Source organism: Rhodoferax sp. RT5P35 (assembly GCF_056521385.1).
This window is the reverse complement of the sequence record NZ_JBWMAX010000007.1, coordinates 55,140-282,942: the sequence shown is the minus strand read 5'-3', so window position 1 is coordinate 282,942 and position 227,803 is coordinate 55,140. Positions and strand designations below refer to the sequence as shown.

At 60.2% G+C, this 227,803-nt stretch carries 212 protein-coding genes, 1 other RNA gene and 8 pseudogenes (2 of these 221 only partly in view); 111 read left to right on the top strand and 110 right to left on the bottom strand.

All coding sequences use genetic code 11. The annotated features are described in order from the left end of the window. Together amaB and AC097L_RS13670 are read left to right on the top strand one after the other, a co-directional pair. Positions 1-16, top strand: partial view of an L-piperidine-6-carboxylate dehydrogenase gene (gene amaB, locus AC097L_RS13675; protein ID WP_479586974.1) — the 3' portion only. The gene continues 1,508 nt to the left of window position 1, outside the view; 16 of the gene's 1,524 nt are visible here — the last part of the coding sequence; the start codon falls outside the window, past its left edge; it ends in the stop codon at positions 14-16. Positions 17-20: 4 nt separating this feature from the next. Then, complete coding sequence (locus tag AC097L_RS13670; protein ID WP_479586973.1) at positions 21-1,688, top strand: thiamine pyrophosphate-binding protein; 1,668 nt, start codon at positions 21-23, stop codon at positions 1,686-1,688. 58 nt (positions 1,689-1,746) lie between these two features. Here the strand turns inward: AC097L_RS13670 and AC097L_RS13665 are convergent, their stop codons facing one another. The 7 genes from AC097L_RS13665 to AC097L_RS13635 are packed head-to-tail and all read right to left on the bottom strand — an operon-like array spanning position 1,747 to position 8,391. Beyond that, positions 1,747-2,814, bottom strand: coding sequence for an ABC transporter substrate-binding protein (locus AC097L_RS13665; RefSeq protein WP_479586972.1), 1,068 nt, complete (start codon positions 2,812-2,814; stop codon positions 1,747-1,749). A 45-nt stretch (positions 2,815-2,859) separates the two neighbouring features. Beyond that, entirely contained in the window at positions 2,860-3,933 is a 1,074-nt protein-coding gene (locus tag AC097L_RS13660; protein WP_479586983.1) for an NAD(P)/FAD-dependent oxidoreductase, read from the bottom strand. A gap of 38 nt (positions 3,934-3,971) precedes the next feature. After that, positions 3,972-5,369 (bottom strand): FAD/NAD(P)-dependent oxidoreductase, encoded by a 1,398-nt coding sequence (locus tag AC097L_RS13655; RefSeq protein ID WP_479586971.1) that lies wholly within the window; start codon positions 5,367-5,369, stop codon positions 3,972-3,974. Continuing rightward, on the bottom strand, positions 5,366-5,665 hold the full coding sequence (locus tag AC097L_RS13650) for a (2Fe-2S)-binding protein (RefSeq protein WP_479586970.1): 300 nt from the start codon (positions 5,663-5,665) through the stop codon (positions 5,366-5,368). The genes AC097L_RS13655 and AC097L_RS13650 overlap by 4 nt, the downstream gene beginning before the upstream one ends. 2 nt (positions 5,666-5,667) lie before the next feature. After that, the gene (locus AC097L_RS13645) at positions 5,668-6,459 is read right to left on the bottom strand and encodes an ABC transporter permease (protein ID WP_479586969.1); all 792 of its coding nucleotides are present in this window, start codon (positions 6,457-6,459) and stop codon (positions 5,668-5,670) included. 4 nt (positions 6,460-6,463) lie between these two features. Continuing rightward, entirely contained in the window at positions 6,464-7,312 is an 849-nt protein-coding gene (locus AC097L_RS13640) for an ABC transporter permease (protein ID WP_479586968.1), read from the bottom strand. After that, a complete protein-coding gene (locus AC097L_RS13635; protein ID WP_479586967.1) occupies positions 7,309-8,391 on the bottom strand; it encodes an ABC transporter ATP-binding protein in 1,083 nt (360 codons plus the stop codon). Before AC097L_RS13635 ends, AC097L_RS13640 begins: the two co-directional genes overlap by 4 nt. Before the next feature lie 258 nt (positions 8,392-8,649). On the opposite strand from AC097L_RS13635, the gene AC097L_RS13630 reads away from it, so the two are divergent. The 4 genes from AC097L_RS13630 to AC097L_RS13615 all read left to right on the top strand — a co-directional run bounded on the left by AC097L_RS13630 (position 8,650) and on the right by AC097L_RS13615 (position 10,958). Further along, complete coding sequence (locus tag AC097L_RS13630; protein WP_479586966.1) at positions 8,650-9,519, top strand: IclR family transcriptional regulator; 870 nt, start codon at positions 8,650-8,652, stop codon at positions 9,517-9,519. 109 nt (positions 9,520-9,628) lie between these two features. Continuing rightward, positions 9,629-10,087: a DUF4019 domain-containing protein gene (locus AC097L_RS13625; protein ID WP_479586965.1), complete on the top strand. Its 459-nt coding sequence runs from the start codon at positions 9,629-9,631 to the stop codon at positions 10,085-10,087. A gap of 9 nt (positions 10,088-10,096) precedes the next feature. Then, on the top strand, positions 10,097-10,720 hold the full coding sequence (locus tag AC097L_RS13620; protein ID WP_479586964.1) for a glutathione S-transferase family protein: 624 nt from the start codon (positions 10,097-10,099) through the stop codon (positions 10,718-10,720). A 13-nt stretch (positions 10,721-10,733) separates the two neighbouring features. After that, positions 10,734-10,958 carry an FmdB family zinc ribbon protein gene (locus tag AC097L_RS13615; RefSeq protein ID WP_315230076.1) on the top strand — a complete coding sequence of 75 codons (225 nt, stop codon included), beginning with the start codon at positions 10,734-10,736 and terminating at the stop codon, positions 10,956-10,958. A 6-nt stretch (positions 10,959-10,964) separates the two neighbouring features. Here the strand turns inward: AC097L_RS13615 and AC097L_RS13610 are convergent, their stop codons facing one another. The 7 genes from AC097L_RS13610 to AC097L_RS13580 form a co-directional block, all read right to left on the bottom strand. Next, positions 10,965-11,783 (bottom strand): ZIP family metal transporter, encoded by an 819-nt coding sequence (locus AC097L_RS13610; protein ID WP_479586963.1) that lies wholly within the window; start codon positions 11,781-11,783, stop codon positions 10,965-10,967. Between the two features lie 246 nt (positions 11,784-12,029). Beyond that, a complete protein-coding gene (gene kynA / locus AC097L_RS13605; protein ID WP_479586962.1) occupies positions 12,030-12,890 on the bottom strand; it encodes a tryptophan 2,3-dioxygenase in 861 nt (286 codons plus the stop codon). Between the two features lies 1 nt (position 12,891). Further along, positions 12,892-14,178 carry a kynureninase gene (kynU, locus tag AC097L_RS13600; RefSeq protein ID WP_479586961.1) on the bottom strand — a complete coding sequence of 429 codons (1,287 nt, stop codon included), beginning with the start codon at positions 14,176-14,178 and terminating at the stop codon, positions 12,892-12,894. Positions 14,179-14,191: 13 nt separating this feature from the next. After that, on the bottom strand, positions 14,192-14,818 hold the full coding sequence (kynB, locus tag AC097L_RS13595; protein ID WP_479586960.1) for an arylformamidase: 627 nt from the start codon (positions 14,816-14,818) through the stop codon (positions 14,192-14,194). Between the two features lie 161 nt (positions 14,819-14,979). After that, entirely contained in the window at positions 14,980-15,306 is a 327-nt protein-coding gene (locus AC097L_RS13590; RefSeq protein WP_479586959.1) for a YkgJ family cysteine cluster protein, read from the bottom strand. 4 nt (positions 15,307-15,310) lie between these two features. Beyond that, entirely contained in the window at positions 15,311-16,246 is a 936-nt protein-coding gene (gene argF, locus AC097L_RS13585) for an ornithine carbamoyltransferase (RefSeq protein ID WP_479586958.1), read from the bottom strand. Then, positions 16,243-17,445, bottom strand: a complete 1,203-nt coding sequence (locus tag AC097L_RS13580) for an acetylornithine/succinylornithine family transaminase (protein WP_479586957.1) — start codon at positions 17,443-17,445, stop codon at positions 16,243-16,245. The genes argF and AC097L_RS13580 overlap by 4 nt, the downstream gene beginning before the upstream one ends. Positions 17,446-17,742: 297 nt before the next feature. On the opposite strand from AC097L_RS13580, the gene AC097L_RS13575 reads away from it, so the two are divergent. The 7 genes from AC097L_RS13575 (at position 17,743) to AC097L_RS13545 (ending at position 24,469) form a co-directional block, all read left to right on the top strand. Then, positions 17,743-18,048, top strand: a complete 306-nt coding sequence (locus AC097L_RS13575) for a DUF3579 domain-containing protein (RefSeq protein ID WP_479586956.1) — start codon at positions 17,743-17,745, stop codon at positions 18,046-18,048. Positions 18,049-18,469: 421 nt separating this feature from the next. Then, positions 18,470-19,780: a sn-glycerol-3-phosphate ABC transporter substrate-binding protein UgpB gene (gene ugpB, locus AC097L_RS13570; protein WP_479586955.1), complete on the top strand. Its 1,311-nt coding sequence runs from the start codon at positions 18,470-18,472 to the stop codon at positions 19,778-19,780. A 155-nt stretch (positions 19,781-19,935) separates the two neighbouring features. Continuing rightward, positions 19,936-20,817: a sn-glycerol-3-phosphate ABC transporter permease UgpA gene (gene ugpA / locus AC097L_RS13565; protein ID WP_479586954.1), complete on the top strand. Its 882-nt coding sequence runs from the start codon at positions 19,936-19,938 to the stop codon at positions 20,815-20,817. A 12-nt stretch (positions 20,818-20,829) separates the two neighbouring features. Then, the gene (gene ugpE, locus AC097L_RS13560; RefSeq protein ID WP_479586953.1) at positions 20,830-21,681 is read left to right on the top strand and encodes a sn-glycerol-3-phosphate ABC transporter permease UgpE; all 852 of its coding nucleotides are present in this window, start codon (positions 20,830-20,832) and stop codon (positions 21,679-21,681) included. 104 nt (positions 21,682-21,785) lie between these two features. Then, positions 21,786-22,802: a sn-glycerol-3-phosphate import ATP-binding protein UgpC gene (locus AC097L_RS13555; RefSeq protein WP_479586952.1), complete on the top strand. Its 1,017-nt coding sequence runs from the start codon at positions 21,786-21,788 to the stop codon at positions 22,800-22,802. 12 nt (positions 22,803-22,814) lie between these two features. After that, the gene (gene ugpQ / locus AC097L_RS13550; RefSeq protein ID WP_479586951.1) at positions 22,815-23,564 is read left to right on the top strand and encodes a glycerophosphodiester phosphodiesterase; all 750 of its coding nucleotides are present in this window, start codon (positions 22,815-22,817) and stop codon (positions 23,562-23,564) included. Between the two features lie 44 nt (positions 23,565-23,608). Next, on the top strand, positions 23,609-24,469 hold the full coding sequence (locus AC097L_RS13545; protein WP_479586950.1) for a GGDEF domain-containing protein: 861 nt from the start codon (positions 23,609-23,611) through the stop codon (positions 24,467-24,469). Here AC097L_RS13545 and AC097L_RS13540 read toward each other — a convergent pair. After that, positions 24,458-24,724: a hypothetical protein gene (locus tag AC097L_RS13540; RefSeq protein ID WP_479586949.1), complete on the bottom strand. Its 267-nt coding sequence runs from the start codon at positions 24,722-24,724 to the stop codon at positions 24,458-24,460. The genes AC097L_RS13545 and AC097L_RS13540 overlap by 12 nt on opposite strands. 67 nt (positions 24,725-24,791) lie before the next feature. On the opposite strand from AC097L_RS13540, the gene hemA reads away from it, so the two are divergent. The 5 genes from hemA (at position 24,792) to AC097L_RS13515 (ending at position 30,019) form a co-directional block, all read left to right on the top strand. Continuing rightward, positions 24,792-26,060, top strand: coding sequence for a glutamyl-tRNA reductase (gene hemA / locus AC097L_RS13535; RefSeq protein WP_479586948.1), 1,269 nt, complete (start codon positions 24,792-24,794; stop codon positions 26,058-26,060). A 208-nt stretch (positions 26,061-26,268) separates the two neighbouring features. After that, positions 26,269-27,351, top strand: a complete 1,083-nt coding sequence (gene prfA, locus AC097L_RS13530) for a peptide chain release factor 1 (RefSeq protein ID WP_479586947.1) — start codon at positions 26,269-26,271, stop codon at positions 27,349-27,351. Between the two features lie 17 nt (positions 27,352-27,368). Next, positions 27,369-28,373, top strand: a complete 1,005-nt coding sequence (gene prmC / locus AC097L_RS13525) for a peptide chain release factor N(5)-glutamine methyltransferase (protein ID WP_479586946.1) — start codon at positions 27,369-27,371, stop codon at positions 28,371-28,373. 168 nt (positions 28,374-28,541) lie between these two features. Beyond that, positions 28,542-28,868, top strand: a complete 327-nt coding sequence (grxD, locus tag AC097L_RS13520) for a Grx4 family monothiol glutaredoxin (RefSeq protein ID WP_295951982.1) — start codon at positions 28,542-28,544, stop codon at positions 28,866-28,868. Positions 28,869-29,023: 155 nt separating this feature from the next. Next, complete coding sequence (locus AC097L_RS13515) at positions 29,024-30,019, top strand: AAA family ATPase (RefSeq protein ID WP_479586945.1); 996 nt, start codon at positions 29,024-29,026, stop codon at positions 30,017-30,019. An 18-nt stretch (positions 30,020-30,037) separates the two neighbouring features. On the opposite strand, the gene AC097L_RS13510 is transcribed toward AC097L_RS13515, so the two are convergent. From AC097L_RS13510 to AC097L_RS13490, 5 genes are read right to left on the bottom strand one after another with little or no spacing between them, the layout of a single operon-like run. Continuing rightward, positions 30,038-30,826 carry a S1C family serine protease gene (locus tag AC097L_RS13510; protein WP_479586944.1) on the bottom strand — a complete coding sequence of 263 codons (789 nt, stop codon included), beginning with the start codon at positions 30,824-30,826 and terminating at the stop codon, positions 30,038-30,040. 23 nt (positions 30,827-30,849) lie between these two features. Then, complete coding sequence (prsT, locus tag AC097L_RS13505) at positions 30,850-33,624, bottom strand: XrtA/PEP-CTERM system TPR-repeat protein PrsT (protein WP_479586943.1); 2,775 nt, start codon at positions 33,622-33,624, stop codon at positions 30,850-30,852. 30 nt (positions 33,625-33,654) lie between these two features. Then, positions 33,655-35,016 (bottom strand): PEP-CTERM-box response regulator transcription factor, encoded by a 1,362-nt coding sequence (prsR, locus tag AC097L_RS13500; RefSeq protein ID WP_479586942.1) that lies wholly within the window; start codon positions 35,014-35,016, stop codon positions 33,655-33,657. Next, on the bottom strand, positions 35,013-37,115 hold the full coding sequence (gene prsK / locus AC097L_RS13495; protein ID WP_479586941.1) for an XrtA/PEP-CTERM system histidine kinase PrsK: 2,103 nt from the start codon (positions 37,113-37,115) through the stop codon (positions 35,013-35,015). Before prsK ends, prsR begins: the two co-directional genes overlap by 4 nt. 38 nt (positions 37,116-37,153) lie before the next feature. Beyond that, positions 37,154-38,533, bottom strand: coding sequence for a TIGR03013 family XrtA/PEP-CTERM system glycosyltransferase (locus AC097L_RS13490; RefSeq protein ID WP_479586940.1), 1,380 nt, complete (start codon positions 38,531-38,533; stop codon positions 37,154-37,156). A gap of 465 nt (positions 38,534-38,998) precedes the next feature. On the opposite strand from AC097L_RS13490, the gene AC097L_RS13485 reads away from it, so the two are divergent. The 7 genes from AC097L_RS13485 (at position 38,999) to AC097L_RS13455 (ending at position 45,844) form a co-directional block, all read left to right on the top strand. Continuing rightward, a complete protein-coding gene (locus AC097L_RS13485; protein ID WP_479586939.1) occupies positions 38,999-40,177 on the top strand; it encodes an FAD-dependent monooxygenase in 1,179 nt (392 codons plus the stop codon). A 254-nt stretch (positions 40,178-40,431) separates the two neighbouring features. After that, positions 40,432-40,722: a co-chaperone GroES gene (groES, locus tag AC097L_RS13480; RefSeq protein ID WP_295951957.1), complete on the top strand. Its 291-nt coding sequence runs from the start codon at positions 40,432-40,434 to the stop codon at positions 40,720-40,722. A gap of 53 nt (positions 40,723-40,775) precedes the next feature. Beyond that, positions 40,776-42,428 carry a chaperonin GroEL gene (gene groL / locus AC097L_RS13475; protein WP_367847336.1) on the top strand — a complete coding sequence of 551 codons (1,653 nt, stop codon included), beginning with the start codon at positions 40,776-40,778 and terminating at the stop codon, positions 42,426-42,428. A gap of 302 nt (positions 42,429-42,730) precedes the next feature. Beyond that, the gene (locus AC097L_RS13470) at positions 42,731-43,291 is read left to right on the top strand and encodes an isochorismatase family protein (protein WP_479586938.1); all 561 of its coding nucleotides are present in this window, start codon (positions 42,731-42,733) and stop codon (positions 43,289-43,291) included. Further along, positions 43,288-43,893 (top strand): DJ-1/PfpI family protein, encoded by a 606-nt coding sequence (locus AC097L_RS13465; RefSeq protein WP_479586937.1) that lies wholly within the window; start codon positions 43,288-43,290, stop codon positions 43,891-43,893. The genes AC097L_RS13470 and AC097L_RS13465 overlap by 4 nt, the downstream gene beginning before the upstream one ends. Further along, positions 43,875-44,870: a GlxA family transcriptional regulator gene (locus AC097L_RS13460; protein WP_479586936.1), complete on the top strand. Its 996-nt coding sequence runs from the start codon at positions 43,875-43,877 to the stop codon at positions 44,868-44,870. Before AC097L_RS13465 ends, AC097L_RS13460 begins: the two co-directional genes overlap by 19 nt. Positions 44,871-45,034: 164 nt before the next feature. Next, the gene (locus AC097L_RS13455) at positions 45,035-45,844 is read left to right on the top strand and encodes a GntR family transcriptional regulator (protein ID WP_479586935.1); all 810 of its coding nucleotides are present in this window, start codon (positions 45,035-45,037) and stop codon (positions 45,842-45,844) included. Between the two features lie 6 nt (positions 45,845-45,850). Here AC097L_RS13455 and AC097L_RS13450 read toward each other — a convergent pair whose 3' ends face one another. From AC097L_RS13450 to tal, 3 genes are read right to left on the bottom strand one after another with little or no spacing between them, the layout of a single operon-like run. Further along, entirely contained in the window at positions 45,851-46,180 is a 330-nt protein-coding gene (locus AC097L_RS13450; RefSeq protein ID WP_479586934.1) for an antibiotic biosynthesis monooxygenase family protein, read from the bottom strand. 11 nt (positions 46,181-46,191) lie between these two features. After that, the gene (pgi, locus tag AC097L_RS13445; RefSeq protein ID WP_479586933.1) at positions 46,192-47,757 is read right to left on the bottom strand and encodes a glucose-6-phosphate isomerase; all 1,566 of its coding nucleotides are present in this window, start codon (positions 47,755-47,757) and stop codon (positions 46,192-46,194) included. 12 nt (positions 47,758-47,769) lie between these two features. Continuing rightward, the gene (tal, locus tag AC097L_RS13440; RefSeq protein WP_479586932.1) at positions 47,770-48,717 is read right to left on the bottom strand and encodes a transaldolase; all 948 of its coding nucleotides are present in this window, start codon (positions 48,715-48,717) and stop codon (positions 47,770-47,772) included. Between the two features lie 358 nt (positions 48,718-49,075). On the opposite strand from tal, the gene zwf reads away from it, so the two are divergent. From zwf to pcaC, 3 genes are all read left to right on the top strand, one after another. Next, on the top strand, positions 49,076-50,536 hold the full coding sequence (zwf, locus tag AC097L_RS13435) for a glucose-6-phosphate dehydrogenase (RefSeq protein WP_479586931.1): 1,461 nt from the start codon (positions 49,076-49,078) through the stop codon (positions 50,534-50,536). Positions 50,537-50,539: 3 nt separating this feature from the next. Continuing rightward, the gene (locus AC097L_RS13430) at positions 50,540-51,388 is read left to right on the top strand and encodes a MurR/RpiR family transcriptional regulator (RefSeq protein WP_479586930.1); all 849 of its coding nucleotides are present in this window, start codon (positions 50,540-50,542) and stop codon (positions 51,386-51,388) included. A 111-nt stretch (positions 51,389-51,499) separates the two neighbouring features. Then, positions 51,500-51,877: a 4-carboxymuconolactone decarboxylase gene (gene pcaC, locus AC097L_RS13425; RefSeq protein ID WP_479586929.1), complete on the top strand. Its 378-nt coding sequence runs from the start codon at positions 51,500-51,502 to the stop codon at positions 51,875-51,877. Here pcaC and AC097L_RS13420 read toward each other — a convergent pair. Together AC097L_RS13420 and AC097L_RS13415 are read right to left on the bottom strand one after the other, a co-directional pair. Continuing rightward, on the bottom strand, positions 51,858-53,489 hold the full coding sequence (locus AC097L_RS13420; RefSeq protein ID WP_479586928.1) for an EAL domain-containing protein: 1,632 nt from the start codon (positions 53,487-53,489) through the stop codon (positions 51,858-51,860). The two genes, pcaC and AC097L_RS13420, sit on opposite strands and share 20 nt — an antisense overlap. A 162-nt stretch (positions 53,490-53,651) precedes the next feature. Continuing rightward, the gene (locus tag AC097L_RS13415) at positions 53,652-54,248 is read right to left on the bottom strand and encodes a helix-turn-helix domain-containing protein (RefSeq protein WP_479586927.1); all 597 of its coding nucleotides are present in this window, start codon (positions 54,246-54,248) and stop codon (positions 53,652-53,654) included. Positions 54,249-54,333: 85 nt separating this feature from the next. On the opposite strand from AC097L_RS13415, the gene kbl reads away from it, so the two are divergent. Next, positions 54,334-55,551 carry a glycine C-acetyltransferase gene (gene kbl / locus AC097L_RS13410; protein WP_479586926.1) on the top strand — a complete coding sequence of 406 codons (1,218 nt, stop codon included), beginning with the start codon at positions 54,334-54,336 and terminating at the stop codon, positions 55,549-55,551. Next, complete coding sequence (locus tag AC097L_RS13405) at positions 55,548-56,489, top strand: NAD-dependent epimerase/dehydratase family protein (protein WP_479586925.1); 942 nt, start codon at positions 55,548-55,550, stop codon at positions 56,487-56,489. Before kbl ends, AC097L_RS13405 begins: the two co-directional genes overlap by 4 nt. A gap of 129 nt (positions 56,490-56,618) precedes the next feature. On the opposite strand, the gene AC097L_RS13400 is transcribed toward AC097L_RS13405, so the two are convergent. After that, complete coding sequence (locus tag AC097L_RS13400; RefSeq protein WP_479586924.1) at positions 56,619-56,987, bottom strand: phosphomannose isomerase type II C-terminal cupin domain; 369 nt, start codon at positions 56,985-56,987, stop codon at positions 56,619-56,621. 290 nt (positions 56,988-57,277) lie between these two features. Between AC097L_RS13400 and AC097L_RS13395 the strand changes: the two genes are divergently transcribed. The 3 genes from AC097L_RS13395 to AC097L_RS13385 all read left to right on the top strand — a co-directional run bounded on the left by AC097L_RS13395 (position 57,278) and on the right by AC097L_RS13385 (position 58,562). Next, a complete protein-coding gene (locus tag AC097L_RS13395) occupies positions 57,278-57,640 on the top strand; it encodes a BON domain-containing protein (RefSeq protein ID WP_479586923.1) in 363 nt (120 codons plus the stop codon). A gap of 77 nt (positions 57,641-57,717) precedes the next feature. Further along, positions 57,718-58,029, top strand: a complete 312-nt coding sequence (locus tag AC097L_RS13390; protein ID WP_479586922.1) for a BON domain-containing protein — start codon at positions 57,718-57,720, stop codon at positions 58,027-58,029. Between the two features lie 191 nt (positions 58,030-58,220). Further along, entirely contained in the window at positions 58,221-58,562 is a 342-nt protein-coding gene (locus AC097L_RS13385; RefSeq protein ID WP_479586921.1) for a BON domain-containing protein, read from the top strand. 67 nt (positions 58,563-58,629) lie between these two features. Here the strand turns inward: AC097L_RS13385 and AC097L_RS13380 are convergent, their stop codons facing one another. Continuing rightward, on the bottom strand, positions 58,630-59,361 hold the full coding sequence (locus AC097L_RS13380; protein ID WP_295953789.1) for a response regulator: 732 nt from the start codon (positions 59,359-59,361) through the stop codon (positions 58,630-58,632). A gap of 79 nt (positions 59,362-59,440) precedes the next feature. Between AC097L_RS13380 and AC097L_RS13375 the strand changes: the two genes are divergently transcribed. Together AC097L_RS13375 and AC097L_RS13370 are read left to right on the top strand one after the other, a co-directional pair. Continuing rightward, positions 59,441-61,534 (top strand): ATP-binding protein, encoded by a 2,094-nt coding sequence (locus AC097L_RS13375; protein WP_479586920.1) that lies wholly within the window; start codon positions 59,441-59,443, stop codon positions 61,532-61,534. A 207-nt stretch (positions 61,535-61,741) separates the two neighbouring features. Beyond that, positions 61,742-62,110 carry a hypothetical protein gene (locus tag AC097L_RS13370; protein ID WP_479586919.1) on the top strand — a complete coding sequence of 123 codons (369 nt, stop codon included), beginning with the start codon at positions 61,742-61,744 and terminating at the stop codon, positions 62,108-62,110. A gap of 62 nt (positions 62,111-62,172) precedes the next feature. On the opposite strand, the gene AC097L_RS13365 is transcribed toward AC097L_RS13370, so the two are convergent. The 17 genes and pseudogenes from AC097L_RS13365 to AC097L_RS13285 form a co-directional block, all read right to left on the bottom strand. After that, on the bottom strand, positions 62,173-63,393 hold the full coding sequence (locus AC097L_RS13365; protein ID WP_479586918.1) for a M20 aminoacylase family protein: 1,221 nt from the start codon (positions 63,391-63,393) through the stop codon (positions 62,173-62,175). Positions 63,394-63,459: 66 nt separating this feature from the next. After that, positions 63,460-66,405, bottom strand: a complete 2,946-nt coding sequence (locus AC097L_RS13360; RefSeq protein ID WP_479586917.1) for a C1 family peptidase — start codon at positions 66,403-66,405, stop codon at positions 63,460-63,462. 75 nt (positions 66,406-66,480) lie between these two features. Next, entirely contained in the window at positions 66,481-67,737 is a 1,257-nt protein-coding gene (locus AC097L_RS13355) for a c-type cytochrome (RefSeq protein ID WP_479586916.1), read from the bottom strand. Next, positions 67,734-68,453 carry a c-type cytochrome gene (locus AC097L_RS13350; protein ID WP_479586915.1) on the bottom strand — a complete coding sequence of 240 codons (720 nt, stop codon included), beginning with the start codon at positions 68,451-68,453 and terminating at the stop codon, positions 67,734-67,736. The genes AC097L_RS13355 and AC097L_RS13350 overlap by 4 nt, the downstream gene beginning before the upstream one ends. Before the next feature lie 162 nt (positions 68,454-68,615). Continuing rightward, a complete protein-coding gene (locus tag AC097L_RS13345) occupies positions 68,616-68,963 on the bottom strand; it encodes a nucleotide pyrophosphohydrolase (RefSeq protein WP_479586914.1) in 348 nt (115 codons plus the stop codon). Between the two features lie 14 nt (positions 68,964-68,977). Continuing rightward, the gene (locus AC097L_RS13340; protein WP_479586913.1) at positions 68,978-69,409 is read right to left on the bottom strand and encodes a hypothetical protein; all 432 of its coding nucleotides are present in this window, start codon (positions 69,407-69,409) and stop codon (positions 68,978-68,980) included. Continuing rightward, entirely contained in the window at positions 69,402-69,899 is a 498-nt protein-coding gene (locus AC097L_RS13335) for a hypothetical protein (RefSeq protein WP_479586912.1), read from the bottom strand. Before AC097L_RS13335 ends, AC097L_RS13340 begins: the two co-directional genes overlap by 8 nt. A gap of 249 nt (positions 69,900-70,148) precedes the next feature. After that, entirely contained in the window at positions 70,149-70,568 is a 420-nt protein-coding gene (locus AC097L_RS13330; RefSeq protein WP_479586911.1) for a PPC domain-containing DNA-binding protein, read from the bottom strand. 89 nt (positions 70,569-70,657) lie between these two features. Next, a complete protein-coding gene (locus AC097L_RS13325) occupies positions 70,658-71,521 on the bottom strand; it encodes a GIY-YIG nuclease family protein (RefSeq protein WP_479586910.1) in 864 nt (287 codons plus the stop codon). Continuing rightward, on the bottom strand, positions 71,514-74,600 hold the full coding sequence (locus AC097L_RS13320; RefSeq protein ID WP_479586909.1) for a type I restriction endonuclease subunit R: 3,087 nt from the start codon (positions 74,598-74,600) through the stop codon (positions 71,514-71,516). Before AC097L_RS13320 ends, AC097L_RS13325 begins: the two co-directional genes overlap by 8 nt. 5 nt (positions 74,601-74,605) lie before the next feature. Next, positions 74,606-75,958, bottom strand: a complete 1,353-nt coding sequence (locus tag AC097L_RS13315; RefSeq protein ID WP_479586908.1) for a restriction endonuclease subunit S — start codon at positions 75,956-75,958, stop codon at positions 74,606-74,608. After that, a complete protein-coding gene (locus AC097L_RS13310; RefSeq protein WP_479586907.1) occupies positions 75,955-76,989 on the bottom strand; it encodes a virulence RhuM family protein in 1,035 nt (344 codons plus the stop codon). The genes AC097L_RS13315 and AC097L_RS13310 overlap by 4 nt, the downstream gene beginning before the upstream one ends. After that, a pseudogene (locus AC097L_RS13305) lies at positions 76,986-79,273 on the bottom strand (type I restriction-modification system subunit M). The gene AC097L_RS13310 and the pseudogene AC097L_RS13305 overlap by 4 nt, the downstream one beginning before the upstream one ends. A 234-nt stretch (positions 79,274-79,507) precedes the next feature. Continuing rightward, positions 79,508-81,082 (bottom strand): acyl CoA:acetate/3-ketoacid CoA transferase, encoded by a 1,575-nt coding sequence (locus AC097L_RS13300; protein ID WP_479586906.1) that lies wholly within the window; start codon positions 81,080-81,082, stop codon positions 79,508-79,510. A gap of 87 nt (positions 81,083-81,169) precedes the next feature. After that, entirely contained in the window at positions 81,170-82,420 is a 1,251-nt protein-coding gene (locus AC097L_RS13295; RefSeq protein ID WP_479586905.1) for a thiolase family protein, read from the bottom strand. Positions 82,421-82,423: 3 nt separating this feature from the next. Beyond that, a complete protein-coding gene (locus AC097L_RS13290) occupies positions 82,424-82,801 on the bottom strand; it encodes a hypothetical protein (RefSeq protein WP_479586982.1) in 378 nt (125 codons plus the stop codon). A 99-nt stretch (positions 82,802-82,900) separates the two neighbouring features. Further along, positions 82,901-83,629: pseudogene (locus AC097L_RS13285) on the bottom strand (thiolase family protein); the annotation flags it as partial. Positions 83,630-83,786: 157 nt separating this feature from the next. On the opposite strand from AC097L_RS13285, the gene AC097L_RS13280 reads away from it, so the two are divergent. The 12 genes from AC097L_RS13280 (at position 83,787) to AC097L_RS13225 (ending at position 98,059) form a co-directional block, all read left to right on the top strand. Then, on the top strand, positions 83,787-84,575 hold the full coding sequence (locus AC097L_RS13280) for a crotonase/enoyl-CoA hydratase family protein (protein WP_479586904.1): 789 nt from the start codon (positions 83,787-83,789) through the stop codon (positions 84,573-84,575). A gap of 6 nt (positions 84,576-84,581) precedes the next feature. Continuing rightward, complete coding sequence (locus tag AC097L_RS13275) at positions 84,582-86,447, top strand: feruloyl-CoA synthase (protein ID WP_479586903.1); 1,866 nt, start codon at positions 84,582-84,584, stop codon at positions 86,445-86,447. Further along, entirely contained in the window at positions 86,444-87,229 is a 786-nt protein-coding gene (locus tag AC097L_RS13270) for an SDR family NAD(P)-dependent oxidoreductase (RefSeq protein WP_479586902.1), read from the top strand. Before AC097L_RS13275 ends, AC097L_RS13270 begins: the two co-directional genes overlap by 4 nt. A gap of 47 nt (positions 87,230-87,276) precedes the next feature. After that, positions 87,277-88,419 carry an ABC transporter substrate-binding protein gene (locus AC097L_RS13265; protein WP_479586901.1) on the top strand — a complete coding sequence of 381 codons (1,143 nt, stop codon included), beginning with the start codon at positions 87,277-87,279 and terminating at the stop codon, positions 88,417-88,419. Between the two features lie 71 nt (positions 88,420-88,490). Continuing rightward, complete coding sequence (locus tag AC097L_RS13260; protein ID WP_479586900.1) at positions 88,491-89,528, top strand: branched-chain amino acid ABC transporter permease; 1,038 nt, start codon at positions 88,491-88,493, stop codon at positions 89,526-89,528. 29 nt (positions 89,529-89,557) lie between these two features. Further along, positions 89,558-91,366, top strand: coding sequence for a branched-chain amino acid ABC transporter ATP-binding protein/permease (locus AC097L_RS13255; RefSeq protein ID WP_479586899.1), 1,809 nt, complete (start codon positions 89,558-89,560; stop codon positions 91,364-91,366). Beyond that, positions 91,363-92,100 (top strand): ABC transporter ATP-binding protein, encoded by a 738-nt coding sequence (locus AC097L_RS13250; RefSeq protein WP_479586898.1) that lies wholly within the window; start codon positions 91,363-91,365, stop codon positions 92,098-92,100. Before AC097L_RS13255 ends, AC097L_RS13250 begins: the two co-directional genes overlap by 4 nt. A 170-nt stretch (positions 92,101-92,270) precedes the next feature. Beyond that, the gene (locus tag AC097L_RS13245; protein WP_479586897.1) at positions 92,271-93,380 is read left to right on the top strand and encodes a porin; all 1,110 of its coding nucleotides are present in this window, start codon (positions 92,271-92,273) and stop codon (positions 93,378-93,380) included. 208 nt (positions 93,381-93,588) lie between these two features. Further along, positions 93,589-95,286: an acyl-CoA dehydrogenase family protein gene (locus tag AC097L_RS13240; RefSeq protein ID WP_479586896.1), complete on the top strand. Its 1,698-nt coding sequence runs from the start codon at positions 93,589-93,591 to the stop codon at positions 95,284-95,286. Between the two features lie 94 nt (positions 95,287-95,380). After that, on the top strand, positions 95,381-97,099 hold the full coding sequence (locus tag AC097L_RS13235; protein ID WP_479586895.1) for a tannase/feruloyl esterase family alpha/beta hydrolase: 1,719 nt from the start codon (positions 95,381-95,383) through the stop codon (positions 97,097-97,099). Between the two features lie 44 nt (positions 97,100-97,143). Then, entirely contained in the window at positions 97,144-97,602 is a 459-nt protein-coding gene (locus AC097L_RS13230; protein WP_479586894.1) for a MarR family winged helix-turn-helix transcriptional regulator, read from the top strand. A 145-nt stretch (positions 97,603-97,747) separates the two neighbouring features. Next, on the top strand, positions 97,748-98,059 hold the full coding sequence (locus AC097L_RS13225; RefSeq protein ID WP_479586893.1) for a winged helix-turn-helix transcriptional regulator: 312 nt from the start codon (positions 97,748-97,750) through the stop codon (positions 98,057-98,059). A gap of 65 nt (positions 98,060-98,124) precedes the next feature. On the opposite strand, the gene AC097L_RS13220 is transcribed toward AC097L_RS13225, so the two are convergent. From AC097L_RS13220 to clpB, 3 genes are all read right to left on the bottom strand, one after another. Next, positions 98,125-98,277, bottom strand: coding sequence for a hypothetical protein (locus tag AC097L_RS13220; protein WP_479586892.1), 153 nt, complete (start codon positions 98,275-98,277; stop codon positions 98,125-98,127). Positions 98,278-98,356: 79 nt separating this feature from the next. Beyond that, a complete protein-coding gene (locus AC097L_RS13215; RefSeq protein ID WP_479586891.1) occupies positions 98,357-99,283 on the bottom strand; it encodes a hypothetical protein in 927 nt (308 codons plus the stop codon). A 114-nt stretch (positions 99,284-99,397) separates the two neighbouring features. Continuing rightward, complete coding sequence (clpB, locus tag AC097L_RS13210; RefSeq protein WP_479586890.1) at positions 99,398-101,992, bottom strand: ATP-dependent chaperone ClpB; 2,595 nt, start codon at positions 101,990-101,992, stop codon at positions 99,398-99,400. 256 nt (positions 101,993-102,248) lie between these two features. Between clpB and AC097L_RS13205 the strand changes: the two genes are divergently transcribed. Next, on the top strand, positions 102,249-102,830 hold the full coding sequence (locus AC097L_RS13205; RefSeq protein WP_479586889.1) for a hypothetical protein: 582 nt from the start codon (positions 102,249-102,251) through the stop codon (positions 102,828-102,830). A 272-nt stretch (positions 102,831-103,102) separates the two neighbouring features. Here AC097L_RS13205 and AC097L_RS13200 read toward each other — a convergent pair whose 3' ends face one another. The 7 genes from AC097L_RS13200 to rpiB all read right to left on the bottom strand — a co-directional run bounded on the left by AC097L_RS13200 (position 103,103) and on the right by rpiB (position 109,581). Then, positions 103,103-103,579 (bottom strand): molybdenum cofactor biosynthesis protein MoaE, encoded by a 477-nt coding sequence (locus AC097L_RS13200; protein WP_479586888.1) that lies wholly within the window; start codon positions 103,577-103,579, stop codon positions 103,103-103,105. Positions 103,580-103,581: 2 nt separating this feature from the next. Next, positions 103,582-104,559, bottom strand: coding sequence for a sugar-binding transcriptional regulator (locus AC097L_RS13195; protein WP_479586887.1), 978 nt, complete (start codon positions 104,557-104,559; stop codon positions 103,582-103,584). Positions 104,560-104,604: 45 nt separating this feature from the next. After that, a complete protein-coding gene (locus AC097L_RS13190) occupies positions 104,605-105,363 on the bottom strand; it encodes an SDR family oxidoreductase (RefSeq protein ID WP_479586886.1) in 759 nt (252 codons plus the stop codon). A gap of 161 nt (positions 105,364-105,524) precedes the next feature. After that, positions 105,525-106,529: a substrate-binding domain-containing protein gene (locus AC097L_RS13185; protein ID WP_479586885.1), complete on the bottom strand. Its 1,005-nt coding sequence runs from the start codon at positions 106,527-106,529 to the stop codon at positions 105,525-105,527. A gap of 45 nt (positions 106,530-106,574) precedes the next feature. Beyond that, complete coding sequence (locus AC097L_RS13180; RefSeq protein WP_479586884.1) at positions 106,575-107,564, bottom strand: ABC transporter permease; 990 nt, start codon at positions 107,562-107,564, stop codon at positions 106,575-106,577. 38 nt (positions 107,565-107,602) lie between these two features. Beyond that, a complete protein-coding gene (locus tag AC097L_RS13175; RefSeq protein ID WP_479586883.1) occupies positions 107,603-109,090 on the bottom strand; it encodes a sugar ABC transporter ATP-binding protein in 1,488 nt (495 codons plus the stop codon). Between the two features lie 26 nt (positions 109,091-109,116). Beyond that, positions 109,117-109,581: a ribose 5-phosphate isomerase B gene (gene rpiB, locus AC097L_RS13170; RefSeq protein ID WP_479586882.1), complete on the bottom strand. Its 465-nt coding sequence runs from the start codon at positions 109,579-109,581 to the stop codon at positions 109,117-109,119. A gap of 248 nt (positions 109,582-109,829) precedes the next feature. Between rpiB and dhaL the strand changes: the two genes are divergently transcribed. Both dhaL and AC097L_RS13160 read left to right on the top strand, forming a co-directional pair. After that, positions 109,830-111,587, top strand: coding sequence for a dihydroxyacetone kinase subunit DhaL (dhaL, locus tag AC097L_RS13165; RefSeq protein WP_479586881.1), 1,758 nt, complete (start codon positions 109,830-109,832; stop codon positions 111,585-111,587). 19 nt (positions 111,588-111,606) lie between these two features. After that, complete coding sequence (locus AC097L_RS13160; protein WP_479586880.1) at positions 111,607-112,542, top strand: isoaspartyl peptidase/L-asparaginase family protein; 936 nt, start codon at positions 111,607-111,609, stop codon at positions 112,540-112,542. Between the two features lie 135 nt (positions 112,543-112,677). On the opposite strand, the gene AC097L_RS13155 is transcribed toward AC097L_RS13160, so the two are convergent. The 4 genes from AC097L_RS13155 to AC097L_RS13140 all read right to left on the bottom strand — a co-directional run bounded on the left by AC097L_RS13155 (position 112,678) and on the right by AC097L_RS13140 (position 118,453). After that, complete coding sequence (locus AC097L_RS13155; protein WP_479586879.1) at positions 112,678-113,454, bottom strand: ferredoxin--NADP reductase; 777 nt, start codon at positions 113,452-113,454, stop codon at positions 112,678-112,680. A 171-nt stretch (positions 113,455-113,625) separates the two neighbouring features. Continuing rightward, complete coding sequence (locus AC097L_RS13150; RefSeq protein WP_479586878.1) at positions 113,626-115,596, bottom strand: O-antigen ligase family protein; 1,971 nt, start codon at positions 115,594-115,596, stop codon at positions 113,626-113,628. Positions 115,597-115,600: 4 nt separating this feature from the next. After that, positions 115,601-116,839 (bottom strand): pyridoxal-dependent decarboxylase, exosortase A system-associated, encoded by a 1,239-nt coding sequence (locus tag AC097L_RS13145; protein ID WP_479586877.1) that lies wholly within the window; start codon positions 116,837-116,839, stop codon positions 115,601-115,603. Between the two features lie 12 nt (positions 116,840-116,851). Next, positions 116,852-118,453: an acyl-CoA ligase (AMP-forming), exosortase A system-associated gene (locus tag AC097L_RS13140; RefSeq protein ID WP_479586876.1), complete on the bottom strand. Its 1,602-nt coding sequence runs from the start codon at positions 118,451-118,453 to the stop codon at positions 116,852-116,854. Positions 118,454-118,587: 134 nt separating this feature from the next. On the opposite strand from AC097L_RS13140, the gene AC097L_RS13135 reads away from it, so the two are divergent. The 8 genes and pseudogenes from AC097L_RS13135 to AC097L_RS13100 all read left to right on the top strand — a co-directional run. Continuing rightward, a complete protein-coding gene (locus tag AC097L_RS13135; protein WP_479586875.1) occupies positions 118,588-118,839 on the top strand; it encodes an acyl carrier protein in 252 nt (83 codons plus the stop codon). 16 nt (positions 118,840-118,855) lie between these two features. Beyond that, complete coding sequence (locus AC097L_RS13130; RefSeq protein ID WP_479586874.1) at positions 118,856-119,680, top strand: hydrolase 2, exosortase A system-associated; 825 nt, start codon at positions 118,856-118,858, stop codon at positions 119,678-119,680. After that, a complete protein-coding gene (locus tag AC097L_RS13125; protein WP_479586873.1) occupies positions 119,677-120,558 on the top strand; it encodes a hydrolase 1, exosortase A system-associated in 882 nt (293 codons plus the stop codon). The genes AC097L_RS13130 and AC097L_RS13125 overlap by 4 nt, the downstream gene beginning before the upstream one ends. Positions 120,559-120,573: 15 nt before the next feature. Next, entirely contained in the window at positions 120,574-121,269 is a 696-nt protein-coding gene (locus AC097L_RS13120) for a tetratricopeptide repeat protein (RefSeq protein WP_479586872.1), read from the top strand. 17 nt (positions 121,270-121,286) lie between these two features. Further along, the gene (locus AC097L_RS13115) at positions 121,287-122,507 is read left to right on the top strand and encodes a DegT/DnrJ/EryC1/StrS family aminotransferase (RefSeq protein WP_479586871.1); all 1,221 of its coding nucleotides are present in this window, start codon (positions 121,287-121,289) and stop codon (positions 122,505-122,507) included. Further along, positions 122,494-123,609, top strand: coding sequence for a GNAT family N-acetyltransferase (locus tag AC097L_RS13110; RefSeq protein ID WP_479586870.1), 1,116 nt, complete (start codon positions 122,494-122,496; stop codon positions 123,607-123,609). The genes AC097L_RS13115 and AC097L_RS13110 overlap by 14 nt, the downstream gene beginning before the upstream one ends. Continuing rightward, positions 123,606-124,568 carry a glycosyltransferase family 2 protein gene (locus tag AC097L_RS13105; protein ID WP_479586869.1) on the top strand — a complete coding sequence of 321 codons (963 nt, stop codon included), beginning with the start codon at positions 123,606-123,608 and terminating at the stop codon, positions 124,566-124,568. Before AC097L_RS13110 ends, AC097L_RS13105 begins: the two co-directional genes overlap by 4 nt. 634 nt (positions 124,569-125,202) lie before the next feature. Next, positions 125,203-125,367, top strand: a pseudogene (locus AC097L_RS13100) (IS3 family transposase); the annotation flags it as partial. A gap of 145 nt (positions 125,368-125,512) precedes the next feature. Here the strand turns inward: AC097L_RS13100 and AC097L_RS13095 are convergent. Next, positions 125,513-126,625: pseudogene (locus tag AC097L_RS13095) on the bottom strand (aldo/keto reductase). 59 nt (positions 126,626-126,684) lie between these two features. Between AC097L_RS13095 and AC097L_RS13090 the strand changes: the two are divergent. From AC097L_RS13090 to AC097L_RS13075, 4 genes and pseudogenes are all read left to right on the top strand, one after another. After that, complete coding sequence (locus AC097L_RS13090; RefSeq protein ID WP_479586868.1) at positions 126,685-127,323, top strand: TetR/AcrR family transcriptional regulator; 639 nt, start codon at positions 126,685-126,687, stop codon at positions 127,321-127,323. Between the two features lie 236 nt (positions 127,324-127,559). After that, a pseudogene (locus AC097L_RS13085) lies at positions 127,560-128,126 on the top strand (fasciclin domain-containing protein). 248 nt (positions 128,127-128,374) lie between these two features. Next, the gene (locus AC097L_RS13080) at positions 128,375-129,346 is read left to right on the top strand and encodes a ferritin-like domain-containing protein (protein WP_479586867.1); all 972 of its coding nucleotides are present in this window, start codon (positions 128,375-128,377) and stop codon (positions 129,344-129,346) included. A 248-nt stretch (positions 129,347-129,594) separates the two neighbouring features. After that, positions 129,595-130,929, top strand: a complete 1,335-nt coding sequence (locus tag AC097L_RS13075) for an Nramp family divalent metal transporter (RefSeq protein ID WP_479586866.1) — start codon at positions 129,595-129,597, stop codon at positions 130,927-130,929. A 98-nt stretch (positions 130,930-131,027) separates the two neighbouring features. On the opposite strand, the pseudogene AC097L_RS13070 reads toward AC097L_RS13075, so the two are convergent. Then, a pseudogene (locus AC097L_RS13070) lies at positions 131,028-131,141 on the bottom strand (transposase family protein); the annotation flags it as partial. Between the two features lie 328 nt (positions 131,142-131,469). On the opposite strand from AC097L_RS13070, the gene gad reads away from it, so the two are divergent. Together gad and AC097L_RS13060 are read left to right on the top strand one after the other, a co-directional pair. Next, positions 131,470-132,882 carry a glutamate decarboxylase gene (gene gad / locus AC097L_RS13065; protein ID WP_479586865.1) on the top strand — a complete coding sequence of 471 codons (1,413 nt, stop codon included), beginning with the start codon at positions 131,470-131,472 and terminating at the stop codon, positions 132,880-132,882. Positions 132,883-132,910: 28 nt separating this feature from the next. After that, positions 132,911-134,611, top strand: coding sequence for an aspartate:alanine exchanger family transporter (locus AC097L_RS13060; RefSeq protein ID WP_479586864.1), 1,701 nt, complete (start codon positions 132,911-132,913; stop codon positions 134,609-134,611). A 198-nt stretch (positions 134,612-134,809) separates the two neighbouring features. Here AC097L_RS13060 and AC097L_RS13055 read toward each other — a convergent pair whose 3' ends face one another. The 9 genes from AC097L_RS13055 to AC097L_RS13015 form a co-directional block, all read right to left on the bottom strand. Then, positions 134,810-135,646 (bottom strand): GGDEF domain-containing protein, encoded by an 837-nt coding sequence (locus AC097L_RS13055; protein WP_479586863.1) that lies wholly within the window; start codon positions 135,644-135,646, stop codon positions 134,810-134,812. Continuing rightward, positions 135,625-137,181: an IS66 family transposase gene (tnpC, locus tag AC097L_RS13050; protein WP_479586862.1), complete on the bottom strand. Its 1,557-nt coding sequence runs from the start codon at positions 137,179-137,181 to the stop codon at positions 135,625-135,627. The genes AC097L_RS13055 and tnpC overlap by 22 nt, the downstream gene beginning before the upstream one ends. Before the next feature lie 82 nt (positions 137,182-137,263). Continuing rightward, entirely contained in the window at positions 137,264-137,596 is a 333-nt protein-coding gene (tnpB, locus tag AC097L_RS13045) for an IS66 family insertion sequence element accessory protein TnpB (RefSeq protein ID WP_479586861.1), read from the bottom strand. Then, positions 137,593-137,979 carry a transposase gene (locus tag AC097L_RS13040; RefSeq protein WP_479586860.1) on the bottom strand — a complete coding sequence of 129 codons (387 nt, stop codon included), beginning with the start codon at positions 137,977-137,979 and terminating at the stop codon, positions 137,593-137,595. The genes tnpB and AC097L_RS13040 overlap by 4 nt, the downstream gene beginning before the upstream one ends. A gap of 38 nt (positions 137,980-138,017) precedes the next feature. After that, positions 138,018-138,887: a cache domain-containing protein gene (locus tag AC097L_RS13035; RefSeq protein ID WP_479586859.1), complete on the bottom strand. Its 870-nt coding sequence runs from the start codon at positions 138,885-138,887 to the stop codon at positions 138,018-138,020. Between the two features lie 259 nt (positions 138,888-139,146). Next, complete coding sequence (locus tag AC097L_RS13030) at positions 139,147-139,512, bottom strand: hypothetical protein (protein ID WP_479586858.1); 366 nt, start codon at positions 139,510-139,512, stop codon at positions 139,147-139,149. Positions 139,513-139,766: 254 nt separating this feature from the next. Continuing rightward, positions 139,767-140,348: a sterol desaturase family protein gene (locus AC097L_RS13025; protein ID WP_479586857.1), complete on the bottom strand. Its 582-nt coding sequence runs from the start codon at positions 140,346-140,348 to the stop codon at positions 139,767-139,769. Positions 140,349-140,436: 88 nt separating this feature from the next. After that, positions 140,437-141,771, bottom strand: a complete 1,335-nt coding sequence (locus tag AC097L_RS13020) for a class I SAM-dependent methyltransferase (RefSeq protein ID WP_479586856.1) — start codon at positions 141,769-141,771, stop codon at positions 140,437-140,439. Positions 141,772-141,875: 104 nt separating this feature from the next. Further along, the gene (locus AC097L_RS13015) at positions 141,876-142,451 is read right to left on the bottom strand and encodes an NADPH-dependent FMN reductase (RefSeq protein ID WP_479586855.1); all 576 of its coding nucleotides are present in this window, start codon (positions 142,449-142,451) and stop codon (positions 141,876-141,878) included. A gap of 817 nt (positions 142,452-143,268) precedes the next feature. Between AC097L_RS13015 and AC097L_RS13010 the strand changes: the two genes are divergently transcribed. Next, a complete protein-coding gene (locus tag AC097L_RS13010) occupies positions 143,269-143,604 on the top strand; it encodes a J domain-containing protein (protein ID WP_479586854.1) in 336 nt (111 codons plus the stop codon). 171 nt (positions 143,605-143,775) lie between these two features. Here the strand turns inward: AC097L_RS13010 and AC097L_RS13005 are convergent, their stop codons facing one another. The 3 genes from AC097L_RS13005 to AC097L_RS12995 are packed head-to-tail and all read right to left on the bottom strand — an operon-like array spanning position 143,776 to position 145,596. After that, on the bottom strand, positions 143,776-144,327 hold the full coding sequence (locus AC097L_RS13005) for a DsbA family protein (RefSeq protein WP_479586853.1): 552 nt from the start codon (positions 144,325-144,327) through the stop codon (positions 143,776-143,778). Then, on the bottom strand, positions 144,324-144,473 hold the full coding sequence (locus AC097L_RS13000) for a hypothetical protein (protein ID WP_479586852.1): 150 nt from the start codon (positions 144,471-144,473) through the stop codon (positions 144,324-144,326). The genes AC097L_RS13005 and AC097L_RS13000 overlap by 4 nt, the downstream gene beginning before the upstream one ends. A gap of 52 nt (positions 144,474-144,525) precedes the next feature. Further along, positions 144,526-145,596, bottom strand: coding sequence for a flavodoxin family protein (locus AC097L_RS12995; RefSeq protein WP_479586851.1), 1,071 nt, complete (start codon positions 145,594-145,596; stop codon positions 144,526-144,528). Positions 145,597-146,183: 587 nt separating this feature from the next. Between AC097L_RS12995 and AC097L_RS12990 the strand changes: the two genes are divergently transcribed. Continuing rightward, entirely contained in the window at positions 146,184-146,582 is a 399-nt protein-coding gene (locus AC097L_RS12990; protein ID WP_479586850.1) for a DUF305 domain-containing protein, read from the top strand. A gap of 26 nt (positions 146,583-146,608) precedes the next feature. Here the strand turns inward: AC097L_RS12990 and AC097L_RS12985 are convergent, their stop codons facing one another. Both AC097L_RS12985 and AC097L_RS12980 read right to left on the bottom strand, forming a co-directional pair. Next, positions 146,609-146,863 carry a MerR family DNA-binding protein gene (locus AC097L_RS12985; protein ID WP_479586981.1) on the bottom strand — a complete coding sequence of 85 codons (255 nt, stop codon included), beginning with the start codon at positions 146,861-146,863 and terminating at the stop codon, positions 146,609-146,611. 9 nt (positions 146,864-146,872) lie between these two features. After that, complete coding sequence (locus AC097L_RS12980; protein WP_479586849.1) at positions 146,873-147,013, bottom strand: hypothetical protein; 141 nt, start codon at positions 147,011-147,013, stop codon at positions 146,873-146,875. Between the two features lie 477 nt (positions 147,014-147,490). Between AC097L_RS12980 and AC097L_RS12975 the strand changes: the two genes are divergently transcribed. From AC097L_RS12975 to AC097L_RS12950, 6 genes are all read left to right on the top strand, one after another. After that, the gene (locus AC097L_RS12975) at positions 147,491-147,661 is read left to right on the top strand and encodes a hypothetical protein (protein ID WP_479586848.1); all 171 of its coding nucleotides are present in this window, start codon (positions 147,491-147,493) and stop codon (positions 147,659-147,661) included. A gap of 21 nt (positions 147,662-147,682) precedes the next feature. Then, positions 147,683-148,153 carry a PAS domain-containing protein gene (locus tag AC097L_RS12970; protein ID WP_479586847.1) on the top strand — a complete coding sequence of 157 codons (471 nt, stop codon included), beginning with the start codon at positions 147,683-147,685 and terminating at the stop codon, positions 148,151-148,153. Positions 148,154-148,421: 268 nt separating this feature from the next. Next, on the top strand, positions 148,422-148,646 hold the full coding sequence (locus AC097L_RS12965; RefSeq protein WP_479586846.1) for a DUF2188 domain-containing protein: 225 nt from the start codon (positions 148,422-148,424) through the stop codon (positions 148,644-148,646). 5 nt (positions 148,647-148,651) lie between these two features. Beyond that, complete coding sequence (gene ku / locus AC097L_RS12960) at positions 148,652-149,653, top strand: non-homologous end joining protein Ku (RefSeq protein WP_479586845.1); 1,002 nt, start codon at positions 148,652-148,654, stop codon at positions 149,651-149,653. After that, positions 149,654-152,143 (top strand): DNA ligase D, encoded by a 2,490-nt coding sequence (gene ligD / locus AC097L_RS12955; protein WP_479586844.1) that lies wholly within the window; start codon positions 149,654-149,656, stop codon positions 152,141-152,143. It abuts the gene before it with no gap. Between the two features lie 420 nt (positions 152,144-152,563). Next, positions 152,564-153,055 carry a hypothetical protein gene (locus AC097L_RS12950; RefSeq protein ID WP_479586843.1) on the top strand — a complete coding sequence of 164 codons (492 nt, stop codon included), beginning with the start codon at positions 152,564-152,566 and terminating at the stop codon, positions 153,053-153,055. 80 nt (positions 153,056-153,135) lie between these two features. Here the strand turns inward: AC097L_RS12950 and AC097L_RS12945 are convergent, their stop codons facing one another. Together AC097L_RS12945 and AC097L_RS12940 are read right to left on the bottom strand one after the other, a co-directional pair. After that, positions 153,136-153,537 (bottom strand): GFA family protein, encoded by a 402-nt coding sequence (locus AC097L_RS12945; protein ID WP_479586842.1) that lies wholly within the window; start codon positions 153,535-153,537, stop codon positions 153,136-153,138. Positions 153,538-153,605: 68 nt separating this feature from the next. Beyond that, on the bottom strand, positions 153,606-154,001 hold the full coding sequence (locus AC097L_RS12940) for an alcohol dehydrogenase (protein ID WP_479586841.1): 396 nt from the start codon (positions 153,999-154,001) through the stop codon (positions 153,606-153,608). Positions 154,002-154,143: 142 nt separating this feature from the next. On the opposite strand from AC097L_RS12940, the gene istA reads away from it, so the two are divergent. Both istA and istB read left to right on the top strand, forming a co-directional pair. Next, positions 154,144-155,637 carry an IS21 family transposase gene (gene istA / locus AC097L_RS12935; protein WP_479586840.1) on the top strand — a complete coding sequence of 498 codons (1,494 nt, stop codon included), beginning with the start codon at positions 154,144-154,146 and terminating at the stop codon, positions 155,635-155,637. Then, entirely contained in the window at positions 155,634-156,440 is an 807-nt protein-coding gene (istB, locus tag AC097L_RS12930; protein ID WP_479586839.1) for an IS21-like element helper ATPase IstB, read from the top strand. Before istA ends, istB begins: the two co-directional genes overlap by 4 nt. Positions 156,441-156,450: 10 nt before the next feature. Here the strand turns inward: istB and AC097L_RS12925 are convergent, their stop codons facing one another. Further along, on the bottom strand, positions 156,451-157,272 hold the full coding sequence (locus AC097L_RS12925) for an alcohol dehydrogenase catalytic domain-containing protein (protein ID WP_479586838.1): 822 nt from the start codon (positions 157,270-157,272) through the stop codon (positions 156,451-156,453). A gap of 681 nt (positions 157,273-157,953) precedes the next feature. On the opposite strand from AC097L_RS12925, the pseudogene AC097L_RS12920 reads away from it, so the two are divergent. After that, a pseudogene (locus tag AC097L_RS12920) lies at positions 157,954-158,214 on the top strand (transposase); the annotation flags it as partial. Positions 158,215-158,264: 50 nt separating this feature from the next. Continuing rightward, positions 158,265-158,324, top strand: a pseudogene (locus AC097L_RS12915) (hypothetical protein); the annotation flags it as partial. Between the two features lie 41 nt (positions 158,325-158,365). Here the strand turns inward: AC097L_RS12915 and AC097L_RS12910 are convergent. From AC097L_RS12910 to AC097L_RS12895, 4 genes are all read right to left on the bottom strand, one after another. Next, positions 158,366-158,902, bottom strand: a complete 537-nt coding sequence (locus AC097L_RS12910; RefSeq protein WP_479586837.1) for a sigma 54-interacting transcriptional regulator — start codon at positions 158,900-158,902, stop codon at positions 158,366-158,368. Between the two features lie 224 nt (positions 158,903-159,126). Then, the gene (locus tag AC097L_RS12905; RefSeq protein WP_479586836.1) at positions 159,127-159,342 is read right to left on the bottom strand and encodes a hypothetical protein; all 216 of its coding nucleotides are present in this window, start codon (positions 159,340-159,342) and stop codon (positions 159,127-159,129) included. A 61-nt stretch (positions 159,343-159,403) separates the two neighbouring features. Further along, a complete protein-coding gene (locus AC097L_RS12900; RefSeq protein ID WP_479586835.1) occupies positions 159,404-160,561 on the bottom strand; it encodes a J domain-containing protein in 1,158 nt (385 codons plus the stop codon). A 95-nt stretch (positions 160,562-160,656) separates the two neighbouring features. Further along, the gene (locus tag AC097L_RS12895; RefSeq protein WP_479586834.1) at positions 160,657-161,025 is read right to left on the bottom strand and encodes a hypothetical protein; all 369 of its coding nucleotides are present in this window, start codon (positions 161,023-161,025) and stop codon (positions 160,657-160,659) included. Positions 161,026-161,439: 414 nt separating this feature from the next. Between AC097L_RS12895 and AC097L_RS12890 the strand changes: the two genes are divergently transcribed. Continuing rightward, positions 161,440-161,646, top strand: a complete 207-nt coding sequence (locus AC097L_RS12890; RefSeq protein ID WP_479586980.1) for a helix-turn-helix domain-containing protein — start codon at positions 161,440-161,442, stop codon at positions 161,644-161,646. A gap of 26 nt (positions 161,647-161,672) precedes the next feature. Here the strand turns inward: AC097L_RS12890 and AC097L_RS12885 are convergent, their stop codons facing one another. The 4 genes from AC097L_RS12885 to AC097L_RS12870 all read right to left on the bottom strand — a co-directional run bounded on the left by AC097L_RS12885 (position 161,673) and on the right by AC097L_RS12870 (position 165,477). After that, complete coding sequence (locus AC097L_RS12885; protein ID WP_479586833.1) at positions 161,673-162,707, bottom strand: recombination directionality factor; 1,035 nt, start codon at positions 162,705-162,707, stop codon at positions 161,673-161,675. Between the two features lie 96 nt (positions 162,708-162,803). Further along, positions 162,804-163,805, bottom strand: coding sequence for a YqaJ viral recombinase family nuclease (locus tag AC097L_RS12880; RefSeq protein ID WP_479586832.1), 1,002 nt, complete (start codon positions 163,803-163,805; stop codon positions 162,804-162,806). A gap of 136 nt (positions 163,806-163,941) precedes the next feature. Continuing rightward, entirely contained in the window at positions 163,942-164,910 is a 969-nt protein-coding gene (locus tag AC097L_RS12875) for a DUF932 domain-containing protein (RefSeq protein ID WP_479586831.1), read from the bottom strand. A gap of 231 nt (positions 164,911-165,141) precedes the next feature. Further along, on the bottom strand, positions 165,142-165,477 hold the full coding sequence (locus AC097L_RS12870) for a hypothetical protein (protein ID WP_479586830.1): 336 nt from the start codon (positions 165,475-165,477) through the stop codon (positions 165,142-165,144). A gap of 901 nt (positions 165,478-166,378) precedes the next feature. On the opposite strand from AC097L_RS12870, the gene AC097L_RS12865 reads away from it, so the two are divergent. The 3 genes from AC097L_RS12865 (at position 166,379) to AC097L_RS12855 (ending at position 169,068) form a co-directional block, all read left to right on the top strand. Then, positions 166,379-167,077 (top strand): MobA/MobL family protein, encoded by a 699-nt coding sequence (locus AC097L_RS12865; RefSeq protein ID WP_479586829.1) that lies wholly within the window; start codon positions 166,379-166,381, stop codon positions 167,075-167,077. A 411-nt stretch (positions 167,078-167,488) separates the two neighbouring features. Next, on the top strand, positions 167,489-167,791 hold the full coding sequence (locus AC097L_RS12860) for a helix-turn-helix transcriptional regulator (RefSeq protein ID WP_479586828.1): 303 nt from the start codon (positions 167,489-167,491) through the stop codon (positions 167,789-167,791). Positions 167,792-167,955: 164 nt separating this feature from the next. Next, complete coding sequence (locus tag AC097L_RS12855; protein ID WP_479586827.1) at positions 167,956-169,068, top strand: hypothetical protein; 1,113 nt, start codon at positions 167,956-167,958, stop codon at positions 169,066-169,068. Positions 169,069-169,545: 477 nt separating this feature from the next. Here the strand turns inward: AC097L_RS12855 and AC097L_RS12850 are convergent, their stop codons facing one another. The 6 genes from AC097L_RS12850 to ompA all read right to left on the bottom strand — a co-directional run bounded on the left by AC097L_RS12850 (position 169,546) and on the right by ompA (position 174,596). Next, positions 169,546-170,247, bottom strand: a complete 702-nt coding sequence (locus AC097L_RS12850) for a hypothetical protein (protein ID WP_479586826.1) — start codon at positions 170,245-170,247, stop codon at positions 169,546-169,548. Positions 170,248-170,565: 318 nt separating this feature from the next. After that, a complete protein-coding gene (locus AC097L_RS12845) occupies positions 170,566-171,786 on the bottom strand; it encodes a tyrosine-type recombinase/integrase (protein ID WP_479586825.1) in 1,221 nt (406 codons plus the stop codon). A gap of 236 nt (positions 171,787-172,022) precedes the next feature. Beyond that, positions 172,023-172,411, bottom strand: a transfer-messenger RNA (tmRNA) gene (ssrA, locus tag AC097L_RS12840). A 20-nt stretch (positions 172,412-172,431) separates the two neighbouring features. Further along, complete coding sequence (locus tag AC097L_RS12835) at positions 172,432-173,100, bottom strand: HAD-IA family hydrolase (protein ID WP_479586824.1); 669 nt, start codon at positions 173,098-173,100, stop codon at positions 172,432-172,434. Between the two features lie 8 nt (positions 173,101-173,108). Continuing rightward, positions 173,109-173,816 (bottom strand): bifunctional 2-polyprenyl-6-hydroxyphenol methylase/3-demethylubiquinol 3-O-methyltransferase UbiG, encoded by a 708-nt coding sequence (gene ubiG, locus AC097L_RS12830; protein WP_479586823.1) that lies wholly within the window; start codon positions 173,814-173,816, stop codon positions 173,109-173,111. A 132-nt stretch (positions 173,817-173,948) separates the two neighbouring features. Then, positions 173,949-174,596 (bottom strand): outer membrane protein OmpA, encoded by a 648-nt coding sequence (gene ompA / locus AC097L_RS12825; RefSeq protein ID WP_479586822.1) that lies wholly within the window; start codon positions 174,594-174,596, stop codon positions 173,949-173,951. A gap of 227 nt (positions 174,597-174,823) precedes the next feature. Here ompA and gyrA point away from each other — a divergent pair, with 227 nt between their 5' ends. The 13 genes from gyrA to AC097L_RS12760 all read left to right on the top strand — a co-directional run bounded on the left by gyrA (position 174,824) and on the right by AC097L_RS12760 (position 189,636). After that, entirely contained in the window at positions 174,824-177,514 is a 2,691-nt protein-coding gene (gene gyrA / locus AC097L_RS12820; protein WP_479586821.1) for a DNA gyrase subunit A, read from the top strand. Positions 177,515-177,593: 79 nt separating this feature from the next. Then, positions 177,594-178,709 (top strand): 3-phosphoserine/phosphohydroxythreonine transaminase, encoded by a 1,116-nt coding sequence (gene serC, locus AC097L_RS12815; RefSeq protein WP_479586820.1) that lies wholly within the window; start codon positions 177,594-177,596, stop codon positions 178,707-178,709. A gap of 3 nt (positions 178,710-178,712) precedes the next feature. After that, positions 178,713-179,819 carry a prephenate dehydratase gene (gene pheA / locus AC097L_RS12810; RefSeq protein ID WP_479586819.1) on the top strand — a complete coding sequence of 369 codons (1,107 nt, stop codon included), beginning with the start codon at positions 178,713-178,715 and terminating at the stop codon, positions 179,817-179,819. Between the two features lie 11 nt (positions 179,820-179,830). Beyond that, positions 179,831-180,709: a prephenate dehydrogenase gene (locus AC097L_RS12805; protein WP_479586818.1), complete on the top strand. Its 879-nt coding sequence runs from the start codon at positions 179,831-179,833 to the stop codon at positions 180,707-180,709. Next, complete coding sequence (locus AC097L_RS12800) at positions 180,709-182,730, top strand: bifunctional 3-phosphoshikimate 1-carboxyvinyltransferase/cytidylate kinase (protein WP_479586817.1); 2,022 nt, start codon at positions 180,709-180,711, stop codon at positions 182,728-182,730. Before AC097L_RS12805 ends, AC097L_RS12800 begins: the two co-directional genes overlap by 1 nt. A gap of 152 nt (positions 182,731-182,882) precedes the next feature. Beyond that, positions 182,883-184,565, top strand: a complete 1,683-nt coding sequence (gene rpsA, locus AC097L_RS12795) for a 30S ribosomal protein S1 (protein ID WP_092761519.1) — start codon at positions 182,883-182,885, stop codon at positions 184,563-184,565. A 138-nt stretch (positions 184,566-184,703) separates the two neighbouring features. Beyond that, positions 184,704-185,027 carry an integration host factor subunit beta gene (locus tag AC097L_RS12790; RefSeq protein WP_295960997.1) on the top strand — a complete coding sequence of 108 codons (324 nt, stop codon included), beginning with the start codon at positions 184,704-184,706 and terminating at the stop codon, positions 185,025-185,027. 42 nt (positions 185,028-185,069) lie between these two features. Further along, positions 185,070-185,378: a LapA family protein gene (locus tag AC097L_RS12785; protein ID WP_479586816.1), complete on the top strand. Its 309-nt coding sequence runs from the start codon at positions 185,070-185,072 to the stop codon at positions 185,376-185,378. Further along, positions 185,368-186,510 carry a lipopolysaccharide assembly protein LapB gene (lapB, locus tag AC097L_RS12780; RefSeq protein ID WP_479586815.1) on the top strand — a complete coding sequence of 381 codons (1,143 nt, stop codon included), beginning with the start codon at positions 185,368-185,370 and terminating at the stop codon, positions 186,508-186,510. The genes AC097L_RS12785 and lapB overlap by 11 nt, the downstream gene beginning before the upstream one ends. Continuing rightward, a complete protein-coding gene (rfaE1, locus tag AC097L_RS12775; RefSeq protein ID WP_479586814.1) occupies positions 186,507-187,460 on the top strand; it encodes a D-glycero-beta-D-manno-heptose-7-phosphate kinase in 954 nt (317 codons plus the stop codon). The genes lapB and rfaE1 overlap by 4 nt, the downstream gene beginning before the upstream one ends. Further along, positions 187,457-188,449, top strand: a complete 993-nt coding sequence (gene rfaD, locus AC097L_RS12770; protein ID WP_479586813.1) for an ADP-glyceromanno-heptose 6-epimerase — start codon at positions 187,457-187,459, stop codon at positions 188,447-188,449. The genes rfaE1 and rfaD overlap by 4 nt, the downstream gene beginning before the upstream one ends. A 3-nt stretch (positions 188,450-188,452) precedes the next feature. After that, positions 188,453-188,932 (top strand): DUF1993 domain-containing protein, encoded by a 480-nt coding sequence (locus tag AC097L_RS12765; protein WP_479586812.1) that lies wholly within the window; start codon positions 188,453-188,455, stop codon positions 188,930-188,932. Positions 188,933-189,006: 74 nt separating this feature from the next. Then, a complete protein-coding gene (locus AC097L_RS12760; RefSeq protein WP_479586811.1) occupies positions 189,007-189,636 on the top strand; it encodes a LysE family translocator in 630 nt (209 codons plus the stop codon). 66 nt (positions 189,637-189,702) lie between these two features. Here AC097L_RS12760 and AC097L_RS12755 read toward each other — a convergent pair whose 3' ends face one another. Continuing rightward, positions 189,703-190,764: a LacI family DNA-binding transcriptional regulator gene (locus AC097L_RS12755; RefSeq protein WP_479586810.1), complete on the bottom strand. Its 1,062-nt coding sequence runs from the start codon at positions 190,762-190,764 to the stop codon at positions 189,703-189,705. 127 nt (positions 190,765-190,891) lie between these two features. On the opposite strand from AC097L_RS12755, the gene AC097L_RS12750 reads away from it, so the two are divergent. The 8 genes from AC097L_RS12750 to galK all read left to right on the top strand — a co-directional run bounded on the left by AC097L_RS12750 (position 190,892) and on the right by galK (position 201,363). After that, the gene (locus AC097L_RS12750) at positions 190,892-191,803 is read left to right on the top strand and encodes a carbohydrate ABC transporter permease (protein ID WP_479586809.1); all 912 of its coding nucleotides are present in this window, start codon (positions 190,892-190,894) and stop codon (positions 191,801-191,803) included. A 13-nt stretch (positions 191,804-191,816) separates the two neighbouring features. Continuing rightward, a complete protein-coding gene (locus tag AC097L_RS12745) occupies positions 191,817-192,704 on the top strand; it encodes a carbohydrate ABC transporter permease (RefSeq protein ID WP_479586808.1) in 888 nt (295 codons plus the stop codon). 179 nt (positions 192,705-192,883) lie between these two features. Beyond that, complete coding sequence (locus tag AC097L_RS12740; RefSeq protein ID WP_479586807.1) at positions 192,884-194,188, top strand: ABC transporter substrate-binding protein; 1,305 nt, start codon at positions 192,884-192,886, stop codon at positions 194,186-194,188. 10 nt (positions 194,189-194,198) lie between these two features. Further along, on the top strand, positions 194,199-195,611 hold the full coding sequence (melA, locus tag AC097L_RS12735; protein ID WP_479586806.1) for an alpha-galactosidase: 1,413 nt from the start codon (positions 194,199-194,201) through the stop codon (positions 195,609-195,611). Positions 195,612-195,625: 14 nt separating this feature from the next. Beyond that, positions 195,626-196,777, top strand: coding sequence for an ABC transporter ATP-binding protein (locus tag AC097L_RS12730; RefSeq protein ID WP_479586805.1), 1,152 nt, complete (start codon positions 195,626-195,628; stop codon positions 196,775-196,777). A 199-nt stretch (positions 196,778-196,976) separates the two neighbouring features. After that, on the top strand, positions 196,977-199,124 hold the full coding sequence (locus tag AC097L_RS12725) for an alpha-galactosidase (protein ID WP_479586804.1): 2,148 nt from the start codon (positions 196,977-196,979) through the stop codon (positions 199,122-199,124). Further along, positions 199,121-200,209, top strand: coding sequence for a UDP-glucose--hexose-1-phosphate uridylyltransferase (locus AC097L_RS12720; protein ID WP_479586803.1), 1,089 nt, complete (start codon positions 199,121-199,123; stop codon positions 200,207-200,209). Before AC097L_RS12725 ends, AC097L_RS12720 begins: the two co-directional genes overlap by 4 nt. Continuing rightward, positions 200,206-201,363: a galactokinase gene (gene galK, locus AC097L_RS12715; RefSeq protein WP_479586802.1), complete on the top strand. Its 1,158-nt coding sequence runs from the start codon at positions 200,206-200,208 to the stop codon at positions 201,361-201,363. The genes AC097L_RS12720 and galK overlap by 4 nt, the downstream gene beginning before the upstream one ends. 338 nt (positions 201,364-201,701) lie before the next feature. On the opposite strand, the gene AC097L_RS12710 is transcribed toward galK, so the two are convergent. The 3 genes from AC097L_RS12710 to AC097L_RS12700 all read right to left on the bottom strand — a co-directional run bounded on the left by AC097L_RS12710 (position 201,702) and on the right by AC097L_RS12700 (position 203,446). Further along, positions 201,702-201,899 carry a YgaP family membrane protein gene (locus AC097L_RS12710; RefSeq protein ID WP_479586801.1) on the bottom strand — a complete coding sequence of 66 codons (198 nt, stop codon included), beginning with the start codon at positions 201,897-201,899 and terminating at the stop codon, positions 201,702-201,704. 96 nt (positions 201,900-201,995) lie between these two features. Beyond that, positions 201,996-202,982: a 4-hydroxy-3-methylbut-2-enyl diphosphate reductase gene (ispH, locus tag AC097L_RS12705; protein ID WP_479586800.1), complete on the bottom strand. Its 987-nt coding sequence runs from the start codon at positions 202,980-202,982 to the stop codon at positions 201,996-201,998. Then, complete coding sequence (locus AC097L_RS12700) at positions 202,979-203,446, bottom strand: FKBP-type peptidyl-prolyl cis-trans isomerase (protein WP_479586799.1); 468 nt, start codon at positions 203,444-203,446, stop codon at positions 202,979-202,981. Before AC097L_RS12700 ends, ispH begins: the two co-directional genes overlap by 4 nt. Before the next feature lie 41 nt (positions 203,447-203,487). Between AC097L_RS12700 and radC the strand changes: the two genes are divergently transcribed. After that, positions 203,488-204,183, top strand: a complete 696-nt coding sequence (gene radC, locus AC097L_RS12695) for a RadC family protein (protein ID WP_479586798.1) — start codon at positions 203,488-203,490, stop codon at positions 204,181-204,183. 13 nt (positions 204,184-204,196) lie between these two features. Further along, positions 204,197-204,832 carry a Smr/MutS family protein gene (locus AC097L_RS12690; protein ID WP_479586797.1) on the top strand — a complete coding sequence of 212 codons (636 nt, stop codon included), beginning with the start codon at positions 204,197-204,199 and terminating at the stop codon, positions 204,830-204,832. Positions 204,833-204,914: 82 nt separating this feature from the next. On the opposite strand, the gene AC097L_RS12685 is transcribed toward AC097L_RS12690, so the two are convergent. After that, entirely contained in the window at positions 204,915-206,027 is a 1,113-nt protein-coding gene (locus tag AC097L_RS12685; protein ID WP_479586796.1) for an oxidoreductase, read from the bottom strand. Positions 206,028-206,049: 22 nt separating this feature from the next. Then, on the bottom strand, positions 206,050-206,454 hold the full coding sequence (locus AC097L_RS12680) for a group II truncated hemoglobin (protein ID WP_479586795.1): 405 nt from the start codon (positions 206,452-206,454) through the stop codon (positions 206,050-206,052). A gap of 426 nt (positions 206,455-206,880) precedes the next feature. Between AC097L_RS12680 and AC097L_RS12675 the strand changes: the two genes are divergently transcribed. Then, positions 206,881-208,542 (top strand): Na/Pi cotransporter family protein, encoded by a 1,662-nt coding sequence (locus AC097L_RS12675; RefSeq protein ID WP_479586794.1) that lies wholly within the window; start codon positions 206,881-206,883, stop codon positions 208,540-208,542. A 16-nt stretch (positions 208,543-208,558) separates the two neighbouring features. Here the strand turns inward: AC097L_RS12675 and AC097L_RS12670 are convergent, their stop codons facing one another. The 9 genes from AC097L_RS12670 to AC097L_RS12630 form a co-directional block, all read right to left on the bottom strand. Beyond that, positions 208,559-208,879: a type II toxin-antitoxin system RelE/ParE family toxin gene (locus tag AC097L_RS12670; RefSeq protein WP_479586793.1), complete on the bottom strand. Its 321-nt coding sequence runs from the start codon at positions 208,877-208,879 to the stop codon at positions 208,559-208,561. Beyond that, positions 208,876-209,148 (bottom strand): YlcI/YnfO family protein, encoded by a 273-nt coding sequence (locus AC097L_RS12665; protein WP_479586792.1) that lies wholly within the window; start codon positions 209,146-209,148, stop codon positions 208,876-208,878. Before AC097L_RS12665 ends, AC097L_RS12670 begins: the two co-directional genes overlap by 4 nt. A gap of 35 nt (positions 209,149-209,183) precedes the next feature. Further along, a complete protein-coding gene (gene moaD, locus AC097L_RS12660; protein WP_479586791.1) occupies positions 209,184-209,435 on the bottom strand; it encodes a molybdopterin converting factor subunit 1 in 252 nt (83 codons plus the stop codon). After that, positions 209,432-210,661 carry a molybdopterin molybdotransferase MoeA gene (locus AC097L_RS12655; RefSeq protein ID WP_479586790.1) on the bottom strand — a complete coding sequence of 410 codons (1,230 nt, stop codon included), beginning with the start codon at positions 210,659-210,661 and terminating at the stop codon, positions 209,432-209,434. The genes moaD and AC097L_RS12655 overlap by 4 nt, the downstream gene beginning before the upstream one ends. After that, complete coding sequence (gene mobB / locus AC097L_RS12650) at positions 210,658-211,179, bottom strand: molybdopterin-guanine dinucleotide biosynthesis protein B (protein WP_479586789.1); 522 nt, start codon at positions 211,177-211,179, stop codon at positions 210,658-210,660. The genes AC097L_RS12655 and mobB overlap by 4 nt, the downstream gene beginning before the upstream one ends. Before the next feature lie 69 nt (positions 211,180-211,248). After that, positions 211,249-212,676, bottom strand: coding sequence for a threonine synthase (thrC, locus tag AC097L_RS12645; protein WP_479586788.1), 1,428 nt, complete (start codon positions 212,674-212,676; stop codon positions 211,249-211,251). 154 nt (positions 212,677-212,830) lie between these two features. Beyond that, positions 212,831-213,202, bottom strand: a complete 372-nt coding sequence (locus tag AC097L_RS12640) for a hypothetical protein (RefSeq protein ID WP_479586787.1) — start codon at positions 213,200-213,202, stop codon at positions 212,831-212,833. Between the two features lie 103 nt (positions 213,203-213,305). Next, positions 213,306-214,628: a homoserine dehydrogenase gene (locus AC097L_RS12635; RefSeq protein WP_479586786.1), complete on the bottom strand. Its 1,323-nt coding sequence runs from the start codon at positions 214,626-214,628 to the stop codon at positions 213,306-213,308. A 47-nt stretch (positions 214,629-214,675) separates the two neighbouring features. After that, positions 214,676-215,899: a pyridoxal phosphate-dependent aminotransferase gene (locus AC097L_RS12630; RefSeq protein ID WP_479586785.1), complete on the bottom strand. Its 1,224-nt coding sequence runs from the start codon at positions 215,897-215,899 to the stop codon at positions 214,676-214,678. Between the two features lie 92 nt (positions 215,900-215,991). Here AC097L_RS12630 and AC097L_RS12625 point away from each other — a divergent pair, with 92 nt between their 5' ends. From AC097L_RS12625 to AC097L_RS12610, 4 genes are all read left to right on the top strand, one after another. After that, positions 215,992-216,369: an Mth938-like domain-containing protein gene (locus tag AC097L_RS12625; protein WP_479586784.1), complete on the top strand. Its 378-nt coding sequence runs from the start codon at positions 215,992-215,994 to the stop codon at positions 216,367-216,369. 173 nt (positions 216,370-216,542) lie between these two features. After that, positions 216,543-217,019, top strand: a complete 477-nt coding sequence (locus AC097L_RS12620) for a peroxiredoxin (RefSeq protein ID WP_295956314.1) — start codon at positions 216,543-216,545, stop codon at positions 217,017-217,019. Between the two features lie 161 nt (positions 217,020-217,180). Then, positions 217,181-218,881, top strand: a complete 1,701-nt coding sequence (locus tag AC097L_RS12615; RefSeq protein WP_479586783.1) for a PhoH family protein — start codon at positions 217,181-217,183, stop codon at positions 218,879-218,881. 18 nt (positions 218,882-218,899) lie between these two features. Then, the gene (locus AC097L_RS12610; protein ID WP_479586782.1) at positions 218,900-219,202 is read left to right on the top strand and encodes an antibiotic biosynthesis monooxygenase family protein; all 303 of its coding nucleotides are present in this window, start codon (positions 218,900-218,902) and stop codon (positions 219,200-219,202) included. 64 nt (positions 219,203-219,266) lie between these two features. On the opposite strand, the gene AC097L_RS12605 is transcribed toward AC097L_RS12610, so the two are convergent. Both AC097L_RS12605 and AC097L_RS12600 read right to left on the bottom strand, forming a co-directional pair. After that, positions 219,267-219,866, bottom strand: coding sequence for a YiaD family glycine zipper/OmpA-like lipoprotein (locus AC097L_RS12605; protein ID WP_479586979.1), 600 nt, complete (start codon positions 219,864-219,866; stop codon positions 219,267-219,269). Between the two features lie 229 nt (positions 219,867-220,095). Beyond that, on the bottom strand, positions 220,096-222,627 hold the full coding sequence (locus tag AC097L_RS12600) for an ABC transporter permease (RefSeq protein ID WP_479586781.1): 2,532 nt from the start codon (positions 222,625-222,627) through the stop codon (positions 220,096-220,098). A 104-nt stretch (positions 222,628-222,731) separates the two neighbouring features. Here AC097L_RS12600 and AC097L_RS12595 point away from each other — a divergent pair, with 104 nt between their 5' ends. Further along, positions 222,732-223,685, top strand: coding sequence for an SMP-30/gluconolactonase/LRE family protein (locus AC097L_RS12595; protein ID WP_479586780.1), 954 nt, complete (start codon positions 222,732-222,734; stop codon positions 223,683-223,685). Between the two features lie 75 nt (positions 223,686-223,760). Here AC097L_RS12595 and AC097L_RS12590 read toward each other — a convergent pair whose 3' ends face one another. Continuing rightward, positions 223,761-225,293 carry an aminotransferase class V-fold PLP-dependent enzyme gene (locus AC097L_RS12590; protein WP_479586779.1) on the bottom strand — a complete coding sequence of 511 codons (1,533 nt, stop codon included), beginning with the start codon at positions 225,291-225,293 and terminating at the stop codon, positions 223,761-223,763. 101 nt (positions 225,294-225,394) lie between these two features. Here AC097L_RS12590 and AC097L_RS12585 point away from each other — a divergent pair, with 101 nt between their 5' ends. Both AC097L_RS12585 and ylqF read left to right on the top strand, forming a co-directional pair. Beyond that, positions 225,395-225,895, top strand: a complete 501-nt coding sequence (locus tag AC097L_RS12585; protein ID WP_479586778.1) for an Lrp/AsnC family transcriptional regulator — start codon at positions 225,395-225,397, stop codon at positions 225,893-225,895. Positions 225,896-225,906: 11 nt separating this feature from the next. Further along, entirely contained in the window at positions 225,907-226,851 is a 945-nt protein-coding gene (gene ylqF, locus AC097L_RS12580; protein WP_479586777.1) for a ribosome biogenesis GTPase YlqF, read from the top strand. Positions 226,852-226,951: 100 nt separating this feature from the next. On the opposite strand, the gene AC097L_RS12575 is transcribed toward ylqF, so the two are convergent. Further along, a protein-coding gene (locus AC097L_RS12575) for a porin (RefSeq protein ID WP_479586776.1) crosses the window boundary here: on the bottom strand, positions 226,952-227,803 show its 3' portion. The gene runs 312 nt beyond the window's last position; the window shows 852 of its 1,164 coding nt (coding positions 313-1,164); the start codon falls outside the window, past its right edge — the gene reads right to left on this strand; it ends in the stop codon at positions 226,952-226,954.

The following is a 227,803-nucleotide window of genomic DNA, read 5'->3' as shown; positions in this document are numbered from 1 at the left end:
TGACATCGGGAGCTGAGAGCATGACCCGTACCGGCGGCCAGATTCTGGTCGATCAACTTTTGGTGCACGGCGTGCAGCACCTGTTTTGCGTGCCCGGCGAAAGCTTCCTGGCGGTGCTGGATGCCCTGCACGACGCACCCATCACCGTCACCGTGTGCCGCCAGGAAGGCGGCGCGGCGATGATGGCCGAGGCGCAGGGCAAGCTCACCGGGCAGCCGGGCGTGTGCTTTGTGACGCGCGGACCGGGGGCCACCAACGCCGCGGCGGGCGTACACATTGCGCACCAGGATGCCACGCCGCTACTGCTGTTTGTGGGCCAGGTGGCGCGTGAAACACTGGGGCGCGAGGCGTTTCAAGAGCTGGACTACGCAGCCGTGTTCGGCACCATGGCCAAGTGGGTGGTGCAAATTGACGACCCCCGACGCCTGCCCGAGCTGGTATCGCGCGCCTTCCACGTGGCCACTTCTGGCCGCCCCGGCCCGGTGGTAATCGCCCTGCCGGAAGACATGCTGACCGATGCCGCCACCGTGGCCGATGCCCTGCCCTATGCCGTCACCGAAACCCACCCCGGCCCCGCGCCGCTGGCCGAGCTGCAGCAGCGGCTGGCGGCGGCGCAGCGCCCGGTGGTGATTCTGGGCGGCAGCCGCTGGTCTGACGTGGCGGTACAGCAGTTCCGCGCGTTTGCCGAGGCGTTTGCGCTGCCAGTGTTCTGCTCGTTCCGCCGCCAGATGCTGTTTGACCACATCCACCCCTGCTATGGCGGCGACCTGGGGCTGGGGGCCAATCCGCGGCTGCTGGCGCGCATCCGCAACGCCGACCTGGTGCTGCTGGTGGGTGGGCGCTTGTCGGAAGTGCCCTCGCAGGGTTACACGCTGCTGGATATTCCCACGCCGCTACAAAGCCTGGTGCATGTGTACGCCGATGCGGATGAATTCGGCAAGCTGTACCGGGCGGCCCAGTCGATCCACGCTACGCCACAGGCGTTTGCCGAAGCCGTCGGCACACTGCGCCCGGTCTCAACGCCCGTTTGGCAAGCCGAGACGGAAACCGCCCACGCCGATTACCTGCGCTGGAGCGACCCGGCCCCCATCCACATCCCCGGCCCGCTGCAAATGGGCGCGGTGATGCAGCATCTGCGTGCGGTGCTGCCGCCCGACACCATCTTCTGCAACGGCGCAGGCAACTTCGCCACCTGGGTGCACCGCTTCTGGCCGTTTACCACCTACGCCAGCCAGCTCGCGCCTACCAGCGGCTCCATGGGCTACGGCCTGCCTGCGGGCGTAGGGGCCAAGCGCCTGTGGCCGCAGCGCGAGGTGGTGGTGTTTGCGGGCGATGGCGACTTTTTAATGCACGGCCAGGAATTCGCCACCGCCGTGCAATACGGCCTGCCCATCATCGTGGTGCTGCTGGACAACGCCATGTACGGCACTATCCGCATGCACCAGGAGCGGCACTACCCGGGCCGCATCAGCGCCACCGCGCTCAAGAACCCCGACTTCTGCGCCTACGCCCAAGCCTTTGGCGGCCATGGCGAACGGGTGACCACTACCGCTGAATTTGCGACGGCCCTGGCGCACGCCCGGGCCAGCGGCAAACCGGCCATCTTGCACTGCCTGCTGGACCCGGAGGCCATTACGCCCACTAGCACGCTGCACAGTATTCGCACGGCAGCCATCGCCACGCAGTGACGACCACATAAAAAAAGCCACCGGGTGCGGTGGACTTTTTTTCATCTGGCGACAAGACTCAGCGTTCAATCGTCTTGTTCCAGCGCGCGTTCCAGGCCGGGCGGTTGGCGTTGACGCTATCCCAGTCCAGGGTCACGGCATTCTTCATCCATTTGGTGATGTCGGCCACCTGGGTTGCGCCCTCGCCCACGGCTGGCGCTTTGGGGTTGGTAGGGATCTGCGCGCCGAACTGCAGCACATTGGCCTGGGCCAGCGGGCTCAGCAGAAACTCGGCCAGCTTTTGCGACAGCTCAGGCTCACTGTTGTTGGCGATCACGCACTGGCCGACCATCAGCACCACCGAGCCCTCCTTGGGCTGGGCGTATTCCACCGGAATGCCCTTGACCTTTAATGCCGCCACCGAGGTGGGCGTGAGCGGAAAGATAGCGGCTTCGCCGGTCTGCACCATTTCCGATAACTTGGCCGAGCTGGGGATGTACTCCAGCACGTTCGGGCCAATCATGGTGGGCCAAGCTTTGAAGCCCGGCTCCACGTTCTTGTCGTTGCCGCCCTGGATGCGGTTAAACATCAGAAAGCCGTGCAGTCCAAACGACGAAGACGACATGGATTGAAACACCACCTTGCCCTTGAACTTGGGGTCGGCCAGATCCATCCACGAGGTAGGCGCGGCCCAGCCTTTTTCTTTGAACATCTTGGTGTTGTAGGCCAGGCCGGTCATGCCCAAACTGACACCACTGGCCATGTCGTCCTTGAAATGGGCGGCTGGGTAGATCTCGGCCAGGGAGGGGTTGGGCCGCTGCTTCTGGCACAGGCCCATGCCGATGGCGCGCACCATGATGCCGTCGTCTAAAAACATCACATGCATCTGCGGCTTGTCCTTGTTGGCCTGGGCTTTGGCCAGAATGTCGGACGAAGTGCCTGGCACCACCACCACCTTGACACCGTGTAGCTTCTCGAACGCCGGGAAGACGTACTGTGTGTAAGCCTTCTCCATAGTGCCGCCGTTCATACCGATGTACAGCGTCTTGGTCTGGGCACTGGCAAGGCCGCTGCCGAGCAGGGCGATGGTGGCCGCAGCGGCTATCAGCCCACGGCGCACAGTGCGTGAATGGAATACATGGGACATGGTGAAATCCTTTCGGTAGAGGGTGGGAGCGGGGGGGGGAAGCAATCAAAACCGGGTAATGGCAAAAGCGTCTATCGGGGTGCTGCTGCGGCCATCGCGGGCCAGCTCGGCCAGCACTTCGCCAACTGCCGGGCCAATCTGGAATCCCGCACCGGCAAAGCCAAAGCCGTGGATGAGTCCGGGCGTGGTCTGGCTCAGGCCCAGTACCGGCTGGCGGTCGGGCAGGTAGCCTTCGGTACCGCTCCAGGTGCGGATGAAATGGGCATGGCGCAGCGCGGGCAACAGTTCAACGGCCTGCACCGACAAAGCGGCGATGGCCGCGCGTTCGGAACGGGCGCGGTCTGCATCCAGCGCCACACCGGCACCACCACCCAGCACAAGGTTGCCGCGCGCCACTTGTCGGCAATAAATGCCACCGCCCTCCACACCCAGGCTCCAGTCCATAAAGAACGGCAGCGGCTCGGTCACGGCCATGGCCGGATGGCCAGACTGTAGGGGCACGGCCTCGCCAAACTGGGCTGCCAGCTTGCCGGCCCAGGCGCCTGCGCAGTTCAGCAGCACCGGGGCTGTGACCTCCAGCGTGTGGCCAGAGCGCAGCGTGAAATGCTGGCCATCGTGCAGCACCTCGTCCACCGGGCTGCGCTCAAAAATCTGTGCCCCAGCGCTCCGAGCCGCCTGGGCGAAGGCCGGCGACACCAGGCGCGGATTGGCCTGGCCGTCTTCGGCACACAGCGAGCCGCCCACCGCCTTGCCGCCCAGCCAAGGGCAGTGGGCGCGCAGGCGCGGGCCGCTCAGCAGTTCGATGCCCAGCCCAAAGTCGCGGCTCAGCGAGCGGTAGTTCTCCAGCGCGGCCAGGTCGGCCTCGCTGCGCGCAATCTTGAAGTGGCCACAGCGCTGGTATTCGCCATCGGTGCCGATCAGATTCGGCAAATTAGCCCAGATGCGGTGCGCACGCTGGGCCAGCGGCAATTGGCTTACCGGCCGGCCCTGGCGTCGCACGCCACCGTAGTTGACGCCGCTGGAGCGGGAACCACACAGGTCACGCTCCAGCAGCGCGACCTGCAAGCCCATGCGGCGCAAGGCCAGCGCTGCCGAAGAGCCCACGATGCCACCGCCCATGATGGCCACGTCGGCCTGGATCCGCTGAGCCGTCACGCCTAGACCTCCGCCACCGGCGCACGTACCGTATGCACCAGATGGATGGGAATAGGCTTGATGGGTGCCTGGCCGCGCAAACGGCCCACCTGCTCCACTGACTTGCCCGTGGCATGGGCCAAAACTTCTGCCGTAGCCACGCCGCAGCTGCGGCCCTGGCAGCGGCCCATGCCGACGCGGCACAAGGCTTTGAGGCGGTTCATTTCATCGGCACCGCTGGCTTGCACGGTGCGGCGCAATTCGCCCGCAGTGATGTGCTCACAACGGCATACCACCAGCCCGTCGGGCACCTGGGCGGCCCAGCCGACCGGAAACGGAAAAGCCCGCTCCAGGCCAGCGCGGAATGTCTGCAGGCGCTGGAGCTTGCGCTCCAGCAACTTAGCGCGGGCGGCATCCACTGCCACGCCGTGGTCGGCGAGCAAAGCCAGTGCTGCCCGCTCGCCTGCCCATTCGGCTGCGTTCGCACCCATGATTGCCGCGCCGTCACCCGCAAGGTAGACGCCCGCGACGCTGGAGCGGCCTGCACCGTCGCGCTCGGGCACATGGGCGCGTTGCTGCGGCGCAAAGACGAAGCGGCAGCCCAGCAGATCAGCCAACTGGGTCTCCGACCGCAGCGCATAGCCAAAGCCGATGGCGTCACAGTCCAATTGGCGCTCGCGCTGGCCGTCATGCCAGACCACGGCCTGCACGCGCGTATCGCCCAGTACACGCAAGGGACGCACACCGGTGTATACGGCCACGCCACGGGCGCGCAGCCAGGCCACAAAATACAAGCCCTTGGCCAGCACTGCAGGCTGGGTCAGCAAGGCGGGCAGCGCGGCTAGCTGGTCACTGAAGCGGGCCGTGTCCAGCACGGCCACCACCTCCACACCCGCTTTGGCATACTGGTATGCAACCAGGTACAGCAAGGGGCCGGTGCCCATAAAGACCACACGCTGACCAATGGCACAGCCCTGGAACTTGAGCGCCACCTGGGCACCACCCAGGGCATAGACGCCGGGCAGAGTCCACCCAGGAATCGGCAGCACGCGGTCGGTCGCGCCGGTGGCCAGAATCAGTTGCCCGTACGGCAGGCTTTGGGTGGTCTGGGTGGGGCCATGCAGTACATCCAGCAGGCCACCCTGGGCGTTCCACACCAGGCTGTCAGGCCGGTAGTCGATCTGGCTTTGCAACCCGTCAAATGCGCCATGCACGGCCTGGGCGCGTGCGGCTTCAAAACCGTACAGGGTCTGAGCCGTGCGCTGAAAGTGCGCAGGGGGCCGCCGGTAGATCTGGCCGCCTGCGCGGGGGGCTTCGTCCAGCACCACCGGGCGTAAGCCATGCGCCACCAGGGTCTGGGCGGCCCGCACGCCGGCAGGGCCAGCGCCCACCACTACGGGCTGCAACAGACTGTTGGTCATGCCGGTACCCCACCGGTAAGCACATCCATACCCGCAGCAATAAACGTTGAGCAAGCACGCAAGCGTTCGCCCTGTGCCGTCTGCACCCAGCAGTCTTGGCAGGCACCCATCATACAAAAACCGGCACGCGCTTCACCGCTGAATTCGTTGCGGCGCAGTTGGCTGCAGTGGGTCAGCACGGCGGTCAGCACGGTGTCGCCTTCCAGCGCACTGGCGGCTTGCCCGTCCAGGGTAAACGGCACGGCGGTACGGTCAAACTCCGCCACGCGGCGCAACAGGGGTTGCCATGCGCTCATGTTCAACGCCCCACCAGCACACGGTCCAGACCGTAGACGCGGTCCAAAATGACCATGGCGGCAACGGTAACGGCCACCATCAAGGCCGACACGGCTGCCATCAGTGGGTCGATCGACTCGGTGGCATACATATACATGCGCACCGGTAAGGTTACCGTACTGGGCGAGGTAACGAAGATCGACATGGTGACTTCGTCAAAGCTATTGATAAAGGCCAACAGCCAGCCGCCGGTCACGCCCGGCAGAATCATCGGCAAGGTGATGCGGCCAAACACCTGGGCCTGGCTCGCGCCCAGCGACAGCGCAGCATGCTCGGCACTGCGGTCAAAGCCCACCAGCGCAGCCACCACCAGCCGGAGCGTATAAGGCGTAACGATCAGCGCATGGGCGAATACCAGCCAGGCAAAACTGCCGCCCCCACCAACCAAGGCAAACAAACGCAGCAAAGCCACGCCCAGCACCAGGTGCGGAATGATCAACGGCGACAGAAACAAGCCATTCAGAAAGCCGCGTCCCGGGAAGTTGTAGCGGGTGATGGCTATACCCGCAGGCACGGCCAGCAGCGTGGCCAATGTGGCCGATGCCAGGCCCAACCACAGGCTGTTCCAGAACGACTGCATGAAGTCAGGGTGGGCAAACACCGCGCGGAACCAGCGCAGCGAAAACGCGGTGGTCGGCAGGGTGAGCGTGTTTTCGGGCGTGAACGCCACCACGCACACCACCAGCAGAGGGGCCAGCATGAATGCAATTACTAGCGCGTTGAACAGCAGCGCGATGGGTCCATTTTTACGCATGGTGTCAGCCCAAAGATTTTTTGTAACGGCCTTCGACCAGCCGGTTGTAGCTCAGCATGACCACCAGGTTCGCCACCAGCAGAACGAGGGCGATGGCCGCGCCCAGCGGCCAGTTCAGCTCGTGTAAGTACTCGTCGTAGACCACGGTGGCGACCATCTTCAGCCGCCGCCCGCCCAGCAGGCCGGGGATGGCAAACGAACTGGCCGACAGGCCAAAGACGATCAGGCTACCCGACAAGATGCCGGGCACAACCTGTGGCAGCACGATGCGGCGCAAGGTGGTGAAGGGCGTGGCCTTTAGCGACAGCGCGGCATTTTCTACGCCCGGGTCCAGCTTCTGCAGCGAAGTCCAGACCGGGATCACCATGAAGGGCAGCATCACATGCACCAGGGCCACCACCACCGCGATCTCGGTATAGAGCATCTTGATCGGCCTCAGGCCCAGCAGCTTGAGCGAGCCGTTGACCAGCCCCTCGGGCCCCAGCAGCATGCTCCAGCCAAAGGCCCGCACCACCACCGACACCAGCAGCGGGGCCAGCACCACCAGCAGCAGTATGGAGCGCCAGGGGTTGCCCATGCGGCTCAAAATATAGGCCTCGGGCGCACCCACTGCCACGCAGATCAGTGTGACCAGACCGGATATCCAAAAGGTGCGCCAGAAGATGCCGTAGTAATAGTCGTCGGTGAACACGTGGACGTAGTGCGCCAGCGTGAACTCTGCGGCCTTGACACCGGTAGCCGGGTCAAAGGCATTGAAGGACAGCACAGCCGTCAGCGCCATCGGCACCAGCAACAACACGGTAAACAGGACCAGGGCGGGGCCGGACAGCCACCAGGGAGTGGCCCTGCTCATGCGGCCACCGTAGCCGACAGTGCAGCCTCGTCGGCAGGCAACAGGCGGGTGCAGTGCATGGGCCAGTCGATGCCGACGCTATGGCCTTCGTCCAGTGCCGGGCGACCGTCATTGGGGCTGAGCACCATCAGCTCGCCCACGGTGGTGGCCAGCGCATATTGCCATTGGCTGCCCAGAAAGAAACGCTCGCGTACCGTACCGTCCAGTCGGCCTTGGCCGGTTTCGACCAATTGCAGCTTCTCTGGCCGCACGCTGAGCAGCACGGCTGCGCCGGGGCGCAAGCCCACATCGTCCACCTCCACCGTAATCGGCCCCAGGTTGACGCGGGGATGGGCACCACCGGCAACCATGCGCCCGTTCAGCAGATTGGCCTTGCCAACGAAGGTGGAGATGAAGCGGGTGCTGGGATGCTCGTATACGCGGTGCGGGTGGTCGATCTGGGTGGCGCGGCCACCCTCCATTACCACCACGCGGTCACTGATGGACATGGCCTCGCTCTGGTCGTGCGTAACCATCACCGTGGTGGTGCCCACTTTGCGCTGGATCTTGCGCAGCTCAAACTGCATTTCTTCGCGCAGCTTTGCGTCCAGGTTGGACAAGGGTTCGTCCAGCAACAACACCGGTGGCTCGATCACCAAGGCGCGGGCCAGGGCCACACGCTGGCGCTGGCCACCCGATAGCTCACGCGGGTAACGGCTGGCGTGGGCTTCCAGGTGCACCAGGGCCAGCGCGGCCTTGACGCGCTCGCTGCGCTCGGTCTTAGGCATCTTGCGCATCTCCAGGCCGAAGCTCACGTTGTCGGCCACCGTCATGTGCGGAAACAGGGCGTAGCTCTGGAACACGATGCCCAGGCCACGGGTATTGGCCTTGGCATGGGTGATGTCGCACCCGTTCAGCGCGATGCGCCCGCTGCTCACGGCCTCAAAGCCCGCCACCATCTGCAAGGTGGTGGTCTTGCCGCAACCCGAAGGGCCGAGCAGGGACACAAACTCGCCCTTTTCCACCGTGAGGTCCATGGCCGCCACTGCGCAGGTGCTGCCGTAGAACTTGGTCACGTTGCTGAGTTGAAGGAATGACATACGCGGGCCTTTCTTCACGTTTCACAAGGAAGCGGTGCCGGCTAGGCACTCGCCACACACCAGATTGAGGGATTGCTGCACCCTTGAACTGCGGCCACACATCCGCTTCGGACTCTTTGGTGTTATCAATTCACTCTATTGCAATAAGCAAACCAACTTGCAGCGGGTATTCCATCAATCAGAATTTTTCTTTAATTTATTCCGATTAATGGAATAATTAAGTTAAGATATTTGGAGAATATTCCACCAGAGAAAGCCATGGATCCCTTCACAACCGCCACTGGCGGCGTACCGCGTCTGTTTGCCGTCATCCGGGCATTGACGATGGTGCAAACCCAGGGTGGGCGTGTCACCCAATTGGCGCGCACAGTGGGCTTGACGCAGGCCACCACGCACCGCCTGCTGCAATCGCTGGTCACAGAGGGCATGGTCGAGCAAGACGAACGCAGCAAGTTGTACCGTCTCAGCATCGACTTTTTTGCCCTGGCCGCAGTGGCCGGTAACCCTGGCGATCTGCGCACCCTTTGCCGCCCGGTACTGCTGCGCCTGTGTGCCAGCCTGGGCGACAGCATCTTTCTGCTGGCCCGCAGCGGCTTTGACGCGGTGTGCCTGGACCGCAGCGAAGGGCCGTTTCCCATACGCTCGTTCACCGGCGATGTGGGGGGACGCATTGCATTGGGTGTGGGCCAGGGTGCGCTGGCCATCTTGGCATTTCTTCCAGAGGCAGAGCGCGAGGAAGTCATCCGATTCAATCTGTCTCGGGTGCGCGAGTACGGCGTGTACGACGAGGTGTATCTACGCACCGAAATAGAGCGCGTACGCCAGCAGGGCTACGCGGGCCGCAATACTGGCCTGCTGGAGGGTATGGCCGGTGTGGCGGTTCCGATTTGCGACCGTGAAGGTCGCGCGGTGGCCGCGCTCAGCGTCGGCACGATTGCCGATCGCCTGAACGCAGACCGCATGCCCACGGTGGTAGAGCTTCTCAAGCGCGAGGCCGCCACTATCAGCCCCAAAATCCACCCTTTCGACGCAAGCCTGCGGCGACCTGCGCAGAGCTTGACCGGTTCACCAGGGGGGCAAAGAATTCCAGCGCCCAGCCAAGTCGATCGCAATGCCACCGCAAACTAATGTAAAACCCGTCATCTCGCACCACGGTGCCGGGCGTTGCACGGTTTGTGCGGCCCCAACCACGGCGGCTGCAACGCCTACACTCGTTCATTATTGCCACGGAAAACCTATGACCTTGTTTAAATTTGCGCCCATTGCCGTGTGCCTGGCTGCATCTGCTCTGCTCTTTTCTGCCCCTGCCAGCGCCCAAACGGCAGCCCCGGCATCGGTAGCCGAACTGTCCAAACAGGCCGAAGGCCAGCTCGCTGCCGCCGGTTGGCTGTCCATGCTAGACCGGGGCAACTGGGGTGGGGCCTACGAGGCCAGCAGCCAGATTTTTCGCAACATGGTGCAAATAGGGCAGTGGATGGACAGCATCCCTGGCGTGCGCGCACCGTTTGGCGCGTTCGAGAGCCGCACCACCTCCACCGTGGTCTATAAAACCACCCTGCCCGGTCGGGCCGACGGTGAATACGTCACTGCCATTTTTGACTCCCACTTTGCCGACAAAAAAGACGTGGAAGAACTCGTCACCACCGTGCGCGAAGCCGATGGCCAGTGGCGCGTGATCGGCTACCAGCCACGTTAAACCACCGCCATGCTGCAGTTACTGGGTAAAGCCACGTCCATCAACGTGCGCAAGGTGCTATGGCTGTGCGCCGAGCTGGACATCCCCTTTGAACACCAGCAATGGGGCTCTGGCTTCCAGTCCACCGAGGTGGACACGTTCCGCGCGCTCAACCCCAACGCCATGGTGCCGGTGGTCCGCGATGGCGGGTTTGTGCTGTGGGAATCCAACGTGATTTGCCGCTACCTGGCCGCCCGGCAGGCTCGCACTGACCTGCTGCCCGCTGCCCCCCAAGCCCGTGCGCTGGTGGAGCAATGGATGGACTGGCAGGCCACCGAGCTCAACAACGCCTGGCGCTACGCTTTCATGGCTTTGGTGCGCCACAGCCCCGCCCACACCGACCCCATTGCCATCGCCGCAGGTGTGCAGAACTGGAACTGCCACATGGCGATGCTGGACGGGCAACTGCAGAAAACCGGGGCTTACGCCATCGGCGCCGACTTCACCCTGGCCGACATCGTGCTGGGCCTGTCCACCCACCGCTGGTGCGCCGCCCCCATGGAAAAACCCGTGCTGCCCGCCGTGCAGGCCTATTACGAACGCCTGAGCCTGCGCCCCGGCTTCCGGCTGCATGGCCGCAACGGCATGCCTTGAGACACGCCATCCAATGCCAACCTACGACTATGTTTGCCCCGCCTGCGGCGGCTTCGAAGCCATCCGCCGACTGGCCGAACGGGATGACCCCTGCGCCTGCCCCGCGTGTGGCAACGCCGCCCAGCGGGTCTTGACACTCACCACCGCAGAACCCCGCCGTGCGAGCAGTGCCCACGGCCAGAGCGTGGAGGCTAACTACCAACGGCTCAAGCACCGCGCTGGTTGCGCTTGTTGCTGAAAGAAGTCAATGCTCGTGGGCTAAACGGCTCACCAAGGTCACCAAACCCATGCCGATCAGCAGCCAGGCAATCTGCGCTGCAGTGGCGCGGGCGCTCAGGCGGGTTTGCAGCTGTGGAATCAGATCAGCCAGCGCCACGTAAATGAAGCTGCTGCTGGCCACCACCAGGAAGTACGGCAGCCAGTCGTGCAGCAAATCCACCAGCCCGTAGCCCACCATGCCGCCCAGGGCGGTCACGGCCCCGGCCAGCGATACCTTGAGCAGAGCCACCCGGCGGTTGCTGGACGTTCCGCGCAGCACCACCAGGTCGCCCATGTGGTGCGGTACCTCGTGCACCAGCACCGCCAGCGCCGCCACAAAGCCCAGGCGCATATCGGCCATGAAGGCCGAGGCAATCAGAATGCCGTCGCCGAAGGCATGGACACTGTCGCCGGTGAGCACCGCCCAGCCACCGGTACGGGGCGGGGTGGCATGGCCATCGTGGTTGTGTTCGTGGTCGTGGTGACTGTGCCCGTGGCCCGCATGGGCATGGGTCTGGGGCCCATGGTGGTGCTCATGCCCGTGGTGCCACAGCTCGGCCTTGTCGAGCAGAAAGAAGAACACCAGCCCCACCAGCAGCGTGCCAAACAGCTCTTGCGCGCCGGACTGGCTCTCGAACGCCTCGGGCAGCAAATGCATGAAAGCCGTGGCCAGCAGTGCGCCCGCCGCCAGGCTCAGCATGTGCTGGGTGTAGCGCGCCAGCACCCCAAAACTGAGTACTGCCGCCACCCACACACTGCCAATACCGGCGCACAGGGTGGCGATCAAGATTGCTACTAAAGTCATAGCTGGTGGTGCACGCAGAATCTGCGCGGGAGGGTTAAAAGTTCTAAGGCGACGCTGAATGAGTTTTCGCGAGGCTGCAGGCCCTGGATCGGGATGGGATGCAAGGCGCAACCCGCAGACATAGCTTAGGCTATGGCGAGGATTTGCAACGCCGCAGACCGCCCGAGACCAGGGATGCGCAGACCGCGAGGGACTCGTTCAACGTTGCCCAGAATTGTAACGACCCCACCCTGCCTCCCGGCCCGGCTACAAATTGGTTCTTAAAGTCCAAATTTCGGGGAATAGCACCACATCCAGCATCTTGCGCAGGTAACTCACGCCGCCGGTGCCACCAGTGCCGCGCTTGAAGCCAATGACACGCTCCACGGTGGTGACGTGGCGAAAACGCCAGAGGCGGAAGCTGTCCTCCAGGTCGGTGAGCTTTTCGCCCAGCTGGTACAGATCCCAGTGCTGGTGCGGGTCGCGGTAGGCAACCAGCCAGGCGGCCTCGACCTCGGGGCTGGCCAGGTAGGGCTGGGTCCAGTCGCGCTGCAAATAGTCAGCGGGCACGGCCAGGCCGCGGCGGGCCATGAGGCGCAGGGCTTCGTCGTACAGCGAAGGCGCCTCGAAAGCCGCCTGCACCCGAGCCAGCAGGTCGGGGCGGTGGGCGTGCGGCTTCAGCATTGCGGCATTTTTGTTGCCCAGGGCGAATTCGATGCAGCGGTACTGCGCGCTCTGGAAGCCGCTGGAGCTGGCCAGGTACGGGCGCATGGCGCTGTATTCGGGCGGGGTCATGGTGGCCAGCACGTCCCAGGCATGGACCAGCTGGGCCATGATTTTGCTCACCCGGGCCAGCATCTTGAAGGCACTGTGCAGGTCGTCGGTGGCCACGCAGCGGATGGCGGCATGCAGCTCGTGCAGCATCAGCTTCATCCAGAGTTCGCTGGTCTGGTGCTGCACGATGAACAGCAGCTCGTCGTGCGCGGGCGACAAGGGCTTTTGCGCCGACAAAATGCTGTCGAGCTGCAGGTAGTCGCCGTAGCTCATGGACTGGCTGAAGTCGAGCTGGGCTTTTTCTTCCTGGACGATCTTTTCGGTTTCGCCGATCTGGTTGTGGGGGCAGCCCATCTCAGGTCACCGCGCTGATTTTGTTAAATTCAGGGCGCTGCCACTCTGCGGTTTGCAGCACCTCGCGCAGTTGCTCCACCGCGTGCCACACGTCCTCATAGCCCAGGTACAGCGGAGTAAAGCCAAAGCGCAGGATGTCCGGGTGGGCCGCGCCGTCGCCCGCGCGGAAGTCGCCGATCACGCCGCGGGCAATCAGCGCCTGAACGATGGCGTACGCGCCCTCAGATTTGCTCAAGGACACCTGCGAGCCGCGCCGGGCGTGCTCGCGCGGGGTGGCCAGCTCCAGGCCGAAACCGGCGCAGCGCTGCTCTACCAGGGCGATGAACAGGTCGGTCAAGGCCAGCGATTTATGGCGCAGGGTTTCCATCGCCGTCTGGTTGGGAATGAGCGTGGCGGCTGCCGCAAACACGTCCAGCCCGCACTCCAGGGCCGACAGGCTGATCATCGGCTGGGTGCCGCACAGATAGCGCTGCACGCCGGGCGCGGGGCGGTAGTCGGGCGTGAAGGTGAAGGGCGTGGCGTGGCCCCACCAACCGGCCAGCGGCTGCCAGAAACGGTCGGCATGCACGGGATTCACCCACACAAAGGCCGGGGCACCGGGGCCGCCGTTGAGGTATTTGTAGCCGCAGCCCACGGCAAAGTCGGCCCCCGCGCCGGTCAAGTCCACCGGCACCGCGCCCGCGCTGTGCGCCAGATCCCACAGCATCAGCGCGCCAGCGGCATGGGCGGCGGCGGTGACGGCAGGCATGTCATGCATCGCACCGGTGCGGTAGTTCACGTGGGTGAGCATCAACACAGCGACCTCGGACCTGAGGGACGCGGCGATCTCTTCAGGCTCGACCAGTTGCAGCCTAAAGCCGTGCTGGCGGCACAGCGATTCGGCGATGTACAGGTCGGTGGGGAAGTTGCTGCGCTCGCTCACGATGGTCTTGCGCTGCGGCGCGTCGGCGCTGGCCATATGGATGGCGGCGGTAAGCACCTTGAACAGGTTCACCGAGGTGCTGTCGGTCGCCACCACCTCGCCGGGCTGGGCACCGATGAGGCGGGCGATCTGGTTGCCCAGGCGCTGCGGCAGGTCGAACCAACCGGCGGTGTTCCAGGCCTTGATGAGGTCGGTGCCCCATTCTTGCGTGACCACCTCGGCCACGCGGGCGGCAGTGGCGCGGGGCAGCGCGCCCAGGGAATTGCCGTCCAGATAAATCACGCCCGGTGGCAGGCTGAAATGGTCACGCAAGGGAGCCAAGGGGTCTTGCGCATCGAGGCGTAGGCAATCGTGGAGAGTGGTCATAGGTTTTCTACTTTCAAAGTTTTCGAAGGATTGCGCGCACGGGCGATGCATCGGCGGTCATCAATTTGAGCGGCAAGGCAATCAGCTCGTAGTCGCCCTCGGGCACGTCGTCCAGCACCAGGTTTTCCAGCACGCGCAGGTTGAGGCGGCGGATGGCTTGGTGGCTTTCCAGCGTCTTGCTGCTGGCCGGGTCGATGCTGGCAGTGTCGATGCCGATGAGGGTCACGCCCAGGGCAGCCAGGCGCTCTACGGTATCGGGGGCAAAGGCGGCCAGGTCGGCATCCCATTGGTCTACCGGCATGCGCTGGTAGGTGCGCACGAGTACGCGCTGCGGCAGATCCACCAGCGCGTGGGCCAGATGCTCCCAGCGCACCAACGGACCGCAGTCGATGCAGTGGACGACGCGGCAGGGGCCGAGGTAGGGTGCCAGATCGACCGCGCCGATGGCCGCACCCTGCGGGTCGTAGTGCAGCGGTGCATCGGCGTGCGCGCCCACGTGGGGCGACAAGGTGATGGCGCTGACGTTGACCGGGCAGTCGGGCGTGATGGTGGCCGACCAGTGCTGCTGGTAGTGCGTGTCACCGGGGAAAACCGGGCAGCCGGGGGAAATAGGCGGGGAAATATCCCAGAGGTTTTGCATAGTGCCAGGAAGGTAGCACCGCAAAAACAGGCGTGGTGTCGGTTATTTCCAACAGCCGCCGAATTCCCCTTGATTTTCAGAAAGCCCAAAAAACAAGGCTTTTTCAAGCCTTAAAACTGCCTCTAGCGTAGATTCTTTCTTCGCAAGATGCTATCAATTTTTTATTTAAAAAGTAGAGCATTCGACAAACCCCGGCGGGTGCGGGCTTGCAGGCAGGGCGCACTGCCCGCCTCGAATTCGCGGCAAGGCGAAGGCCGCCATTCGTAGATGCCACAGGCAACGCGCTCGCCCAAGGTGCCGGTCAGGGCGGCGCAGCGCGGCGGGCTGTGGTCGGTGCCGCGCATGCGGCGCAGCCGGGCGTTGACCTCGACCACCAGGCCCTCGGGCACACACCCGCCCAGTTCCCATGAATCCTGCGACTCTTCCACCGCAAAGTCCACGCGGAAGCTGGCGCAGCAGATGCCGCAGCTTTGGCAGACGGTGGGCATTTGTTTACTCCAGCTTGCCGAGCACCAGGTATTCCATCAACGCTTTTTGCACGTGCATACGGTTCTCGGCCTCGTCCCACACCACCGATTGCGGGCCATCGATCACATCGGCATCCACCTCTTCGCCGCGGTGGGCGGGCAGGCAGTGCATGAAGAGCGCGTCGGGTTTGGCAATGGCCATCATTTCCAGATCGACGCGCCAGTCGGTAAAGGCGGTTTTGCGGACTTCGTTTTCTGCCTCATAACCCATACTGGTCCAGACGTCGGTGGTGACCAGATCGGCCCCGGCGCAGGCCTGCATCGGGTCTTTGAAGACCTTGTAGCTCTCGGCCGAGCGGATGCCCGCCACCGACTGGTCCACCTCGTAGCCACTGGGCGTGCTGACGTGCACGGTGAAGCCCAGCACCTCGCTGGCCTGCAGCCAGGTGTTGGCCATGTTGTTGCCGTCGCCCACCCAGGCCACCGTCTTGCCCGCGATGGAGCCGCGGTGTTCGATGTAGGTAAAGATGTCGGCCAGGATTTGGCAGGGGTGGAATTCGTTGGTCAGGCCGTTGATGACGGGCACGCGCGAGTGCTCGGCAAAGCGCTCGATCTTGGTCTGCTCGAAGGTGCGGATCATCACCAAATCGACCATGCGGCTGATGACCTTGGCGCTGTCTTCGATGGGCTCGGCGCGGCCCAGCTGGCTGTCGCCGGTGGTCAGGTGCACCACGCTGCCGCCTAGCTGGTACATGCCAGCCTCGAAGCTCACGCGGGTGCGGGTGGAGGCCTTCTCGAAAATCATGGCCATGGTGCGATCCACCAGGGGGTGGTGCTTTTCGTAGGCTTTGAACTTCTTCTTAATCAGCGCGGCGCGGCCAAAAATATAGGCGTACTCGTCGGCGCCGAGGTCGCTGAATTGCAGGTAATGCTTTAACGGGCTCTCCAACGAATGGTTCATACCAGTTCTGCCAAAAATTGTTTGACCAAAGGGCACAAAATGGCCACCAGCTCGTCGGCCTCGGCGGTGGTCAAAATCAGCGGCGGTACCAGGCGGATGACGCTGTCGGCGGTCACGCTGATCAGTAGCCCGGCATCCACCGCGCGCTGGGCCAGCACGCCGCAGGGGCGATCCAGCTGCACGCCAATCATCAGGCCCTGGCCGCGCACCTCTTTGAAGCCCGCCACGCCTTCCAAAGCATGGCGCAGCGCGGCCTGGAGATGCGCGCCCACCTTGGCGGCGTTCTCCAGCAGGCCGTCTTCTTCCATGATGCGGATGGTTTCCACCCCGGCGCGCATGGCCAGCGGGTTGCCGCCAAAGGTGGTGCCGTGGTTGCCAGGCTGGAAGATGTGCGCGGCCTTGGGGCCCGCCACCACCGCGCCCACCGGCACGCCCGAGCCCAGACCCTTGGCCAGCGGCATCACGTCGGGTTTGATGCCAGCCCACTGGTGGGCAAACCATTTGCCGGTACGGCCCATGCCGCACTGCACTTCGTCAATCATCAGCAGCCAGTCGCGCTCGTCACACAGCTTGCGCACCTGCTGCAGGTACTCCACCCGCATCGGGTTCACGCCGCCTTCGCCCTGGATGGTCTCGAAGAACACGGCGGTGACGTTGGGGTTGTTGGCGGTGGCAGTCTTGAGGGCCTCGATGTCGTTCAGAGGCACGCGGATGAAGCCTTCAACCATGGGGCCAAAGCCCTTTTGGATTTTGGTGTTACCGGTGGCGCTGAGGGTGGCGATGCTGCGGCCATGGAAGGCTTTTTCATAGACCACGATTTCGGGGCGCTCGATGCCCTTGTCATGGCCGAACTTGCGCGCCAGCTTCAGCGCGGCCTCGTTGGCTTCCAGCCCGGTAGAGCAGAAGAAAACGTTGGTCAAACCCGACAGCTCCACCAACTTGGCGGCCAGCGCCTCCTGGTGGGGTATGTGGTAGTAGTTGCAGCTGTGGATGATCTTGCCGATCTGGTCTTGCAGGGCAGGCACTAATTTGGGGTGGTTATGCCCGAGCGTGTTGACCGCGATGCCGCCCAGACCGTCCAGGTACGACTTGCCGTTTACGTCCCACACGCGGCAGCCTTGGCCGTGCGACAGCGCAATCGGCAGTCGGCCATAGGTGTTCATGGTGTGGGGCGAGGAAGCCTCTTGATAAGCGGTCATGCAGTCTCTCCAAAATAAGTCATTACAGATTCAGGGCAACCACACCGCTGAAACGTAATTCTAGGCGCAGAGATTGCTTATATTTTTGACAATGTCGCATTACTGCAATGCACTACCGCCCGGCACAAGCTCCCGAAAATAGGCTCAAGTCTTATATAAGATACAATTATTGTGCACCGCAGCAAATCTACCCAACACCGGCCATAGGCGCTATCATTCCAGCACAAAGTGCCCCCTAAACCAGCTGCTCCATACGGCTTGATCCACGCACCCCACCCCCTCTGAAAAGCCCCACCGATGGTTTCCACCTCCGCCAAAGAAGTCTTTATCCAGGGTGTCACCCACGACGGAAGAGCCTTCCGCCCGAGTGACTGGGCCGAGCGTTTGGCAGGGGTTTTGAGCCAGTTTCGTCCTGGTGGCGCACAGCCTGGCAGCCACCTGAGCTACTCCCCCTGGTGCGTGCCCACCACCATCAACGGAACCAAGGTGGTGATCTTGCACAGCGACCTGCGCGAGTACGACGTGATGGCCTGGGACTTCGCCATCAACTTCGCGCGTGACAACGGTTTGCAGATCGTAGAAGCCTGCCTGATTCCCGAATAAGCACCCGCTTGGCGGCCAAGCCAGCCGGAACGCCGCCACCGTATCCACCCATTGCTGCGCCTGGGCCAACCGCCACCCCCACTGCGTAGTCTATGGCCTGGGTTTTCTCCATCGCGCCCAGGACCGCAAACGGGCATGGGCACCGGCTTGCACGGACCCGGATGCAGAGCACCCCAGGCGGTAAAATCCGCGCCACCTTGACCAGGCAACGGGTTGATAGGGCACTCTGAGGCACACCAGCCCATCCCACTCCACTTTACGCAGCCAAGAACCCATTAGACCGGGCTCGCTGTCGGCACCGGTGCCATGCACCAAAACGGGTTTTCCCGCTGGCATGCACGTCAGCTTTGCGACAAAATTTCACGGTACTGTCATTTTTTAGCCCTAGCATCCGTCCTTTTCTCTTCCATCAGGAACCCGCATGCACATTTCCCGCTTGGCATTGGCCCTGGCCACCGCCGCCCTCACGCTCTCCACGGCCCAGGCGCAGACCGAGATCCAGTGGTGGCATTCCATGAATTCGGTCAATGGCGAATGGGTCAACGACCTGGCCAAAGACTTCAACGCCAGCCAGAAAGACTACAAAATTGTGCCCACCTACAAGGGCCAGTACGACGAGTCCATGACAGCCGCTATCGCCGCCTTCCGCGCGGGCAATGCGCCGCACATCCTGCAGGTGTTTGAAGTGGGCACGGCCACCATGATGGCCAGCAAAAAAGCCATTGTTCCGGTCGGCCAGATGATGAAAGACGCGGGCCAGAAGTTCGACCCCAGCGCCTACATTCCGGCCGTAGCCAGCTACTACACCGCCGCCAATGGCCAGATGATGAGCTTCCCGTTCAACAGCTCGACCACGGTTTTCTATTACAACAAAGATGCCTTCAAGGCTGCCGGGTTAGACCCCAACAAGGCCCCCGGCACCTGGCCCGAAGTGGCCCTGGCTGCCGCCAAGCTCAAGGCCAGTGGCCACAAATGCCCGATGTCTATTGCCTGGCAGGGCTGGACCCAGCTGGAGAGCTTTTCCACCTGGCACAACGTCGAATTTGCCACCAAGGCCAACGGCCTGGGCGGCATGGACGCGCGCATGAAGATCAACTCGCCGCTGCACGTGCGCCACATCGAAAACCTGGGCAACATGGCCAAGCAAGGCCTGTTCATCTACAAGGGCCGCGGCAACATCCCCGAGGCCAGCTTTGTGTCGGGCGAATGCGCCATGATGACCACCTCCAGCGGCTTCTACGGCAACGTCAAGAAGAACGCCAAGTTCGCCTTCGGCCTGGCCCCGCTGCCCTACTACCCCGATGTGCCGGGCGCGCCGCAAAACACCGTTATCGGTGGTGCCAGCCTGTGGGTCATGGCCGGTAAAAAGCCCGACGAGTACAAAGGTATCGCCAAGTTCTTCAGCTACATCTCCAGTCCTGAAGTGCAGTCGGCCAGCCACAAACGCACCGGCTACCTGCCGGTGACCACCGCGGCCTTCGCCCTCACCGACAAGTCCGGCTTCTACAAGGAAAACCCCGGTACCGACGTGGCCCCCAACCAGATGATCCGCAAGACCACCACCAACTCGCGCGGCATCCGCCTGGGCAATTACCTGCAGGTGCGGGCGATCGAGGACGAAGAGCTGGAACAGGTTTGGGCCGGTAAAAAGACCGCCAAGGAAGCCCTGGACAGCATCGTGCAGCGCGGCAACGAGCAGCTAGAGCGTTTCGAAAAAGCAAACAAACAGTAACACCCCCAAGCTACACGCTGCGCGTTTTCGCCAACCCCCTTGCAGGGGGCGAACCCAGTGGCCCGGCAAAGCCGGTTCCACGGGTTCCCCCCTGCAAGCTGTTGTGCCCGACGCTGGGTGCCTAATAAACAAAACGGAGCTAGCCTTAAACATCCATGGAAAAGCGGGTCGTATTCAAATCCAGCTGGCTGCCGTGGGCGCTCATCGCGCCGCAGCTCATCGTCATCACCGTGTTCTTTTTCTGGCCTGCGGGCCAGGCGATGCTGCAGTCGCTGCAGCAGTCGGACGCGTTTGGCACCTCGGTGGACTGGGTGGGGCTGGAGAATTTCCGCAACCTGTGGAACGACGCGAGCTACCTGGCCTCGTTCAAAACCACCGCGATTTTCTCGGTACTGGTGGCGGGCCTTGGTATTGGCCTGTCGCTGGTGCTGGCGGTGTTTGCCGACCGGGTCATCAAGGGCAGCAGCATCTACAAAACCCTGCTGATCTGGCCGTATGCCGTGGCACCGGCGGTGGCGGGCGTGCTGTGGCTGTTCATGTTCTCGCCCAGCATCGGCATCGTGGCCTACTGGCTGGGCCTGCTGGGGCTGGACTGGAACCACCTGCTCAACAGCACCCACGCGATGGCCTTGGTGGTGGGCGCGGCAGTGTGGAAGCAGCTGTCGTACAACTTTTTATTTTTTCTGGCGGGTCTGCAAAGCATCCCCAAATCACTGATCGAGGCCGCGGCCATGGACGGCGCCCGGCCGTGGCGGCGCTTCTGGACCATACAGTTCCCGCTGCTCACGCCCACCAGCTTCTTTCTGCTGGTGATCAACATCGTCTACGCGTTTTTTGACACCTTTGCCATCATCGACTCGACCACCCAGGGCGGGCCGGGCAAAGACACGGCCATCCTGGTCTACAAGGTGTATTACGACGGATTCAAAGCCATGGACCTGGGCGGCTCGGCAGCCCAGTCGGTGGTGCTGATGGTGATCGTGGTGGCCCTCACCGTGGTGCAGTTCAAGTTTGTCGAAAAGAAAGTGAATTACTAATGGACGGCTTTTATGGTTGAGCGCCGCACCACCGGGGGCATCCTGGCCCATGTGATTCTGATTCTGGGCGTGCTGGTGGTGGCCTTTCCGGTGTACGTCACCTTTGTGGCCTCTACCCACACGGCGCTGGAGATGGTGCAGCGCCCGATTCCCATGCTGCCCGGCGCGCACTTCATCGACAACTACCTGACGGTGCTGCGCGGCACGGGCTCCAGTGGCGGCTCGAACGCGGCAGTGGGCAAGATGATGGTGGTCAGCCTGATTACCGCGTTGATCATCGCTTTCGGCAAGATCGCCATCTCGCTGCTATCGGCCTTTGCGCTGGTGTACTTTCGGTTTCCGTTCAAGCAGTTTTTCTTCTGGGCGATTTTCGTCACGCTGATGCTACCGGTCGAGGTGCGCATTGGCCCCACCTACAAGGTGGTGGCCGACCTGGGCATGCTCAACAGCTACGCGGGCCTGACGATTCCGCTCATCGCCTCGGCCACTGCCACCTTCTTGTTCCGACAGTTCTTTATGAGCGTGCCGGATGAGTTGGTGGAAGCCGCGCGCATGGACGGCGCAGGCCCAATGCGCTTTTTCAAGGACATCCTACTGCCGTTGTCTACCACCAGCATGGCCGCCCTGTTCGTGATCCAGTTCATCTACGGCTGGAACCAGTACCTGTGGCCGCTACTGGTCACCACCAACGAAGACATGTACCCGGTGGTCATCGGCATCAAACGCATGATCTCCGGCGGCGACGGCCAGACCGAATGGAACCTGGTGATGGCCACCGCCATCCTGGCCATGCTGCCACCCGCGCTGGTGGTGATGCTGATGCAGAAGTGGTTCGTCAAGGGCCTGGTAGACACTGAGAAGTAAGCCACTCCCCCGCTGCGCATACCCATCAGAAATTTATAAAAATAATGGCTCTAGCGTAGGCATTACCTGCGCTAGCAGCTATATATCTAATAGCAGAACACTCTATGGCCGCCATCTCCCTCACCAACGTCATCAAGCGCTACGGCAAAGGTGCCAGCGCCAACCAGGTTATCCACGGGGTGAATGCCGAAATAGCCGATGGCGAATTCATTGTCATCGTCGGCCCCTCGGGCTGCGGCAAATCCACGCTTTTGCGCATGGTGGCCGGGCTGGAGGAAGTCAGCGACGGCACCATCCGCATCGGCGGGCGGGTCGTCAATAACCTGGAGCCATCTGAGCGCGACATCGCCATGGTGTTCCAGAACTACGCGCTCTACCCGCACATGAGCGTGTTCGACAACATGGCCTACGGCCTGAAGATCGCCAAGGTGCTGGTGGACGAGATCAAAACCCGCGTCGACAAGGCCGCCAAGATTCTGGAGCTGGGCCAATACCTGACCCGCAAGCCGCGCGAGCTCTCTGGTGGCCAGCGCCAACGCGTCGCCATGGGCCGCGCCATCGTGCGCCAGCCCCAGGTATTTTTGTTCGACGAGCCGCTGAGCAACCTGGACGCCAAGCTGCGCGCCCAAACCCGGCTGGAAATCCAGAAGCTGCACCGCGAACTTGGCATCACCAGCCTGTTCGTGACCCACGACCAGGTGGAGGCCATGACGCTGGCGCAGCGCATGGTGGTGATGAACGGCGGCGTGATGGAGCAATTTGGCACGCCCGAACAGGTCTACACCCAGCCCGCCAGCACCTTTGTGGCCAGCTTTATCGGCAGCCCGCCCATGAACCTGCTGAAAAGCGCGCCCAACACCGCCCTGGGCGGCCCGGCCAATGCCATTCTGGGCATCCGCCCCGAGCACCTGCACCTGGGCGAAACGGGTTGGAGCCTGGTCGTCGAAACCACCGAAATGCTGGGCGCCGAACGCCTGATTTATGCCCGGCTGGGCGACGAGCTGCTGATCATCCGCACGGATGAGAGTACTGCCGCCCCCGCCATCGGCAGCACCATCCACGCCACGCCGCGGGCCGACCGTTTGCACTGGTTTAATAGCGACACCGGCAAGCGCCTTTGAACCTCTAGAACCATGCACGTCACTGCACAAAATTGGCCTTATCCGCACTGGATCGCCCACCGCGGCGCGGGCAAACTGGCCCCTGAAAACACCCTCGCCGCCTTCCGCCTGGGCGCGCAGCACGGCTACCGCATGTTCGAATGCGATGTGAAGCTCAGCGCCGACGGCGTGCCCTTCCTGCTGCACGACGACACGCTGGAACGCACCAGCACCGGCCATGGCATTGCAGGGGAGCAGCCCTGGAGCGCGCTGGCACAGCTCGACGCAGGCAGCTGGCATTCGCGCAGCCAGGCGGGCGAGCCGATTCCCACGCTGGACAACATTGCCGCGTTTTGCCTACGCAACAGCCTGTTTTTGAACATCGAGATCAAACCCTCGCCTGGCACCGACCGCCTGACCGGCGAAAAAGTGGCCGATGCCGCCGCCCGCCTCTGGCAAGGCCAGGCCGTGCCGCCGCTGCTGACATCCTTCAGCGTGGCATCGCTGGAAGGTGCCCAGACGGCCCAACCCGGCCTGCCCCGGGGCCTGCTGCTCGAAAGCCTGTGGGATGGCTGGCTACAAGCGGCGCAGCGCCTGGGCTGCATCGCCATCGTCTGCGACCACACGCTGTGGACGGCCGACAGCGTGGCCCAGGCCAAAGCCGCCGGACTGCGCTGCGCCAGCTACACGGTGAACGACGCAGCGTCGGTACAGCGCCTGGCCGCGCTGGGCACCGATGGCACTATCACCGACCGGATCGATCTATTTGCCCCGGCAGCGTGATGGTGGATCGAGGCTCGCGCACTTCTTGCTAGCACAAGCGCCACATGGCCAGCCGCTCCACCCCCCGCCCCGTTGATCCGGAACTGACCCCGCTGCGCCAGCGCTGCTCACGCGCCGTGGCGCGCTGGGGTGTGTGGCGCACCACACTGGGGATGAGCACGGTCGTATCGCTGCTGTCGCTGGTACTAACTTATGGCTACATCCGTGCGCTGGGCTACGACACCATGGGCGAGGCGTTTTACATCTCGCTGCTGGTGCCGCTGCCGATGACCGTGCTCACCGGTTGGGCGATTTTTTCACTGATCGTAGCGCTGGAGCAAGCCCGGCACGTGGCCCATGTGCAGTCCATCACCGACAGCCTGACCGGCCTGGCCAACCGCCGCCACTTCGTCCAGACGGCCCAGCGCGTACTCGACCTGGCCTTGCGCCAACAGTTACCCCTGGCCTTGCTGATTCTGGACATCGACCACTTCAAACGCGTCAACGACACCCATGGCCACCACGCGGGCGACCAGGTGCTGGTGGAGGTGGCACGCCGGTGCGCCCAGTGTCTGCGCCCAACCGACCTGCTGGCCCGCTGGGGCGGTGAAGAGTTTGTGGTGCTGTTGCCGGATACGCCGCTGGAGTACGCCCACCCACTGGCTGAACGCATGCGCGAAGCCGTGGCCTTTTCCGCCCAGCTCTACGCACCCTCTGATGCCGTGCGCGTCACCATCAGCATGGGCGCGGCAGGCATGGCGGCAGGTGAACCCATGACCCTGGATGCGCTGGTGCAAGCCGCCGACCACGCCCTGTATGACGCCAAGCGCGCAGGCCGCAACCAGGTGTCGCTGGCCCCCAGCGGTCAAAGCGGCCATAGTGGCCATAGTGGCTTGTCACGCTTCGGCCCGTTGCTAGCGACTTAGCCACCACTGGCTGGTGGCACAGGCCAGCACCAGCGCAGCGTAGGTGGCCATCTTGCCGTCGTGCCCAAAAAACCACAGACCGCCAACCAGCGCCAACAAACCAACTACAAAATTAATAGCAGCCTGCGCATACAGCCTTTGCGCTGCAGGCCTTTTTTTCATAAAAAACCGGGCGGCCAGAGCCACCAGCATGCCCACCACCAGGGCCGGCGCTGCAAAATTCAGCAGGTGAAAAAATGAATCTATAGGTCCCATAGCGGCAATTTTGAGGCTTTGGCAGCGCGCAGGCGATTTAGCCCCGCACAAATTTTATAATCGGAGGATGGCAGTTTGGGCATTAGGCATTAACCACACCACCGCACCCCTGGATTTGCGCGGTCGGTTTGCGTTCGCCTTGGACCAAATCGCCCCCACACTGCACGGCCTGCGCGCCGCGCTGCAAGGCCCCGAGGCCGCCATCATTTCCACTTGCAACCGCACCGAGGTTTATTGCGCTGGCGACCAGCAGGCGCTGGAGCACACGGTGGACTGGCTGGCCCGCACCGGTGGCGTATCGCCCGCCCTGCTGCGCTCCCACTCTTACACCCTGCAAGATGGCCCGGTGGCACGCCATGCCTTTCGCGTGGCCAGTGGGCTGGACTCCATGGTGCTGGGCGAGCCGCAGATTCTGGGCCAGATGAAGGACGCGATCCGCGTGGCCGAGCAGGCCGGGGCGCTGGGCAGCACGCTCAACCAGTTGTTCCAGCGTTCGTTCGCCGTGGCCAAAGAGGTGCGCACGTCCACCGAAATCGGCGCGCATTCCATCAGCATGGCCGCTGCCGCCGTGCGCCTGGCCGGCCAGTTGTTTGAAGACCTGACCCAGGTGCGCGTGCTGTTTGTCGGCGCAGGCGAGATGATTGAGCTGGCCGCCACCCACTTTGCCGCCAAAAACCCCAAGTCCATCGCGATTGCCAACCGCACCCTGGAGCGCGGCGAAAAGCTCGCCACCCGTTTCGGCGGCGAGGTGATGCGCCTGGCCGACCTGCCCAGCCGCCTGCACGAATTCGACGCGGTAGTAAGCTGCACCGCCAGCACCCTGCCCATCATTGGCCTGGGCGCGGTGGAGCGGGCTCTGAAGCTGCGCAAGCACCGCCCCATGTTCATGGTCGATCTGGCCGTGCCGCGCGACATCGAGCCCGAAGTCAAGGCGCTGGAAGACGTCTACCTGTACACCGTGGACGACCTGGCCCACGTGGTGAAAAGCGGCCAGGCGAACCGCCAGGCCGCAGTGGCACAGGCCGAGGTCATCATTGACGCAGGCGTGCAAAGCTTTTTGCACTGGATGGACCAGCGCGACCCGGTACACGGCGTGGTACCGCTGATCCAGCAGCTCAACGCCCAGGCCGACGAATGGCGCGCCACCGAGCTGGCCCGCGCCCGCCGCCTGCTGGCCAAGGGCGACGACATCGAAGCCGTGCTGGAGATGCTGAGCCGAGGCCTGACGCAAAAAATGCTGCACGGTGCCATGGCCGAGCTGCGCGCAGGCGATGCCGACAGCCGTGAACCGACGGTGCAGGCCATCCACAAACTGTTTTTGCGCAAAGAGCGTTAGCGACGCTGCTCTTCCCCTGCGCTAGGCCCCCTGCTTTCCAGGGGTGTTCATCTCCCTCCCTTTAAGTTAACCAGTCACGCCCCACCCCAGTCTGCACAAACGCGCCGCCCAGGGATACTGTGGAACCGGCTTTGCCGGGCCACTGGTATCGCCCCCTGCAAGGGGGTTGGCGAAGCGCAGCGTAGCCTGGGCGTGAGCCACAATTTTTATGAAACCATTCCTCCGCCAACAGCTTGAGCGCTACGTCTTTCGCCTTGCAGAACTCGACTTTTTGCTGTCCCGCGAGGACATCATGGGCGACATGAAGCAGTTTTTAGCGCTGTCGCGTGAGCATTCCGATGTGGGCCAAGTGGCCAGTCGCTTTGTGCGCTTCACCCAGCGCGAGGCCGATCTGGCCGCGGCCCACGCCATGAAAAGTGACCCGGAAATGGCCGAAATGGCCGAGGAAGAAATCACCTCCGCCGAAGCCGAGCTGGAAAAGCTCGAAGCCGAACTGCAGCGCATGCTGCTGCCCAAGGACCCGGACGACGCACGCAACGCCTTCATGGAAATCCGTGCCGGCACTGGCGGCGACGAATCCGCCCTGTTCGCCGGAGACCTGCTGCGCATGTACACCCGCTATGCCGAACGCAAAGGCTGGAAGAGCGAGATCGTGAGCGAGTCGCAGAGTGAATTGGGCGGCTACAAGGAAGTGGTGCTGCGCATCGAGGGCGAGAACATTTACGGCCAGCTCAAGTTCGAGTCCGGCGGCCACCGGGTGCAGCGCGTGCCCGCCACCGAAACCCAAGGCCGCATCCACACCAGCGCCTGCACGGTGGCGGTGCTGGCCGAGCCCGACGAAGCCGTGGCCATCAAGATCAACCCGGCCGACCTGCGCATCGACACCTACCGCGCGAGCGGAGCCGGTGGCCAGCACATCAACAAAACCGACTCTGCGGTGCGCATCACCCACATCCCCACCGGCATCGTTGCCGAGTGCCAGGATGGCCGCAGCCAGCACAGCAACAAAGCCCAGGCACTGAAGGTGCTGACCGCCCGCATCCATGAAAAAGACCGCTCGGAGCGCGCCGCCAAGGATGCCGCCGAGCGCAAGGGCCTGATCGGCAGCGGCGACCGCAGCGACCGCATCCGCACCTACAACTTCCCGCAGGGCCGCTGGACCGACCACCGCATCAACCTCACGCTATACAAGCTGCTGTTCATCATGGAAGGCGACCTCAGCGAACCCATGGATGCCTTGCGTGCCGCCCACGAGGCCGAACAACTGGCCGAACTCGAAACACTCACGTAACCCCCCCAAGGAACCCCATGGCACGCTCCATCAACAAAGGCCCCAAGCCCAAAGCCGGCTACGGCCAAGTGTCCAGCAAGTCCCTCAAGGAGGCGCAGGAAAAAACCGCCAAGCGCATGGCCCCACGCCCCGTGCACCCCGGCCTGGGCAAACAAGCACGCGCTGCGGCCCGTCCCGTCACATCGGTCTACAGCGATGAAGTCAGCACCCTGCAAACAGCCCTGCTGGGCGCGCAAAAACACGGTATCGAAAAGTTGGATGCGCGCATGCTTTTGCTGCACGCCCTGGGCAAAAGCCCGCTGGATGCCGCCTGGCTGCTGGCCCATGGGCAGGATGCCCTGAAGCCCGCGCAGGCAGCAGCCTTTGGCACCGCCTGCACCCGCCGCCGCGCCGGTGAACCCGTGGCCTACATCACCGGCCAGCGCGAGTTCTACGGCCTGGACCTGCAGGTCGATGCCCGGGTGCTGGTACCCCGCCCCGACACCGAAACCCTGGTGGACTGGGCGTTGGAACGATTGACCGGAAAAACCGCCCCGCAGGTGATCGACCTTGGCACCGGCAGCGGGGCCATCGCCCTGGCACTTAAAAAGGCCCGGCCCGACGCACAGGTCACCGTGGTCGACAACAGCGCCGATGCACTCGCCGTGGCCCAGGCCAACGCGGCCCGGCTGGCGCTGCCCGTGGCCTTTGTTCACAGTGCGTGGCTAGCCCAGGTGGTTGGCACGTTTGACTTGGTAGTTTCCAACCCGCCCTACATTACCGATGCCGACCCGCACCTGCCCGCACTGGCCTTCGAACCACGCAGCGCGCTGACCGCTGGCTTGGACGGGCTAGACGACATCCGCCAGATCATTGCCCAGGCCCCGGCGCATCTGCGGCCCCAAGGCTGGTTGTTGCTGGAACATGGCTACGACCAGGCCTTGGCAGTGGCGGCGCTGCTGGAGCAGGCAGGCTTTACACAGGTGCAATCCCGGCCCGACCTGGCCGGTATCGCGCGCTGCACAGGTGGGCGACTAATTTGAGCATGCTTTAGGCTTCTAGCGCATGTATCACCTACGCCAATAGCTATTTAAATGATAGCATTTCAAAAACGATGCACCCTTGGCCCAAACGGGGACACAACACCGCCCGCCTCCTGCCACGGCGTGCTAAGTGAAATAATAGTGGTTTGATTTCCAAGGAGTCTTTTGATGAGCGACACACAACAACGCATTGATGCACTAGTCAAATCCAACGACGTGGTGCTGTTTATGAAAGGCAACGCCAGCTTCCCCCAGTGCGGCTTCTCCGGCCGTGCCATCCAGTTGCTCAAGGCCTGTGGCGTGGACACCAAGACCGTTAAAACCGTCAACGTGCTGGAAGACGACGAAGTGCGCCAAGGCATCAAGGAATACAGCCAGTGGCCCACCATTCCACAGCTCTACGTAAAGGGCGAGTTCGTCGGCGGCTCGGACATCATGATGGAAATGTACGAGTCCGGCGAACTGCACCAGGTGCTGGGCTCCACACCGGCCTGATACCAGGCGCACGCTTTTGTGCGCAGCAGGCGATGGTGCCCGACCCAGAGCCTGCAAATAGGCCGGGTAAGCGGCACTATTCCACACCTCCGGCCATGGTGCACTGGCACGGCTTATGCTGAAATGAAGCTGTGCCAGCAACCAAGGAGTCTTTGATGGAATCCCGCAGTCTTGTTCCGCATGCATCGCAGTTTCAACTGCCCGTTGCCAATGTGCGCAGCGTCTTCCACACCCATGAGGTCGAACGCAAACTGGCCAAGCTCCCTAGTCGAGAACACGAAAACCTGCGCAGCACTTACGAGCGCATGCTGGAGCGCGGCCCTGACCGCTTCCAGGTCAAACCCTCGGGCATCCCCGAAATGTCGGCTCTCTACCAGGCCTTACCCAACTTTACCGAGGTGCTGGACGATGTAAAACGCCACGTCGCCCTGAGCCAAGACAGCCGCGACGGTCTGGAAGTCACCCCCATCCTGCTGCTCGGCCTGCCCGGCATCGGCAAAACCCATTTCGCCAAAAAACTCGCCGACCTGCTGGGCACCGGCATGAGCCTGGTGCCCATGAGCTCCATGACCGCGGGCTGGCTACTGTCGGGCTCATCGTCCCAATGGAAAGGTGCCAAGCCCGGCAAGGTATTTGAAGCACTGGTTGACGGTGAATACGCCAACCCGGTCATCGTGGTGGACGAAATCGATAAAGCCAGCGCCGATGCACAGTACGACCCGCTGGGCGCGCTCTACAGCCTGCTGGAACACGACACCGCCCAGAACTTCATGGACGAGTTTGCCGAAGTCGCCATCGATGCCAGCCAAGTGATCTGGATCACCACGGCCAATGACCCGCGCGGCATCCCTGAGCCCATTTTGAACCGCATGAACGTGTTTGAAATCGAGCCGCCTTCTCCCGAGGCGGCGCGCCAGATTGCCTGCAACCTCTACCAGTCCATCCGCGCCGAACATGGCTGGGGCGAACGTTTTGCTCCAGAAGCCCAGCCTGATCTGCAAGATGCCTTGGCAGAACTAGCCCCCCGTGAAATGCGCAGGGCCTTGATGACCGGCTTCGGCAATGCCCGCCTGGATGGCCGCGATACGGTGCGGGTAGAAGACCTGCCCAAAGCCAGCCAGCACAAGAGCCGCATGGGCTTCATGCAATAAGGTCCCAAAGCACGCACCTCAAGGGGATTTTTGCCGCTGAATCAATTGCTGGATGTAGTTGGAGGGAATAGCGTAAGAGATACCAGAGGGTTGGCTGATAGCCGACTCTTTGGTGCCCTTAACGAACACCATATTCACGATACCGAGCACCTCGCCAGACTCTGCATCAAACAGCGGACCACCGCTATTACCCGGATACGCCGTGCCATCTAATTGAAAGATATCAAAGCTACCGTCCCGGATGCTACGAATCGACTTTTCGGTCAACTGCTGGCCTGTAGCGGCAGGCAGAACAATCGGTGTGATGGACGAAACCATAGCGCGGTGAGTCACTGGCGAAAACCCGAGGGCACCACCAATAGGAAAGCCCATTAACGCGACCGACTGTCCTTCACGCACGGCATTCGAGTCGCCTAAGCGCAGGGCGGACACAGGGTCACCATCAAACTTTAGCATTGCCAAGTCATGCACGCGGTCTATCTCCAGCACGGTCGCTTGCCGCATCTGCAACTCGCCTTTGGCATTGCGTACTTGCACAACCAAATTCGAACCAGCGCTATCTTCTGATGGCCCGAATAAAACATGGGCATTGGTGATACCCACATTTCCCCCTGTGGCAACGAAGCCTGAACCCTTTAGAGTGAATCGCGGACTATTGGTATTTTTATAGTAACCAACAATCAGGATAGATGGTTTCACCCTGGAAATAGTATCTGCAAGCTCGGCAAAAGATGAATCCACATGAAAACAAAAAATAAAAATAGACCAAGAAAATATTTTTCTATAGTACAAATAATTATTTTTCATAATTCACTTAATTATTTAACTAACTATAAGGTCTTCAAAATTGAACCAACTTCTTCATGCGCTGAAAATTTATCACCAATTTTAGCCAGTTCATCCAATAAGTTTTTAGCCTTTTTTTTATCTCCAGATTTAATAAAAATCTTGGCCAAATTTAATCTAAACAAAGGATTTTCAGGTTGAAGCGCTACTACTTTCTTTTGCAAATCGATCGCTTTCACATAGTCACCGTTGGCGCCCAACAGCGTCGCCATCGTATCCATAAATGCAGGTTGGTTCGGCACTAAAGCATTCGCTTTTTCTGCATAGCCAAGGGCCGAATCCTTTTTCAATTCGCCACCAATCCAAGCCAAATTGTTGTAAGCAACTGCATTTTCGGGTTGAATTTTTAAAATACTATTGTACAAACGCTCAGCAGTTGGAAAATCTTTCTTTGCCAATGCCGAATCAGCCAAATAAGAAATAAATACCGTATCTTTAGGATGATCCTTCACCCATGTTGCAGAGAAATTATCTGCTTCAGTCTTATTACCAGCAGCAATGGTTACAGCGTGCACTTTGATAGCAGCCTCTGGTGAAGCAACCAATTTAAGGCCGAGACGATAGGCCACCAATGCATCACTCCATTTTTTCTGCGCCGAGTAAACATCACCTTCCAAGATATAACCAATAACTTCTTTAGGACGCTGACGCTGTATTGACTTCGTCATAGATACTGCACTGGAATATTTTTCTGATGTAATATTCAGCATGATCAATGCGCGTTGGGCATCTAAAAAATCAGGTTTTAACTCTAGTGCCTTGGTAAGGTTTTGCGTAGCTGCATCCGTATTATTAGTTGAGATGTTAATATTTGCCAGCCGCATCAATGGCAAAACGTCCAAAGGCTGCATTCCCGCAAGTTTGGTATAGCTTGATATAGCTTGGTTAGTATCACCAGATGCCTGCTGCGCACGCCCCAACGCATCCACAATTTCAGGACTATCGGGCAAAGCAGTTGCTGCATTTTGCGCAGTAGAGAATGCCATCTTGTAATCTTTATTTCGCAAATAAAAATCAATAAGCAAAACACGTGGCTTTGATTCGGTGGGGTTTGCAGCAATAGCTTTGGCTACCAATTCAGCAACCTCCTCTTTGGTACCTCCCATGATTGACCGCAACTCAGCCAAACCCAGTAGTGCCTGGAAGTTTTTAGGGTCCTTCAGTAGAATATTTTCAAATCTTCTTTTTGCATCTTCAGGTTTTTTCTCAGCGATATCCAACGCCGCCAAACTTCCAATTGCAGAATAATACGTCGGGCTTAACGCTATAGCGGCTTCAAAACTTTTTCTAGCAGCTGGAAAATTCTTTTGCGAAATCTGAATTTTTCCTCGTAAATTTGAAGCCAGTGGATTTTGGGGCTGCTTTTTTTCTATACCGTCAATTGCTTTTAAAGCTTTATCAAGATCGTTGCTGCGCAAATATACGCTTACCAAAGCCAAATCAGCAGAAATACCTTTATCAGTTGACGCTATGTCATCTAACTCACCAAATGCAGATACTGTGTCCCCGCCCATCAGGTGAACCAAAGCCAAAGAGGTACGCTTTCTACCATCCTTGGGGTCTAGCTTGGCTGCCTTGGAGAAATATTCCCCAGCTTTCTTGATATCACCATTTTGCAGAAAAGTCTCACCCGCAATTGAATAGAGTTCAGTATCAACAGGTTCTTGATTCAAGGCGGCATTCAGTGCGGCTAGTGCTTTGTCTGGTTGCCCTGTACGCAGGTAAGTCGAAACGAGAAAGCGGCGTGCCAGAGGCAGCTTGGGTGCTGCCGAAATAGCTTTACTTAAATACGCCTCAGCCTGTAACATTGAATTCAACTGAAACTCAACAGCTCCAGCAAGCTGCAGGCACATAGGATCATCGGGAGCCATTTTTAAAAGCTGCTGCGACAAAGACTTTGCTAACACAAAATCTTTTTTCTGGTATGCCAACTGGACTTCAAAGTACTTGGTTTGTGGATTATTTTCAGCAACCTTCTTCAACTCTGCAAGTTTTTTCTCGGCAGCTTCAATTTTACTTTGCTGCAAAAGCAAGCTCAATATACCCGTATAGCCCGGTATATAGCCGGCCTTTACATCAATTGACTTTTGGTACTGCAATAGAGCGCCCTCTTGATCGCTCTTGCCAATCAGTAAAATATCTCCTTTTAGTTTTAAAGCTTCTGGATTTTCAGGATTTTTAACAACAAGATCATCGAGTGAATTGAGCGCGGCTACCAACTCGCCTTTCGAAGCCAATCCACGAACTTTGATAATAGACGCATCTGTATTATTTGGTTCGACAGCTAACGCAGCATCCAATGCATTTTTTGCAAGATCCGCTGACCCTTGAATCGTGTAAGCCTTACTTAATGATATTTTTAGACTGGCGATGGAGCTCGCAGACGTAAGCTCTGTTTTTGAAAAATCATCAATTACTTTTTTAAACTTCCCCATAGCAATCAAAGATTTAGCAATTTGTGGAACTACTAAATCTTCGGAATACTTTAAACCACGTGCTTTTTCAAGTTCGATCTCAGCTGCGGCCGGATCACCAATTTTTAAAAGTGCCGTACCCAGTAAAAATCGAGCTTCCGGTATATTTGGGTCAGTTTGCAGTGCATTTTTTATTTTTATTACTGCATTTTTTGGATCATTTTTTGCCAGACTTTCTTTGGCAGATGAGATCAAGACTTCAGGCTTTTCGTCGCCACAGGCCGAAAGCAACCCTACAGTAATCGCAAGATAAATAATACTGTGGCTAAAAATATTTTTTTTCATTATTTTCCCAATTTAAAATATATAGAATCATCACTTTAAACCCAGGCGATGCATCAAATCATAAAGTGTGGGCCGACTAACACCCAGCAGTTCAGCCGTTTTAACAATATTACCATTGGCACGGCCCAGGGCAGAAATAATTGCAGACTTTTCAGCTGCATCGCGCACAGCCCGTAAATCCAACGATTTATCTGATGCATCAGAAACCATGGATTCCAATCCAATATCTTCTGGCAAAATTTGGTTACTGTCAGACATGATTACTGCACGCTTGATGCAGTTTTCCAACTCTCTAATATTACCTGGCCAATTGTGTTGCTCAATCAAGCGGACGCTTTCTTCGCTGAGATTTAAAGAGCCTCTATTTTGATCTCGGGCAAAGCGGCGAACGAAGGCAAATGCCAATAATGCAGCATCGCCGTTGCGGGCACGCAGTGGTGGGATATTGATAACGATTTCAGCCAGGCGATAGTAAAGATCTTCCCGAAAACGGCTCTCTTTGCTCAGGGCCTTCAAATCCTGGTGCGTGGCACACACAATCCTGACATCTACCGGTATTTCTTGGCGACCGCCAACCCGCTCAATGGTGCGCTCCTGGATAAACCGCAGTAGCTTGGCCTGTAAAGAAAAAGGCAAGTCCCCAATTTCATCCAGCATCAGCGTGCCGCCATGGGCGAGTTCAATTTTCCCCAAGGTGGTTTTAGCTGCGCCGGTAAATGCGCCTTTTTCATAGCCAAACAATTCGCTTTCGAGCAAATTTTCAGGTATTGCAGCGCAATTGATGGCAACAAATTTCTCATTTTTACGGGAAGAAGCCTGGTGTAAACCACGGGCTAAAACTTCTTTGCCTGTACCACTCTCACCCAGCAGCATGACAGTTGCGGTGGTGTTGGCTACCTTTTCAATGGTTCGGCACACACGGAGCATTTCGGGGTCGCGCGTAATCAAACCGGTCAATGCATCAGGCTGGTGCATGGACTGCAAGCGCCGGTTTTCTTTTTGCAGCTCAAACATCCTGAAGGCGCGTTCAATCGTCAGATTGAGCAGCTCCGGTTCAAACGGTTTTGCAAAAAAATCATAGGCTCCCAGTGCCACCGCGCGCAATGCATTGGCTTGGTCGTTTTGCCCGGTCAAAACAATCACCTTGGTATCTGGCTCTACCGTCAGAATTTGCTCCAGCAACCGAAAGCCTTCGGTAACACCATCGGCATCGGGGGGCAGACCCAAATCCATCGTAACGACAGCTGGACTGTGCCTGCGCAATTGCACCATGGCAGTGTCCCGGTCATTCGCAGTCACCGAGTCAAATTTATCTACCGACCATTTGATTTGCTTTTGCAGAGCCAAATCATCTTCCACAATCAGCAGTGAACGTGCGGCATCGGTACTCATGAAGCCCCCAATGCGTGTAAATCAGAGCCTTGGTGGACTTCGAACAAAGGCAATAAAAGCGTCACCAACGTTCCTTTATTCAACTCACTATGTACCAAAATTTTGCCCCCTAATTCCTGCACGTATTGAAAACTCTCATAAGCACCGATACCCATGCCCGCTTGCTTTGTGGTCTGAAATGGCTTGAAAAGGCGCTCTTGGACAAACTCCTCCGACATGCCATGCCCCGTGTCGCCGATCTCTACTCGGGCCTGGCTGTTAAAGCGGTCCAGGGTGACCCAAACCCGCCCGGAAGGTTCTGTCGCATCAAAAGCATTTTGCACAATATGCCCGATGATCCGCTCCAGACGATCTTCATGGCCACGGGTAACCACCTTATCTACAAGAGACACATCCAGGTGCCTGGCCCGCTTAGAAGCCACCACAGAGATGCGTTGCACGATGGCCCCCAGGTCTACCCCCACCGCCGTGCCAGGTGGCGTCGCCCCCTCGCGCAGTTGAAGCATCAGTTGGCGCATTCTGTCTAAAGAATTCTCCACCGTGATCAGCATGTCTTGTTGAAACTCAGGGTTGGCATGCAAGCGCTTGGCATTCTTAAGCATCAACGACAACTGGGTAACGATGTTTTTAAGGTCATGCACCACAAAGGCGGACATCCGGTTGAATGCATCAAACTTACGCACCTCTAACAAGGCCTCAGTGGCCCGCATCTGCGCTAGATAGCTGGCAGCTTGGCGACCGGCAGTTTTCAGCAAATCGTTCACCTCCCAATTCACCTCAATAGTGGTGCGGGCACGCGCCAAGACCACAAAACCGATCAATTCACCACCCGCAGTCAAAGGCACGATTAACCAGGCTTGCGTGACCTCTAGCAGCCACTCGGGCAATGTGAGAGTCCCATAACGTTTAGAGAACGATCGGAACTCCTCCAGATTAATCACCCAACCACTGCTTGCCAAAAAACGGCATAGCGGAGATTCGGCATCCTCTTTGGCGGATGTGGCCACCAAGTTCCAGTGGGCAGTTTGGCGAAACACTGCTTCACCTGTGCTTTTCATCCATAAACCGCCACCCGGGCTGTCCAGCATATCGGCCAATGCCCGCACAACCTGTTGACCCATATCTTGCGGGGCATTGTGACCAGACAACGTCTGGGTGAATTTCAGCCACTCTTCACGGTAATCGTAGCGGTAACGGAAGAAGTGTTTGCCGACCAACACCCGCAGCTTGGCCCTGAATGCCCCTGACATAGCCAGTACCAAGAGGGCGATAAGGGCAGAAAACACGACCCCCACTTGCAAAGCCCGTCCCCATTCCCCACCAAAGTACCGAACGTAGTAACCCACGGCAGACATGAAAATCAAATACGCACCGGCAACAAATAGTGTCGCGGAATGGAATGCCGCTTTTTGGGATACCCGGATACTTGCAATCCAGTCGTTTCGGCGCGTGGTAGACAGCAATAACAAAAACACCATCAAGGCATGCACGGCGCCACGGATGCTCAATGCATCCACATCCAACCGTTTGAACAAAACAGCTTGCGAATACAAATACAGATCGAACAAAAAAAGTCCTGCCAAGCCCAAACTCAAAGGCTTGACGTTCCAACGGGAGTCCTCCGTGACATTACGGTAGATTTGCTCTAACAAAACCAAGGCCAGCACCGGTAAGGCCATAGCCCCCATCAGCACCAAAGATGCCTGGACCTCCAAGTCCGAAGTGCCAAATGCCACCAAACATTGCGCCACAATACCGAAGGCGACCAACGCTGCCGCCATCGCGGGCAACCATGCCATGCCGGGTGGTAGCCGTCCGTTACGGCTGGATCTGCAAAGTGACAACATGAATCCGAACCAGCAGCCGTAACGCAGCACATCCGCCAAGTTGCCCAATAAACGCCACCAAGCATGCGCAGAAAACAATTCGCTCCCGCCCCACAACGCAGTGAACACGACTGCGCTGAACAAATAAACGGCGGCTTTGTTTCTGGGGGCACGGATGTATCCCGTCGCCAACAAACGCAGCGCAAACCCGGAATACACCAAGCCGACCAGGGCGTAGCCCATGGCGGTCAAAGTCAAAATTTCTTTATCCATGGGTTACACAGCGAGCGGCAACAACCGCGAGGCGACCTTCAGCGCGCGCCCTTGGCCATCAGAACCACGCCTACGGTTTCAAACAAAATAATAATGTCTAAAAACAGCGAATGGTTTTTGACGTAATACAAGTCGTATTGGAGCTTTTCGGCCGAATCTTCCAGCGTGGCACCGTAGTGGTAGCGCACTTGCGCCCAGCCCGTAACCCCAGGCTTCACACTTTGCCGCACCGCGTAATACGGAATTTGGCGTGTCAACTGGTCCACAAAAAAAGGCCGCTCCGGCCGTGGCCCCACCATGCTCATATCCCCGTTGAGGACACAAAACAACTGTGGCAATTCGTCAATGCGGACTTTTCGAATGAACTTGCCCACCTTGGTAATACGGTCATCCTGGGCGGCGGCCCAGCGTGGGGTTCCGTCTTTTTCAGCGTCGGCACGCATGCTGCGAAACTTCACCACATTGAACAGTCGGCCGTTAAAACCCACCCGCTCTTGGCGGTAAAAAACCGGCCCCGGGCTCTCCAGCACCACCAATAGCATGGTGACAAGCATGATCGGCAGGGTTAACAAAATCAGCACTACTGCGCTGAAAATATCAAACAAACGCTTCACCGCTGTTCGCACGCCTCCCTGGCTAAAACCATCCCCAAAAATCAACCACCCGGCATTTACCGAATCCAGGCGAATCTGGCCCTTGGTTTTTTCAAAATGCGTGGCCACATCTACCACCCGCACACCGTGTAGCTTGCAATCCAACAACTCACGCAAGGGCATGCTGCCCCCCCGCCGCTCCACCAGTGCGACAACGATCTCATCCACTTCCAACTCAAGGGCCGTATCGGTCAAAGACTTGTGCTTGGACAAAATCCCCCAGGCCGACACGTCGGATTCGGCCTCGTTCGGGCTGGCGTAGTAACCCACTACATCTACATGGGGGTCTTCGTTTTTGAGTGTTTTTCCCACCAGAGCTGCCCGAGGCCCGGTGCCGAATACCAGCACGCGGTGGCGCATCATGGATTGCGGCATCGAGTGGACCACGTACACCCGGTGCAAGATAACCACAACAAAACCCGCCATCGCCGCCATGGACAAAGTTTCCCTGCTGGTTGAGCTTTGGGGAAACAGTGAAAACACACCGTAAGTCAGCGGCAATGCCAATACCAGAGATAACGCTGCGCGTGCGCGCGACTGGTTCAGCGAACGGTTATGGATGCGCTGGTAAAAACCCAAGGCAGAGTTGATAACCAACATGCCCAGCGACAGCAGACCGGCATGCCCCAACAAAGACACCATCGAGGTGAATTCTTCACCCTTCCAAATGACCACGGCCAAAACGGCCAAGATGACCAGCCCAAGATCGAAAAAAACCTGCTGCAGCGTGCGGCGGTGCAAGTAATGGCTAAATATTTTGATCATGCCCGCCACCTATCTGCAGCGATAACCCTGCGGCACAGCCCATAAGCCCCGGTATACCAAAACTACAGCCTTGGCCCGTAGATCGGTTTACTTTCAATGGCTCTTGCAACCCCAGTTTGGCATCTAGATTTTTAAGAAAATGCATCGAATATTGGTATGTCGAATGGAAGATGGTTTAAACACGCAGCATACTTGGCAAGATTTTTAGGGTGCCCTGGCCCACTGCTCGGCAGGATAAATTTTGCTGTTGCATTATGGGCTTTTTTTGAGGCAGGTTTGAGGCCCGAAGCTGGCTGCACAAAGCACTTTTGATACACGCATTCATGCCGGTTTACAGCCCCACCAGCGCTAGCACCGATATTTCAATATGGCAGCCGTGTTTAGCAAACACTGTTTGCAAATCCCGTGCCCAACGCGGCAGCCACAGCTTGCCGCACCGGCCTCCTGGCACGGCAAAATCACTCCATGGTTCAACAATTACTTATCGCGGGTGCAGGTATTGGCGGCATGGCAGCGGCATTGGCGTGCGCGCGGGCCGGATGGGGCGTTCGCCTGTTTGAGCGTTCTGCGGTCTTGAGCGAAGTGGGTGCGGGTATCCAGATCGGCCCCAACGTCACCCGGCTACTGCACCGCTGGGGTCTGCAAAACGCACTGGCGGCAGTGGCCGCCTTTCCATCGCATCTGCAGGTGCGCGACGCGCTGACGGCCCGAGAATTGGGCCGCCTGGCACTGGGTGCCGCCATGCAGCAACGCTACGGTGCCCCCTACGCCACGCTGCACCGGGCCGACCTGCTGGCGTTGCTGCATACCGCCGTGCAACAAACTGGTACCCAGCTACAACTCGACCACGGCCTGCAGCATTTCAGCCAAAACCCCTCTGGCGTATCGGTACGCGGCAGCATTGCGGAAGATATCCACGGCGATGCACTGGTGGGCGCCGATGGCCTGTGGAGCCCCGTGCGCCAATGGCTGCTGCACGACGGCCCGCCCCGCATTACTGGCCATCTGGCCTACCGCGCCCTGGTGCGCCAGGCCGATCTGCCGCACCCCCTGCGCTCCCAGCACGTCACCGCGTGGCTAGGTCCGAATCTGCATGTGGTGCAGTACCCCGTGTGTGGCGGCGACTGGCTCAACGTCGTGGCCATCGTGCACGGCCAGCTTCCGCCCCAGCGCACCAGCTTGGAGCAGTGGGACCACAGCGCCAACGCCGCCGATCTGCAGACCAGCTTGGCTGGCGTGTGCAGCCCGCTCCAAGACCTGTTGCAGGCGGTCTCCTCCTGGCGCTTGTGGGTGCTGTGTGACCGCCCGCCCATGCACAGCCCCCACCAGCACGCGCAAGGCCGGGTTGCGCTGCTAGGCGATGCCGCCCACCCGATGCGCCCCTACCTGGCCCAAGGCGCGGGCATGGCCATAGAAGATGCCGCCAACCTGGCCAGTGTGCTGCAGTCAGGCACCGATATTCCGGCTGCACTGGCCCACTACGCAGACCAACGCTGGCAACGCAATGCACGGGTGCAAGCCCGCGCCATCCGCAATGGCCGCATCTTTCACGCCTCGGGCCTGGTGCGCTGGGGCCGGGACCAGGCGATGCAGCTGGGCGGCGAACGCCTGCTGGACCTGCCATGGCTATACGGCGGTGGCTAATTCGCCTCACAACTTGGTCACTACTAAATAGATAGCTACTAGCGTAGGTGGAATATGCGCTAGAGGCCTTATTTTCTTAAATTCCGCATGCCAAAGTGTGCGCCAATCGGCAAGCAAAGGCTTCGGCCAGCACAGCATTTCTGGCTGCTGCCCTTGAAACGTCACAACTTGCCCTTATCATTAGCACTCGTAGGGGTTGAGTGCTAGCACCCACCCCACGCCCTTTTTTCACCGTTCCATTTTTAGGAGACTCTATGAACCTACGTCCTCTCGGCGACCGCGTGATCGTCAAGCGTATCGACAGCGAAACCAAGACCGCTTCCGGCATCGTGATCCCTGACTCGGCTGCTGAAAAGCCAGACCAAGGCGAGATCCTGGCTGTTGGCCCCGGCAAAAAGAACGACAAGGGTGAAATTTCCGCCCTGACCGTGAAGGTTGGCGACCGCGTCTTGTTCGGCAAGTACAGCGGCCAAACCGTCAAGGTCGAAGGCGACGAACTGCTGGTGATGAAGGAAGACGACCTGTTCGCGGTCGTAGAGAAGTAATTTCTCGCCTCATACCCTCCCCCTTTTAATTTATTGATACCGGAGAAATTCTCATGGCAGCAAAAGACGTAGTTTTCGGCGGCGAAGCCCGCGCACGCATGGTTGAAGGCGTGAACATTTTGGCTAACGCAGTCAAGGTGACCCTGGGCCCCAAAGGCCGTAACGTGGTTCTGGAGCGCTCGTTTGGCGCGCCTACCGTGACCAAGGACGGTGTGTCCGTGGCCAAGGAAATCGAACTCAAAGACAAGCTGCAAAACATGGGTGCGCAGATGGTCAAGGAAGTGGCTTCCAAGACCTCCGACCTGGCTGGTGACGGCACCACCACCGCGACTGTGCTGGCCCAGGCCATCATCCGCGAAGGCATGAAGTACGTAGCCGCCGGCATGAACCCGATGGATCTGAAGCGCGGCATCGACAAGGCAGTGACTGCTTTGGTCGCCGAGCTGAAGAAGGCTTCCAAGGCCACCACCACCTCCAAGGAAATCGCCCAAGTTGGTTCGATCTCCGCCAACTCCGATGAATCCATCGGCAAGATCATTGCTGACGCGATGGACAAGGTTGGTAAAGAAGGCGTGATCACCGTGGAAGACGGCAAGTCGCTGGAATCCGAGCTGGATGTCGTCGAAGGCATGCAGTTTGACCGTGGCTACCTGTCGCCCTACTTTATCAACAACCCAGAAAAGCAAGCCGCTTTGCTGGACAACCCGTTTGTGCTGTTGTTCGACAAGAAGATCAGCAACATCCGCGAACTGTTGCCTACCCTGGAACAAGTTGCCAAGTCTGGCCGTCCTCTGCTGATCATCGCTGAAGAAGTCGATGGCGAAGCACTGGCGACCCTGGTGGTCAACACCATCCGTGGCATTTTGAAGGTTGTGGCTGTGAAGGCTCCTGGTTTCGGCGACCGCCGCAAGGCCATGTTGGAAGACATCGCCATCCTGACCGGCGGCAAGGTTATCGCTGAAGAAGTCGGCCTGACCCTGGAAAAAGTGACTTTGGCCGATCTGGGCCAAGCCAAGCGCATCGAAGTGGGCAAAGAAAACACCACCATTATTGATGGCGCTGGTGCTGCTGCCGACATCGAAGCCCGCGTCAAGCAAGTTCGCGTGCAAATCGAAGAAGCTTCCAGCGACTACGACCGCGAAAAGCTGCAAGAGCGCGTGGCCAAGCTGGCTGGCGGCGTAGCCGTGATCAAAGTGGGCGCTACCACCGAGATCGAAATGAAGGAAAAGAAGGCCCGCGTCGAAGACGCCCTGCACGCTACCCGCGCTGCGGTGGAAGAAGGCATTGTGGCTGGCGGTGGCGTGGCTCTGCTGCGCGCCAAGCAAGCGGCTGGCAAGATCGAAGGCGCTAACGCCGACCAAGACGCCGGCATCAAGCTGGTGTTGAAGGCTATCGAAGCCCCTCTGCGCGAAATCGTCTACAACGCAGGCGAAGAAGCCTCTGTGGTGGTGGCTGCTGTGTTGGCCGGTTCGGGCAACTACGGCTACAACGCTGCCAACGGCACCTATGGCGACATGATCGAAATGGGCATTCTGGACCCAACGAAGGTGACCCGTACGGCTCTGCAGAACGCTGCTTCCGTTGCATCCTTGATGCTGACGACCGAAGCCATGATCGCTGAGTCTCCAAAAGACGAAGCCGGTGCTGGCGGCATGGGCGGCGGCATGGGTGGTGGCATGGGCGGCATGGGCGACATGGGCATGTAACCCGGAGTCGCCGCGAAACGGGCGGCTGGGGGCGTTGCACCGTCTTGCCGTGGCTCTGCCACTGTCTACGACGATGCGCCTACCCAGCCACCCGTTGCGCGACGAGGTTGGCATCCCTGTTTTAGGACCGGGACCACAACTTCCCCAAAACCCCGCAGAGTGCGAACTCTGCGGGGTTTTTTCATTTGCAACCCAGTTCGTGGCTGAAAATGATCGAAACAGGGCTGATCGTGGATGGCTTGTGGGCCGCTCGTGCAGAAGAATAGAGCGCTACCATCCACCACTTGCCAAGGCCACACACCATGCAAACCTGTCTGATTTTGATCGATGCCCAAGAATCCTTTCGGCAGCGGCCGTACTTCACCCCAGCCACCTTGCCAGGATATTTGGACAAGCAGAATGCGCTGATTAACGGCTGCGTGTCGCGTGGCATCCCTATCGTGCGCATCTTCCATGTGGATGGCCCCAAGACGGCCGACAACGCGTTTGCGGTCGAATCCGGCCACATCCAGCCCATCGCAGGGCTGGCTGCGTTCGAGCCTGCGGCCACCTTCACCAAAAGCCGCCACAGCGCGCTGGTCGGCACCGGGCTGGACGTGTGGCTGACGGCCCACGGCATCCGCCGCCTAATCATCAGCGGCATCCGCACCGAGCAATGCTGCGAAACCACCACCCGCCACGCATCCGACCTGGGCTGGACGGTGGACTACTGCCTGGAGGCCACGCTGACCTGGGACATGCAGCACCTGGACGGCACCGTGCTACCCGCCGCCGACATCATGGCCCGCACCGCCGCCGTGCTCACCGAGCGCTTCGCCCGCATCTGCACGGTGGAACAAGCCCTGGCCGGAGCTGCTGAATGACGCACCACGTTGCGATTTTGGTGTTCGACGACGTAGAGGCGCTGGATTTTGCCGGGCCCTACGAGGTGTTCACCATCGCCAGCCGCGTGCATGGCCGCAGCCACCCCAACGACCCGCCTCTTTTTGCTACACAATGCATAGCACATACCGCAGACTCTATCTGCGCCAGGGCCGGATTACGCGTTATTCCGGACAGTACATTTTCAGCCTGCACCAGCACCGATGTATTGATCGTCCCCGGCGGTGTGGTCGATGCCGCAATGGGCTGCCCGGAAACGACCGCCTGGATTGCGGCCACCGCAGCCACCGCCCGCACCGTGGCCTCGGTCTGCACGGGAGCGTTCCTGCTGGCGCGCAGCGGCGTGCTCACCCACGGCCCGGTCACCACGCACTGGGAAGACGTGGATGATTTGCAGCGTATGTTCCCGGCCCTGCAGGTGCAGACCGGCAAGCGCTGGGTGGAACAGGGCCATATCACCACCTCGGCCGGCATCAGCGCAGGCATCGACATGTGCCTGCACCTGGTCGCAACGCTGGCGGGGCATGCACTGGCAGCGCGCACAGCCCGGCAAATGGACTACGCATGGCAGCCCCAGCCCTGATCCAGGTTCTTTTCGTCCTGCTGCCCAACAGCCTGATCCTCGACTGGGCGGGCCCGGCAGAAGCCCTGCGCATCGCCAACCAATGCCTGCTGGCGCAAGGCCAGCCGGAACGTTTTGCCCTGCAATTTATCGGGCCGGATGCCAGTACCGCCACCTCTGTGGGTGCCCAGCTCACCGGGCTGCAGCCCCTGCCCGACGCGCTGACCGCCCACCCCGCCACGCCGCACTGGGTGGTGCTGGTCGGCCTGCCCGGCACCACCATCGCAGTTGACAACGCCGCTGCCCGCGCCGTGCTGCACTGGCTGCGCGGCCTGCGACTGGCCACGCACCAGCTGGAGCTGGTGACGGTGTGCGCAGGCACCCTGCTGGCGGCGCACGCCGGGCTGCTCAAAGGCCGCCGCGTCACCACCCACCACCAGCATCTGGACGAGTTGCGTACGGTTGAGCCGCAGTGCGAAGTAGTGGCCAACCGGGTGTTTGTGGAAGACGCGCCGATCTACAGCAGCGCGGGCGTCACCACCGGCATCGACCTGGTGCTGCAACGCATTGCCGACACCTGCGGCGAATCCATTGCCGCGCAGGTCGCCCAGACCATGGTGGTGGCCTTGCGTCGCGGCCCGCACGACCCCGAGCTTTCGCCATTTTTAAGCTATCGCAACCACCTGCACCCCGCCCTGCACCGGGTGCAAGATGCCGTCAGCCTGGACCCGCGTGCGGGCTGGACAGTGCCACGCATGGCCGACATGGCCCACACCTCACCGCGTCATCTGACCCGTTTGTTCATGGAATACGCGCAGATTGCGCCCTTGCAGTACCTGCGCCGCATCCGGTTGGCCGTGGCGCAGACGGCGCTGCAGTCGGGCCACAACGTCAACCACGCCGCCGAGCTGGCGGGTTTCAGCTCAGATACCCAATTGCGCCGCGCCTGGCACCAATTGGGCTTGCCAGGGGCACCGTCGCAAGCCCGGCAACGCTGATTTCGACACCTGCAGACGAGTCACGTACGTGACAAATTCGCCTGCGTGGCCCAGATTAGCGGGCCAAACCCCAAATATGTCGCGAACCTAAAAATCACATATTGTTACGTTTGGAACAAAATTACCAGGCCAGTAAAGCCGCTGGTATTTTTTGGACCTACCGAGTGAACAACCCGACGAAGAACGCACGCGATACCGCCCGCCCGGCCTCTCTGGAGGGGGCTGCGTCTGAGGGTATTTTGGCCAAACTGCGGTTAGACGCCAAGACATCGGAACCCTACTACCAACAACTCAAACGCCAGATTCAGGCCCTGATCGACAACGGCGAGTTGCCTACGGGTAGCAACCTGCCGTCAGAACGCGTTATGGCCGAAGCCCTGCAGGTCAGCCGCACCACCATCAAACGCTGCTACAACGACCTGCGCCACGCCCGCTTGCTCAGCACCCACGGCCGCGGCGGCACGCAAGTGCAGGCTCCGCAAAAAATCCACCAGCCCATCGGCAAACTCAAAGGCTTTGCCGAAGACATGCGCGACCGGGGCATGGCGGCCAGTACCCAGTTGGTGGCCCATGACGTCGTGCAGGACCGCATGATTGCGTCCATCTTCGGGCGGCCATCGGTGAACCGTTTTGCCAAACTGGTGCGCATCCGCCTGGCCGACGGCCTGCCCCTGGCCCGCGAAGTTGCCTGGTACGACCTGGCGTTGGCCCCGCCCATGGCCGACTGGGACACCCGCGGCTCGGTCTACACCTTCTTGCAAGACCACTGTGGCTTGGACCTGACCCACGCCGAGCAAACCATTGAAGCGGTAATGAGCAGCGAAGCCGAATCCAAAGCCTTCCACTACCCCGCGCCCGCGCCCTGCCTGCTGCTCAAACGCAAGTCCTTCAGCAACGACAACCAACTGGTCGAATACGTTGAGAGCACCTACCGGGGCGAAGCCTACGCCTACCGCCTGAACCTCACGCCCTGATCCACGTCAAGCCACTCGGCTATTGGGGGTCAGGTGCGCAAAGGCACCGTCGCCGTACGAGCGCACCACCTCGGAGATGACGATATGGAAGCCTTTGTACCAGCGCACGTACTGGCGCTTGGCTTCCAGGTGATGCGGATGCTGGGAGAAGGCTTGCACGTCCTCCAGGCTGGCCCAGTAGTAGGTAGCGTTGCGGCGCTGGCCGCCTTCGGACACCCATATCTCCACGCCAAGGAAGCCCGGCATGGCGCGGGCCACCGCGTCGATCAGTGCGTCCAGGCGGTCAAACTCTGCGTCGTACTGGCCAGGTTCCCAGATGAAGGCAGCGCTGAACACCTTCCCTCGCCTTAGCGCAGCTTGGCCAGCAGGCCCGCGGTCGAGCCGTCCAGCCCGGACACATCGCCCGACTGCAGGCGCGGCTCGATGTCTTTGGCCAGCACCTTGCCCAGCTCCACGCCCCATTGGTCGAAGCTGTTGATGCCCCACAGCGCGCCGCTCACAAACACCCGGTGCTCTTGCAGCGCAATCAGCGCGCCTAGGCTGGCGGGCGTCAAATCATCCAGCAGCAAGAAAGTGCTGGGGCGGTTGCCGGGGAAGTTGCGGTGCCCGCCTGCATCCACCTTGCCAACCATCAAAGCTTGCGCCTGGGCGACCACGTTGGACAGCAATGTGTTGTGGTGCCCAGGCAGGCTGTGGCGGGCTTTTTTGACCGCAATAAATTCGACCGGCACCACGTCCGTGCCCTGGTGCAGCATCTGGAAGTAGGCGTGCTGGCCGTTGGTACCAGGCTCGCCCCATAGCACGCACGAGGTGCCAAACGGCAGCTTCTGGCCCTGCATGTCCACCTGCTTGCCGTTGCTCTCCATGTCCAGCTGCTGCAGGTAGGCAGGCAGGCGGCGCAGCGCGCTGTGGTACGGGGCGATGCTGCGGCTGGTGAAGCCGTGGAAGTTGCGGTACCACACGTCCAGCAGGCCCAGGCGCATGGGCAGGTTTTGCTCCAGCGGGGCGGTGCAGAAATGTTCGTCCATGGCTTCGGCACCGGCCAGAAATTCGCGGAAATGCGCGGCACCGATGGCAATTGCCACCGGCAGGCCAATCGCCGACCACACCGAATAGCGCCCGCCCACCCAGTCCCAAAAACCAAAGGTGGTGCTGATGCCAAACGCATTGGCCGCCGCCACATTGGTGGTCAACGCAGCAAAGTGGCGCGCCGTGTGGGTGCCGCCCTGCGCCTCGAACCAAGCCTTGGCCGAGCGGGCGTTGGTCATGGTCTCGGTAGTGGTGAAGGTCTTGGAGGCAATCAAAAACAGCGTGCTATCGGCTTGCAGGCGCGGCAGCAGCGCGGCCAGTTCGTGGCCGTCCACGTTGGACACAAAGTGCATGCGCTTGGTTGGCGTGGCAAACGCGTCGAGCGCCAGCGTGGCCATCAGTGGGCCCAGATCGGAGCCACCAATGCCGATGTTGACCACGTCGGTGATGGCAGTGTCGGCACGCGTGGCTTCGGCAAAGGCAAGCATCGCGTCCAGCGTGGCATGCACCTCGGTCAAATCATTTTTGATAGCAGCTGGTGCAGTTTTTGCTTGCGTTTCAGCACTTTTTCTTAATAAAAAATGCATCACCGCCCGGTCTTCGGTGGTGTTGATCTTGGCACCGTCAAACATCGCGTCGCGCAGCACTTCCACGCCGGTCTGGCGGGCCAGGTCGAACAGCAGACTTTGGGTGGCCGCGTCGATTCGGTTCTTCGACAGGTCGGCGAATACGTAGGGCGCATCCTGGCTAAACGCAGTAAAGCGGTCGGGGTCGGCGGCAAAGGCCTGGCGCAAATCCAGCGCCACACCGCTGGCAGCGTACTGGGTTTGCAGTTGCGCCCAGGCGGGCACGGTGTCACAACGTGGGCGGTGGAGTGCGTCCATTTTTAGTCCTGGTTAGGCGGCGAGCAGCAGTTTGTCCAATTTGATGGCATCGGTAACGAAGCCGCGAATCCCTTCGGCCAGCTTCTCGGTGGCCATTGCGTCCTGGTTCAGGGCGAAGCGGAAACCGGCCTCGTCCAACGTCACCTCTTCCAGGTCCATCGCCTGGGCGGCCTTGGCATCCAGCGCCTGGGTCAACGGGGCATCGCTGGCGGCCATCAAGGCCAGCAGGTCGGGGCTGATGGTCAGCAGGTCGCAGCCCGCCAGCGCAGTGATCTGGCCCACGTTGCGAAAGCTTGCACCCATGACTTCCGTCTTGATGCCGAAGCGCTTGTAGTAGTTGTAGATCTGGGTGACCGACACCACGCCGGGGTCGTTGGCGCAGGCATTGTCGGCCTCGACCCAGGCGGCACCGGCGGTCTTCTTAAACCAGTCGTAAATGCGGCCCACAAACGGCGAGATCAGTTGCACCTTGGCTTGGCCGCAGGCCACAGCCTGGGCAAAGCTGAACAGCAGCGTGAGGTTGGTGCGGATGCCTGCGCGCTCCAGCTCGGCCGCGGCCTGGATGCCTTCCCAGGTGGAGGCCACCTTGATCAAGATGCGCTCCTTGGCAATGCCCTCAGAGGCGTACATCTCGATCAGGCGCTTGCCACGGGCCACGGTGGCCGCCGTGTCAAAACTCAGGCGCGCATCGACTTCGGTGGACACACGGCCTGGCACGATGGACAAAATCTCGCAGCCAAAGCGCACGATCAGCCGGTCGCAGACCTCGTCCAGCGGACGGCCCTGGTACTTGGCCACGGCCTCGGCCAGCAGCGGCGCGTAGTCGGGCTTTTGCACGGCCTTCAGGATCAGCGACGGGTTGGTGGTGGCATCGGTGGGCAAGAACACGCCCAACTGCTTGAAGTCGCCGGTATCGGCAACGACGGTGGTGAACTGCTTGAGGGAGTCGAGTTGGGTCATGGTGTGTGGTGGTCGTTGTCAGAACCCAAAATAGGCGGGGTTCTTTCGCTGGAAACCGGGGTGCGCCAGGGCTTGGTAGGCTGCACGGTCCCGAATGGTACAAACAAAAAGAGACGCGGCAGCGCTGCGTGGTGCATCTTTTTGGTTACCAAGGTGCAAAATCTGTATGGCTGTGAAAACCCGGCCCTGGGGGCGCATGGGGGTAACTAGGTTACCAAACCAGCTTAGACCCCAGTTTGAAAGCGCCACAAGCGGGAAAACACTGATAAAAACCGCCTTAAAAAGATTTTTTGGCGGCCATATTTTCAGAAACCTGAAACTAAGTTACATTCGCGGTCACCCTTTTGGATGTAACTCTATGAGCTTTGATCTAGTCTTGTTTGGCGGCACCGGCGACCTCGCCTGGCGCAAGTTGATGCCCGCCTTGTTCCAATCTTTTCGCCACGGCACCCTGCCCGAGGGCGGCCGCATCATTGGTGTGGGCCGCGACGACCTTAGCCATGCGCAGTACCGCGAGCAGATCCAATCGCGCTTTAACAGCGTCGAAGAATCCAAACGCCCCAATGCCGAAGAATTTGCACGCTTCGCGGCCCTGCTGGAATTCCAGCGCATGGACTTGTCCAAGCCCGACGACTACGCCGCGCTGAAGTCGATTCTGGAAACCCGCAACGCCGACTCGGTAGTGATGTACGTGGCCACCGCGCCGGGCCTGTTCACCACCGTGTGCGAGCAATTGGCGGCTGCTGGCCTGAACAGCGACCACACCCGCATCGTGCTGGAAAAGCCGCTGGGCCACGACCTGGCCTCCAACCGCGCCATCAACGAGACCGTGCGCCGCTGCTTCACCGAAAAGCAGGTTTTCCGCATCGACCACTACCTGGGCAAGCCCTCGGTGCAGAACCTGTTTGCGCTGCGCTTTGGCAATGCCTTGTTTGAGCCGCTGTGGAAGCGCGAGCACATCGCCAACATCCAGATCACCATTGCCGAAGACCTGGGTGTGGAAAAGCGTGGTGCCTTCTACGAAAATACCGGTGCCCTGCGCGACATGGTGCAAAACCACGCACTGCAACTGCTCTGCGCCATTGGCATGGAGCCGCCCATCAACGCGCACGCCGATGCCATTCGCGACGAAAAGCTCAAGGTATTGCGTTCGCTCAAGCCCTGGACGGCCGAGACCCTGTCGCAGCACGTGATCCGCGGCCAGTACAGCGCGGGCAAGTCCAGCGGCGTGTCGGTGCCCGGCTACCGCCAAGAGCTGGGCGTGAACGCCGACAGCCAGACCGAAACCTTTGTGGCCCTGCGCACCGAAATCGCCAACTGGCGCTGGGCCGGAGTGCCCTTCTACATCCGTACCGGCAAGCGCCTGGCCGGACGCGACGCGCATATCGTGGTCAACTTCCACCAAACCCCGCACCCGATCTTCAACGCCCCGGTGGGCGCGGCGAACCGCCTGGTCATCAATTTGCAACCCAAGGACGGGCTGGAGCTGCACCTGCTGGCGCAAGCCCAGGGCAACCGCAGCCGCGCCGCCAGCCAGTCGCTGGCCCCGGTGCAGCTGGATCTGGACTTTGACAAACGCTTCGGCTCGGAACGCGTGGGTGCCTACGAGCGCCTGCTGCTCGACGTGCTGGACGGCCGCCTGAACCTGTTTGTCCGCAGCGACGAGCAAGAAGAAGCCTGGCGCTGGGTCGAGCCCATCATCGAACACTGGAAGAACGATGCCGCCGGCCCACGCCCCTACGGCGCTGGCACCTGGGGCCCCAGCGCCTCGAGCGCCATGATTGCCCGCGACGGTTACTGCTGGAGCGAGGAATCGTGACCCATGCTTGATCGCATCAAAGCTTCCCTCTCTTCGCTGGCCCCGGCGGAGCAGCGGGTGGGCAAGCTGGTGCTGGCCGACCCGCGCGCCTTTGCCAACCTGCCGGTCAGCGAGCTCAGTGACCGCGCCCACGTCAGCAAACCCACGGTGGTGCGCTTCTGCCGCAGCATGGGCTACGACGGACTGAGCGACTTCAAGCTCAAGCTGGCAGGCAGTGTGAGTGAAGGCGTGCCATTCATCCACCGCAGCGTGGACCTGGACGACAAAACCAGCGACGTAATGGTTAAGGTGATTGACAACACTGTCGCTGCCTTCCTTAAATACCGCAACGACGCCAGTACCACGGCGTTGGAAAAAGCCGCCGAAATCCTGGCCGAGACCTACAAAACCGGCAAACGCATCGAGTTCTACGGCGCCGGTAACTCCGGCATCGTGGCACAGGACGCGCAGCACAAATTCTTCCGCCTGGGTGTGCACGCCATTGCCTACAGCGACGGCCACATGCAGGTGATGGGCGCGTCCATGCTCGGCCCGGGCGACTGCGTGGTGGTGATATCCAACTCGGGCCGCACCCGCGACCTGATGGATGCCTGCGACATCGCCCGCAAGAATGGCGCAACCACCATCGTCATCACCACCAGCGGCTCGCCCCTGGCCGCTGCTGGGCATGTGCACCTCGCCGCTAACCACCCCGAAGGCTACGAGCGCTACAGCCCCATGGTGTCACGCCTGCTGCACCTGCTGATCATCGACATTCTGGCCACTTGCGTGGCACTGCGCATCGGCGGCACCACCTTGCAGCCCAAACTCCAGGAAATTAAAAATAACCTGCGTAGCAAGCGTTACACCTGATTTTCAGCACGAAATCATGCTCTGGCGCATATAAAACCTACACATATAGCTATTAAATAAATAGCATTATTCTGGGCGATACACTCCCCTTTTTTCACAAGGGAAGTCGCCATGAACCAAGAACTTTTCGACAAAGGCCTGCAGACCCGCCGCGAGGTGCTGGGGGCCGACTACGTGGACGCGGCCATCCAGAATGCCGACGCATTCAACCGCGACATGCAAGAGCTGGTAACCCAGTACGCCTGGGGCGATGTGTGGAACCGCCCGGGCCTGGACCGCAAAACCCGCAGCCTGCTGAACCTGGCCATGCTGACTGCCTTGAACCGTCCGCACGAACTCAAACTGCACCTGCGCGGCGCGCTGACCAACGGCGTGAGCAAGGACGAGATCAAGGAAGTGTTTTTACAAACCGCCATCTACTGCGGCGCACCTGCCGCCATCGACAGCTTTCGCACCGCCAAAGAGGTGTTCAAAGAGCTGGGGGTTTAGCGGCTTCGTCGCAGGCCCGCAGGTAGGCCAAAAAGGCCTCCAGCGGCATAGGCTTGGCAAAGTAGTAGCCCTGTCCAAAGGGCACGCCCATGGCACGCAACTGGGCGGCCTGGGCGGCGTTTTCAATGCCTTCGGCGACGACTTGGCTGTTGACGGCCTTGGCGATGGCGATGATTTCCGGGATCAGGCTGGAACGCAGGCTGGCATCTTCCATCTCGAACACAAAAGACTTGTCGATCTTCAAAAAGTCGGGGGCCACCCGCTTGACCATACCCAGGTTGGAATAGCCGGTGCCGAAGTCGTCGATGGAGATGTAGTAGCCGTCGGCCTTGAGGCGCTGCAGCTCGGGCACGATCTCCGGCGAAAAGTTGTATTCGGTGACTTCCAGCTCGACCTGCAGGTCGGTCCGACCCAGCGCCTGCAAGCTGGCGCGCAGGTGAGGTTCGATGGCATCGCGCTGCAGGTTTTGCGGAAAGAAGTTCAGCGCTACCTTGAAAGGCCCGCGGGCAGGCAAGGCCGCACCCAGCTCCTGCAGCGCCCGGGTGCTGACCGCCGCGTCAAAAGCCCAGGTGCGGTTGTCGGCAATCAGGGCCGGGATGAAATGGTCAGGGTAGACCAGTTGGCCCGCATCCACCAGCCGGGCCAGCACTTCGCAACCGATTGGTTGACCGCTGGCCAGGTTGATGATGGGCTGGTAGTGGCACACCACATTGGCCGGCTGGCACAGAAAGCGGATGCGGTAGGCCATGGACTGGAAATACCGGCAGCGCTGCGTTACCGCGCCCTGCACCAGCAGCCCCAGCAGCAGGCACACCAGGGCTGCCCCGGCCAGCACCCCGCCATGGCTATGGACCAGGTCTTGGGGCAGCAGTACCGACTGCACCGAGATCGGGCTGACACCCGGCAGCGTGGTGGTGACCAGCAAAGCTGTGCGGCCCGCGTCCAGATGCAGATGCGGGGTTTGCGGAGTGACCAGGCGGTCGGTCCAAACGCCACGGGCACTTTGGTACACCCGGGTGCGCTGGCTGGCACGACCGGCCCAGACGGCATCGGCATAGCGCTTACGGATGTCCTGGGTGGAGTTGGGCTGCATCACCACCTGGAAGCGCCCCCGCTCGACCAGGGCGGCGCGCACCGTGCCTTGCGACAAAGGCAGGGGAGCGTTCAGGTAATAGTGGCCTATGGAGCCCTCGATACCGCCTTGGGCAGCGGCGCTGGGGGTGTCCAGCAAGCCGATATTGGTGGTGCAGAACAACTGGCGCTGCGGGTTCAGCAGGCCAATGTCGCGCGCATAGCGGTGGGTGAACATCAGGCTGCGCAGGCGGTTCAGGTTGTCGGGCGTGCACACCGGGGCAAAAGACGCATTGACTTCGTCCAGCAGCAGGCTGAGATCGGCCTGCAGCTCCTGCATGCTGGCAATCACCTGTGCATGGCCGCTGTCAATGGCTTGCAGCCTGAGCTGCAAGGCCACCAGCACCACGGCCAGCGCCATCACAAGACCTGCCGCGTAGCCGCAGAGTGTGCCCACGGTACGTGGGTAACGCCCCATGAAGCGGCTCAGCCCGAACAGGCGGGTGCCGGGTACTTTAGGGGTCGCGGTCAGGCGCGCCATACCTGCCGGGTGCACTGGCCACGTGGGAGAACTGGTCCGAACTGCAAGCCCTGCATGTGTTTTACTCCAACAATCCGTGTAAATAAATTATGGAGTCATTTACGTTGCAATTTGTTGCAGTATGGGATGTGTACCAAATTAAATTGTGTGACAGCCTCAGCATCACCCGGCATGCACCACCACCAGCCATGCTGTGGCCTCCACCTGGCCAGGGTTACGGATAGCGTGCGGCCGGTCGGCGGCGTAGCGGGCGGTTTCGCCCTGGGCCAGGTGCTGCTGTGCGTCGCCCGACACTACATCCAGCGCACCGGTCAATAGCGTCAGGTGTTCGCGCGTACCGGCCTCATGGGGCTGCGACTCCAGCGCGCCACCGGGCTGGATTGCCAGGGCATACCACTCGAACTGGCCCGCCAGGTCGATGGGGCCCAAGATGCGCAGCTCGCAGGCACCGTCCGGGTGGCGCAGCGACGGCGTGGCATGGGCAGGCACCACGGTGATAGCGGGCTCGGCAGGCGGCGGGGCAGACCCCAGCAGGTCGCCCAGCGGTACCCCCAGTGCATTGGCCAGCCGCCAGACCACGGCCACCGTCGGATTGGCCTGGGCGCGCTCGATTTGTGACAGCATGGATTTGGACACCCCGGCCTTGCGCGACAAGGCATCCAGCGACAGCGCCTGCGCCTGGCGCAACGCCGCCAGGGTGTCGCCCACGCGGGGCGGCTCGGCACTGGCAGCAGAAACTTTGGGAGTGCGTGGGGCCATGATTATCCAATATATTGATTTATTGTTCGATATACAGCACAATTTCGTTTTACTGTAATTCGCATTGTGCATGAGGACATCCGCCATGGCGACCACCCAAAGTTTCTACACCCACCTCCAGCAAGAGCTGCAAGGCATCCGCGATGCAGGCCTGTACAAGGCCGAGCGGGTGATTTCCAGCGCCCAGGGGCCGCGCATCCAGACCGTGGCTGCCGATGGCTCCACCCGCGAGGTGCTGAACTTGTGCGCTAACAACTACCTGGGCCTGTCTAGCCATCCAGCCGTAGTGGCCGCCGCCGCCGAGGCCTTGCACACCCACGGTTACGGCCTGGGTTCGGTACGCTTCATCTGCGGCACGCAAGACATCCACAAGACGCTGGAAGCGCGCCTGTCGAAGTTTTTGGGCACCGAGGACACCATCCTCTATGCCGCAGCCTTCGATGCCAACGGCGGCCTGTTCGAACCCCTGCTGGGAGCGGACGATGCCATCATCAGCGATGCGCTGAACCATGCCTCCATCATCGACGGCGTCCGGCTGTGCAAGGCCAAACGCTACCGTTACGCGCACAACGACATGGTCGACCTGGAGCGCCAGTTGCAGCAGGCAAAAGCCGATGGCGCGCGCCACACCCTGGTGTTTACCGATGGCGTGTTCTCCATGGATGGCACCATAGCCCAGCTCGACATGATGCGCCGCCTGTGCGACCAGTTTGGTGCCCTGCTGGGCGTGGACGAATGCCATGCCAGCGGCTTCATGGGAGCCACCGGACGTGGCACGCACGAACACCGCGGTGTGTTTGGCCAGGTGGACATCATCACCGGCACGCTGGGCAAGGCGCTGGGCGGTGCATCCGGCGGCTTCACCAGCGCGCGGCGCGAGGTGGTGGAGCTGCTGCGCCAGCGCTCGCGTCCCTATCTTTTTTCCAACACCGTGGCCCCCAGCATCGTGGGCGCGTCGATCGCCGTGCTGGACTTGCTGGAGGGCTCCACTACCCTGCGCGACACCCTGACCGACAACACCGCCTACTTCCGCAGTGCCATTGCCGCGGCCGGTTTCGACATCCAAGCCGGCGACCATCCCATCGTGCCCATCATGGTGTATGACGCAGTGGTGGCGCAAAAGCTGGCCGCACGGCTGCTCGAGCTGGGGGTGTATGTGGTGGGCTTCTTTTTCCCGGTGGTGCCCAAGGGCCTGGCGCGCATCCGCGTGCAGCTGAGTGCGGCCCACACGCGATCGGATCTGGAGAACGCCGTGGCGGCCTTTACCCAGGCCGGGCGCGAACTCGGGCTGATTGCGGCATGAGCCCGCGTATTTTGATCATCGGTGCCAATGGCCAGATCGGCACCGAGCTCACCCACGCGCTGGTACAACGCCATGGCCCAGAGGCCGTCATCACCAGCGACATGGTGCCCAAAGGCCGGGTGCAGGGCCTGCACCACGAGATGCTGGACGCAACCGAGGCAGCCGCGCTGACCGAGGTGGTCGAACACCAGCACATCACCCAGATCTATCTGCTGGCGGCAGCCTTATCGGCGCGCGGCGAGCAGCACCCCAAGTGGGCCTGGGACCTGAACATGAAAAGCCTGCTGAACGTGCTGGAACTGGCCCGCACACACGCACTGGACAAGGTGTTCTGGCCGAGTTCGATTGCGGCCTTTGGCCCATCCACCCCGCGCGACCGCACCCCACAGCACACCGTGATGGACCCGACCACGGTCTACGGCATCTCCAAGCTGGCGGGCGAAGGCTGGTGCAACTGGTACCACCGCAACCACGGCGTGGACGTGCGCAGCCTGCGCTACCCCGGCCTGGTGAGTTGGAAAACCGCACCCGGCGGCGGTACTACTGACTACGCGATCGAAATCTTCCACGCGGCACTCAAGGTAGGCCGCTACACCAGCTTTCTGGCGGGCGACACCGCCCTGCCGATGATGTACATGCCCGATGCCATCCGCGCCACCCTGGAATTGATGGAAGCCCCCAGTGCGAATGTGCGGGAGCGTGGCGCGTACAACCTGGGCGGTATCAGCTTCACCCCCGTGCAGATCGCCGCGGCGATTGCGCGCTATGTGCCGGAGTTCAGCCTGGAATGCGTGCCGGACTTTCGGCAGGCCATTGCCAACAGCTGGCCCCGGTCCATCGACGACACAGCGGCCCAGCAAGATTGGGGTTGGAAGGCGGAATATGGCCTGGACGCGATGGTGCAGGACATGCTGGAGAATTTGCGCTCATTGGTGTGATGGCACACGGGGCGCGATGGCACCTATCTTCGTCGCGGGATACCTGGCCCCGGCTTAGCCGGGCCGTCGGTATCGCCCCCTGCAAGGGGGTTGGCGAAAGATGCGAAGCACTGCAGCCTGGGGGTGTGCTTATTCTCTTCCGTAATCGTCCTGCAGGCGAACGATGTCGTCTTCGCCCAGGTAATCACCAAACTGCACTTCCACAATCTCCACCGGCTCGGTGGTCTTGTTGGCCAGGCGGTGCACTTCGCCGATGGCAATGTCCACATGCTGGCCCAGGCCCAGCTCCAGCACCTTGTCACCCACCGTGACGATGGCCGTGCCAACCACCACCACCCAGTGCTCGGCGCGCTGGTGGTGCTTTTGCAGACTGAGCTGTTGGCCGGGATGCACACCGATGCGCTTGATCTTGCGGCCTGGTGCTTCAAACATGTTTTCATACCAGCCCCAGGGGCGTTCGGTACGTTCGATAGAGGCGGTGCGGGTAGAGGTTTGCATGGTGCGCATGTTCCTGAAAGCAAAAAAACCGGATTATCTGGAAATGATAACCCGTGAAGTTACGGTAAAGCACCTAGGTATTTTTATGTAAAAACAGCTTACAGCGCATGTTTTCTCTACGTAATTAGCTATATTTTTTGTAGCAATAAAAGAATGCAAGCAAATGCAAGGCTTAACCCGCAAATTGCAAATGCAACACGGTCAGCACCATCCGTCACAGACATCGGCGGTTGCGGCGAGAAGATCACCACGTCGCCCCACAGTGGTGGCGGACTCTGTAAGGAAGCACCATGACAATCTCTCTCAAACGCATCGCTACCAGCACCTTGATCGCTCTAGCCGCTGGCCCCCTTTTCACCACTTCTGGCATGGCAGGGACCGACGCAGTGGTTATTGCCAGCGCCGCCAGCACCATTGCCACCGCCAATGGCGACAAGGCTTTGTCCACCGCCGTAGCCAATGCCATCAACCAGTCGATGGGCGACCAGGTCAAAAACGTCAAGGTCTCCAGCAACGAAGGCACCGTGACCTTGAGCGGCTGGATCACTGGCCCCGACCAAGAGTCCCAGGCCCGCCGCATCGCGGCCAACGTGCCCGGTGCCACCAAAGTATTCAGCCGTCTGCGTACCTGGTCCAGCGAAACCTATAACTGATGAAGTGCGATCTGCTTGCCCTGGGTGGGCAGATTGCCTAAGCTAGCAATAACCTGTCCGCAGCCCAAGGAAACACCATGCACCGTCCTCTTACCCGTCTCGCCGCCAGCACCTTGTTGGCGATTGCCGCCGGCCCCTTGATGGTGGCCTCCAGCATCGCATCTACCAGCGACGAAGCCTTGCAAAGTTCAGCCCAGGCTGCCATCCAGCAATCGCTGGGCTACCAGGCCAAGAACATCACCGTGACCGCCGAAAACGGTACGCTGACTTTGCACGGCTGGGTAAATGGCGCACGCCAGGTGTCCCAGGCCCGTACTGTGGCCAGCACCGTTCCCGGTGCGGCCGACGTGTACAGCCACCTGCGCGTCTGGTCTACGTTTGCCGAGTAAAGCGCACTTTTTCAGGGATAAGTAACAAAGTGTCAGTACCTGTTTGAATTAAGCGAATCCCCTTGAATAACCCTAACAGCTACCGGTTTATCCAAGCTACCATGGATTGGGTGTAAATTTTTTATACCGCGCAGGTTCACAAGAAAAGCGACCTGTTCCCATCCACCTCGACGACAAGAAAGAGACACAACATGGCCATCAAATTCAACCGCCTCGCCTCCAACATCTTGCTCGCACTCGTTGCAGGAACCGCCATGGTGGGCCCCAGCATGGCCGCTACCGACAAGCCTGCCATGGCTGCTGCACCGGCGGACAAAGAGCTGAATGCCGCTGTCCTGGACGCATTGAAAGCATCACTGAACGATGACGCGGCCAAGCTCAAGGTGTCATCCAAAAAAGGGGTTGTGACCCTCAGCGGCTGGATCAACAACGCTGAACTCTCGACCCAGGCCCGCGAAGTGGCCGCCAAGGTACCCGGCGCGAAGAAGGTTTACAGCCGCGTGCGCATTTGGTCTACTGACGTAACCAAGTAACACCGCCAACCACCGGTCTGAAAAAAAAGCGGCTCTCCAGCCGCTTTTTTGATGGATACCATGCCGGCTAGTACAGCGTCTCGACCTCACTGGCCAGCAGGTAGCCTGCGCCGCGCTCGGTGACGATGAGCATCGGGTTGGCCGAATCCACCTCTACCTTCAGACGCAAACGGCGGATCTGCACGTCGATGGTGCGGTCGTAGACCTCGGCCTCGTGCAGGCGCGACATCGACAGCAATTGGTCGCGCGACAGCACCCGCTGCGGGGCACGGCACATGGCCCCCAACAGGCTGAATTCGCCATTCGACAGCTCCACCGACACGCCCGCGGGCGACACCAGGCGGCGGGTACGCAAATTCAGCTCCCAGCCCGAAAAACGGAACGCCCGGCGGCTGTTGTCACGCTCGGGTAAGGTGGCCTGCACCTGGTAGCGGCGCAGCACGGCGCGCACCCTTGCCAGCAGCTCGCGCGGGCTGAAGGGTTTGGTCACGTAGTCGTCAGCCCCCAGCTCCAGGCCCATCACCCGGTCGGCCTCTTCGTTGCGGCCGGTCAGGAAGATGATGGGCACGCTGGCGCGTTCGCGCAGGGTGCGGGCCAGTTGCATGCCGTCTTCGCCGGGCAGCTTCAGGTCGAGCAGCACCAGGTCGATGGCTTCACGGTCGATGACTTCGAACATCTCGCGGCCCGAGGCGGCGGCGCTGACGCGCAGGTCGTTGTCACCCAGGTATTCGACCACCAGCTCACGGATGCTCGGGTCGTCGTCGATTACTAAAATGTGCGGGGCAGTAGGGGTAGTCATCGTATGGAATCAGGCTCTTCGTGTTTCAATAAGTATCAACGATGGCCGTATGCTGACACAACAGAGGGATTCCCTGACTATGCAATGGATCTGGCAAAAAGTGCGGGCCAACGTGCCACGGCTGTGGATGGTGGCGATCAGCCTGGGGCTGGCGCTGGTGGTGGTGGCCGTGGTGGCCCTGACGCATCTGCGCGGCGAGGCTGTCAACAGCCAGTCGCGCGAACTCAGCATGCTGTCGCTGGCCCTGACCGATGAAATCCACCGCGAACTACGGGGCATGAATGCCGGCCTGCACGCCATGCAGGTCGAGCTGAACGAAGGCAGCCTGCCCACCGCAGGCACCGCCGCCACACGGGCCCTGCAAACCCGCACCGAGCTGATGGCCATGGTGGACACCTTGTCGCTGGTGGACCGCAACGGCCATTTGCTGTCGTCGTCCAACCCCAGCCCCATGCCGGACCAGACCACATTCATGCCAGGACTGAACCAGTTGGAGCCCGAAGCCGTGGCCGTCAGCCGCCCCTTTAACGACCCCGGCACCCAGATTCCGCTGGTGACGCTGGCCGTGCCCTTTGTGGATATGCTGGGTGCACCCGCTGGCTGGATATTTGCCACTATGCGGGCTGAAGCACTGCTGGGCGCGTTCTCGGTGGCATCGCCCGCGGCCGATGCGCGCATGGCCGTTTTCCGCCGCGACGGCGTACTACTGGCCGGTGGCGTGGTCAACAAAGCCCGTTGGGACGAAGCCACCATCGCCCGGCGCCTGGCCACCCAGCGCGCCACCGAACTGCGCCAACTGCCCGACGGCACCGAGCGTCTGGTCGCCCTGCACAGCCTGGAACGTTATGGCCTGGAAGTGGTTTTGACCCGTAACCTTGACGTGGTGCTGGTCGCCTGGCGCGAGGCTGCCCAGCTCACCGCCGTGGGCGTTGCGCTGCTGCTGGTGGTGCTGACCGCGTCGGTACACCTGGTGCTGCGCGCCAACCAGCGCCGCACCGCCGCCCAGGTGGCACTGCAAACCCAGCTGTCGCGGGCCAACAAACTGGAATCGCTGGGCGAACTGGCGGGGGGCGTGGCGCACGACTTCAACAACGTGCTGGCGGCCATCGTCGGGTTTGGCGAAATGGCGCAGGATGCCGCCGCCCCCGGCAGCGCCCAGGCGCGGCATCTGGACAAAGTGCTGGGTGCAGCCCTGCGGGGCAAGGCGTTGGTGGAGCGCATCCTGTCGTTTGGCCGGGGCGGAGGCTGTGCGTCTACGGTGTTCGAGCTGGAGCCCATCGTCGCCGAAGTACTGGCCCTGCTGGCCGCCACCCTGCGCCCCGGCGTGGTGCTGGAGCGCGGCCTGGAAGCCCCCGGCGTACTCATGCGCGGCGACCCCACGCAGGCCTTTGAAGCGGTGATGAACCTGTGCACCAACGCCATGCAGGCCATGCCCCACGGCGGCATGGTGCGGGTGCAACTGGTACGCCAGCAGGTAGCACAGCGAAGGGTGCTGTCGCACACCCAGTTGTCCGCCGGGCCCTACCTGGTGCTGACCGTGTCCGACCAGGGCAGCGGCATCACCCCCGAGGTGATGGAGCGGCTGTTTGAACCCTTCTTTACCACCCGGGGCGCACAGTCGGGCACCGGTTTAGGCCTGGCGGTGGTACACGGCGTGGTAGCCGAATTTGGCGGTGCCATCGACGTGCAAAGCAAACCTGGCAAGGGAGCCTGCTTCACCCTGTATTTTCCCGAATGCACCGATGCCGCCAGCCCCAGTCGCCCTGCGGCCTTGCCCACCTCCACCGGTGCGGGACAAGCCCTGCTGGTGGTGGACGACGAACCCACCCTGGTGGCGCTGGCCGAAGAAATGTTCACCAGCCTGGGCTACCAGCCCGTGGGCTTCACCGACCCGGTCGCCGCCCTGCAGACATTGCGCGCCGATCCGCAGCGTTTTGCCGCCGTGGTCACCGACGAAGTCATGCCCGGCCTGACCGGCATCCAGCTCACCGAGGCGATCCGCCAGTTTGATCCCACGCTGCCGATTCTGATGGTCAGCGGCTACGGGGGTGCTTCCCTGGCCCAGCGGGCCGCCGCCGCCGGGGTCTCGCGCCTGCTGACCAAACCCATGCAGCGCGAAGAATTGGCCGGGGCCATGGCCTTGCTGCTCAAGCCGGTGCCTCTGCCGGTCTGACAACAGCCCCAAGGCTTCTGCCAGAACGCACGTCCTCCAGAAACACCGCAGAACTGGCTTTACCAGACTGCTGGTGTTGCCCCCTGCAAGGGGGTTGGCGAAAAGTGCGTAGCGCTGCAGCCTGGGGATGCGCCAATATGACATATGCAACATAGCCGTTGTCCCGACGACACAGGTAAATACGGCCTAAGAGTGCAAGATAGCAACATGTCCTCTTTGCAAAGTTCCACTCCCTTGCCCGAAGCCAGCTTGGTGATCCACGCCGCTGCCGACCCGGCCGTGCGCGGGACGCTATTCACCGCGCCACTGGAATGGCTGCACTGGATGCGCAGCCTGTACGCCCCACCGCTTCCGCCCAGGCCCGATGGTCCTTTGCGTCTGCACATTGATAACCTGCAAGGCCAGCGCGTGTTCACTGCTGACGACGCGGGGGCGCTGGTCACACTGGCGCTGCCCGTGGGCACCTACAACGTGACAGCCGTGCTGGGCACCCTGTGCCGCGGCTACACCCTGACGCTGGTAGAAGGCGTGCCAAGCGAGTTGTACTTGTGCCCTTCCCTGTGTAATAGCAGGTAGGCACCTTCTGTTTTATAAAGAAAATTGGCCTCTAGCGCATATACCACGTGCGCTGGTAGCTCTTATTCTGATAGCGGCATGAACTGCTCCGCCAAACTGGCGTGCATGGCAGCACCCAGGGGCAGGATGGCATCGTTGAAGTCGTAGCGGCTGTTGTGCAGGGCACAGCTGCCGGGGCCGTTTTCAGTGCCCTGGCCGATGCGCATGTAGGCACCGGGTTTGACCTGCAGCATGAAAGAAAAGTCTTCCGAGCCCATGCTCGGGTCCAGGTCGCGCACCAGCTGGGACGATCCGACCAGGCCCTCGGCAACCCGCATCATGAACAGCGCCTCGGCCGTGGTGTTGATGGTGGGCGGGTACAGGCGCTCGTACTTCACCGAGGCCGTCGCGCCAAAACCCAGGGCCACCGCACCGCACAGCTCGGTGATGCGCCGCTCGATCAGGTCTTGCACCGCAGGGTTGAAGGTGCGCACCGTACCCACCAAGGTGGCCTTACCCGGCACCACGCTCATGGCCCCCAGGTCGCCCGCCTGCACGGCGCAGATGCTGACCACCCCGCTGTCGATAGCGCGGATATTGCGCGACACCACGCTCTGCAGCGCCGTGATGGTATGTGCAGCCACCAGCACCGGGTCAACATTTTGGTAAGGGTGCGCGCCATGGCCGCCCCGGCCGGTGATCTCGATGGTGACGCGGTCAGACGCCGCCATCATCGCGCCCGTATTCAGGCCGATGGTGCCGGGCCGCATGTGGGGCCAGTTGTGCATGCCAAACACGGCCTGCACCGGGAAGCGCTCGAACAGGCCGTCGTCGATCATCGCCTTGGCCCCGGCGTAGCCTTCCTCGCCGGGCTGGAAGATCAGCGCCACGGTGCCGTCGAAGTTGCGCGTCTCGGCCAGGTAGCGGGCAGCACCGACCAGCATAGCGGTATGTCCGTCGTGGCCACAGCCGTGCATCAGGCCGCCCTTGGCCGACTTCCAGGCGAAGTCGTTTTGCTCGGTCATGGGCAGCGCGTCCATGTCGGCGCGCAGGCCGACCATCTTGCCGCTGGTGTTGGACCGTCCCCGGATGACTCCCACCACGCCGGTCTTGCCAATGCTGGTATGCACCTCGTCCACACCGCACAGCCTGAGCGCCTGGGTCACGCGCTCTGCCGTGTACACCTCTTCATAGCCCAGTTCGGGGTGGGCATGCAGGTCGCGGCGCAGCGCCGTCAACTCCGGGTGAAACTGGGCAATGTGCGCAAACGCGCGGCCATTGGCTTGGAGCAAGGGTGTCGACATGAAAAGCCTAAAACGCTGAGGTGCCAAAACTGTACAAGCTTTGGCACCACGCCCTGACCAGCGCGGCTAAAAACCCCGCAAGTCGTCTACCGGCTGCAACAGCTTGCCGCCCAGCACCACCTCCAGCGTGCGGGTGATCACGTCGATGTTGTTGTCGAAACTGCCGTGGTCGGCGGCAATCATCACATTGCTGGGGTCGGCGCGGCGGGGGTCGGCCAGGGCGGTGCAGACTTTATCGGCGGTGATTTCCACCAACCGCCCCGCGCTCTTGAGCTTGGCATCCAGCACCGCGCGCCGCCACACGTTCAGGCTCTCGTTGGTGCTGGAACTGCCGTCCCAGCCGCCATCGTCGGTACCGTAGACCTTGGCCATGCCGGCGATGGGCGTGCGCAGATCGGTCTCCAGCGCGCCCGATACCAGGTACAGCAACGACTTGCGGTAGATACCCGCCACGCTGTCGGCACGCTCCCGCGTGTCGGACAGTATGTCTATGTACAGCCGCTCCATGATTTTTTTGTTGCTGGCATAACACTGGTTGGCAAAGGCCACGCTGCAGGCCGGTGCGTACAGGTGGATGGAGTTGATTTTCTCGATCGCCACTTGGCGGTAGGCCACACCGTCGAGCATGTGGCCTAGCAGGATGGAGCCCGCAGAATGACCGGCCAGGTGGATTTCCAACTGGTCACCCCAGGTGTCCATCAGCTGCTGCAGGGCGCGGATGATTTGCTCGCCGCCGCGCCGGGTTTCAAACGCCAGCTCGGCGACATCCTTCATTTGGGTCCAGATCGGGCGCACCAGGCCACGGCCGATGGTGGACTCGATGGCCAGGTCGGTCTTCTCGGTCACCTTCTCGGCAAGCTCGTCGAACCAGCCACCCGCCAGCCCCGGCTCCTGGCGGCTTTGCTTGTGCAGGATGCCATTGATGGATTCCAGCAGCCCGGTCTTCCAGACCAGGAACAGCGGGTAGCAGCCGTTGGCCTCGAAGTGCCGCCCCATGGCACGGGCGCGCTTGATGGCATCGCCCTCGCTGTTGAGGCCGCCGTGGGCGTAGATGACGATGCGCTTCTTGCCGTCCAGCGGGCCGTGGGCCGGGTCGCGGAACCAGGCGTTGGGCAGCTCACAAACCTGGTAAGCCAGGGTGCGGCTGAGCGCGTCTTCGGTCAGGTAGCGGCTGACGCGGCCATCGTCGCCCAGCACCACACTGTGCTGGTAGGCCTGGTCGGCGCTCCACCACAGGCTGGTGTTGACAGCGCCCGCCCGGCCCGCGCTGTTCGCGCCACCCGAGGCCGTGACGCTGATGCGCCCTTCCACCACGCCGGGCACGCCCAGCGCTACCACCCATGCATCCATGCCGTTGGCCAGCCAGTCGGCATAACCCAGCACGGCAAAGCCGCCCATGCCGAACTGGGCACCCCAGGAGTTCTGCACGATGAAACCCTGGGCGTTGAAACCCACCAGCGCAAAAGCATGGCCACCGCCTTCGGCCGGGCGACCATCGAAGGCGATCAACGGAATATCTTTGTGCCCGCTGGGGACCGCCTTAGTGGTGGGCACGTCGTGCCAACCGTCGTGGGTCAGGGCTGACACATACACCGCGCCCACTGCCTGGATGGCGGCCTGCAGGTCGGTGATGGATTGCAGGGCGATGCGGTAGTAAACGCCCAAGGTCTGGTCGGTGGCGTTCTTGGCGAAGCCATAACGGGGTTGCGGGTCATTCTTGCGCCAGTACGCGTCCAGGCAGACACCGTGGTTGAACCAGCCCTTGAGCGCGCCCCGGCAGCTGGACCCACTGTAATCTTCGCCCGCGTATTCGTCGTAGCGGCGGGCGTAGCTGTAGAGCATGCGCGGGCTGACGGAATCGATTTTGGTCTTGTCGTCAGCCTTGTACCAACGCAGGTAGTTGACCACGCAGGCCAGGCCGTAGCCGGTACAAGCACCTTCGTTGCCCTGGTCCAGGATCAGGTCTGCAGCGGTGTAGGCGGGGAGGTATTTTTTTATGTCGGCATCGATAGGGTACGCAGCCTGCAGGCCCAGCGGGGGCGGTTGGTAGGCCCGGTCTTTCAGGTCGATGGGGTCTTTGCGCACCTTGAGCTGGCGCTCGGCACCCAGCCGGGCAGGCGCGGTCTTGGCAGCGGCACCCGCACCCGCACCCGCACCCGCACCCACGGTGGGGGTTTGGGCCGCGGGCCCGGCAATCTTGCCCGCCCGCACAAACACGTCCTTGAAACGGTCGAGCCCGTGCGCACCGCCGTTGACCAGCTTGCGAGCCGCAGCCAGATTGCCGGTAGCCAGCGCCGCACGGATGGGGTCGGCCTTGTCGGCCAAAAACCGGGCCAACAGCAGCGCAGCAATCTCGGGAGCATTGGCCAGATCAGCATTGCTGGCCTGCGCCACGCCCAGGTCGATCTCCAGCGCTTTGCCGTAACGGGTGTAGTTATCGCGCCCGGTCAGTTGCACAAAGCCGCGCCCCTTGAAACGGGCACCGTCGCCCGGCTGGGTATTACCCACGCGCTTGCCCGGCACGGTGCCCGGCTCGTACAAACCAAACGGCATGCCGCCTGGCGCGGTATTGAACTGCGACTGGAACTCTGAGATCGGCAAAAAGCCTTCGGTCTCGGCGCGGATGCTGCCCAGGGCAGTGCACACCATGGGCCAGTCGGTCAGCCCCAGCGCGTCCAGCGCGGCGGCCACGTAGGGCAGGTAGCGGGCGATGTTGGCGGGTTTGGTGGCCGGGAACAACTGGCGCACCAGCTCCAGCGTCAAGGGAACGTCAAACTTCGGGGCCGGGCGCAAATCCAGCAGCTGCAGGCAGTACGGCCCTACCACTCCATCGGCCACCAGCCCCACACCCGACTGCCAGCGCCGGGCGGCGGCCTCCACATCGACCGTCATCTCGCTGCCCTGGTCCAGGCCCGGAAAGGCCTGGGCATCGTCGCCCAGCTCTTTGGACAAGGCCGTGCGCATTTTTTGCACCGCAGGGCCTTGGCTGCCCCGCACCAGAAGATAGTCCATGTGTGTCTCCTTGTAGGAAGACTTGTGATTGTGGGCACGTAGGCCGTTGGCGGCATCCTCCTTTTAGGGGACAGATCAGCGCATGCGGCTGACTTCCAGCTCGGTCACGCCCGCCGCCTGGTGGCCCCAGGCGCTGCGGATGTGGGTCAGCACAGCGGCGATGTCGGCATCGTTGAGCACCAGCACAAAGGGCGGCATGCCAAACGGGCGCGGGTTGCCAGCGGTGGCCGGGGCAAAGCCGCCATTGCGCACCATTTGCACCAGGTTTGCCGTGCTGGCCATGGTGACGGCGCGGTTGCCAGCCAGCGGTGGGTAGGCACCGGCCACGCCCTGGCCTTGGGCACCGTGGCATTGGGCGCAGTGTTGCTCATAGAGCTTCGCGCCGCGTTCGGCATTGCGCGGTGTGGTGGGCACAGCGCGCGCAGGCTCGACCGGGGTTTGCGGCAAGGCCTTCAAGTAGGTAGCCATGGCGGTCAAATCCTGGGGCGTGAGGTACTGGGTGCTTTGCTGCACCACCTCGGCCATGGGGCCCAACACCGTGCTCTGCGGAGCCTGGCCGGTTTGCAGCAGGCGCACGGCATCTTGCAGCGGCCAGTCGTGCACGCTGGCCTCTTGGGTGGAGGTAAGCGAAGGCGCGTACCAGTTTTGTACCGGAATCAGCCCGCCCGCCAGGTCTAGCCTGGTGTCCGTCGCACCCAGGGCGTTGCGCGCGGTGTGGCAGGCACCGCAGTGGCCCAGGCCGCGCACCAGGTAGGCACCGCGGTTCCACTCTGCCGACTGGGCCGGTTCGGGCTGGAAGCTGCTGGGGCTGAAGTACAGCGCGCGCCACACGGCCAGGGCCGCCTGCTGGTTGAACGGCCAGCGCAGCGCGTGCGGTGTGGTGGGCTGGGCGGTGGCGGGCAGGCTGTGCAGGTAGGCGTAGAGCGCATCCGAGTCGGCACGGGTCACCGTGGTGTAACTGGGGTAGGGAAAGGCCGGGTACAGCAGCCGCCCGTCTTTGGAGCGGCCGTTGTGCAGGGCACGCCAGAACTCTGCCGACGACCAGCTGCCGATGCCGGTGCGCACATCGGGCGTGAGGTTGCTGCTGTAGACCGTGCCAAACGGCGTGGCTATGCCGCGCCCGCCCGCGTACGGCGTGCCGCCCCGGGTGGTGTGGCAGGCCGCGCAGTTGCCCGCACGGGCCAGGTAGGCACCGCGTGCCAGCAACTCGGGCGTGGCGTTGGGCGCAGGCACAGCGGCCGACAGGTCCGGCTCGTCGCGGGTGTTCAGCTGCCACACCAGGACGGCCATGGCCAGAACGAAAACGCACAAACCAAGGACGATTTTCTTCATGGCGCACTCCCGCAGGCTACCGCCTTGGCACCCGGCAGCAAGGCGGGCAGCGCGGTCGCCGGATGGGTGTTGGCAGGCAGGGGCTGGGCCGCCAACCAACTGGTGGCGGCGTTGACCTCGTCGGGGCTGAGCTGGCGCGCTACCGTGCCCATGCAGTCGGGTGCGTGGGCCCGGCGCTGGCCGGTGCGCCAGGCCCCCAGCTGCGCGTTCAGGTAGTCGCGCGGCAGGCCCAGCAGGCCAGGGATGTTGGGGGCCACGCCGGTGAGTGCTGTGCCGTGGCATTGCACGCAGGCGGGAATTTGCCGCGTGGCATCGCCCTGCTGCACCAGCGTCTGGCCCCGGCGCAGCACTTCAGCCGTTACGTTGACAGGCTGGGGCGCGGGATACGGCAAATCCAGCTGGGAGAAATACTGCGCGATCTCCAGCAGGTAAGCATCGCTGAGCGGATCGACCATCTGCACCATCAGCCCGTAGTGGCGGCGGCCGTCGCGGAAGTTGAGCAACTGGTGGTACAGATAGCCCGCCGGTTTGCCCGCAATGCGCGGGTAGTAGCCGTCGCTGGCGGCGCGGCCCTCTTTGCCGTGGCAGGCGGTGCAGGCCTGGGTGCGCTGGGCGATGCTGTCTTCAAACGGGGCTATCCATGGTGGGGCGGCTTGGCTGGCGGTGGCGGCAAGTAGGAGCAGGGCAGTAAAGAGTTTTTTCACCAGGGGGATCATGCCGCAGTGCGGGAGTTTGGGACAGCGCCTGCAGCCAGGGGTTGCACGGGATAAATTAATAAAAATTTATAAAGAATAGGTCTCTAGCGCATATAAATAATACGCTACTTGCTATTTTTTCAATAGCAAGCAAGGTGTAACGCGGTGTAGGCCTGCCTGGTCTCAGTCTGCCTGGTGTTTTTGGCTGGAGCCGCGCGCGCTGGCGACCGGATACTTCTCGGCATTCACCAGCATCTTGCGCCGCGCGGACTCCAGCAGGTCGATGTCCAGCTTGTCACAGAGCTGCAGCAGGTACAGCAGCACGTCGGCCGCCTCGGCGGCGACTTCGGCTTTTTGCGGCGCGGGCAGGCTGCGGCTCTGGTCTTCGGTCAGCCACTGAAAGTGCTCCAGCAGCTCGGCCGCCTCCACGCTCAGCGCGGCGGCCAGGTTCTTGGGGGAGTGCAATGGCGCCCAATCGCGCGCGGCAGCAAAGTCGCGCAGGGCTTGGGTGAGGGAGGGGATGGTGGTCATGGTGGGTTCTGGGCCTAACTTTCACGTAAAGGGAGCCAAACAATAGGCGCGGATAGATGGCGCAGCCACACGCCAGGCTCGGGCTCGGCACGCACCGCCGCCTTAAAACCCGCGCGGTACCAGGGGTTGGCAAAGCCCATCACCTTGTCATCCACGGGCACCAAATCCAATTGCATGCGCTGCCAAAACCACCGAAATGGTGGTGTGTTGTTTTCCATGGTCTGGCGAAAACCCCTGGCTACCAGCTCTTGGGTCACCAGGTGGTAACCCGCCAGTGTGGCGACTTCCACAATCGCATCCACATCCTCCGTGGGGCGAATGTCCGCCAAGGCAGGCTGGCCCATCAACAGCCCGGTCGCGCAGCCCCCGACAAACACCACGCGCTCACGCAACGGCCCGAGTGCTTGGGCCATGGCGACCAAAAGGCCCAGATTGGGATTAGCCATGCGTGCTGGCCCCGCGCTTATCTGCATCGGACGGGTGGATCAAGGTAGGCAAACGCTGGGCCGCCATGCCCCGCTCTCGCGCCCGACCTATGCGCAGGGCATCGAACAACGCCAACATCTCGTACAAGCGCGCATCCTGCATGGCGGCATAGGGCACGCTGGGATGCAGAGGCAACAGCCCCGTGCCGCGCACGCTGCCCTCCGGGTGGGGCCACACGTAGTCGTCGGACCCCGGCGCGAACACCCCGGCAAATGCCGGTGCGCTGTGGCTGGTGGGCACGCCCACCGTGGGGCCAAAGGTATCGGCAGAAAACGCATATTTGGCGCCATGCAACGCAAATTCCGCCAAATTACGCAGGTGGGCGCGGGCCGGGTTGCCCGCCGCCGCATCGGCCACCGCCCCGGGCGGCGCACGCCGAGAGCGTTTTGGTAATAAATAAATTGCTTCTGGCGCCCGGATCCCAAGCGGTGCTTCGGGCAAGGCAAACATACGGTTGTCCAGCAAAAGCCCCGCGTGCAAACCCCGTTTCACACAAGCGTGCGCCTCGGAAGCACTCAAACCAAGAACGAGTGCCAGACTGGCGTATGTCCACCGTTGGTCAACCCATGCCACCAGCTTGAGGGCCACCAAAAAATCTTGCGGTTTGAGCTGCATTATTTAATATTCGCGATTCAAGAATATTGAATATAGCTAAACCCAACGAAAAATGCAAGCGCCGTGCAGCGCATGGGCTTGGAATCAAACGTGGCCCGAGCGCCCCCGCACCACCAACTCTTCATACCCCGTTGCCACATCCAACTCGCGCGCAAACGCCCATTCGGGCAACAGTGCCAGCAGCACCTCCGCCGTGGTCCGCACCATGCAGCCCGCTGCCACATGCCCGCCCAGCACCGCTCCGGTCGCGGTGGACAGCGCCATGTGCAGATGCGAACTGCTGCGCACCCCGTCAAACGCCACGGTGCCCGACAGGCTGAGGATTTCCATGTCCCCCACCAGCCGCTGCGGCTGCTCCGCCCCGGCGAACCGCAGCCCGGCGGTAGACAGGCTGCCGATGCCCGACAGCACAAAAGCCGCCTGGCAGTTGTGGCTGCGCACGGCGGCTTCCAGGGCCTGGCGCAGGTCTTGGCCGGGGGTGAGGCGGATGGGGAGGGTTTGCATGGGATTTATAAGAAATAGGCCGCTAGCGCAGGTAGCACTTTCGCTAGTAGCTATGATTTTTGAAGCATATATACCCAGTGCGTCGCGAATTAACCGGGCAACGCGTCCATGGCCTGCAACTCTTTCAACGACCGGCCTTGCCGGTCTTTCCACAGCATGCGGCCATTGGTGCTACCTCCCAGCACGGTATCGGACGCAGCCGAAGGCGCGCTGAACACATAGTCTTGCATGAAGCGGTACGTACTGCCCTCCAGCAGCAGCACACCGTTATGGATGAGGTCCTTGCGCAACTCACTGGTGCCGCGCATTTGCTCGAACGTAGGGGTTACATCCACCACCGCACGCGAACCTGCCTTGACCACAAAACCCTGGCTGGACTCGTAGCCCTGCGCTTCAACGCCTTTACCTTTGCAAGTCAGCACGGCAAGCGATTTACCCACCGGCGCCCCCACCTGCTCAAACGCATGTACGCCCAGCACCGGCAGCATGCCCACCATGTTGTCCAAAAACACCAGCATGTCGGCCCGGTCGGCCTCGCTCAGCGCGGGCTCGGCAGGCTGGTTGCGGTTGTCCAGCGGCAGGCGCTTGGCGGCTTTAGCCAAACGCAACAGTTGGGCTTCCAGAAACTGCACATGCGCCTTGTTGAGCTGCCCAGGCGTAGCGACGAAGCAGACGGCGCGGGTCCAGAAATCTTTTTCCAACTGGTGCTTTTCCAGCCGTGGGCAAATGGGGTCGCCCTCTCCCACATAGAGCATGTCGCCCTCGCCGTCCGAGCGCGGCCCGAGCAGCAGATAGACACCTGTTTGGTTCAGCTCGGCGCGCTGCTTGACCTGCGGCAGCAAGGCACGCGGAAACACCAGCGCCTTGCCGACCCAGTTGGAACGCTCGACCAGGCGCAGGCCATCGGGGTCACCATCGGCGACGAAGATACGCAGAGAAAAGGAGTTAGACATTGGCCGCCTTCGCCTTTTTCTTCAAGGTGGTGTAGACCTTGTGCAACAAGTCCTCTACCGCAAGCTTGCGAAATTCGCCGTCTGCCATCAGCTTGCCAAAGATCTCCTCATTGCCCTCCATCCGATCAATCACCAAGCCTTCAAATGCCTTCTCGAACACATAGCGGAAGTCTTCTTTCGAGTTGTTTTCGGCGGCCTGCATCAGCGTATCGCTTTCGATGGCTTCTTCCTGGATTTGGTCGAAGAACAGCTGATCAGCTTGGGTGAAGTCGGTACCAAAGCGTTCGTTGAGCAGGTCGATCAGTTCAGACAAGCGGATAGACGGATCGTCTTCCCCGGTACCCACATCACTGGGCCCTTTAAGAGGCTTACCGTCCCCGGTTGTCAGGTCAATCCGGCCCTCGCCAATTTTCTGCAGCCGGTAGTACTGCAGCTCCACCTCTTCATCCAGATGCACCTCGCCGCCACCTTCACGCCGAGGCAATTTGGTTAACAAGAAGCGCAAGTAGGTGTAGAGCCGCTCCAGGTCTGAGTCTTGGTATGGAATCACCTGCGACATAAACGCATAGAGATTGCGAAAGTTCACCAGCAGCGCTTTGATTTCCTCGCGCTCGTCGTCGCTGAGCTCTTTGAATCTGTCTACCGCCTGGTCCAGCACGCCATTCATGGCCGCATGGTCGTTGACGGAGTGTTTGCGAACCGGTTTGAAATACACCGCGCAAAAAGCCCTCACCTCTTCTTCAAAAACCAGCCCAGTCTCTTCAATCTGGTGGTGCAGGCGGTACAGGTGCTGCGCGTCGGTCAACGGCTCGGTGGACGTGTCTTCAAAGTAGGGCTTAAACGCCTTAAAGATTTCTTCCGGCGTATTGCGAAAGTCCAAGATAAATGTGTCTTCCTTACCGGCGCAGCTGCGGTTCAGGCGCGACAAGGTTTGCACGGCTTGCAAGCCGGTCAGCTTGCGGTCCACGTACATGGTGTGCAGCAGCGGTTGGTCAAAGCCGGTCTGGTACTTCTCGGCCACCAGCAGCACCTGGTACTCGGCGCTTTCAAAATTCCCGGGCAGCTCTTTTTCCTTGATGCCGCCATTCATGCCGACTTCGGTCAGGTTCTTGCCAGGGAAGCGCGGGTCTTCTACCGAACCCGAAAAAGCCACCAGCGTTTTGACATCGGTGTAGCCCTTTTCGGCAATGTAGGCATCAAACGCAAGTTTGTAGCGCACCGCATGCAAGCGGCCTTCGGTCACCACCATGGCTTTGGCCCGGCCACCAATTTTGGGCCGCACATGGGTGCGAAAGTGCTCCACCATCACTTCGGTCTTGGTGCGCAGGTTGACCTCATGCAGGGTCAACGTGCGTGCCAGCGCACGGGCCGCCTTCTTGCGCTCGACATGCGGGTCATCATCGCCCACCTGCACCAGCCGAAAGTAGGCCTCGTAGGTGATGTAGTTGCGCAGCACATCCAGAATGAATTTTTCCTCAATCGCCTGGCGCATGGTGTACAGGTGAAAAGGCGACTCGCCGCTAGAGCCGGGCTCATCAAACACCTTCTTGGTCTTGTACTTGGGCGTGGCAGTAAAGGCAAAAAAGCTCAAATTGGCCTGCTTGCCGCGTTTGCTCATTTCGCGCACAACGCCCGCCAGTTGGTCGGCGTCCTCGTCATCTTCCACATCCAGCCCATGCTCTTGCGCGTAGGTCGCCGCTGCTTCCTCAATGCGGTGTGCGTTCAGCACACCTTTAAGCTCCATGGCGTTTTCGCCCGACTGCGAGCTGTGCGCCTCATCCACAATCACCGCAAACTGCTTGTCTTGGGTGTCGATGGCAATGCCGGAGTGGTTTTCCTGGCGCAGCTTGTCCAGCGTCTCGGTAATGAACGGGAACTTTTGCAGCGTGGTAATTATGATTGGCGTGCCAGAGGCCAGCGCCTGGGCCAGTTGGCGTGTGTCCTCGTTGATCTTTTGCACCACGCCTTGCTTGTGCTCAAACTGGTAAATCGTGTCTTGCAGCTGCGTGTCCAGCACCTGGCGGTCGGTCACCACAATCACCGAATCAAACACCTTTTTGTCCTGCGCATCGTGCAGGCTGGACAAGCGGTGCGCCAGCCAGGCGATGGAGTTGGACTTGCCCGAACCCGCAGAGTGCTGCACCAGATAGTTATGCCCAGGCCCCGCAGCTTGTGCGTGCGCCACCAGTTTGCGCACCGCATCCAGCTGGTGGTAGCGTGGGAAGACCATGGTTTCTTTGCTGATCTTCTTGATCCCGTCGTCGGTGAGGATGCGCTTTTCTTCCTCTTGCAAATGCATGAAGCGGCCCACGATGTCCAGCAGGCTGTCGCGCTGCCACACCTCGCGCCACAGATAGGCGGTGCGGTAGCCCCCATCGGCGGCAGGCGGGTTACCCGTGTGGCCGTGGTCACCCAGGTTGAAGGGCAAAAAGTGGGTTTTGTCGCCGCTCAGGCGCGTGGCCATAAACACCTGGTCCTGGTCTACCGCAAAGTGCACCAGCGTGCGTTTTTTAAATTCAAAAAGCAGCTCGCGCGGGTCGCGGTCGCGCTTATATTGCTTCTTGGCGTCTTCCACCGTCTGGCCCGAGATCGGATTTTTCAGCTCTACCGTGGCAATCGGCAGACCGTTCAAAAACAGCACCAGGTCCAGCGACTTGCTGTGTGCCTCGCTGTAGTAAAGCTGGCGCGTCACGCTCAACACGTTGTGGCCATACAGCGACAGCGTATCGGGGTTCATGGCGTTGCTGGGTGCAAACACCGCCACGCGCAGCTTCTTGCCATAGCACTTGAAGCCCTGGCGCAGCACCTTGAGCATGCCTTTGGTGTCCAGCTCTTTGGCTAGGTGATCCAGCACCACCTTGGGCGTTTCGTCTTGGTGAATGGCGTGTAGGCTCTGCCACACCTTGCGCTGGGTGGCTTGGATGAAACCCAGCACCAGCACCGGGTCCAGCGCCAGTGCCTTGTCATAGCGACCTGCGGCCGGGCCGCTGCGGTAATCCACCAACGCAAAGCCGCCATCATCGCGGGTCAGGCTGTCCACAATGGCATCTTCCAGCCTGGCTTCGGTGTGCTTTTTCATGGGCGTCAGGCGTGGGCCGGAATGGTGACGTTGCGCACGTCGATCTTGCCGGTGGTGGCAGCGGTGATGAGGGCGGAGCGGTATTCAGTGAGGCGGGTGATGGCGGATTCAGCTATATCAAGTAATCGTCGAATATGTTCTGTCGCTATGCCGAGTCGTTCAACGATGGCAGCTTGTTCTGCAAGCGGCGGCTGAGGAAAGCGATACCGACGCAACTTCTCAGCTGTGAGATGGGCAATTGTTGAATTCCCCTCCTCATTAAAAACGCCTGTATTTGCAGCCCACAACATTGTGTAGAAGATGAACTGGGGCGATTCATCAGAGGTTGTAGCCCGCAGCCTGTGAAGCGCCTTTTGAAAGCCAATTACGCTGGTTTGTGCACCAACAATAGCTGCGCGGCCTACTTCACCGCCTTCGCACACCAAGACATCACCCTCCTCAACTGCGTAACGGCTGTACTCCTGAGGGGCAATATCCATTTCAGGCAAATCTTCAAAATTTATGTTCCCCCATTGAACGTCAACATTTCTCAGATAGGGGGTCAGGTGTTGCTTGGTTATCTGCTTTTCGTCAAGCATCTTTCCCAACTCGACTTTGTACCGCAATGCTAGTGCGGGGAGTTTCCAATGCGCTGGTATGTCGCCCAGCCACGCAATCCCCGAATCGCGCGTAGGTGCATCCGGGTTCAGGCCCTTGGTCACGGCTTGGGTGATGACGGCCAGGCGCTTTTCTTTGAGCTTTTGCAGCAGCGCTTGCTTCTTGGCAATCAGCGCGTCGATCTGGCTGGTTTTCCAGTCGAGGAAGGCGGCGATTTGATGTTGTTGCTCCAATGGCGGGTAGCCAACAAGCGTATCTAAATACAGCACGGCATCGAGATTTTGAATACCGGTAGTCTGTTTAATGGCTGGGTAGTTCAGTTTTCCCGCGTAAAGACTTGCATGCATGTAAGCCCAATAGCGCGGTGACTGATGCTGAGCCACAGGCATTCGCGCAACAAAGTTTGAGCAAACTGCGTTGAATTCATGGTCGAAATGAACAACACAGCCAACAAGCTGCTTTTCGCCTCCACCGGACTTCTCAATCAATAAATCGCCACGCCTTAGCTTTCTAGACTCCAGCTGTTTTGGCTCAATTGCCCGGATCGTAAGAAGGTCAGTCGACACGGTGTAATTATCACGATTGAAGTCTGCCACCCGCAGGCAAACAGCATCGTCTATACCGTCCGGCTCTTCACCCCAGACGCCATTGAAACAGCCATCTACAGACCATTTCAACCGTTTGACGACCCACTCCTGAGGAATATCGCCAAGCCACAGGATGCCCGTTTTTTGATAATTCGGATATGGCGCGACCTTCACTTCTTATCCCCCGCCTTCTTTACCCGCTTCACTGGCGGCAACGCCTTCAGTTCCTTCGCCACCCGCTCAAAGTCGACATCCACCGTGCGCGGCAGTGCGTCCTGTTGCTTGCGGTAGTCGGCGTACTCCAGTTCCGCCTTGGCTTTAGCATCCGCCGCAGATATCTGGCCGAAATGGTCCAGCAGTTCGCGGCCCGAGATTTTCAAGAACTCATCCAGCTTGGTCAGCCAGTTCAGCATGGTCATCGGCTTACGGTCCAGCGCCTGCAGCTCGGCGTATTCGATGTAGAGGCTGACGATGCGGTTGAGCATTTGCAGCTCGTCGGCAGACAGGTAGTTTTTGGCTACCGCCACATCTTCCTTGCGCACCACGCCGCCGGGGCGGGTGGTTTGCAGGCCCATGAAGGGCTGGCTGGCATCGGCGCGCTGGTGGATGATTTCGGCGGCAGTGTGGCCGTGGGTGGCCCAGTGCATTTTGTTTTGGACGGTGGCGAAGAACTGTTGGGCCAGCTCGGTATCAGGGGCGTAGTCCACGCTGGTGGCGTAGATGTCGAGCACCTTTTGGTAGAAGCGCCGCTCAGAGCTGCGAATGTCGCGGATGCGCGCCAGCAGTTCGTCAAAGTAGTCGGTGTGACCAGGGCCGGGCGGGTTCTTGAGCCGCTCGTCATCCATGGCAAAGCCTTTCACCAGATATTCGCCCAAGCGGGCGGTTGCCCATTGGCGGAACTGGGTGCCCCGATGGCCACGCACGCGGTAGCCCACGGCCAAAATGGCCTCCAGCCGGTAGTGGCGAAGCTGCCTGGAGACAGCCCGGCTGCCTTCCTGGCGAACCTGTAAGTAATCCTTACAGGTTGCGGCCTCTTGCAGTTCGCCCTCTGCGTAAATGGCCTTCAGGTGCAGGGTGACGTTTTGCGGAGTGGTTTGGAACAGTTCGGCAATTTGCGCCTGCGTGAGCCACAGCGTCTCGTTCTCCAACCGGCATTGGATGCGGGTTTGACCGTCTTCAGTTTGGTAGAGGATGAAGTCGCTCATGTCGTCACGTCTTTCAACATGGCCATGATGTCTTGTTCCAGCGCCAGGATGTCGGCCTCAATGGCCTCCAGCGGCCGGGGTGGCTCGTATTCGTAGAAATGGCGATTGAATGGGATTTCATAGCCCACTTTGATTTTGCTGTGGTCTATCCAGGCGTCCGGGCGGTAAGGCAGCACCTCGGCGGCCAAGTAGGCCTCGCAGTGGGCTTGCACCAGTTTCAGCAGAGGCGCTGTGTCTACCTTGCCTTTGTTCTTTTTACCCTCGTAGTCCAGCGGCAGGGGCAGTGTGATGCCGGGGGGCAAAGGCACGCTTTCGGTGTCGCGCAGGTCGGCGTCAGGTTCGGGCTGGCCCTTTTTGTCGCGGCAGATTTCCGCGCTGGGGTCTTTTTCGCCCAGGCTACCGGGGGCCAGCAAGGCGGCTTTGAGCTTGCTGTCCAGATCCAGGTCTGCGCGGGCGAACGCGGCAGTCAGCAGCTTGTCGAACGCGGGGCGGTCTTTGACGGTGTGCCCGTCGCGAAATGCGGGCTGCATGCCGTCCAGCACGGCCAGTATGGCGGCTTGGGCGGCTTTGCCTTGCAATACCTCGGCCTCGATCTGGCCCTTGTTTTTGCGCTTGCGCGACAGGGCCAAATCCCAAAATACATTGGTTTGCTTGAAGCCCGCAACGCGCGCATCGGTGACTGCGAAATTCAGGCGCAAGGGGCGCTCTACGGTGATCTTGAGAAAGCCGAAGTCTTGGTTGTTGAATATCTTGCTGACCACCAAGCTCTTGGTCTGGTCGCGCTTGGGGTCGATATTGGTTTGTATATCGGCCACGGTGTGGCGCACGTTGTCGGCAAAGTCGCCATATAGACGGGTGAGCGCGGCGATGTGGTCGGGCGTGCCGTCGGTACCGTCGCCCATGCGCTTGCGCTTGTTGCCCAGGCTTTTTTTCATCTTCCAGGCGAAATCGGTGCCGTTGATGAGCTGTACCTTGCCCGCGCGCTGGGCGGTTTTGCGGTTGGTGACGATCCACACGTAGGTGTAGATGCCGGTGTTGTAGAACAGCTGGTCGGGCAGGCCGATGACGGCTTCAGCATGTCGTTTTCAATGATCCAGCGGCGGATATTGCTCTCACCGCTGCCCGCGTCGCCAGTGAATAGCGGCGAGCCGTTAAAAACAACGGCAACGCGCGAGCCTTCGCCGCCCTTGCTGGGCGCAGGCTGCATTTTGGAAATCATGTGCAGCAGGAAGAGCAGCGCGCCGTCGTTGATGCGCGGCAGGCCGGGGCCGAAGCGGCCACTAAAACCAAACGTTTCGTGCTCCTTGGTCACAAAGTCTTTTTCGGGCTTCCACTCCACACCAAACGGTGGGTTGGCCAGCATGAAGTGGAACTGCTCGCCAGGGTGACCATCACCGTCGGCCACACCGTCTTTGGGTTTGCCGGTGCCCAGCGTGTCGCCAAAAACGATGTTTTGCACATCCTCGCCTTTGATCATCAAGTCAGAGCCACAGATGGCAAAGGACTCGGGGTTGTACTCCTGGCCAAACAGGCGCACGTCGGCGCTGGGGTTGAGCCCGGTGTCGGGGTCGACGATGACTTTTTCAGACTCCGACAGCATGCCGCCCGTACCGCAGGTGGGGTCGTAAATCTTGATGAGCTTGGCTTTGCGGTAAACAAGGTCGTCGTGCGTGAACAGCAGGTTGACCATGAGCTTGATGACTTCACGCGGGGTGAAGTGGTCGCCCGCCTCTTCGTTGGCTTGCTCATTAAAGCGGCGCACCAGGTCCTCAAACAAGTAGCCCATGGCGATGTTGGGAATGGTGTCGGGGTGCAGGTCTACCGCTGCAACCTGTTTGACCACGTCAAACAGGCGGTTGGATTCTTCGAGCTTTTCAATTTCTTCGTGGAACTTGAACTTCTCGATGATCCTGCGGGCACGGCTGGAAAAGCCCGCCATGTAATTTTCCAAGTTGGCGGCCAGCTTGTCTGGGTCGCCCAGTAGCAATTGGAAAGTGAACTCGCTCGTGTTGTAGAAAGAGAGGCTAAATTTGTGCGTGACCATTTTCTCGATGGTCACTGCGTCGTACTTGGCCTTGCCATCTTTACCCGTAGCCTCTTTAAGTTGCTTGTGGTACTTGATGACAGCGCCTTTGCTGGCCTCCAGCACGCAGTCCAAGCGCCGCAACACGGTAAGCGGAATCATCACCCGGCGGTATTGCGGTGGGCGGTAGGGGCCGCGCAAGAGGTTGGCAATATTCCAGATGACGTCGCCGTGTTGTTTGAGGGCGTCGAGGTTTTTCATGGGTAAACGGTCAGAAGGAATCAAAGTAAATACGAGGCGGCTACGAGGCAGATGCGCCACACGACAAATGGAGGCACGGACGTGCAATGCACTCCCTTTGGCGGCCATTCTAGAGCCTGCTCCAGCTCTAAGATTTCACAAACAAAAATAGCCGCTAGCGCAGGTCTCACCTACGCCAGCAGCTATATTTTTGATAGTCAACTGCCCTGCCTGAAACCCGGACCGCCGCAGGCCCTACTTCGGCTGCGCCGCCTTGGCCGCCATCGCCTTCGCCAACCCACCCCACTGCGCGCTGAACAGCCCCGCGTCCATGGTTTTGACGTTCTTCATGATCGGCTTGAAACCCATGTGCGCCAGCACGTCGCGCTCCAAATCCACACCCGGCGCGATCTCGGTCAGCTCCAGGCCGTCGGTGGTGAGCTGGAACACGGCGCGCTCGGTGACGAAGAGCACTTCCTGCTGGCGCACTGCCGCATCGTGGCCGTTAAAGGTGATCTGCTCGACCTTCTCGATGAACTTGCGCGATTTGCCTTCTTTGACGATGGTGAGCTGGCCGTCGGCCACTTTCACCTGCAGGCCACCGGCGGTGAAGGTGCCGCAGAACACCAGCTTCTTGGTGGCGCGGGTGATGTTGACGAAGCCGCCGCAGCCCACCGGGCGGCCGTTGAACTTGCTCACGTTGACATTGCCCCAGTTGTCGGCTTGGGCCAGGCCCAGGAAGCTGGCATCCAGGCCGCCGCCGTCGTAGAAGTCGAACTGCAGCGACTGCTCAATGATGGCCTCGGCGTTGTAGGCCACGCCGAAGTCGCCCAGCTGCGCGGGGATGCCACCGGTGATGCCGCTCTCGATGCTCAGGGTGAGCTGGTCGGACACACCCTCTTCGGCGGCCACCGACGGCACCCCGGCGGGGATGCCGATGCCGAGGTTGGTGATGGCACCGGGCCTGAGTTCCATGGCAGTGCGGCGGGCGATGACCTTGCGCTCGTCCAGCGCCATGGGCTCCAGCGAGCTGGTGGGCACGCGCACGTCGCCGCACAGGGCCGGGTTGAACTGGGTGGCGATGGTCTGCATGTGGTTTTCGGGCTGGCTGACCACCACGTAGTCCACCGACACGCCGGGGATCTTCACCGCCTTGGGGTGCAGGCTGCCCGCTTGCACGATGCGCTCCACCTGGGCGATGACGATGCCGCCGCAGGCCTTGGCCGCGTGGGCGATGTTGATCTGCTCCAGCAGCACGCCCTCTTTGTCCAGCGTGATGTTGCCGTTTTCATCGGCCAGCGTGCCGCGGATGATGGCTACGTCGATCTTCGGGCTGGGGTAAAACAGCCATTCTTCGCCCGCAAATTCCACCAGCTTCACCAGGTCTTCGGTGGACTGGCTGTTGAGCTTGCCACCTTCAATACGCGGGTCCACAAAGGTGCCCAGGCCCACCTTGGTCAGCAGGCCGGGGCTGCGGCTGGCAATGTGGCGGGTGAGGTGCGACAGGCTGCCCTGCGGGAAGTTGTAGGCCTCGACCTCGCCCGCAAACACCATCTTCATCATCTCGGCACCGGTCTGGCCGAAGTGGCCTGCGATGGTGCGCTTCATCATGCCAGGGTGGGCAAAGTGAACCATGCCTGCATCCTTGCTGTTGCCGATGGCACCGCAGGCCCAGGTGGTGAGGTTGCGCGGGTGGCCGGTGTCCAGAAAGGTCTGCTCCACGCCTTTGAGCACCTCCTCGGGCAGGCTGGTAACGGCCAGGCCGCCCAGGAAGATGGTGGCGTTGTCTTGGATAAGGGCGCCGGCTTGGGCGGCGGTGATGATTTGCATGGGAACCTTGTTACTGTAATTACTATTAATTTGATAGCTACTTGCATAGATTAAATCTACGCAAAAGCCTGATTTGGCTTAAAAAACTCAAGCCTCGGGGTTTTCAATCAGGAGTGCCATGCCTTGACCGCCGCCCACGCAGGCGGACGAGATGCCATAGCGCAGCCCCCGGCGGCGCAGTTCGCGGGCCAGGGTGACGGTGAGGCGCACGCCGGTGGCTGCCAGCGGGTGGCCCAGTGCAATCGCGCCGCCGTTGACGTTCAGCTTGTCGCGGTCCAGGCCCAGCTCGCGCTCCACCGCAAGGGTTTGCGCGCCCTGGGCTTCGTTGATCTCAAACAGGCCAATGTCGTGCAGTTGCAGGCCGCAACGCTCCAGCAGGGCGCGGATGGCGGGTGCAGGGCCGATGCCCATCAGCTCGGGTGGCACACCTACGGCGGCGGCACCGCGCAAGCGGGCCAGCGGCTGCAAGCCGTTTTTCCGCAAATTTTTTCGCACGTAAGCATCGCTGGCGACCAGCGCGGCCACGGCACCATCGACCAGGGCCGAGCTGTTGCCTGCGGTTTGCACGCCGCCGGGGTAGACGGTGCGCAGGCCCGCCAGGGCTTCGATGGGCGAGGGGCGCGGATGGGTGTCGCGATCCAGCTGGGCCACCTTGCGCGGCAATTGGATGCCCCGGGTGGCGTAGCCGGGCAGTTCAAATTTCTCGCTGGTGACGGGCACGATTTCACCCGCCAGAAAGCCATCGGCCTGGGCTTTGAGCGCGCGCTCGAACGACAGGGCCGCATAGGCATCCACATCGGCACGGGTGATGCCGTATTTCTTCGCCAGGTTCTCCGCCGTCTCGATCATGGTGACCGGGCCTGCGGTGTCGGTCAGGGCTTCGATGAGAAAGTCTTTGAACTCCACCGGCGCGCCCAGCCGGAAGCCGCTGCGGTGGGTGTAGGCGGCAATGGGGTTGCGCGTCATCGACTCGGTGCCCACCACCAGGGCCAGCTCGGCATAGCCCAGGGTGATCTGGTCGGCCGCCTGGCGGAACAGCTCAAAGCCGGTGCCGCAAATGCGCTGCACCAGGATGGAAGGCGTGGCGATGGGCACCCCCGCGTACAGGCCGATGTGGCGCGGCAGCACAAAGGCATCGAAGTCGGCCTGCGCCATGGAGCCAGTGACGACCGAGTCCACATCGGCCGCGGGCACCCCGCTGCGGGCGAACACGGCGCGGGCCACCTTGATGCCCATGTCGGTAGGCGACACACCGCCCAGGGGGCCGCAGTAGTCCACCAGCGGCGTGCGCAGGCCGTCCACGATCCACGCGTCTAGTTGGGCTGAAAAATGTGGCATGGCTTAACCCTTGCGGCTGTCGGTGACGCGCAGCACCGTGGCATAGCCACTGTCGCCCGCAGCGCAACCGGTGAACAGACCCACGCCGCCGCCGCGCAGCACCAGCTCTTCAATCAGCTCGATGGTGGCGCGCAGGCCGGTGGGCGCTTGCGGGTGGCCCCAGATGATGGAGCTGCCATAGTTGTTCATCTTTTCCCACGCAAAGCCGGTGTCGCGGGCCAGGGCGATGTCGTTTACCGCAAATGGGTTGTGGGTCTTGATGGCGTGGATATCGCTGATCGACAGCCCGGCGTTTTTCAAGGCCTTAAAAGCAGCGGGCGACGGGGCCATGGGCATGTAACCAGGCTCCACGCGGGCCTGGCCGAAGCCCAGGATTTCCACTTCGATGTTTGGATTCAAGGATGCGGCGCGGGCCAGCTCCCGCGTGGTGACAATGGCCCCGGCATTGCCGTCGGCCGGGTGGGTTTGGCCGCCAAAGGTCACCGTGCCGCCCGGCAGCACCGGCTTCAGCTTGGCCAGGCCCTCGGCAGTCGTGGGGAAGATGCCTTCGTCGGCGCTGAGCACACCGGTTTGCTTGCGGAACTTGGAGTCACCCAAAGGCACATCGGCCATGTAGCGCTTCTGAAACGCCCGGTCGTCGGCCAGGGCCTGCTGGTACTGGCCGTAGCGGTGCAGCTTCAGGTCGTGCTGCTCGGCGGTGCTGATGCCGTAACGCGCGGCCACGTTTTCGCCGGTTTGCAGCATGGGGTTTTTGGCGTAGGGGTCATGGCCCATGTTGTCAGGTACCCAGTGCTCGGTGGTGCCGTAGCCACCGGTGCCGGACGGGTCGGGGTAGTAGACCACCGGGCCGTTGGACTGGCGGTCGGCCATCACCAACAGCGCGCTGGTGGCGGTGCCGCACTGCACTTCCTGCGCGGCCATTTGCAGCGCCCGCACGCTGGTGGCGCAAGCCTGTTGGAGGGTGGGCCCGGCCACCCGGTCGATGCCCATCAGGCCGGTGACATACGGCAGGCCATAGAAGCTGCCTTTTTGCGGATTGGTCAAGCCCAGGATGGCCAGGTCAATCTGCGCCATGTCAAAACCGCGCGCGGCCAGGGCCTGCTTGCCCACCGTGGCGGCCAGTGGCAAGGCGTTCAGGTTGGCCAGTGAACCCTGCCATTTGGCAAACGGGGTGGACCAGTAAATTCCGTAGGGAATGTATGCAGACATCAACAAGCTCCTGGATGCAGACTGCATCAATTTAGTTATTTATCATAACTAAATTGAGGTATCGAAAAGCTAGGGAAAGCACCTACGATAGACGCCTGAATCTACCTTGTTTTAGTTATTTTTCATAACCATAATCCAGCCAGACGAAGACCACACCATGACCACACCACATTCCGATATTTCCCTCGACATCTGCGGCGACGACCAGGAAATTGCCGTCATCCGCCTGATCCGCCCGGCCAAACGAAACGCGCTGAACGACAGCCTGATCCTGGCGCTGCGCAACCTGATCGACGGCTTGCCCAGCAGCGTGCGGGCGGCGGTAATCGACGGTGAAGGCCCGCACTTTTGTTCCGGTTTGGACCTGAGCGAGCTCAAAGACCGCGACGCGGGCCAGGGCCTGCTGCATTCCCGGATGTGGCACGCCGCACTGGAGCGCGTGCAATTCGGCCCGGTGCCGGTGGTGGCGGCGCTGCATGGCGCGGTGGTCGGCGGCGGGCTGGAACTGGCCAGCGCCTGCCACATCCGCGTGGCCGATGCATCCACCTTCTACGCGCTGCCCGAAGGTTCGCGTGGCATCTTTGTGGGCGGTGGCGGCGCAGTGCGCATCCCGCGCCTGATTGGCACCGCCCGCATGACCGACATGATGATGACCGGCCGCGTCTACAACGCCGAGGACGGTGAACGCATCGGCATGGCCCAGTACCTGGTGCCCGAGGGCCAGGCTTTTGCCAAGGCGCTGGAGCTGGCCACCCGCATTGCCCAAAACGCACCGCTGACCAACTACGCGCTGATGCACGCCTTGCCCCGCATAGCCGAACAACCGGCCGACCAGGGCTTCCTCACCGAAGCCATGATGGCTGCGATTGCCCAGAGCGCGCCCGAGGCCAAGAAGCGCGTGCGCGCCTTTCTGGACGGACGGGCCGCTAAAGTCCAGAAAGCGTAATCGCCTATGTCCGCCCCCACCTACCGCCCCCTGCGCTTCGGCGTGACCCATGTCACCACCCGTGACACGCCCAACGGCGTGCGCTATGTGCGGGCCACGCAAGACCTGCAGCCCTACCCCACCCGCCTGACCGACCGGCTAGCGCATTGGGCCCACACCACGCCCGACCAGACCTGGATGGCCCAGCGTGTGAAAAACGCCGACGGCAGCCTGGGCGACTGGCGGCACATTTCTTATGCCGAGGCCTGGCAGTCGGCACGCAACATCGCACAGGCCCTGCTCGGCATGCCACTCAACGCCGAGCGCCCGGTGGCCATCCTGAGCGAAAACGACCTGGACCACGCCCTGCTGGCCCTGGGCTGCCTAGTGGCCGGCGTGCCGCACTGCACCGTGTCCACCGCCTACAGCACCATCAGCCAGGATTTCGACAAACTGCGCCATGTGGTGGGTACCCTCACCCCCGGCCTGGTGTTTGCCAGCAGCGGCGAACGCTTTGCCCGCGCCATCACCACCACGGTGGCGGCCGATGTGCCCGTGGTACTGGGCAGTGGCAGCATCCCTGGCCGCGCCACCATCCCGTTCAGCGATCTGCTCAACACCCCGGCGACAGCGGCCGTGGATGCCGCGCACGCTGCCATCACCGGCGAGCACATTGCCAAATTCATGTTCACCTCGGGCTCGACCAAGCTGCCCAAGGCAGTGATCGTGACGCACGGCATGTGGAGCGCCAACCTGCAGCAGATGAACCAGTCCATACCCGTGCTGCACGAGGAACCACCAGTGCTGGTCGACTGGCTGCCCTGGAACCACACCTTTGGCGGCAACCACAACTTTGGCATCGTCATCTACAACGGCGGCACGCTGTACCTGGACGAAGGCAAGCCCACGCCCAAGGGCATGGCCGAGACCCTGCGCAACCTGCGCGAGATTGCGCCCACCATCTACTTCAACGTACCCACCGGATTCGAGGTGCTGGCCGAGGCGATGCAGAACGACGATCTGCTGCGCAAGAACCTGCTGAGCCGGGTGAAGATGTTCTTCTTCGCCGCCGCCGCGCTGTCGCAGCCCATCTGGGATTCGCTGTTTGCCAGCGCCGAGCGCGAAGTGGGCGAACGCATCGTGATGAACACCGGACTGGGCATGACCGAGGGCACGCCCTACTGCATCGGCGTCAATAGCACCAACGTCAAGGCAGGTTACATCGGCGTACCTACCCCAGGCCTGGAGCTGAAACTGGTGCCTGTAGACGGCAAAACCGAGGTGCGCTACCGCGGCCCCAACATCACCCCCGGCTACTGGCGCAACCCCGAGGCCACCTTTGAGAGTTTTGACGAGGAAGGCTTCTTTTGCTCGGGTGACGCAGTGCAATGGATCGACGAAAACGACCTGCACCAGGGCCTGAAATTTGACGGCCGCATTGCCGAAGACTTCAAGCTCAGCACCGGCACCTTCGTCAGCGTCGGCCCCATGCGCGCCAGGATCGTGGCCGCTGCCGCCCCCTATGTGCAAGACGCGGTGCTCACCGGCATCAACCAGAAAGAACTGGGCGCACTGCTGTTGCCCACCGCCGCCTGCCGCAGTTTGAGCGGCCTGCCCGACACCGCCAGCATGGCCGAGGTGCTGCACAGCGCCCCGGTGCAGGCCCACTTCCAGACCGTCATCAACACCTTGGCCGCCACCGCCACCGGTAGCGCCACCCGCATTGCACGCGCCCATCTGCTGGCCGAGCCACCCTCGCTGGACAAAGGCGAAATCACCGACAAGGGCTCGATCAACCAGCGCGCCGTGCTACAGCACCGCGCCAAACTGGTCGAAGCCCTGCACGCCGACACCCTCAGCCACATCCTCAAACCGACCGGACCCGCAGCATGAATATTTCAGGACAATCCGCCCTCGTCACTGGCGCCGCCTCCGGCCTGGGCGAGGCCACCGCCCGCGAACTGGCCCGCCTGGGTGCCAAGGTGGCGGTGCTCGATGTGAACATGGCGCTGGCCGAAAAGGTCGCCGCCGAGATTAGTGCGGAATTTGGAAACGGCTGCGCCGTGGCTTGCCAATGCGACATCACCAATGCCGACAGCGTGACCGCCGCCATCGACAAAGCCGCCGCCACCCATGGCCCGGCGCGCATCTTGATGAACGTGGCTGGCATCGGCGGTGCCAAGCGCGTGGTGCAAAAAGACGGCAGCGCGGCCCCGCTGGACGCGTTTGCCAAAGTCATTGCCGTCAACCTCATCGGCAGCTACAACATGACCCGGCTGTTTGCCGCCGCCTGCGCCCGACTGGCACCGCTGGACGGCGGGGAGCGCGGCGTGATCATGTTCACCGCGTCGGTTGCGGCGTTCGATGGGCAGGTGGGCCAGCAGGCCTACAGCGCGTCCAAGGGCGGGCTGGTCGGCATGACGCTGCCGATGGCACGCGACCTGGCGCAGTACGGCATCCGCGTCTGCACCGTCGCCCCCGGCCTGTTTGCCACGCCGCTGATGCAGGAACTGCCCGAGGCGGTGCAGGCATCGCTGGCTGCATCCATCCCTTTCCCATCGCGCCTGGGCAAGCCGTCTGAATTCGCCGAACTGGCAGCCCATGTGGTAACCAACGGCCACCTGAATGGCGAAGTGATCCGCCTCGACGGCGCGTTGCGCATGGCACCCCGTTGAGCCAGCCCCGCATTCTGCCTATTCCATAACTACCAAGGAGACAAACCATGCAATCCACAAAAAACAAAGCGACCTTCGCTCTCACCCTGCTTGCCAGCCTGGCTTGCGGGCTGGCGCAAGCCGATGTCACGATTGGTGTCATTTTGCCGCTCACCGGCCCGGCCTCGGGTCTGGGCATTCCCATGGCCAACCAGATCAAGCTCTGGCCAGCCACGCTGGGCGGGGAGAAGCTCACCGTCATCGTGCTGGACGATGCCAGCGACCCCACCAATGGCATCAAGAATGCCCGCCGACTGGTGTCCGAAGACAAGGCAGATTTGCTCATCGGCTCGGCGGCAACCCCGGTCGGCATTGCCGTGGCAGGCGTCGCGTTTGAGACGCAAACACCGCAGTTGGTGGCCTCGCCCGTGCCACTGCAACCGGGCAAAGACCTGTGGACCTTTCGCCTGCCGCAGTCCACCGCGGTGATGTCGTACGCCGTGGTGGCACACATGAAGGCCAATGGCGTCAAAACCGTCGGCTTCCTGGGCTATTCAGACTCGTATGGCGAAAGCTGGCTCAAAGAATTCACACCGGTGGCCGAAAAAGCGGGCATCAAAGTGATTGCCGCCGAGCGTTTTGCGCGCACCGACACCAGCGCGACCGCCCAGGCCTTGAAGCTGACATCTGCACAGCCCGATGCCATGCTGGTCGTGGCATCCGGCAGCGGTGCGGCCATGCCGGAAAAAGCCCTGATAGAGCGCGGCTTCAAAGGCAAGATTTACCAAACCCATGCGGCTGCCACCCGCGACCTGATGCGGGTTGGCGGCAAAGACATTGATGGCACTTATGTGGTGTCTGGCCCGGTCATCGCCCCGGAGCAACTGCCCGACAGCAATCCCTCCAAAAAGCTGGCCCTTGATTACGTACAAAAGTATGAAAAGGTCTACGGCCCTGGCAGCCGCAACCAGTTTGCAGCCCACTCCTACGATGCGGCGCTGGTGCTGGAAAAAATCATTCCCATGGCGCTGAAAAAAGCCAAGCCCGGAACCCCGGAGTTCCGCACCGCCCTGCGCGACGCGCTGGAAAACATGGGCCACGTCCCCCTGTCCCAAGGCGTGATGAACTGGACCAAAGACGACCACTGGGGATTCACCAATGAAACCGGTGTCATCGTCAAGGTGGTCAACGGCGACTGGAAAATCGAATAAATCTCTGCCCCGTGGTGCGCACCACGCTGCGCACCACCGCCTTTTTCTGAGGATTTTCTGAGGACTTCTCCATGGATTTTTCGATCGCCAGCGTGCTGCTGCTAGACGGCATCACCAACGGTGCGGTGTATGCGCTGCTAGGTCTTGCCACCGTACTGGTATTCGCGGTGACGCGGGTCATTTTCATTCCACAAGGTGAGTTTGTGGCTTACGGTGCGCTGACCTTGGCGATCCTGCAGACCGGGGCCATTCCTGGCACCGTGTGGCTGCTGCTCATCATGGCCGGTGTGGCGGCGCTGATGAATGCCTGGCGCGCATGGCAGCGCTTCCACCATTTGGGCAGTGCTGCCAAGGCCTTTCTCAAGACGCTGGCCTTGCCGGTCGCCATCGCGGCGGTAACCGCCTGGGCGGCACCACGGCAGTTTCCGCTGCTGGTGCAGGCGCTGCTGAGCGTGTGCGTTGTCACCGCGTTCGGCCCCTTGATCTACCGGGTGGTGTACCAGTCGCTGGCCGATGCCAGCACGTTGGTGTTACTGATCGTCTCGGTCGGGGTGCACTTTGCCATGACCGGTCTGGCTCTGCTGTTTTTTGGTGCCGAGGGCTTTCGCAACCCCAGCTTCTGGGACGAACGCTTTCACCTGGGAGCGGTCAACCTGAATGGCCAGGCCATCATCATCGGTGCCGCCTCGCTGGTGCTGATCGTGCTGCTGTGGCAATTTTTTGAAAAAACGCTGTTCGGCAAAGCGCTGCGCGCCACCGCCGTGAACCGCCTGGGTGCACGCCTGGTGGGCATTTCCACGCATACGGCGGGCAGCCTGACGCTGACCATGGCGGCCTTGATTGGGGCCTTGTCGGGCCTGCTGATTGGCCCCACCACCACGATCTTTTATGACTCCGGCTTCCTGATCGGACTCAAAGGCTTTGTTGCCGCCGTGATTGGCGGGCTGGCCAGCTACCCGGCGGCGGCTCTGGGGGCGCTGTTTGTGGGCATTGTGGAAGCCTTTGCCTCGTTCTGGGCCAGCGCATTCAAAGAGGTCGTCGTATTCACACTGATTCTGCCGGTGCTGCTGTGGCGCTCACTGGCCAACCCCCACTCCGACGATCATTGAAGCACATGGGTACCCCGATGAAGAACACCATGAACCACACCGTGACCAGGCTGGCTTTGCTACTGGCCGTGGCACTGGTCGGCCTGCTGCCGCTACCCACCTTCTGGATCACACAGCTCAATTACATCGGGCTGTACAGCCTGGTGGTGCTCGGCCTGGTGCTGCTGACCGGTATTGGCGGGCTGACCTCGTTCGGCCAGGCCGCCTTTGTGGGCATCGGGGCCTACACCAGCGCCTACCTGTGCGTAACCTACGGATTGTCCCCCTGGCTCACGGTTTGGATCGGCCTGGCGATCACCGGGCTGAGTGCGGTATTGCTGGGCGCGCTCACCCTGCGCATGTCCGGCCACTACCTGCCGCTGGCCACCATCGCCTGGGGCCTGTCGCTGTACTACCTGATGGGCAACCTGGATGCCCTGGGTAAATACGACGGTTTGCTGGGCGTACCGGCCATCACTTTGTTCGGCTGGGACTTGAGCAGCGGAAAATCATTTTTTGTACTGACCTGGGTGCTGGTGTTGCTGGGCGCATTTGCCTTGCTCAACCTGCTGGACTCCCGCACCGGCCGGGCGATTCGCGCGCTGCGCACCGGCGCGCTGATGGCCGAGGCCATGGGTGTCCACACGCTGCGTTTCAAGATTGGCATCTTCACCATCGCGGCACTGTTTGCCAGCACCTCGGGCTGGCTGTTTGCGCATTTCCAGCGCACCGTCAACCCATCGCCCTTCGGTTTGAAGATGGGCATTGAGTACCTCTTCATGGCGGTGCTGGGCGGTGCCGGGCATATCTGGGGTGCCATCACCGGCGCCCTGGTCACCAAGCTGCTGGAAGACCAGCTGCAGGTGCTGTTGCCCAGGCTGATTGGCAGCAGCGGAAACTACGAAATCATCGTCTTCGGCATCGTGCTGGTGCTGGTGCTGAAGTACCTGCCCGACGGGCTTTGGTCGCTCGTTGCACGCTGGCTGCCACCCCAGCAGCGGGCAGTGGACTGGGCCGGTGCCGCACGGCTGCCAGAGCGCGCCAAGCCAGCAGTCGGTGAACAGGTGCTGGACGTGCGGGCCATCCGCAAACAATTTGGCGGTCTCACTGCGGTCAACGACATCAGCTTTGCCATCCGCGCGGGCCAGATCACCGGCTTGATCGGCCCCAATGGGGCGGGCAAGTCCACCACCTTCAACCTGATCACTGGCGTGCTCGGCCTGACCTCTGGCGAGGTGCGCTTTCGGGGTGAGCGCGTCAGCGGCTTGCCATCGCGCAAGATTGCACAGCAGGGTATCTCGCGCACTTTCCAGCACGTGAAGATGATTCCCGAAATGACGGTACTGGAGAACGTGGCCCTCGGTGCCCATCTGCGCGGCAGCAAGGGAGCTTTCTCCGCCATGCTGCGGCTGGACAGGCAAGAAGAACAAAGTTTGTTGCGTGAAGCGCAAACCCAGCTGGACCGTGTCGGCATGGGTGCCCAAGCCTTTGAGCTGGCGGGCAACCTGGCGATGGGCCCGCAGCGCCTACTGGAAATTGCCCGCGCCCTGTGCAGCGACCCGGCGCTGTTGCTGCTGGACGAGCCCGCCGCCGGCCTGCGCCACCAGGAGAAACAGGCGCTGGGCGAAGTGCTGCGCCAACTGCGCAGCGAAGGCATGGCCATCTTGCTGGTGGAACACGACATGGACCTGGTCATGGACGTGTGCGACCACATCGTGGTGATGGAGTTTGGCACGCACCTGATGGAAGGCACACCGGCCCAGGTGCAAGCCAGCCCCGCCGTCCGTGCCGCATACCTGGGCACCGACAGTGACACAGACGACACCACCCCGGCACCCACAGCAGAGGCATTGGCATGACCACCCCACTACTCACCATCTCCGGCCTGCGTGCGGGCTATGGCAAAGCCGAGGTGCTGCACGGCATCTCGTTACAAGCACCGGCGGGCAGCGTGATCACCGTGATCGGCCCCAACGGAGCCGGTAAATCCACCCTGCTGAACGCCGTGATGGGCATCTTGCCCACCCAGGGCAGCATCGAGTTCCAGGGCCAGGCATTGCACAAATTGTCGCTGGAAGAGCGGGTCATGCTGGGCATGTCGCTGGTACCAGAAAAGCGCGAACTTTTCGGCAGCATGCCGGTGGAAGACAACCTGGTTCTCGGTGCCTTTCGCCAGCTGCGCCTGCGCAACAAAGCCTGGCGCAACCAGCTGGACGTGGTCTACGCCTTGTTTCCGCGCCTGAAAGACCGGCGTTTGCAATTGGCCGGCACCTTGTCGGGCGGTGAACGCCAGATGCTGGCGGTGGGCCGCGCCATGATGTCCCAGCCTCGCTTGCTGATGCTGGACGAGCCCAGCCTGGGGCTGGCCCCGCTGATCGTGCGCGAGATCTTCAAGATCATCCACACCCTGCGCCAAACCGGCGTGACCATCCTGCTGGTGGAGCAAAACGCCCGCGCCGCCCTGGAAGCCGCCGACCACGGTTATGTGCTGGAAATGGGCGACTTCAGCCTGCAAGGGCCTGCCGCCGGGTTGGCCCGCGACCCGCGCGTCATCGACACCTACCTGGGTGCTGCACGCACGCCAACGGCCTGACACCCCACCATCGAAAAAACACCAAAACATCATCAAGCGCATGCAGTGCCTGCACAAGACGCTACGAATTCAGGAGCACACCAAATGCATTGAAACCGCACCAACGCCCACCCGGCACTTTGCGCCACATAGCCGCCACCCAACCGCCCCATTTTTATAAAGAGACACACATGAAAAAATCCACCCTATTCGCCCTCACCGGACTGCTGGCTGCCGGTGCCGTCCAGGCCCAAAGCGTCACGCTCTACGGCCTCGTCGATGCAGGTATCGAGACCGTCAGCAACACCGCCGTTGGCCGCATCACCCGCATGCCGTCCAACACCGGCATCCTGCCCTCGCGCGTCGGCATGCGCGGCAAGGAAGACCTGGGCGGTGGCCTGAACGCCGTCTTCACGCTGGAGATGGGCCTGGCCCCGGATACCGGCACATCGGGCCAGGGCGGCCGCTTGTTTGGTCGCCAGTCTCTGGTAGGCCTGGGTGGCGACTGGGGCACCGTCAGCGTGGGCCGCCAGTACAGCATGCTCTACTGGTCGATGATGGATGCCGACATCGTCGGCCCCAGCGTATTTGGCCTGGGTTCATTGGACTCTTACATCCCCAATGCCCGTGCCGACAACGCCCTCGTCTACCGGGCCAAATTCGATGCCCTTAGCGTTGGTGCCACTTACAGCCTGGGCCGCGACACGGTGAACGCCGGGCCATCGCCCGTGGGTACCAACTGCGGCGGCGAAAGCGCCAGCGATGCCCAGGCTTGCCGCGCCTGGTCGCTGCTGGCCAAGTACGACACCCCCACCTGGGGTGCCGCGCTGGCCTACGACCTGCAGCATGGCCGCACGCTCACCAGCGCCACCGACACCGTATTTGGGGTCCTGACCAGCAGCGCCAAAACCGATGCCCGCTTGTCGGTCAACGGCTACGCCAAGTTTGGCGATGCCAAGCTGGCCGCAGGCGTCATCCGCCGCGACAACGACGGCAGCGCCACCAAGCCCAAAAGCGATCTGTGGTTCCTGGCTGCGGCTTACGCCATCAGCCCCGCCTGGACGGTAGACGGCACCGTGGCCCGCCTGGCCTACAAGGACTTTGACAACTCCGACTCCACCCTGGTGGCTGTGCGGGCACTGTACAGATTGTCCAAGCGCACCACCGTGTACGGCCAGTTGGGCCATATCAGCAACCAGAGCCTGGCGGCGGTGTCGGTCAGCGGCGGGGCGGCCGGCAGCAACCCGCTGGCAGGTGGTAGCCAGACCGGCACCATGGTCGGCATCAACCATAGTTTTTAGGTACACCCCCAGGCTGCAGTGCTGCGCATCTTTCGCCACCCCCCTTGCAGGGGGCAACAGCGACAGCCAGGCAAAGCCAGTTCTGCGCTGTTCGCCAAGGGGCGTCGCTGCGCTTGCCCTGGCGAGGATCTGGGCTTTAATTAACATGGAATGTGGCTATAACGCATACATCTTATGCGCGGAAAGCTATCAAAATTAGAGCAATATTATGGCCGCACTGGACGACATCCGCTTCATCCTCAACGAGGTGCTGCAGGCCCCTGCCCAGTGGCAGGCCCTGCCGTCGTTTGCCGATACAGATTCGGACCTGGCGCTGCAGGTGCTGGTTGAGTCCAGCAAGTTCGTAGCCAGCGTGATAGCCCCGCTGCAACGCGTGGGGGACGAAGTGGGTTGCCAGTTCGAGGCGGGCCGGGTGACCACGCCGCCGGGTTTCAAGGAGGCCTACCGGGCCTTTTGGCAGGCCGGGTGGCCGTCGTTATCGTGCGCGGTAGAAGACGGCGGCCAGGGCCTGCCTGCGGTGCTGGAAGGCGTACTGTTTGAAATGCTGGCCGGAGCCAACCATGGCTGGACCATGGCCCCCGGCCTGCTGCACGGGGCCTATGCCTGCCTGAAGCACCACGGCAGCGACGCGCTCAAAGCGGCATATCTGGAAAAAATCGCCACCGGCGAATGGCTGGCCACCATGTGCCTCACAGAAGCCCACGCGGGCAGCGACCTGGGCCTGGTGCGCACCAAAGGCACGCCCCAGGCTGATGGCAGCGTGTTGGTGAACGGCAGCAAGATTTTCATCTCCGGCGGCGAACACGACCTGACCGACAACATCGTCCACCTGGTGCTGGCGCGCTTGCCCGATGCGCCGTCCGGCCCCAAAGGTTTGTCGCTCTTCCTGGTGCCCAAGGTGTTGCCCGACGGCAGCCTGAACGCCGTGGTCTGCGAGCGCATCGAAGAAAAAATGGGCCTGCACGGCAGCCCCACCTGCGTGATGCGCTTTGACGATGCCACCGGCTGGCCCGTGGGCGAGCCCCACAGGGGCCTGAACGCCATGTTTGTGATGATGAACGCCGCGCGCCTGCACGTCGGCCTGCAGGGCGTGGGGCTGCTGGAAGCCGCCTGGCAAAAAGCCCATGCCTACGCCCAAGAGCGCCGCCAGATGCGCGCGCCCACCTCTACCCACGGCCCCAGCCTGATCCGCGAGCACCCGGCCATCCGCCGCATCCTCGCCACCCAGCGCGCCTGGATCGACGGCGGCCGGGTACTGGCCTACCACACCGCCCTGCAGCTGGACGTGGCCGCGCACAGCCCCGATGCGGCCCAGCGCGCCGCTGCGCAGCGCTGGTGCGCCCTGGTCACGCCAGTGCTGAAAGCCGCCATGACCGACCAGGCATTCACCGGGGCCAGCGCCTGCCTGCAGGTGTTTGGCGGCCACGGCTACATCCGCGAATGGGGCATAGAGCAGATCGTGCGCGACAGCCGCGTGGCCATGATTTACGAGGGCACCAACGAGATCCAGGCCATCGACCTGCTGGTGCGCAAGGTGCTGGCCGATGGCGGTGCGGGCATCACCGCGCTGCTGGCCGCGCTGCCCGCCAACCCGCGCCGCGATGCGCTGATGGAGACCACCGCCGCTCTGGTGCAGGCCGCTTCCGCCGACCCCGAACTTGCCTACTGGGTCGCCGACGACTACCTGCGTGCCGTAGCCCTGGCGTTGCTGGACTGGGCCTGGGGCCGCATCGCTGCCACGCCCAAGGCGCAAGCACCGCGCTGGGCAGAACCGGCCCAGGACTTCCAAACCTGGGTGCTGCCCGAGTTCGACATGCGCCTGGCCATCATGCGCCAGCGCCTGCATCCCAAAATAAGTATAAAAACAGCCACTAGCGCAGTATCTGCCTGCGCTAATAGCTACTGATTCAGTAGCAAACCCTTTTTCCCGTTCCCCCTGCTTGCAGCGTGTTGAGGCCACGCTGTGGGCTCCCCTGCGCCTCGACCTTGGAGACAACACCATGAAAAGAAGATTGCACCCTGGATTACTCGCCCTGTCGGCACTCCCGGCAGCCCTGCTGATAGGTTGTGGCGGATCTAACGATGCCCCCCCACAGCTCACCGCGGCCACCCCAGCCACGCTGCAGTCCTGCGCCAGCCTGGCCAACAGCCTGGCGCTGCCCAATACCAGCATCACCTCGGCCGTGGCCGTGGCCGCAGGCGCGCTGGTGGTGCCCGGTTCCAGCACGCCCATCCCGGCGCATTGCCTGGTCACGGGCAAGATGAACCAGCGCACCAGCGCGGTCGATGGTGCCAGTTACGCCATTGGCTTCGAGATACGCCTGCCAGTGGCCTGGAACGGCCGCTTCCTGTACCAGGCAAACGGCGGGCTGGACGGCAGCGTGGTCACCGCCGCTGGCGCCACCAGCGGTGGCGCACCTACGGCTCCCGGCCTGGGCCAAGGCTTTGCGGTGCTCAGCTCGGACGCGGGCCACGGTGCGCCCACACCCTTCTTCGGCGTGGACCCGCAGGCCCGGCTGGACTACGGCTACCAGGCCGTGGGCAGCCTCACGCCCATGGCCAAAAACCTGATTAAAGCCGCCTACGGCAAGGCACCCGACCGCTCGTATTTTGAGGGCTGTTCCAACGGTGGCCGCCATGCCATGGTGGCCGCTGCCCGCTACGGCGACCAGTACGACGGCATCCTGGCCGGCAACCCTGGCTTCCACCTGCCCAAAGCCGCCGCCACCCAGCTGTGGAAGGCCCAGCAGTACGCCACCATCTCCAGCCTGGACAGCAGCAGCCAACCGGTGCTGACCAGCGCCGTCACCCCAGCCGAGTTCAAGATGCTCGGCAACAAAATCCTCGCCAAATGCGACGCGCTGGACGGTGTTACCGACGGTCTGGCACAAGACATAGCCGCCTGCCAGGCCGCCTTCAGCCTGCAAAACGACGTGCCCACCTGCAGCGGTGCCCGCGACGGCACCTGTCTCACGTCGGCCCAGAAGACCGTGCTGGGCAATGTCTTCGCCGGTCCGAAGAACAGCAAGGGCGAGGCCTTGTACACCGGCACCTGGTTCGACCCCGGCGTTGGCGCACCCAACTTCGCGTCCTGGCATTTCGGCTCGCCCCCCACGCGTGACGCGGGTGCCGTGGCCTTCCTATTCACCACGCCCCCCAGCACCGTAGCGGCCTTTACCGCCAGCACCGGGCTGCAGTACGCACTCAACTACAGCATGGAAACCGACTATCCGAAGATATTTGCCACCACCACGCTCTACACCGAATCGGCCTGGGCCTACATGACCCCGCCCGATGAAACCAACCTGGCCACCCTGCGCAACCGGGGTGCCAAGCTCATGGTCTACCACGGCGTGGCCGATGGCGTGTTCTCGCCCCTGGACACCGCTCAGTGGATGGACAAGTTGCAAACCGCGAATGGTGGTAACGCCAGCAGCTTCGCCCGCCTGTTCCTGGTGCCCGGCATGAACCACTGCTCCGGCGGCCCGTCCACCGACCAGTTCGACATGCTGGCCCCCTTGGTCAACTGGGTCGAAAAAGGCCAGGCCCCCGATAGCGTGCTGGCCAACGCACGGGGCTCGGGGTCCAGCGTCGTCAACACCGACGTGCCCAGCACCTGGTCCGCCAGCCGCAGCCGCCCGCTGTGCGTCTACCCCAAAGTGGCCCGCTATAACGGCAGCGGCGATGTGGAAAGCGCGGCTAACTTCAGCTGCAAATAGGTGCCCATAAGAGGACTGGAATGGCTGGCAAAATGGGGATACATATGCCCGTCTCCAGTCCCTCCAAACCCCGCACTACGCTTGACACCAGCCTGCTGGAGGGGCTGGTGGGTTACAACGCCCGCCGGGCCTACCTGGTGGTGCGTGAACTGTTCGTCCAGCGTATGGCGGCATACGACCTGCGCCCCGTAGACTTCTCCCTGCTGTCGCTCATTACCCACAACCCCGGCATTACCTCGCGCCAGCTCTCTTCTTCCCTCAGCCTGCTGCCGCCCAATGTGGTAGGCATGGTTACGGCCCTGGAAAAACGCGGCCTGATCGAGCGCCAGCCCCATCCCTTGGATGGCCGTGCGCTGGGCCTGCACCTGACCGATGCGGGCGAAATATTTGTGGCACACGCCGAAAGCACCGTGGAGCAGCTGGAAATGGAGGCAACCCCCAGCCTGACCGCCACCGAGCGCAAAACCCTGATTCGCTTGCTGCAAAAAATATACCGCACGTAATTCAGTTATAGCGCAGATACGTCGTGCGTACAATGCTATTAAACTAGTAGCAATTTTGATTTTTGCGGTATAGTTGAACCGCTGAACAGGTGCCAGGCAAGCACCTTGAAATCCCCAACACACATTGCACCGAGGAGAACACACCATGAGTTCCAAAGAAAACGTCGCCATCCACCAACTGCTGGCCCTGCTGGAATCCCGCTACGCCATCCGCGTGCTGTGGGCCCTGCGCGACGGCCACGCCCAGACCTTCCGCCTGCTGCAAGACAGCGTGGGCGGTGTCACCCCCAACACCCTGAACACCCGTCTCAAAGAGCTGCGCGAAGCCGACTTGCTGACCCACGGCAGCGATGGCTACAGCGTCACCCCCAGCGGTGCCGACCTGCTCAAACGCCTGAGCGACCTGCAAGCCTTCGCCGGCAAATGGTCCACCGCACAGGCAAAAAAGGTCAAGTAACCCGCTGCAGCGGGCAAAAAGGGGGCTGGGAAGTGATTCCCAGCCCCCTTTTTTCGTGAAGAACGCTAAACCGCTGGCGGCATACCCGTGCTTTGCAACATTGTGGATACTGCGGCTACAAACACGCGCACTAGGTCCACCGCCCAGAGGGCTGTAGCCGTGGTCACATCATCCCCGGTGTAGTCGGCCAGCAGGCGGACCTGCTCGATCTCGTTCAAAGACCGGCCCAACGCACTGGGCAGAAGATTTGTCTGAATGGGTTGGTGCGCAAAGGCCTCGCCCAACCGACCGCCCTGCCTACCGCCGCGCATGCCGCACGAAGGCTTGCGCCACCTGCAGCACCTGGGCGCGCTGGAAGCTGAGTCCGGTCAATACCACCCGCCCCTCATACCCTTTGTAAAAAAGGCGGTTGATCAAGGCGGTCAGCATATTCACCGACCCAAAGTGGCTTCGAACCAGCGCCGGGTCCCGAAAACGCAGCACCAGGTTGGTTCGGTTGCTGGTGGCATAGAGACGCACGGCATCCACATCGGTCCAGGGGATCCTGCGCCCGCCACGGCGGTAGTCCAGGATGCCGAAGCGATCCAGCACCAGCGCCGGACCTTGCCAAAAGAAATCGCGCACGCACCCCCAGGCGACAAACAAGCTGATGACCACGCCAGGAGCGCACAGGAGCGCCGCCCCTGTAGGAGTAACAAAGTAGGCTATGGCACCGAATGCGACGACGCAACCCAGTACAAACAGCAGCATGGCCAGCAAAACCAACACCGCCCACATCCGCGATAGGTGCAGCTCCAAGGGCTCGGGAAGCGTGGCTGCCGGACGGGAGGGCGCAGCCAATGACCTGACCGGCTGCGCAGCCGACACCGGTGGTGGCCGCCCGGCAGCGCCAGGAGCGCTAGAAGTGCGGGAAACCGACTGGCTGCGCGGCGCAGACGCTGGCAGGCTGTCGCGGGCATCCTCGTCCTCGTCCTCATCCTCCTCTGCACTGCCTGAAGAGGCAAAACCGCTCCAGCCAAACCACACCAGAAATGCACCGAAAGCCGTCCAAGCCGCCACCCGCAACACAAAGCCCAGCGGGTGCGCGGCGAAGCTGACGTCTGCGCCACTGCCCGACAAGCCGGCGATAGCCCCCACCCACAGGCCTGCCGCCGCCAGTTTCAGGCTGCACAAACCAAAAACGATCGCGAACAGGTTCTTGACCAGTTTTCCAAAAGAATTCATCGTCCAGTCCTTGGCATCGCCACAGGGCAGCCCCCGGTTTTGTAACAGATTGCTGCAGACTTGGGCGAAAAAAAGGGGCTGGGAATCGCTTCCCAGCCCCTCTTTTCATGCCTGTCAGGCCTTGCCGAAACTGAACTGCCCCGGCGCCTGGATCGGGTCCACGTCCACTGGAATCACGTCCTTGGGCAGGAACTTGCCTTCCAGCAGCAGCTTCGACAGAGGATTTTCGATGCGCTGCTGGATGGCGCGCTTCAGGGGGCGCGCGCCGAACACCGGGTCGAATCCGACCTTGGCCAGCTCGGCGATGGCCGCGGGCGACACCTGCAGCGTCAGGTCCATCTTGGCCAGGCGTGCTTCCAGCACCTTGATCTGGATGGCAGCGATGGCTTCGATGTTCTTCGCGTCCAGCGCGTGGAACACCACGGTCTCGTCGATGCGGTTCAAAAATTCCGGGCGGAAATAGTTCTTCAGCTCGTCCTGCACCGCGTCCTTGATGTCCTCATAGTCACGGCCCACCATGGTTTGGATGATGGGCGAGCCGATGTTGCTGGTCATCACGATCACGGTGTTCTTGAAGTCCACGGTGCGGCCTTGGCCGTCGGTCAGGCGGCCATCGTCCAGCACCTGCAGCAGCACGTTGAAGACATCGGGGTGCGCCTTCTCTACCTCGTCCAGCAGCAGCACGCTGTAGGGCTTGCGGCGCACGGCCTCGGTCAAGTAGCCACCCTCCTCGTAGCCCACGTAGCCGGGCGGCGCACCAATCAGCCGGGCCACCGAATGCTTCTCCATGAACTCGCTCATGTCGATGCGAATGAGGTGGTCTTCCGAGTCGAACATAAAGCCCGCCAGCGCCTTGCACAGCTCGGTCTTGCCCACGCCTGTGGGGCCCAGGAACAGGAAGGAGCCGGTGGGCCGGTTCGGGTCGGACAGGCCTGCGCGCGAGCGGCGGATGGCGTTGGCTACCGCCGTGATGGCCTCGTCTTGGCCGACCACGCGGTCGTGCAGCTTGACTTCCATCTGCAGCAACTTGTCGCGCTCGCCCTGCATCAGTTTGCTCACCGGGATGCCGGTTGCGCGGGCCACCACTTCGGCGATTTCTTCCGCGCCCACCTGGGTGCGCAGCAGGCGCGGCGCGCTGGTAGTGCCTTTCACCGATTCCTTGGCCTGGGTTTCCTTGAGTTGCTTTTCCAGCTCGGGCAGCTTGCCGTATTGCAGCTCGGCGACCTTGTTGAAGTCGCCCTTGCGCTTGAGTTCCTCGATCTGGAAGCGCATTTTTTCAATCGCTTCCATCACGTGGGCGCTGCCCTGGGCCTGGGCTTTTTCGGCCTGCCAAATTTCGTCGTAGTCGGCGATTTCCTTTTGCAGTTTGACAATTTCTTCCTGGATCAGGCCCAGGCGCTTTTGCGAGGATTCGTCTTTCTCGCGCTTCACGGCTTCGCGCTCGATCTGCAGTTGGATCAGGCGGCGGTCCAGCTTATCCATCACCTCGGGCTTGGAATCCATTTCAATCTTGATCTTGGCCGCAGCCTCGTCAATCAGGTCAATCGCCTTGTCGGGCAAGAACCGGTCGGTGATGTAGCGGTGGCTGAGCTCGGCCGCGGCCACGATGGCCGGGTCGGTGATCTGCACGCCATGGTGCACTTCGTACTTTTCCTGCAGGCCGCGCAGGATGGCGATGGTGGCCTCCACCGTGGGCTCGCCGACCAAAATCTTTTGGAAGCGCCGCTCCAGGGCCGCGTCTTTTTCGATGTACTTGCGGTACTCGTCCAACGTCGTGGCGCCCACGCAGTGCAGCTCGCCGCGTGCCAGGGCGGGCTTGAGCATATTGCCCGCGTCCATCGCGCCCTCGGCCTTGCCCGCGCCGACCATGGTGTGGAGCTCGTCGATGAAGACGATGGTCTGGCCTTCGTCCTTGGCCAGCTCTTTGAGCACGGTCTTCAGGCGCTCTTCGAATTCACCGCGGAACTTGGCCCCAGCCAGCAGGGCCGCCATGTCTAGCGAGAGTACGCGCTTGCCTTTGAGCGATTCGGGCACCTCGCCCGCCACGATGCGCTGGGCCAGGCCTTCGACGATAGCGGTCTTGCCGACGCCGGGTTCGCCGATCAGCACCGGGTTGTTCTTGGTACGGCGCTGCAGCACCTGGATGGCGCGGCGGATTTCGTCGTCGCGGCCAATCACCGGGTCCAGCTTGCCCATGCGGGCACGCTCAGTCAGGTCGAGGCAGTATTTTTTGAGCGATTCGCGCTGGCCTTCGGCATCGGCGTTGTCCACGTTTTGGCCGCCGCGCACCGCATCGATCGCGGCTTCCAGCGATTTGCGGGTCAGGCCCGCGGCGCGTACCTGCTGGCCAAAGTCGGCCTTGCTGTCGGTCAGCGCCAGCAAAAACAGTTCGCTGGAGACGAACTGGTCGCCGCGCTTGATGGCCTCTTTTTCAGCGCCCTGCAGCAGGCTGCCCATATCGCGGCTGATTTGTACCTGGTCTTGCCCGTGCACAGTGGGCAGCTTCTTGAGGGCCGCCTCGGCCACGGCCAGCAGACTGGGCACGTTCACGCCCGCGCGCTGCAGCAGCGCCTGCGGGCCGTCATCCTGGCGCAGCATGGCCGCCAATACGTGGGCTGGTTCGATATAGCCGTGGTCGGCACCGAGTGCCAGGGTTTGTGCGTCGCCCAGGGCTTCCTGAAATTTGGTAGTAAGTTTGTCTTGTCGCATGTGGATCTCCAATGCTGTGACAGATGGGCCAGAGCTCTGCATTTTCAAGGCCTGCTCTGTGGACAAGCTTGCGCCAGATCAAGCCAGGACTTAGGCAAGACCCCCTGTGCGCCGGAAGGCTGACACAGAGGGCGCTGCGTCAGTCCTACAAGTACTAGATTTATAGAAAATCAGCCTCTAGCGCATATGAAATAAGCACGAGCAGCTACAAAAATAGAAGCAAATGCAACTTTGGCCAAAGTCCTAAAATCGGCCTATGAACATCCACCAGCTGTCGGCCCGCTACAACCAGGAGCAAGACCGCATTCTGGTCCGCATCAAATCCACCGATGGCACCGAAATGCGCCTGTGGCTCACCCGCCGCCTCACACTGGCCCTGTGGCCCACGCTCAACAAGGCCGTAGTGGAGCATGTGGCGCGGCAAGACGGCGGCACAACCCACTTGCGCGACGATGCCAGCAAGAAGATGCTGGCCGACTTCCAGCGCGAAGCCGTGCTGCGGGATGCCGATTTTTCCACGCCCTACCAAGATGCACCCGATGCCGCCCCCACCACCCTGCCCTTGGGCAGCGCCCCGCTGCTGGTGACCGAAGTGCGCATCACCCCGGTGGCCAACGGCCCTTTGAAAATTGCCTTCAACGAGCAGTTGGTAGGCCAGACCAACGGCCGCGGCTTCCAGGTGGAGCTGGCCCCACCGCTGGTGCACGGCCTGGTGCAACTGCTAGAGCGTGCCTTGCGGCAGTCGGCCTGGGGTGAAGGTAGCGATGTGCTGGGAACGCCGGGGTTGCAGGCGAACGACGTACCGGTCGCGGCAGAACGGCCTAAGTACCTGAATTAGGCTTTGCAGGCTTTGGCTGCGGCGCACCAAGCCCGCAGCTTCTCACCGCAACCACACATCCACCAGAAAATACACTGTATGCGCAAGCAACTTACCGAGGCGCTAGCCTTGTTCCGCCAAGGCAACTATTTTTCTGCACTGAACATCGCCCAGAAAATCAGTCTTACCACGGGCAGATGCAGCCGAGGCTGCGGGCTCCGATGACGGCGGTCTCGCAGGCCCTGGTGCAGCGGCTGCTGGTGCTGGACCAGGGCCTGCCGCTGCTGGGTTAGTCAGGCGTTGCTGGCCGCAATACCCCAGCGCTGCAAAGCAGCATCGTCCTGCACCCGGGCATCGACCCAACGCGCCCCATCCGGGGTTTGCTCTTTCTTCCAAAACGGGGCCTGGGTTTTCAAATAGTCCATCAAGAATTGGCAGGCCTGGAACGCCTCGCCCCGGTGCGCCGCGCTGACCGCCACCCACACAATCTGGTCTAGCGGCTGCAGCAGCCCCACGCGGTGGATCACCTGGGCAGCGTAAATGTTGAAGCGGGTCATCGCCTGGTCCACCATCGCCTCAATCGCCCGCTCGGTCATGCCGGGGTAGTGCTCTAGCTCCATGCTGGTGACTTCACCGCTGGCATCAGGGTGCCAGTCGCGCACTGTGCCTAAAAAGCTCACCACTGCGCCCACGCGGCGGTCACCTTGGCACAATGCCGCCGTCTCAGCACTGAGGTCGAAGTCATGGGTCTGGATGCGTACGCGTCCCATGCTCAAGCGCCTGCCACCGCAGCCGGCGACGTGGACTGCATTGCTTTATCGAGGTTGAGCACCGAGATCGCATTGGTCACGGTGGTAGCTAAGGTGTTGAGGACGCCCGAGCGCAAAGCGCCCAAAATAGCGGCCACCTTGGTTGGCTCACTGGCCACGGCCAGCACATTCGGAATGCGTTGCAGATCGGGCAACGAGAGTCCGATGACACGGCCCTGCATGGCGCTGGATGCCGGTTTTCCGTGGATGTCGATGAAGTCGTAACCCATCAAATCGCCCACCGCCCCAGTCATTTTGGCGTGGGTGATTTCGCTGGGTGAGAACCAGCCCATGCGCACGATATTGCTGTATTCCGACATGTCACCAACCCCAACTAGAGCGATATCCGCGCGGCGGGCTTTGTCCAGCGTGTGCCGAACGGTTTCGTTTTCGATCAGCGCTTCGCGCACGGCTGGATCACGCACTAACGCGGGCGCGTAGAGCGATTCACACTCACCGCCAAAGCGGGCCGATAGACGCCGCGCAATGTGGTCGGCATTCATGGTTTCACCGCCACGGTAGGAGCCCCCAATGGCGCTGACAAAGACGCAACGTCGCAAAGTAGCCGACATGGCGTGTTCCGAGACTGCGCTGACATTGCGCCCCATGCCCACCGCGATGACGGAGCCATCTGCCAACTCGCGATCCAGGTAGGCGGCAACCAGCCCGGCCAGCAGCCCACGCTGCTTGTCGGCATCGTTGTGATCCACCGCCAAAAGCGCTCGCTGGATGCCAAACCGCTGGATCAACTCCTTTTCGATGTCAGAGGCAAATGCTGCATGCGGACGGACCCGGATTTCGACGATGCCAGTGGCTTGGGCGCGTCGCAACATGCGTCCTATGGTGGCGCGCGAGATCGCAAACATCTTCGACAGCTCCTCCTGGGTCATACCGTCCACGTAGTACAGCGTAGCCAATCGGCTCAGTTCATCCTCAGACATGTGCAGCAATTCTTCCTAGAAGCAGCTTACCTCGCTGCCACCCAGTCACTGGACTGTGTAGCCGCCGTCTATCACGAGGTTTGCGCCGATCATTATCCCTGCATGGCTGCTGACCAAATAAAGAATCGCAGAAGCAATTTCTTCGGGCTGGGCAAAACGACCCACTGGAATTTTGCGCTTCATGGCCTCGCCGACCTCGCCCGCCCAAGCCTTCCTGCCAAGTGCGGTTTCCACCACCGTAGGCGAGACAGCGTTCACCGTAACGCCAGACGCGGCCCACTCGATGGCCAGCACCTGCGTCATCGACACAATCGCGGCCTTGCTAGCGCAGTAGGCGGCATGCCGCTCCAACCCGACTACGGCGGCTTGCGAGGCTAGATTGACAATCCGTCCATGACCGCGTTGGCACATGGTTTTGCCGACCGCCTGGGATAAAAAAAATGGTGCCTTCAGGTTGACCGCCATAGTCTTGTCCCAGTCCGCCTCACTCACATTGAGCGCCTGGTCGAGCAAAACTACCCCCGCGTTGTTGATCAAAATGTCGATGGCTGAAAACCGCGCCAACGCCTGCTGCACCGCGCTCTCTATTTCGGCCAGATGCGCAACGTCACATACCAACCCAAGATGTTCACCCGGCAGCCGGGCCGCCAACTGCGTGACCGTCGAACTCATGTCCAGCAGCACCAAATTAGCCCCCTGTGCCGCAAACAGCTCGGCAACAGCAAGCCCTATCCCCGCAGCCGCACCAGTTACCAACGCGGTTTGGCCCTGCAGGCTAAATCCTTGTTCAAATGTTTTACTCATAGTGAAGCCTTCCTGGCTCATGCTTATGTGGGTGGATGTGGCGCTGCCCGATGGCGCCGGGCAGCTCGCGTTTAAAGCACAGGACTTACGCAGCGCCCCCTGTGTCGCCAACTGTGTCGCCCACTGAGCGCCCAGGGGGTCTTGCGCAAGTTCTGAAGCATTTACTTGGTATTGGCCAGCATGGCATCGGCGTTTTGCGTGGTGATCGGTGTCCACGGAATACTGTACGCCTTGGCCGTGCCGTCACCCCAGTTCAGGCCTGCTGCGGTGTACTTAGTCCAAATCGACGAGTGCGGTTTATAGCTTGGACCATCAATACTACGCAGCAATACATCAAGTGCACCCTGGGCTTGGGCATTGGCATCTTGCAGCACGCTGACCATATTGCCTGCCTTGACGGCGCGTACAGCGTCAGTCACGCCGTCAATACCCGCCGTGGGAATACTCTTGGGATCCAACCCTTTGCCTTTCACCGCCTCGATAGCACCCAACGCCATCTCGTCGTTCTGTCCAATGATGCCGTTGATCTTGCCGGAGTGGGCCGTCAACCAGTTCTCCATCAGCGACAGCGCCTCAGCCCGCGACCAGTTGGCGGTCTTCATTTCCAGTACTTTCACATTCGGGTATTTGGCCAGCACATTTTGGTTGCCCTTGCGGCGTTCGATCTGCGCCGACTGGCCGATCGGACCCTCCAGAATCACCACATTGCCTTTGCCGCCTATCGCTTTGATGACAGATTCCGCCTCCATCTCGCCCGCAATCACGTCATTGGAGCCGACGTAAGAGGTCAATTTATCGCTGTTGACGCGGGTATTCGAGCCAACCACCGGGATCTTGGCCGCTGCGGCTTTTTCCACCGCGTCGGCACCGGCCTGGATGTCGATGGGCACAAACAGGATGCCATCGTACTTTTGCGTCACCATAGTTTCAAACTGGTTGTTCTGCGTCAGTGCATCGTACTTTCCGTCAAAAATAGTGATCTTGACAGTGCCGTCTTTGACCAAGGGGTGGTCTTTGAGTGAATTGGCCCAGAGTTGCATGAACTCCCCCTTGAGCCCATAGACTGCAGCGCCGATCTTATAGGTCTTTTTGGCCTGTGCCAGAGCGGGGCCTGCCGCTATAACGGTCAATGCAATGGTCAGGGCCGCGAGTTTAAAAATACGCATTTCGAGTCTCCTTGGTTGTTACTATCCTGTAGACATGCAGCGGGCCTAGACCTGCTTGCGACGCGAAACATCTAGCAGCACTGCTGCCACGATGATTACGCCCTTGATGACCTGCTGGTAATAGGACGAAACGCCCAGCAAATCCAAGCCGTTGTTGATCACGCCAATAATCAGCGCACCGATCAAAGTACCCGTCAGGCTGCCGACACCACCGTTCAGGCTGGTACCGCCAATCACCACCGCCGCAATGGCATCAAGCTCGTAGGCCACACCCGCCTGCGGCAATGCCGAGGTAGTGCGTGCCGCCAGAATGATCCCGGCCAGTGCCGACAACATCCCTGCAATCGCATAGACCGCAAACACCACCCACCGCGTCTGGATGCCACTGGTGCGCGCACTCTTCTCATTTCCGCCCACTGCATAAACATAGCGACCAAAGGTGGTGTATTTGAGAATGAACCAAAACAACAGAAAAATGACGACCAAGATGATGACGGGCACAGGAACGCCCGCCACCACCCCTTGCCCAATGGTGCGAAACGCTGGCGACAGATTGGCGATTGGCATACCGTCATTGGCGATAAAGGTTAGCCCGCGCGCAACACTCAGCATCCCCAGGGTGACCACGAATGGCGGCATGCCCAGCCGCGCCACCAGCGCCCCGTTAACCATGCCGAGCAGCAGGCCCACGGCCAATGCGGCCAGTACTGCCAGTGTCACCCCGCCAGTTGCCCCACCCGTGACGAAACCCGCCGCCACGATGCCCGCCAGCGCCAACACCGACCCCACCGACAAATCAATACCTTTGGCCAAAATGACATAAGTCATGCCAATCGCCAAAATGCCGTTAATCGAGGTCTGCCGCAGGATGTTGACCCAGTTACCCCAGGTCAAAAAACTCTCTTCTATCGCTCCCAGCACCACGCATAGCAATGCAAAAGCGATGAAGATGCCGTAATCGGCCGCCAGATGGCGTAATCTCGGTCGGCGCAAAGCGGCAGCAGGTGATGGCGCAGCAGTAGTGGACAGGCTCATGGTGTTTTGTCTATTTTTTACAGGGAATGGGCGCTGACTCAAGATGCCAGGTGCAACAGGTCTTCCTGTGTGGTGGCGCGCGCATCGACGATGGTGGATAAGCAGCCTTTTTTAAAGATCGCTATACGGTCGCTGACTTCAAGCACCTCGGGGGCTTCGGACGACACCAGAAGCACCGCCCCGCCCCTGGCTGTGAACTGTTCCAGCAGCGCATAAACCTCGCGCTTGGCACCTTCGTCAATACCACGTGTTGGTTCGTCGCAGAGCAGACATACCGGATCGGTAGCCAGGCAGCGGGCCAGCACTACTTTTTGTTGATTGCCACCACTCAAACCAGACACCGCCATATCCGGCGATGCCAGTTTGATGTGCATGCTGTCCACCATGCGCCGCACCAAGGAGCGCTCGGCAACCCGGTTTACCACTGCAACTTGCGACAAGGATGGCAAAGCCGCCAGCGTCATATTCATGGCGACCGAAGAGGTCAGCACCAAGCCAGTGGCCTTGCGATCTTCGGTGACCAGTGACATGCCGTTGCGAATGGATACCCCGGGTTGCCCCGTTGGCAAAGGAGCCCCGCGCAACATGACCTCGCCATGATCGGGCGTGGTGAGGCCATAGAGGCAATTAAGGAATTCACTCCGGCCTGAACCCATCAGCCCGTAAATGCCCAACACCTCACCAGCGGCAACCGCCAGCGATACGCCGTCAAATTCTCCTTTGCGCCCCAGCCCCGACACCGAGAGCAAAGCTTGGTCAGCCACCTTGGGGGCGGCGCGTTTGGCAACCGGCAACTCGCGGCCAATGATCTGGCGCACCAAGTGGCGGCGGTCAATATCGGCAATGCGTCCTGCTTCCACAAAACTACCGTCGCGAAATACCGTGTAGCTGTCGGCGATGGTAAAAATCTCCGACAAGCGGTGCGAGACATAAATAACGCCAGCCCCGTGCGCCGTCACCCGCCGAATGGCGGCGAACAAAGTCGCCGTTTCGTGCTCTCCAATGGCCGAGGTCGGCTCGTCCATGATGATGATCTCACTACGGTGGCTAAAGGCTTTGGCGATTTCAACCAACTGCATTTGCGCCAGGCTCAATCGGTGCATCGGCATACGGGGGTCGATGTCGAACTGCAGGTGCTCCAGCAGCTCGCGTGCTTGCCCGACCAGCCGCGAAAAATTCACCACAAACCCGGCGTGTCTTGGTTCTCGGCCCAGAAAAATGTTTTCGGCAACCGTCATACCCGGTATCGGCGACAGCTCCTGCGTGATGATGGATATGCGCGATGCCAAGGCCTCAGACGGCCCGGCAAAGTCCACCTCCCGGCCTTTAACGCAAATGCTGCCCGTATCGCGGCGCATGATTCCCATCAGGATGTTCAGAAAAGTGGATTTACCCGCGCCGTTGCCGCCACACAGCGCATTGACCGAACCCGCCAGTAACTCCATGCACCCGTTGCGCAAGGCCACTACGCCGTTAAAGCTCTTGGTCACGGCACTGGCCGATACCAGTAATTCGGAGCCTGCCATACCGACAGCGATATTGCCATCCACTCTCAGCCCCAGTCGGCGTTGCGCGCCTGCTCTGCCTCGTAGGCATCGATGAGGGATATCTTGCTTGCCGACTTGCCACCATCGAAACGTGCTGCCAAGTAGCTATCAACGATGGCCTTGGCCAACTCAGAGCCCACCACCCGTGCACCAATGGTGATCACCTGCGCATCGTTGCTGCGGCTGGCCCGCTCAGCCGAGTAGGTGTCGTGGCACTGGGCGGCGCGCACGCCAGTCACTTTGTTGGCTGAAATCGCCATTCCAATGCCTGTGCCGCACAGCAGCACTGCGCGCTCAAAACGTCTTTCGGCCACGGCTTCAGCCACCTTGAATCCCACATCCGGATACAACACGGGGCGCCCATCGAAAGTACCAAAGTCTTCCACTGTATGCCCCTGCTCTAGCAGGTGCTGCTTGAGCACCTCCTTGAGGTCGTAAGCCGCTTCATCACATCCAATTGCAAGATTCATAAAATTCATTCATTTTGAACATTTGATCACAACATGATCTTTTGTAAATAACATTTTTACCGTGATTCGCTATTCGGTCAATTAAATTAGCGTATTTAATGTACGTATTTACCCTTGTTTTTAAAAATAACATGCAATTAAATCTATATTTAGATATCATTTCGCATCGTTTTCATGCAGAAAGCATGATTTATTGATCTATTAATGATCATATGCATCAATCATCCCATACACAGGAGTCCTAGTCCATGAATAGAGTTATCAACCACCCCGATCTCGTCGTAGAGGACATGCTGGTCGGCTGGCTCAGCGCCCATCCTGGTGTCAGTGCAACAACCAACCCGCGCGTGCTACGCCGCACGGCTGCACCTATGCTTGGAAAAGTGGGCATCGTGACGGGTGGTGGATCGGGGCACGAACCTGCGTTTATTGGTTATCTAGGCGACGGCTTGTTGGATGCCGTAGCCGTGGGGGAAATTTTCTCTTCGCCTACGGCCCGCAATTTTCACGACGCGATGCGCGCAGCCGACGGCGGTGCCGGTGTGGCCTGCCTGTACGGCAACTACGCGGGCGACAACATGAACGTCAAAATGGCCATAGAAATGGCGACAGATGAGGGCATTACAGTCAAAACGGTGGTCGCCAATGACGATGTGCCATCAGCCCCAAAAAGTGAAGAACACAAGCGACGCGGCGTGGCCGGCGAAATCTTCATGTGGAAGGTGGCTGCCGCTGCGGCCGACCAGGGCGCTTCGCTAGACCATGTGATAGCCGCCGCGCAAAAAGCCATTGACAACACCCGCAGCATAGGCATTGGCCTTTCAGCCTGCATCATTCCCGCCGTGGGCAAAGCCAACTTCACCATCGCACCTGGCACCATGGAGGTCGGCATTGGCCACCACGGCGAGCCGGGTATTGATGTACGCAAAACCGCCAGTGCCGCCGAGATGGCCGAGCTGATGCTCAACGTAGTATGGCCCGACCTTGCCCTGGCCGCACAAGACCGGGTCGCCGTACTGGTCTCAGGACTGGGTGCAACACCGCTGATGGAGCAATACATCCTGTTTGGCGAAATCTCCAAGCGTCTCGCTGAAGGTGGCATAGCGATCGACTTCAGTCGGGTGGGCAATCTGTTCAGTTCTTTGGAAATGGTCGGCGTGACCCTCACGCTGATGAAGCTGGACGACGAACTGGCCGCTTGGCTTGCCGCACCCTGCCAATCGGTGGGCCTGTCAGTGGCCGGTGTGGCAGCAACGCAGACCACGCCTTCAGCCCCAATCAGAGTGGTGTCTAATCCAAAATCCCTACCAAAAATGACGAACCGCACGACGCAGCCAGCGCGAATGGTAAACGGCCCCTCAATCAGCTTGGCCCATGCAGGCCCAGTGGTGCGTGCGCTGATAGCCACTGTCCAGAGCAACCGCGAATACCTTAGCGAAATCGACGGTGCCATTGGCGACGGAGACCATGGAGTCAACATGAGTAAAGGATTTGCAGCCTGCGCGACGCGTCTGGACGCGCTGGGCGAACACGCACAACACTTACCCGTTGCACTAGAACAACTTTCGCAAGCGCTGATGGACGATATTGGTGGTTCAATGGGGCCGTTGTATGGAAGTTTTTTTGCGGGCTTGGCACAAACACTGGCACCGCACGAGCGACTTGATGCAGCACTGTTTGGCGACGCACTGGCCACAGCCGTGGCGAACGTGCAAAAAATGGGTAACGCACAAGTGGGTGACAAAACCCTGATCGACACCTTAGCGCCGGCACTGGACGCTTACCAATGCGCGCTGGCCAACAATGCAGATTTCCGTAGTGCGTTAGAGAGCATGCGCAGTGCTGCCGAACGCGGTAAGGATGCAACCCGTGACATGCAGGCCCGCATTGGCCGATCGGCCCGACTCGGGCCGCGTTCAATCGGCGTTTTGGATGCCGGTGCCACATCCTGCTATCTACTGCTTGCTACCATTGCCGCAGACTTGACACGGCAACTGGTGCGTTGAATAGGGACAGGACTTGCGCATGACCTGTCACCATTACACCCTTGCCGTCCACGGCGGCGCAGGCACCATTGCCCGTGGCCAGACCGATGCTGCGCCTTACCACGCCGGGTTGCGGGCTGCGCTAGCCGCGGGCGAAGCGGTGCTGGCCGAGGGCGGTAGCGCATTGGACGCAGTAGTGGCGGCGGTGCGGGCGCTGGAGGACGAGCCGCTGTTCAACGCCGGGCGCGGGTCGGTCTACACATCGGCGGCGCAGCACGAGATGGATGCCGCGGTGATGGACGGGGCTACGCTGGCCGCCGGAGCTGTGGCGAGTGTTCGCACCTTGCGCAATCCGGTGCAACTGGCGCGCACGGTGATGGACTCCAACTTTGTGCTGCTCAGCGGCGATGGGGCCGAGCAATTCGCCCGCGACCACGGCTTCGAGGCCATGCCGCCCGGCTACTTCCACACCGACCACCGGCTGGCGCAGCTGCACCAAGTGCAAAACGCGGCCAGCGCCTCCATGCAGATGGACCACGCGGCCCCACTCGACGAAACCCGCAAGTTCGGCACCGTGGGCGCAGTCGCCCTGGACAGCGCGGGCCACCTGGCCAGTGCCGTGTCCACCGGCGGTATGACCAACAAGCACCCGGGGCGGATTGGCGACTCGCCGCTGGTGGGCGCGGGCATTTACGCCAACGACCAGAGCTGCGCGGTCAGCGCCACCGGCTCGGGCGAATACTTCATCCGTGCCTGCGTGGCCCACGACATCCACGCCCGCATGGCCTACGCCGGGGCCACGCTGGATGCCGCCAGCCAGGCCGCGCTGGCCGAGGTGGGGCGGTTAGGCGGCGAAGGCGGGGTGATTGCGGTAGACCGGCAGGGGAACATTGCCCTGCCCTACATCAGCGCGGGCATGTACCGGGGCTGGGTGCGGGCGGGGGAAGCGGCGCAAACGCGGATTTTTGAGTACTGAACCAAAAGAAGGCAAAAATCTACAAGGCATCACGCAAAAGTGGAGGCGCGACTTCCAGAAACAGCACAGAACTGTCTCCGCCAGGCTGATGCTGTTGCCCTCTGCAAAACTTGCGCCCTAGCCTGGGGGTACGCGTTATTTTTCCGCAAACGCCCGTTCAACGACGAAATGCCCGGGCGTGGAGGTGTTTCCTTCCTTGAAGCCGCGCTCTTCCAGCATGTGCTTCAGGTCGACCAGCATGCCGGGGCTGCCGCAGAGCATGACACGGTCGATAGCCGGGTCGAACTCGGGCAGGTCCAGGTCGGTAAACAGCTTGCCGTTGTGCAGCAGCTCGGTGATGCGGCCCATGTTGCGGTAGGACTCGCGGGTCACGGTGGGGTAGTAGCGCAGCTTGCTGGTGACCATTTCGCCCAAGAACTCATGTGCGGGCAGGTGCTCGGTGAGCATGTCGTGGTAGGCCAGCTCTTCGACCTGGCGCACGCCGTGGACCACGATGACCTGCTCGAAGCGCTCGTAGGTTTCGGGGTCACGCACGATGCTCAGGAACGGAGCCAGGCCGGTGCCGGTAGACAGCAGGTACAGGTGTTTGCCAGGCAACAGGTAGTCGGTGACCAGGGTGCCGGTGGGCTTCTTGCCGACGATGATCTTGTCGCCCACTTTGATGTGCTGCAGCTTGGAGGTCAGCGGGCCCTCGGGCACCTTGATGCTGAGAAATTCGAGGTGCTCTTCGTAGTTGGCGCTGGCAATGCTGTAGGCGCGCAGCAGCGGTTTTCCGTCTTCCTTGCGCAGGCCGATCATGGTGAAGTGGCCGTTGCTGAAGCGCAGCGCGGGGTCGCGTGTCGTGGTGAAGGAGAACAGGCGGTCGGTCCAGTGGTGCACGCTCAGCACGGTTTCTTCGTTGAAAGCACTCATGTTTGGTAGCTAGGAAGGTTGGTGAAAATAAACGCTATTTTCCTACAGCCGCCAGGCCCGCCCGCCCAGGAGCCATTCCACCTTGCGGCCGCTATGGTAAATCTAAAAGAAATATGCTTCTGGCGCATATTCCGCCTGCGCCAATAGCTATTAAATATATAGCAAATGAGTTTAAAGAGGCTCTGGTGACCGGGATACACGCGCGAGTTGCAAGGCAAAGAAAGCCAGTAAAAACAACAAAAATGCCACCCGCGGCACGTCCATCACACTGCTGACCAGCCCCACCAGCAGCACACCGCAGAGCGATGCCGCCAGGTACGGTGCCAGGGGCTGGCGGCGGGCACGGCCCAGCACCAGGTGCCACAACGCCGTCACCATCAAGCTGCCCCCCAGCAGCAGGCCCGGCAGGCCACGCTCGATCAGCACTTCCAGATACAGGTTGTCAATATGCCAGGGCAAGAAATAAAAACGCGCCGCCGGGAACCAGTGCGCCAGGTTCTGCGCAAAGTCGCCATTGGCCAGCAACTCTTGCGGGTCCACACCCTGCAGGCTGATGGATTGGAAATCGGCATGCGCACCGGCCCCCATGACCATCACCGAGAACATGCCTAAACGCGGTGCAAACCACGGGCCGCCTTTGAAATGGGGGCCGCGCAAGGGCACCACGATGCGCTGCCACGGGTCGGCTGTGGGCTGCAGGTCCAGATAGGCATCCTGGCACCGGCCCGGGTAGAGCAAATGCCGTTCACACAGCTGCAGGTAGACGCTGACGGGCTGCTCCACCCGCACCTGCAAGGCGGCCCGGTAGCGCATACCGGGCTGCGGGCGCACCCGCTGGGTGGCGGCAAACATACCCTCCAGATCCTCATCGGTATCGGGGCTAGACACGCGCAACACGGGGCGCTCCGTACCCTGCCCAGCCTGCCAAGCCACGTGGCCGGGCAGCCATGCCACGTGGCCGGACCACTGGCCCTCGGGGTAGCTGCGGGCGTACTGCGATGGCAGGCGGCCCAGGCCGATGCCGGTGATCCAATCCAGCGGGTCTTGCAGCAGGTCCAGGCCCCTCTGCCAATGGGCCATGCGACTTCCGAAATCGCGTTCGGTGGCGTTCAGTCGGCTGGCCATGAAGCTGCCGCCATTCAATACGCCGACCACCTCCACTAGCAGTGCAATGCCCAAAGCCCAGGCGGCCTTGGCGCGCCAGCCGATAGGTCGGCGGCGCTGCCACAGGCTGGCGGCGAGCGCCCGCAGGTCCAGGCCGGCTTTTTGCACCCACAGCAACAGCCCCAGCAGCACCAGCGGTACCGCCATCGACAGGTAAACACCGCGCGAAAACGTGGTCAGCCCCGCGTACGTCACCAGCACCGCCAGCAGCGCGCCCCCAGCCCATTGCCAGGGCCGCCGGGCACTGCGCAAAGCCCAGGCCACAAACGGCGTGGCCAGTGCCAGATAGGCATCGATGGCCGCGCCGCCAACATGCATTTCCCAGAAAAGCGCGGTTGTGCGGTACTTGGCGGTGAAGTTGAACCAACCGGGAAAAGCCGCCCGCTCCCACAGCACGGCCAGGGTCACCACCACCAAGCCTACCAGCATGCCCGCCGCCAAACGCTGGCAGCTTTGCAGCACCGACTGCCGCAACGCGTCTTGCAACACGGGGATGCACAGCGAGGCCCAGAGCAGGCTTTTGGCAACCCGCAGGCTGTTCAGCGGATCGCCGTAGCCCTGGAACAAGCCCCAAGTGAAGCCTCCCGCATCCAGGCCGGCACGGGCCAGCGACAGCAGGCTGGCGGCGGCGAACAGGGCGACGATGGCCGTGCCAAAAGGCAGCGGCTGGCTCCAGCGGAACACGCCGGTCCAGGGCCGCCGAGCCAGCCGGAAGTAGTCCGCAGCCAACACCGCTAGCAGCAGCAAGTCCAGCTCATCAAAAATCAGCCAGCCGGTCCACGGGGCAAAGTTCAAAAAAGGCAGGCAGGCGGGCACGGCGAATAGCCAGGCACCGGGCCGCCACACGGCTATGACGGTGGCCACATAAAACCCAGCCAGTGCCAGTACAGGCGAAATAGGGTGCGCCAGTGCCAAGCCGCCGCCCGCCACGCAGCAGGCCACCGCTAACAGCGCCGAAACCCAGCGGCGCGGGTCCACCGATTTAAACCAGCACTTCCACGCAGGCCGGATGGCCTAAAAATCCCTGCGGACTGGCACTGGCACCGTAAGCACCGGACTGGAACACCACCACCAAGTCACCCTCTTGCGCCGTGGGCAAAACCATGCGGTCGCCCAACAGGTCCAGCGGTGTGCACAGCGGGCCTACCACCGAAGCAGGCTCCACATCCACCGCGCCCATGCGGTTGCCGATGGCCACGGGGTAGTTTTTGCGGATCACCTGGCCAAAGTTGCCCGAAGCCGACAAATGGTGGTGCAGGCCACCGTCGGTCACCAAAAACACCTGGCCGCGCGAGATTTTGCGGTCCAGCACCCGGGCTACGTACACCCCCGCCTCGCCCACCAGGTAGCGGCCGAGTTCGATGACAAACGATGCCTGGGGCAGCTCGGTTTTGGCACGTTCGGCCAGGGCGGCCAGGTTGTCGCCGATAGGCTGCAGATCAATGCGCTGCTCGCCCGGGAAGTACGGAATGCCGAAGCCGCCGCCCAGGTTCAGAAACTTCACCGGCAACGGCGTGGCCTCGGCCAGGCGCACGGCCAGCGCGTAGGATTTTTGCTGAGCTTCGCAAATCGACTCGGGGCGCAGGTTTTGCGACCCGGCGAACAGGTGGAAGCCTTCAAACGCCAGGCCCGCGCTGCCAATGGCGGCCATCAGCTCGGGCATTTGCTCCACGTCCACGCCGAATTGCTTGGGGCCACCGCCCATCTTCATGCCAGAGCCCTTGAGCTCGAAGTCGGGGTTGACGCGCACCGCCACCCGGGCGGCCAGGCCCAGTGCGTTGGAAATGCCCGCCAGCAAGCCGACTTCGCGCATGGATTCCAGGTTGACCAGCACGCCCGAGGCCACGGCCTGGCGCAGCTCTGCCTCTCGCTTGCCGGGACCGGCAAAGCTGATCTCTTGTGGGTCGGCACCGGCATCCAGCGCCACCTTAAGTTCGCCTGCAGAAGCCACGTCGATACCATCGACCAGCCCGGCCATCAGCCCCACCACGGCGGGCATGGGGTTGGCCTTCATGGCGTAGTGCAATTTGACGCTCACGGGCAAGGCGGCGCGCAGCTCGGCCACACGCTGGCGCAACTGGGCACGGTCGTAGGCGTAAAACGGGGTTTGGCCCACGCGTGCGGCCAGTTGGGTCAGCGGTATGCCGCCTATGACGAGCTCGCCGCCGTGTACGGGAAACTGGGTCAAGGGGGCGTGGACGGGTACAGCGCGGTCGGTCATGGGAGTCATTCTTTAGCTAAGGTGGCGCTCGGCCCAGTCGGTGGACAGCCATTTTCGGTCGATCTTGCCATTCGGGTTGCGGGGCAACGGCCCGGCCACCACCTCGACGTTGGCAGGCAGCATATAGGCAGGCATGCGGGTGCGGCACTCGGCCAGCAAGGCGGCGGTGTCCAGCGTGCCACCGGCGACATCCACCGGGGCGGTGGCAATCACCTGGATGGCTTGGCCCCAGGCAGGGTGCTCCACGCCAAAGGCTACGCATTCGCCCACCAGCTTGGTGGCGTACAGCACTTCCTCCACTTCGGTGGGGCTGACGCGGTAGCCCGAGGACTTGATCATCTCGTCGCGGCGGCCAATGAAGTACAAAAAGCCCTCGGCATCCATGCGCACGGTGTCACCGGAAAACACGGCGTATTCAGGCAGTTGCAGGCCCGGCTGGCGGCCCGGTACGTCGGCGGCCAGCAGCTTGTAGCGTTCGGCAGTTTTTTCGGCATCGTTCCAATAACCCATGCCGACCAGCGCGCCACGGTGCACCAGCTCGCCCGGCTCTTCGGGGGCGCAGGGGCTGCCGTCTTCGCGCAGCACCAGGATTTCGGCATTCGGGATGGCCTTGCCGATGGAGTCGGGGCGGCGGTCTACCTCGGAAGGTGGCAGGTAGGTGGAACGGAAAGCCTCGGTCAGGCCGTACATCAGGAAGGGTTGGCTGTGGGGCACGCGCTGGCGCAGCAGGTCCAGCGTCTCGCGCGGCATGCGGCCACCGGTGTTGGCAAAGTAGCGCAGCTTCTCGGCAATGGCGGCGGGCCAGGCGGACTGGGTGAGCTGGATGTACAAGGGCGGCACAGCGGTCAGGCCGGTCACGCCTTCGCGCTCCATGGCCTTGAGCACGTCGCGCGGCAGCAGGTAGTTGAGCAGCACCACGCGGGCGCCCACATGGAAGGCGGTGGTGAGCTGGCTGAAACCTGCGTCGAAGGACAAAGGAAGTGCGGCCAACAGGGTGTCCGCGCTTGTGTTCTCTAGATAGCTAGCTACACTTTTTGCACCTGCCACCATATTGCGGTGGGACAGCACCACGCCCTTGGGCTTGCCGGTACTGCCCGAGGTGTAGAGGATGGCGGCCATGTCGGTGTCGATGACCCGGTGTCCGGCGCGGGGCGTGGCTGACAGCAGGTCAGACCACTGGGATTGCTGCAGGCTGGGGATCGCCTGAGGTGCGGCATCGGTCAGCACGATATGGCGCAGATCGGGGCAGCTACCCAGCACGCCCACCAGCAGCGCTAGGCGTTCTGGCGAAGTCACCAGCACGCGCACATTGCAGTCTTGCAGAATAAAAGCCACCTGCTCGGGCTTGAGCAGCGGGTTCAAGGGCACAAACACGGCACCGGCGGCGGGTGCGCCAAAGCTGGCGATCACGGTCTCGAACCGCTTTTCCAGGTAAATCGCTGCCCGCTCACCCCGGCCCAGCCCCAAGGCCACCAGACCGGCTGCGCATTGCGCCACCGCCGTTTGCAGTTCGCTGTAGGCCATGGATACCGCGCCGTAGGTCAGCGCGCGGTCTTGCGGGGCCCGCTGCGCGGCATAGGCAATGAGTTCATGCAAAAGTGTGGATTCACGCATAGGGTTCACGGTGGGAGAAAAGGGTAAAACCGCCAAAAAAACCAGCTAAAAGTATCGCACAGGGGCTTGCGCGGCAAAGCCCTGTGCCGCCCCTAAAATGCAGTCTACTTTTAGCCAACCAAACAGGGATTCCCATGGATGTGACACAGGAGGTCAAAGCAGTTCTGGACGAGGTTTTAAGTTTGAATGGCCGCAGCGCCGCGTTTACCCGCGATACCCATTTACTGGGTGCCATTCCCGAGCTGGACTCGATGGCCGTGGTGTCCCTCATCACCCGCCTGGAAGAGCATTTTGGCCTGACGGTAGACGATGACGACATGGACGGCTCGACCTTTGCAACCGTCGGTGCCCTGGTCGATTTCGTCAACGCCAAACTCGCGGACTAAAGCGAAAGCCTATCCGATGGATGCTTTTTTCTTGCCCGTCGGATCTGGCCAGCGATTCGCCATTTACCACCCGGTAGAGGGCGGCACAACGCGTGGACGGGTGGTTTACATACATCCGTTTGCCGAAGAAATGAACAAGTCGCGCCGCATGGCCGCCGTGCAAGCCAGAGCCATGGCCGCCAAAGGGTATGCCGTCTTGCAGCTGGATTTACTAGGCTGTGGCGACAGCTCTGGGGACTTTGGTGAGGCCACCTGGCAAGCTTGGGTGGACGATGTCGTGCTGGCTTGCCAATGGCTGCGCAGCCAGGGCGATGCACCGCTGTGGCTGTGGGGGCTGCGTGCCGGTTGCCTGCTGGCAGCCCAGGCAGCGGCGCAACTGGACGAGGCCTGCAACTTCTTGTTTTGGGCACCCACACCCGCAGGTAAACCCCTGTTGCAACAATTTTTACGCCTCAAGGCGGCGGGAGATATGGCCAGTGGCAATGCGAAGATCGTGATGGATGGTCTGCGCCAGCAATTAGCGGCCGGCGAATCGATCGAAATCGCCGGATACACACTGGCGGCAGCACTGGCATCGGGACTGGAGCAAGCCACGTTGGCAGCGCCCGTCTCGGCGGGCAGGCTCGAATGGCTGGATCTCTCCACCCAGCCCGGTGCCACCCTCTCACCGGCTACCGCCAAGCCCCTGCAAGCCTGGCAAGCTGCTGGATTTGCCGTGCGCAGCCAAATCGTCATGGGCCCGTCGTTTTGGCAAACCAGCGAAATTGAAGCCGCCCCAGCCTTGCTCACGGCAACCTTGGAAGCGCTAGAAACAACCCTGTCTACGCAGGCTACCGCATGAAAACCACGGAACAAGCCGTACTGTTTCCTTGCGGACAAGATACGCTGGTGGGCATTTTGAGTCTGCCAGCCGCAACGACCGCATCCACAGACACCGCCGTTGTCATCGTTGTGGGAGGGCCCCAATACCGGGTGGGCAGCCACCGGCAATTTGTGCAGTTGGCTCGCCATCTCGCTGCTGCGGGTTACGCAGTACTGCGGTTTGATTACCAGGGCATGGGCGACAGCGGCGGGCCAACCGGCGACTTTTTAAGCGCCGAGGCGGGTATTGCTGCCGCAATTGACACGCTTGGAAACCTCGTCCCGCAAGCTAAAAATATCGTTTTATGGGGCTTGTGCGACGCTGCATCGGCTGCACTTCTATATGTGAGCGACAAAAAAGACCCGCGCGTCACCGGCCTGTGTCTGTTAAATCCCTGGGTACGTTCGGAGGTCAGCTTGGCACGCACCCAAGTCAAGCACTATTACACCCAACGATTAATGCAGCGCTCATTTTGGAGCAAGCTTTTCAGCGGCAAAGTGGCTTTGGCCGCTGTGCGGGGCTTGGTCCAAAATGTGCAGCTCGCTAACCAAAAAGTAAGTGCAACACATACGACTAACCAGCCATTCCAGCAACGCATGGCACGTGCGTGGACAGGTTTCGGCGGCCGTATTCTGCTTTTACTCAGCGGCAACGATTACACCGCCAAAGAGTTTGTAGAGTACGCTGGCACGCATCCCGCCTGGTCTAAAGCTTTTCAGCATCCACGGCTAGAACGCCACAACCTCGTGGAGGCAGACCATACCTTCTCTAATAGACATGCCCAAACATCCGTGGAAAACACCACACTCGATTGGCTGATCGCGCACGGCACTCAAGAACACATTGCACACAAGTAACAGGAGCCATTCCCAATGCACTTCAAGAAATTCACCACGGCTCTGTTGTTTCTAGCTCTCAACCTATTGTTTTGCGGCTCTGTATGGGCTCAGGTCAATAGTGCCTCATGCGGCTCCATTGAGAATGCATTTGGGCCCTACGACTTTCGCACCGAACGCGGAAACAACCTTCATTTGGTTGAATCGGCCCACTTCACGCCAAACGTTGAATCGCTTGTTAAAGCTACGACTGGATACATAGGACAAGATCTAGATTACACATTGCGCGCATTCCCCAATCACCACAGGGCATTAATGACAATTATTCGGTATGGTGAAAAAAAGAAGTCGGAACAACCATCCGACCTGAATTACAGCGTGGAATGTTATTTTGATAGAGCCATACGTTTTCGCCCAGACGACAGCTTGGTACGGATGATTTACGCCACATATCTCAATAAAAACAAGCGTGTTCCTGAAGCCATTCAACAGCTAGATATCGGGGCAGTACAAGCAGAAAGCAAAGAAAACCCCCTAACCCACTACAATTTGGGCTTATTATATTTAGAGAACAAAGAATATAATAAATCACTTATACAAGCGCACAAAGCATATTTTCTCGGTTTCACCCAACCGGATTTAAGAGAGGAACTCAAAAAAGCCGGAAAATGGAGTGATCCGGAAGTGATAGCACCTAACGCCAGTACATCATCTCCAGCCCCCTCCAATTGAAACTTAGAGAGCAATCTTTGCAAATTAACGCTCAAGCACCTAACTTGTTACGATCTTCTCTGCCACGCGGGCCTGTCCTAGATTGGTCGAGTTTCAAATGCATTGATGTCCCGAATGTTCACAGCATTGAAAATCTACCCAATCTCGCCCTGACCACTAGTGGTCGCGCAGCTATTTATCAAGCCCTTTTAAAGTTAAAACTTCCTGCCCATAGTGCGGTTCTAATACCGACATACCACTGCCCGACAATGGTCGCACCGGTATTGTTGGCGAATCTGCAAGTTACTTATTATGGATTGCGACAAGACGGTTTACCCCATCTTGAAGTGATAGAAGAATCAACCGCACAAAAATGCAAAGCTATGCTGGTCCCGCATTATTTCGGCTTGGCAAAATCACTGAAAAATGTCCGCCAGTGGTGCGATGATCGGGGAATTTTTCTAATTGAAGATTGTGCCCACTGCTACTTTGGTAATGCAGGAGAGCGGGCAGTTGGCGCATGGGGAGATTTTGCGACAGCTAGCCTTTCTAAATTTTTCCCAGTTCCAGAGGCGGGTTTATTGGCTTCAGCATACCACCCCATAACGCCGCTAATTTTAGTAAAAATACCAATTAAAGCCCAACTCAAGGGTTTGGTTGATGTCCTGGAACTTGCTTTGCGGCACCATCGCCTAGCAGGTTTAAGACCTCTAATTGCGTGGATTTTTAAATTAAAAAATCTCCGTACGCCATCTGCCGAAACCTTGGACGTAACTGCAACGGCCTCAGAAGTTTCAGCCATGATGCGTGATTGCGATATGGCACGTGTGGACATGGCCCCATTATGGTCAGCTATAGCATTAAAAAACATTTTGCCACGTGGACACATTATTATTCAGCGTCAAAAGAATTTCGCCCGCTATGCAAAATATTTTGCACAGGTGGAAGGGGCTAAGCCTTTATTCATAATCCACCCAGATATTGCAGCATCTACCGCACCTTATGTATTTCCATTATGGGTAGACGATCCCGATGCCATATACGAGGCCGTACGTGCATTAAAACTTCCTGTATTCCGTTGGGACCGTATCTGGCCTGATATGCCAAGCTTACCAGAAGACAATGGCCCTTTATGGAGCCAGCACGTACTTCAACTCCTATGCCATCAGGATCTCAGCGCCGATGACATCGACTACACAGCACATGAGATCCTAAATTTATTGACGGTACAACAGGCGAAAATCCATGTCACTGCATAAAATCAATTGGCAAAATTTGCCCGCCGACAGCCTTCAGAAAACACCGACACTGCTGCTCGAATGGGACCGACTCAATGCCATGCGGGGAGACCTGCCATTCATGACGGCAAATGCGGTTTGCTCAGCGCTGCGCATTTTTGGTTCAGGTACAGAAAAATTACTGGTTGCCCGACAGGACGGTTCGGTAATTGCAATGCTATTAACGGTACCCAGTGGCCCATTCCAATGGCGGACCTTTCAGCCATCGCAACTCCCTCTGGGAGTTTGGGTTGCCGCAAAACACATCACGACTACTTTTCTCATACGCAGTCTATTGCGTGGCCCGCTTGGATTTTGCCTAGGTTTTTCCATAACCCAGGTAGATCCGCTGTTGGCCCCGCTTGAAGCCGACCAGCCTGACACCAAATATATAGACTATATCGACACAGGGTGGATAGAGATCCTGGGGACATTCGACGATTACTGGGCAGCCCGCGGTAAGAATTTACGCCAAAATATGCGTAAGCAACGCAACAAGCTCGCAACAGAAGGTACCCATATCCAGATGCGTGTACTCACTGCACCTGAAGATATGGCAGGCGCAATTGCCCGCTACGGGATATTAGAAAGTTCTGGATGGAAAGCCTCGGAAGGCACTGCCATTCACCCCGACAATCCACAGGGACAATTTTACACGCAGCTACTGCAAAATGCGGCAAAGCATGGAGAAGCCGTAGTTTATGAATACTTTTTTAACGAAAAAACGGTGGCTCTTAATCTATGTTTGCAACGTTCTGAAACGCTTGTAGTATTAAAAACAACCTACGACGAAACGATTAAAAATTATTCTCCTGCATTTCTCCTCAGTCAAGATAAAGTTGAACAGGTATTTGGCCAAGACAAAATAAAGCGACTTGAATATTATGGCCGAATGATGGAGTGGCACACCCGCTGGACAGAAAGTAAGCGCACCCTCTACCATTTGACATGCTATCGCTGGGCTTGGCTCAAAAAACTGGCCGGGCGTCGGCATAAAAAACCAGAAGAATCCCCTGAAAACCTCACTGCGGGGGAATCCGGTACCGTTTTTATTACACCTTCTGTACCGGAATCGCATTCATGATTACGGTCGTCATTCCTTACTATCAAAATAAACCGGGAATACTTGCCAAGGCGCTAAAGAGTATTGCCGCCCAAAAACCAGTACCGATGCCGTTACACGTATTGGTCATCGATGACGCATCCCCGGTATCTGCCGAATCCGAATTAAAAAGTATTGGCGCAATAGACTGCATGGTACAGATCGTGTTGCAACCCAACGGGGGCCCCGGGGCTGCCCGCAATACAGGCCTTGACCACGCGCCAGCAGGAACGCGATATATCGCGTTTCTTGACTCTGACGATGAATGGTCCGATGACCATCTGTCCCGCGCGGTCGAGGCACTGGATGCTGGATACGAATTTTATTTCACCGATCACTACCAGCTTAACTCAACCGTTGGGGCATTTGCACGGGCTGGTCGCATTCAACCAAGCGCGCATCCGCAGTTGCCCGGCAAACAGCCAGGTTTGCATGCTTACCAAGGTGATTTACTGGACCAGATCATACGTGGCAATGTAATCGGGACATCCACCGTGGTATACGACTTCATACGGTTTACAAAAAATCGTTTTAAAGTTGAATTTACCAATGCAGGAGAAGACTACTTATTCTGGATGGATATTGCACATAGCGGTGCAAAGTCAGCGTTTTCCAGCCAATGTGAAGCCCGTTATGGTTCTGGCGTAAATGTATATGCAGGAGCAGGTTGGGGGACTGAAAAAAATTTACTCCGTATCCACAACGAAATAAAATATAAAAAACTTACTTGCAAGCTGTTTCCAGTCACCGAACCACAGCGAGTGCATATTCAAAATAGCCTGGATACGTTGCGTACCTCTTTTGCGCAAGATTTGCTTCACCGGATAATGCACCGAAAGAAACTACCACTCGGTCTTTTAAAAGACCATTTCCAATTGGATCCATTGAGCTACTCAAACCTCCCAAAAGCATTGGGAAATGCAATCTTCAAAAGAAAATAGAAAGATTGCCTAATAAAAAAGGCCGTTTGCTGGATGCCAGCAAACGGCCTTGGAAGCGATTATGGTGGGCTGGGGTCAATTGAAAGAAGCCTTGAAACCCTTATGGAGTCTCCTTAGTATATTTATTTTTCTAGCATCGTACCCCCGTTTGTACCCCCACTATAGTTCGGTTGCTGTTGCATCAAAGGGGCTTTCCACTAAAGCGACGCAAATGCGCCATTTCAAATTATCTGTTCGAACACACCCATTGCAGCGGTTGAAGTCCATCCAGTTGATCTGTTGAATCTTGATTTGTTGATGCCGACTTTGAATTGACCAGTTGGGCGCACTTGTGCCAATTGGGGGTGCGGCGGAATTCTTGGATTGGGTAATGCCGTAAGTCCGAGGCTTGCTCGATATTCATGGACTGGAGATCCAAAATTGACCCCTATTTAATTTATGACATTCATGGACGTAACGGTTAAAGTTAAATACGGTTTCGCACAACTTGATAAGGTTCCATATGACTAATCTGACGGTTCGCACCAAACTCTGAAACGCCCCAGACTTCGTTGACGACGGTTGTAGCCAACATGGACTCAAGCTCTGGCGAAGGGGGGTGCGGACGAAAACTTGGACTACCAGGAGGTAGTTCATGTATTCCTACGACGACAGGATTCGAGCCGTTGAGCTCTATATCAAGCTTGGCAAACGGGTCGGGCCCACCCTCAGGCAGCTGGGCTATCCAGCCAAGAATGCTTTGAAGGGCTGGTATCGCGCATATCAGCAGCGGTGCGACGTGCCTGTGGGCTATGCACGCCGGAAAGCGAACCGCACACCTGGATGCTGGGTCGGTGCGCGGCAAAGCACCAGCGCGTCGGAAGGCGGTCCGACCAATCTTGGCGACGAATATTCGACGATTCAGGACTCAACAAAGCTCTGAGTTGGCACAAAGAGCTCCGTGGTCAGGACTGCCATGGGCTCACAGCACTTCCGCCAAACACCGCGTGCTGCCGCATGGTTGGCGTGAACAAGCTGTACAACATGCGCGTCGTTGGGGCGCTCACTGCATCCAGCGCAGCGCGCTGTTCTGCTGACAGTACCAAGTCCAGCCCCGCAATGTTGTCTGCCACCTGTTCAACCCGACTCACTCCCATCAAGGTTGAAGTAACTCCAGAACGACCGGTCACCCAGGCCAACGCGACTCTGGCAGGGCTCTCGCCGGCATCCTTGGCCACTTGCTTGAGCACATCCACAATTTTCCAATTGCGCTCGGTAAACAGAGAGTCACCAAACGGGTTGGCACCGTCTAAACGTTTGTCTTCTGCCGGACGCTTCTCGCCAGGTGCAGCTGCTTCGCCCGGTAGTCCACCTGCACGCGGGGCTGATGCCTCCACCGTGCTGCGGTCATATTTGCCAGACAGCAAGCCAAACGACAACGGGCTCCAAGGCATGATGCCGATGCCGAACTCTGCAGCCAGGGGCAGATGCTCGTCTTCAATATCGCGGTTGGTCAGTGAGTAAAAATATTGCATGGCAATCGGTCCCTGCATGCCGCGCGCAGCAGCCAGTGTCGCGACTTTGGCGACATACCAAGCCGGTGTGTTGGACATACCCCAGTAAAGAATCTTGCCCGCACGCACCAGTGCCGTCATCGTCTCCAACAGCTCTTCTGCGGGCGTGACCGAATCCCAAACGTGTGCCTAATACAAATCGATGTAGTCCGTTTGCAGCCGCTGCAATGACCCTTCAAGCGCCGAACGGATGTGTTTGGCACCGTTGCCACCTGCGTGAGGTCCCGTCCCAGAGGCAAAGCCGGATTTGGTGGCCAATACGATGCTGTCTCTCAGTTCCCGCTCGGCGATAAAGCGGCCCAACATCTCCTCGCTTCGACCTGATGAGTACACGTCCGCTGTATCGACCAGATTGCCGCCTGCATCCACATAGGCATTGAACACAGCGCGCGATTCATCTTCCCCCGAACCCCAACGTGAGGTACCGAACGTCATGGTTCCAAGAGCCAGGGGGCTAACGGCGAGCCCTGAGCGGCCCAGCGTGCGGTAATTTTCGAGTGACATTACTGTTATTTCCTAGTGATTGATAGGATAATGTTAATGTACTTCCTAAAATTTTCCTAGTGATCACTCAAAAAATTCAATCAGTAGTTCCAACTCGCAAGAAAGGACGTCCTCTGTCCTTCAACCGCGAGGCCGCCTTGCAACAGGCCATGCTGCTGTTTTGGCGCCATGGCTATGAGGCCACTTCACTCAACGATTTGACGTCGGCTCTAGGGGTTAAGCCGTCCAGCATTTACACGGTGTTCGGGGACAAGAAGCGCCTGTTTTTGGAAGCTGTAGGTCGTTATCTGTCTGGCTCGGTCACCTCAGAGTCCATCATTGCGCGGGCACACAATGGTCGGGACGCTGCACGCAACCTCATGCAAGCCTCAGCGCGAGGATTTACCGGTGCAGACACGCCTGCAGGATGCTTACTGGCCAGTTCGGCCATTAGTTGCTCCAACGCTGCTGACGATGTGAGGGAGGAGCTCGCAGCTATTCGACGCGGCATAGAGGCGAGACTGCTGGACAAAATTGTTTCTTCGGTCAACGCTGGTCTGATGCCTGCCAGCTCCAACGCAGAGGCTTTGGCAGGCCTCACTATGGCGGTCATTCAAGGCATGTCAACACTGGCACGAGATGGGGCAACGCGGGACAAACTGCTACTGATGGTGGATGCGGCTATGCAGGCATGGCCTGACACGCGGAACAGTGATTAGAGCCTAACGACCGCTTAGTCCGCGCCTGCTAAAACGATGGCCGCTGTCACTAGGTTGAAGCCGCTAGCCCAATGGCGTTATTGTTCGGTGCTACGGTGGACCAACGACTTCAAAATGTATTCTGAGTCACTTTTATCCTTGGTGCGCTGGCCAGACCTACATCCAGATTTAACGCCGCTCCATATTGGTATCAGCCGCAACATTTCGGCTCTATTACCAACTATTCGGAGCACTCCATGGTCTCGATTCAAACTACCCGCAAACTGGCTTCTTTAAGCCTAGCTCTTGTAATGTCGGCGATCTCGGTGAGCTAAATGGCCGCCGACGTGATGGTCGTCGGCGCGTCGATGCTGGCGTCCAAGGACATCATCGATAACGCCGTCAACTCCAAACGCCACACCACGCTGGTCGCCGCCGTGAAGACCGCAAGCCTTGTGGATACGCTGAAAAGCCCCGGCCCGTTCACCGTCTTCTCACCCACCAATGTCGCGTTTGCTGCGCTACCCGCTGGCACTGTGGACACGTTGCTGAAGCCTGAAAACAAGGGCACGCTGACCACCGTCCTCACTTACCACGTGGTAGTCGGCAAATGGGATGCCGCAGCCATCAGCAAGATGATGATGGACGGTAAGGTCACGGCCACCATAAAGACCATCAGCGGTGGTACTTTGACGGCCAAGGCCAGCGGCTCCAGCATCACGTTGACCGATGAAAAAGACGGTGTGGTGAATGTGAAGATTGCCGACGTCTACCAGTCGAACGGCGTGATCCACGTGATCGACAAGATACTTTTGCCCAAATAACTACGGGATGTTCGAGACCCGATAAGGGCGCCGCAAATAAAAGTACAGAACGGGATAAATATAAGTATTGCAGTGTGTGCCAACGCACAGATTGGCGCATAACTTGGCCCGAGTATGACCCTGGAACACGCCCGTAACGGAGCGCGTAGTGGTGGGGGTGCAGAACAGATCTCAAAACTCTGCAAAACATTCCTTTAGGTTGTCTGGTCTTCCCCCATCGCGCCAGCCGCGATATTCAAGGAGTCACTATGTCTACTGAATCCAAGTTAATCGATATGTTGCAAACCCGGGCCAAAAAATTAGACGATCGACGCCAGTTCTTTCGCAAGAGCAGTGCCATTGGAGCGGGTATGGTGGGGGGGATGATCCTCACCGCATGTGGAAGCGGAGGGGATGACGCGGTGGCACAGACCAGCGGGCCCACGGATGTGGAGATTTTGAATTTCGCGCTGAATCTAGAGTATTTGGAAGCCCAGTTTTACCAGTACGCCGTCTTTGGCGCAGGGCTTCCAGCCAATATGCTGACCGGCACGGGCACGCAGGGTAGTGTGGTGGGTGGGCACGCAGTAAATTTTTCCGACCCTGTCGTTGCACAGTACGCTAAAGAGATTGCGTTGGACGAAATCGCCCACGTAGCCTTTTTGCGTTCGGCTTTAGGTTCTGCTGCCGTGGCTCAGCCGCAGATTGATGTGGGTGGAACTGATCCAAACGGTGCATTTTCGACGGCCGCCCGTGCGGCTGGTCTGGTAGGCCCTGGCGTCGCCTTCGACCCCTATGCAAGCGACGAGAACTTCCTTTTGGGGGCCTTTATTTTTGAAGACGTCGGTGTCACCGCTTATAAGGGTGCCGCGCCGCTAATCACCAATAAAACCTACCTCGAGGCTGCCGCCGGCATCTTGTCCGCGGAGGCCTACCATGCGGGACTTGTGCGTACGGTGCTGTATTCCAAAGGCTTGGCAACACCGTCCCTACGCACTGCTGCAGATGCGATTTCCAACGCCCGCGACTCACTGGATGGTTCCACTGACGTGGACCAGGGCATTACCGGCAGTAACGGTGCCTCCAACATTGTGCCGCTAGATCCCAATGGGATTGCCTACAGCCGGTCGCCTGGTGATGTACTGAACATCGTTTACCTCAACAGTGGAGCAGTCTCACGGGGTGGCTTCTTCCCGGTAGGCATGAATGGCTCGCTAGTCATGAGCAGTGCATTTGCCTAAATTTCGGCACCCCACCCGTCGCCCGACAGGTGGGGCCTTGTGCTTTTGATCTAGGAGGACCCCATGGGATATTCACTGATTCAAGATATGTTCAAGGCACCCCAGCGCAAACGGAGGCCCGGATTGTGGGTGAGGCGTATCGCCGGGCTGGCGATTGCGGTCTCCGGAGGCACGCTACTAGCGGGCGATTTGATGCGCATGGTCGACGGTAGGACCGCCCCATCCGTGACCACTCCTTCCGCCTCGCCATGAACTTGGCAACCCTGGGCTTACAGCGCGTAGGTAGGGGTTGCCCCAGCCTGCCGCAGGTGCACCGATCGGTGTCGGTGCCGGGTATCGCCAGCAGTGCAGCCAAGCGCATGCTGGCCTTTGCTGGTCCCGGCTACATGGTAGCCGTTGGCTACATGGACCCCGGAAACTGGGCCACCTCGATCGCGGGTGGCTCGCAATTTGGCTATGCATTGCTGTCTGTGATCTTCATCTCCAACCTGATGGCGATGGCTTTGCAGGCTGCTGCAGTGCGTCTTGGTTTAGCCCGCGGACAAGACCTGGCCCAGGCCTGCCGACAGCACTTTCCGCCCAGCATCAACTGGATGCTGTGGGCTTTCTGCGAGGTCGCGATTATTGCCTGCAACCTCGCAGAGGTGCTCGGTATGGCAATCGGGCTCAACTTGCTTTTTGGCATGCCTCTGCTGCTTGGCGTGTGCGTAACCGTCGTAGACGTGATGCTCATATTGGCTCTGCAAAGACGGGGATTCCGGAGCCTGGAGGCGGTGGTAATCGCGCTGGTGACCCTGGTTGGCATCTGCTTTGCTGTGCAATTGGTGTGGCTGCATCCGCCGCTGGCTTCCGTGGTGCGCGGCTTCATTCCCAGTACGGGTATCGTGACAAATCCCGAAATGCTGTACCTGGCAGTAGGTATCGTGGGTGCGACGGTAATGCCGCACAACCTGTATCTGCATTCTGCGATTGTGCAAACCCGGGAGCACACACAAACACCTGAAGGCACTCGTACAGCCATCCGTTTTGCAACGGTGGATTCCACTGTGGCATTGGCGCTGGCGCTGTTTGTCAACGCCGCCATCATGATCGTGGCTGCAGGCGCCTTCAACCGCCCAGGGATGCCTCCCATTACCGAATTGTCAGATGCCTACGCCTTGTTGTCGCCGACCCTGGGCGTCGGTATTGCCAGTGCAGTGTTCGGTGTGGCTTTGCTGGCTTCCGGGTTGAGTGCCTCGGTGACAGGCACGCTGGCGGGGCAAATTGTGATGGAAGGCTTTTTGGACATTCGTCTGTCGCCAGCAGTGCGAGCTCTGCTGACCCGATGCATTGCCATAGTGCCCGCGATGGCTGCGGTTTCCTGGTATGGCAATGCTGGCGCGAGCGCTTTGCTGGTGTTTAGTCAAGTGGTGCTGAGCATGCAACTGCCGTTTGCCATCTTTCCGCTGCTGTGGTTAACCACCCGGCGAAAACATTTGGGAGACTTCGCCTTTGGGCGCACGATGTCGATACTTCTATGGTTTTCTGCTTTGGTAATCGTGTCGCTGAATGGATGGATGTTGCAGCGGATATTGACTACGTAGCATATTCCCCCTACGCATTGAGGGGGCGAGACGCGCATTTCTCTTTTAGAGTTCACTGCTGGCAGTGTCTCCATTACAGCCTTACCGCACGCTTGGCAACGCCATCGCCTGGTATCGATATAAATGGCCACACGTTTGCCGTGGCTGGGAATATCTCGGATGACTTGTTCGTTGCGGCCATGGTCAATTAAATGCTCAGAGCTGCATGCCATACAGATAGTGGGTACGTTCGAAATTTCAGCGCTGACGTAGTATTCGTGGTCGTTTTCTTCGACCCGCACTATTCTGTAGTCGGTGCGCTTGCCGTCTGCCGTCGAACGCGTGTGTATTGACACGCCAACATCAATCAGCAGCACCAGGAACTCTTTGCACAGTAGGTCCACGATATTCCCGTGCCTGAAGAGAAAATGGGTGCGGGTTGATATTCAATGAACGCTATGTGCGCCAACGCACCAAGTGCGTATGGACTGCGACCTACATTGGGCTGTATTACCTCTGACACGGGTATTTCGGATAGAAACCCCATCACAGGAATAAACCATGGCCTTGCACCACACCAAAGAGCTCGACGACCAGACCATAGAGGACGTCTACGCCACCGATTTCTCGCGCCGCTGTCTGCCCAAGTACCGGCTGCCCGATGGCCCGACGGCCCCGGCTGCGGCCTACAACATGGTGCGCGACGAGCTGATGCTGGACGGCAATTCGCGCCAGAACCTGGCCACCTTCTGCACTACCTGGGTCGAGCCCGAGGTGCAAAAATTGATGGCCGATGCGCTCGACAAGAACATGATCGACAAGGACGAATACCCGCAAACCGCCGAGATCGAGAACCGCTGCGTCCACATCATTGCCGACCTGTGGCACGCCCCCAAATCCTGGGACACCGTGGGCTGCTCCACCACCGGCTCTAGCGAGGCCGCCATGCTCGGCGGCCTGGCGCTGAAGTGGCGCTGGAAGCAAAAACGCGAAGCCGCTGGCCTGCCCACCGACAAGCCCAACTTCGTCTGCGGCCCGGTGCAGATCTGCTGGAAAAAGTTCGCCCGCTACTTCGACGTGGAGATCCGCGAAGTGCCGCTGCGCGGCGACGCGCTGGGCCTGCAGCCGCAGGATCTGCGCGAATACTGCGATGAAAACACCATCGGCGTGGTGGCCACCCTCGGCGTGACCTTCACCGGCATCTACGAGCCGGTGGCTGCTCTCGCCGAAACGCTGAATGCTATGGAACGCGACCTGGGCCTGGACATCCCCATCCACGTGGACGCCGCCAGCGGTGGCTTTGTAGCGCCGTTCATCCAACAAGACCTGTCGTGGGATTTCTGCATCGAGCGCGTCAAATCCATCAACGCCTCCGGCCATAAATACGGCCTGGCGCCGCTGGGCGTGGGCTGGGTGGTGTGGCGTTCCACGGCGGATCTGCCGCAGGACCTGGTCTTCTACGTGGATTACCTAGGCGGCAACATGCCCACGTTTGCGCTGAACTTCAGCCGCCCCGGCGGCGAGATCATTGCCCAGTACTACAACTTTCTGCGCCTGGGCCGCGAAGGCTATGCCCGCATCCAGCAAGCCTGTGCCGACACCGCGCAATGGCTGGCGCAGGAGATCGCCAAGCTCGGCCCGCTGGAGCTGGTGTACGACGGCAACGGCGGCCTGCCCGCAGTTTGCTACAAGCTCAAAGACGGCATGGCGCATGGCTTTACCTTATACGACCTGTCGGAACGGGTGCGTATGCGCGGCTGGCAGATCGCCTCCTACCCGCTGCCCAGCGACCGGCAAACAGTGGTAGTGCAGCGCGTGTTGGTACGCCATGGCGTGAGCCGCGATCTGGTGACCCTGCTGCTGGACGATCTGCGCCACGGCGTGGCGTTTTTGCAGAAAAACCCGGTGCCGAATTCCGTCGCCGGCCCCACCTTCAGCCACGGTGCTGAAGCGGTTGTGCCAGCAGCGGCCTAGAACTTCTCCCGCTCACCGCAAGGCATCCATGCTGGCCCTCTTCACGTTCTTTCAAAAGAACCCGTTCATTCTTTTGTTCGTGGTGGTGGGTCTGTCCATCTGGGTAGGCCGCTGGACCATCAAGGGCTACGGCCTGGGGCCGGTGGCATCGGCCATCGTCATCGGCTGCGCCATCGCCAGCTGGGCCGCCACCAACGGCGTGCATCTGGAGCTGGACAGCTTCACCAAAAGCCTTTTCTACTACCTGTTCATGTACGGCGTGGGCCTGCGCGTGGGGCCGTCATTCATCAACAGCTTCAAGGACGACGGGCTGAAGTTCACCTTCCTGGCCGTGGTCTCCAGCCTGCTGGGCCTGGGGCTGGTGGTGCTGGGAGCGCGCTGGCTACAGCTGCCCGTGGGCGCGGCCGGCGGCATCCTGGCCGGCTCGCAAACCATGTCGGCAGCTATCGGCTCGGCCGAGCAGGCCATCACTTCCGGCGTGGTGCCGCTGCCGCCCGGCACCACGGCTGCGGCAGCCACAGCGATGATTGCTTTGTCGTACGGCATGACCTATATCTGGGGCACGGTGGGCATCATCCTGATCTGCAAATACCTGCCGCGCTGGTGGGGTGTGGATGCAAAACAGGCGGCGCGGGAATATGAAACAGCCCATGGCGTGCCGAACCTGGACGACGCCGGCCTGAGCGGCTACCGGCCGTTTGATCTGCGCGCCTACCGCGTGGTCAACCCCTCGCTGGTGGGCCAAAGCATCGCCCAATTGCTGCAACGCTTTCCCCAGTACCAGGTGGAAAACCTGGAGCGTGGCAAACAGCTGCTGGGCGCCGACCCGGCCCTGGTGCTGCAGCACGGCGACGTGGTGGCGCTGGGCGGCAGCCTGGTGGCGCTGACCGACCACATGGGCCTGATTGGCCCCGAGGTACCCGACGCCCGCGCACTGAACATCCCGCTGGACCAAGCTGAGATCGTGCTGACCCACCGCGATGCCATAGGCCGCACACTGAAGAGCTTTCGCGACTCGGCCATCGCCGGGCAGGTGCAGCTCACCGCGATCGAGCGCGGTGGCGCGCCGCTGCTGGTCGGGCTGGAGACCAAGTTGCAGCGCCTGGACGTGCTGCACCTGGTGGGCCTGCGCAGCGCCATCGAAAAAGCCACCGCCCTGTTGGGCCCAGTGGCGCGGCCCAGCACCGCCACCGATCTGCTCACCCTGTCGCTGGGCATGGTGCTGGGCTTTTTGATCGGACTGGTGCAGGTACCCGCCTTCGGCGCTTCGGTGGGCCTGGGCAACGCCGGCGGCCTGCTGGTGTCAGGTATTCTGGTGTCGTCGCTGGTGTCGCGCCTGCGCTTCTTTGGCAACACGCCGAACGCCGCCCGCAACATTCTGGAGGACATGGGCCTGGTGTTCTTTGTGGCCATCGTCGGTGTGAACGCCGGCGCTAACCTGTTGTCGCAGCTCAGCGCCGCCATCGCGCTGAAAATCGTGCTGCTGGGCTTTGTGGCCTGCACCGTGCCGCCCTTCATCGTCTGGGCGATCGGTTTGCACATTTTCAAGATCAACCCTGCGGTACTGATGGGCGGCGTGGCCGGTGCGCGCAGCCATTCCGGCCCGGCCCGCGAGGCCGCCAAAGAAGTCAACAGCTCGGTGCCATGGATCGGCTTCCCGGTGGCGTATGCGGTGTCGGGCATTCTGCTCACCGTGTTCGGTTATTTTGCGATGGTGCTGGCGAAATAGCCGCACCAATCAATACTGCTAGAAGCGATCGGTGCAAGACCTATTAAAAACGACCAACGACTTTACTTTTAGTCTAGAGGTAGCGGCAACCGACTGGCTGGAGCCTACAAGTCCAGCATCTTGCGCCAGTTCGCCGACAAACTTAAATGTCTTTACTGGATCGAGCATGTAGGCTCCTGCAATTTGCTACTAACTTCCTCACGTACGAGAGCGCTCGGCGGCGTGTACTGCCATCAAATTTCGACAAACACGGTTACGTCCACCGGCTTTGGCTTTATACAGCGCGCTGTCGGCCGCCTCAATCAGCTCCAGCGGTTTGTCTTGCTCCCGAGCTGGAACAAAGGCATCCACACCCGCACTTATTGTGACCACCCCCGCCGCACTACCCGTGTGTGGAATGGCCAGATTATTGATTGCCGCACGGATTTTCTCGGCAACAACCATCGCGCCCGCCACATCGGTATTGGGAAGCAGCACCCCTAGCTCCTCCCCTCCATAGCGAGCAGCCAAATCTCCCGCGCGGCTCTGACCAGCTCCTACAATCCGACTGATCTGTCGCAGACATTCATCCCCTGCCGCATGGCCGTAAATGTCGTTGTATTGCTTGAAGTTATCCACGTCAATCATGATCAACGCCAATGAACTGGCATGGCGTACTGCGCGGCTGAATTCCTCATTCAGCGCAATGTCAAAGTGGCGACGGTTAGCGAGTTCGGTCAAGCCATCTTGTAGAGCCAAGCGCTCCAACGTCTGGTTGAGTTTTTGCATTGCATCGCGTGCCTCAACGATGTCCGCTTCAGCTTTCGCGCGCCGTTTGATTTGACCGATAAGGTGAAATCCGACCGAACTCAGCACAACTAGCAGCACTAGCACGCCGCCAGAGTGCAAAAGAGTATCTGCTCTCCAATCGGCCAGAATTTCTTCCGTGGATACAGCAGCATCTACAAAAATCGGATATTTCTGTAAGCGAGCGGCGATCCCATGTTGACCGTTACCGATTGTCTGGTTATTGATCAGGCGCTCGCAGCTTGCCACCGATGCGGCAGCAATTCCACCACCCGGCTGGCCCTATGCGTGGGCAGCCGGGTTAGCACATCCTTGAGGTAGACATAGGGGTCATGCCCATTCATGCGCGCCGACTGCACCAGACTCATCACCGCCGCCGCCCGTTGGCCCGCGCGCAAGCTCCCGGCGAACAGCCAGTTGTTTCTGCCAATGGCTATCGGCCGGATCTGGTTCTCGATCCAGTTGTTGTCCACCGGCAATTGCCCGTCATCCACGAAGCGCGTCAGCGCAGTCCAGCGCCTGAGGCAGTAATCCAGTGCCCTGGCCGTGGCGGAGCTGTCCGGAACCTTCTGCCGCTGCAGTGTCATCCACTGGTGCAGCGCATCGAGCACCGGTTGGGTGTGCTGCTGCCGAATGGCCTGGCGCTGATCCGTGTTCAGCTCCTTGGCCTCGCGCTCGATGTCGTAGACCTTGCCCAACTGCTCCAGCGCGAAGCCGGCAATCTGGCTCTTATTGGCCACGTGCAGGTCGAAGAACTTGCGCCGTGCGTGCGCCAGGCAGCCCACTTCCGTGATGCCATTGGCAAACCCGGCCTTGTAACCGCTGAAGTCGTCGCAGACCAAGCTACCCTTCCAGTCTCCGAGGAAGCATCTGGCATGTTCACCGGCCCTGGATTCGCAGAAGTCGTACACCACAGCCTTCATGTCTTCGAAGGCACCTGGTGCGTAGGCCCACAGGTAAGCCCGGTGTGTTGTGCCCTTGCCGGGCTTGAGCATCTGCACCGGCGTCTCGTCGGCGTGCAGCACGCGGCGGTTGAGTATTTCGGCCTTCAGGGCATCGACCAGCGGCTGCAGCCGCACTCCGCAGGTGCCCACCCACTGCGCCAGGGTCGAGCGGGGAATGGCCAGACCGGCGCGTGCAAAGATGGTTTCCTGGCGGTACAGCGGCAGGTGGTCGGCATATTTGGCCACCAGCACCTGGGCCAGCAGACCTGCGGTGGGGATGCCTTTGTCGATCACATGCGCTTCGACCGGTGCCTGGGTGATGGTTTCGCACTTCGCGCAGGCCCACTTGCCACGGATATGGCGCTCCACCGTGAACACGCCTGGCACATAGTCCAGCTTCTCGGCCACGTCTTCGCCGATGCGTTTCATCTGGCAGCCACAGGCGCAAGTGGTGGACTCGGGCTCGTGGCGGATCTCGCGCCGGGGCAGGTGGGCCGGTAGCGGTTGGCGTTTGGGTTGTTGTTTGGCGTCAGGCGCAGCCGCCGGTGGCTGGAGCTGTTCGATCTCAACGGCAACTGCTGCCAGGTCTGCTTCGATCTCATCTTCGAGCAGGCTGCGTTGCTCGGCGTTGAAGCGCTCAGACTGGGCTGCGAACTTCATGCGCTTGAGCAGCGCGTTCTCGTGGGTGAGTTTGGCGTTGAGCGCCCGGCTATGGCGCAGTTCGGTTTGGTGACAGGCGATTTGCGCATCCTTGTCGGTCACGTGGCCCATGAGGCTGGTGACCATCTCACGCAGTTGCTCTGCGCTGAGATTGTTCAGGGATTGTTGCTGTACCGCCATGGCAGCAAGTGTGCCAAGGAAGGCCCTGCGCTGTCATGCGCAGATCCACGGATTGCGCACTTGGCGGGAGGCCTCACAGCCTTCAGACCATGGTGATGATGCCGGCGTTTCCCATGCGTTGCCACGGCAGGCCCAGCACCAGGGCATCGAGCTGGGCAGACTCCAGCTGCCATTGCTCATTGCCCGGCGCTGGCCAGATGAACTTCCCCTGGTGCAGGCGCCGAGCGGCCAACCAGATGCCGATGCCGTCGTGCACCAGCACCTTGATGCGGTTGGCCCGTTTGTTGGCGAACAGGTAGGCGTGGTGGGGGTGGGCAGCGCCGAAGACGGTGATCACCCGGGCCAGCGCCGTGTCGGTGCCAGCGCGCATGTCCAGCGGGGCGGTAGCCAGCCAAACTGCGTCGATGCGGATCATCGCAGCAGCTCACGCAGGAGTGCTGCGCATTGCAACAACGGGCATTGCAAGCGCACCAGCAGTTCGCCACGCTGAATCTGTAGATGAACCTCAGGCAAGAGCGGCTCGTCGGCAGGTGCAGGACACCCGGCGGAGATCGACTCCAGTGCGGGAACACACGGGGCCGTGTGCATCGGCAAAGAAACGAATGCAGGCGGTGCCGATGTTTGCCTTTCTCGATGCTCCCGGATCCAGCGGTGCACCATGTTCGAGTGCAGGCCCTGCGCCAGGGCCACCCCACCTACGCTGGCCCCAGGCTGGGCACAGCGGGCCAGTATCTCTACCTTGAATTGCTGGCTGTACTCACGCCGCCGTGGGCGGTCTTGATTCAAAGTTTGTTCCATCGTCTCCACGATCCTCCATCGTGGGGACGATGCCCGCTTCACCCTGTGCATTCAAGATGGGTTCGCCGCGCGCTTACATATTTCTGAAGATGCAGGAAGCTGTTTTGTCGCTCGACCCCATCTTGTGTGGATTTGACGGTAAATGTGCCAGATGACTTCTTGGATGCGTTATCCCGATAGAGCGGAGTTTCCAGCATGCTCTTGCCGATGGAGTCATCAAGAAGTGGGCGGCGGGTCAGCAGGACGCCGCGGTCGGAGACCAAGACGATGGACCCCGCTTTCCCGATATCGAAACCGTTGTAAAACCGATTGAAATATTTGATGTCTATCGTTGCCAGCGCAACACCTGCAAAACTACCATCGGTATAGTTGATTCTGCGTGACATCGGTAGGATCCACTCACCAGTGGAGCGGCTACGCACCGGCGAGGAAATATAAGGACCTGGATCGCTGTGGGTACGGTGGTAAATAAAATATTCACGGTCTGAATTATTCGCATTTAACGGAGTAAATGGCTGTGAATTAACAATCCAGCGCCCGTTTTGATCGTAAATAAATAAACCATTGAGCTGAGATAGCTCAGAAGTCCTCAACCTCAGCAATGAATGTAGTCGTACCAGAGAGGCTGAGTCGATACCATCATTCTCCACACGTTCGACGAGTCCCACGAGGACCGTATCGGCCGCTTTGATGGTGTCGTCCGCATGCTGCGCCAAGGCCCTCGCCATATTTGCGGTAGAGACTTGCATTTCTTCTAGTTGGTGCTTTTTGGCCGACCAGCTACGCCAGCCATCCATAAAAACCAACGACAGGCAAACGAAAACCACAAAACTAGTGGCCAACAGCGTGGTCGATATTCTCTTGACTTGGGATTCGATTTTTTTAATTATTTTTCTATAGATTTTCATTTGAACAGTCGAAGTGAATTTCGATCACCTTAACTTAAACGGTTGGTTTTCAGCGCGCGCTGCACTGGCTAGTCCAGAATTATTTGTGCTGGCAGCCGCTTCAGCAAGCACAGAGTGCTGAAAATGACGAACTGAATTGTTCAAAACTTTTTGGTGGTTATTTAGGTAGAGTCAAGCTACTCAGACACGGTGTTATCGGGCTGCGCTGCTAGCCTTTCGCAGGCGGTACTACCCATAGTTTGTGAACCGCGCGGTGCCTCTATGGCGCTTTATCGACAAGATCAGCCTCTATTCCCAAAGAAGCAAGCCCGAGCGGGATGAGCAATACAAAACTCGTGCCCGCAGCAGCAGAGCAGCCTAACGCCACACCCGCGACGATCACTGTTGCGCTCACAACCACGGTGCTGAACATGAGAATTTTGGTATCTAATCTCAAAAGTCCTAGGGATGTATAAAAGCACACTAGGATAAGCCCTGCACCCAACGGCCACCAGAGCGACCACAGCAGGCCAATCAGCAGCGACATCAGCACGGCCATGGCTATTGCCATTGCAGGTGGCGTTTCAATCCGCCGTGCCATCAAGGCAATGCGTGAAGGCAGTTTGGGCGGAGTTGAAAGGCGCATAGGGGACTCCCAGGACTGGATTCTGCATCATGTGCTAGCCCGCTCCACCGCCGCGTCGCCGATGCACGCGTCTTTGCGTAGGATGTAGTGCTGCCCTATATACGTGCCATCACCCGCCAAGCTGGTTCAATTGTCTATCGTGAATTCTGAAGATGAACCTTCTGAAAGAAGCACGAAGCAATGCTGCAAAATAAAATCTGAAATAGCGATACTTGGCTGGAAAATATCTGTTTCCAAAATATGGAAAATTCAATCTAATCCTGCATACCACGTCGTCTTTTCTTTGGAAAAACTGCTGGGCAAAAAGTTCCAAACACATAGTCCCAAAATGAACTAGTTACGCCGTAGCAGCCGAGATGGAGAGCATGGTGGTGCAGTGCATGGCAATGCCTGCGATGTTTAAAATAATAATCTATTTGCCAATGGTGGATGGTGTGATGCGTAATCGAATAGGCTAAATAACCTAAAAGAACACCGAGTGTTAGAGCACAGGCACTCCACAGATTTCCTAGTAAAAAGGTGGGGAGAAATACTAGAAAAATAATCAACGTCGCACTAAAAATCGTAGGCGTGCATATCAGCGCTTTGGGCCGCAAATGGTGTTTTGCATGCCATTTTTTAAAAGGTTGTGTGCCATGTAATACAAAGCGATGGAGTGCGTATTCAATAATTGTCCAGCCTCCTAGCCCTGACAGGATGAACGTTGCCATAATGAGCCACTGCGTGCGCGGTCCATCCATTAATATAAAAACTGTTAAAAATATGATTACCATGCTATATAAAGCGAAATCTACACGGTATGCCAATTTGCTATGTTCCAGCGAGAAAATGGCCATATATTTCCTTCGTTCATTGAAATTTAATCCAAAATTAGTTGTTTTTAAAACTTTCTTATCTCGTTTTTAACGGTAATCAAACTGCCTATTAGACATATAGGTCTTGACGTGTGAGCGGCAAAGACGTTTCAGCACCTCGCCGTGAAGCCAGGATCTGGTAGATGCCGGTGCCACCCGCTTCGAATTCCAACGCGCAGGCCGCCATGTACAGCCGCCAGACACGAAAAGTGGGTTCGTCCACTTGGCGTAGAGCGGCATCCCGGTTGTCTTCCAAGCGCTGCACCCAGTGCCGAAGCGTCAAGGCGTAGTGGCGACGTAGAGCTTCCACGTCTTCGATTTCGAAACCTGCACGCTCCATGCCCAGCTGGATGTTGCTAACGCAGTCAAATTCCCCGTCGGGGAACACGTAGCGGTTGATGAACTCCGTGGCCACAGTCTGGTTCCAGCCTTCTTCATCGTGGGTGATGCCGTGGTTGAGGAACAACCCACCTGGGCGCAGAACTCTCTGCACAGTGGCTAGATAGGTGGGCAGATTGGCCAGCCCCACATGCTCAAACATGCCGACACTGGCCACCTTGTCGTACACGGCTTGGCCTTCGAGGTCGCGGTAGTCGCGAAGCTCCACCGTAACCAGGTCTTGCAGGCCCTCCGCAGCAATTCGCGCGTGAGCGTAGTCAAACTGCTGCTGGCTCAGCGTGATGCCGTGCGCGCGTACGCCATATTGTTGCGCCGCCCAACACACTAGGGCACCCCAACCGCAACCAATGTCCAGCATGTGCTCATTGGGTTGCAGGCGCAGCTTGCGGCAGATGTGTTCGAGTTTGTTTCTTTGGGCCTGGTCTAGGGAGTCTTTCGGCGTTTCAAAATAAGCACAGGAATACACCCGTTGTGCGTCCAGCCAAAGCCCATAAAAGTCGTTAGACACGTCATAGTGGAAAGCGATGGCCGCCTGGTCGGATTTCCTGGAGTGCTGATGCGAAAACCTATCTGCTATGCGCGACGATATGGTGCTGGATGGCCTGGCGGCGTTGCCTGCATGCGCAGGCAAACGCCGGGCATCCAGCAGCAACGAGAGTTTGTCCAGCCAAGGCAGTGTGAGCGCTTCGAAATGGCCCTTCAATGCCAGGGCACTGTAGAGATCACCCTCCACATCAACCTCACCCCGGAAGTACGCGTCGGCCAACAATACTGGACTGCGCGCGGTAATCAACCTGCGCAATAGAGTGGGGTCGCGTAATACCAGTGTGAAAGCGGATGCCTCGGCACCTAGTTTATGTAGCCGATCGTTCCAGAGCCGTAAGCTGGCGTTGCCTTCGAAGCCATGTAGCAAGCGTTCAAAAATATGGATGGCGAGATCGCAATGTGCGGCTGATTCGACCTGCGCCGGGGTGGGTGTTGCAGTCTGGAGAAGAGGTGCTGTCATGTGGATCTCGGTGCCATGACGCCGGCAGCGGCCAGCAACCCGATTTCGGCGCCTATCCGGTCTGCCTGGCGTTGTTTGTGCATATATGGCTTTGGCGCCCTACGTTATTTGGAAGACGTTTTGCCAGGGATGAGTGACTGTTTCTGGACCCATGCCACAAAGTGATCCATCCAGCTTTGCAAGAATTCTTTGCTTCCTGCACCGATGTTGCCGTCTGCGTCAAACAAGCCTTCCTTGGCATGGATGAAAACTTCAGGCTGCCCCATAACGGGCACGTCCAAGTAGGCCAATATGTTGCGCAAGTGCTGCTGTGCCATCGCCGTACCGATGACACCAATCGATACGCCCAGTATCCCCGCAGGCCTACCGACCCATGCACTCTGCCCGTAAGGACGTGATGCCTGGTCAATCGCATTTTTGAGAACTCCAGGGATCGAACGGTTGTATTCAGGAGTGACAAACAATAGGCCCTGCGACTCTGCAATGTCCTGTTTCAAACGGAAGACAGTGTCTGCCTGGTGTGCGTCGTTATCTTGGTCGTATAGGGGCAAGTCACCAATGTGCACTTGCTTGAACGAAAAGTTGGAAGGCGCCAGCCGGGCTATAGCGCTGGCCAATTGACGATTCAATGAGTCTTTGCGCAAACTGCCGATGACAACTGCTATCTGGTAATGCTGCATGGATATCTCCTAGGAGTGTGATCTCCAAGGTACAACCGGCATAGGTAGCGGTCTGTGCGATAGACCACGTAGTGGCCGTCCAATTCGGTTGCTTTGAATTCTTTACCGAAAGTATGGAAAACCAAGTACGGTTGTCTCCATAGTTACCAAGCATTCGCAGCGTGGTCCCGCCTCCTATTACTCGATGCTGCAGCAATTCCAAGAGCTGTCGCACATTACCGTCGAAGTCCAATCGCAGCAGCAGGCTGTCTGAACCGCCAGACATGCGCGGCGCGGCGCGCTATTGTCGGGCCCCACTTACGCGTTACCAGGTGGCAGATCGTGCGGGGTGTTGACGCCAACTGCACAATGACCAATAACCGCCAGTAATTTCATGACCATCCGAAGCCCTCGCAGAATGAAGCAGGACGCGACTTTCCCAATAGATGCAGCCTATCAGTTCGGGGTTAGCACAAGCGCGCTGAACTGGTCAATTCAAGGTCAGCAGTAACACCCGAAACTGATGCTTGCATTATCTCAGCGTAGGTTAACGCAGCTGGGTGCCAGTCTTGCGTATTGGGCAAAAGCATGGCAACAGCACCGATGAAGATCAGTCCGCTGCCAAGCCTTGCGGAATGCCGGGTAGGCGGGTGATTGTTCACTTGCCGATTTGTTAGCGTTTGTTCGCTATGTGTGTCGGCGCACTAATGGGCGGGTTCCCAGCTATTAGCCTACTTTGAAGTCATAACTGCCTGCCCAATTTCTGCATTTTTGATGCAAATCTGCGCATTAGCCGTTGTGGATATTCTTCTCTGGCTTGCTCACCTGGCTCAATCTCATGAAACCTGAAGATACGCTTTATGACGTTCTTGAAATCAGTCCCCGTGCAAGTGTCGAAGTCTTGAAAGCGGCGTATCGTTGTCTGGCCCAGTTTCATCATCCCGATAAGAATATTTCGAATGACGATGTCATCTCCAATGACAAACTCACGCTGATCAATAACGCCTATTCGATCTTGTCTGATCCTGTGACACGCCAAGCCTATGACCGAAAGATGGGACTTCACAGTCTGACTGCAGACCGAAGAGGGAGTTGTAAAGATCTAGGGGGCAACTTCAATGCCTCCGGCTCAACGACCAGCGTGTCAAGGCCCTTTGGGTTTCGCCCTATTTAATCTCGTCAACGTCTGGTGGAAGTAGGCCGTGTGGTTCACTCGTGTCGAGGGCATGCTGACAGTGATAGCTACCTGTGCAGGTAGCTATGTTTAGCGTAGCAATGCGTCTTCCAACTGGCTTTTTTGGCACTCCAGGCTTAAGACCTACCGACTCCTTTCCGGACTCTGCATTCAGTGGCGTTTCAACGCTGCGTGTACCACTTCGGTGAGTTTCTCGAAACCGAACGACACATCGACCGCTACGCCGTTGAGAAAGAAGGCTGGCGTGGCCCGGATTGTGCTGCGTTCGCCCGCACGGCGGTGCTCTTGTACGCGCTGGGTGTAAATGCTGTCGGCCATTTCGCCCTGGAAGCGGTTCATGTCCAGACCGAGGGATTCTGCATAGCCAGTAAGGGCTGCCATTTCCAGGTGCTGCGTCTGGGCAAACAGCATATGGTGCATGGGCCAGAACTGCCCTTGCGCCGCCGCCGCTTCGGCCGCCTCGGCGGCCAGCTCGGCATGCGGATGCACCTCCACTAGTGGAAAGTGGCGGAACACAAAGCGCAGGTGCTTGCCCTCGGTTTCAACCAAGTGGCGCATCAACGGTTCGGCCTGGATGCAGGCTGGGCACTCATAGTCGCCGTATTCGACAAGCGTCAGCTTCGCCTCCGCATTGCCTTGAATATGGTCGGCAACGGCCAGGCCGGCATCGGTGGTTTCTATCGGGCTCAGATGGTCGATCACGGAGCATCTCCTTCGGCAATTGGCAACAGCGTCGCCTGCGGATTGATCTCGGGCCCGTTGTCCAGTGCCTCGGTTTCGGTGCTGATCTGGCCCAGGCCTTTCTTGCCCGGGCCTTCCCAATGCACATCGGCGCTTTTCTCGATCACGGTGTGTCCTTTTAAGTGGCTGTGGGTGTACGAAACAGTGGCTTGCAATGCTTTATTTCGGGCGTGGTGGCTTGGGTGTGTTTTCTGGTGGGCTGAGTTGGTCGGCACGTAACTGGCGCACCGCCCGAGCCACCAGGCGCGCGACGTTGCGCACTTCTTCCTGCACTGCTGTGTCCTGGTCCAGGGTGTCGTGGCTGTTGTAGTAGGGCTCGAAATAGCCGATGTAGCGGTCGAGCTTGGCGGCGGAACCGGCGTCGACCATGCCCATCCACTCTAGCCAGTCGGTCAGGCTTTTGCGGTGGCCTTCGACGCCAGCTACGTCGCCGTGCACCACCACGCCGAAGGCGCGGCCGGCCACGTGCTTCGGGTAGTCCCAACCGTTTTCCTCGATGCGCTTGGCCTCTGCCACATGCTTGCCGTGGGTACTGGTCGGATCGGGGTTGCCACCGTCGGCGCAGACCATGCGGTCGATCATCTGCTTCAGCGGACTCGGCGATTGGTACCAGTAGGTTGGCGCCAGAATGATGACGGCATGTGCGGCGACCCAGCGCTCGTAGATTTCGGCCATCCAATCGTTGATCTGACCTAGCGCGTGGTTCGGGTAACAGGTGCAGGGCCAGTGGCAGAGCGGCATGGCACTGGAGACACAGCCTTTGCAGGGATGGATGGTGCGGCCGTATTCAGAGGTCACCAGGCTCAGGTCGAGCAAGTCGGTTTCGGTATTTTCAGCCTCTAGAACCTGCTGGGCGATCTGCGTCAGACGCCAGGTTTTGGAGATCTCGCCGGGGCAAGTGCCATCATTGCGCGCGCTACCGCACACCAGCAGCACTCGCGACGGCGTGGCGCTGTCTTGCCAACGTTGCTGTGCCTGGCGTAGCCGCTTGTGCGTGTCCAGCCATTCTACCGACACCTTGTAGCTGGGATCTGCGTAGCCAGGGCCCGCAGGCTGGGTGATCGGCGCTTTGCGGCCATCTTGCAGCGCCTGCCAGGCGATGTCTTCCAACCGGGCGATGGCATCCTTTTCCGCTGCGAAAGCTGGGTCGTAAAACCGCGTCTGGAAGCGTGTACGGAATACATCGCGGGTTAGCTCTGCAGGTGCTTGTCCGGTTCGGATGGTCGTCACTGCGGGTCCTGATGTAAATGCCTTTGTTTAGGCGTGTAACCCATGGTTGCCGCTGCGGCGGCCCGGGTCTGTGCGGCAGCGCACACTCGCCAGCTTTTTATTGGCTCTGAAGCGCCTCAGCGCCAGGTCGCCCGAACTTGGTCCCGCATACCCGTAATGAGTGATCCAAAGAATGGGCTGGCTAGAGCTATGCGCGCCGCCAACGATTCCCTCAAGGGATTGCTAGCTTTCACTGTCTCGACTATGGGACTGTTCTTTCACAGCGGCTATCCGCAAAAATAGCCTCAGATACTTCAATTACCACGTGGCCAAAGCTTTCTGAATACCAGTCCAGTCAAGATGGCGAGAGCGGCTGTTGCTGTAAATAGCATTTCTGGTACCACGAGCCTCATGACCTCGGGAGACGGTGAATACGTTTGAAGTCGTTGCAGGCAGCACCTGGTGCCACAACGATACAGCCGAGCCTAAGTGTGCTGGCGCACAGATGTTCAACGCACCTCGGTTGATGATTCATTCTCGGTAGTGCGATTCGGTCGGCGATATACGCACGGACGTGATGAAAACCGAATGTCAAATCAGGAGAAATAATGAACGACGAAATACGTCAATGCGCTCGTGCCCTGTGCATAGCCCCGATTGCAGCGCTCTGTTTTACGTTTTGGGGGCACGCCCAGACAGCTGCGCCTATGAAACCCTCTGCAAGCATGGCATCGGGTCAGATGTCGCACGATGCAGCAGGCTCAGAAGGCATGAAGTCATCCATGGCGATGGGTATGGACAAAATGCAAAAAATACCGATGTCCGGCGACACCGACAAGGATTTCGCGATGATGATGAAAATGCACCACCAGCAAGGGGTATACATGGCCCGTATGGAGCTGGAACACGGCAAGTCACCAGAAATGAAAAAGATGGCCAAGCAGATCATCGCCGCACAAAATAAAGAAATTGCCCAATTCGAACGATGGTTGGCCCAGCAAAAGTGAGGCCCCATCCCACGGGCCGCATCAACCTATGACGGGTTCACAGTGAGCGTTGAAATAATCGGACTTGGCAAGCCCTTTGCGGTGTGCTCACAGGCATTGATCAGGTGCGAAAGCGCGTGCTGCATCCGCGTCAAATCTCTCCGCTTTGTCTGAATTTCGTCCAACCGGTCATTGGCAATATGGCGGATCGCAGGCGGGTCAGCGCCATCTTCCAGCTGCAGTAGTTCGGACACCTGTTCCAACAAAGTCCCCGGTTCCTGCGCCCGTTTGATTAAACGGATGCGATCACTTCATGCTACCGGGTAGTACCAGTAGGCACCCGATGATTCGGGTAGCGCAGCACGCTCGGACGTCTTGTGCGGCTCAGCGTCCGTCTTGGGTGGCGTGAGGTTCTTGAGTTCTTGCTCAATAGCGGCAAGGTCTTCGTCCAAGGCTTCATCCAGCAAGCTGACCTGCGCGCTATCGAGCTGCTCACTGCTATGAACCGCCCCGGGTTTCGTGCAGGCCCGTTGATTTAAGTCAGGCCGACGCCAGCGTGGTCTGACTGGCGATTTACCGGCAATAGTTTGCCTCAGCTTCTGCAGGCGGGATACCCGATAGGCTGCAGCAGGGCGCAATGCCAGCGTCGGTCAGTCTCTCGCTGGAGCGGATGCCAAAGTATTGCCACCCCCTGTCAGAGTGATGGATAGCACATGGCCCAAAGGATTCCAGCACTGGTGTGTGCCTTGACTTTCCACTGGGCAGGATGTAGCCCTTGGTGAGTCTGACAACTGTTTTAGCCTGTTTTTTTTGACACAGCGTAACTTGTCTCGCCTGGGAAATTGGAGAGAAGTCCAATTTAATACCAATCCGGTACTACACTGCGTTAGGGCGGTATGTGCAAAGATATTTCAAAGGTGGAGGTAATGATGATGAACCCCATCCCTAAAAATGATGACAGCGGATTACCTTTGGTTGCGGGCACAGGACAACTCCGCAGGCGAGCGGAAGACTTGATGCAGAGCAGTTCTGACGAACTGCAACACAGCCCGAATGCCATGTCGCTGGAAACGATGCGTACAACATTGCACGAGCTTTAAGTTCACCAGATTGAACTGGAGATGCAAAACGAAGAGCTTCGCCGTATACAACTAGTGCTTGACGCAACCCGCGCCCGCTATTTTGACCTGTACGACTTGGCCCCCGTCTCTTATTGCACCGTCGGCGGAAACGGATTAGTGCTAGAAACAAATATGGCTGCTGCCAATTTTCTAGGGTTTACCCGCACTGCCATGGTCGGTCAACGAATAAGCCGCTTCATCGTTAGCACATGCCAAGACTCCTACTACTCTTGTCGCCAGCGCCTTTTTGCCTCTGGGATGACTCAAACATGCGAACTGCAAATTCTCAAAAAGGATGGCAGAAAGTGTTGGGTTGAACTCACCACAAGCATTCAGTACGACGACGAGGGCATGGCGCAACAACATTGGGCGTTGCACGACATAGATGACGCAAAAGTCATGGCAGATGCGATGCGTGAGAGTGAAAGCAGACTTCGAGCCTTGGTCGAAAAGCCGGAACATAAGGGCTAGTAGTCCTCGGGTTTTTTCAAGTGAATGCGCTTGTGGTTAGCGCCAAAAGAGCCATTTTCGACTGACTAAATGCAGTTTGGAATTCACACCGAACTAATGCTTTGAGTTTGACGTCACGATGACGTCCGCCCACATCGTAAAGCGATGGATGTCCAGAGCCACCATGTACTGCTATCTTTACGAATAGTCACAGCTTTAATGCACGCCGTCCTACAGCGTGAGATCGGGAACGCTCCTAGGATCAGCTATTCGTTGATCAGGAGACACCGTGCAAAGCTACCACGCCAAACCTCACGCCGGACACTGGGACTTGACGAAGGAAGGGGGCGAACGTACCTCCATTTCCAAGCCCACCAAAGCGGAACTGATGGCGGCTATAAAAGAGTCCACAGCCGATAAGAACGGTTCCGTCAAGATTCATGGGGTTGACAGCACCATTCAAGAAGAGCGTACATATCCCCGCCCGGCTGATTCTAGGCGATTAGTGGGTTAAAAATCATGGCCACGTCGAAGCCCTCCAGACCTAACCTCGCCCAAACTACAGACAAGAAGGCGGGAATGGCGGCGACCTCCACGCGCTCGCTGTGGAAAGGAGCGATCAGTTTCGGACTGGTCCATGTGCCCATCGCGCTGTACTCCGCAACTGATGAAAGCGATTTGAACTTCAAGATGCTGGACAAACGCTCCATGGATCCCGTAGGGTACAAACGTATCAACAAGAAAAGTGGCAAGGAGGTCCCAGCCGACGCAATCGTCAAAGGGATCGAGTGGGAAGACGGCAGATTCGTGCTGTTGACACCCGAAGAACTGGACGCTGCATATCCAAAAACGACCCAAACGATCGAGATTGAAGCCTTCGTTCCGATAGACGAAATCCCGTTTGTATACCTCGAGAAGCCGTATTACACGGCTCCGATCAACCGCGGACAAAAAGTCTATGCGCTGCTACGGGAGTCGTTGGCAGCCACCCGTAAAGTGGGTGTGGCCAAAGTAGTTATCGCTAACAAGCAGCATCTGGCACTGCTGATGGCATGTGGACCGGCGTTGGTGCTAAATTTGCTGCGTTGGGGCGGGGAAATACGCTCATGGCAAGCCTTGCAACTGCCACCGCAAGGCGTCAAAGAAGCCGGCATAAAGGATGCCGAGATGGCAATGGCGACGCAGTTGATCCAGGAAATGGCATCCTCATGGAATGGCGACGATTTTCGCGACTCCTTTCAGTCGGAGATCATGAAATTGGTTGATACCAAGGCGGCCGCGGGAAAGTTTGAACAGGTTGAGAAAATCGAGAAACAAGAGGCACCGCTTGCCAGCAACATCATTGATTTGACCGAGCTACTCAAACGTAGCCTTTCCGGTAAGAAACAGACGGCAACGACTCCATCGGCAAAGGTGGCGCGGGCGAAGGCAGCGACGGAACCGACTAAGTCTATAAAAAGACCCGCAGTCACTGATCGTGCTCCGCGTAAACAGGCGGTCTCGGCCAAAAAAGCTAAATAAATGCCGGACGCTCTCGCCAAGTACAAAGCGAAGCGCAACTTCGCCCTCACTCCGGAGCCAGGGCATGGCGGCGCATCGGCGGAAGGTGTGCTCTCCTTCGTGGTTCAGAAGCACTGGGCCTCACATCTGCATTACGACTTCCGCTTAGAACTGAATGGGACGATGAAAAGCTGGGCAGTGCCGAAGGGCCCGAGCATGGACCCGAAGGACAAACGTATGGCGGTTCAGGTGGAAGACCACCCCGTTGCCTACAACCAGTTCGAGGGCGAAATCCCCGCAGGCCAATATGGTGCCGGAAAAGTCATCATCTGGGACGAGGGGCATTGGCTTCCGGTCGGTGACCCCGTAAAGGGCTACCGCGACGGCAACCTGAAGTTCGATATGCATGGGCACAAGCTTCGGGGCCGTTGGGCGCTGGTACGGATGAAGGGGAAAAGCGAGAAACAGGTGCCCTGGCTCCTGATCAAAGAAAAGGACACTTTCGCCCGCCCTGCAGCAGAGTTCAGCCTTGTGGATGAAATGCCGGATAGCGTTGTGCCGCTGCGCTTAACAATTGTCGAAAAAAGTGTCAACAGCGCGACAGTTCCACCTTCTACCAAGCTGCCTCCGGGCACTCCCGCTGCCTTGCCCGCAGCACTCCAGCCACAGCTCGCCGTTCTCATGGAAGCTGTCCCCAGCAATCCATCCGATTGGTTGTTTGAAATCAAATTCGATGGTTACCGCATGCTGTGCCGCATTGAGGGCGAGACGGTGCAGCTGTTTACACGTAATGGAAATGACTGGACGCACAAGCTCCCTAAACTTGCCAACTCGCTAGGTCGGCTCGGACTGAAGTCGGCTTGGCTGGACGGGGAGATCGCCGTGACCAATGACAAAGGCCTTCCAAATTTTCAGCGCCTTCAGGACGCATTTGACTGCGGTAGCACCGGAGACATTCTTTATTACCTCTTCGATGTCCCCTATCTCGACGGTCAGGACCTTCGCCAAGAACCACTGGGAACCCGGCGCGCTGCACTTCAACAGCTGTTCAACGCTGAAACGCCAGATAACCTGCGCTTCAGCGACACTTTCGACGTCAAGGCCCAGGACCTTCTGTCAACCGTTTGTCACATGGGTTTGGAAGGAGTGATTGGGGAAAAAAAGGATTCCGTCTATGTTTCTCGACGCTCAGACAGCTGGATCAAACTCAAGTGTCGGCTGCGGCAAGAGTTTGTGGTTGCGGGCTATACCGACCCCAAAGGCAGTCGCGTCGGCCTGGGATCACTGCTATTAGGAGTGCATGATGACAAAGGCCTGTTGCGGTACGCAGGAAACGTGGGTAGTGGGTTTGATGCGCGAACTTTGCTTCAACTGAAGCAAAAGCTCGAAGCCGTAGGCGCAACAACTAACCCATTCGCGGATAAAACCGGCCTAGATAACACCGCCAATTGGGTCAAGCCAATTCTGTTAGCTGAGGTCTCGTTTGCCGAATGGACGGACACACAGCGGATTCGGCACGCGGTGTTTCACGGTCTAAGGTCCGACAAAGCGCCAGAGTCCATTACACGGGAAATTTCGATATCCACCGCCCCGCAAGAGACCGGACCTGTCTCGTTGGCGCCGCAGCTAAAGATTACCCATCCTGAACGCGTTGTGGATGGCTCTACAGGCCTGACCAAGCTGCAGTTGGTGCGTTTCTATAACCTGGTGGCACCTTTGCTGCTGCCACATTTGAAACATCGGCCTGTGTCAATGGTGCGGGCCCCCGCTGGAATTGCAGGTGAGCTTTTTTTCCAAAAACATCTGGAGGGCAAAATGCCGGGGGTAAAGCTGTTAGACCCCTTGCTGGATCCTGGGCACGCCCCTCTGATGGAGGTTGCAACAGAAGAAGCTCTGCTGTCGGCAACTCAGATGAATGTATTGGAGTTTCATACCTGGAATGGCGTCAAGACGGCCATTCATAAACCGGACCGCATGACCTTTGATCTGGATCCAGGAGAAGGTGTGGAATGGAGCAAGATACAACAAGGTGCAGAGCTTGTGCACCAGTTTTTGCAGCAGCTCGGCCTAGCTTCTTTCGTTAAAACCAGTGGCGGAAAAGGTTTGCACATCGTGGTGGCACTCAAGAAGCACTATGGATGGGATGCCGTCAAAGCCTTTTCGCAGGCCATTGTTCTGCATCTGGCGCAAACCTTGCCTCAGCTGTTCGTTGCTAAGAGTGGCCCAAAGAATCGTGTAGGCAAGATCTTCGTGGACTATCTGCGCAATGGCTTTGGTGCTACAACTGTCGCGGCGTGGTCCGCACGGGCAAGGCCTGGAATGGGGGTATCTGTGCCAATCACATGGGACGAGGTGGTAAATCTTTCAAGTTCCGACCATTGGACAGTTACCAATATCCATACGCGCCTGGATCGAGGCAACGATCCCTGGAAAAACTATGCACCCCAGAGCTTGGGTAAAGCTATGAGACTGCTGGATTTCGATCCTCTGAAAGTAGAGGCAGAGGTCTGAACTCGCGCTGTACCAACAAGCAACCCGGTATCCGGCTGACCGCAGGCAGGCTTCACCAAGGTAAGTTCGTATAGGTTTTGGACTGCAACGCCCACTACAACCTGGAGCGAGTATGGCTCGGTGCCCTGGTGCTGGGCTTATCCTTGCAGCGTGTGGGATAGGCGCCCAGCAAGTTACTAGTCGGCGTCTCCCAGCGTACAGCAACCATAGTGAGATTCGGCTTTGTAGATTGGCAGCGTCAAGATACGTCTGGCGAAATCACGAAGTGGATGCCATGTGGCAAGCCAGTGTTGATTTATGCGACGCTTCGATGCGGTGTGTCTGCGGCCATCTCCTACGTCTAGTCGAGCTTTTGACGACTAGTAGCCCGAAGTAGGTTCGAGGACCATAACGTTGTTGATACCAACCAAGGAACGCGATATGAAACATCGAGAGCTTTTCTCTTCCGCCCTAATCGGGGCGGTTGCTAGCGCGAGATCCATGACGCCGATGGCCAGCATCGCAGCAGCACGGCTTCTGAATTACCAGACGCCGGGACAACTCGTTCTGCTTGATCATCCTCTGTTCAGATTTGGTGCCTTGGCTATGGGGGTCGGTGAGTTTTTCGGTGACAAGATGAAGACTGCACCTGATCGCACCGTCTTTTTGGGACTGTTAGCGCGAGTGCTGAGCGCTGGCATCGCGGGCGCCGCACTTGCTCCCCCCGGTCGTGAGAAAGCCGGCGCTGCAATGGCGGTTGCAACAGCCGTACCTCTTGCGTATTTGACGTTAGCCGGCCGTAAACGCGCAATGGCGCACATTGGTCAGACGAGTAGCGGGTTGATCGAAGATGTGATGGTTATCGCTGCGGGAGCTGCGATCGTGGCTCTGGCGGTCAAGCGCAGAACAACCATTTTGCTGACACCATCGTAGTTCCCGGCAAGTTATAAGCCGGCGTTTACCGCCGCACAGCAACTGTAGTGGGATTGGTTCTAAAGGGCTATGAATCAAACTCACTCGGTGTCTCGACCCTCCAATGTTTGGAGAGTATTCGTCCATTTGAGCGCCGATCGACACCACTTTTGCAATGTCGGCACCAGTGCCTGTCTCTCTGCCAAACAGCCTACTCTCAGACCGAAAATGTTTGGATGATCCGCGTCGTACGCGTACAGCGGAGAGCCGCAATCAAGACAAAACGCTTGCGCACGTCTTGATCCGCTATCGCCAAGCTTGACATAAATCTTAGGCTCCCCAGCAACTAACTGAAAGGATCCCTCTGCTGCAGGTACTGAAACCCGATAGGCAGTGCCGGTGAGCCGCTGGCAGTCTGTGCAGTGGCATATCGTGGTTTGCTGTGGTATTGCGATGGCTTCGTACTGGACAGCGCCACAGTGGCAACTACCATGGACTTTCATGGGGAGATTTTCAAGAACTGAATGCAGCCGGACGGGCGAGCACTTGCTGGTCGATTCCGGTATGCGCATCACGGCACTAATACAACCTTGCGGCATTCCTCTTCCTTTTTCTCAAAAATTTCATACCCGCGTGCCGCATCGGACAACCCCATGCGATGCGAGATGATGACTTCGGGACTCATCCGCCCATCGGCGATGTATCCCAACAATTCAGGCATGTAACGCTGGACATGGGTTTGCCCCATTTTAAATGTCAGCCCTTTTTCAAAGGCGTCGCCAAAAAGAAAGCCGTGGATGAAGCCCGCGTACACACCGGGTACGCTGACGACCCCACCGCGGCGCGTAGCCGCAATACATTGGCGTAAAGCCTTACCGCTGGAGCCTTCGAGTTTGATAGCGGTAAGCGCGGTCTCTATCGCGCTACCTTTCGCCTCAAAGCCGACTGCATCAATCGTCGCGTCCACGCCGTGCCTATTGGTAGTGGTTGACGACAATTACCTTGGCCGGTTAACGACAACTATGTTGGCCGGTTAGCGGCCTACACCGGGCGGGTCCGGGAGGCGGGGCTACCGTTGAACCTTCGAACATGAATCGAAGGTAGACGGCATGCCCGGCAAGAGAATCACGGACCACCAAGTGCACAAGTACAAGCAACACCGCAACCAGCTCAGCCAGGTCGCGTCTGCCGCCAAGGCCGGCATCAGTGAACGCAGCGCCCGTCGCATTGAAGATGCCAACCATCTGCCCTCACAGCGCCCCGAACGGAACTGGCGCACCCGCCCCGACCCATTGGAGGCGGTCTGGGACAGTGAAGTCGTGCCACTGTTGCAAACGGATGCCCGGCTCAATGCCGTTACCCTGCTCGAAGAGCTGCAACGCCGCTATCCGGGTCAGTGGGACAGCAGCGTGCTGCGCACCCTGCAGCGCCGTGTCCGTCAGTGGCGTGCCAAGTACGGCGCCGAACGCGAGGTCTACTTCGCCCAGGAGCACCCGCCCGGACGCCAGTGCCTGTCGGACTTCACCGTGCTCGATGAGCTCTGCGTCGAGATTGACGGGGTTGTGTTTGCCCATCGTCTGTACCAGTTTGCATTGGCCTATTCCGGTTGGCGCCACGCCACGGTCATCGACTCCGGCGAGAGCTTCATGGCGCTATCCACCGGACTGCAAGCGGCCCTCTGGGCCTTGGGCGGCGTGCCGGAAGAACACCGCACCGACAGTCTGTCGGCGGCGTTCAACAACGTGGCCGAACAGGAAGAGCTGACGCGCCGCTATGCCGGCTTGTGCAGCCACTACGGTCTACGGGCTACACGCTGCAACCCGGGCCAGTCCAACGAGAACGGCTCCATCGAATCGCGCCACGATTCCCTCAAGACGGCGCTCGACCAGGCCTTGCGGCTGCGCGGCAGCCGCAGCTTTGGGCTGCGCCGAGAATACGAGGCGTTTGTCGACACCATCGTGCAGCGCATGAATGCACGCACCACCAAGTTGCTGGCCATCGAGCGCACCATGCTCAAGGCCTTGCCGGTGCGGCGCACCGCCGAGTTCGAAGAGATTCCGGTACGGGTCAGCAAGTACGCCATCTTCACCGTCAAGGGTGCGCAGTACAGCACGCCAAGCCAGTTGATTGGGCACCGGTTGATGGTGCGTCAGTACGCCGAGCACATTGAATGCTGGCTAGGTGGCCAGTGTGTGTTGAGCCTTGCGCGTGCCAGGCCGGGCGATGGCCAGCGCCATGGACGCTCGATTGATTACCGCCATTTAGTTGGCGCATTGAAACGCAAGCCCGGCGCCTTTGCGCGTTGGGTGCTGCGCGATGCCGCCTTCCCGCGTGCGGTGTACCGCCAGACCTGGGAGCGTCTGGCTGGCAGCAAGCCCGAGCGCGAAGCCTGCAAGACCATGGTGGGCCTGCTGGTCCTGGCCGCCGATGGGCACGAGGCGCAGTTGGCGCAGGAGCTGGAGCAACTCATCGAACTCGACCAGTTGCCCGACCTGCATGCGCTGACGCTATTGCTGGCACCCCCGCGTGCAGAGATACCGCAGGTGATGGTGACGCTGCCGGCCTTGGCCAGTTACGACGCGCTGTTTGAGGTGGCCCCATGAGCGCGGCGCCAATTAGCACGTCAATTACCGCCACATCGGCACGTCTGGGCGTGATGCTCACAGACCTGCGCCTGCCCACCATCAAGCGCCTGGCGGGCGACCTGTGCGCACAGTCGGACCTTGAGGGTTGGCCCGCACACCGCCTGCTCGAAGCGTTACTGGAGCACGAAATCAATGAACGAGAGTCTCGCCGCATTGACCGCCACCGCGTGGAGTCCGGGCTCAGCCCGGATAAACGCCTCTCCAGCTTTGACTTCACGGCCGTTCCCACCGTGTCCAAGGCCCAGGTGATGGCACTGGCCGAAGGTACGCAGTGGCTGGACCGGGGCGCCAACGTACTGCTGTTCGGGCCACCCGGCGTGGGCAAGAGCCATTTGGTATGTGCTCTGGGCCATGCCCTGATTGATGCCGGGCGGCGGGTGCTGTTTACGCGCTGTTCGGACCTGGTGCAGCGCTTGCAGGCGGCCCGGCGGGACTTGCGACTGCCGCAGGAATTGGCCAAGCTGGACCGGTTTGACTTGCTGATTCTGGATGACCTGAGCTATGTACGGCGAGACCAGTCAGAAACCTCTGTGCTGTTCGAGCTCATATCGGAGCGTTATGAACGCAAGAGCCTGGCCCTCACTGCCAACACGCCGTTCTCCCAATGGGGCGAGGTGTTTGTGGAGCCGGCTATGACGCTGGCGGCCGTTGACCGCCTGGTACACCACTCGACGATTCTGGAAATGAATGTGGAGAGTTACCGCCGGCGGGCAGCTCAGCAGCAAGCCCCAGCAGTACGCAAGGCACGTTCAACGACATAAAGATTCAAAATCATTCCCCGCTTCCACCGGCCAGGATAGTTGTCGCCGAGCGGTCAAGATAGTTGACACCGACCATGGTAGCTTTCAGCATCGTGGCGGCGGGGTCATCGTCTTCGTCAAAATTAATCGGAATCACGCCATAGGTGGACCTTGCGTACTCCAAACGATATACGTTGTGGTCGATCATAAAAATCTGCTCTGCTCCCAAAAAGCGAGCCGACAACGCGCTCATGAGGCCTACTGGCCCAGCGCCAAAAATAGCCACCGACGATCCGGGGACTATTTGGGCATTCACGGCCGCCTGATATCCCGTAGGTAGGATATCGGACAGAAACAGGACCTGCTCATCTTTCAATACGTTAGGGATCTTCAGGGGACCGACATTGGCCTTGGGCACCCGCACGAACTCTGCTTGCCCGCCTGCGTAGCCGCCGTACAGATGGCTGTAGCCAAACAGACCTGCACCCGGCGTCGAGCCCTTGATATTCATGATGGCACCACGCCCAGTGTTGGTACTTTCACAAGCGGCGAACAATGTCTTGTCGCAGTAAAAGCAGCTGCCACATGCAATGACGAACGGTACGACTACACGGTCACCACGGTGCAGGTCAGTAACTCCCGCTCCTACCTCTTCCACCACCCCCATGAATTCGTGACCCAGTATGTCGCCATCCTTCATGCCTGGAATCTTGCCTCGGTAAATATGCAGATCCGACCCGCAGATGGCCGTGGCGGTGACCCGTAAGACGATATCGTCATCAGCTTGCAGAATCGGATCCGGAACCGTTTCAACACGGACATCCTTAGCGCCTTGGTAGGTAAGTGCTTTCATGGGTATTCCTGGGCAGTGGGTTGGAGTGGGCCCAATGTCTCCTGCTTACCAACGAGCGTCTGTAGGACATCCGGCTGCTGAGCGGGCGCAGATCTCCCACGCGCCCTGGCTGGCCGAGTCGGCATGTCGCGCGACGCGACGTTGCCGCAGCTATCTGATGGAACTATTATCCCCAGACTGATCAACTCGCTTCAGTTAGGTTTTAAGGTATGAGGTAGTCTTAAGCCCATCTGGACGAAGAAAGAACCGCACAATCTCTGCAGAAGCATTCGGACCATTTATGTCGGTGTAGGAGCCTTCAGCACTCCCGCCGAACCAGGTGTGTGACCCTCCGTGTACAACCCAGTCCTCAATCCGACTTATTCCCAGCGGGTCTACATACTCGGTCGCGGTAGATTTCCTACCATCGGATTTCGTCCCGACCCGCCTGCGGCTCTTTAGAACAACGTCAGACTGCTTATGGGCGAGCACGGACTGCTGGACGATGGCCTCACAATTTGCAGCCGACACCTTGGTATCCGCGTCACCGTGAATGACGATGGTGGGCATAGGAGGCCTGCCCAAAGTGCTGCTGGATACGGACGCATCCTTGCATCGCGGAGAAAGCGGATAAAACATCGTGCGCAGCACCCAGCGGCAGGCCCGAGTGGGCAGCGACACCGGCGAAGATTTCTGGGTAGCACCGCCGTAGATGCCACGCTTATTCCCGCACCCAGCTCCACAAAGAACAAAGACAAGGCCCGCGACCCCGAGATGCATTCGAGTAAGAAAGGCAACCAGTGAGACTTCGGAATGAAAGCCCACATCGGGGTGGACGCGGATTCGGGGCTGTTGCACCCCTTGCGCGGTACCTCCGGCCACGTAGGCGACATCACCGAAGGCAACAGCTTGCTGCATGGCCAAGAAACCGATGCCTTCGGGGATGCTGGCTACCAAGGAGTGGCCACGCTCGCTACCGCTTCGAAGTCATCATTGGCAAAAGCGCCCCGCTGATGGCCTCCATCGGTTCAGCACGCAAGGCGGCACGCGGCAAAGCCAATGTTCTGCTGTCGGGAGAAAGCGGCGTCGGCAAGGAAATGTTCGCCCAAGCCATTCACAACGCCAGCCGCAGCATGGCGCTTGTTGTAAAGCCGTACACCGGCTTGTCTAGCAAAGAGGCATATCTGGCGAGAAACCGATGCGCCAGCACGGGAATGTCGGCAGGTCGCTCGCGCAGCGGTGGCAAGCCGATCTCGATCACATTGCAGCGGTAGTACAAATCCTCTCGGAACGTGCGTTCTGCAACCTGTGCACGCAGATCACGGTTGCTGGCGGAAATCACGCGTACGTCCACCGGAATCCCGCGAGTGTCGCCTACTCGCACCACCTCGCGTTCTTGCAGCACGCGCAGTAACTTGGCCTGCACAGCGAAAGGGAACTCCGAGATTTCGTCCAGAAAAATGGTTCCGCCGGAAGGCACCTCGAACTTTCCGGGACGCCCTTCGCGGCGTGCACCGGTAAAACTGCCGACCGCATAGCCAAACAGCTCGCTTTCAATGAGGTCATGCGGTAGCGCCGCGCAATTGATGGCAATGAAGGCGCCTTCGCGGCGCGGGCTATCTGAATACAACGCCGTGTCGAACGACGGCACTAGGCCCTAAACATTGACCGTTGCGGAGACTACTAGTCTTTCCAAATTCTGCAGTAGATAAATGCGGTTTAGATCAAAACTCTCCAAAAAATATGAAGAGTCAAAAACCACCCTGGCTTGAGGTCAGGGTGGTTTTTGGTGTCGATTCGAACTAGCTGACGTCAGACGATATTTCTTGTATGAACCTCCATATGAGAAATTGATCGCACGGCCACAGATCCGCATCAATTCAACACAAGCACCGCGACGATCACCAGCACGATGATGATCCCAGCCACGACCTGCCCAAACGCCGGAAACATCAGCACCGGCCAGACCAGTCCTCGCCCCATGTTGTACATCAGCCCTTTGTAGGCCGTATCCCCCCAAATCCACTGCTGAAGCCCAAACAACAGCCCTACGACTGCGTAGATGGCGATGATCTTTTGCTTTTTACCCATTTGAATTACCTTTCGTTGATTTAAAAATGGATCCACGCCATGAAGCGGGAACCGGATCCGTTCAGTCCGCACCAAAATACCGATCTGCGTTGTTCCGGGCCTGCGCGGATTGGCCTCCAGAAGCCAGTGGCTTCAAGATGCTGCGCAGCATGCTCAGAAGCGGCCCGTCACCCTCCTCTCTCGGCAGTAAATCGGGGTCGGCCTCTGCCGTTCCTTGCAGCACCCCAAGGAGGTTGCTGCTCAGCAAATACACCTTGCCCAGTTCGTTAAACGCGTCCTGCCCCAGGCGTCCTTGGGACAGGCTGGCCTCGGTGGTTTCAAAGTAGCCCACCGCCAGCCCAGAAAACACCTGGTCAAACGCGGGATCGTCCATGTCCATGGATCGCATTTGCCGGTACAGCGCCCCAAACTGCGTCTTAGTCGCAGCGAAGAGCTGATCGGGCGTCGGCAGTTCACTCGAGGCCGGTGAAGCGGTTGAACCGTTAGCCTCGGTGGGCTGACTACTCGCAGGGGTGGGGGATGCCTGGTCCGCCGTGCTGTACTTCTCGACCGCATAATTTTGGATCCGTGCAAACAGCGCATCCACCCCTTTGGCATCCGGCATGTTCAACTGGATCAGCTTTCGACCGTTGAGATACAGAGCGTTCTTGCTGGTCTCCAAAGCCTGCATGGCTTTCAGTTGGAATATCCGACCCTCAGACCCCAGGGATTTCAGGAACAGTGCGCTCTCCGTCACCAGAATCCCATCCCCACCGCCTCCAAAGACGGTGTCATCGATGAGGACGACCACATCCGAAGCGCCTGTGTCCTCCCCATAGCTCTCTAGAGCACCGCTCAGTTTCTTCAGCGGAATCTGGGGAGCCAGATAGATCCGGTCAAATCCTGCGAAGTTGGAGAAGTTTTTGTCCAGGTACTGCCGCAAACTCAGTTTGGGGCCTGTTTGCTTGGGCTGGCTGGCGCTGGAAGGTTCTGCCGGTCGATGGCTGGCCTGCTGCAATGCCTGGTCATGTGCCGCACGGGCGCTGGGGTCGGACAAAACCTGGTAAGCCGTGTTGACCATCTGCATCTGCTGCGTCGCCCACTGGATGGTCGTGGTTTCATCCTGGTTGTAGCGGTCCGGGTGGTACTGGGAGCGTCGGGCTTTGAAGGCCAGGTTTATTTCTTCGGTGGAGGCGTTCGCACGTATCCCCAGGGTTGCATAGTGGTTTGTCGTATTCATAGGCGTTTCTAAGTTAGGTAGGTGTCCATCCGGACGTGGATTCCGACCAGTGGTCAGGCTGAGGACGCGGGCCGGGAAGCGGCGACCGCCACGTTCTAGGACTTCCCCGCATCAATGGCTTGCTGTTTGGCGTCTCGGCAGACGCTGGAGTCAGCCCATTCCATCGCCTTCCGGATCACGTGGGCTGGGTCGGTCAGGGAACCCGCCGGATACAGCTCGTCATTGATCTTTTGATTGATCAGCATGGCAAACTGGGCAACGCTGACCTCGATCTTCAATTCCCGTATGGCGTTCGTGAGGGCGATCTCTACACCGCGTAGCAGGACCTTGTCCTCAAGGGTGGAACCCGCCTTGTAGCAACGCCCCAACTCCACCAGGCGATCCTGCGGACTCTGGGAACATGCCGACAGCAGTGCGAGCGTCGGTAGCCAAAGGCTGCGAATCTTGGATAAATCAGCTTTCATTGGGTGCTCTCCCTCACTATGTATTTTGATGACTAAGAGTCACATAAAAGTCTAAAAAAATGCACCATTAAAGGTGCTGGTTCCAGTGGTAAAGGCCGACACTGGGTGAGGCACACCATCAATCTGCGCGTCAAACCGTGGGAGCGCGGTCCTCCCGAATATCAGATGCAAACCAGATGTGACTCTTAGTCCGTAGTCTTAAAGTCCACCATTATTCACTATGCGGAGGTGACACAAAAGACCTCGGCAAGCACCCCAGCAAAGACTCCAGCCAAACCCGCCAAACGGGTGGCAGTTGCCGCTGTGCGCCCTACCGTGAAGCCAGTTGCCAAGCCTGCGCTGAGTCCCCGAGGTCGGGGTTCTGTTGCGCCCGCAGTAGACAACGACCGCTTGCTGGCCCTGTTTGCCGCCAATATGCGACAGCTGCGTCAGTACCGCCAGCTCTCCCAAGAAGCTCTAGCGGATCTGTGCGACTTGGACAGAACGTACATCTCGGGAATTGAACGCAAACGCCGAAACCTTGGCATACGCAACATCCAACGCATTGCCGATGCACTGGATGTAGATCCCAGATTGCTGCTTGATCCGCTGTTGCACCGGGACCCTCAATACCTCAGCTGACGCGTGCTGTGATGAGTTCGCTTTGTTCAGACGACCGTGCTTACTTGTTGAAGTTGCGCCACTCTCCGCTCCAGCTTGCTCGCCAATCGGGGTTTTCCAACAGTTAGGGATGACCGTGGCATGGGTTCCAAGGCCAGTTTACCATCGTCAGAGACCCCTGCCCCATCGCTCTGCGGGTAGAACTCCTCCACAACCGCCGAACCCTCCTCCTCAGACTCTTCAAATGCACCATTGGCATAGCCCTGGCGTGCAGCCTCGTCCAAAGCCGCCTGGTCAAAGCCCGCCGCCTTGCGGAGATCGGCCTCTGCTCTGGCATGAGCCATCGCCTCCACCAGGGTCATACCAGTTTTAACCGTCAGATCGACGTAGTAAATCGCCGCCCGGTGCGACTGGGCTGTTGATTTGCCCCGCAGCCGCAGTTCCAATGGCAAGGTCGAGAGCAAGCCACCCGATACCGCATGGAAATATTTGAGGCGCGCCGACAGAGTGCGGATACTGTTGAATCCCGTGGTTCGGAACACAAAGCTGCCCAGCTCATCGTCACCGCCCATGCCCCCGCTCCCACCTCCGCCACTACCGCCATCTGCAGTGGCTCCCACATCACCGCCGATGCGCACATGCAAACGTCCATAGGGCTTGCAGTACCCGCCGCGGGCGAGTTCACAGCTGTGAGGCGACGGACAGGGCAATGTCTGGATCCCGTCTGCGGTAGAGCGTTTGCAGGTTTCCCCGTTGCCGACACACAGGGGGCGACCGGTCTGCCGCTCAAACAGGCTGTAGTTGGCACGCAGGTTCAGGTCCGGGTCATCAAACAGCAAACGGACCGGAATGGTGCGCAGCTTGGCACCGACATTGCCATGGACTTTGCCGCTGGCACTAGCATTGGCATAGCGCAAGACTTCGTCCATAGGGTGGTTGACCCAACCATCCTTGTTCTGCACCTGGCTGGTGACAGTGAATTCATCGTCCTTTTCTGGGACGCGCTTGCCAGCTTTGGCGACCATACGGCCGATGGAGATCCGGCCAATCACCGGGGGCGTTAACGCCAAACCTTTGAGCATGGTGTTTCCTTTCATTTGTTGAGACAAGACAGATTCGCCCTGTGCCTATGCAGCAGAGCAAACCCAAGGGACTAAAGGGACGGGAGTGCTACGCCGCTACACATTCACCAGGAAGCGCCGGGAACCAGGTTTGACCAGGGGGTAGCGCTGCAACAGGTCTGGCTGTGCCGCCAGCAGGCTGGCCACGTCCAGCCCTGCGCTGTCCTTGCTGCGTTTCCAGGTCACGGCACCGATGTCAAAGATGAGCTTGGTGGCGTCGCCCATGCGCTGTTGGATGTGTTGCTTGAGCTGGGCTTCCAGTTGGACGGCTGCATCCAGTTGCTGCCGCACCGCCAACAGGTCCGAGAACACGGCACCCATCACCAGATCCCCCGACAAGTCCACGGTATGACCACTGTCCTGCGGATACAGGCAACGCAATGCCACGTCGGCGGAATCAGAACCATCGGCCGGTGGTGCCTCGTCCCGCTCCACATAGCCCCAGAATTGGTGCTCGAGCTGGATGAGACGGGCGATCATCTGTTCGTCCCGTTCGATGCGGTGCACCTGCAGTTCCTGGCCGCAGATGAGAACAGCCACGTCCGCCGCCTGCTTGCCGGTGACAGCCAACTGGTGCATCACCTGGAGCTGGATATATTCCGGCACACCCTCTTTCCATAAGCGAGAACCATTGATACCGGCGGTTTTACATTCCAAAATTTGGACATCAGGAGCTCCGATCACCTCTCGATCGAGGTTGGCCAGCATCCACCGCTCCTGCGGATGCTGCAGTACCGCATTCACACGCCGGACCTTGTTGCCGGTGCGTTTGGTGTAGTGCGCGGCGACTATGGGCTCCAACAAGGTACCCCAGTACATGGGACTGGTTTCGTCGTTGGGATCGGTCTTGGGTAGATTACCGTCACGACCGGTTTTCTCCATCCAGAGTTCCAGCGGGGATTTGTAGGGATTAAGACCGACGGCAGAACCGGCATCGGAACTGCCGATACCGCCTTTGCGCACGGACAGCCATTGGTCACGGCTGAGGTCCTGGGTTTTGACCAGCTTGAGTGCAGGTTTCTGCCGCGAGGGCCGGTCGGTGGGTAGTGGGATAGCCATCGTGGATTCCTTCCTGTCGTTAAATTTGCATGGGTAGAAACAGAAAACCCCAGCCCCTACGAGAGGGACCGGGGTCGGTGGTGGGTGGCCGGTGTTGAGCGCCAGGCCCGACGGGCCATGCACAGAGGTCGCCCGTCTAAGCAGCCAGTTGGATTGCATAGTCGAGTGCCCGCTGTTTCAGGCTGGCCCCTTGGCCGAACCAGGAGCTCTCCAATCGGTACTCCTGGCTGCGTGCCCGTTTCTCGTGGTCCACATACTCGGTGACAGCATTCAACAGGCCCCAAGCAGTGCCTTTGGCCGAGGCCAGTTCTGCACCTTTGCCCTGCCCTTCGTACAAGGCTTGCACCTTCTTCAGCGCCCGCTCGTTCACCAAGCCCTGCGCCGAATCGACTGGGTTGTCGATCTGGCACAAAACTTTCAGGAAGTAGTTCAGGGACTCGTGACTTTTCACTCTGCACTCGGAGAGGGTCTTCATGCGGTACATGAAGCTGTCCCATTGCGAGACAGCGATGCCAAGTTGCTTCTTCACCGCTTGCGCGTCAAAGCTGGTGCTGTGGGGTACTTTGATGGCGTTGCTGGCTCCCTGCAAGGCTATGGCCAGGGTGTTGTTGCACACCACGCGTATGGTGGTGGGTGTGGCCGTGGTCGCTAGTGTGCCGTCGCAGGAGGTGGCCAGCAGGATGTAGCCTTTAACCAGGTCTCCGCCTTTGAGCGTGGATTCCTTGCCGGTCTTGGCCAAGGCCCAGAACTTCTTGCCTTCCTTGAGTACACCGGCGGTTTCCAACTCAAAGCCAGAAACTTCGGACAGATCCCGGTAGAACTCCAGCACCGCTTTGGGTTGGACCACTTGGTAGCGGCTGCTGACCACCGATAAAGCGGCCTTGGTATCGCTGCGGTACAGCACCTTCTGGTCTTCGAACGACATGATGGAGCCCAGCGATCCGATTTGCTCGGTCAGGTAGCGCACGGGGGTTTCGCAGATGGTCCAGTCCATGCCGGCTTTCTGGGCCCAGACTTCAATGGGCTGTTTGGCAGGCAAGGCGTTGCCTAGCTGGTGCCAGGGGGTTTCGCCGGTGTAGGCCATAGAGTTAATAAGGTGTGCCATGGTGAATTTCTTTCTAAATTGGGTTGGATGGGAACGTAAAAGCAGGAAAACCCGGACGTGACAAAGCCGCTGACGGAATCAGCCAGGCACATCACGCCGGAGCGCAAGCAAAAAGGAAAAGCGGGAACGGAACAGAAAAACGAAAACGCGTGAAAGAAACGGGAGAGGTGCTACGGGATCAGTGCAACCGTTGCAGTTGCGAGTAGCGGAGAAGCAGGAGAGAAAGCAGCGTTATTGGCGATGTGCCAAGGGTGTGCGGTCGCTGAACGAGTAACCGCAGCGCAGACACAGGCAGTTGTCCAGGACGTGCTGGTCGATGGCTTCACCCAGCGAGGCACCCAGGACGCAACCAGTCGCACCGCCAACCAAGGCTCCGACGATGACGCCGAACACGATCCCACCCGGACCAACCAGGGCACCAACTGAGCCACCGATCTCTGCACCGCTGAGGGCGCCTAAGGCACCACCTGTCGCACCTGCCAGGGTACCGACGCTGCCACCAGTCTTTCTCGCAATATCTTTGGTGTCGATGCGTTCACATTCACATTTAGGACATTTAAGGTTCATGGAAGATATTCCTTTCAGGGTGAGGTTCGTTGAAATAAGAGACAGTTATAAAAGCGGGGACGATAATCCGTATAAGAAAACAGAAAAACATATTCAGGACCGATGCATAGCACCGGCTTCGGTTTTAGCCACCTGCTATAAAACGGGAGTCCAGTGCAGGCCAGGACACAAGTAACGAACACCAAAGTAAAAGCAGCCAGACTTTCGAATGGTGAACTAACTGTCATACGCACTCCTTTGTGACAAATAGGCCAGAAACAAAAAAACCACCTACGTCGAGGGACGTAGATGGCAGATGTAAAGTAAATAAGCAGCAGCTTAATAAACCATCGAAGGTAAGCTTGATTGAACTAGCCAAGCGTCAGACAGTTAACGCGAACATTAGCCAAACATCAGTTGATGCAATAGCTCACTGATTGCTGCTCCTTCTTGTCATATATGCCTAAGAATATTTAGGACCAGTTCTCGCACGAGTATGTATCACACATTGATGGATATCATCAATCTGGCTTGTCGTGATCAACCTCGGTATTTAATCTGGATGAGAACCAGTCTTTCATCGTTGTATGCTGATTCAATCAAAATGAATTATCTTTAAATAAATCTATTACACGCAAACTCATTGAATTGACCAATCCAATCTCAGCATCTTGTTGAGAGTTAGCTTCACTCAACACTCCAACATGGTTTGTATAGATTAAGTAAATATTTACATGATCCTACATGCTATGAAAGAGTAGCAGGATGACTGAACAGATCATTGAGTGATAAGTAGAGAGAAATGAGTACACACACATACCCTTTCTCATTTTCCACACTAGAAATTAGTTAATTCACCCAATGACTGACAAGACATGCCGCTGCACTTTCTATTCTTCAATCAATAGAAAAGGTTACCGTTATGTGCACCTACCACGTTCAAATCAAGTCTGGCCGTCCTGGGACAGCCATTGATCGTTCAAGATACATTGCTCGTCAGAATAAGTACAGTAGGGACGAATCAGAAAATGATCTGGTTGTAGAGGGAAGTGGAAACTTACCTAAATGGGCGCCAGATGCAGCTGACTTGTGGAAAGCGGCTGACCGCTACGAGCGGAGAAATGGCGCAGCTCACCGCGATTTGGAGATCTCGTTGCCAAATGAGCTGACTTTGGCTGAAAACATAAGATTGGTGGACGACATCCTGAAAACCGTCGCCCCCTCAAAGCCTTTTCAGTATGCGATCCACTGCCCCAGTACGGCACTGAGTCAGGTGCCTCAACCCCACGTGCACATCATGATGAACGACAGAAAGCCCGATGGTATTGAACGCCCGCCTGAGCTTCATTTCAAGCGGTATAACCCAAAGCAGCCTGAAATGGGAGGATGCAAGAAAGACAGCGGAGGCAAATCTCCACTGCAGATCAGGGAGGATTTAAAAGAGATGCGCAGGACTGTCGCGGAACTGATCAATATCCATCTTGAGCGAGCTGGGCGCGCCGAACGGGTTGATCACCGCTCCAACGCGGAGCGCGGACTCACTGCAACACCTGCCAAGCGCCTAAGTCCGGCAGCGGTCCAGCGTGAGAAGGTTCGTCGTCAAACGCAGTTATCGCCGTGACAACTCGACTCTCGACCTCATCAAGATTGGATCATTTCCCAGCAAATAAGACCATAGCACCCAACCGAAAACGCGGTGCAGCGGTCTTCGCTGCTTACTGTTATTTCCAGAGTTTTATTTGTGCACATCCCTCTCGAAAGGCGCGTGAACACTGGAAACGGAACTAACTTTTAAATCACAAAAACTCAGTCGATGGGACGCGATCACCAACCTCTTGCGTTCTGGCGAAGTTAGATGCTGATGTCCATTCGGAAAACATCCATACCGGGCTCAAGATCACTCAACTCAGGCTTGTAGAGCGTTCAGCCTGGTCAAGAACATCCCTGCGAGAAAATCTGTTCTTAAGGTCGGGCAACCGCTCAAATTGCGAAAAATGCATGTGTGCTGACTGAAAAAAAATACTCATAGCACATGGTATTTGCAGACGGAATGACGCGCCGTAAAGTCGAGCCACCACAACTCCAGGTGTCCTCAATGACTGACAAAAACAGCCTCAGCCCCAGCTTGCAAATCTTACGAGTACGTGAAGTCGCAGTCTGCTTAGGGATCTCACGAAGCACCCTGTACGAGAAGTTGTCTATCAACTCTCCTCGATACGACCCGGATTTCCCCCGCCCAATCAAGCTTTCAACGGCAGCCTGCGGCTGGACCACGGAAAGCTTGAATGATTGGGTGCGGAGTCGTCCGAAGACGGTGGGAGGTGGCCAAAAGTAGGCGCTTTGCATCTCATAGAGATTTTTTCTAACTGCAATCTAGGGAGAAGTCTCAATGAATTCAACGGCATATCGAGTTAAGAACCACTTGACATCAACGCCACCGCATCACTGTCATTTCAACCAAATAATTCCATTACCGCAATTGAGCCATCTAGGACCAACATGCTTTCAAGAACCGACACCGAAATACGCCAAGCTTTAATCGACAGCACTTATGAATATCAACATAGTGAAAATGGCACGATGGTGCTGATCACCGACCAGCAAACGCACGCACAAAGGGTATGCGACATCGTTGCTCTCGTAAAAAAAATGGTTACCGCCGAGAAGATTGAATTTCATGTAGGCACTGATAAACAGCATATCTTTTCATTCGTCAAAAGTTCTCCATTAGGCATGAAGATCGCAGATCTACTACAGCATGGTATCCATGATTTTCGTCGGCATTTCCCCATGCACCAGTTTAATCCGTACTTCGATCTATTTGAAAAACATGGATCAATCCGAAAACTGTTTGGCTATCGATTTCTGGCTCCACACGACCATGAGTCAGCCACTATAGCGGCAGACTTTTTAAATGGATTTGTTACGGACATCCGAAAAGAAGCAAGGTCCGCAAAATTTATAATCTTCAGAGACAATTATGTACGCGCTACCAACAAATCTTATCGGAGCTTAACTGGCTACATTGACCAGATTTTCGATCGGCATCCTGATCAATTTGTGTTGAGTATGGATTTTTGTTTCCAAAAGCCTAACAGTTATTTGACTGCCGAGGATAATATTAGAGAGTACAACGACCTGATCGGGCACAGGAAAGCGCTGCAAGAGTTCTTAGAGTCAAAAGTCATATTTGGAAACGACGTCTTCTTAGGCTCTGCCTGGAAAGTTGAATATGGATCGTATAAATATTTCAACCTTCATGCGGTGATGTTTTTCAATGCCAAGACTCTACCCGAAGGCGTCGATTTAAGCGGCATCATCGGCAATCACTGGAATACAGAAATTACCCATGGACAGGGATTGTATTTCGATTGCAAGTCGTACCCATCCAACTACAAAAAATGCGGCACCGGTATGATAGGCGCGTACGACCTCGCTGGGCAGACTGCGCTTAGAAAAGCAGCACTTTACATGACAAAGACCGCTCTTTTTATCAAGCTTCTTGCGCCAGAAAACAAGCGTACGTTTGGGCGCAACAGTCGCCAACGTATCAAAGCTATTGCAACCAATGAGGTTCGACACAATGCGACATCTAGTGGGATGGTCTTTTGATTTGACTAGTTTAAGCTTACCAAGCTTGGGAAAAGATGATGTTTGGTTTTTCGAATGTCGGCAATTTTTAGTATGGCCGCATGAAATGCGGTCTAAAGATTGCCCTCGTTTTTACGCATCCGAACTTACAGTAATCAGTGTGAAACAGGGAGCTCTCGTTAATTCCTGTCTCATATTGCTAAGTAAGGATGGCACGTCCCTACCTAGCAACGTCTTTCTAATTATCTATCTCGACGTGTAGATTTATTAAAATAAATCAATGCAAAGTGTAACTACGCGAACAGGATATCCAGTAAAATTTTTACACTCCAGGGAAGTTAAAAACTCTAATGATGGTCCTGGGCAATGCAAAAAGAGCTCTAACCATTACATCTCGCTCTCATTTGGCTGCTGCGGCAGCTAATGCGTACTCTAATTGCAAAGTAGCAGTAATCCCAGCTATTGAATTTTACTCCACCATAGCGTCTTAAAAAGTATTTATTTCTTATCTTTCCCAGAAAACAGTCTTTTTATTTTCGCATTTTCAAATGCAGTGCGCAAATCTGGATATTTCCTCGACCATATTCTTAGACTATTTTTTAACGAGTCGCCCGACTTAATGCCTAGCTTCTTCTTATCCTTCTTCTTTTCCTTTTCTTTTTTCTGATTATCTATAAAATTTCCCAGGGGATTAATGATAGCGTTAATCGCATGCTCTTTAAACTTCCAACGACCTTTCGAGTCAGGCTGCGTCAACAATCTTATCGCCTCCGCGACAACGACCTCTGTATTATTCTTAACGCGAGCCAAGCCACCAGCACAAGCATTTTTACTGCGAAAATCAGAATCACTTTTAATCTTATCTTCAGAACTTCTAGCATGTCCTATATAGACCCTTGCTATCTCAAGATATTTTTCCGCAAATTCGAGATCTCCGTCCGGAAATTGATGTTCAGCAATCGTACACGACGTCCAAATATAATAAAAACACGCCAGATAGGAATCTACTTTTCTTTTTGTATAAAGACTCCATAATTTTGCATCTAAAATATCAAGGGTTTTGGAATTATCTATAAAAATTTGAGCCTTACATTTCGCCTCTTCATAACTACATCGATTTGGCAGCGACTCAAAAATCGCCTTCGCTTCTTTCTGAATTTCAGAAATTTGTCGTTCTATGTAGTTAATTTTTATTTTCATTTTTATTATTTATAATATTCAACAAAAACAATTGGTTTGCGAGAAAAATAAAATTAAGATAGTCTCATCACCTATTCCTTCACCTCTTATTACCACTGAGGCTCAGCACGTTATTGACAAGACATATGCAAAGCGAAAAGCACTACGTTAAGACATTATGTTTAATAATTTCGCGCCAGCTCAAGAAAGAGGCAAAGTGTGGAAACGAAGCACCCAGAAATATTGAGGTTAGAAAAAACTCTTCGATGCATGGATGATAGTCGCTCGGATTTACCGCTGTAGACTGTTGAACCGCTGGCTTAGTGGACGGCTGAATAGTTAAACACCGATAGTTCCACGCAAGTGGTCGAGGTAATCTGCCCACTGCTGTACCTGCTCAAAACGTTTCTTCAGATACTGCGTGCGGTTATAGCTGCGTCCATTCGAGTCCTTCACTGCGTGGGCCAAGTTAGCTTCAATCGCCAAGGGATCTAGGTCAAGCTGATCCACTAACATGGTGCGGGCAGTGGCTCGGAAGCCGTGCCAGCTTTGTTCCTTACCAAAGCCCAGGGCATATAGCGCGCTGCGCACGGAATTATCTGACATGGGCCGGTCGTGGCTGCGCTCGCCGGGAAACACGTAACGTCCATGGCCAGTCGATGAATGGAGGTTGCGCAACAGGTCGACGGCCTGGGTGGGCAAGGGCACCATATGCGCCTCGCCCTGCTCTTTTTCGGCCTTCGTGCGTTTCATCTTCATACTTGGGATGGTCCAAAGTCCCGCGTCCAGATCGAGCTCGATCCATTCCATGTCACGCAAGTTGCCCGGGCGCTGATATACCATGGGCGCAAGCAGAAGCGCAGTGCGCACCGTTAGCCCGCCTTTGTAAGCACGCATAGCTCGCAATAAATCACCCATGCGCGTCGGATCCACGATGGCGGCGAAGCTCTTGCCGCGATAAGGGGTCAGCCGTGACTTCAGTCCTTCCGTGATGTTGCGTTGCTGGTTACTGACAGTCGGCAACCAGTACATCCAGATTTGTCGGCACAGCATGAGTTCACGGTCAGCCGTTTCCACAGCCCCCCGCTCCTCGACCTTGTGAAGCGCGGCGAGTAATTCAAGGGGCTGAATCTCCGCCATTGGACGCGCGCCAATCCATGGAAATAGATCACGCTCGAGTTGGCGAAGGGAGCGCTCGGCATGGCTGTCGCTCCACTGATCAACTTGCTTCTTGTACCACTCCAGCGCGACTGTCTTGAACGTCTCCCCCGCACTACTGGCGCCGCGAAGCTTCGCCACTTTACGCAGTTGTACAGGATCACGTCCTTCCGACCTGTTCAACTTCGCCGCGTCACGGGCCTTCCTTGCCGCAGTAAGCGTAACATCTGGATAACTTCCAAGCGCTAGTTGCTTTTCAACTCCAGCAACACGGTACTTCAGGAACCAGCGTTTCGAACCAGTGGGGCTGACTTGCAGATACATGCCCCCTGAATCCGTGAATCGGGCCTGCTTGCGATCTACTGGACAAGTCGCATTACGGCATTGAATGTCGGTCAGCATGAGGGGAAGCGCTCCAATCGGTGGGGGGTACGACAGCTATTTTTGGCGCCTTACCGGAAGGAAAGGGGGTACAAACGACCAAATTCTAAGCTTTTTTACTGCCATACCCCCAGATATACCCCCTATCCCGCCTGGCTTTAAATGGACAGCCATGGACGTCGGTGGACTATAAGCTATTGATTTACAAAGAAAAAAGGCATCCATTGAACTTCAATGGATGCCTTTGGATGTTGTAATGGTGGAGCTGGGGGGATTTGAACCCCCGTCCGCAAGCCTTCTTCGAACAGTTCTACATGTGTAGCCGTCTGGTTTAAGTCTCGCCTTTTGCATCGCGCAGTGGCACGCTATGCAAAACGCCAGCAACCTATTTTCTCGGAGCTCACTAAGTTACCCAGTGAGCGCCCAGCCAAATGAAGTTACCCCGCAGCCTGGACGGTCAAACCTTGCGGCTTCACCACCCTTGCCCAGCCTATTGGCTTGCTGTTGCGAGGCTCACGCGCAATTAAGCGGCGAGTGCGAAACGTTCGTCGTTTGCAGTTAGGTTTTTTCTGTTGTTTTACGAGGTGACAGAACCTCGACATGCCCTGCTGCGCGTCCGAACCCACGTCGAAACCAGTGCAGCCCCAATCTTCTATTTTACCCGGCTTATGGGAACCAGTGCAGCAACTCCAGAGGCGACTGGATGGTGGCATGGGCACCCCATTGGGCGATGTCTGCGTTGCTACCCAGATAGCCATACCCTGCGGCGACCGTCGCCATGCCTGCGGCCAAGCCCGCAACAACATCACGCTCATCATCGCCTACGTACATGCAATGCTCCGGAGCCAAGCCTAAGCGCCTGGCCGCTTCGAACAAAGGCTCTGGATGGGGTTTGGCATGGGGAGTGGTATCGCCTCCGACAATTACAGCCGCAGTGGCAAACAAGGGCATGGCCTGGGTCAGGGGCACAGCAAACCGCTCTGACTTGTTCGTCACCACACCCCAGGGTATCTGACGTACAACCAATTGGGCCAGCAATTCAGGCACCCCTTCAAACGCATAGGTTTGCTGCGTCAGGCGGCGTTCGTAGTTCACAAAGAACTCTTCCTTCATGGCGGCGAAATCAGGATGATCGGGCTGCATGCCAAAAGCCACACCGAGCATGCCTCTGGCACCCGCACCCACCATCGGACGGTAGAGGCTGGGTGCAAAAGGTGGCAAAGAACGGTCGGTACGCATTTTGTCGGCCGCACCCGCAAGATCTGGCGCACTGTCCACCAAGGTGCCGTCCAAATCGAACAGCACCGCGCGAATACCATGGAATGCGTGATGCATACGCGCGGTCACAGCTTTTGGGTTGCAAACATGTAGTTCACGCTGGTGTCGCCGCTGAGCCAATACCGCTGGGTCAAAGGGTTGAACTCCAGGCCACGGGTGTGCTGCAGCGTCAGTCCCGCAACACGGCAGTGCCCCGCCAATTCACTGGGGCGGATCATCTTGGCGTACTCATGCGTACCACGGGGCAACATGTTGAGAAGGTATTCCGCACCTACGATGGCCATAAGGAAAGCCTTGGTGCTGCGGTGGATGGTCGAAAAAAACACCCAGCCACCAGGTTTGACCAGTGCGGCACAGGCCTGGACTACCGATGCAGGGTCTGGCACGTGCTCCAGCATTTCCATGCAGCTGACCACGTCAAAGCTGCTGGGCTGCTCTGCCGCGATCTCTTCTGCGCTGATTTCGCGGTATTGCAGATGCGGGGTATGGGCTTCCATGGCATGGAGTTGTGCAACTTTGAGCGCTTTGGTGGACAAATCGATACCCAACACTTCGGCACCCCGACGGGCCATAGAGTCGGCCAGAATACCGCCTCCACAGCCTATATCCAGCACCCGCTGGCGCTGCAAGGGCGCAATGCCGTCGATCCAGTTCAAACGCAGGGGGTTAATCTGGTGCAGCGGGCGAAACTCGCTGTCCAGATCCCACCATCGGTGCGCGAGTTCGGAGAATTTGGCCAATTCAGCGGGGTCAACATTCAAGCTTGAAGTCATACAAATATTTTCGCAGATTGTGACAACCGCTTGCTCCACGACGGCATAAAACCACATATAAAAAAGCCCCGTGGGCTAAGACGCACGGGGCTTTTTTTGGGAGCCAGACGGGTCCGGCATCCAGCGCAAGAATTACTTGTTGCGCGTACCAACCACTTCGATTTCTACGCGGCGGTTCTTGGCACGGCCTTCGGCAGTCTTGTTGTCTGCAACAGGTTGCTTCTCGCCCTTGCCTTCGGTGTACACACGGTTCTTTTCGATGCCGCTAGACACGAGGTAAGCCTTCACAGACTCAGAGCGGCGCACCGACAGCTTCTGGTTGTAAGCATCGCTACCCACGGAGTCGGTATGACCCACAGCAATGATGACTTCCAAGTTGATACCCTTGACTTTGCTGACCAGGTCATCCAGCTTGGCTTTGCCTTCTGGCTTCAGCACAGACTTGTTGAAGTCAAAGAATGCATCGGCTGCATAGGTAACCTTCTCGGCAACCATCACAGGTGCAACCACTACGGGGGCAGGTGCCACTGCGGCAGGCGCTACAGGCGCTGGTGCGGCCATAGGTGCTGGTGCGGGTGCAGGAGGAACAATAGCGCCGTCGCAGCCTGGAGCTGCAGTAGCAGGCGTCCAGAAGTTGTCACGCCAGCACAGTTCGTTGGTGCCGTTTTTCCAGACCAGCTCGTTGGTGCCGTTTTTCCAGTTGTCAACGGTCTGAGCACCCGCGGCGGTTACAAGCGCTGCGGAGGCAAACAACATTGCCACTTTATTCAATTTCTTCATGGTTCTCCTCTTGGGGAAAAAGCCGCAGCAGCGCTGCGAAACGGGACGCCTACAGTGACCATCACGGTAGGCGTTCATTGAATTGTGCCACAGGCATAAGGGGAAACGAGTAGGACAACAGGCATGCACGGCGGTATGCACAGGCATTGGGGAACATGTGTTGCTGTGTGGCGACAGTCACTTGGCCCTAAAATAGTTGACCTCCGCTGTATGACGTTTGCCTCTCTATGACCCAGTTCGCTAAAGAAACCTTGCCCATCAGTCTTGAAGAGGAAATGCGCCGGAGCTACCTTGATTACGCGATGAGCGTGATTGTGGGCCGGGCCCTCCCTGATGCGCGTGACGGTCTCAAGCCCGTGCACCGGCGTGTGCTGTTTGCTATGCACGAGCTCAATAACGACTGGAACCGCGCTTATAAGAAGTCGGCCCGTATCGTGGGCGACGTAATTGGTAAATACCACCCCCACGGCGACAGCGCGGTGTATGAGACTATTGTTCGCATGGCGCAGGACTTCTCCCTGCGCCACATGCTGGTGGATGGTCAAGGCAACTTCGGCTCGGTGGATGGCGACAACGCCGCCGCCATGCGTTACACCGAAATCCGCATGTCCAAGATCGCCCACGAGTTGCTGGCCGATCTGGACAAGGAAACCGTCGATTTCGGCCCCAACTACGACGGCAGCGAGCAAGAACCGCTGGTCATGCCCGCGCGCTTCCCTAATCTATTGGTCAACGGCTCCTCCGGCATTGCCGTGGGTATGGCCACCAACATCCCGCCGCACAACCTGAACGAAGTAGTTGACGGCTGCCTGCACCTGCTGCGCAACCCGCAGGCCACGGTGGACGAGCTGATGGAGATCATCCCCGCACCCGACTTCCCCACGGCCGGCATCATCTACGGCATCAATGGCGTGAAAGACGGCTACCGCACCGGCCGTGGCCGCGTGGTGATGCGCGCCAAGGTCCACTTTGAAGACATCGACAAAGGCCAGCGCCAGGCCATCATCGTCGACGAACTGCCCTACCAGTGCAACAAAAAGACCTTGCAAGAGCGCATGGCCGAGCTGGTACACGAAAAGAAGATCGAAGGCATCAGCCACATCCAGGACGAGTCCGACAAGTCCGGCATGCGCCTAGTCATTGAGCTCAAGCGCGGCGAAGTGCCCGAAGTGGTGCTGAACAACCTGTACAAACAGACCCAGCTGCAAGACACCTTCGGCATGAACATGGTGGCGCTGGTCAACGGCCAGCCCAAGCTGTGCAACCTGAAGGACCTGATCGAGGTCTTCCTGGAGCACCGCCGCGAAGTCGTCACCCGCCGCACCATCTACAACCTGCGCAAGGCCCGCGAACGCGGCCATGTGTTGGAAGGCCTGGCCGTCGCGCTGGCAAATATCGACGACTTCATTGCCATCATCCGCAACGCGCCCACGCCCCCGGTGGCCAAGGTCGAGCTGATGGCCCGCCCCTGGGATAGCAAGCTGGTGCGCGAAATGCTGACCCGCACCCGTGCTGACGGTGGCATGGTCAATGTGGACGACTACCGCCCCGACGGCCTGGACAAAGAACTCGGCATGGGCAACGACGGCCTGTACCGCCTGTCTGAAGTGCAAGCCCAAGAGATTTTGCAGATGCGTCTGCAACGCCTGACCGGGCTGGAGCAGGACAAGATCGTCGCTGAATACAAAGAGGTGATGTCCGAGATCGAAGACTTCCTCGACATCCTGGCCAAGCCCGAGCGCGTCTCAGCCATCATTGGCGAAGAACTCACTGCCATCAAGCTCGAATTCGGCCAGACCAAGCTGGGTGCACGCCGCAGTTTGGTGGAATACAGCTCGTTTGACCTCAGCACCGAAGACCTGATCACGCCGACCGACATGGTGGTGACCTTGTCGCACAGTGGCTACATCAAGAGCCAACCGCTCTCCGAATACCGGGCGCAAAAGCGCGGCGGGCGCGGCAAGCAGGCCACGGCCACCAAAGAAGACGACTGGGTGGACCAGCTCTTCATCGCCAATACACACGACTACATCCTGTGCTTCAGCAACCGTGGCCGCCTGTACTGGCTCAAGGTCTGGGAAGTGCCACAGGGTTCGCGTGGTTCGCGGGGCCGCCCCATCGTCAACATGTTCCCGCTGCAAGAGGGCGAAAAAATCAACGTGGTGCTGGCACTGACCGGTGAAAAGCGGACCTTCCCCGCCGACCAGTACGTCTTCATGGCCACCAGCATGGGCACGGTCAAAAAGACCCCGCTCACCGACTTCAGCAACCCGCGCAAGGCCGGCATCATTGCCGTGGACCTGGACCCGGGCGACTTCCTGATTGGTGCCGCCCTGACCGACGGCCAGCACGATGTGATGCTGTTCAGCGACGGTGGCAAGGCCGTGCGCTTTGACGAAAACGATGTGCGCCCCATGGGCCGCAACGCCCGCGGCGTGCGCGGCATGATGCTCGACGAAGGCCAGGGCGTGATCGCCATGCTGGTCGCCGAAGACGAACTGCAAAGCGTACTCACCGCCACCCTGAACGGTTTTGGCAAGCGCACCAGCATCACCGAATACACCCGCCATGGCCGTGGCACCAAGGGCATGATCGCCATCCAGCAAACCGAGCGCAATGGCCGCGTGGTAGCCGCCACCCTGGTGCATGCCGACGACGAAATCATGCTGATCACCGACAAGGGCGTGCTGGTACGCACCCGCGTCAGCGAAATCCGCGAACTCGGCCGCGCCACCCAGGGCGTGACCCTGATCGGCCTGGACGAAGGCTCCAAGCTCAGCGGCCTGCAGCGGATTGTGGAAAACGATGCCATCGTGGCCGCTGCCGAAGCGGACGAAGCGGACGAGGCGGATCAGACGGGTGAGGCCAACGACGATGCGGGCAGCGACGGCTCGCCCCCCGGCACCCCTGAAGTGTAAAACCTCCAGTACTATAAATTTAGTAGCATCTAGTGCAGGTGGAATCTGCGCTAGAGGCCTAAAAACCTTAAGAAATTGCATGACACGCCCCTTCAACTTTTCCGCTGGCCCTGCCGCCATTCCTGAAGAAGTCTTGACCCAGGCCGCCGCTGAAATGCTGGACTGGCACGGTAGCGGCATGGGCGTGATGGAAATGAGCCACCGGGGCAAAGAATTTCTGTCGATTTACGCGCAAACCAAGGCCGATTTCCGCGCCCTGATGTCCGTGCCGACCGAGTTCAAGATTCTGTTCATGCAAGGCGGTGGCCTGGGCGAAAACGCCATCGTGCCACTGAATCTGTCGCGGGGTGGCAAGGTCGATTGCGTAGTCACCGGCAGTTGGAGCAACAAGTCGCAAAAAGAGGCGCGTAAGTACGCGGCCGTGCATACCGCTGCCAGCACCGAAGCCACCGGCTACACCCGCCTGCCCGACCCGGCCAGCTGGGACCTGAGCGCCGATGCCAGCTACGTGCACATCTGCGGCAATGAAACCATAGACGGCGTGGAGTTCCAAACCCTGCCGGATCTGCAGGCGCTGGGCTCTAAGGCCCCGCTGGTCGTCGACTTCTCGTCCCACGTGGCCTCGCGCAGCATGGATTGGAGCAAGGTCGGCCTGGCCTTTGGCGGTGCGCAAAAAAATCTCGGCCCCGCCGGCCTGACCGTGGTGGTGGTACGCGAGGATCTGCTGGGCCACGCTCTGGACATTTGCCCCAGCGCCTTCAACTACGAAACGGTGGCCGACAACCAGTCGATGTACAACACGCCGCCCACCTACGCCATCTATATCGCCGGACTCACCTTTCAGTGGCTCAAACACCAAACCGAAGGCGCCCAAGGCGAGTTGCACGGCATAGCCGCCATGGAACACCGCAACACCGCCAAAGCCGCGCTGCTGTACCAGGCCATCGACCAGTCGCAGTTGTACTTCAACAAGGTGGATGCAGACTGCCGCTCGCGCATGAACGTGCCTTTCTTTCTGCGCGATGAGAGCCGCAACGATGCCTTTTTAGAAGGTGCCAAGGCACGCGGCTTGCTTCAGCTCAAGGGCCACAAGTCGGTCGGCGGCATGCGGGCCAGCATCTACAACGCCATGCCGCTGGCGGGTGTGCAGGCGCTGGTGGACTACATGCACGCATTTGAAAAGAGCCAGGCCTGATCCATGACCGCCGTAACACCGCCCTCCGCCACCCCTGGTCTGGCCGACCTGCGGGTCAAGATCGACAAAATAGACCAGGATCTGCTGGCCCTGCTCAACCACCGCGCTGAAGTGGCCGAGCAGGTGGGCGACATCAAACGCCGCGAAGGCTCGCCCTTCTTTCGACCCGACCGCGTGGCCCAGGTGATTGAAAAGATCCAGCAATCCAACCCCGGCCCGCTGAAAAACCAGCATGTGGCCGCCGTGTGGCGCGAGATCATGTCGGCCTGCCTGGCCCTGGAAGCGCCCCAGCGCGTGGCCGTGCTGGGCCCGGAAGGCACCTTTACCGAACAAGCCGCCGTCGAATTCTTTGGCAGCGCCGCCGAGCTGCTGTACTGCGCCAATTTCGACGAAGTCTTCCACACTACCGCCGCAGGTACCGTGCAGTACGGCGTGGTGGCAATTGAGAACTCCACCGAAGGCGTGGTGGCCCGCTCGCTCGATCTGTTTTTGCACTCGCCTGTGCACGTGGTGGGCGAAGTCAGCCTGCTGGTGCGCCACAACCTGCTGCGCCAGACCAATTCGCGCGAGCACATCGACGTGGTCATGGCCCACCCCCAAGCGCTGGCCCAGTGCCAGGCCTGGCTGACCCAGCACCTGCCCCATGCCGAGCGTCGAGCCGTCTCCAGCAATGCTGAAGGCGCGCGGCTGGCCGCCACCAACCCGGCCTGGGCGGCTCTGGCCAGCGAACGCGCCGCCTCGCAGTTTGGCCTGCACATCGTGGCCCACGCGGTACAGGACGATGCCTATAACCGCACCCGCTTCGCCGTCATCTGCCTGCCGCAAACCCTGGCCACGCCGCCCGCGTCGGGCAAGGACTGCACCAGCCTGGTGGTATCCGTGCCCAACAAACCGGGCGCCATGCACGATTTGCTGGTGCCGCTAAAAACCAACGGCGTGTCCATGACGCGCTTTGAATCCCGCCCGGCCCGCACCGGCCAGTGGGACTACTACTTCTATATCGACCTGGACGGCCACCCTTCGCAGCCCCACGTCGCCAAGGCGCTGCAAAAGCTGCGCGCGCTGTGCGCCTTCTTCAAAGTACTGGGCACCTACCCGGTCGGCTCCTGAAAGCAGCACCCATGTTTGAACAACTCGGACTGATAGGCTGCGGCCTGATGGGCGGCTCTTTCGCGCTGGCGCTGAAAAAAGCCGGGCTGGTGAAACGCGTGGTGGGTTACAGCAAGTCACCGTCCACCACCAGCAAAGCCCGCCAACTCGGCGTGATCGACATCGAAGCCCCCTCGGCCCTGCTGGCTGTGTCGGGTGCTGACATCGTATTGTTGGCCGTGCCGGTGGCCGCCACCGAAAACACCTTCAAGGCCATCAAGCACCTGATCACCCCCACCACCCTGGTGATGGACGTGGGCTCCACCAAGCGCGACGTGGTGGATGCCGCCCGCCGGGCGCTGCGCGAGCAGGTAGGCTCCTTTGTGCCCGCCCACCCGATCACCGGCAAAGAGGTTTCGGGTGTGGAGTTTGCCGACCCGCATCTCTACACCGGCAAGAACGTCATCCTGACACCCATCGACCGCACCCTGCCGCAGCAGTTGGCGCAGGCGCAAGAGGTCTGGACGGCACTGGGCTGCAACGTGCTGCAAATGTCGCCCGAGCACCACGATGCCGCATTTGCCGCCGTCAGCCATTTGCCGCACCTGATCGCCTTTGCCATGATGCACGGCCTGGTCAGCCAGCCGCAGGGGCAGGAATACCTGGCCCTGGCCGGGCCGGGCTTTCGCGATTTCACCCGCATTGCCGCGTCCGACCCGCACATGTGGCGCGACATTTTGCTGGCCAACAAAGAAGAGCTGCTGGCCCAGTCGCAAATCTTCCAACGTACCTTGCAAAGCATGGAAGCCATGATCAACGCCAACGATGTAGACGCGCTGGTGGGCATGCTGGAGCGCGCCAGCGACAGCCGTGCCGATTGGAGCATGGCCTCCCTGAAACCAAAGACCTGATGTTTGCCACCCCCTTTCTTGATCTCCCCCCGCTGGACAGCGCCTCTGGTACCGTGGTGCTGCCTGGTTCCAAAAGCATTTCCAACCGCGTGCTGCTGCTGGCCGCTCTGAGCGGCGGCACTACCCGCGTGCACGACCTGCTGGACTCGGACGACACCAAAGTCATGCTGGCCGCGCTGGCTACGCTGGGTTGCGGCATCCGCCATAACCACGGGAACGGCAACACGGTAGAGATCGACGGGTTGGCCGGGCAGTTAAAAGCCACCCAGGCCGACCTGTTCATGGGCAACGCGGGCACCGCCATCCGCCCGCTAACGGCAGCACTGGCCGTGCTGGGCGGCGACTTCACTTTGCACGGCGTGCCGCGCATGCACGAACGCCCCATTGGCGACCTGGTCGATGCCCTGCGCCAGCTCGGCTGCCAGATCGACTACACCGGGCAGGATGGCTATCCGCCGCTGCGCATCGGCCAACCCACACTTACGCTGAATGCGCCCATCCGCGTGCGCGGCGATGTGTCCAGCCAGTTTTTGACCGCTCTGCTGATGGCCCTGCCACTGGTAGCCCAACGAGACGTGGTGATCGACGTGGTGGGCGAGCTGATCTCCAAGCCCTACATCGAGATCACGCTGAACCTGCTGGCGCGCTTTGGCATTGCCGTGCAGCGCGAGGGCTGGGCCCGTTTCACCATTCCTGCCGGTAGCCGCTACCAGTCGCCAGGCGACATCCATGTCGAGGCCGACGCCTCTTCTGCTAGTTATTTCATAGCATTAGGCGCAATAGCTACTTGCGCTAGTGGCACTTTTGATTCAAAAATCCGGATTGAAGGCGTGGGGGCAGCTTCCATCCAGGGCGACATCCGCTTTGTCGAAGCCGCCGAGCAAATGGGCACCAACGTCGTCAGCGGTCCGAACTGGCTCGAAATTAGCCGGGGCAGTTGGCCGCTGAAAGCCATCGACCTGGACTGCAACCACATCCCCGATGCCGCCATGACGCTGGCGGTGATGGCGCTGTACGCCGATGGCACGACCACGCTGCGCAACATTGCCAGCTGGCGCGTCAAGGAAACCGACCGCATCGCGGCCATGGCAAACGAATTGCGCAAGCTGGGGGCCACGGTGGAGGAAGGGCCGGATTTCATCCGCATTACCCCACCTATGTCCCCCACCGCGTGGAAAGCCGCCAGCATCCACACCTACGACGACCACCGGGTGGCCATGTGCTTCTCGCTGGCGGCCTTCAACCCGTCCCAGATACCGGTACGCATTGAAGACCCGAAATGCGTCGCCAAGACCTTCCCCGATTATTTTGAGGCCTTGCTGGCGTTGTCGCACACCGCCACCGCCCACATCCCCGTGCTGTGCATCGACGGCCCCACCGCTTCGGGCAAGGGCACGGTCGCTGCCGCCCTGGCCACGCGCCTGGGCTACCACTTTCTGGACTCGGGCGCGATGTACCGCATCACCGCCCTGGCTGCGCTGCGCGCGGGTCTGGTGATTTCCACCGCCGATGAAACCGCCATCGCCACCCTGGCCCAAACCCTGCCAGTGCGTTTTGTGGACGGCAAGGTTTGGCTGGGCGAATCTGATGTGTCGGAGGCCATCCGCACCGAAGAAGCCGGCATGAATGCCTCTAAAGTGTCCGCCCTGCCCGCGGTCCGGCTGGCCTTGGTGGCCCTGCAGCACAGCTTTCGGCGGCTGCCCGGACTGGTGGCCGACGGGCGCGACATGGGCACCGTGATCTTTCCCGATGCCCCTTTGAAGGTGTACTTGACCGCCACCGCCGCCAAGCGCGCAGAACGGCGGTATAAGCAATTGATTTCAAAGGGAATTTCGACTACACTTGAAGACCTTCGCGCTGACTTGGAAGCGCGCGACGCACGGGACTCCTCCCGTGTGGCTGCGCCACTCAAGCCCGCACAAGATGCCTTGCTGCTGGACAACTCTGACATGTCGATCGAAACATCGGTAGACCAGGTGTTGGAGTGGTGGCAAAGCAAGCAGCCGTTTGGCCACAGCTAAACGGCACCACCAAGAGCCCACTCTGCTGCTTCAGCCGAGTGGTTTTTAACCCTGTAACCCCGGTGGTCCCCCGACCGCCAAACCGCCACACCAGACCCCAACGCAGGTGCAATTCCGCACCCGCCAACCCTGTGCTGTGGACTAGGAAAACCATGTCAGAATCATTTGCAGACCTCTTTGCCGAATCGCTAACCCGCACGGAAACGCGCATTGGTGAAGTCGTCACCGCCGAAGTCATCCGTATCGAACACAGCTTTGTGGTCGTTAACGCTGGCCTCAAATCCGAAGCCTACGTGCCGCTGGAAGAGTTCAAGACCGACAAGGGCGAAGTGGAAGTCCAAGTTGGCGAATTCATTTCGGTGGCCATCGTTGCGATCGAAAACGGCTACGGCGACACCATCGTCAGCCGTGACACCGCCAAGCGCCTGGCTTCCTGGATGTCCCTGGAGAAATCCCTGGAATCCGGCGAATTCGTTACCGGCACCACCTCCGGCAAGGTCAAGGGCGGCCTGACCGTTCTGGTCAACGGCATCCGCGCATTCCTGCCCGGTTCGCTGATCGACACCCGCCCCATCAAGGACTTGTCTCCCTACGAGAACAAGACCATGGAATTCAAGGTCATCAAGCTGGACCGCAAGCGCAACAACGTCGTGTTGTCGCGCCGCGCTGTGGTCGAAGCGTCGATGGGCGAAGAACGCGCCAAGCTGATGGAAACCCTGAAAGAAGGCTCCGTGGTGCATGGCGTGGTCAAGAACATCACCGAATACGGTGCGTTCGTGGACCTGGGCGGCATTGACGGCCTGCTGCACATCACCGACATGGCATGGCGCCGCGTTCGCCATCCATCGGAAGTGGTGACGGCTGGTCAGGAAATCACCGCCAAGATCCTCAAGTTCGACACCGAAAAGAACCGTGTCTCGCTGGGTCTGAAGCAAATGGGCGACGACCCATGGATGGGCGTAAACCGCCGCTACCCCCAGTCGACCCGTCTGTTCGGCAAGATCACCAACATCGCCGACTACGGTGCATTTGTGGAACTCGAACCCGGCATCGAAGGCCTTGTGCACGTGTCCGAGATGGACTGGACCAACAAGAACATCGCTCCCGCCAAGCTGGTTTCGCTGGGCGACGAAGTCGAAGTCATGGTTCTGGAAATCGACGAAGACAAGCGCCGCATCAGCCTGGGCATGAAGCAGTGCAAGGCCAACCCATGGCAAGAATTCGCGCAAGACACCAAGCGTGGCGACCGCGTCAAGGGCCCGATCAAGTCGATCACCGACTTCGGCGTGTTCGTCGGCCTGGCTGCCGGTATCGACGGCCTGGTGCATTTGTCTGACCTGTCTTGGAACGAAACCGGCGAAGCCGCCGTGCGTAACTACAAGAAGGGCCAAGAAGTCGAAGCCATCGTATTGGCCGTGGACGTGGACCGCGAACGCATCTCTTTGGGCATCAAACAGCTCGACAGCGATCCGTTCACCACCTTCACCACCATCAACGACAAGGGCCAGATCGTGACCGGCAAGGTCAAGACCGTGGATGCCCGTGGCGCTGAAATCGATCTGGGTGAAGACATCATCGGTTACCTGCGCGCTTCCGAAATCAGCCGTGACCGCGTCGAAGACGCACGCAACGTGCTGAAAGAAGGCGACGAAGTCACCGCTGTGGTGGTCAATGTGGATCGCAAGACCCGCAACATCCAGCTGTCGATCAAGGCCAAGGACGCTGCCGACCAAGGCGAAGCCATGGCTGCACTGAGCCAGGCTTCGGCCCGCGAAAACGCTGGCACCACCAGCCTGGGCGCACTGCTGCGCGCCAAGCTGGACAACAATAATTAATTGTCGACTGTCTAGTGCCAGGCCGATCCGACTCGCAGGGGCGAGCGGGTCGGCTTTATTTATAAGCCAACAGGTTTTGCGCAATTCTCTCTATCCACAGGGTGCATTGCGCAAATCTTTTTGAAACCACACCCCTCCATGACCCGATCCGACCTTGTTGAAGAACTGGCCGCCCGATTCAGCCAATTGACCCACCGCGATGCCGAGCACGCCGTGAAAACCATTCTGGATGCCGTGGGGGACGCGCTGGTGCGCGGGCACCGGGTGGAGATACGAGGATTTGGCAGCTTCTCCATCAACCGCCGCCCGCCGCGCATGGGCCGCAACCCGCGCAGCGGCGAAAGCGTGGCCATCCCCGAAAAACGCGTGCCCCACTTCAAACCGGGCAAGGCCCTGCGCGAAGCCGTAGACCTGCACACCGCCGAGATCGAGGCACGCGAACTGCGCGAATCCCGAGAATGAGATTTTTGCCTGGATAGAATGCCCAGACGATGGAGGACACCCATGAAGAATTTGGTCCGGCTGCTTAAGTGGTTACTTAAGGCAGCCATTTTTTTTACCCTGTTTGCCTTTGCGTTGAATAACCAGCAAGACGCGGTGGTGCACTTTTTCTTTGGCACGCAATGGCGCGCGCCCATGGTGCTGCTCGTCCTGAGTGCCTTCGCCGCCGGGCTGGCCCTGGGTATTCTGGGCATGGTGCCGCGCTGGTGGAAGCACCGTGTGGTTGCCAAAAAGGCCCAACAGCCGCTGCCGCCACCTGCCACCCCCGACACCCCCCGCACGGAACCCATTGCCCCACCCCATGGACTTTGACCTCAGTTGGATTTTGCTGGGCCTGCCCATCGCCTTTGTGCTGGGCTGGCTGGCATCGCGGTGGGATTTTCGGCAACTGCGCCTGGATAACCGCCTGGCTCCCAAGGCCTATTTCAAGGGCCTGAACTACCTTCTCAACGAGCAGCAGGACAAGGCCATTGACGCCTTCATCGAGGCGGTGCAAAAAGACCCCGACACCTCTGAGCTGCACTTTGCTCTGGGCAACCTGTTTCGCCGCCGGGGCGAGACCGAGCGCGCCGTGCGCGTGCACGAGCACCTGCTGTCGCGCGGCGATCTGAGCGCTGCCGACCGCGACCGCTCCCAGCACGCGCTGGCGCAAGACTTTCTGAAAGCCGGTTTGCTTGACCGTGCCGAAGAAGCCCTGCGCAAGCTCGAAGGCACGGCCTACGAGGCCCAAAGCCGCCTGGCCCTGCTGTCGATCTACGAGCGCTCGCGCGACTGGCCCGATGCGTCCGAGATCGCCCACAAGCTGGAATCCGCAGGCCAGGGCAGCTTCAGCGGCCGCCAGTCGCACTACCTGTGCGAACAGGCCGCCGCCCAGCCAGAGGCCGCCCAAGGCCTGCTGGAAACAGCCATTTCCGTCGCCCCCCAAGCCGCCCGGCCGCGCATCGACCTGGCCATCTTGCAGCACCAGGCAGGCCAGTTGGATGAAGCCTTCAAAACCCTTCTAGCGCTGGCGGAATCTGCACCAGCAGCTATACCTTTGGTAGCAGAGCGGATGGCCACCATTGCCACCGCCGCGGGGCTCACCGAACCAGCCCTGGGGCTGCTAGAAGCCAGCTACGCCCACAGCGCATCGCTGGACGTGCTGGAAGCCATCCTCGGCCTGCAACTGCGCTCCGGCACCCCCATGGCCGACGTGCGCATGCGCTACATCCAGCACCTGGAGCGCGAGCAATCCCTGGTGGCCGCGGCCCGCTGGATCGCCGGGGAAAAGCTTGAACACGAAGAATTCCACCCCCAGATCCAGCGCGCCCTGGACCACGCCGCCAACCCCTTGAAGCGCTACCGCTGCGCCGCCTGCGGCTTCGAGGCGAAACAGCATTTTTGGCAATGCCCCGGCTGCCAAGCCTGGGACAGTTACCCCGCCCGCCGAGTAGAAGAACTATGACAAAACTATCTACTCTCTCCCGTGAACAGATGGCCCAGGCCCAGGTGCTGGTGGTCGGCGATGCCATGCTGGACCGCTACTGGTACGGCGCGGTGGACCGCATCAGCCCGGAAGCGCCGGTGCCGGTGGTGCGCGTGACGCGCGAAGAAGAGCGCATGGGCGCGTCGGCCAACGTAGCCTACAACATCGTGTCGCTGGGCGCACAGGCCTCCTTGCTGACGGTGGTGGGTGACGACGATGCCAGCCACAAGCTGGAAAAGCTGGTTGCCCAGACCGGCATCCGCCCTTACTTTGGCCGCGATGCCGAGCTGCAAACCACCGTAAAACTGCGGGTGATTGGCCGCCAGCAACAGCTGCTGCGGCTAGACTTCGAGAACACGCCCAAGAGTGAAATTCTGGCATCCCAGTCCGCCACCTTCGCCACCCTGCTGCCCGCGCACCAGGCCGTGCTGTTTTCCGACTATGGCAAGGGCGGGCTGGCCCATGTGGGCGACATGATTGCCCTGGCACTGGCCAGCGGCAAAAAGATCCTGATCGACCCCAAGGGCAGCGACTACTCACGCTACAGCCAGGCCAGCGTCATCACCCCCAACCGCGCCGAGCTGCAGCAGGTGGTGGGCAGCTGGAGCAGCGAAGAACAGCTGCGCACCAAGGCACAAAACCTGCGCAAAGAGCTGAAGCTGGAAGCCCTGCTGGTCACCCGCAGTGAAGAAGGCATGACGCTGTATGACGACGCGGGCGAGCTGCACGCCAGCGCCCAGGCCCTGGAGGTATTCGACGTGACCGGCGCAGGTGACACGGTGATTGCCACCATGGCCGCCCTGGTGGCCGCGGGCCTGAGCCTGCGCGAAGCCATGCCGCTGGCCAACCGGGCGGGCAGCGTGGTGGTGGGTAAATTCGGCACAGCCACCGTCAGCTATGAAGAATTGTTTGTGAAGGATTCGCTATGACCCGCATCGTCGTCACCGGAGCCGCTGGCTTCATCGGCAGCAACCTCGTCAAAGGCCTGAACGCACGCGGCATCACCGACATCATTGCGGTAGATGACCTGACCCAGGGCGACAAATACCGCAACCTGGCCGACTTGGCAGTTGCCGACTACGTGGATGCCGACAGCTTTTACGAGCGCTTTGCCCAGGGTGCCTACGGCAAGGTCGAGGCCGTGTTCCACGAAGGCGCGTGCAGCGACACCATGGAAATGAACGGCAAGTACATGATGGACAACAACTACACCCTGTCGTGCAAGCTGTTCGATGCCTGCCACGCCCAGGGCACGCGCCTGCTGTACGCCTCGTCCGCAGCCACCTACGGCGGGTCTGCCAGCTTCGTAGAAACACCCGAGTTCGAACGCCCGCTCAACGTCTACGGCTACTCCAAGCTGCTGTTCGACCAGCGCATGCGCCTGCTGTGCGGCAGCAGCTTCGACCGCAACCCGCACCAGGTGGTGGGTTTTCGCTACTTCAACGTCTACGGCCCGCGCGAGCAGCACAAGGGCCGCATGGCCAGCGTGGCGTTTCACCAGTTCAACCAGTTCAAGGCCGAAGGCAAGGTCAAGCTGTTTGGCGAATACGGCGGCTACCCGCAGGGCGGACAGATGCGCGACTTCGTCTTCATTGACGACGTGGTGGCGGTGAACCTGTGGTTCTTCGACCACCCCGAAAAGTCCGGCATCTTCAACCTGGGTACCGGTAAGGCCCAGCCGTTCAACGATATCGCCCACGCTGTCGTGAATGCACTGCACAGCCAGCCTGTCAGCCTGGCGGATGCCGCCAGCACCGGCCTGCTCGAATACGTGCCCTTCCCCGACGCGCTGCGCGGCAAATACCAGTGCTACACCCAGGCCGACCTAACAGCGCTGCGCAGCACGGGCTGCGACCACGCGTTTGCCGACGTGCACACGGGGGTGACGCGCTACGTGCAGACATTGTTGCAGGGCTGAGCCATGTACGCTGCCAGTGTCCCCGTCTTCCAACGCTACCTGGGCCAACTTGCCAGGATGGTGGATACGGGCGCGGCCCAGGGCTGCGACCTGCAGGCGCGGCTGGTGCCGGACATGCTGCCGCTGGGACTGCAGGTCGACATTGCCACCCAGTTCAGTCTGCGTGCCTGCGCCCCTTTGGCCGGGCTTGCGGTGCCGCCGTTTGGCCAGGGCAGCGCCACGTTTGCCGACCTGCACGCCCGCATCGACCGCGCCCAGGCCTTTCTGGCCGCGCTGACCCCGGCCCAGATGGCCGACAGCGCCCAGCGCATGTGCACCGACCAGGCAGGCCAAGCCACGGTGGCCCTGCCAGGGGCGGAATTTTTGTCGCAATACGCCCTGCCCAATTTCTTCTTCCACCTCACCAGCGCCTACGCCCTGCTGCGCCAACAAGGCGTGCCGCTGGGCAAGGCCGACTTTGACGGCTGGCACCAGTACAGATAGTCCACTATGTAATTCATAGCTACTAGCGCATGCAGGTATTTCGCTAGAGGCCTATTTCATTGGAATATTCCGCTATGGAAACCTTTACCACCCTCGCCAGCATCCTGGCCGTGTTGTTCATTGGCGTGATCAGCCCCGGCCCGAGTTTTGTGCTGGTGGCGCGCACGGCCATTGGCAGTTCGCGCCAGGCCGGGGTGGCATCCGCCCTGGGCATGGCGGCTGGCGCCTGTATGCTCAGCGTGGTGGCCTTGCTGGGGCTGCACGCGCTGCTACAGCAGGTGCCCTGGGCCTACTGGGGGCTGAAGCTGGCGGGCGGCGTGTACCTGCTGTACCTGGGCTTCAAAATCTGGCAAGGCGCGAAAACACCGTTGGTGCTGGCCGATGCGGGGCCACTGACCAAGGCGGGTGTGCTGCGGCACTTCTTGATTGGTGCGGGCACCATGGTCAGCAACCCCAAGGCTGCGGTGGTGTATGGCGTGATCTTCGCAGCGCTGTTGCCGCACACACCATCGTTGGCGCTGAGCCTGGCCCTGCCGCCCAGCGTGTTCGTGCTGGAAGGCAGCTGGTATCTGCTGGTGGCATTGGCTTTGTCGTCGGCCCGGCCCCGGCAAACCTATTTGCGGGCCAAGACGGCAATTGACCGGGTGACCGGGGCCGTGCTGGGGCTTCTGGGTCTTAAATTATTGCTAGCTTCATCGCAGTAGCCACACACTGCATGCTATCTAATAAATAGCTATCAGCGCAGGCATAAACTGCGCCAGAGGCACTTTTTATGCCTTATTTTTAGCCTTGAACAGCTGCGCACCGCAAGACTCACGCACCACCAGTTCCACCGGCCGCTCCGGGTAGAGCACCTGTGGCACCGGCTCGCGGCGCAGCAGGGCCAGCAGCATGGCCATGGCATCGCGGCACAGGCCAATGGTGTCGGTGCGCACGCTGGTCAGTGGGGGCGAGGCGAACTCGGCCATGGGGATGTCGTCGTAGCCCACCAGGGCGATGTCCTCCGGCACCCGCAAACCGGCTTCCTTCAGCGCTTTGATGGCGCCGAAGGCGATGGTGTCGTTGCCCGCAAACAGCGCGGTAAACGGCACTTGGCGGGCCAATAGTTCCTGCGTGGCCCGGTAGCCGCTGGCAGCGCTGATGTCGGCGTAGGCGCACCAGGCGGGATCGATGGGCAAGCCGTTGTCGGCCATGGCTTCGCGCCAGCCACGCTCGCGCTCGTTGACGGCCAGGTACTCGGGCTGGGCAAAGTTGACGAAGGCGATCTGGGTATGGCCCAGGCCGACCAGGTGGTTGACCAGCATCTTGGCCGCCACCGAGGTATCGTTACCGGTGGTGTGGTAGCGCCCCATGTCCGGCAGGCCGGTGCCAAACACCACCAGGGGGATGCCCGCATCGGCAATGCTGGCCAGGTACTGGCGGCCCGCCTCGCTGGGGTTGACCACGATCAACCCGTCGATCCGGCGGCTGCGCACCAGGTCCACAAAGGCCCCGGGCTCGCGCCCCTCGTCGTCGCTGGACTCGATCAGCATCTTCAGGCCATGGTGGTGGCACTGTTCGTTGATGCTGGCCACCAGCTGCGCCAAAAACACGTCTACATACAAATGCGCGGCCTTCGGAATCACCAGCGCCACCGTGCCCGTGGCACCGCCCGCCAGTGTGCGCGCCGCGGCATTGGGCTCGTAGCCGATGTCGCGCGCAGCGGCCAGCACCTTCTCACGGGTGGCTTCGCTGATGCCCTGGTCGCGCACATTGTTCAGCACAAAAGACACGGTGGTGCGCGACACACCGGCACGGCGCGCCACCTCGTTGCTGGTGGGTGGGGATTTCAAGGAAGAATTCATGTGGTTGGCATCGTAGCCGATACGGCAAGTACACGTTTCCCCTAATGCTAACTCGCGTTACCTAAATTATGATTCGTCTACTAACTCGCGTTAGATATTAAAAAAAGGAGACCCGATGGCAGTATCCGTACCGCGCTCACCGCATGCCCTCAGCCCCACCCGGCGGGCCGAGACCCTGACCGCCTGGGCCCTGGTGCTGCCCGCCTTTATCGGCTTCATGGTGTTCTACGCCTGGCCCACGCTGCGCGCCATCGAGATCAGCTTCACCGACTGGAACCTGCTGCGAAGCCCAAAATTCGTCGGCCTGGCCAACTACGCCGCCATGCTGGAAGACGGCAAGTTCTGGCAGGGCATGAAGCTGTCGGCCTACTACGTGGTGCTGAACATTCCGCTGCAGATCGTGCTGGGCCTGTTCCTGGCGGTGGCGATGGACCGGCTGACCAAGTCGTTGTTCGTCAAGTCACTGGTGCTGCTGCCCTACCTGCTGTCCAACGTGCTGGTGGCCATGATGTGGCTGTGGATGCTGGACCCGCTGCTGGGCTTTGTGAACGCGCTCATCACCGGCATCGGTTTCGAGGCCCAGCCTTTCTTTGGCGGCGCCGACCAGGCCCTGCTGACGGTGGCGGCAGTGAACATCTGGCGGCACATGGGCCTGGTGTCCATGCTGTTTCTGGCCGGTCTGCAAAACATCCCGCGCCACTTGTACGAAGCCGCTGCACTAGAAGGTGCGAGCGAATGGCAAATGTTCTGCCGCGTCACGCTGCCGCTGCTGCGCCCGGTGATGGTGTTTGTGCTGGTGACCAGCGTGACGGGTTCGTTCCAGATATTCGACACCATCGCCGTGACCACCAACGGCGGCCCGCTGGACTCCACCCGCGTCATCGTCCACTACATCGTGCAAAACGCCTTCAGCTTCTACAAGATGGGCTACGCCTCGGCCATGTCGATGGCACTGTGTGTGGTGATGGTGCTCTACACCGTGTTCCAGATGCGGGTGATGAACGCATCCCAGAACGACTTGGCTTGAAGGAAACCACACCATGACCTCCCACCGTTTGTTTTCCCCCGGCCGCATAGTGGCCTGGGCCGCTCTGCTCATCATGCTGGCCATCACCCTCACCCCGCTGTGGATGGTGGTGAAAACCGCGCTGATGCAGCCCTCTAACGTCTATACAGAATCCACCCAGTTGCTGCCCAGCGACCCGACGCTGGCCAACTTCAAGCGTGTGCTGGGCTTCATGACGCAGGACGAAAGCCAGGCCATGGGCGGCTCGGGAGCCGAGATCAACTTCTTACGCGCCCTGGGCAATTCGCTGGTCTTCACCGCCACCATCGTGGTGCTACAGGTGGGCTGCGCATCCATGGCGGCGTATGCCTTTGCCCGGCTGCGCTTTCCGGGGCGCAACACGCTGTTTGGGTTGTTTGTGGGCTCGATGATGGTGCCCAGCGTGGTGACCTTCATTCCCAACTTCATCCTCATCAAAGACCTGGGCCTGCTCAACACCATGACCGGCATGGTCGCGCCGTTTTGCCTGATGCAGGGTTTTTCGGTGTTCTTTTTGCGCCAGTTCTTTTTGTCCATCCCCCGCGATCTGGAAGAAGCCGCGCTGCTGGACGGGGCCTCGTTTCTGTACATCTTTGCCCGGGTGGTGATGCCGCTGAGTATCACGCCGCTGGCCACCATTGCCATGCTCACCGGCATCAATATGTGGAACGAATTCTTCTGGCCCTTCCTGGTGGCCAAGGATGAGATGCAGCAGGTACTGCCGGTGGCGCTGCAATCCTTCAAGACCCAGACACCGCAAGGCCAGCCCGATTGGACCGGCCTGATGGCCGCCACGGCCATCACGGTGTTGCCCACCATTTTGCTGCTCGTCGCCTTTGGCCGACGCGTCGTGGAATCCGTCCAATTCAGTGGCGGGAAGTAGTGGCACACCCCCAGGCTGCAGTGCTTCGCATCTTTCGCCAACCCCCTTGCAGGGGGCGATACCAGTGGCCTGGCAAAGCCAGTTCCACGGTATCTCACGGAGCGTGCGTTCTGGCTGAACCTGGGTCGCGTCATTTCGGTAGTTCGTAGTTTTTTCAACCAACCATAACGGAGACAAGCATGAAATTCACCTTCACCACCCTGGCCGCAGCGGCTCTCACCTGTGTCGGCAGCGCGCACGCCGTCGAAGTCAAGTACCTGCTGTGGGACGCCATGCAGTTGCCTGCCTACAAGCAGTGCGCAGCCGACTTCGAGAAGAAGAACCCAGGCACCACCATCAAGATCAGCCAGTCCGGCTGGGACGACTACTGGACCACCATCTCCACCGGCTTTGTCTCGGGCACCGCACCCGATGTGTTTACCAACCACCTGGCCAAATACCCTGAATTTGCCAAGAACGACCAGCTTGTCGATCTGGCCCCGCTGATCCAGCGCGACAAGGTGGACACCGGTGCCTACGCGCCCGGCCTGTTCGACATCTGGGGCCGCGACGGCAAGCAATACGGCCTGCCCAAAGACTGGGACACCATCGGTTTTGTGGTCAACATGGAAATGGCCAAGAAAGCCGGTGTGACGCTGGCCGATCTGCAGGGCATGACCTGGAACCCCAAGGACGGCGGCAGCTTTGAGCAGATCGTGCGCAAGCTGAGCGTGGACGCGTCGGGCAACAACGCCACCAGCCCCAACTTCGACAAAAAGAAGGTCAGTGTCTTTGGCTACCAGACCCCGCGCGGTGCCGCCGGCATGATGGGCCAGACCGAATGGAGCCACTTCGCTGAATCCAACGGCTTCAAGTTCCAGGACAAGCCCTGGGACCCCAAGTTCTACTACGACGACCCCAAGCTGGTCGAGACCATTTCCTACCTCGCCGGTTTGCCAGGCAAGGGCCTGTCGGCCAGTTTTGAAAACACCAAGTCGCTGGGTTCGGACGCGATGTTTGTAGGCAAGAAGGTCGCCATCGTGCCGCAGGGCTCGTGGATGATTACCTACTTCAAGAACAACGCCAAGTTCGAAAACGCCTGGGTTCCACTGCCCACCGGCCCCACCGGCACCCGCGCCACCATGTTCAACGGCCTGGCCGATTCCATCTGGGCGGGCTCCAAAGTCAAGGCCGATGCCTGGAAGTGGGTCAAGTACCTGGGCTCGGCTGAATGCCAGAGCGTGGTGGCCGACACCGGCGTGGTCTTCCCCGCCATCAAGGGCCAGGCCGAGCGCACCATCGAGGTGCAAAAAGCCAAGGGCGTGGACTCCAGCGCCTTCCTCACCATGGCCAAGTCCAAGACATTCCTGATGCCGATTGCCGACGGCGGCTCCGAGATCGACGAAATCATGAAGTCTGCGCTGGAAGGAGTGCTAATAGGCAAAGTCGATGCCTCTACCGCACTCAAAGCCGCCAACATCAAAGTCAACCAACTGAAAAAGTAAGAGGCCCACCATGCAACGCCGCATCAAAATCACCCTCATCGGGGCTGGCAGCATTGTTTTCACCCGCAACCTGCTGGGTGATATTTTTTCCTACCCCGAGCTGGCCGATTGCGAAGTGGCCTTGCACGACATCGACGAGCACCGCCTGCGACTGGCCGAAATGGTGGCGCAGCGGCGGGCGGCGGCCTTGGGCGTAAAGCCCTTGATCACGGCCAGCACCGACCGCCGCCGCGCACTCATTGGTGCCCAATTTGTCATCAGCACCATCCAGGTCGGCGGCTACAAGCCCGCCACGGTGACCGACTTCGAAATCCCCAAGAAATTCGGTCTGGAACAGACCATTGGCGACACCCTGGGCATTGGCGGCATCATGCGCGGCCTGCGCACGATTCCCGTGCAGTTGGCCATGCTCAAGGACATGGAAGACGTGTGCGCACCCGGTGCCATCCACCTGAACTACGTCAACCCCATGGCCATGATCACCTGGGCGTTGAACCAGGCCAGCAAGCGCATCCCCACCGTGGGCCTGTGCCACAGCGTGCAGCACACCGCGCACGAGCTGGCGCACGACTTGGGGCTCCCGGCAGAGGAAATCGACTACACCTGCGCGGGTATCAACCACATGTCGTTCTACACAAAATTTGAGCACAAAGGGGTCGATCTGTACCCGCGCCTGCGCCAGATTTATGCCGACGGCCAGGCCCCCGACTGGAACCGCGTGCGCTACGAGATGCTGCACCAGCTGGGCCACTTCCCCACCGAATCCAGCGAACACTTTGCCGAATACGTGCCGTGGTTCATCAAAAAGGGCCGCGAAGATCTGCTGGCCCAATACAACATTCCGCTGGACGAATACCCTGGCCGCTGCCAGATTTTTGAACACGCCTGGCCCTACATCGAGCGCGAGCTGCAAGCCCCCGGCACGCAAGATGTGCAAGCACTCACCGCTGAGCTGGAGGCCGCCAACATCCATGTGATGCCGCGCAACATCACCGAAGCCGCCCGTCTGCTGGAGGGCCTGAACGCGGTGAACCGCTCGGTCGAATACGGTAGCCAGATCATCCACTCCATGGTCAGCGGCACGCCACGCGTGGTCTACGGCAATGTGCTGAACCACCACCTGATCGACAACCTGCCCCAGGGCTGCGCGGTCGAAGTGCCCTGCTTGGTCGATGCCAACGGCGTGCAACCCACCCGCGTGGGCAAACTGCCCATCCAGCTGGCAGCGCTGATGCGCACCAACGTCAATGTGCAAGAGCTGGTGGTGGCCGCCATCACCGAGCAAAAGCGCGAACACGTCTACCACGCCGCCATGCTCGACCCGCACACCGCCGCCGTGCTCGACCTGTCGCAGATCCGCGCCATGGTCGATGAACTGCTGGTGGCGCACCGCGCCTTCCTGCCCGACTACCTGCAAGCTTAAAAAGAGGCTCCACCATGGCCAGCATCGAACTCCGTTCCGTCCACAAAAACTACATGAACGACGTGGCGGTCATCCGCGACGTGAATCTGCATGTCAAGCAGGGCGAATTCTGCGTCTTCGTCGGGCCGTCTGGCTGCGGCAAGTCCACGCTGCTGCGCATGGTGGCCGGGCTGGAGGACATCACCAGCGGCGACCTGCTGATCGACGGCCAGCGCATGAACGACACCCAGCCCGCCAAACGCGGCGTGGCCATGGTGTTCCAAAGCTACGCGCTGTTTCCGCACATCAGCGTCTACGACAACCTAGCCTTTGGCATGACGCTGGCCAAGATGGACAAAGCGCTGATCCGCAAAAAGGTCACCGCCGCCGCCCAGGTGCTGCAGCTGGAACATTTGCTGGACCGCAAACCCAAGGCCTTGTCCGGCGGGCAGCGCCAGCGGGTGGCAATTGGCCGCGCCATCGTGCGCGAGCCGGGCGTGTTTTTGTTCGACGAACCCCTGTCCAACCTGGATGCCTCGCTGCGGGTGCAGACCCGCTTTGAGATCGCCAAGATCCACCGCGACTTCGGCAAGGCCAGCACCATCTACGTGACCCACGACCAGGTGGAAGCCATGACCCTGGCCGACCGCATCCTGCTGCTCAACGCCGGGCCCGCGGTGCTCACCGAGGGCAGCGTAGCCCAGTGCGGCAGCCCGCTGGAGCTGTACCACCGGCCCCGCAACCTGTTTGTGGCAGGCTTCATTGGTTCGCCAAAAATGAACTTCCTGTCCGGTACGCTGGTCGAGGGCCATACCGACCACGCCCGGGTACAACTGCCTACAGGCGAGGTGCTGGACGCACTGGTCGATGCCAGCGCGCTGCGCTCCGGCCAGCCCGTCACCTTGGGTATCCGCCCCGAACATGCCCAGCTGGGCACCGCCACCCAGCCCATCGTGCGCGAAGTGCAGTGGCAAGAGCGCCTGGGCGAATCCACCTACCTCTTCCTCGCCAGCGGCGTGGCCAACCAGCCGCTGGTGGTCAAAGCCCCCGGCCAGTTCCACGCCGACCCCGGCCAGCGCGTAGCGGTATCCTTGCCCGCTGCGGCCATGCACGTGTTCGATGAAAAAGGCCACGCGCTGGAACGGCGCATCCCCATAGCCGACATGTTGATCCCGCACGCTGCTTGATTTGGTACACCCCCAGGCTGCAGTGCTACGCATCTTTCGCCAACCCACTTCGTATTGGCTTGAAAAGCCAATACGACATGCAGGGGGCAACACCAGCAGCCTGGCGGAGCCAGTTCTGCGGTGTTTTTGGAAGGCGTACCTACTGGCACTGGGCTGAATCGATTGACCGCCACTTTTTTTGACTTGCACACCACACTTAATGACTGCTGAATTCCTCACTCTGCACAGCCGCCACAGCACCCTGGTGCTTGAATGCCCCGCCAACGAAGCACCTCTGTGGCGCTACTGGGGCCCGCGCCTGCCCGATGGAAGCACGCCCGGCCAGGCGCTGCGTGGCACCCGCCCGCTGCCCTCGTTCATGCTCGACTTCGACCAGCCGCTCACGGTGCTTCCCACCTTCGGCGTGGGATGGTTCGGCCAGAGCGCGCTGCTGGCGCACCGGGCCGGGCTGGACTTCGCCCAGGCCATCACCCAGTGCGACGTGGAATGGACCGCGCCCGGCAGCGCCTTGGTGCTGCACCTGCTGGATGCCGTGGCGCAACTGCGCTTTGACGTGTCGATTGCGCTGGATGAGGCCATCGACGTGCTCACCCTGCACACCACGCTGACCAATGTAGGAGACGTAACCCTCGACGTGCAATGGCTGGCCGCAGGCACCCTGCCCTTGCCCGGCGATGCGGCCACCGTGCGCTCGTACGCGGGCCAGCACAACCACGAATTTCTGCTGCAAACCGACACGCTCACCCGCAGCCAATGGCGGCGCGAAAACCGCCGTGGCCGCACCTCGCACGACTGCTTTCCCGGCGCGGTGGTCACCACCCCCGGCAGCACCGAGCACAGCGGCCTGGTGTTTGGCGCGCACCTGGCCTGGTCGGGCAACCACCAGCAAACCATCGAATGGATGCACGACGGCCAGTACCAGTGGCAAATGGGCGAATGGCTGGCCCCCGGCGAAGGTCGCCTGGCCCCAGGCACCAGCCTGCACACACCCGAGATCGTCGCCACCTGCTCTACCGGGGGCCTGAACGGCCTGGCTGCCAACTTCCATGCCGCCTTGCGCGCCCGCATGGACTGGCCCGGCGGCCAAATGCGCCCACGCCCGGTGCACCTCAACACTTGGGAGGCCTTTTATTTCGACCTGGTGCCGGGTGACGTAATGGCCCTGGCCGATGCGGCTGCCCGGGTCGGCGTAGAGCGCTTTGTACTGGACGACGGCTGGTTTCAAAGGCGCCACCACGACCGCGCAGGCCTGGGCGACTGGTGGCCCGATGCCGACAAGTTTCCCCAGGGCCTGGGCCCGCTGGTCGAGTACGTCAACGCCCTCGGCATGGAGTTCGGCCTGTGGGTCGAGCCCGAAATGGTGAACCCCGACAGCGACCTCTTCCGCACCCACCCCGACTGGGCGCTGCAAATCGCCGGTCGCCCGCTGATCACCGCCCGCAACCAGCTGGTGCTGGACATCTCGCGCCCCGAGGCCGCCGACTACCTGTTTGGCAAGATCGACACGCTGCTGGCCGCCCACCCCATTCGCTACCTGAAGTGGGATTTGAACCGCGACCTGACCACCGCTGCTCTGGCCGGTGGCCTGGGTGGCGCCGGTTACCGGGCCCAGGTGCACGCGGTGTACGCCCTGCTGGCGCGGCTGCGCGCGGCCCACCCCGTGGTGGAGATTGAAAGCTGCTCCGGCGGCGGCGGCCGCATCGACTTTGGCATCCTGCGCACTACCCACCGCGTGTGGGCCAGCGACTGCATCGACGCGATGTCGCGGGTGCAGATCCAGCACGGCTTTGGCCAGTTTTTCCCGCCCGAAATCCTGGGCTCGCACATCGGCACCACCACCGCCCACACCACCGGCCGCAGCCAGTCGCTGGCTTTCCGCGCCGCCGTGGCCATGACCGGCCACCTGGGCGTGGAGCTGGATGTTCGGAATTTAGACGAATCGACCTCTAGCGCACTATCTACCTGGATAGCATGCTATAAAAAGCATAGAGACCAGATCCACCATGGGCGTGTCTGGCGCGGCGAGGCCGCCGACGGTCTGGTCTGGCAAGCGCATGGGGATGCGGACGACCTGCTGCTCTTCGTTTACCGCTGCCAGCCCACCAGCCACCGCTACACGCCGCCGCTGCGCCTGCCCATGCTGGACCCCACCGCCCGCTACCAGGTGACGCAAGTGGTGCCCATCGCAGGCGAAGGCGCGGTGCAATCCCCCGCGCCGTTCTTCACCGCGCTGCAAAACGGCGGCGTGGCACTGGACGGTGCCTGGCTGGCCCAGGCCGGCCTGCCCATGCCGCGTGCCACGGCAGAGAGCTGCTTCATCGTGCGTTTGCAGATAATCCGCCCATGACCACCGATCTTTTAGACACCGCGGCTTTCGATGTTTCCGAACACTCGCACCGCCGCTTCAACCCGCTCACCGGCCAGTGGGTGCTGGTGTCGCCGCACCGCGCCAAACGCCCCTGGCAGGGCCAGCAGGAGCAGGCCGACACGGCAGAGCGACCGGCGCACGATGCCAGCTGCTTTTTGTGCGCGGGCAACCTGCGCGTCACCGGCGAGCGCAACCCCGCCTACACCGGCACCTTCGTCTTCACCAACGACTTTGCCGCCATGATGCCCAGCGCGCCGGACGCACCGCCCGCGTCCGACCCGCTGTTCCAGGCCCGCACCGCGCGGGGTACCAGCCGTGTCATCTGCTTCTCGCCCGACCACGGCAAAACCCTGCCCGAGTTGCCGCTGTCCGCCATCGGGGAAGTCATCGCCACCTGGTGCGCGCAAACCGCCGAGCTGGGTGCCACCTACCCCTGGGTGCAGGTGTTCGAGAACAAGGGCGCGCTGATGGGCTGCTCCAACCCGCACCCGCACGGCCAGCTTTGGGCCACTGACTTCGTCCCCAACGAACCCGCCGCCGAAGACCTGCGCCAGCGCGCCTGGCACGCCGAACGTGGCACGCCCCTGCTGCTGGACCTGGCCGCGCGCGAAGCCGCCGACGGCAGCCGGGTGGTGGTGCAAACCGCCCACTGGCTGGCCATCGTGCCGTTTTGGGCCACCTGGCCATTTGAGACCCTGCTGCTGCCGCGCTTTGCGGTGCAGCAACTGCCGCAGCTGGATGCGGAGCAACGCGCCGATCTGGCATTGGCCATCAAGCAACTCACCTCGCGCTACGACAACCTGTTCCAGTGCTCATTTCCGTATTCCATGGGCTGGCACGGCGCGCCGTTTGACGGCAAAGACCCCACGCCCTGGCAACTGCACGCCCACTTCTACCCGCCGCTGCTACGCTCGGCCAGTGTGCGCAAGTTCATGGTCGGCTTTGAAATGCTGGCCGAAGCCCAGCGCGACCTGACCCCCGAGCAAGCCGCCGCCCAACTGCGCGCGGTGTCCAACGTTCACTACCGCGACGTGCATTACAGAGAAGAACGAGAAGCCCCATGACCGCCAGCCTGCAACAGCGCACCACTGCCGCCTTCGCCCTGCACTTTGGCCAGGCCCCTACGCTGCACGTGCGCGCACCCGGCCGGGTCAACCTGATCGGCGAGCACACCGACTACAACGACGGCTTTGTGCTGCCCTGCGCCATCGACTTCGAAACCCGCATCGCCGTGGGCCCGCGCAGCGACCGCCAGGTGCGCGTGTGCGCCTGCGACTACTTTGATGCCATCGACCAGTTCGACCTGGATGCACCCATCACCCCGCGCCCCGACGCGCAGTGGGCCAACTACGTGCGTGGCGTGGTGCAGGTCCTGCTGGCCAAAGGCCTGGCGCTGGGCGGCATGGACCTGGCGATAGCCGGCAATGTGCCGCAAGGCGCGGGTTTGTCGTCGTCGGCATCGCTGGAAGTGGCGGTGGGCCAGGCCTTCAATGCGCTACATAATTCAGAGCTGCTCACGCCTACGGATATTGCGCTGGCAGCCCAAAAGGCTGAAAACAGCTTCGTCGGCGTGAACTGCGGCATCATGGACCAGCTGATCTCGGCCAGCGGCCAGGCCGACCACGCCCTGCTGATCGACTGCCGCAGCCTGACCACCCAGGCCGTGCCCGTGCCCGCCGGGCTGGCGGTGATGATCGTGCACTCCCACGTACAGCGCGGCCTGGTCGGCAGCGAATACAACACCCGCCGCCAGCAGTGCGAAGCCGCCGCCGCCCACTACGGTGTACCTGCCCTGCGCGACGTAGACGTGGCCCGCCTGGAGCGCGATGCCGCCGGGCTGGAGCCGCTAGTGCTACGCCGCGCCCGCCACATCGTCACCGAGAACCAGCGCACCCTGGATGCCGCCCAGGCCCTGGCCGATGGCGACCTGCTGCGCCTGGGCCAACTCATGGCCGCCTCGCACGACTCCATGCGCGACGACTTTGAAATCACCGTGCCCCCCATCGACCACCTGGTCGCCATCCTGCAAGCCGCTATCGGCCCCCAGGGCGGTGCCCGTATGACCGGCGGCGGCTTCGGCGGCTGCGTCGTCGCCCTGCTCCCCGAAGCGGTTGTCCCCACCGCACGCGCCGCAGTGGCAGCCCAATACCGCGCGCCGAATGGGGATGCGGCTACGGTGTATGTATGCCGTGCTTCGGCGGGGGTGGGGGTGGTGTAACGAGACGAACCCTGGCGGAGTCGGACCACGATTACGCGCTGGCCCGTTGGTTTTCATACGACTGCAAACCCGCATTCGTGCTCCGAGCCCTCCTGGCGATTTGGCGCTCTCTGGGTGCCTGCCAGCACCCGTCGCGCAAGGGGGATCAGACCCCGCCAAGCTCGGGCCCCACTGCCTACGCCCCGTGCAGTCGGCACAGATCGCTTCTCTTTTGATAGTCAAAAATAGGAGCTTCCTGTGCTTATTTTATAAGCGCAAGAGGCCGATTTGGTACCCCAAAAAGAGCTTGGAAATCTAAAAGTGGCAGGCTGTAAGGTCGGAACACTGCGGCCCGACCCTCAGCCCCCCGACTTCACCGCGCAGGTATTCCAGCCGAACAAGGCATAAGGCGGGCACCAGCCGATCAGGCCGGTGGCCAGGGGGACGGCACCGATCCAGCCCCAGAGGCCGACGGTGCCAGTGGCGGCCAGGGCGACCAGGGCGGCTCCGGCGAGGATGCGCAGTGTGCGGTCCAGACCGCCAACGTTGGTTTTCATACCGTGTCCTTTCATGGTGAAGACACGCCATTGGGCTACCGGATCGGGGGGACGCCTCTGATCCAGATCATGAAAAGGCCAAACAGCGCAGCCGCCTCAACCGGCGGAGGCCGCCCCTTCCATCCGCAACCCCTTAGGCAGCGGAAACTTCACCGTCTCCTCAATTCCATCCATCTTCCTTACCGACACCGCGCCCAATGCACGGATGCGGTCAATCACCTGCTGGACCAGCACGTCGGGAGCGGAGGCACCGGCGGTCAGGCCGACGCGGGTTTTGCCTTCGAACCAGGCGGGCCGCAGCTCTTCGGCGTTGTCCACCATGTAGGCTTTGGTGCCCAGCTTTTCGGCCAGCTCGCGCAGACGGTTGCTATTGGAGCTGGTGGGGCTGCCGACCACGATGACGATGTCCACCTGCGGGCTCATGATCTTGATGGCGTCCTGGCGGTTTTGCGTGGCGTAGCAGATGTCTTGCATCTTGGGGGCGCGGATCAGCGGGAAGCGGGCTTTCACGGCGGCCAGAATCTCGGCGGCATCGTCCACGCTCAGGGTGGTTTGCGTCACCACGGCCAGCTTGTCAGTTTGCAGCGGCTGGGCACGGGCCACGTCAGCCACATCTTCCACCAGGTGGATGCCGCTCTCCAGCTGGCCCATGGTGCCCTCCACTTCGGGGTGGCCCTTGTGGCCGATCATGATGAACTCATAACCTTCTTTGTGCAGCTTGGCCACTTCGACGTGGACCTTGGTGACCAGCGGGCAGGTAGCGTCAAAAATCTGGAAACCCCGGGCCCGCGCCTCCTGCTGCACCGCCTGGCTCACGCCGTGGGCCGAGAACACCAGGGTCGCGCCGGGCGGCACATCGTCCAACTCTTCGATGAAGATGGCACCGCGCGATTTCAGGTCGTTGACCACGTAGGTGTTGTGCACGATCTCATGGCGCACATAGATGGGGCGGCCAAACTTGGCCAGGGCCTTTTCGACGATTTCAATCGCCCGGTCGACCCCCGCGCAGAAGCCGCGTGGCTCGGCGAGGATGATTTCTTGCGGGCTATGGACTTGAAGACCGTCCACTTGCGGGCCGGTCACAACACACCAATCAGTTGCACTTCAAACGTCACGGGCTGGCCGGCCAGCGGATGGTTGAAGTCGAAAAGCACCGCGTCGGCACTGTCGCCATTGCCCACCTGCTGCACGGCACCGGCGTAATGCCCCAAGCCGTCGGGCGTGGGGAACTGCACCACATCGCCCACGTGGTACTGCTCCAGCGGGTCGCCCATCTGGTTGAGCAGCTTGCGGGCCACCCACTGCTGCATGTCGGGCTGGCGCTCACCAAAGGCTTCCCCGGCGGGGATGTCGAACGAGGTGCGCGTGCCCTCGGGCAGGCCCAGCAGGCGCTGCTCCACGGCGGGCGAAAGCTGGCCTGTGCCCAGCGACAAGGTGGCAGGCTTGTCGTTGAAGGTATTGATGATGTCGCCCGTGGGGCCGCCCAGGCGGTAGTGCAGGGTCAGGAAAGAGCCGGACTGGACAGTGGGAATGGAGGTAGAGGGCATGGGGAGTCTCGGTAAACTGGGCTCTATTGTAAAAGTCCACCATGCCGCTCAAAGATTTACCCCCCGATGCCCGTCCACGCGAAAAGCTTTTGGCCCGCGGCCCTGCGGCCCTGAGCGATGTGGAGCTGCTGGCGATCCTGCTGCGCACCGGGATCGAGGGCAAGGGCGTGCTGCAAATGGCGCATGAGCTGCTGCAGATACAGACCCCTGGCAGCGGCGGCTTTGGCGGCATTGCCGGACTGCTCCACGCCACCGCCGACGACCTCAAGCGCATCAAGGGCCTGGGCCCGGCCAAGCGGGCCGAAATCATCGCCGTGCTGGAGCTGGCCCGCCGCGCCATGGCGCAAAAGCTGCAGGAGCGCACCGTGTTCACTGACCCTGCGGACCTCCAGCACTACCTGCAACTGCATTTGTCGGCCAAAAACCACGAGGTGTTCGCCGTGCTGTTTCTGGATGCGGGCCACCGCCTGCTGGGGCTGGAGGAGCTGTTTCGGGGCAGCCTGACGCAAACCAGCGTGTACCCGCGCGAAGTGGTGCTGCGCGCCCTGCACCACCAAGCCGCCAGCGTGGTGCTGGCGCACAACCACCCCAGCGGCTCGGTGCAGCCCTCGCGTGCCGACGAGTCGCTGACCCACACCCTGCGCGCCGCGCTGGCGCTGATCGACGTGCGGGTGCTGGACCACATCATCGTCGCCCCCGGTGAAACGCTTTCCATGGCTGAAAAAGGCCTGATGTGATTTGCACACTTCCATGAAAATCACCTCCTTACAAGATCTGAAAAAGATCCAGAAATCCATCGCCGAGGCCGCTGCACTGCAAGAAGCCGAGCGGGTAGCGAAGCTGGAGACCCAGCGCCGCCTGGCGGCCCAAAAGAACCTGTTTGTGCATGCCGCAGGCGCCGTGCACCGCCTGCCCGACAAGCGCCAGGCGCTGCTGAAAAAGAAGCCGCCCGAGCCCATCGCCACGCAACTGCAGCGGGACGAGCAGGCCGTGCTGGTCGAGGCCATCAGCGACGGCTTCGATGCCAGCAGCCTGCTGGAAACCGACGATTCCTTAAGCTACCGCCGCCCCGGCATCGGCATCGACGTGCTGCAGCGCCTGCGCAAAGGCGAGTGGGCCATCCAGCGCCAGCTCGACCTGCACGGCCTGCGCAGCGACGCGGCGCGCGATGCCTTGTCGGGCTTTATCCGCGATGCGCACAAGCACGGCATCCGCTGCGTGCGCGTGGTGCACGGCAAGGGCCTGAGCTCGCCCGGCAAAACCCCGGTGCTCAAGGGCAAGGTGCGCAATTGGCTGGTACAAAAGAACGAGGTTCTGGCCTTTGTGCAGGCCCGGCCGATGGAGGGCGGAGCAGGAGCTTTACTGGTGCTTTTACAGCCAGGCTAAAAATTTATAAGAAATCAGCCTCCAGCGCATATTTCACCTGCGCTAGCAGCTATTAAAAAAATAGCAACAGCCGCATCTGGATTTAGCGCAAATCCCCGGTCGCCACAAAACCACCCTGCGCCGCGCTCTGCGAGCCGCGCTCCAGCAAGGCCATCACCTGGTGTACCTGCTGCGGGGGCACCGGCGCGGCGCTGGACTGGCCCAGCAAGTAGTCGCGCACACCGGCGTAGTACTGCAAATAGTTGCCGGACGTATCGGGGGTGGTGGAGCTGATCTGCTGGCCATCCACGGTGCGCAACATTTGGCCGGGCAGCGGGTCGCTGCCCCAATCGCCCAGGCTGGCGAGCTGCGGGCGGGCTCCGGCTTTCAGGGTGTCCTCTTGCGTATCCAGCCCAAACTTGGTGAATGAGCCGCCCGTGCCGTGCAGCACAAAGCGCGGCCCGCTGGCGGTGACGCAAGAGCTGGCGTGCAGCACCACACGCATGCCGGGGTAGGTGGAGGGGTAGCGCAACTGGGCGTGGAAGTAGTCATTGGTTTGGGTGTGCTCGCGCTGGCGGGCCACGTCGAGCAGCAGGTCGTCGGGCACGCCGAAGAGTTGCAGGGCCTGGTCTACTAGGTGTGCACCCAGGTCCATCCACAGATCGGAGCCGGGTATGTCCTGCTCGCGCCAGCGGCCGGGGATGACGTGGCGGAAACGGTCAAAGTGCGATTCAAAATGCGTGATGCGCCCCAGCTGCCCGCTGGCCAGCACCTGCTGTAGCAGGAAGAAGTCGCCGTCATAGCGGCGGTTCTGGTAGACGGTGAGCATGCGGTTCTGCTGCTGGGCTACGGCCAGTAAATCTTCGGTTTCGGCCAGGGTCACAGTGCAAGGTTTGTCCACCACCACATGCTTGCCCGCCAGCAGCGCGGTGCGGGCCAGGGCGTGGTGGCTGGCGTTGCTGGTGGCGATGATGACCAGGTCGATGGCCGGGTCGGCAAACGCGGCCTCGGGCGTGGGTACCACTTTGACATCCGGCCAATCTTTGTTTACCGCCTCGGGTTTGCTGGAGCAGATGCAGGCCAGTTCCAGGCCGGGCACACCGGCGATCAGCGGTGCGTGGAAGACGCGGCCCGCCAAGCCATAGCCGATGACGGCGACGCGGATGGGAGCGACGCAAATGGGGGAGGTAGGCGGGGTGTGTTGGATAGTTGCCATGGTGTGTCCTTGTTGGTCTGGTTCAAACGCCTTGGTTGCGCATCCAGTCGGCGGTCTGGAAAAAACTGGCCTGCAGCCGGGCGCGCAGGGTGGCATCCACGCCGGTTTCACCCATGGCCTGGTCCATACAGGCCAGCCACTGGTCGCGCTCCAGGATGCCGATCTTGAACGGCAGGTGCCGGGCGCGCAAGCGCGGGTGGCCAAACTGCTCGGTGTAGGTTTGTGGCCCGCCCAGCCAGCCGCACAGGAATAAAAATAAGCGCTGCCGCGCATGGTCCAGCCCGGGGCCATGGGCCGCCCGCAGCGCGGTAAAGCCCGGCTCCAGGTCCATCAGGTCATAGAAACGGTCCACCAGCGCACGCACCGGGGCTTCGCCACCGATCCATTCAAACGGTGTGGCAGCTGGGGGTTTTTCTTGGATCTGCATGGCTGAAAAATAAAAATTTATAAGAAATACGGCTCTAGCGCATGTTCTATCTACGCTACCAGCTATTAAAAATAGAGCACACAAGCCCCTAAGGTTTGCGCGCCCCAGTGTACGATTTCGAAAGTTATTCAATAAAAACTATCGTCGAAATAAATTCGATTGCCTATACACATGACGCAGCTTTGAATACCATCCAGTCTCATCTCCAACCCACCACAAGGAAGACACCATGCGCGAACTCAAAACCATAGCGGGGTTGCTGATCAACAGTGCAGGCCTGGTGATCCTGCTGTCCAACCTGGCGCAGTGGCACGCGGGCTAAGCTTATCCAGCCTGCGTTTGCGCTCGTGGCGAATGCAGACGGTTTGAAGGCGCTTACATCGCCATGGCGGGGGTAAGCCCGGCGTATAGTCGCCCGCTGACCTTATGAAGCATTTACTCAATTTATTGGCCGCCATCGCGCTGCTTGTCTGGGGAACCCATCTGGTGCGCACCGGCGTACTGCGGGTATTTGGGGCCAACCTGCGACAGATTCTGGCGCACAGCATGGGCAACCGGTTCACCGCTGCGTTGTCCGGCATTGGCGTGACGGCCCTGGTGCAGTCCAGCACCGCCACCTCGCTGATGACCTCCTCCTTCGTCGGCCAGGGCCTGATCACCCTGCCCGCCGCGTTGGCCATCATGCGCGGGGCCGACATCGGCACCAGCCTGATGTCGGTGCTGTTCTCGTTCGACCTGTCCTGGCTGTCGCCGCTGTTCATCTTTGTGGGCGTGGTGCTGTTCCTGTCCACCAAGGACGGCACCGCCGGGCGCATTGGCCGTGTGCTGATTGGCCTGGGGCTGATGCTGCTGGCTTTGCGGCTGGTGGTGGAAGCCACCGAGCCGCTCCTGGCCTCGCCCGTGGTGCGCAGCCTGCTGGCTGCCGTCAGCAGCGATGTGCTGATGGAGATCACCCTGGGCATGCTGCTGGCGGTGTTGGCCTATTCCAGCCTGGCAGTAGTGCTGTTGATCGCTGCGCTGGCCGCGTCCCACGTGATCCAGATGGACGTAGCGCTGGGCCTGGTGCTGGGGGCCAACCTGGGTAGCGGCGCGCTGGCGGTGCTGACCACCTCTAAGTCGGCCATCGAAGTGCGCCAGGTCACCGTGGGCAACTTTGTCTTCAAGCTGATGGGCGTGGTGCTGGTCGCCCCCTGCATAGGCCTGTGGCTGCGCCATGTGCACCCGTCCATGCCCGATGCCACCCAAGGCGTGGTGCTGTTCCACCTGGCCTTCAACGTGGTGATGAGCGTGGCCTTTATCGGGCTGACGCAGCTGGTCGCCAAGGCCATGGAAAAACTGCTGCCCAAGCCGCCCGCCCAACCGGCCGAACGCACCCGGCCCCAGCACCTGGACCCTTCTGCTTTGTCCACCCCCTCGCTGGCCATCTCCTGCGCGGCGCGCGAGGCCCTGCACCAGGCCGACGTGGTGGAGACCATGATGCTGGGCATACTGACCGTTATCAAAAACAACGACCTTGCGTTGGCCGACGAACTGCGCAAGCTCGACGACACGGTAGACCGCCTGTACTCGGCCATCAAGTACTACCTGACCAAGATCTCGCGCGAAGCCCTGTCGGAAGAAGAAAGCCGCCGCTGGACCGACATCATCAGCTTCACCATCAATATGGAGCAGATCGGCGACATCATCGAGCGCGTGCTGATCGACGTGGAGGACAAAAAGATCAAGCCTGGCCGCAACTTCTCCGAGGCAGGCATGAATGAGATCACCGAGCTCCACGCCCGGCTGGTAGACAACCTGCGCCTGTCGATGAGCGTGTTTTTGAACGGCAATGTGCACGATGCCAAGAAGCTGCTGGAAGAAAAAGCCCGCTTCCGCGACCTGGAGCACGCCTACTCGCGTTCGCACCTGATCCGTCTGGCCGACAACACCCAGTCCAGTATTGAGACCAGCTCACTGCACATCGATTTGATCAGCGAGTTGAAGCGCATCAACTCGCACATCTGCTCGATTGCTTACCCGATTCTGGATTCCGCCGGGGCGCTGGCACCGAACCGGCTGCGCACCTCGAAGCTGGCGGATTTGGGTTAATTATGTATCCAAGGACTCAGTGGTAATCGTCTTCGCGCTGGTGCCGAATGGCCAAAATCGTGACGGCGTTACCAGCGTCGATCTCGTACATGGCCACGTAGCCCGTGCGGCGCAGCGGAATCACCAGCTCCCGTAAAAACGGGCTGGCCCCGGCTTTGCGAAAAATGAACGGGGTGCGGGCCAGGTGGGTTTCAACCGCAGTGCGGATGGCATCCACCGTGTCTTGCGCTGCATCAAAGTCCTCAGTGGTCCGAGCCCGGTCCAACAAAAAGTCCAACAAGCGCAGTAAATCGTCGCGGGCGGCATCGGTATACCGCACGTCAAAGTGATCGGTCACCCAAGCACCTGTTTACGCCGCCCATCCAGTCTGCGTTGCATCTCGTCATGCACATCGCTGGCGGCGTGGAAGCTACCGCTGCGCTGGGCATCGGCACTGGATTGCAGGCCCCGGGCCAAAAATTCAGCCTGCGCCAAACGCCGCTGGATGGTTTCGCGCACCGCCGTTTCTACCAAACTGGTGAGGGTTTCCCCCTCACGCAGCACGTGTTGGGCGGCTTCGCGCAGTGCGGCATCGACCCGCACAGAAGGAAAGCTGGTGGTTTTCATGATGCATTGCGTTGTATTTGCGATGCAACAGTCTACTACCCGCCCGTCACCGGCGGGAAGAACGCCACTTCTGCACCGTCCACCAGCGCGGCTTGCGCGTCCACCATCACCTGGTTCAGCGCCACCCGCACCGACCGGTCGGGGGCCAGGCTGCTGGCGTAGGCACCACCCCGGGCCACCAGCTCGTCGCGCAGGGCCTGCACGGTGGCGGTGGTCGTGTCCACCGCTTCCTGGCCGGTGCCCAGTGCCTCGCGGATGGAGGCGAAATATTTCACTGTGAGCTTCATGCTTGCAGCTCCGCCAGGGGAATAAAACGCACCGTGTCGCCCCAGGCGATGGTCTGGCCGGGCTGGGTGTCTACCAGGCCGTCGGCCCAAGCTGCGCTGGTGAGCACGCCGGAGCTTTGGTTGGCAAACAAATCCAGCCCGCCCGCCGCGTTGCGCCGCACCCGCAAAAATTCACGCCGCTTGTCGGCCCGGGGCCAGTCGAAGTGCGCGGGCAGGTGCATGGCGGGCGGCTCCACGGCGGTGGCACCTTGCAGGCGCAGCACAAAGGGGCGCACCAGCAGCAAGAAGGTCACAAAGCTAGCAACAGGGTTGCCGGGCAGGCCGATGAAGTGGCTGCCCTCGACCTTGCCGTAGGCGAACGGCTTGCCGGGCTTGATGGCCAGTTGCCACAGGTGCAGGCTGCCCAGCGTCTGTACGGCGGCTTTGACGTGGTCTTCTTCGCCCACCGAGACACCGCCGCTGGTCAGGATCAGGTCGTGCGTCTGGCTGGCGGCGCGCAGTGCGTCGACCGTGGCATCACGCTGGTCGGGCACGATGCCCAGGTCCGTGACCACGCAGCCCATGCGCCGCAACAGGGCACGCAGAAAGAAGCGGTTGGAGTTGTAGATGGCCCCCGGGCGCATGTCTTGCGGGGCTACGTCGCCGGGCATGACCAGTTCGTCGCCGGTGGAGAACAAGGCCACGCGGGGGCGGCGCGCCACAGCCAACGTATCCATGCCAATACTGGCCGCCAGCGCAATAGATGCGGGCGTAAGCCGCTCACCTTTTGATAGCACCACAGCATTTTTGGCCACGTCCTCGCCCGCGCGGCGCACGCACTGGCCTGGCTGGGGCGGGCGCAGCACGCGCACCGTGCCATCGGGCTGCACTTCACATTCCTCCTGCATCACCACCGCATCGGCACCCACGGGCATGGGCGCGCCGGTGAAGATGCGGGCTACGGTGCCGGGCTGCAGGGGCTCGGGCGCACTGCCTGCGGCGATGCGCTGGGACACCGGGAGCGCAGCATCCGCTACATCCGCCACATCGGCGCAGCGCATGGCGTAGCCGTCCATCGCGCTGTTGTCGAACGACGGTACTTGCAATGGAGACACGGCATCCTGCGACAGCACGCGGCCATCGGCATCGAAGGTATTGGCACTTTCAACAGCGGCCAGCGGCACGGCGTAGGCCAGCAGGGTGGCCAGCGCGTCGTCCAGGGGGATCAAAGGGGCACGGGGAGTCATACAGGGGCCTGGTATTCAAAGAGGGCTGCGTGCTGCTGCAACCAAGCCACCACGGCGGCAGGGTGGTTGATGTCCAGCACGGGCAGCGTGGAGGGACTGGGCAGCGGGGAGTCGGTGGCGATGGCAACGATGCGCGGGTCATCGGGGTACTGCACCGGCTGCTCGGACGCGGCGCGCCAGACTTCGATCTTGGGCAGTTCGCTGGTTTTGAAACCTTCCACCAGCACCCAGTCCACGCCGGGGCTGAGTTCGGCAATCAGCGCATGGACCGACAGACGCTCCGGCTCGGCAAATTCACGCACCAGGGCCAGGCGCAGGTCGGAGGCAATCACCACCTCGTACGCGCCCGCCTGGCGGTGCCGCCAGCTGTCTTTGCCCGGCTGGTCGATGTCGAAGCGATGGTGCGCATGCTTGGCCACCGAAACGCGCAGGCCCTGCTGCTTGAGCAGCGGGATCAACTGCTCGACCAGAGTGGTTTTGCCCGAGCCGGAGAACCCAGCGAAGACCACGGCCTTCATGCCTGCATCTGACAAAAACTACATTTTTGATAGCTACCAGTGCAGGTGGTACATGTGCTAGCAGCTGTTTTAAGCACAAGTTTTCTCGATCAAGGCTTTGATCTGGGCCACATCGGCGGGCAGGTTCAGCACGCGCTTGGGCAAGGCCTCGATGCCCAGGAACTGCGGCGGCCGGTCGGGTTCGCGGCCCAGGGCTTCCACAATGGTGGCGGCAAACTTGATGGGCAATGCGGTCTCTAACACGATCATCTGCACACCGGCTTGCAGGTGTTCGCGAGCGACTTTCAGGCCGTCGGCAGTGTGGGTGTCGATGACCATGCCGAAGCGGGCATCGGTATCGCGGATAGTGGCCAGGCGGTCGGCGTGGGTGCTCTTGCCGCTGGCAAAGCCGTAGCGGCTGGCGGCTTGCTGGAAGGCCGGGTCGGCGCTCAGGTCGAAATAGCCCTGGGCCGCCAGCTGGGTGCTGAACAGGTCTTTGGTGCGGGCACCAATGCGGCCCACCAGGTCGAACACAAAGCGCTCGAAGTTGGAGGCCTTGGAAATGTCCATCGACGGGCTGGAGGTTTCATGCGTGTCGGCGCTGCCACGCACGCGGTAGATGCCGGTGCGGAAGAACTCGTCCAGCACATCGTTCTCGTTCGTGGCAACCACCAGCTTTTCGATCGGCAGGCCCATCATGCGCGCCACATGGCCTGCGCAAACGTTGCCGAAGTTGCCCGAGGGGACGGAGAAGCTGACCTTTTGGTCATTGCTCTCGGTGGCCTGGATGTACCCGGCAAAGTAATACACCACCTGGGCCAGCAAGCGCGCCCAGTTGATGCTGTTGACGGTGCCGATCTTGTACTTGCGCTTGAAATCCAGGTCGTTCGACACGGCTTTCACGATGTCCTGGCAGTCGTCGAACACGCCTTCGATGGCGATGTTGACGATGTTCTCGTCCATCAGGCTGAACATCTGCGCCTGCTGGAACGGGCTCATGCGGCCTTGCGGCGAGGTCATGAACACGCGCACGCCTTTCTTGCCGCGCATGGCGTATTCGGCCGCGCTGCCGGTGTCGCCGCTGGTGGCACCCAGGATGTTGAGCTCTTCGCCGCGCCGGGCCAGCTCGTACTCGAACAGGTTGCCCAGCAGCTGCATGGCCATGTCCTTGAAGGCCAGCGTGGGGCCGTTGGACAGACCCTCCAGCAGCACGCCGTTTTCCAGATGCCGTAACGGCACGATTTCGCCAGTGCGGAAGACTTCGGCGGTGTAGGTCTTAGTGCACAGGGCACGCAGGTCGGTGGCAGGAATATCGTCGATATACAGCGACAGGATCTCGAAAGCCAGCTCGGCATAGCCCTGCTGGTGGTAAACCGTGCGCCAGCGGGTCAGCGTGGCGGCATCCACCTGCGGGTAGTGCGCGGGCAGGTACAGGCCGCCATCGGGGGCCAGGCCTTCGAGCAAGATTTCGCAGAATTGGCGCGGCGTGGCATCGCCACGGGTAGAGAGGTAGTGCATGGGGTTGTCTCGCAGTCAATGTGCCGCAACGCAGGGTGCTTGCGCGCCAGATGTGTGTATAAATTTTAGCAACGCAGAGCCACCACCATGCTGACGTAAACCCAGACGTAAAAAAACCCAGCCAGGCTGGGTTTTTCAAGAGCCGAAGGGCTGCTTATTTTGCACATGCCTTGCCACCAGCGGGGTGGTTGCCCTTGGCCTTGGCATCGGCTTCGGCCAGGTATTCACCGGTCTTGGTCTTGCCGTAGAACTTGCTGCCTTCGCAATGGTAGGTCTTGGACTTGTCGTTGACCCAGACCTTGCCGTCGCCGCCGCCAGCGGCTACCGCAGTGGGCGCGGCAGAGGCGGCTTTCTTAGCGGCAGGGGCTGCTGCTGCGGGTTTGGCAGCGGGTGTTGCAGGAGCAGCAGCGGAGGCCATGGCAGCAGGAGCAGAGGCAGTGGCGGCAGGCACGGCGGTAGCGGCAAAGCCCGCACCGGCGAAGCACATTCCAAGGGCGATAGCGAGAGCACGGATATTGGATTTCATGGGGATTCCTTAAAAAAGCTTGCAGTTGAGAGGACCACAGCGCCCAGTGTTTGCGCTTGTGAACTTCAACGGCCCATGCCGTGTCCAGGACGACCGCTTTACATCACGCTAACTCTTCTTTACGAATGCGCGTGATCGGCGCCAGCACGGTGGGCAGGGCCTGCATCTGCGCCAGGGCCACGTCCATGCGCGATTCAATACAGTCGTGGGTCAGGATGATCACGTCGGTCTGGGTGGCACCCTCGCCGCCCACTTCGTCGGCTTCGCGCTGCAGCACCGCGTCGATGCTGATGTCGGCGGCCGCCAGCAGGCCGGTCACGGTGGCCAGCACGCCGGCCTGGTCGGCCACACGCAGGCGCAGGTAGTAACTGGTGACGACTTCGCCCATGGGCAGTACCGGCAGGTCGCTCATGGAGTGGTGCTGGAAGGCCAGGTAGGGCACGCGCTGGGCAGGCTCGGCGGTGTGCAGGCGGGCAATGTCCACCAGATCGGCAATCACCGCGCTGGCGGTGGGCTCGCTGCCCGCGCCCTTGCCGTAGTACAGCGTGGTGCCCACGGCATCGCCTTGCACCATCACCGCGTTCATGGCACCTTCCACATTGGCGATCAGACGCTTGGCCGGGACCAGGCTGGGGTGCACGCGCAGCTCTACACCATTGGCAGTACGCTTGGTGATGCCCAGCAGCTTGATGCGGTAGCCCAGCTGTTCGGCGTAGCGGATGTCTTGCGCGCCGAGCTGGGTGATGCCTTCGACATAGGCTTTGTCGAACTGCACGGGGATGCCGAAGGCAATCGCCGACATCAGCGTCAGCTTGTGGGCCGCGTCCACGCCTTCGATGTCAAAGGTGGGGTCGGCCTCGGCGTAGCCCAGACGCTGGGCTTCCTTGAGTACCACGCCAAAGTCCAGCCCCTTGTCGCGCATTTCGCTGAGGATGAAGTTGGTGGTGCCGTTAATGATGCCCGCCACCCACTGGATACTGTTGGCCGTCAGGCCTTCGCGCAGCGCCTTGATGATGGGGATGCCCCCGGCCACGGCGGCTTCAAACGCCACCATCACGCCCTTGGCATGGGCGGCAGCGAAGATTTCGGTGCCGTGCACGGCCAGCAGCGCCTTGTTGGCGGTGACCACGTGCTTGCCAGCGGCAATGGCTTCCAGCACGAGTTCCTTGGCCAGTGTGGTGCCGCCGATGAGCTCGACCACGATGTCGATGGCCGGGTTTTGCACGATGGCGCGCGCGTCGGCCACCACCTGGGCGCGGTCGCCCACCAAAGCCTGGGCCTCGGCAATATTTCGGCGCGACACCATAGTGACTTCAATGCCACGCCCGGCGCGGCGCTTGATTTCTTCCTGGTTGCGTTGCAATACGTTGAACACGCCGCTGCCGACGGTGCCGATGCCGAGGATGCCTACTTGGATGGGTTTCATATCAGTTTTATAGTTAAATAATGGCTCTAGCGCAGGTACTGCTTAGGCTAGGCGCTACGTTTACGATAGTGTTCCAGGAATTTGGCCACGCGCTGAATAGCTTCGCGCAGGTCGTCTTCGTGGGGCAAAAATACGATGCGGAAGTGGTCTGGTGTGGGCCAGTTGAAGCCCGTGCCCTGCACCAGCATCACATGGGTTTCCTGCAGCAGCTCGAGGATGAACTGCTGGTCGTCCTCGATCGGGTACATCGCCCGGTCCAGCTTGGGGAACATGTACAACGCGGCGGTGGGCTTGACGCAGCTGACTCCGGGGATGGCAGTGATCAGCTCGTAGGCCAGGTCGCGCTGGCGGCGCAGGCGGCCGCCCTCGCCCACCAGGTCGTTGATGCTCTGGTAGCCGCCCAGCGCCGTCTGGATCGCCCACTGGCCGGGCACGTTGGCGCACAGCCGCATGTTGGAGAGCATGTTCAGGCCTTCAATGTAGTCGCGCGCCGGTTTCTTGTCGCCCGACACCACCATCCAGCCCGCGCGGTAACCGCAGGAGCGGTAGCTTTTGCTTAAAGAATTGAAGGTCAGGGTCAGCACGTCGTCGCTCAGCGAGGCCATGGCCGTGTGCTTGGCACCGTCGTAGAGCACCTTGTCGTAGACCTCGTCGGCAAACACCACCAAGCCAAATTCACGGGCCAGCGCCACGATGCCTGTGAGCAGGGCATCGGAATACAGCGCGCCGGTCGGGTTGTTGGGATTGATGACCACAATGCCCTTGGTGCGCGGCGTGATGCGGGCGCGGATGTCGTCCAAGTCGGGCATCCAGCCATTGGCTTCGTCGCAGATGTAATGCACCGGCGTGCCGCCCGACAGGCTGACCGCCGCCGTCCACAGCGGGTAGTCGGGGGCAGGCAACAGCAGCTCGTCGCCATCGTTAAGCAGCGCATTGGTGGCCATCACGATCAGCTCGCTGGCCCCGTTGCCCAGGTAAATGTCATCCAAGGTGACAGCTTTTACACCCTGTTGCTGGGTGTAGTGCATGACCGCTTTGCGCGCACCAAAAATGCCTTTGCTGTCCGAATAACCAGCCGAATTGGGCAGGTTGCGGATCATGTCCTGCTGGATTTCTTCGGGCGAATCAAAGCCAAACACCGCCAGGTTGCCGATGTTGAGTTTGATGATTTTTTGGCCCTCTTCCTCCATCTGGCGCGCCGCGTCCATGATGGGGCCGCGGATGTCGTAGCACACACTGGCCAGCTTGGTGGATTTTTGGATGGTCTTCATGGTGTCTCTGGCGGGCGCAGGCTCAAGCCGCCGCCGCAGGCTGTCTGTAAGAATGGAAACTTATAATTGGACCACACTTGTAAACCTGATCCATGAAGCTCCAACCCGATAAATTCGACGTGCAATCCATCACTGGCTACGGGCCAGGCTGGGTGGGCATCAACACCGACAAAGTCGCGCACAGCGTGGTGGTAGGTTCACGCGGCGAGCGGCTGGAATGGCAATGCAGCCGTTTTGAAGACTTAACACCCGAGCACTTTGCCCAACTGGCCGCCATGGCCCCGGAACTGGTGATTTTTGGCAGCGGCAGCCGCATCCGCTTCCCACAGCCGGTGTGGCTCAAGCCCCTGATGGCACAGCGCATCGGCATCGAGACCATGGACACCCAGGCCGCCTGCCGCACCTACAACATCCTGGCCCAGGAGGGCCGCCACGTGGTGGCTGCCCTCCTGCTGGAGTCCGCCGCCTGAGCCCGCAGATCGGCCGCCCGGTTTCCGAGTAAAATCGAGGGTTGCAGTTTGAAGCAGCCAGCGGTCAAGCTTTGGTGGCATCACGGGCATGCTAGCACCGCTTTTCCGGCCTTTCGCACCAGCCACTTCAAGCTTTCGACGACCACACCCAGTCACAAGAGACCCCAAGCACTATGGCGATCGTTGTCAATAAACTTATCTCTGAATTTGAAGCCAACGCCACCGGCGGCATCAAAGTTTCCAACACCACCCACCTCGGCAAAGTAGTGGTTTTGTATTTTTACCCGAAGGACAACACCCCCGGTTGCACCACCGAAGCCATGCAGTTCCGCGACAAGCACAAGGAATTCGTCAAGGCCGGTGCCACCGTGTTCGGCGTGTCGCGCGACAACATGAAGTCGCACGATGAATTCAAAACCAAGCTTGAGCTGCCGTTTGAACTCATCGCCGATACCGAGGAAAAAATGTGCCACATGTTTGGCGTGGTCAAAAACAAGATCATGTACGGCAAAAAGGTCAAGGGCATCGAGCGCAGCACCTTCCTCATCGGTGCCGATGGCATCCTGAAGAACGAGTGGCGCGGCCTGAAAGTCCCCGGCCACGTGGACGACGTGCTGCAAGCCGTCAAAGACCTGAAAAAAGCGGTGTAGCTATCCCTCAGCCAGCAAGTAGTACCGCAACAGGGCTCATGCATAATGAAAACATGTTGCTGGTAAATCTAACTACGCTCCCCCTCAAAAGCCGCCCGGCCTGCCTGGCGGCTTTTGTGCTTTTTGATTGCCTTTAATTTAACGAGCGAGTCCCACGACCTATGCCATTGCCTCCCGCCCCCACCAAGCGCGCCGCCACTTTGGCCCGTGAAGCCTATGACGTGGTCGCCAAGCCCGTCAAAAAAACGGGGACCAGCCGGGTACCTAAAGCCGCGGCCAACGCATCTGCTCTGCAAGAAAAACCGCAAGCCCGCAGCATGGAGCCCGTGGCCGAGCTCAAGCGCGACAAGCCCGCGCCCGAGTTGCCTAAAACCGCCCCCAGCCTGGACAAACCCAGCGAAGCCCCGGCACGCAACCGCAATGCCGCCCTGCTGCAAGAGCCCGCACCCAAACGCAAAGCGCCCAAGAGCACCGGCCCGGCCAAGCTGTTTGTGCTGGACACCAATGTGCTGATGCACGACCCCATGTGCTTGTACCGGTTTGAAGAGCACGACATCTTCCTGCCCATGATCGTGCTCGAAGAGCTAGACAGCAACAAAAAGGGCATGACCGAAGTCGCCCGCAACGCCCGCCAGACCAGCCGCTCGCTGGACGCACTGGCCGGTGCCAAAGAAGCTGATATAGCCGTGGGCCTGAAGCTGGACACCACCGGCCACCTGGAAGCCGGCGGCAAGCTGTTCTTCCAGACCCAGACGCTCAACTACACCCTGCCCAGCAGCCTGCCTCAGGGCAAGGCCGACAACCAGATCCTGGGTGTGGTCGAGGCGCTGCGCCCGCTGCACCCGGGCCGCGAGGTGGTGCTGGTGTCGAAAGACATCAACATGCGCGTCAAGGCCCGGGCCCTGGGCCTGGCCGCCGAGGACTACCAAAGCGACAAGGCGCTGGACGACGGCGAATTCCTGTACTCCGGTGCACTGGCTCTGCCCGCCGACTTCTGGACCAAGCACGGCAAAACCGTGGAGAGCTGGCAGCAAGGCCTGTACACCTTCTACCGCATCTCCGGCCCTATCGTGCCCGAGATGATGGTGAACCAGTTTGTGTACTTCGAGTCGCCGGGCGAGCCCAATCTGTACGCCCGCGTTACCGAAATCCGCGCCAAAACCGCGGTGCTCAAGACGCTGAAGGACTACAACCACCTCAAGCACGCCGTATGGGGTGTGACCACCCGCAACCGCGAACAAAACTTCGCGATGAACCTGCTGCTCGACCCCGAAGTCGATTTCGTCACCCTGACCGGTAATGCAGGCACCGGCAAGACCCTGATGGCCCTGGCTGCGGGCCTGACCCAGGTGCTGGACGAGCGCCGCTACACCGAAATCATCATGACGCGGGCGACTGTCAGCGTTGGTGAAGATATCGGCTTCCTGCCCGGCACCGAGGAAGAAAAAATGGGCCCCTGGATGGGCGCACTGGACGACAACCTGGAAGTGCTGGCCAAGACCGAAACCAGTGCAGGCGAATGGGGCCGCTCGGCCACCAACGAGCTGATCCGCTCGCGCATCAAGATCAAGAGCATGAACTTCATGCGCGGCCGCACCTTCCTGAACAAGTACGTGATCATCGACGAGGCGCAGAATCTGACGCCCAAGCAGATGAAGACGCTTATTACCCGCGCCGGCCCCGGCACCAAGATCGTCTGCATGGGCAACCTGCAGCAGATCGACACGCCCTACCTGACCGAGGGTTCCTCCGGCCTGACCTTTGCGGTAGACAAGTTCAAAGGCTGGCCGCACAGCGGCCACATCATGCTGGCGCGCGGCGAACGCTCACGCCTAGCCGACTTCGCCAGCGAGGTTTTGTAAACTCTACCGAGACACACCATGATTTTAGAAATTGCCGACATCCGTATTCGCCCTGGCGAACAAGCTGCATTCGATGCCGCCATCACGCGGGGCCTAGAAACCGTCATCAGCAAGAACGCGGGCTGTACCGGCTACAAGGTCAACAAGGGCGTGGAAAGCCCCGAGCGCTACGTGCTACAGATCTTCTGGACGTCCATCGAAGCCCATAACGTCGGCTTCCGCGAAAGCCCGGCATTTGCCGAGTGGCGCGCCATCGTCGGCCCGTTCTTCGCCAGCCCGCCCGTGGTGGAGCACTTCGAACTGGTGACCCAATCGCCCTGATCTGACAGGTGCAAAAAAGCCCGGGGAACCCATCGGTTCCACGGGCTTTTTTTTGGGCTGTGCCTTATTGAGCGGAACGTTCAGCCAGGAAGATTTCTACGCGGCGGTTGCGGGCACGCCCGGCATCGCTGCTGTTGTCGGCCACAGGTTCACGCGAACCCCTGCCCGCCACGATGATGCGACGCATGTCCACGCCACGGGCGGCCAGGTAGTCGCGTGCGGCATCGGCCCGGTCAAGCGACAGAGGTTCGTTGATGCTATTGCTACCGGTGCTGTCAGTGTGGCCGATGATGCGCACCTCGGTGTTGGGCTGGTTTTGCAGGCCGCTGGCAAACTGGTCCAGGATGGGACGCAGATTGGGCTTGATGTTGGCGCGGCCCGTGTCAAACGAGATATCACTGGGGATGTTCAGCTTGAGCTGGTTGTCGGCCGTTTGCGTCACCGCCACGCCGGTGCCTGCGGTGGCCTGCTCCATGGCCGCTTTTTTGTCCTGCATGTGCTTGGACCAGACGTAGCCGCCCAGCGCGCCAAGCCCGGCACCGATGGCCGCGCCGCCCTTGCTGTCACCAATGATCACGCCGGCCAGTGCGCCAAGGCCTGCACCGGTCGCAGTGCCTTTTTGCGTTTCGCTCATGTTGGCACAACCGCCCAGGGCCATGGCCATGACCGTGGTGGCCAGTACAGCGGTACGGGTGGCACGGCGGGTGCGGGAAATTGTCGTCATTTGCATTCTGATCATCCTTAAAAATAGGTAAGTGGATAGTCCGCTACCTTAACGCTTTGTACCCCGATTTGGTTACAACGGCTTGAACGTCCCCACAGCCTAGTATTCATAAAAAATAGGCCTCTAGCGCATACGATATCTACGCCAGTAGCTATTAAAAATATAGCAACTATGCCGTAGCCCGCCGCAGCGTCTCCACCACCGGTCGGCGCAGCACATCGCGCAGCCCCCACCAGCCTGCCGCCAGCGCCAGCAAGGCACCGGCGATGGCCCCAAACAGCGGCACCCACAGCGAGCCGTGCCATTCAAACTCAAACACATAGCGGGTCAAGCCCCAGCCCACGGCCACAGCCACGATGCTGGCCAAGAAGCCCGCCAGCAGGCCCACGCCCGCCAGTTCGGCGCGCTGCACCTGGCGCAGCAGGCTACCGGGCGCGCCCAGGGCCCGCATGATGGCGAATTCGCGGGCGCGCTCTTCGCGGGTGGCGGTGATGGCAGCAAACAGCACCACCAGCCCGGCGGCCAGCGTGAAGCCAAACAAGAATTCCACCGCCCGGATCACCTGGTCCAGCACGCGCTGCAACTGGCCCAGGGTACTGCTGAGGTCCACTGCGGTGATGTTGGGAAACTGGCGTACCAGCTGGTTGTCAAAACCCTTGGTGGGCGGTGCCTTGAACGCGCCCAAGAAGGTCACCGGCACTTCGGCCATCTGGCCCACCGGATAGATGACGAAGAAGTTGGCCCGCATCGACCCCCAGTCCACCTTGCGCAGCGAGGTGATCTTGGCGTCAGACTGCACGCCGCCAATATCGAAGCGCAGGCTGTCGCCCATCTTCAGGTTCAGCGATTTGGCAATGCCCTCCTCCACGCTCACCGCCCCTTTTTCTTCAGGTGTCCAGGTGCCTGCCACCAGCGGGTTGTGCGGGGGCCGGGTGGCGCTGTAGGACAGGTTGAACTCGCGGTCCAGCAGGCGCTTGGCGCGGTCGTCCACATAGTTCTCGGGGGCCACTGCCTTGCCGTTGACGGCCACCAGACGGCCCCGGAACATGGGGTACCAGTCGTAGTTCTGCACGCCCGCCCTAGCTAGGTTTTGCCGGAAGTCTGCGGCCTGGTCGGGCATCACGTTGATGACGAAGCGGTTCGGTGCGTCGGGCGGCGTGGCCTGGCGCCAGCTCTGGATCAAATCGGTGCGCAGCAGCACCAGCAAAATCAGCGCCAGCAGGCCCACGGCCAATGCGCTGATCTGCACCACGGCGTAGGCCGGGCGGGCCGACACCTGGCGCGTGGCCAGCACCAGCCAGCGCGGGGCTGTGGTCTCGTTCACACTGCGGCGCAGCAGCTTTACCGCCACCCAGCCCAGGCCCGCAAACACCAGCACGGCGGCGGCAAAACCGCCCACGGCAATCAGGCCCAGCGTGATGTCGCTGCTGGCCGCCAGCAGCAGCGCGGCAAAGCCCAGCACCCCCAGGCCCAGCACGCCGATAGAGGTGGGCTTGAGGCCGCCCACATCGCGCCGGATCACCCGCAGCGGCGGCACGGAAGCCAGCTGCAGCACCGGCGGCAGTCCAAAGGCGAACAGCAGCGTCAGCCCCATACCCATGCCCAAAGCTACAGGCCACCAGGTGGCCGCGGGCAGGCTGGAATCGACCAAGCCCGCCAGCAGCAGCACGAACAGGGTGTGCACGCCATAGCCAATCGCCACGCCCAGCGCGCTGGCAAAGATGCCGACCAGCGCAAATTCCAGTGCGTAGCTCAGGGCGATGGTGCGCTGGCTCTGGCCGAGCACGCGCAGCATGGCGCAGTCGTCCAGGTGATTTGCCGCAAAGCCGCGTGCGGCCAGGGCCACGGCCACGGCGCTGAGCAGGGCCGACAGCAGGGCCACCAGGTTCAGGAACTTGTTAGCCCGGTCCAGGGTTTGGCGCATCTCGGGGCGGCCGGTTTCCAGCGACTCGATACGCACGCCACGGCTGTCGGGTTTTTTGATTTCTTCGGTGGCCCACTGCACGTAGCGCTGCACGGCGGGGTCGGTCCCTGCCACGGCGAAGCGATAGCTCACCCGGCTGGCGGGCTGGATGAGGCCGGTGGCGGCCATGTCGCTCTGGTTCACCATCACCCGTGGCGAAAACGACATGAAGCCGCCGCCCCGGTCGGGCTCCGTGACGATGGTCTGGGTGATGCGCAAACGGCTGTCGCCCAGCAGCAGGCTGTCGCCGATCTTCAGGTCCAGCGACTCCAGCAGCGACGGATCGACCCAGGCCGTGCCCGGAGCGGGAATCTCGCGCGTGGGGTGGGCAGCCTTTTCATCAGACACGTCGGCCACCTCGGCAATACGCAAGCTGCCGCGCAACGGGTAGCCCGGCACCACGGCTTTCAGCGCCACCAGCTTGCTAGCCCCGCCCTGGGCGTCGTCCGCCCGGCCCATGGTGGCCAGGGTCAGCGTGCCCACGGCCTGCAGGCCCTGCGCCTGGGCTTGCGCCAGGAACGCAGCGGGCGTCGGGTTGTCGCTGGAGACCACCGCGTCACCGCCCAGCAGTTGGCGGGCATCGCGCTGCAGGCCGCCTTGCAGGCGGTCGGCAAAAAAGCCCACGGCGCTGAGCGCGGCCACGGCCAAAGTCACGGCCACGATCAGCAAACGCAGCTCGCCAGAGCGCACATCGCGCCACAGCGTGCGCCAGGCCAGGGCGATAAAGGGAAAATTCAAAGTAGGCTCCAAAGCGAAAACAAGCCACCATTATTCCCGCGCGCCCGCCTCCCAGGCGTTCGCAAGGGCATACTAGCTGTCCAACAAAAAAACCGAGGCATCCCATGTGGCAACCCAGTACCCGCTACCCCGACCCGGCCATCACGGTGCTGGACCCGCGTTTCGAGGCCTACCACCTCTTCAACGCGGCGGTGGAACGCATTGCTACCGGCATGCGCTGGGCCGAGGGGCCGGTGTGGTTTGGCGACGGCCGCTACCTGCTGTGGAGCGACATCCCCAACAACCGCACCATGAAGTGGGAGGAACAGACCGGCGCAGTCAGCGTGTTCCGCCAGCCGTCCCACTTTGCCAACGGCCACACCCGCGACCGCCAGGGTCGCCTGGTGGGCTGCGAGCACGGCGGGAGGCGCGTGGTGCGCACCGAATACGACGGCAGCCTCACCGTGTTGGTCGACCAGTTCAACGGCAAGCCGCTGAACTCACCCAACGACGTGGTCGTCAAATCCGACGGCAGTGTGTGGTTCACCGACCCGCCCTTTGGCATCCTGGGCCACTACGAAGGCCACGCCGCAATGCCCGAGCAGCCCACCTGCGTCTACCGGCTCGACCCTGCCACAGGCCAGTGCACGGTGGTGACCGACGCGGTGGACCGGCCCAACGGCCTGTGCTTTTCGCCTGACGAGAGTTTGCTGTACGTGGTCGAATCCGGGGCTACGCCGCGGCGCATCCGGGTGTTTGGTGTGGAGAGTGGTGTGGACGGCACGCGGCTGACCCACGACAGCGTGTTCGTGACCTGCGCCGACGGTGAAAGCCCCGACGGCTTTCGCTGCGATGTAGACGGCAACCTGTGGGCCGGTTGGGGCGGCAAGGATGACAAAGAGGGCCGCGACGGCGTGATGGTCTTCGCCCCCGATGCCACCCCCATAGCCCACATCGCCCTGCCCGAGCGCTGCGCCAACCTGTGCTTCGGCGGCCCGGCACGCAATCGCCTGTTCATGGCGGCCAGCCAGTCGGTGTATGCGCTGTACGTCAACACCCAGGGTGTGGCCGGGGGTTAAGAGGTATTTTTTATATCTTTTAAGCTTCCAGCCCAAATTCTACATACACATATAGCTATTTTTTATATAGCAATATCAGCCGCCACTTTCAGCCGCCACCTGCCAAGCCTGGGCGTAGCCGAGTTGGCGCAGGGTATCTACCGCGCGCTGGCTGCGTTGGCCGCTGCGGCACACAAACACCAGGGGCACGGGAGGCCGGGCCAGCCAGGCGGGCAGATAACCGTCCAGGCGGCCCAGCGGCACGTTCAGCGCGGCCCGGCCACAGCCCAGCGGCTGGGGGTCGGCAGCGTGTTCCTGGGGTTCGCGTACATCCACCAGCACAGCGCTGGGGTGTTGTTGTAAAAAGTCAGCCCATTGGCTGGGTAGCAAGTGCATGGCCGGGTCGGCCTCCAGCGGCGGGCCACAGCGCCATGTTTCGGCGGTGGCGGCGCGGGCTTGTAGGGCGGCACCGCAGCCGGCGATGCGGGCGCAAGCCGCGTCGATAAACGCCGCGTCGGCCAGGGCACCGAACGACAGGCGCACCGCCGATGCAGCCTGCCAAGCGGGCACACCCATGGCCTGCAAGACATAGCTGGGTGCCACCTTCTTGGCCGAGCAGGCACTGCCCGCACTGACCTGCACGCCCACAGCGCCCAGGGCATCCACCACCACACCGCTGGGCAAGCCGGGCACCGAAAAATTCAAGGTGGTGGGCAGGGCATCGTCCACATTGGCATTAAAGATGATTTCGGGCCACACCGCATGCAGGCTCTTCACAAACAGCTCTTGAAACTGTAGCATTTGGGTGTGGCTGCTGAAACTGCCGCCGTCCTCCAGCGCCTGCAACACCGCGCCCAGCGCCGCAATGCCGACCATGTTCTCAGTGCCGGAGCGCAGACCATCTTCCTGCCCGCCCCCGGCCATCAGCGGGGTGAACGGCGCGCCGGGGCGCACGTACAGCAGGCCGATACCTTTGGGCGCGTACAGCTTGTGGCCGGAAAACGGCGCGTAGTCGATGCGGGTCTGCGCCAGGTGCAAAGGCAGCTTGCCCAAGGCCTGCACGCAGTCCACCAGCCAGTAAGCCTGGGGGGCCACATCCTGCAGCACGGCCTCGATGCCCGCCAGGTCCGACACCACGCCGGTCTCATTGTTGGCAGCCATGGTGCAGACCAGCGCGGCCTGCGGGGCCAGTGCACGCAAGGCGGCCAGATCGTGCCGCCCGCTGCGCTCTACCGGCAAGGCGTGCAGCGCCAGGTGCAAACCCAGCACCCGGTTCCAGTGCGCCAGGCTTTCGGGCACGGCTTTGTGCTCGGTAGCCCCGTACAACAGCAAGCTGCCCACCACTTCGCCCCGCGCCTGCCGGTCCCGCACGGCACACAGGGCCGACAGCACCGCCGTCTGTATGCCTTCGGTGGCACCGCTGGTGAACAGCACATCGCCCTCGCCCGCCCCCAGTACCCTGGCGGCACGGGCGCGCACGGCATCCACCAGTTGCCGGGCCTGCACGCCCGTGGCATGTGTACTGCTGGGGTTGCCAAACAGCGCACCCATAGCCTGCTGTGCAGCAGCCAGGGCGGCCGGCAACACGGGGGTGGTGGCGTTGCAATCAAGGTAGATGGTGGAGTTCATGGCGGTGAATCCTACCTAGCCGGCCAGGAATATGGATTCCAAAAATATTACAATGTGGCACTACAAAAGAATAAATAATCCATATATTTAAAATACGCAGCATGAATGAACTTGACCGCCTGGATTACGCCATTTTGGGCGCGCTGCAAATCGACGGCAGTCTGTCGATCGCCGCGCTGGCCGAACGTGTCGGCCTGTCCAGCACGCCCTGCTGGAAGCGCCTGAAACGCCTGGAAGATGCCGGGTACCTCACCGGCCGTGTGGCGCTGGTGGATAGGCACAAGGTGGGCCTGCCCATCACCGTGTTCGTCAGTATCCGCACGGCCCAGCACGACGAGAAATGGCTGGCCCAGTTTGCCGCCGCTGCATCCGCCCTGCCCGAGATCCAGGAGCTGCACCGCATGAGCGGCGACGTGGACTATTTGCTCAAAGTCGTAACCACCGACATCGGCGGTTACGATCGGTTCTACAAAAAGCTCATCCAGGCCGTGCCTTTGAGCGGCGTGTCCTCCGCCTTCTCCATGGAGCAAATCAAATCCACCACGGCCCTGCCGCTGGATTTGGTGGCCTTCGGTGCCACATCCAGCAGCAACAAAACCTAGAAAGAATTCCCATGGCCATCCAATGGTTCCCCGGTCACATGCACCTGACCAAAAAAGCCATCACCGAGCGCCTCAAAGAGACCGACGTGGTGATTGAGTTGCTGGACGCGCGCATGCCCGGCTCCAGCGCCAACCCCATGCTGGACGAGCTGATCGGCAGCACGCCCACCCTCAAAATCCTGAACAAGCAGGACATTGCCGACCCCGCCCGCACCGCCCTGTGGCTGGCGCATTACAACAGCCTGCCCGGCACCCGCGCCATTGCCCTGGATGCCAGCGAAACCGCGCCCTCCCAACGGCTCATTCCCGCCTGCCGCCTGCTGGCCCCGCTACGCGGCGGCATGGTCAAGCCCATGCGGGTGCTGATTTGCGGCGTGCCGAACGTGGGCAAGTCCACGCTGATCAACACCTTGAAGGGCAAGCGCGCCGCCAAAACCGGCGACGAGGCGGGCATCACCAAGCTGGAGCAGCGCATCGTGCTGGCCGACGACTTCTACGCCTATGACACGCCCGGCATGCTGTGGCCGCGCATCATCGTGGAGCAAAGTGGCTACCACCTGGCCGCCTGCGGCTCCATTGGGCGCAATGCGTTTGACGAGGAAGAAGTGGCGCTGGAGCTGCTGCTGATTTTGCAAAAGCACTACGCCGGGCAGGTGGAAGAGCGCTACAAGCTCGACCCCATCCTGGGCCTGACCGACATCGGCGTACTCACCGAGATCGCCCGTAAACGCGGCGGCCTGCTGGGCGGTGGCAAAGTCAACCTGCAAAAAGCCGCCGAAATTGTGCTCACCGAATTCCGCTCGGCCACGCTGGGCCGTGTGACGCTGGAAACCCCGGAAGAATTCGCCCAGTGGCTGGCCGTGGGCCTGGCGGCGGATGCCGCGCGGCAGGCCAAAAAAGACAACCGCAAAAACAAGAAACCCGCAGCCTCCGAGCCGGGATCCGAGTCCACCTAACCCAGATTCAGAGCATACACACCAAAAAGCCGCTGGGTTTGCACCCAGCGGCTTTTCTAGTTATTTGACTTTAAGCCAACCCGATCAGGCTGGCGTTCGATCAGAACGTGTGGCGAACACCCACAGCGTAGGTGGTGTTCTTAGCGATGGAGCTGGTAGGCGAAAGCAACTGCACAGCGTTAGCCAGTTTGTCGTAAGCCTTGGTGCTGACGCCACCACCGTACAGCGTCGTGCGCTTGCTCAGAGCGTACAGTGCTTGCACACCGAAACCGCTGGACTTGCCAAGGGTGTCACCCTTAGACTGAGCGTAGCCCGCGCTGATCGTCGCTGCGCCGATAGGCACGGCAACACTGACGTTGTATTCGTCTTGCGCAGCGAATGCACCACCACCCAAGATGGCAGGAGCGGTCACGTCTTTGTACTTGGCACGGTTGAAGCCCAGGCCCAGTTTAGCCACGCCGAAGTCGTAAGCTGCGCTGACCAAAGCATTTTCCAGAGCTGGCGATGTGGTCGCGGTCACAGAATTAGCAACTGCTTCAGACTGGTAACCAGCGGACACCAGCAGTGGGCCGTTAGCGTACTTGACGTTAGCAGAGAAGCTCTTGCTTGCGCTCACAGTGTTGGTCTTGTCTTCGCCCAGTGCATACATGGCAGAAGCAGTGAAGCCAGCCAGGTTAGGCGAGGTGTACTTGAAGCTGTTGTTAAAACGGGTGTTGTAACCAACCCAGCTGAACGTGCGGTTCAGGAAGGGGGCTGCACCAGCGACCGTACCTACAGCAGCGGCAGCTGTTGCGCTGTTACCGTTGTTGGTATTCGATGGATCAAACAGGTATTGGGCCATCATGGCGTGGTCAGCAGACACATCGTCGTAAGAGCTGGCATTGCGACCAATTTCCAGCTTACCGAAACCGCCAGCCAAGCCGACGTTGGCCTTACGGCCGAACAGCAGGCC

What these genes read in the sequence shown, in the direction of transcription:
- ylqF (WP_479586777.1), top strand. Translation starts at nt 225,907, where the DNA reads ATGGCCATCCAATGGTTCCCCGGTCACATGCACCTGACCAAAAAAGCC.
- AC097L_RS12585 (WP_479586778.1), top strand. Translation starts at nt 225,395, where the DNA reads ATGAATGAACTTGACCGCCTGGATTACGCCATTTTGGGCGCGCTGCAA.
- kynA (WP_479586962.1), bottom strand. Translation starts at nt 12,890, where the DNA reads ATGGGCTGCCCCCACAACCAGATCGGCGAAACCGAAAAGATCGTCCAG.
- AC097L_RS13345 (WP_479586914.1), bottom strand. Translation starts at nt 68,963, where the DNA reads ATGACCACCATCCCCTCCCTCACCCAAGCCCTGCGCGACTTTGCTGCC.
- AC097L_RS13655 (WP_479586971.1), bottom strand. Translation starts at nt 5,369, where the DNA reads ATGACCAACAGTCTGTTGCAGCCCGTAGTGGTGGGCGCTGGCCCTGCC.
- AC097L_RS13405 (WP_479586925.1), top strand. Translation starts at nt 55,548, where the DNA reads ATGAGCCCGCGTATTTTGATCATCGGTGCCAATGGCCAGATCGGCACC.
- AC097L_RS12675 (WP_479586794.1), top strand. Translation starts at nt 206,881, where the DNA reads ATGAAGCATTTACTCAATTTATTGGCCGCCATCGCGCTGCTTGTCTGG.
- AC097L_RS13370 (WP_479586919.1), top strand. Translation starts at nt 61,742, where the DNA reads ATGTCCTCTTTGCAAAGTTCCACTCCCTTGCCCGAAGCCAGCTTGGTG.
- AC097L_RS13145 (WP_479586877.1), bottom strand. Translation starts at nt 116,839, where the DNA reads ATGACCGACCGCGCTGTACCCGTCCACGCCCCCTTGACCCAGTTTCCC.
- prfA (WP_479586947.1), top strand. Translation starts at nt 26,269, where the DNA reads ATGAAACCATTCCTCCGCCAACAGCTTGAGCGCTACGTCTTTCGCCTT.
- pgi (WP_479586933.1), bottom strand. Translation starts at nt 47,757, where the DNA reads ATGGACGCACTCCACCGCCCACGTTGTGACACCGTGCCCGCCTGGGCG.
- AC097L_RS13465 (WP_479586937.1), top strand. Translation starts at nt 43,288, where the DNA reads ATGACGCACCACGTTGCGATTTTGGTGTTCGACGACGTAGAGGCGCTG.
- AC097L_RS13270 (WP_479586902.1), top strand. Translation starts at nt 86,444, where the DNA reads ATGAATATTTCAGGACAATCCGCCCTCGTCACTGGCGCCGCCTCCGGC.
- kynU (WP_479586961.1), bottom strand. Translation starts at nt 14,178, where the DNA reads ATGACCACTCTCCACGATTGCCTACGCCTCGATGCGCAAGACCCCTTG.
- AC097L_RS13280 (WP_479586904.1), top strand. Translation starts at nt 83,787, where the DNA reads ATGACCACACCACATTCCGATATTTCCCTCGACATCTGCGGCGACGAC.
- ku (WP_479586845.1), top strand. Translation starts at nt 148,652, where the DNA reads ATGGCCACGTCGAAGCCCTCCAGACCTAACCTCGCCCAAACTACAGAC.
- AC097L_RS12950 (WP_479586843.1), top strand. Translation starts at nt 152,564, where the DNA reads ATGAAACATCGAGAGCTTTTCTCTTCCGCCCTAATCGGGGCGGTTGCT.
- AC097L_RS13160 (WP_479586880.1), top strand. Translation starts at nt 111,607, where the DNA reads ATGACCTGTCACCATTACACCCTTGCCGTCCACGGCGGCGCAGGCACC.
- AC097L_RS12640 (WP_479586787.1), bottom strand. Translation starts at nt 213,202, where the DNA reads ATGAAATCCAATATCCGTGCTCTCGCTATCGCCCTTGGAATGTGCTTC.
- AC097L_RS12750 (WP_479586809.1), top strand. Translation starts at nt 190,892, where the DNA reads ATGGCAGTATCCGTACCGCGCTCACCGCATGCCCTCAGCCCCACCCGG.
- AC097L_RS13080 (WP_479586867.1), top strand. Translation starts at nt 128,375, where the DNA reads ATGTCTACTGAATCCAAGTTAATCGATATGTTGCAAACCCGGGCCAAA.
- AC097L_RS12630 (WP_479586785.1), bottom strand. Translation starts at nt 215,899, where the DNA reads ATGAAGACCATCCAAAAATCCACCAAGCTGGCCAGTGTGTGCTACGAC.
- AC097L_RS13035 (WP_479586859.1), bottom strand. Translation starts at nt 138,887, where the DNA reads ATGAAAATCTATAGAAAAATAATTAAAAAAATCGAATCCCAAGTCAAG.
- AC097L_RS13075 (WP_479586866.1), top strand. Translation starts at nt 129,595, where the DNA reads ATGAACTTGGCAACCCTGGGCTTACAGCGCGTAGGTAGGGGTTGCCCC.
- AC097L_RS13325 (WP_479586910.1), bottom strand. Translation starts at nt 71,521, where the DNA reads ATGTCTAACTCCTTTTCTCTGCGTATCTTCGTCGCCGATGGTGACCCC.
- AC097L_RS13540 (WP_479586949.1), bottom strand. Translation starts at nt 24,724, where the DNA reads ATGGGACCTATAGATTCATTTTTTCACCTGCTGAATTTTGCAGCGCCG.
- AC097L_RS13430 (WP_479586930.1), top strand. Translation starts at nt 50,540, where the DNA reads ATGCTTGATCGCATCAAAGCTTCCCTCTCTTCGCTGGCCCCGGCGGAG.
- tnpB (WP_479586861.1), bottom strand. Translation starts at nt 137,596, where the DNA reads ATGATCCGCATCGACGCAGTTTGGCTGGCTACCGCCCCGCTGGACATG.
- AC097L_RS12890 (WP_479586980.1), top strand. Translation starts at nt 161,440, where the DNA reads ATGCGACAGCTGCGTCAGTACCGCCAGCTCTCCCAAGAAGCTCTAGCG.
- AC097L_RS12880 (WP_479586832.1), bottom strand. Translation starts at nt 163,805, where the DNA reads ATGGCTATCCCACTACCCACCGACCGGCCCTCGCGGCAGAAACCTGCA.
- AC097L_RS13175 (WP_479586883.1), bottom strand. Translation starts at nt 109,090, where the DNA reads ATGGCAGGCTCCGAATTACTGGTATCGGCCAGTGCCGTGACCAAGAGC.
- AC097L_RS13300 (WP_479586906.1), bottom strand. Translation starts at nt 81,082, where the DNA reads ATGCAAATCATCACCGCCGCCCAAGCCGGCGCCCTTATCCAAGACAAC.
- AC097L_RS13485 (WP_479586939.1), top strand. Translation starts at nt 38,999, where the DNA reads ATGGTTCAACAATTACTTATCGCGGGTGCAGGTATTGGCGGCATGGCA.
- AC097L_RS12665 (WP_479586792.1), bottom strand. Translation starts at nt 209,148, where the DNA reads ATGAAAACCACCAGCTTTCCTTCTGTGCGGGTCGATGCCGCACTGCGC.
- AC097L_RS13590 (WP_479586959.1), bottom strand. Translation starts at nt 15,306, where the DNA reads ATGCCCACCGTCTGCCAAAGCTGCGGCATCTGCTGCGCCAGCTTCCGC.
- AC097L_RS12625 (WP_479586784.1), top strand. Translation starts at nt 215,992, where the DNA reads ATGAAGCTCCAACCCGATAAATTCGACGTGCAATCCATCACTGGCTAC.
- AC097L_RS13245 (WP_479586897.1), top strand. Translation starts at nt 92,271, where the DNA reads ATGAAAAAATCCACCCTATTCGCCCTCACCGGACTGCTGGCTGCCGGT.
- AC097L_RS13625 (WP_479586965.1), top strand. Translation starts at nt 9,629, where the DNA reads ATGACCTTGTTTAAATTTGCGCCCATTGCCGTGTGCCTGGCTGCATCT.
- AC097L_RS13490 (WP_479586940.1), bottom strand. Translation starts at nt 38,533, where the DNA reads ATGATCAAAATATTTAGCCATTACTTGCACCGCCGCACGCTGCAGCAG.
- argF (WP_479586958.1), bottom strand. Translation starts at nt 16,246, where the DNA reads ATGAACCATTCGTTGGAGAGCCCGTTAAAGCATTACCTGCAATTCAGC.
- AC097L_RS13460 (WP_479586936.1), top strand. Translation starts at nt 43,875, where the DNA reads ATGGCAGCCCCAGCCCTGATCCAGGTTCTTTTCGTCCTGCTGCCCAAC.
- AC097L_RS13195 (WP_479586887.1), bottom strand. Translation starts at nt 104,559, where the DNA reads ATGTCTGAGGATGAACTGAGCCGATTGGCTACGCTGTACTACGTGGAC.
- AC097L_RS12765 (WP_479586812.1), top strand. Translation starts at nt 188,453, where the DNA reads ATGTACGCTGCCAGTGTCCCCGTCTTCCAACGCTACCTGGGCCAACTT.
- AC097L_RS13185 (WP_479586885.1), bottom strand. Translation starts at nt 106,529, where the DNA reads ATGCGTATTTTTAAACTCGCGGCCCTGACCATTGCATTGACCGTTATA.
- AC097L_RS13275 (WP_479586903.1), top strand. Translation starts at nt 84,582, where the DNA reads ATGTCCGCCCCCACCTACCGCCCCCTGCGCTTCGGCGTGACCCATGTC.
- AC097L_RS13510 (WP_479586944.1), bottom strand. Translation starts at nt 30,826, where the DNA reads ATGAAAAATAATTATTTGTACTATAGAAAAATATTTTCTTGGTCTATT.
- AC097L_RS13330 (WP_479586911.1), bottom strand. Translation starts at nt 70,568, where the DNA reads ATGCAAACCCTCCCCATCCGCCTCACCCCCGGCCAAGACCTGCGCCAG.
- AC097L_RS12850 (WP_479586826.1), bottom strand. Translation starts at nt 170,247, where the DNA reads ATGAAAATAAAAATTAACTACATAGAACGACAAATTTCTGAAATTCAG.
- AC097L_RS13615 (WP_315230076.1), top strand. Translation starts at nt 10,734, where the DNA reads ATGCCAACCTACGACTATGTTTGCCCCGCCTGCGGCGGCTTCGAAGCC.
- AC097L_RS13180 (WP_479586884.1), bottom strand. Translation starts at nt 107,564, where the DNA reads ATGAGCCTGTCCACTACTGCTGCGCCATCACCTGCTGCCGCTTTGCGC.
- rfaD (WP_479586813.1), top strand. Translation starts at nt 187,457, where the DNA reads ATGACCCGCATCGTCGTCACCGGAGCCGCTGGCTTCATCGGCAGCAAC.
- prsK (WP_479586941.1), bottom strand. Translation starts at nt 37,115, where the DNA reads ATGGATAAAGAAATTTTGACTTTGACCGCCATGGGCTACGCCCTGGTC.
- gyrA (WP_479586821.1), top strand. Translation starts at nt 174,824, where the DNA reads ATGACCCAGTTCGCTAAAGAAACCTTGCCCATCAGTCTTGAAGAGGAA.
- AC097L_RS12720 (WP_479586803.1), top strand. Translation starts at nt 199,121, where the DNA reads ATGACCACCGATCTTTTAGACACCGCGGCTTTCGATGTTTCCGAACAC.
- AC097L_RS12785 (WP_479586816.1), top strand. Translation starts at nt 185,070, where the DNA reads ATGAAGAATTTGGTCCGGCTGCTTAAGTGGTTACTTAAGGCAGCCATT.
- AC097L_RS13635 (WP_479586967.1), bottom strand. Translation starts at nt 8,391, where the DNA reads ATGTCATTCCTTCAACTCAGCAACGTGACCAAGTTCTACGGCAGCACC.
- AC097L_RS12710 (WP_479586801.1), bottom strand. Translation starts at nt 201,899, where the DNA reads ATGAAAACCAACGTTGGCGGTCTGGACCGCACACTGCGCATCCTCGCC.
- AC097L_RS13395 (WP_479586923.1), top strand. Translation starts at nt 57,278, where the DNA reads ATGACAATCTCTCTCAAACGCATCGCTACCAGCACCTTGATCGCTCTA.
- AC097L_RS13365 (WP_479586918.1), bottom strand. Translation starts at nt 63,393, where the DNA reads ATGTCGACACCCTTGCTCCAAGCCAATGGCCGCGCGTTTGCGCACATT.
- AC097L_RS12745 (WP_479586808.1), top strand. Translation starts at nt 191,817, where the DNA reads ATGACCTCCCACCGTTTGTTTTCCCCCGGCCGCATAGTGGCCTGGGCC.
- AC097L_RS13015 (WP_479586855.1), bottom strand. Translation starts at nt 142,451, where the DNA reads ATGCAGCATTACCAGATAGCAGTTGTCATCGGCAGTTTGCGCAAAGAC.
- kynB (WP_479586960.1), bottom strand. Translation starts at nt 14,818, where the DNA reads ATGCAAAACCTCTGGGATATTTCCCCGCCTATTTCCCCCGGCTGCCCG.
- AC097L_RS12615 (WP_479586783.1), top strand. Translation starts at nt 217,181, where the DNA reads ATGCCATTGCCTCCCGCCCCCACCAAGCGCGCCGCCACTTTGGCCCGT.
- AC097L_RS13205 (WP_479586889.1), top strand. Translation starts at nt 102,249, where the DNA reads ATGAACATCCACCAGCTGTCGGCCCGCTACAACCAGGAGCAAGACCGC.
- pheA (WP_479586819.1), top strand. Translation starts at nt 178,713, where the DNA reads ATGACCGCCGTAACACCGCCCTCCGCCACCCCTGGTCTGGCCGACCTG.
- groL (WP_367847336.1), top strand. Translation starts at nt 40,776, where the DNA reads ATGGCAGCAAAAGACGTAGTTTTCGGCGGCGAAGCCCGCGCACGCATG.
- AC097L_RS12690 (WP_479586797.1), top strand. Translation starts at nt 204,197, where the DNA reads ATGAAAATCACCTCCTTACAAGATCTGAAAAAGATCCAGAAATCCATC.
- AC097L_RS13140 (WP_479586876.1), bottom strand. Translation starts at nt 118,453, where the DNA reads ATGCGTGAATCCACACTTTTGCATGAACTCATTGCCTATGCCGCGCAG.
- AC097L_RS13620 (WP_479586964.1), top strand. Translation starts at nt 10,097, where the DNA reads ATGCTGCAGTTACTGGGTAAAGCCACGTCCATCAACGTGCGCAAGGTG.
- prsR (WP_479586942.1), bottom strand. Translation starts at nt 35,016, where the DNA reads ATGAGTACCGATGCCGCACGTTCACTGCTGATTGTGGAAGATGATTTG.
- AC097L_RS12800 (WP_479586817.1), top strand. Translation starts at nt 180,709, where the DNA reads ATGTTTGCCACCCCCTTTCTTGATCTCCCCCCGCTGGACAGCGCCTCT.
- istB (WP_479586839.1), top strand. Translation starts at nt 155,634, where the DNA reads ATGAGCGCGGCGCCAATTAGCACGTCAATTACCGCCACATCGGCACGT.
- AC097L_RS12990 (WP_479586850.1), top strand. Translation starts at nt 146,184, where the DNA reads ATGAACGACGAAATACGTCAATGCGCTCGTGCCCTGTGCATAGCCCCG.
- AC097L_RS12680 (WP_479586795.1), bottom strand. Translation starts at nt 206,454, where the DNA reads ATGCAGATCCAAGAAAAACCCCCAGCTGCCACACCGTTTGAATGGATC.
- AC097L_RS12885 (WP_479586833.1), bottom strand. Translation starts at nt 162,707, where the DNA reads ATGCTCAAAGGTTTGGCGTTAACGCCCCCGGTGATTGGCCGGATCTCC.
- ugpB (WP_479586955.1), top strand. Translation starts at nt 18,470, where the DNA reads ATGCACATTTCCCGCTTGGCATTGGCCCTGGCCACCGCCGCCCTCACG.
- AC097L_RS13340 (WP_479586913.1), bottom strand. Translation starts at nt 69,409, where the DNA reads ATGGCTAATCCCAATCTGGGCCTTTTGGTCGCCATGGCCCAAGCACTC.
- AC097L_RS13470 (WP_479586938.1), top strand. Translation starts at nt 42,731, where the DNA reads ATGCAAACCTGTCTGATTTTGATCGATGCCCAAGAATCCTTTCGGCAG.
- AC097L_RS13240 (WP_479586896.1), top strand. Translation starts at nt 93,589, where the DNA reads ATGGCCGCACTGGACGACATCCGCTTCATCCTCAACGAGGTGCTGCAG.
- AC097L_RS13360 (WP_479586917.1), bottom strand. Translation starts at nt 66,405, where the DNA reads ATGGACTATCTTCTGGTGCGGGGCAGCCAAGGCCCTGCGGTGCAAAAA.
- AC097L_RS13670 (WP_479586973.1), top strand. Translation starts at nt 21, where the DNA reads ATGACCCGTACCGGCGGCCAGATTCTGGTCGATCAACTTTTGGTGCAC.
- rpiB (WP_479586882.1), bottom strand. Translation starts at nt 109,581, where the DNA reads ATGAATCTTGCAATTGGATGTGATGAAGCGGCTTACGACCTCAAGGAG.
- AC097L_RS13260 (WP_479586900.1), top strand. Translation starts at nt 88,491, where the DNA reads ATGGATTTTTCGATCGCCAGCGTGCTGCTGCTAGACGGCATCACCAAC.
- AC097L_RS13125 (WP_479586873.1), top strand. Translation starts at nt 119,677, where the DNA reads ATGAAAACCACGGAACAAGCCGTACTGTTTCCTTGCGGACAAGATACG.
- zwf (WP_479586931.1), top strand. Translation starts at nt 49,076, where the DNA reads ATGAGCTTTGATCTAGTCTTGTTTGGCGGCACCGGCGACCTCGCCTGG.
- ligD (WP_479586844.1), top strand. Translation starts at nt 149,654, where the DNA reads ATGCCGGACGCTCTCGCCAAGTACAAAGCGAAGCGCAACTTCGCCCTC.
- clpB (WP_479586890.1), bottom strand. Translation starts at nt 101,992, where the DNA reads ATGCGACAAGACAAACTTACTACCAAATTTCAGGAAGCCCTGGGCGAC.
- AC097L_RS13665 (WP_479586972.1), bottom strand. Translation starts at nt 2,814, where the DNA reads ATGTCCCATGTATTCCATTCACGCACTGTGCGCCGTGGGCTGATAGCC.
- AC097L_RS12875 (WP_479586831.1), bottom strand. Translation starts at nt 164,910, where the DNA reads ATGGCACACCTTATTAACTCTATGGCCTACACCGGCGAAACCCCCTGG.
- AC097L_RS12725 (WP_479586804.1), top strand. Translation starts at nt 196,977, where the DNA reads ATGACTGCTGAATTCCTCACTCTGCACAGCCGCCACAGCACCCTGGTG.
- rpsA (WP_092761519.1), top strand. Translation starts at nt 182,883, where the DNA reads ATGTCAGAATCATTTGCAGACCTCTTTGCCGAATCGCTAACCCGCACG.
- AC097L_RS12970 (WP_479586847.1), top strand. Translation starts at nt 147,683, where the DNA reads ATGCAAAACGAAGAGCTTCGCCGTATACAACTAGTGCTTGACGCAACC.
- AC097L_RS13400 (WP_479586924.1), bottom strand. Translation starts at nt 56,987, where the DNA reads ATGCAAACCTCTACCCGCACCGCCTCTATCGAACGTACCGAACGCCCC.
- grxD (WP_295951982.1), top strand. Translation starts at nt 28,542, where the DNA reads ATGAGCGACACACAACAACGCATTGATGCACTAGTCAAATCCAACGAC.
- AC097L_RS12760 (WP_479586811.1), top strand. Translation starts at nt 189,007, where the DNA reads ATGGAAACCTTTACCACCCTCGCCAGCATCCTGGCCGTGTTGTTCATT.
- ompA (WP_479586822.1), bottom strand. Translation starts at nt 174,596, where the DNA reads ATGAAGAAATTGAATAAAGTGGCAATGTTGTTTGCCTCCGCAGCGCTT.
- AC097L_RS12845 (WP_479586825.1), bottom strand. Translation starts at nt 171,786, where the DNA reads ATGCTGACCGACATTCAATGCCGTAATGCGACTTGTCCAGTAGATCGC.
- AC097L_RS12605 (WP_479586979.1), bottom strand. Translation starts at nt 219,866, where the DNA reads ATGGCCATGGCCCTGGGCGGTTGTGCCAACATGAGCGAAACGCAAAAA.
- AC097L_RS12855 (WP_479586827.1), top strand. Translation starts at nt 167,956, where the DNA reads ATGCTTTCAAGAACCGACACCGAAATACGCCAAGCTTTAATCGACAGC.
- tnpC (WP_479586862.1), bottom strand. Translation starts at nt 137,181, where the DNA reads ATGGCGGTACAGCAACAATCCCTGAACAATCTCAGCGCAGAGCAACTG.
- AC097L_RS13335 (WP_479586912.1), bottom strand. Translation starts at nt 69,899, where the DNA reads ATGTTTGCCTTGCCCGAAGCACCGCTTGGGATCCGGGCGCCAGAAGCA.
- AC097L_RS12805 (WP_479586818.1), top strand. Translation starts at nt 179,831, where the DNA reads ATGTTTGAACAACTCGGACTGATAGGCTGCGGCCTGATGGGCGGCTCT.
- AC097L_RS13020 (WP_479586856.1), bottom strand. Translation starts at nt 141,771, where the DNA reads ATGACAGCACCTCTTCTCCAGACTGCAACACCCACCCCGGCGCAGGTC.
- ugpA (WP_479586954.1), top strand. Translation starts at nt 19,936, where the DNA reads ATGGAAAAGCGGGTCGTATTCAAATCCAGCTGGCTGCCGTGGGCGCTC.
- AC097L_RS12620 (WP_295956314.1), top strand. Translation starts at nt 216,543, where the DNA reads ATGGCGATCGTTGTCAATAAACTTATCTCTGAATTTGAAGCCAACGCC.
- prsT (WP_479586943.1), bottom strand. Translation starts at nt 33,624, where the DNA reads ATGAAAAAAAATATTTTTAGCCACAGTATTATTTATCTTGCGATTACT.
- AC097L_RS12925 (WP_479586838.1), bottom strand. Translation starts at nt 157,272, where the DNA reads ATGAAAGCACTTACCTACCAAGGCGCTAAGGATGTCCGTGTTGAAACG.
- AC097L_RS12860 (WP_479586828.1), top strand. Translation starts at nt 167,489, where the DNA reads ATGGTATTTGCAGACGGAATGACGCGCCGTAAAGTCGAGCCACCACAA.
- AC097L_RS13420 (WP_479586928.1), bottom strand. Translation starts at nt 53,489, where the DNA reads ATGGCGCGCCTGACCGCGACCCCTAAAGTACCCGGCACCCGCCTGTTC.
- AC097L_RS13135 (WP_479586875.1), top strand. Translation starts at nt 118,588, where the DNA reads ATGGATGTGACACAGGAGGTCAAAGCAGTTCTGGACGAGGTTTTAAGT.
- AC097L_RS12790 (WP_295960997.1), top strand. Translation starts at nt 184,704, where the DNA reads ATGACCCGATCCGACCTTGTTGAAGAACTGGCCGCCCGATTCAGCCAA.
- AC097L_RS12685 (WP_479586796.1), bottom strand. Translation starts at nt 206,027, where the DNA reads ATGGCAACTATCCAACACACCCCGCCTACCTCCCCCATTTGCGTCGCT.
- AC097L_RS13250 (WP_479586898.1), top strand. Translation starts at nt 91,363, where the DNA reads ATGACCACCCCACTACTCACCATCTCCGGCCTGCGTGCGGGCTATGGC.
- AC097L_RS13310 (WP_479586907.1), bottom strand. Translation starts at nt 76,989, where the DNA reads ATGAGCGACTTCATCCTCTACCAAACTGAAGACGGTCAAACCCGCATC.
- AC097L_RS12870 (WP_479586830.1), bottom strand. Translation starts at nt 165,477, where the DNA reads ATGAACCTTAAATGTCCTAAATGTGAATGTGAACGCATCGACACCAAA.
- prmC (WP_479586946.1), top strand. Translation starts at nt 27,369, where the DNA reads ATGGCACGCTCCATCAACAAAGGCCCCAAGCCCAAAGCCGGCTACGGC.
- kbl (WP_479586926.1), top strand. Translation starts at nt 54,334, where the DNA reads ATGGCGACCACCCAAAGTTTCTACACCCACCTCCAGCAAGAGCTGCAA.
- AC097L_RS12905 (WP_479586836.1), bottom strand. Translation starts at nt 159,342, where the DNA reads ATGGGTAAAAAGCAAAAGATCATCGCCATCTACGCAGTCGTAGGGCTG.
- AC097L_RS13225 (WP_479586893.1), top strand. Translation starts at nt 97,748, where the DNA reads ATGAGTTCCAAAGAAAACGTCGCCATCCACCAACTGCTGGCCCTGCTG.
- AC097L_RS12740 (WP_479586807.1), top strand. Translation starts at nt 192,884, where the DNA reads ATGAAATTCACCTTCACCACCCTGGCCGCAGCGGCTCTCACCTGTGTC.
- gad (WP_479586865.1), top strand. Translation starts at nt 131,470, where the DNA reads ATGGCCTTGCACCACACCAAAGAGCTCGACGACCAGACCATAGAGGAC.
- AC097L_RS13575 (WP_479586956.1), top strand. Translation starts at nt 17,743, where the DNA reads ATGGTTTCCACCTCCGCCAAAGAAGTCTTTATCCAGGGTGTCACCCAC.
- AC097L_RS13130 (WP_479586874.1), top strand. Translation starts at nt 118,856, where the DNA reads ATGGATGCTTTTTTCTTGCCCGTCGGATCTGGCCAGCGATTCGCCATT.
- AC097L_RS13355 (WP_479586916.1), bottom strand. Translation starts at nt 67,737, where the DNA reads ATGAAGAAAATCGTCCTTGGTTTGTGCGTTTTCGTTCTGGCCATGGCC.
- AC097L_RS12595 (WP_479586780.1), top strand. Translation starts at nt 222,732, where the DNA reads ATGTGGCAACCCAGTACCCGCTACCCCGACCCGGCCATCACGGTGCTG.
- ugpQ (WP_479586951.1), top strand. Translation starts at nt 22,815, where the DNA reads ATGCACGTCACTGCACAAAATTGGCCTTATCCGCACTGGATCGCCCAC.
- lapB (WP_479586815.1), top strand. Translation starts at nt 185,368, where the DNA reads ATGGACTTTGACCTCAGTTGGATTTTGCTGGGCCTGCCCATCGCCTTT.
- AC097L_RS13650 (WP_479586970.1), bottom strand. Translation starts at nt 5,665, where the DNA reads ATGAGCGCATGGCAACCCCTGTTGCGCCGCGTGGCGGAGTTTGACCGT.
- ugpE (WP_479586953.1), top strand. Translation starts at nt 20,830, where the DNA reads ATGGTTGAGCGCCGCACCACCGGGGGCATCCTGGCCCATGTGATTCTG.
- AC097L_RS13235 (WP_479586895.1), top strand. Translation starts at nt 95,381, where the DNA reads ATGAAAAGAAGATTGCACCCTGGATTACTCGCCCTGTCGGCACTCCCG.
- AC097L_RS13545 (WP_479586950.1), top strand. Translation starts at nt 23,609, where the DNA reads ATGGCCAGCCGCTCCACCCCCCGCCCCGTTGATCCGGAACTGACCCCG.
- AC097L_RS13385 (WP_479586921.1), top strand. Translation starts at nt 58,221, where the DNA reads ATGGCCATCAAATTCAACCGCCTCGCCTCCAACATCTTGCTCGCACTC.
- AC097L_RS13190 (WP_479586886.1), bottom strand. Translation starts at nt 105,363, where the DNA reads ATGAGTAAAACATTTGAACAAGGATTTAGCCTGCAGGGCCAAACCGCG.
- hemA (WP_479586948.1), top strand. Translation starts at nt 24,792, where the DNA reads ATGGCAGTTTGGGCATTAGGCATTAACCACACCACCGCACCCCTGGAT.
- moaD (WP_479586791.1), bottom strand. Translation starts at nt 209,435, where the DNA reads ATGAAGCTCACAGTGAAATATTTCGCCTCCATCCGCGAGGCACTGGGC.
- AC097L_RS13040 (WP_479586860.1), bottom strand. Translation starts at nt 137,979, where the DNA reads ATGGAACAAACTTTGAATCAAGACCGCCCACGGCGGCGTGAGTACAGC.
- galK (WP_479586802.1), top strand. Translation starts at nt 200,206, where the DNA reads ATGACCGCCAGCCTGCAACAGCGCACCACTGCCGCCTTCGCCCTGCAC.
- thrC (WP_479586788.1), bottom strand. Translation starts at nt 212,676, where the DNA reads ATGCACTACCTCTCTACCCGTGGCGATGCCACGCCGCGCCAATTCTGC.
- AC097L_RS13295 (WP_479586905.1), bottom strand. Translation starts at nt 82,420, where the DNA reads ATGCCACATTTTTCAGCCCAACTAGACGCGTGGATCGTGGACGGCCTG.
- AC097L_RS13350 (WP_479586915.1), bottom strand. Translation starts at nt 68,453, where the DNA reads ATGATCCCCCTGGTGAAAAAACTCTTTACTGCCCTGCTCCTACTTGCC.
- AC097L_RS13060 (WP_479586864.1), top strand. Translation starts at nt 132,911, where the DNA reads ATGCTGGCCCTCTTCACGTTCTTTCAAAAGAACCCGTTCATTCTTTTG.
- AC097L_RS13610 (WP_479586963.1), bottom strand. Translation starts at nt 11,783, where the DNA reads ATGACTTTAGTAGCAATCTTGATCGCCACCCTGTGCGCCGGTATTGGC.
- AC097L_RS12900 (WP_479586835.1), bottom strand. Translation starts at nt 160,561, where the DNA reads ATGAATACGACAAACCACTATGCAACCCTGGGGATACGTGCGAACGCC.
- groES (WP_295951957.1), top strand. Translation starts at nt 40,432, where the DNA reads ATGAACCTACGTCCTCTCGGCGACCGCGTGATCGTCAAGCGTATCGAC.
- AC097L_RS12945 (WP_479586842.1), bottom strand. Translation starts at nt 153,537, where the DNA reads ATGAAAGTCCATGGTAGTTGCCACTGTGGCGCTGTCCAGTACGAAGCC.
- AC097L_RS13110 (WP_479586870.1), top strand. Translation starts at nt 122,494, where the DNA reads ATGTCACTGCATAAAATCAATTGGCAAAATTTGCCCGCCGACAGCCTT.
- AC097L_RS12895 (WP_479586834.1), bottom strand. Translation starts at nt 161,025, where the DNA reads ATGAAAGCTGATTTATCCAAGATTCGCAGCCTTTGGCTACCGACGCTC.
- AC097L_RS12730 (WP_479586805.1), top strand. Translation starts at nt 195,626, where the DNA reads ATGGCCAGCATCGAACTCCGTTCCGTCCACAAAAACTACATGAACGAC.
- melA (WP_479586806.1), top strand. Translation starts at nt 194,199, where the DNA reads ATGCAACGCCGCATCAAAATCACCCTCATCGGGGCTGGCAGCATTGTT.
- serC (WP_479586820.1), top strand. Translation starts at nt 177,594, where the DNA reads ATGACACGCCCCTTCAACTTTTCCGCTGGCCCTGCCGCCATTCCTGAA.
- AC097L_RS13255 (WP_479586899.1), top strand. Translation starts at nt 89,558, where the DNA reads ATGAACCACACCGTGACCAGGCTGGCTTTGCTACTGGCCGTGGCACTG.
- radC (WP_479586798.1), top strand. Translation starts at nt 203,488, where the DNA reads ATGCCGCTCAAAGATTTACCCCCCGATGCCCGTCCACGCGAAAAGCTT.
- AC097L_RS13580 (WP_479586957.1), bottom strand. Translation starts at nt 17,445, where the DNA reads ATGACCGCTTATCAAGAGGCTTCCTCGCCCCACACCATGAACACCTAT.
- AC097L_RS12865 (WP_479586829.1), top strand. Translation starts at nt 166,379, where the DNA reads ATGTGCACCTACCACGTTCAAATCAAGTCTGGCCGTCCTGGGACAGCC.
- AC097L_RS13630 (WP_479586966.1), top strand. Translation starts at nt 8,650, where the DNA reads ATGGATCCCTTCACAACCGCCACTGGCGGCGTACCGCGTCTGTTTGCC.
- AC097L_RS13120 (WP_479586872.1), top strand. Translation starts at nt 120,574, where the DNA reads ATGCACTTCAAGAAATTCACCACGGCTCTGTTGTTTCTAGCTCTCAAC.
- AC097L_RS13515 (WP_479586945.1), top strand. Translation starts at nt 29,024, where the DNA reads ATGGAATCCCGCAGTCTTGTTCCGCATGCATCGCAGTTTCAACTGCCC.
- tal (WP_479586932.1), bottom strand. Translation starts at nt 48,717, where the DNA reads ATGACCCAACTCGACTCCCTCAAGCAGTTCACCACCGTCGTTGCCGAT.
- AC097L_RS13105 (WP_479586869.1), top strand. Translation starts at nt 123,606, where the DNA reads ATGATTACGGTCGTCATTCCTTACTATCAAAATAAACCGGGAATACTT.
- AC097L_RS13640 (WP_479586968.1), bottom strand. Translation starts at nt 7,312, where the DNA reads ATGAGCAGGGCCACTCCCTGGTGGCTGTCCGGCCCCGCCCTGGTCCTG.
- dhaL (WP_479586881.1), top strand. Translation starts at nt 109,830, where the DNA reads ATGAATAGAGTTATCAACCACCCCGATCTCGTCGTAGAGGACATGCTG.
- AC097L_RS13320 (WP_479586909.1), bottom strand. Translation starts at nt 74,600, where the DNA reads ATGAAAAAGCACACCGAAGCCAGGCTGGAAGATGCCATTGTGGACAGC.
- mobB (WP_479586789.1), bottom strand. Translation starts at nt 211,179, where the DNA reads ATGAAGGCCGTGGTCTTCGCTGGGTTCTCCGGCTCGGGCAAAACCACT.
- AC097L_RS13375 (WP_479586920.1), top strand. Translation starts at nt 59,441, where the DNA reads ATGCAATGGATCTGGCAAAAAGTGCGGGCCAACGTGCCACGGCTGTGG.
- pcaC (WP_479586929.1), top strand. Translation starts at nt 51,500, where the DNA reads ATGAACCAAGAACTTTTCGACAAAGGCCTGCAGACCCGCCGCGAGGTG.
- AC097L_RS13010 (WP_479586854.1), top strand. Translation starts at nt 143,269, where the DNA reads ATGAAACCTGAAGATACGCTTTATGACGTTCTTGAAATCAGTCCCCGT.
- AC097L_RS13030 (WP_479586858.1), bottom strand. Translation starts at nt 139,512, where the DNA reads ATGCGCCTTTCAACTCCGCCCAAACTGCCTTCACGCATTGCCTTGATG.
- AC097L_RS13155 (WP_479586879.1), bottom strand. Translation starts at nt 113,454, where the DNA reads ATGAGTGCTTTCAACGAAGAAACCGTGCTGAGCGTGCACCACTGGACC.
- AC097L_RS12700 (WP_479586799.1), bottom strand. Translation starts at nt 203,446, where the DNA reads ATGCCCTCTACCTCCATTCCCACTGTCCAGTCCGGCTCTTTCCTGACC.
- istA (WP_479586840.1), top strand. Translation starts at nt 154,144, where the DNA reads ATGCCCGGCAAGAGAATCACGGACCACCAAGTGCACAAGTACAAGCAA.
- AC097L_RS12635 (WP_479586786.1), bottom strand. Translation starts at nt 214,628, where the DNA reads ATGAAACCCATCCAAGTAGGCATCCTCGGCATCGGCACCGTCGGCAGC.
- AC097L_RS13215 (WP_479586891.1), bottom strand. Translation starts at nt 99,283, where the DNA reads ATGAATTCTTTTGGAAAACTGGTCAAGAACCTGTTCGCGATCGTTTTT.
- AC097L_RS13555 (WP_479586952.1), top strand. Translation starts at nt 21,786, where the DNA reads ATGGCCGCCATCTCCCTCACCAACGTCATCAAGCGCTACGGCAAAGGT.
- AC097L_RS13380 (WP_295953789.1), bottom strand. Translation starts at nt 59,361, where the DNA reads ATGACTACCCCTACTGCCCCGCACATTTTAGTAATCGACGACGACCCG.
- AC097L_RS12655 (WP_479586790.1), bottom strand. Translation starts at nt 210,661, where the DNA reads ATGACTCCCCGTGCCCCTTTGATCCCCCTGGACGACGCGCTGGCCACC.
- AC097L_RS12835 (WP_479586824.1), bottom strand. Translation starts at nt 173,100, where the DNA reads ATGCATCACGCATTCCATGGTATTCGCGCGGTGCTGTTCGATTTGGAC.
- AC097L_RS12590 (WP_479586779.1), bottom strand. Translation starts at nt 225,293, where the DNA reads ATGAACTCCACCATCTACCTTGATTGCAACGCCACCACCCCCGTGTTG.
- AC097L_RS13645 (WP_479586969.1), bottom strand. Translation starts at nt 6,459, where the DNA reads ATGCGTAAAAATGGACCCATCGCGCTGCTGTTCAACGCGCTAGTAATT.
- AC097L_RS13390 (WP_479586922.1), top strand. Translation starts at nt 57,718, where the DNA reads ATGCACCGTCCTCTTACCCGTCTCGCCGCCAGCACCTTGTTGGCGATT.
- AC097L_RS13415 (WP_479586927.1), bottom strand. Translation starts at nt 54,248, where the DNA reads ATGGCCCCACGCACTCCCAAAGTTTCTGCTGCCAGTGCCGAGCCGCCC.
- AC097L_RS13660 (WP_479586983.1), bottom strand. Translation starts at nt 3,933, where the DNA reads ATGGGCGGTGGCATCGTGGGCTCTTCGGCAGCGCTGGCCTTGCGCCGC.
- AC097L_RS12610 (WP_479586782.1), top strand. Translation starts at nt 218,900, where the DNA reads ATGATTTTAGAAATTGCCGACATCCGTATTCGCCCTGGCGAACAAGCT.
- AC097L_RS13265 (WP_479586901.1), top strand. Translation starts at nt 87,277, where the DNA reads ATGCAATCCACAAAAAACAAAGCGACCTTCGCTCTCACCCTGCTTGCC.
- ubiG (WP_479586823.1), bottom strand. Translation starts at nt 173,816, where the DNA reads ATGACTTCAAGCTTGAATGTTGACCCCGCTGAATTGGCCAAATTCTCC.
- AC097L_RS13200 (WP_479586888.1), bottom strand. Translation starts at nt 103,579, where the DNA reads ATGGGACGCGTACGCATCCAGACCCATGACTTCGACCTCAGTGCTGAG.
- AC097L_RS13025 (WP_479586857.1), bottom strand. Translation starts at nt 140,348, where the DNA reads ATGGCCATTTTCTCGCTGGAACATAGCAAATTGGCATACCGTGTAGAT.
- AC097L_RS13230 (WP_479586894.1), top strand. Translation starts at nt 97,144, where the DNA reads ATGCCCGTCTCCAGTCCCTCCAAACCCCGCACTACGCTTGACACCAGC.
- rfaE1 (WP_479586814.1), top strand. Translation starts at nt 186,507, where the DNA reads ATGACAAAACTATCTACTCTCTCCCGTGAACAGATGGCCCAGGCCCAG.
- AC097L_RS12975 (WP_479586848.1), top strand. Translation starts at nt 147,491, where the DNA reads ATGATGAACCCCATCCCTAAAAATGATGACAGCGGATTACCTTTGGTT.